The 225,257-nt window shown below is 70.8% G+C and carries 203 protein-coding genes, 4 tRNA genes, 1 other RNA gene, 4 pseudogenes and 1 riboswitch (2 of these 213 cut by a window edge); of the genes and pseudogenes, 97 read left to right on the top strand and 115 right to left on the bottom strand.

All coding sequences use genetic code 11. The features are described 5' to 3' along the window. Nucleotides 1–356, bottom strand: partial view of a helix-turn-helix domain-containing protein gene (locus tag ACH4U7_RS36100; RefSeq protein WP_398532010.1) — the 5' portion only. It extends 502 nt beyond the left edge of the window; only the first 356 of its 858 coding nucleotides appear in the window; the start codon lies at nt 354–356; the stop codon falls past the left edge of the window. 304 nt (nt 357–660) lie between these two features. Between ACH4U7_RS36100 and ACH4U7_RS36105 the strand changes: the two genes are divergently transcribed. Further along, entirely contained in the window at nt 661–1,164 is a 504-nt protein-coding gene (locus tag ACH4U7_RS36105) for an ATP-binding protein (protein ID WP_398532011.1), read from the top strand. Nucleotides 1,165–1,200: 36 nt separating this feature from the next. On the opposite strand, the gene ACH4U7_RS36110 is transcribed toward ACH4U7_RS36105, so the two are convergent. The 3 genes from ACH4U7_RS36110 to ACH4U7_RS36120 form a co-directional block, all read right to left on the bottom strand. After that, nucleotides 1,201–2,352, bottom strand: coding sequence for a site-2 protease family protein (locus ACH4U7_RS36110; RefSeq protein WP_398532012.1), 1,152 nt, complete (start codon nt 2,350–2,352; stop codon nt 1,201–1,203). Nucleotides 2,353–2,480: 128 nt separating this feature from the next. Continuing rightward, nucleotides 2,481–2,705: a DUF397 domain-containing protein gene (locus ACH4U7_RS36115; RefSeq protein WP_358638915.1), complete on the bottom strand. Its 225-nt coding sequence runs from the start codon at nt 2,703–2,705 to the stop codon at nt 2,481–2,483. Nucleotides 2,706–3,111: 406 nt separating this feature from the next. Further along, a complete protein-coding gene (locus ACH4U7_RS36120) occupies nt 3,112–4,263 on the bottom strand; it encodes a family 43 glycosylhydrolase (RefSeq protein WP_398532013.1) in 1,152 nt (383 codons plus the stop codon). Nucleotides 4,264–4,406: 143 nt separating this feature from the next. On the opposite strand from ACH4U7_RS36120, the gene ACH4U7_RS36125 reads away from it, so the two are divergent. The 6 genes from ACH4U7_RS36125 (at nt 4,407) to ACH4U7_RS36150 (ending at nt 10,247) form a co-directional block, all read left to right on the top strand. Beyond that, nucleotides 4,407–6,128: a bifunctional 3'-5' exonuclease/DNA polymerase gene (locus ACH4U7_RS36125; protein ID WP_398532014.1), complete on the top strand. Its 1,722-nt coding sequence runs from the start codon at nt 4,407–4,409 to the stop codon at nt 6,126–6,128. Between the two features lie 242 nt (nt 6,129–6,370). Continuing rightward, complete coding sequence (locus tag ACH4U7_RS36130) at nt 6,371–7,399, top strand: rod shape-determining protein (protein ID WP_398532015.1); 1,029 nt, start codon at nt 6,371–6,373, stop codon at nt 7,397–7,399. Nucleotides 7,400–7,615: 216 nt separating this feature from the next. Further along, nucleotides 7,616–8,209 (top strand): sigma-70 family RNA polymerase sigma factor, encoded by a 594-nt coding sequence (locus ACH4U7_RS36135; protein ID WP_358638917.1) that lies wholly within the window; start codon nt 7,616–7,618, stop codon nt 8,207–8,209. Beyond that, nucleotides 8,206–9,018 carry a zf-HC2 domain-containing protein gene (locus ACH4U7_RS36140; RefSeq protein WP_398532016.1) on the top strand — a complete coding sequence of 271 codons (813 nt, stop codon included), beginning with the start codon at nt 8,206–8,208 and terminating at the stop codon, nt 9,016–9,018. Before ACH4U7_RS36135 ends, ACH4U7_RS36140 begins: the two co-directional genes overlap by 4 nt. Nucleotides 9,019–9,234: 216 nt before the next feature. After that, nucleotides 9,235–9,801 (top strand): RNA polymerase sigma factor, encoded by a 567-nt coding sequence (locus ACH4U7_RS36145; protein WP_398532017.1) that lies wholly within the window; start codon nt 9,235–9,237, stop codon nt 9,799–9,801. Beyond that, entirely contained in the window at nt 9,798–10,247 is a 450-nt protein-coding gene (locus ACH4U7_RS36150; RefSeq protein WP_398532018.1) for an anti-sigma factor family protein, read from the top strand. The genes ACH4U7_RS36145 and ACH4U7_RS36150 overlap by 4 nt, the downstream gene beginning before the upstream one ends. 37 nt (nt 10,248–10,284) lie before the next feature. Here the strand turns inward: ACH4U7_RS36150 and ACH4U7_RS36155 are convergent. The 5 genes and pseudogenes from ACH4U7_RS36155 to ACH4U7_RS36175 all read right to left on the bottom strand — a co-directional run. Next, nucleotides 10,285–10,740, bottom strand: a pseudogene (locus tag ACH4U7_RS36155) (signal peptidase II); the annotation flags it as partial. A gap of 322 nt (nt 10,741–11,062) precedes the next feature. After that, a complete protein-coding gene (locus tag ACH4U7_RS36160) occupies nt 11,063–12,334 on the bottom strand; it encodes a glycoside hydrolase family 5 protein (protein ID WP_398532019.1) in 1,272 nt (423 codons plus the stop codon). 8 nt (nt 12,335–12,342) lie between these two features. Beyond that, the gene (locus tag ACH4U7_RS36165) at nt 12,343–12,690 is read right to left on the bottom strand and encodes a response regulator transcription factor (RefSeq protein WP_089512741.1); all 348 of its coding nucleotides are present in this window, start codon (nt 12,688–12,690) and stop codon (nt 12,343–12,345) included. 333 nt (nt 12,691–13,023) lie between these two features. Next, a complete protein-coding gene (locus ACH4U7_RS36170; RefSeq protein ID WP_398532020.1) occupies nt 13,024–14,313 on the bottom strand; it encodes a glycoside hydrolase family 6 protein in 1,290 nt (429 codons plus the stop codon). A gap of 14 nt (nt 14,314–14,327) precedes the next feature. After that, nucleotides 14,328–15,386, bottom strand: coding sequence for a S8 family serine peptidase (locus tag ACH4U7_RS36175; protein ID WP_398532021.1), 1,059 nt, complete (start codon nt 15,384–15,386; stop codon nt 14,328–14,330). Between the two features lie 439 nt (nt 15,387–15,825). Between ACH4U7_RS36175 and ACH4U7_RS36180 the strand changes: the two genes are divergently transcribed. Both ACH4U7_RS36180 and ACH4U7_RS36185 read left to right on the top strand, forming a co-directional pair. Further along, complete coding sequence (locus tag ACH4U7_RS36180) at nt 15,826–16,329, top strand: GtrA family protein (protein ID WP_398532022.1); 504 nt, start codon at nt 15,826–15,828, stop codon at nt 16,327–16,329. Continuing rightward, nucleotides 16,326–17,618, top strand: a complete 1,293-nt coding sequence (locus tag ACH4U7_RS36185; protein ID WP_398532023.1) for a glycosyltransferase — start codon at nt 16,326–16,328, stop codon at nt 17,616–17,618. Before ACH4U7_RS36180 ends, ACH4U7_RS36185 begins: the two co-directional genes overlap by 4 nt. Here ACH4U7_RS36185 and ACH4U7_RS36190 read toward each other — a convergent pair. Further along, nucleotides 17,587–18,126, bottom strand: a complete 540-nt coding sequence (locus ACH4U7_RS36190; protein WP_398532192.1) for a DUF4573 domain-containing protein — start codon at nt 18,124–18,126, stop codon at nt 17,587–17,589. The two genes, ACH4U7_RS36185 and ACH4U7_RS36190, sit on opposite strands and share 32 nt — an antisense overlap. A 216-nt stretch (nt 18,127–18,342) precedes the next feature. Between ACH4U7_RS36190 and ACH4U7_RS36195 the strand changes: the two genes are divergently transcribed. The 9 genes and pseudogenes from ACH4U7_RS36195 to ACH4U7_RS36235 all read left to right on the top strand — a co-directional run bounded on the left by ACH4U7_RS36195 (nt 18,343) and on the right by ACH4U7_RS36235 (nt 29,370). Beyond that, entirely contained in the window at nt 18,343–19,812 is a 1,470-nt protein-coding gene (locus ACH4U7_RS36195; RefSeq protein ID WP_398532024.1) for an ArnT family glycosyltransferase, read from the top strand. A 25-nt stretch (nt 19,813–19,837) separates the two neighbouring features. After that, a complete protein-coding gene (locus ACH4U7_RS36200; protein WP_398532025.1) occupies nt 19,838–21,559 on the top strand; it encodes a hypothetical protein in 1,722 nt (573 codons plus the stop codon). A 94-nt stretch (nt 21,560–21,653) separates the two neighbouring features. Continuing rightward, entirely contained in the window at nt 21,654–22,088 is a 435-nt protein-coding gene (locus ACH4U7_RS36205) for a hypothetical protein (RefSeq protein WP_043487370.1), read from the top strand. After that, a complete protein-coding gene (locus ACH4U7_RS36210; protein WP_398532026.1) occupies nt 22,088–24,166 on the top strand; it encodes a PAS domain S-box protein in 2,079 nt (692 codons plus the stop codon). Before ACH4U7_RS36205 ends, ACH4U7_RS36210 begins: the two co-directional genes overlap by 1 nt. Beyond that, nucleotides 24,163–24,840 (top strand): response regulator, encoded by a 678-nt coding sequence (locus ACH4U7_RS36215; protein WP_398532027.1) that lies wholly within the window; start codon nt 24,163–24,165, stop codon nt 24,838–24,840. The genes ACH4U7_RS36210 and ACH4U7_RS36215 overlap by 4 nt, the downstream gene beginning before the upstream one ends. Nucleotides 24,841–25,193: 353 nt before the next feature. Further along, nucleotides 25,194–25,616, top strand: a pseudogene (locus tag ACH4U7_RS36220) (phosphatase PAP2 family protein); the annotation flags it as partial. Between the two features lie 199 nt (nt 25,617–25,815). Then, nucleotides 25,816–26,502, top strand: coding sequence for a response regulator transcription factor (locus ACH4U7_RS36225; RefSeq protein ID WP_014178459.1), 687 nt, complete (start codon nt 25,816–25,818; stop codon nt 26,500–26,502). Continuing rightward, nucleotides 26,499–28,088 (top strand): GAF domain-containing sensor histidine kinase, encoded by a 1,590-nt coding sequence (locus ACH4U7_RS36230; protein ID WP_398532193.1) that lies wholly within the window; start codon nt 26,499–26,501, stop codon nt 28,086–28,088. Before ACH4U7_RS36225 ends, ACH4U7_RS36230 begins: the two co-directional genes overlap by 4 nt. Nucleotides 28,089–28,233: 145 nt before the next feature. Continuing rightward, complete coding sequence (locus ACH4U7_RS36235; protein ID WP_398532028.1) at nt 28,234–29,370, top strand: polyprenyl synthetase family protein; 1,137 nt, start codon at nt 28,234–28,236, stop codon at nt 29,368–29,370. Nucleotides 29,371–29,836: 466 nt separating this feature from the next. Here ACH4U7_RS36235 and ACH4U7_RS36240 read toward each other — a convergent pair whose 3' ends face one another. Beyond that, nucleotides 29,837–30,205, bottom strand: coding sequence for an SH3 domain-containing protein (locus ACH4U7_RS36240; RefSeq protein ID WP_385626816.1), 369 nt, complete (start codon nt 30,203–30,205; stop codon nt 29,837–29,839). Nucleotides 30,206–30,500: 295 nt separating this feature from the next. Next, nucleotides 30,501–31,124, bottom strand: a complete 624-nt coding sequence (locus ACH4U7_RS36245) for a hypothetical protein (RefSeq protein WP_398532029.1) — start codon at nt 31,122–31,124, stop codon at nt 30,501–30,503. Nucleotides 31,125–31,220: 96 nt separating this feature from the next. Here ACH4U7_RS36245 and ACH4U7_RS36250 point away from each other — a divergent pair, with 96 nt between their 5' ends. Further along, on the top strand, nt 31,221–31,724 hold the full coding sequence (locus ACH4U7_RS36250) for a hypothetical protein (protein WP_398532030.1): 504 nt from the start codon (nt 31,221–31,223) through the stop codon (nt 31,722–31,724). A 75-nt stretch (nt 31,725–31,799) separates the two neighbouring features. Here the strand turns inward: ACH4U7_RS36250 and ACH4U7_RS36255 are convergent, their stop codons facing one another. After that, nucleotides 31,800–32,603 (bottom strand): helix-turn-helix domain-containing protein, encoded by an 804-nt coding sequence (locus ACH4U7_RS36255; RefSeq protein ID WP_398532031.1) that lies wholly within the window; start codon nt 32,601–32,603, stop codon nt 31,800–31,802. 651 nt (nt 32,604–33,254) lie between these two features. Between ACH4U7_RS36255 and ACH4U7_RS36260 the strand changes: the two genes are divergently transcribed. After that, complete coding sequence (locus tag ACH4U7_RS36260) at nt 33,255–33,749, top strand: helix-turn-helix domain-containing protein (protein ID WP_398532032.1); 495 nt, start codon at nt 33,255–33,257, stop codon at nt 33,747–33,749. Between the two features lie 76 nt (nt 33,750–33,825). On the opposite strand, the gene ACH4U7_RS36265 is transcribed toward ACH4U7_RS36260, so the two are convergent. The 11 genes from ACH4U7_RS36265 to bldG form a co-directional block, all read right to left on the bottom strand. After that, nucleotides 33,826–33,902, bottom strand: a tRNA-Thr gene (locus ACH4U7_RS36265). Nucleotides 33,903–34,009: 107 nt separating this feature from the next. Next, nucleotides 34,010–35,551, bottom strand: coding sequence for an alpha/beta hydrolase (locus tag ACH4U7_RS36270; RefSeq protein WP_398532033.1), 1,542 nt, complete (start codon nt 35,549–35,551; stop codon nt 34,010–34,012). 145 nt (nt 35,552–35,696) lie between these two features. After that, a complete protein-coding gene (locus tag ACH4U7_RS36275; protein WP_398532034.1) occupies nt 35,697–36,968 on the bottom strand; it encodes a DNA polymerase III subunit delta' in 1,272 nt (423 codons plus the stop codon). Between the two features lie 95 nt (nt 36,969–37,063). Then, nucleotides 37,064–40,300: a dTMP kinase gene (tmk, locus tag ACH4U7_RS36280; protein ID WP_398532035.1), complete on the bottom strand. Its 3,237-nt coding sequence runs from the start codon at nt 40,298–40,300 to the stop codon at nt 37,064–37,066. Between the two features lie 220 nt (nt 40,301–40,520). Further along, nucleotides 40,521–43,424, bottom strand: coding sequence for a type I DNA topoisomerase (gene topA, locus ACH4U7_RS36285; protein WP_398532036.1), 2,904 nt, complete (start codon nt 43,422–43,424; stop codon nt 40,521–40,523). A gap of 210 nt (nt 43,425–43,634) precedes the next feature. After that, nucleotides 43,635–43,832 carry a hypothetical protein gene (locus ACH4U7_RS36290; protein WP_089512874.1) on the bottom strand — a complete coding sequence of 66 codons (198 nt, stop codon included), beginning with the start codon at nt 43,830–43,832 and terminating at the stop codon, nt 43,635–43,637. A gap of 234 nt (nt 43,833–44,066) precedes the next feature. Continuing rightward, nucleotides 44,067–45,656, bottom strand: coding sequence for a methyltransferase (locus tag ACH4U7_RS36295; RefSeq protein ID WP_398532037.1), 1,590 nt, complete (start codon nt 45,654–45,656; stop codon nt 44,067–44,069). 251 nt (nt 45,657–45,907) lie between these two features. After that, nucleotides 45,908–46,501 carry a small secreted protein gene (locus tag ACH4U7_RS36300; protein WP_398532038.1) on the bottom strand — a complete coding sequence of 198 codons (594 nt, stop codon included), beginning with the start codon at nt 46,499–46,501 and terminating at the stop codon, nt 45,908–45,910. Between the two features lie 342 nt (nt 46,502–46,843). Continuing rightward, a complete protein-coding gene (locus tag ACH4U7_RS36305) occupies nt 46,844–49,297 on the bottom strand; it encodes a sodium-translocating pyrophosphatase (RefSeq protein ID WP_398532039.1) in 2,454 nt (817 codons plus the stop codon). 346 nt (nt 49,298–49,643) lie between these two features. After that, nucleotides 49,644–50,078, bottom strand: coding sequence for an ATP-binding protein (locus ACH4U7_RS36310; protein WP_089512875.1), 435 nt, complete (start codon nt 50,076–50,078; stop codon nt 49,644–49,646). 86 nt (nt 50,079–50,164) lie between these two features. Further along, complete coding sequence (gene bldG, locus ACH4U7_RS36315) at nt 50,165–50,506, bottom strand: anti-sigma factor antagonist BldG (RefSeq protein WP_014178436.1); 342 nt, start codon at nt 50,504–50,506, stop codon at nt 50,165–50,167. A 54-nt stretch (nt 50,507–50,560) separates the two neighbouring features. Here bldG and ACH4U7_RS36320 point away from each other — a divergent pair, with 54 nt between their 5' ends. Further along, nucleotides 50,561–53,014, top strand: a complete 2,454-nt coding sequence (locus tag ACH4U7_RS36320; protein WP_398532040.1) for a DEAD/DEAH box helicase — start codon at nt 50,561–50,563, stop codon at nt 53,012–53,014. A gap of 379 nt (nt 53,015–53,393) precedes the next feature. Here ACH4U7_RS36320 and ACH4U7_RS36325 read toward each other — a convergent pair whose 3' ends face one another. The 7 genes from ACH4U7_RS36325 to ssd form a co-directional block, all read right to left on the bottom strand. After that, entirely contained in the window at nt 53,394–53,753 is a 360-nt protein-coding gene (locus ACH4U7_RS36325; protein WP_398532041.1) for an Rv3654c family TadE-like protein, read from the bottom strand. Beyond that, on the bottom strand, nt 53,750–54,202 hold the full coding sequence (locus ACH4U7_RS36330; protein ID WP_398532042.1) for a TadE family type IV pilus minor pilin: 453 nt from the start codon (nt 54,200–54,202) through the stop codon (nt 53,750–53,752). Before ACH4U7_RS36330 ends, ACH4U7_RS36325 begins: the two co-directional genes overlap by 4 nt. After that, nucleotides 54,189–54,386 carry a DUF4244 domain-containing protein gene (locus tag ACH4U7_RS36335; protein ID WP_089512767.1) on the bottom strand — a complete coding sequence of 66 codons (198 nt, stop codon included), beginning with the start codon at nt 54,384–54,386 and terminating at the stop codon, nt 54,189–54,191. The genes ACH4U7_RS36330 and ACH4U7_RS36335 overlap by 14 nt, the downstream gene beginning before the upstream one ends. A gap of 148 nt (nt 54,387–54,534) precedes the next feature. Further along, the gene (locus ACH4U7_RS36340) at nt 54,535–55,341 is read right to left on the bottom strand and encodes a type II secretion system F family protein (RefSeq protein WP_398532043.1); all 807 of its coding nucleotides are present in this window, start codon (nt 55,339–55,341) and stop codon (nt 54,535–54,537) included. Then, nucleotides 55,331–56,263, bottom strand: coding sequence for a type II secretion system F family protein (locus tag ACH4U7_RS36345; RefSeq protein ID WP_398532044.1), 933 nt, complete (start codon nt 56,261–56,263; stop codon nt 55,331–55,333). The genes ACH4U7_RS36340 and ACH4U7_RS36345 overlap by 11 nt, the downstream gene beginning before the upstream one ends. Further along, the gene (locus tag ACH4U7_RS36350) at nt 56,260–57,405 is read right to left on the bottom strand and encodes a TadA family conjugal transfer-associated ATPase (RefSeq protein ID WP_398532194.1); all 1,146 of its coding nucleotides are present in this window, start codon (nt 57,403–57,405) and stop codon (nt 56,260–56,262) included. The genes ACH4U7_RS36345 and ACH4U7_RS36350 overlap by 4 nt, the downstream gene beginning before the upstream one ends. A 59-nt stretch (nt 57,406–57,464) precedes the next feature. Then, nucleotides 57,465–58,577 carry a septum site-determining protein Ssd gene (ssd, locus tag ACH4U7_RS36355; protein WP_398532045.1) on the bottom strand — a complete coding sequence of 371 codons (1,113 nt, stop codon included), beginning with the start codon at nt 58,575–58,577 and terminating at the stop codon, nt 57,465–57,467. A gap of 473 nt (nt 58,578–59,050) precedes the next feature. On the opposite strand from ssd, the gene ACH4U7_RS36360 reads away from it, so the two are divergent. Next, nucleotides 59,051–59,887: an HAD family hydrolase gene (locus tag ACH4U7_RS36360; protein WP_398532046.1), complete on the top strand. Its 837-nt coding sequence runs from the start codon at nt 59,051–59,053 to the stop codon at nt 59,885–59,887. 326 nt (nt 59,888–60,213) lie between these two features. Here the strand turns inward: ACH4U7_RS36360 and ACH4U7_RS36365 are convergent, their stop codons facing one another. After that, nucleotides 60,214–61,035 (bottom strand): oxidoreductase, encoded by an 822-nt coding sequence (locus ACH4U7_RS36365; RefSeq protein WP_398532047.1) that lies wholly within the window; start codon nt 61,033–61,035, stop codon nt 60,214–60,216. 110 nt (nt 61,036–61,145) lie between these two features. On the opposite strand from ACH4U7_RS36365, the gene ACH4U7_RS36370 reads away from it, so the two are divergent. Further along, complete coding sequence (locus ACH4U7_RS36370; RefSeq protein WP_398532048.1) at nt 61,146–62,150, top strand: ATP-binding protein; 1,005 nt, start codon at nt 61,146–61,148, stop codon at nt 62,148–62,150. On the opposite strand, the gene ACH4U7_RS36375 is transcribed toward ACH4U7_RS36370, so the two are convergent. Then, nucleotides 62,131–63,435, bottom strand: a complete 1,305-nt coding sequence (locus ACH4U7_RS36375; protein ID WP_398532049.1) for a hypothetical protein — start codon at nt 63,433–63,435, stop codon at nt 62,131–62,133. The two genes, ACH4U7_RS36370 and ACH4U7_RS36375, sit on opposite strands and share 20 nt — an antisense overlap. A gap of 294 nt (nt 63,436–63,729) precedes the next feature. Here ACH4U7_RS36375 and ACH4U7_RS36380 point away from each other — a divergent pair, with 294 nt between their 5' ends. The 6 genes from ACH4U7_RS36380 to ACH4U7_RS36405 all read left to right on the top strand — a co-directional run bounded on the left by ACH4U7_RS36380 (nt 63,730) and on the right by ACH4U7_RS36405 (nt 71,883). Further along, a complete protein-coding gene (locus tag ACH4U7_RS36380) occupies nt 63,730–66,195 on the top strand; it encodes a bifunctional SulP family inorganic anion transporter/carbonic anhydrase (protein WP_398532050.1) in 2,466 nt (821 codons plus the stop codon). A 105-nt stretch (nt 66,196–66,300) separates the two neighbouring features. Then, nucleotides 66,301–68,262 carry an acetate--CoA ligase gene (gene acs / locus ACH4U7_RS36385; protein ID WP_398532051.1) on the top strand — a complete coding sequence of 654 codons (1,962 nt, stop codon included), beginning with the start codon at nt 66,301–66,303 and terminating at the stop codon, nt 68,260–68,262. A gap of 310 nt (nt 68,263–68,572) precedes the next feature. After that, nucleotides 68,573–69,964, top strand: coding sequence for a Na+/H+ antiporter NhaA (gene nhaA, locus ACH4U7_RS36390; protein WP_398532052.1), 1,392 nt, complete (start codon nt 68,573–68,575; stop codon nt 69,962–69,964). Nucleotides 69,965–70,118: 154 nt separating this feature from the next. Beyond that, nucleotides 70,119–70,580 carry a phage holin family protein gene (locus ACH4U7_RS36395; RefSeq protein ID WP_398532053.1) on the top strand — a complete coding sequence of 154 codons (462 nt, stop codon included), beginning with the start codon at nt 70,119–70,121 and terminating at the stop codon, nt 70,578–70,580. After that, nucleotides 70,577–71,503, top strand: coding sequence for an alpha/beta fold hydrolase (locus tag ACH4U7_RS36400; protein WP_398532054.1), 927 nt, complete (start codon nt 70,577–70,579; stop codon nt 71,501–71,503). The genes ACH4U7_RS36395 and ACH4U7_RS36400 overlap by 4 nt, the downstream gene beginning before the upstream one ends. 173 nt (nt 71,504–71,676) lie before the next feature. Beyond that, a complete protein-coding gene (locus ACH4U7_RS36405) occupies nt 71,677–71,883 on the top strand; it encodes a hypothetical protein (RefSeq protein ID WP_385626775.1) in 207 nt (68 codons plus the stop codon). Nucleotides 71,884–71,998: 115 nt separating this feature from the next. Here the strand turns inward: ACH4U7_RS36405 and ACH4U7_RS36410 are convergent, their stop codons facing one another. The 3 genes from ACH4U7_RS36410 to nth are packed head-to-tail and all read right to left on the bottom strand — an operon-like array spanning nt 71,999 to nt 74,913. Continuing rightward, the gene (locus ACH4U7_RS36410) at nt 71,999–73,198 is read right to left on the bottom strand and encodes a MarP family serine protease (protein ID WP_398532055.1); all 1,200 of its coding nucleotides are present in this window, start codon (nt 73,196–73,198) and stop codon (nt 71,999–72,001) included. 12 nt (nt 73,199–73,210) lie between these two features. After that, nucleotides 73,211–73,876 (bottom strand): CoA pyrophosphatase, encoded by a 666-nt coding sequence (locus ACH4U7_RS36415; RefSeq protein WP_358638928.1) that lies wholly within the window; start codon nt 73,874–73,876, stop codon nt 73,211–73,213. 17 nt (nt 73,877–73,893) lie between these two features. Continuing rightward, nucleotides 73,894–74,913, bottom strand: coding sequence for an endonuclease III (gene nth / locus ACH4U7_RS36420; protein WP_398532195.1), 1,020 nt, complete (start codon nt 74,911–74,913; stop codon nt 73,894–73,896). Between the two features lie 248 nt (nt 74,914–75,161). Here nth and ACH4U7_RS36425 point away from each other — a divergent pair, with 248 nt between their 5' ends. Next, complete coding sequence (locus ACH4U7_RS36425) at nt 75,162–75,836, top strand: Crp/Fnr family transcriptional regulator (protein ID WP_003981529.1); 675 nt, start codon at nt 75,162–75,164, stop codon at nt 75,834–75,836. 160 nt (nt 75,837–75,996) lie between these two features. On the opposite strand, the gene ACH4U7_RS36430 is transcribed toward ACH4U7_RS36425, so the two are convergent. The 3 genes from ACH4U7_RS36430 to ACH4U7_RS36440 form a co-directional block, all read right to left on the bottom strand. After that, entirely contained in the window at nt 75,997–76,827 is an 831-nt protein-coding gene (locus ACH4U7_RS36430) for an MBL fold metallo-hydrolase (RefSeq protein ID WP_398532056.1), read from the bottom strand. Further along, nucleotides 76,827–77,720 carry an NUDIX hydrolase gene (locus tag ACH4U7_RS36435; RefSeq protein ID WP_398532057.1) on the bottom strand — a complete coding sequence of 298 codons (894 nt, stop codon included), beginning with the start codon at nt 77,718–77,720 and terminating at the stop codon, nt 76,827–76,829. The genes ACH4U7_RS36430 and ACH4U7_RS36435 overlap by 1 nt, the downstream gene beginning before the upstream one ends. A gap of 80 nt (nt 77,721–77,800) precedes the next feature. Then, nucleotides 77,801–79,147 carry a hypothetical protein gene (locus tag ACH4U7_RS36440; protein WP_398532058.1) on the bottom strand — a complete coding sequence of 449 codons (1,347 nt, stop codon included), beginning with the start codon at nt 79,145–79,147 and terminating at the stop codon, nt 77,801–77,803. A gap of 473 nt (nt 79,148–79,620) precedes the next feature. Here ACH4U7_RS36440 and ACH4U7_RS36445 point away from each other — a divergent pair, with 473 nt between their 5' ends. After that, nucleotides 79,621–80,415, top strand: coding sequence for a VOC family protein (locus tag ACH4U7_RS36445; RefSeq protein WP_398532059.1), 795 nt, complete (start codon nt 79,621–79,623; stop codon nt 80,413–80,415). A 38-nt stretch (nt 80,416–80,453) separates the two neighbouring features. Here ACH4U7_RS36445 and ACH4U7_RS36450 read toward each other — a convergent pair whose 3' ends face one another. Next, on the bottom strand, nt 80,454–80,918 hold the full coding sequence (locus ACH4U7_RS36450) for a RidA family protein (RefSeq protein WP_014178398.1): 465 nt from the start codon (nt 80,916–80,918) through the stop codon (nt 80,454–80,456). Further along, nucleotides 80,915–81,076 carry a DUF4177 domain-containing protein gene (locus ACH4U7_RS36455; protein ID WP_014178397.1) on the bottom strand — a complete coding sequence of 54 codons (162 nt, stop codon included), beginning with the start codon at nt 81,074–81,076 and terminating at the stop codon, nt 80,915–80,917. Before ACH4U7_RS36455 ends, ACH4U7_RS36450 begins: the two co-directional genes overlap by 4 nt. Nucleotides 81,077–81,148: 72 nt before the next feature. On the opposite strand from ACH4U7_RS36455, the gene ACH4U7_RS36460 reads away from it, so the two are divergent. Together ACH4U7_RS36460 and ACH4U7_RS36465 are read left to right on the top strand one after the other, a co-directional pair. Next, nucleotides 81,149–82,126 carry an ArsA-related P-loop ATPase gene (locus ACH4U7_RS36460; RefSeq protein WP_358638725.1) on the top strand — a complete coding sequence of 326 codons (978 nt, stop codon included), beginning with the start codon at nt 81,149–81,151 and terminating at the stop codon, nt 82,124–82,126. Between the two features lie 142 nt (nt 82,127–82,268). Beyond that, on the top strand, nt 82,269–83,723 hold the full coding sequence (locus tag ACH4U7_RS36465) for an ArsA family ATPase (protein WP_398532060.1): 1,455 nt from the start codon (nt 82,269–82,271) through the stop codon (nt 83,721–83,723). Nucleotides 83,724–84,035: 312 nt separating this feature from the next. Here ACH4U7_RS36465 and ACH4U7_RS36470 read toward each other — a convergent pair whose 3' ends face one another. Then, nucleotides 84,036–84,371, bottom strand: coding sequence for a WhiB family transcriptional regulator (locus ACH4U7_RS36470; RefSeq protein WP_089512787.1), 336 nt, complete (start codon nt 84,369–84,371; stop codon nt 84,036–84,038). 385 nt (nt 84,372–84,756) lie between these two features. Here ACH4U7_RS36470 and ACH4U7_RS36475 point away from each other — a divergent pair, with 385 nt between their 5' ends. Next, nucleotides 84,757–87,027 (top strand): transglycosylase domain-containing protein, encoded by a 2,271-nt coding sequence (locus ACH4U7_RS36475; RefSeq protein WP_398532061.1) that lies wholly within the window; start codon nt 84,757–84,759, stop codon nt 87,025–87,027. Nucleotides 87,028–87,172: 145 nt separating this feature from the next. On the opposite strand, the gene ACH4U7_RS36480 is transcribed toward ACH4U7_RS36475, so the two are convergent. After that, nucleotides 87,173–87,643 (bottom strand): GatB/YqeY domain-containing protein, encoded by a 471-nt coding sequence (locus ACH4U7_RS36480; RefSeq protein ID WP_398532062.1) that lies wholly within the window; start codon nt 87,641–87,643, stop codon nt 87,173–87,175. Between the two features lie 77 nt (nt 87,644–87,720). On the opposite strand from ACH4U7_RS36480, the gene ACH4U7_RS36485 reads away from it, so the two are divergent. Together ACH4U7_RS36485 and ACH4U7_RS36490 are read left to right on the top strand one after the other, a co-directional pair. Next, a complete protein-coding gene (locus ACH4U7_RS36485) occupies nt 87,721–88,650 on the top strand; it encodes a metallophosphoesterase (protein WP_398532063.1) in 930 nt (309 codons plus the stop codon). Between the two features lie 148 nt (nt 88,651–88,798). Further along, nucleotides 88,799–88,872 (top strand) — tRNA-Pro (locus ACH4U7_RS36490). Nucleotides 88,873–88,955: 83 nt separating this feature from the next. Here ACH4U7_RS36490 and xerC read toward each other — a convergent pair. Together xerC and ACH4U7_RS36500 are read right to left on the bottom strand one after the other, a co-directional pair. Further along, nucleotides 88,956–90,122 (bottom strand): tyrosine recombinase XerC, encoded by a 1,167-nt coding sequence (gene xerC, locus ACH4U7_RS36495; protein ID WP_398532064.1) that lies wholly within the window; start codon nt 90,120–90,122, stop codon nt 88,956–88,958. Nucleotides 90,123–90,195: 73 nt separating this feature from the next. Then, nucleotides 90,196–90,411: a helix-turn-helix domain-containing protein gene (locus ACH4U7_RS36500; RefSeq protein WP_398532065.1), complete on the bottom strand. Its 216-nt coding sequence runs from the start codon at nt 90,409–90,411 to the stop codon at nt 90,196–90,198. A 496-nt stretch (nt 90,412–90,907) separates the two neighbouring features. Between ACH4U7_RS36500 and ACH4U7_RS36505 the strand changes: the two genes are divergently transcribed. Next, nucleotides 90,908–92,128, top strand: coding sequence for a hypothetical protein (locus ACH4U7_RS36505; RefSeq protein ID WP_398532066.1), 1,221 nt, complete (start codon nt 90,908–90,910; stop codon nt 92,126–92,128). Between the two features lie 35 nt (nt 92,129–92,163). Continuing rightward, nucleotides 92,164–92,537, top strand: a pseudogene (locus tag ACH4U7_RS36510) (hypothetical protein); the annotation flags it as partial. A 783-nt stretch (nt 92,538–93,320) separates the two neighbouring features. On the opposite strand, the gene ACH4U7_RS36515 reads toward ACH4U7_RS36510, so the two are convergent. From ACH4U7_RS36515 to ACH4U7_RS36525, 3 genes are all read right to left on the bottom strand, one after another. Continuing rightward, nucleotides 93,321–93,929: a DJ-1/PfpI family protein gene (locus ACH4U7_RS36515; protein WP_398532067.1), complete on the bottom strand. Its 609-nt coding sequence runs from the start codon at nt 93,927–93,929 to the stop codon at nt 93,321–93,323. 126 nt (nt 93,930–94,055) lie between these two features. Beyond that, complete coding sequence (locus ACH4U7_RS36520; RefSeq protein WP_398532068.1) at nt 94,056–94,589, bottom strand: hypothetical protein; 534 nt, start codon at nt 94,587–94,589, stop codon at nt 94,056–94,058. Nucleotides 94,590–94,918: 329 nt separating this feature from the next. Then, complete coding sequence (locus tag ACH4U7_RS36525; RefSeq protein WP_398532196.1) at nt 94,919–95,767, bottom strand: VOC family protein; 849 nt, start codon at nt 95,765–95,767, stop codon at nt 94,919–94,921. Between the two features lie 341 nt (nt 95,768–96,108). On the opposite strand from ACH4U7_RS36525, the gene ACH4U7_RS36530 reads away from it, so the two are divergent. Further along, nucleotides 96,109–97,395 carry a cytochrome P450 gene (locus ACH4U7_RS36530; protein WP_398532069.1) on the top strand — a complete coding sequence of 429 codons (1,287 nt, stop codon included), beginning with the start codon at nt 96,109–96,111 and terminating at the stop codon, nt 97,393–97,395. A gap of 186 nt (nt 97,396–97,581) precedes the next feature. Here the strand turns inward: ACH4U7_RS36530 and ACH4U7_RS36535 are convergent, their stop codons facing one another. Further along, the gene (locus ACH4U7_RS36535; RefSeq protein ID WP_398532070.1) at nt 97,582–99,006 is read right to left on the bottom strand and encodes a hypothetical protein; all 1,425 of its coding nucleotides are present in this window, start codon (nt 99,004–99,006) and stop codon (nt 97,582–97,584) included. Nucleotides 99,007–99,177: 171 nt separating this feature from the next. On the opposite strand from ACH4U7_RS36535, the gene ACH4U7_RS36540 reads away from it, so the two are divergent. Next, nucleotides 99,178–101,094, top strand: coding sequence for a prolyl oligopeptidase family serine peptidase (locus ACH4U7_RS36540; RefSeq protein WP_398532071.1), 1,917 nt, complete (start codon nt 99,178–99,180; stop codon nt 101,092–101,094). On the opposite strand, the gene ACH4U7_RS36545 is transcribed toward ACH4U7_RS36540, so the two are convergent. From ACH4U7_RS36545 to ffs, 10 genes are all read right to left on the bottom strand, one after another. Next, nucleotides 101,006–101,857 carry an SURF1 family protein gene (locus ACH4U7_RS36545; RefSeq protein ID WP_398532072.1) on the bottom strand — a complete coding sequence of 284 codons (852 nt, stop codon included), beginning with the start codon at nt 101,855–101,857 and terminating at the stop codon, nt 101,006–101,008. The genes ACH4U7_RS36540 and ACH4U7_RS36545 overlap by 89 nt on opposite strands. 116 nt (nt 101,858–101,973) lie before the next feature. Further along, nucleotides 101,974–103,191, bottom strand: a complete 1,218-nt coding sequence (locus ACH4U7_RS36550; protein WP_398532073.1) for a hypothetical protein — start codon at nt 103,189–103,191, stop codon at nt 101,974–101,976. Next, entirely contained in the window at nt 103,188–103,769 is a 582-nt protein-coding gene (locus ACH4U7_RS36555) for a SigE family RNA polymerase sigma factor (RefSeq protein WP_398532074.1), read from the bottom strand. The genes ACH4U7_RS36550 and ACH4U7_RS36555 overlap by 4 nt, the downstream gene beginning before the upstream one ends. A gap of 399 nt (nt 103,770–104,168) precedes the next feature. Then, nucleotides 104,169–105,242, bottom strand: a complete 1,074-nt coding sequence (locus ACH4U7_RS36560; RefSeq protein ID WP_398532075.1) for an aspartate-semialdehyde dehydrogenase — start codon at nt 105,240–105,242, stop codon at nt 104,169–104,171. Next, a complete protein-coding gene (locus ACH4U7_RS36565; protein ID WP_398532076.1) occupies nt 105,239–106,510 on the bottom strand; it encodes an aspartate kinase in 1,272 nt (423 codons plus the stop codon). The genes ACH4U7_RS36560 and ACH4U7_RS36565 overlap by 4 nt, the downstream gene beginning before the upstream one ends. Before the next feature lie 275 nt (nt 106,511–106,785). Beyond that, on the bottom strand, nt 106,786–107,451 hold the full coding sequence (locus ACH4U7_RS36570) for a DUF5063 domain-containing protein (protein ID WP_398532077.1): 666 nt from the start codon (nt 107,449–107,451) through the stop codon (nt 106,786–106,788). Beyond that, nucleotides 107,444–108,043 (bottom strand): recombination mediator RecR, encoded by a 600-nt coding sequence (gene recR / locus ACH4U7_RS36575; protein WP_385627169.1) that lies wholly within the window; start codon nt 108,041–108,043, stop codon nt 107,444–107,446. The genes ACH4U7_RS36570 and recR overlap by 8 nt, the downstream gene beginning before the upstream one ends. Nucleotides 108,044–108,175: 132 nt before the next feature. Then, entirely contained in the window at nt 108,176–108,511 is a 336-nt protein-coding gene (locus ACH4U7_RS36580; RefSeq protein ID WP_014177713.1) for a YbaB/EbfC family nucleoid-associated protein, read from the bottom strand. Between the two features lie 232 nt (nt 108,512–108,743). Next, nucleotides 108,744–111,338: a DNA polymerase III subunit gamma and tau gene (locus ACH4U7_RS36585; RefSeq protein ID WP_398532078.1), complete on the bottom strand. Its 2,595-nt coding sequence runs from the start codon at nt 111,336–111,338 to the stop codon at nt 108,744–108,746. 72 nt (nt 111,339–111,410) lie between these two features. After that, nucleotides 111,411–111,507: signal recognition particle sRNA small type (gene ffs / locus ACH4U7_RS36590), an RNA gene on the bottom strand. A 73-nt stretch (nt 111,508–111,580) separates the two neighbouring features. Between ffs and ACH4U7_RS36595 the strand changes: the two genes are divergently transcribed. Continuing rightward, nucleotides 111,581–111,665: transfer RNA gene (locus ACH4U7_RS36595), tRNA-Ser, on the top strand. 618 nt (nt 111,666–112,283) lie between these two features. Here the strand turns inward: ACH4U7_RS36595 and ACH4U7_RS36600 are convergent. Next, nucleotides 112,284–112,427, bottom strand: a complete 144-nt coding sequence (locus ACH4U7_RS36600) for a hypothetical protein (RefSeq protein ID WP_398532079.1) — start codon at nt 112,425–112,427, stop codon at nt 112,284–112,286. Nucleotides 112,428–112,538: 111 nt separating this feature from the next. Beyond that, nucleotides 112,539–113,558, bottom strand: a complete 1,020-nt coding sequence (locus ACH4U7_RS36605; RefSeq protein ID WP_398532197.1) for a GlxA family transcriptional regulator — start codon at nt 113,556–113,558, stop codon at nt 112,539–112,541. Nucleotides 113,559–113,623: 65 nt separating this feature from the next. Here ACH4U7_RS36605 and ACH4U7_RS36610 point away from each other — a divergent pair, with 65 nt between their 5' ends. Then, a complete protein-coding gene (locus tag ACH4U7_RS36610) occupies nt 113,624–114,955 on the top strand; it encodes an MFS transporter (RefSeq protein ID WP_398532080.1) in 1,332 nt (443 codons plus the stop codon). 82 nt (nt 114,956–115,037) lie between these two features. Here the strand turns inward: ACH4U7_RS36610 and ACH4U7_RS36615 are convergent, their stop codons facing one another. Continuing rightward, complete coding sequence (locus ACH4U7_RS36615) at nt 115,038–115,478, bottom strand: PaaI family thioesterase (protein ID WP_398532081.1); 441 nt, start codon at nt 115,476–115,478, stop codon at nt 115,038–115,040. Between the two features lie 65 nt (nt 115,479–115,543). Between ACH4U7_RS36615 and ACH4U7_RS36620 the strand changes: the two genes are divergently transcribed. Beyond that, nucleotides 115,544–116,005: a MarR family winged helix-turn-helix transcriptional regulator gene (locus ACH4U7_RS36620; protein ID WP_398532082.1), complete on the top strand. Its 462-nt coding sequence runs from the start codon at nt 115,544–115,546 to the stop codon at nt 116,003–116,005. Nucleotides 116,006–116,033: 28 nt separating this feature from the next. Here ACH4U7_RS36620 and ACH4U7_RS36625 read toward each other — a convergent pair whose 3' ends face one another. Then, complete coding sequence (locus ACH4U7_RS36625; RefSeq protein WP_398532083.1) at nt 116,034–116,996, bottom strand: SMP-30/gluconolactonase/LRE family protein; 963 nt, start codon at nt 116,994–116,996, stop codon at nt 116,034–116,036. Between the two features lie 172 nt (nt 116,997–117,168). On the opposite strand from ACH4U7_RS36625, the gene ACH4U7_RS36630 reads away from it, so the two are divergent. Beyond that, the gene (locus ACH4U7_RS36630; protein WP_398532084.1) at nt 117,169–118,242 is read left to right on the top strand and encodes a LacI family DNA-binding transcriptional regulator; all 1,074 of its coding nucleotides are present in this window, start codon (nt 117,169–117,171) and stop codon (nt 118,240–118,242) included. On the opposite strand, the gene ACH4U7_RS36635 is transcribed toward ACH4U7_RS36630, so the two are convergent. The 4 genes from ACH4U7_RS36635 to ACH4U7_RS36650 form a co-directional block, all read right to left on the bottom strand. Then, nucleotides 118,205–119,641 carry a glycoside hydrolase family 32 protein gene (locus tag ACH4U7_RS36635; RefSeq protein WP_398532085.1) on the bottom strand — a complete coding sequence of 479 codons (1,437 nt, stop codon included), beginning with the start codon at nt 119,639–119,641 and terminating at the stop codon, nt 118,205–118,207. The genes ACH4U7_RS36630 and ACH4U7_RS36635 overlap by 38 nt on opposite strands. After that, nucleotides 119,638–120,477, bottom strand: a complete 840-nt coding sequence (locus ACH4U7_RS36640) for a carbohydrate ABC transporter permease (RefSeq protein ID WP_398532198.1) — start codon at nt 120,475–120,477, stop codon at nt 119,638–119,640. Before ACH4U7_RS36640 ends, ACH4U7_RS36635 begins: the two co-directional genes overlap by 4 nt. A 74-nt stretch (nt 120,478–120,551) precedes the next feature. Then, entirely contained in the window at nt 120,552–121,547 is a 996-nt protein-coding gene (locus tag ACH4U7_RS36645; RefSeq protein ID WP_398532086.1) for a carbohydrate ABC transporter permease, read from the bottom strand. Beyond that, on the bottom strand, nt 121,544–122,953 hold the full coding sequence (locus ACH4U7_RS36650) for an extracellular solute-binding protein (protein WP_398532087.1): 1,410 nt from the start codon (nt 122,951–122,953) through the stop codon (nt 121,544–121,546). Before ACH4U7_RS36650 ends, ACH4U7_RS36645 begins: the two co-directional genes overlap by 4 nt. 182 nt (nt 122,954–123,135) lie before the next feature. Here ACH4U7_RS36650 and ACH4U7_RS36655 point away from each other — a divergent pair, with 182 nt between their 5' ends. The 3 genes from ACH4U7_RS36655 (at nt 123,136) to ACH4U7_RS36665 (ending at nt 126,778) form a co-directional block, all read left to right on the top strand. Then, nucleotides 123,136–124,701: a glycoside hydrolase family 32 protein gene (locus ACH4U7_RS36655; RefSeq protein WP_398532199.1), complete on the top strand. Its 1,566-nt coding sequence runs from the start codon at nt 123,136–123,138 to the stop codon at nt 124,699–124,701. Nucleotides 124,702–124,953: 252 nt separating this feature from the next. Beyond that, nucleotides 124,954–126,486, top strand: a complete 1,533-nt coding sequence (locus tag ACH4U7_RS36660) for an FAD-binding oxidoreductase (protein ID WP_398532088.1) — start codon at nt 124,954–124,956, stop codon at nt 126,484–126,486. Nucleotides 126,487–126,601: 115 nt separating this feature from the next. Next, nucleotides 126,602–126,778 carry a hypothetical protein gene (locus ACH4U7_RS36665; RefSeq protein ID WP_398532089.1) on the top strand — a complete coding sequence of 59 codons (177 nt, stop codon included), beginning with the start codon at nt 126,602–126,604 and terminating at the stop codon, nt 126,776–126,778. 269 nt (nt 126,779–127,047) lie between these two features. Here ACH4U7_RS36665 and ACH4U7_RS36670 read toward each other — a convergent pair whose 3' ends face one another. Then, a complete protein-coding gene (locus tag ACH4U7_RS36670; protein WP_398532090.1) occupies nt 127,048–127,269 on the bottom strand; it encodes a hypothetical protein in 222 nt (73 codons plus the stop codon). Nucleotides 127,270–127,494: 225 nt separating this feature from the next. Here ACH4U7_RS36670 and ACH4U7_RS36675 point away from each other — a divergent pair. The 3 genes and pseudogenes from ACH4U7_RS36675 (at nt 127,495) to ACH4U7_RS36685 (ending at nt 129,100) form a co-directional block, all read left to right on the top strand. Then, nucleotides 127,495–127,750: pseudogene (locus tag ACH4U7_RS36675) on the top strand (hypothetical protein). Next, nucleotides 127,722–128,237 carry a DUF6879 family protein gene (locus ACH4U7_RS36680; RefSeq protein ID WP_398532091.1) on the top strand — a complete coding sequence of 172 codons (516 nt, stop codon included), beginning with the start codon at nt 127,722–127,724 and terminating at the stop codon, nt 128,235–128,237. Before ACH4U7_RS36675 ends, ACH4U7_RS36680 begins: the two are co-directional and overlap by 29 nt. Before the next feature lie 14 nt (nt 128,238–128,251). Continuing rightward, entirely contained in the window at nt 128,252–129,100 is an 849-nt protein-coding gene (locus ACH4U7_RS36685) for a helix-turn-helix domain-containing protein (RefSeq protein ID WP_398532092.1), read from the top strand. Between the two features lie 28 nt (nt 129,101–129,128). Here ACH4U7_RS36685 and ACH4U7_RS36690 read toward each other — a convergent pair whose 3' ends face one another. Together ACH4U7_RS36690 and ACH4U7_RS36695 are read right to left on the bottom strand one after the other, a co-directional pair. Further along, entirely contained in the window at nt 129,129–129,911 is a 783-nt protein-coding gene (locus tag ACH4U7_RS36690; protein WP_398532093.1) for a GntR family transcriptional regulator, read from the bottom strand. After that, nucleotides 129,908–130,450 carry a GntR family transcriptional regulator gene (locus ACH4U7_RS36695; RefSeq protein ID WP_398532094.1) on the bottom strand — a complete coding sequence of 181 codons (543 nt, stop codon included), beginning with the start codon at nt 130,448–130,450 and terminating at the stop codon, nt 129,908–129,910. Before ACH4U7_RS36695 ends, ACH4U7_RS36690 begins: the two co-directional genes overlap by 4 nt. Nucleotides 130,451–131,050: 600 nt before the next feature. Between ACH4U7_RS36695 and ACH4U7_RS36700 the strand changes: the two genes are divergently transcribed. Continuing rightward, on the top strand, nt 131,051–131,218 hold the full coding sequence (locus tag ACH4U7_RS36700; protein WP_398532095.1) for a hypothetical protein: 168 nt from the start codon (nt 131,051–131,053) through the stop codon (nt 131,216–131,218). Nucleotides 131,219–131,417: 199 nt separating this feature from the next. Then, nucleotides 131,418–131,708 (top strand): hypothetical protein, encoded by a 291-nt coding sequence (locus ACH4U7_RS36705; RefSeq protein WP_398532096.1) that lies wholly within the window; start codon nt 131,418–131,420, stop codon nt 131,706–131,708. Nucleotides 131,709–131,749: 41 nt separating this feature from the next. Here the strand turns inward: ACH4U7_RS36705 and ACH4U7_RS36710 are convergent, their stop codons facing one another. The 4 genes from ACH4U7_RS36710 to ACH4U7_RS36725 are packed head-to-tail and all read right to left on the bottom strand — an operon-like array spanning nt 131,750 to nt 136,297. Continuing rightward, nucleotides 131,750–133,213, bottom strand: a complete 1,464-nt coding sequence (locus ACH4U7_RS36710; RefSeq protein ID WP_398532097.1) for a hypothetical protein — start codon at nt 133,211–133,213, stop codon at nt 131,750–131,752. A 15-nt stretch (nt 133,214–133,228) separates the two neighbouring features. Next, nucleotides 133,229–134,815, bottom strand: coding sequence for a hypothetical protein (locus tag ACH4U7_RS36715; RefSeq protein WP_398532098.1), 1,587 nt, complete (start codon nt 134,813–134,815; stop codon nt 133,229–133,231). After that, nucleotides 134,793–135,617 (bottom strand): hypothetical protein, encoded by an 825-nt coding sequence (locus ACH4U7_RS36720; RefSeq protein WP_398532099.1) that lies wholly within the window; start codon nt 135,615–135,617, stop codon nt 134,793–134,795. The genes ACH4U7_RS36715 and ACH4U7_RS36720 overlap by 23 nt, the downstream gene beginning before the upstream one ends. Further along, nucleotides 135,614–136,297 (bottom strand): hypothetical protein, encoded by a 684-nt coding sequence (locus tag ACH4U7_RS36725; RefSeq protein ID WP_398532100.1) that lies wholly within the window; start codon nt 136,295–136,297, stop codon nt 135,614–135,616. Before ACH4U7_RS36725 ends, ACH4U7_RS36720 begins: the two co-directional genes overlap by 4 nt. 328 nt (nt 136,298–136,625) lie before the next feature. On the opposite strand from ACH4U7_RS36725, the gene ACH4U7_RS36730 reads away from it, so the two are divergent. Then, on the top strand, nt 136,626–137,336 hold the full coding sequence (locus ACH4U7_RS36730; protein ID WP_398532101.1) for a 4Fe-4S cluster-binding domain-containing protein: 711 nt from the start codon (nt 136,626–136,628) through the stop codon (nt 137,334–137,336). 127 nt (nt 137,337–137,463) lie between these two features. On the opposite strand, the gene ACH4U7_RS36735 is transcribed toward ACH4U7_RS36730, so the two are convergent. Then, entirely contained in the window at nt 137,464–138,654 is a 1,191-nt protein-coding gene (locus tag ACH4U7_RS36735; protein ID WP_398532102.1) for a macro domain-containing protein, read from the bottom strand. 385 nt (nt 138,655–139,039) lie between these two features. On the opposite strand from ACH4U7_RS36735, the gene ACH4U7_RS36740 reads away from it, so the two are divergent. The 4 genes from ACH4U7_RS36740 to ACH4U7_RS36755 all read left to right on the top strand — a co-directional run bounded on the left by ACH4U7_RS36740 (nt 139,040) and on the right by ACH4U7_RS36755 (nt 145,864). Continuing rightward, nucleotides 139,040–141,523 (top strand): protein kinase, encoded by a 2,484-nt coding sequence (locus tag ACH4U7_RS36740; RefSeq protein ID WP_398532103.1) that lies wholly within the window; start codon nt 139,040–139,042, stop codon nt 141,521–141,523. Then, entirely contained in the window at nt 141,520–143,157 is a 1,638-nt protein-coding gene (locus ACH4U7_RS36745; protein WP_398532104.1) for a hypothetical protein, read from the top strand. Before ACH4U7_RS36740 ends, ACH4U7_RS36745 begins: the two co-directional genes overlap by 4 nt. Further along, nucleotides 143,154–145,259, top strand: a complete 2,106-nt coding sequence (locus ACH4U7_RS36750; RefSeq protein WP_398532105.1) for an AAA family ATPase — start codon at nt 143,154–143,156, stop codon at nt 145,257–145,259. Before ACH4U7_RS36745 ends, ACH4U7_RS36750 begins: the two co-directional genes overlap by 4 nt. 269 nt (nt 145,260–145,528) lie before the next feature. Next, entirely contained in the window at nt 145,529–145,864 is a 336-nt protein-coding gene (locus ACH4U7_RS36755; RefSeq protein WP_398532106.1) for an FHA domain-containing protein, read from the top strand. A 24-nt stretch (nt 145,865–145,888) separates the two neighbouring features. Here ACH4U7_RS36755 and ACH4U7_RS36760 read toward each other — a convergent pair whose 3' ends face one another. The 4 genes from ACH4U7_RS36760 to ACH4U7_RS36775 all read right to left on the bottom strand — a co-directional run bounded on the left by ACH4U7_RS36760 (nt 145,889) and on the right by ACH4U7_RS36775 (nt 151,064). Continuing rightward, a complete protein-coding gene (locus ACH4U7_RS36760) occupies nt 145,889–146,521 on the bottom strand; it encodes an RES family NAD+ phosphorylase (protein WP_398532107.1) in 633 nt (210 codons plus the stop codon). Between the two features lie 26 nt (nt 146,522–146,547). After that, nucleotides 146,548–147,234, bottom strand: coding sequence for a hypothetical protein (locus tag ACH4U7_RS36765; RefSeq protein WP_014177770.1), 687 nt, complete (start codon nt 147,232–147,234; stop codon nt 146,548–146,550). Next, nucleotides 147,231–150,785 (bottom strand): CHAT domain-containing protein, encoded by a 3,555-nt coding sequence (locus ACH4U7_RS36770; protein ID WP_398532108.1) that lies wholly within the window; start codon nt 150,783–150,785, stop codon nt 147,231–147,233. The genes ACH4U7_RS36765 and ACH4U7_RS36770 overlap by 4 nt, the downstream gene beginning before the upstream one ends. 111 nt (nt 150,786–150,896) lie before the next feature. Then, nucleotides 150,897–151,064, bottom strand: a complete 168-nt coding sequence (locus tag ACH4U7_RS36775) for a hypothetical protein (RefSeq protein WP_398532109.1) — start codon at nt 151,062–151,064, stop codon at nt 150,897–150,899. Nucleotides 151,065–151,248: 184 nt separating this feature from the next. Here ACH4U7_RS36775 and ACH4U7_RS36780 point away from each other — a divergent pair, with 184 nt between their 5' ends. Further along, nucleotides 151,249–152,445 (top strand): sensor histidine kinase, encoded by a 1,197-nt coding sequence (locus ACH4U7_RS36780; protein ID WP_398532110.1) that lies wholly within the window; start codon nt 151,249–151,251, stop codon nt 152,443–152,445. Further along, nucleotides 152,433–153,077 carry a response regulator gene (locus tag ACH4U7_RS36785; RefSeq protein WP_398532111.1) on the top strand — a complete coding sequence of 215 codons (645 nt, stop codon included), beginning with the start codon at nt 152,433–152,435 and terminating at the stop codon, nt 153,075–153,077. The genes ACH4U7_RS36780 and ACH4U7_RS36785 overlap by 13 nt, the downstream gene beginning before the upstream one ends. A 19-nt stretch (nt 153,078–153,096) precedes the next feature. Here ACH4U7_RS36785 and ACH4U7_RS36790 read toward each other — a convergent pair whose 3' ends face one another. From ACH4U7_RS36790 to ACH4U7_RS36830, 9 genes are all read right to left on the bottom strand, one after another. Beyond that, entirely contained in the window at nt 153,097–155,640 is a 2,544-nt protein-coding gene (locus ACH4U7_RS36790; protein ID WP_398532112.1) for an FtsX-like permease family protein, read from the bottom strand. After that, entirely contained in the window at nt 155,637–156,440 is an 804-nt protein-coding gene (locus ACH4U7_RS36795; RefSeq protein WP_398532113.1) for an ABC transporter ATP-binding protein, read from the bottom strand. The genes ACH4U7_RS36790 and ACH4U7_RS36795 overlap by 4 nt, the downstream gene beginning before the upstream one ends. Before the next feature lie 512 nt (nt 156,441–156,952). Then, entirely contained in the window at nt 156,953–157,615 is a 663-nt protein-coding gene (locus ACH4U7_RS36800; RefSeq protein WP_398532114.1) for a class I SAM-dependent methyltransferase, read from the bottom strand. Between the two features lie 80 nt (nt 157,616–157,695). Further along, the gene (locus tag ACH4U7_RS36805) at nt 157,696–158,208 is read right to left on the bottom strand and encodes a hypothetical protein (RefSeq protein WP_398532115.1); all 513 of its coding nucleotides are present in this window, start codon (nt 158,206–158,208) and stop codon (nt 157,696–157,698) included. A 66-nt stretch (nt 158,209–158,274) separates the two neighbouring features. Beyond that, nucleotides 158,275–159,129: a helix-turn-helix domain-containing protein gene (locus ACH4U7_RS36810; RefSeq protein ID WP_398532116.1), complete on the bottom strand. Its 855-nt coding sequence runs from the start codon at nt 159,127–159,129 to the stop codon at nt 158,275–158,277. Continuing rightward, nucleotides 159,116–159,655 (bottom strand): DUF6879 family protein, encoded by a 540-nt coding sequence (locus ACH4U7_RS36815; protein ID WP_398532117.1) that lies wholly within the window; start codon nt 159,653–159,655, stop codon nt 159,116–159,118. The genes ACH4U7_RS36810 and ACH4U7_RS36815 overlap by 14 nt, the downstream gene beginning before the upstream one ends. Further along, on the bottom strand, nt 159,636–159,773 hold the full coding sequence (locus ACH4U7_RS36820) for a hypothetical protein (protein ID WP_398532118.1): 138 nt from the start codon (nt 159,771–159,773) through the stop codon (nt 159,636–159,638). The genes ACH4U7_RS36815 and ACH4U7_RS36820 overlap by 20 nt, the downstream gene beginning before the upstream one ends. 288 nt (nt 159,774–160,061) lie before the next feature. Beyond that, nucleotides 160,062–160,268 (bottom strand): DUF397 domain-containing protein, encoded by a 207-nt coding sequence (locus tag ACH4U7_RS36825; protein ID WP_398532119.1) that lies wholly within the window; start codon nt 160,266–160,268, stop codon nt 160,062–160,064. Nucleotides 160,269–160,282: 14 nt separating this feature from the next. Further along, on the bottom strand, nt 160,283–161,143 hold the full coding sequence (locus ACH4U7_RS36830) for a helix-turn-helix domain-containing protein (RefSeq protein ID WP_398532120.1): 861 nt from the start codon (nt 161,141–161,143) through the stop codon (nt 160,283–160,285). Between the two features lie 334 nt (nt 161,144–161,477). On the opposite strand from ACH4U7_RS36830, the gene ACH4U7_RS36835 reads away from it, so the two are divergent. The 3 genes from ACH4U7_RS36835 (at nt 161,478) to ACH4U7_RS36845 (ending at nt 164,038) form a co-directional block, all read left to right on the top strand. After that, nucleotides 161,478–161,876 (top strand): hypothetical protein, encoded by a 399-nt coding sequence (locus tag ACH4U7_RS36835; protein ID WP_398532121.1) that lies wholly within the window; start codon nt 161,478–161,480, stop codon nt 161,874–161,876. 366 nt (nt 161,877–162,242) lie between these two features. Further along, a complete protein-coding gene (locus ACH4U7_RS36840) occupies nt 162,243–162,494 on the top strand; it encodes a hypothetical protein (RefSeq protein ID WP_398532122.1) in 252 nt (83 codons plus the stop codon). Between the two features lie 650 nt (nt 162,495–163,144). After that, nucleotides 163,145–164,038 carry a D-alanyl-D-alanine carboxypeptidase gene (locus ACH4U7_RS36845; protein ID WP_358638868.1) on the top strand — a complete coding sequence of 298 codons (894 nt, stop codon included), beginning with the start codon at nt 163,145–163,147 and terminating at the stop codon, nt 164,036–164,038. A gap of 72 nt (nt 164,039–164,110) precedes the next feature. Here ACH4U7_RS36845 and ACH4U7_RS36850 read toward each other — a convergent pair whose 3' ends face one another. The 7 genes from ACH4U7_RS36850 to ACH4U7_RS36880 form a co-directional block, all read right to left on the bottom strand. Further along, nucleotides 164,111–164,788: a 4-carboxy-4-hydroxy-2-oxoadipate aldolase/oxaloacetate decarboxylase gene (locus ACH4U7_RS36850; protein ID WP_398532123.1), complete on the bottom strand. Its 678-nt coding sequence runs from the start codon at nt 164,786–164,788 to the stop codon at nt 164,111–164,113. 19 nt (nt 164,789–164,807) lie between these two features. Further along, nucleotides 164,808–166,013, bottom strand: coding sequence for an aspartate transaminase (locus tag ACH4U7_RS36855; RefSeq protein ID WP_398532124.1), 1,206 nt, complete (start codon nt 166,011–166,013; stop codon nt 164,808–164,810). Then, nucleotides 166,013–166,756 (bottom strand): SDR family oxidoreductase, encoded by a 744-nt coding sequence (locus ACH4U7_RS36860; RefSeq protein ID WP_398532125.1) that lies wholly within the window; start codon nt 166,754–166,756, stop codon nt 166,013–166,015. Before ACH4U7_RS36860 ends, ACH4U7_RS36855 begins: the two co-directional genes overlap by 1 nt. Before the next feature lie 101 nt (nt 166,757–166,857). Beyond that, nucleotides 166,858–168,174: an MFS transporter gene (locus ACH4U7_RS36865; RefSeq protein ID WP_398532126.1), complete on the bottom strand. Its 1,317-nt coding sequence runs from the start codon at nt 168,172–168,174 to the stop codon at nt 166,858–166,860. Between the two features lie 167 nt (nt 168,175–168,341). Next, the gene (locus ACH4U7_RS36870; protein ID WP_398532127.1) at nt 168,342–169,337 is read right to left on the bottom strand and encodes a biotin-dependent carboxyltransferase family protein; all 996 of its coding nucleotides are present in this window, start codon (nt 169,335–169,337) and stop codon (nt 168,342–168,344) included. Then, complete coding sequence (locus tag ACH4U7_RS36875) at nt 169,330–170,058, bottom strand: allophanate hydrolase subunit 1 (RefSeq protein WP_398532128.1); 729 nt, start codon at nt 170,056–170,058, stop codon at nt 169,330–169,332. The genes ACH4U7_RS36870 and ACH4U7_RS36875 overlap by 8 nt, the downstream gene beginning before the upstream one ends. Next, a complete protein-coding gene (locus tag ACH4U7_RS36880) occupies nt 170,045–170,860 on the bottom strand; it encodes a LamB/YcsF family protein (RefSeq protein ID WP_398532129.1) in 816 nt (271 codons plus the stop codon). The genes ACH4U7_RS36875 and ACH4U7_RS36880 overlap by 14 nt, the downstream gene beginning before the upstream one ends. Nucleotides 170,861–171,058: 198 nt before the next feature. Here ACH4U7_RS36880 and nac point away from each other — a divergent pair, with 198 nt between their 5' ends. The 3 genes from nac to gdhA all read left to right on the top strand — a co-directional run bounded on the left by nac (nt 171,059) and on the right by gdhA (nt 174,562). Continuing rightward, nucleotides 171,059–172,000: a nitrogen assimilation transcriptional regulator NAC gene (gene nac / locus ACH4U7_RS36885; RefSeq protein ID WP_398532130.1), complete on the top strand. Its 942-nt coding sequence runs from the start codon at nt 171,059–171,061 to the stop codon at nt 171,998–172,000. A gap of 163 nt (nt 172,001–172,163) precedes the next feature. Further along, nucleotides 172,164–173,156 carry a 2-hydroxyacid dehydrogenase gene (locus ACH4U7_RS36890; RefSeq protein WP_398532131.1) on the top strand — a complete coding sequence of 331 codons (993 nt, stop codon included), beginning with the start codon at nt 172,164–172,166 and terminating at the stop codon, nt 173,154–173,156. A gap of 62 nt (nt 173,157–173,218) precedes the next feature. Further along, nucleotides 173,219–174,562: an NADP-specific glutamate dehydrogenase gene (gene gdhA, locus ACH4U7_RS36895; protein WP_398532132.1), complete on the top strand. Its 1,344-nt coding sequence runs from the start codon at nt 173,219–173,221 to the stop codon at nt 174,560–174,562. Between the two features lie 16 nt (nt 174,563–174,578). On the opposite strand, the gene ACH4U7_RS36900 is transcribed toward gdhA, so the two are convergent. Beyond that, complete coding sequence (locus ACH4U7_RS36900) at nt 174,579–178,295, bottom strand: hypothetical protein (RefSeq protein WP_398532133.1); 3,717 nt, start codon at nt 178,293–178,295, stop codon at nt 174,579–174,581. Between the two features lie 347 nt (nt 178,296–178,642). Here ACH4U7_RS36900 and ACH4U7_RS36905 point away from each other — a divergent pair, with 347 nt between their 5' ends. Beyond that, nucleotides 178,643–179,464, top strand: coding sequence for a hypothetical protein (locus ACH4U7_RS36905; protein WP_398532134.1), 822 nt, complete (start codon nt 178,643–178,645; stop codon nt 179,462–179,464). A 67-nt stretch (nt 179,465–179,531) separates the two neighbouring features. Continuing rightward, entirely contained in the window at nt 179,532–180,872 is a 1,341-nt protein-coding gene (locus tag ACH4U7_RS36910) for a PQQ-binding-like beta-propeller repeat protein (RefSeq protein ID WP_398532135.1), read from the top strand. Nucleotides 180,873–180,882: 10 nt separating this feature from the next. Here the strand turns inward: ACH4U7_RS36910 and ACH4U7_RS36915 are convergent, their stop codons facing one another. Together ACH4U7_RS36915 and ACH4U7_RS36920 are read right to left on the bottom strand one after the other, a co-directional pair. After that, complete coding sequence (locus ACH4U7_RS36915) at nt 180,883–182,079, bottom strand: PP2C family protein-serine/threonine phosphatase (RefSeq protein WP_398532136.1); 1,197 nt, start codon at nt 182,077–182,079, stop codon at nt 180,883–180,885. 190 nt (nt 182,080–182,269) lie between these two features. Then, nucleotides 182,270–183,058 (bottom strand): IclR family transcriptional regulator, encoded by a 789-nt coding sequence (locus ACH4U7_RS36920; RefSeq protein WP_398532137.1) that lies wholly within the window; start codon nt 183,056–183,058, stop codon nt 182,270–182,272. Between the two features lie 322 nt (nt 183,059–183,380). On the opposite strand from ACH4U7_RS36920, the gene ACH4U7_RS36925 reads away from it, so the two are divergent. The 6 genes from ACH4U7_RS36925 (at nt 183,381) to ACH4U7_RS36950 (ending at nt 189,517) form a co-directional block, all read left to right on the top strand. Further along, nucleotides 183,381–183,995 (top strand): helix-turn-helix domain-containing protein, encoded by a 615-nt coding sequence (locus tag ACH4U7_RS36925; protein ID WP_089512856.1) that lies wholly within the window; start codon nt 183,381–183,383, stop codon nt 183,993–183,995. A gap of 3 nt (nt 183,996–183,998) precedes the next feature. Then, the gene (locus ACH4U7_RS36930) at nt 183,999–185,174 is read left to right on the top strand and encodes an ABC transporter substrate-binding protein (RefSeq protein ID WP_398532138.1); all 1,176 of its coding nucleotides are present in this window, start codon (nt 183,999–184,001) and stop codon (nt 185,172–185,174) included. Beyond that, nucleotides 185,171–186,106 carry an ABC transporter permease gene (locus ACH4U7_RS36935; RefSeq protein ID WP_398532139.1) on the top strand — a complete coding sequence of 312 codons (936 nt, stop codon included), beginning with the start codon at nt 185,171–185,173 and terminating at the stop codon, nt 186,104–186,106. Before ACH4U7_RS36930 ends, ACH4U7_RS36935 begins: the two co-directional genes overlap by 4 nt. A gap of 121 nt (nt 186,107–186,227) precedes the next feature. Continuing rightward, nucleotides 186,228–187,010, top strand: coding sequence for an ABC transporter permease (locus ACH4U7_RS36940; RefSeq protein WP_398532140.1), 783 nt, complete (start codon nt 186,228–186,230; stop codon nt 187,008–187,010). After that, a complete protein-coding gene (locus ACH4U7_RS36945; protein WP_398532141.1) occupies nt 187,000–188,130 on the top strand; it encodes an ABC transporter ATP-binding protein in 1,131 nt (376 codons plus the stop codon). The genes ACH4U7_RS36940 and ACH4U7_RS36945 overlap by 11 nt, the downstream gene beginning before the upstream one ends. Before the next feature lies 1 nt (nt 188,131). Beyond that, nucleotides 188,132–189,517: an NAD(P)/FAD-dependent oxidoreductase gene (locus tag ACH4U7_RS36950; protein ID WP_398532142.1), complete on the top strand. Its 1,386-nt coding sequence runs from the start codon at nt 188,132–188,134 to the stop codon at nt 189,515–189,517. 52 nt (nt 189,518–189,569) lie between these two features. Here the strand turns inward: ACH4U7_RS36950 and ACH4U7_RS36955 are convergent, their stop codons facing one another. The 6 genes from ACH4U7_RS36955 to ACH4U7_RS36980 form a co-directional block, all read right to left on the bottom strand. After that, nucleotides 189,570–190,271: a class I SAM-dependent methyltransferase gene (locus ACH4U7_RS36955; protein WP_398532143.1), complete on the bottom strand. Its 702-nt coding sequence runs from the start codon at nt 190,269–190,271 to the stop codon at nt 189,570–189,572. A gap of 204 nt (nt 190,272–190,475) precedes the next feature. Then, complete coding sequence (locus ACH4U7_RS36960; protein ID WP_398532144.1) at nt 190,476–190,991, bottom strand: hypothetical protein; 516 nt, start codon at nt 190,989–190,991, stop codon at nt 190,476–190,478. Nucleotides 190,992–191,082: 91 nt separating this feature from the next. Beyond that, complete coding sequence (locus ACH4U7_RS36965) at nt 191,083–191,208, bottom strand: hypothetical protein (RefSeq protein ID WP_398532145.1); 126 nt, start codon at nt 191,206–191,208, stop codon at nt 191,083–191,085. Nucleotides 191,209–191,362: 154 nt separating this feature from the next. Then, complete coding sequence (locus ACH4U7_RS36970; protein ID WP_398532146.1) at nt 191,363–191,590, bottom strand: hypothetical protein; 228 nt, start codon at nt 191,588–191,590, stop codon at nt 191,363–191,365. Further along, entirely contained in the window at nt 191,587–191,772 is a 186-nt protein-coding gene (locus ACH4U7_RS36975; protein WP_398532147.1) for a hypothetical protein, read from the bottom strand. The genes ACH4U7_RS36970 and ACH4U7_RS36975 overlap by 4 nt, the downstream gene beginning before the upstream one ends. Further along, a complete protein-coding gene (locus tag ACH4U7_RS36980; RefSeq protein ID WP_398532148.1) occupies nt 191,769–192,185 on the bottom strand; it encodes a hypothetical protein in 417 nt (138 codons plus the stop codon). The genes ACH4U7_RS36975 and ACH4U7_RS36980 overlap by 4 nt, the downstream gene beginning before the upstream one ends. A gap of 159 nt (nt 192,186–192,344) precedes the next feature. Between ACH4U7_RS36980 and ACH4U7_RS36985 the strand changes: the two genes are divergently transcribed. The 7 genes from ACH4U7_RS36985 (at nt 192,345) to ACH4U7_RS37015 (ending at nt 200,084) form a co-directional block, all read left to right on the top strand. Then, entirely contained in the window at nt 192,345–193,601 is a 1,257-nt protein-coding gene (locus tag ACH4U7_RS36985) for a helix-turn-helix domain-containing protein (protein ID WP_398532149.1), read from the top strand. A 23-nt stretch (nt 193,602–193,624) separates the two neighbouring features. Further along, nucleotides 193,625–194,101 (top strand): hypothetical protein, encoded by a 477-nt coding sequence (locus ACH4U7_RS36990; protein ID WP_398532150.1) that lies wholly within the window; start codon nt 193,625–193,627, stop codon nt 194,099–194,101. 600 nt (nt 194,102–194,701) lie between these two features. Then, nucleotides 194,702–195,838 carry a tetratricopeptide repeat protein gene (locus ACH4U7_RS36995; RefSeq protein WP_398532151.1) on the top strand — a complete coding sequence of 379 codons (1,137 nt, stop codon included), beginning with the start codon at nt 194,702–194,704 and terminating at the stop codon, nt 195,836–195,838. After that, entirely contained in the window at nt 195,835–196,971 is a 1,137-nt protein-coding gene (locus ACH4U7_RS37000; RefSeq protein ID WP_398532152.1) for a polyprenyl synthetase family protein, read from the top strand. The genes ACH4U7_RS36995 and ACH4U7_RS37000 overlap by 4 nt, the downstream gene beginning before the upstream one ends. A gap of 130 nt (nt 196,972–197,101) precedes the next feature. Next, nucleotides 197,102–197,380, top strand: coding sequence for a ferredoxin (locus ACH4U7_RS37005; RefSeq protein ID WP_398532153.1), 279 nt, complete (start codon nt 197,102–197,104; stop codon nt 197,378–197,380). Continuing rightward, on the top strand, nt 197,367–198,797 hold the full coding sequence (locus ACH4U7_RS37010) for an NAD(P)/FAD-dependent oxidoreductase (protein WP_398532154.1): 1,431 nt from the start codon (nt 197,367–197,369) through the stop codon (nt 198,795–198,797). Before ACH4U7_RS37005 ends, ACH4U7_RS37010 begins: the two co-directional genes overlap by 14 nt. A 30-nt stretch (nt 198,798–198,827) precedes the next feature. Further along, nucleotides 198,828–200,084: a cytochrome P450 gene (locus ACH4U7_RS37015; RefSeq protein ID WP_398532155.1), complete on the top strand. Its 1,257-nt coding sequence runs from the start codon at nt 198,828–198,830 to the stop codon at nt 200,082–200,084. Nucleotides 200,085–200,106: 22 nt separating this feature from the next. Here the strand turns inward: ACH4U7_RS37015 and ACH4U7_RS37020 are convergent, their stop codons facing one another. After that, nucleotides 200,107–201,585, bottom strand: coding sequence for a cryptochrome/photolyase family protein (locus tag ACH4U7_RS37020; protein ID WP_398532156.1), 1,479 nt, complete (start codon nt 201,583–201,585; stop codon nt 200,107–200,109). 30 nt (nt 201,586–201,615) lie between these two features. Then, nucleotides 201,616–203,175, bottom strand: coding sequence for a DUF2867 domain-containing protein (locus ACH4U7_RS37025; RefSeq protein ID WP_398532157.1), 1,560 nt, complete (start codon nt 203,173–203,175; stop codon nt 201,616–201,618). A 183-nt stretch (nt 203,176–203,358) separates the two neighbouring features. Between ACH4U7_RS37025 and ACH4U7_RS37030 the strand changes: the two genes are divergently transcribed. From ACH4U7_RS37030 to ACH4U7_RS37045, 4 genes are all read left to right on the top strand, one after another. After that, nucleotides 203,359–203,715, top strand: coding sequence for a PRC-barrel domain-containing protein (locus ACH4U7_RS37030; RefSeq protein WP_043490772.1), 357 nt, complete (start codon nt 203,359–203,361; stop codon nt 203,713–203,715). 44 nt (nt 203,716–203,759) lie between these two features. Next, nucleotides 203,760–203,927, top strand: a complete 168-nt coding sequence (locus ACH4U7_RS37035) for a hypothetical protein (RefSeq protein ID WP_398532158.1) — start codon at nt 203,760–203,762, stop codon at nt 203,925–203,927. A gap of 47 nt (nt 203,928–203,974) precedes the next feature. Next, nucleotides 203,975–204,191, bottom strand: a riboswitch (TPP riboswitch). A gap of 175 nt (nt 204,192–204,366) precedes the next feature. Next, nucleotides 204,367–204,663, top strand: a complete 297-nt coding sequence (locus ACH4U7_RS37040) for a type II toxin-antitoxin system VapB family antitoxin (protein WP_003986294.1) — start codon at nt 204,367–204,369, stop codon at nt 204,661–204,663. Between the two features lie 136 nt (nt 204,664–204,799). Continuing rightward, nucleotides 204,800–205,492 (top strand): LytR C-terminal domain-containing protein, encoded by a 693-nt coding sequence (locus ACH4U7_RS37045; protein WP_398532159.1) that lies wholly within the window; start codon nt 204,800–204,802, stop codon nt 205,490–205,492. 74 nt (nt 205,493–205,566) lie between these two features. Here ACH4U7_RS37045 and upp read toward each other — a convergent pair whose 3' ends face one another. Further along, entirely contained in the window at nt 205,567–206,202 is a 636-nt protein-coding gene (gene upp / locus ACH4U7_RS37050; protein ID WP_014177804.1) for a uracil phosphoribosyltransferase, read from the bottom strand. A 281-nt stretch (nt 206,203–206,483) separates the two neighbouring features. Here upp and ACH4U7_RS37055 point away from each other — a divergent pair, with 281 nt between their 5' ends. The 4 genes from ACH4U7_RS37055 (at nt 206,484) to ACH4U7_RS37070 (ending at nt 208,581) form a co-directional block, all read left to right on the top strand. Further along, nucleotides 206,484–207,023 (top strand): hypothetical protein, encoded by a 540-nt coding sequence (locus tag ACH4U7_RS37055; RefSeq protein WP_385626467.1) that lies wholly within the window; start codon nt 206,484–206,486, stop codon nt 207,021–207,023. 25 nt (nt 207,024–207,048) lie between these two features. Then, nucleotides 207,049–207,555: a tRNA adenosine(34) deaminase TadA gene (tadA, locus tag ACH4U7_RS37060; RefSeq protein ID WP_043487201.1), complete on the top strand. Its 507-nt coding sequence runs from the start codon at nt 207,049–207,051 to the stop codon at nt 207,553–207,555. Between the two features lie 42 nt (nt 207,556–207,597). After that, nucleotides 207,598–207,684, top strand: a tRNA-Ser gene (locus ACH4U7_RS37065). 282 nt (nt 207,685–207,966) lie between these two features. After that, the gene (locus ACH4U7_RS37070) at nt 207,967–208,581 is read left to right on the top strand and encodes an RDD family protein (RefSeq protein ID WP_398532160.1); all 615 of its coding nucleotides are present in this window, start codon (nt 207,967–207,969) and stop codon (nt 208,579–208,581) included. 73 nt (nt 208,582–208,654) lie between these two features. Here the strand turns inward: ACH4U7_RS37070 and ACH4U7_RS37075 are convergent, their stop codons facing one another. Next, the gene (locus ACH4U7_RS37075) at nt 208,655–208,879 is read right to left on the bottom strand and encodes a hypothetical protein (protein ID WP_398532161.1); all 225 of its coding nucleotides are present in this window, start codon (nt 208,877–208,879) and stop codon (nt 208,655–208,657) included. Nucleotides 208,880–208,952: 73 nt separating this feature from the next. Beyond that, on the bottom strand, nt 208,953–209,627 hold the full coding sequence (locus tag ACH4U7_RS37080; protein WP_398532162.1) for a MerR family transcriptional regulator: 675 nt from the start codon (nt 209,625–209,627) through the stop codon (nt 208,953–208,955). Nucleotides 209,628–209,733: 106 nt separating this feature from the next. Here ACH4U7_RS37080 and ACH4U7_RS37085 point away from each other — a divergent pair, with 106 nt between their 5' ends. Next, on the top strand, nt 209,734–211,932 hold the full coding sequence (locus ACH4U7_RS37085) for an MMPL family transporter (protein ID WP_398532163.1): 2,199 nt from the start codon (nt 209,734–209,736) through the stop codon (nt 211,930–211,932). Here the strand turns inward: ACH4U7_RS37085 and ACH4U7_RS37090 are convergent. Continuing rightward, on the bottom strand, nt 211,929–213,161 hold the full coding sequence (locus tag ACH4U7_RS37090; protein ID WP_398532164.1) for an amidohydrolase family protein: 1,233 nt from the start codon (nt 213,159–213,161) through the stop codon (nt 211,929–211,931). The genes ACH4U7_RS37085 and ACH4U7_RS37090 overlap by 4 nt on opposite strands. Before the next feature lie 128 nt (nt 213,162–213,289). After that, a complete protein-coding gene (locus ACH4U7_RS37095; RefSeq protein ID WP_398532165.1) occupies nt 213,290–213,748 on the bottom strand; it encodes an Hsp20/alpha crystallin family protein in 459 nt (152 codons plus the stop codon). A gap of 117 nt (nt 213,749–213,865) precedes the next feature. Between ACH4U7_RS37095 and ACH4U7_RS37100 the strand changes: the two genes are divergently transcribed. Next, nucleotides 213,866–214,747: a universal stress protein gene (locus tag ACH4U7_RS37100; protein WP_398532166.1), complete on the top strand. Its 882-nt coding sequence runs from the start codon at nt 213,866–213,868 to the stop codon at nt 214,745–214,747. A 67-nt stretch (nt 214,748–214,814) separates the two neighbouring features. Here ACH4U7_RS37100 and ACH4U7_RS37105 read toward each other — a convergent pair whose 3' ends face one another. Further along, nucleotides 214,815–215,840, bottom strand: coding sequence for a 6-phosphofructokinase (locus tag ACH4U7_RS37105; protein ID WP_398532200.1), 1,026 nt, complete (start codon nt 215,838–215,840; stop codon nt 214,815–214,817). A 190-nt stretch (nt 215,841–216,030) separates the two neighbouring features. Here ACH4U7_RS37105 and ACH4U7_RS37110 point away from each other — a divergent pair, with 190 nt between their 5' ends. From ACH4U7_RS37110 to ACH4U7_RS37125, 4 genes are all read left to right on the top strand, one after another. Beyond that, on the top strand, nt 216,031–216,195 hold the full coding sequence (locus ACH4U7_RS37110) for a hypothetical protein (protein ID WP_179285724.1): 165 nt from the start codon (nt 216,031–216,033) through the stop codon (nt 216,193–216,195). Nucleotides 216,196–216,426: 231 nt separating this feature from the next. Beyond that, a complete protein-coding gene (locus tag ACH4U7_RS37115) occupies nt 216,427–217,260 on the top strand; it encodes an RNA polymerase sigma factor SigF (RefSeq protein ID WP_089514418.1) in 834 nt (277 codons plus the stop codon). A gap of 188 nt (nt 217,261–217,448) precedes the next feature. Further along, nucleotides 217,449–218,279 (top strand): RNA polymerase sigma factor SigF, encoded by an 831-nt coding sequence (locus ACH4U7_RS37120; RefSeq protein WP_385626459.1) that lies wholly within the window; start codon nt 217,449–217,451, stop codon nt 218,277–218,279. A 111-nt stretch (nt 218,280–218,390) separates the two neighbouring features. After that, nucleotides 218,391–219,272 (top strand): hypothetical protein, encoded by an 882-nt coding sequence (locus ACH4U7_RS37125; protein WP_398532167.1) that lies wholly within the window; start codon nt 218,391–218,393, stop codon nt 219,270–219,272. Here the strand turns inward: ACH4U7_RS37125 and ACH4U7_RS37130 are convergent. Beyond that, nucleotides 219,269–219,478 (bottom strand): hypothetical protein, encoded by a 210-nt coding sequence (locus tag ACH4U7_RS37130; RefSeq protein WP_398532168.1) that lies wholly within the window; start codon nt 219,476–219,478, stop codon nt 219,269–219,271. The genes ACH4U7_RS37125 and ACH4U7_RS37130 overlap by 4 nt on opposite strands. Before the next feature lie 220 nt (nt 219,479–219,698). On the opposite strand from ACH4U7_RS37130, the gene ACH4U7_RS37135 reads away from it, so the two are divergent. The 3 genes from ACH4U7_RS37135 (at nt 219,699) to ACH4U7_RS37145 (ending at nt 224,007) form a co-directional block, all read left to right on the top strand. Next, entirely contained in the window at nt 219,699–220,184 is a 486-nt protein-coding gene (locus ACH4U7_RS37135; protein WP_089514422.1) for a MarR family winged helix-turn-helix transcriptional regulator, read from the top strand. Between the two features lie 7 nt (nt 220,185–220,191). Then, nucleotides 220,192–222,849 (top strand): MFS transporter, encoded by a 2,658-nt coding sequence (locus tag ACH4U7_RS37140; protein WP_398532169.1) that lies wholly within the window; start codon nt 220,192–220,194, stop codon nt 222,847–222,849. A gap of 282 nt (nt 222,850–223,131) precedes the next feature. Then, nucleotides 223,132–224,007: a YceI family protein gene (locus tag ACH4U7_RS37145; protein WP_398532170.1), complete on the top strand. Its 876-nt coding sequence runs from the start codon at nt 223,132–223,134 to the stop codon at nt 224,005–224,007. Between the two features lie 10 nt (nt 224,008–224,017). Here the strand turns inward: ACH4U7_RS37145 and ACH4U7_RS37150 are convergent, their stop codons facing one another. Then, nucleotides 224,018–224,857: a TetR/AcrR family transcriptional regulator gene (locus tag ACH4U7_RS37150; protein ID WP_398532171.1), complete on the bottom strand. Its 840-nt coding sequence runs from the start codon at nt 224,855–224,857 to the stop codon at nt 224,018–224,020. Between the two features lie 77 nt (nt 224,858–224,934). Further along, on the bottom strand, nt 224,935–225,257 hold the 3' end of the coding sequence (locus ACH4U7_RS37155) for an MFS transporter (protein ID WP_398532172.1). It continues 1,204 nt past the right edge of the window; only the last 323 of its 1,527 coding nucleotides appear in the window; its start codon lies off the right edge, out of view; its stop codon occupies nt 224,935–224,937.

The raw sequence follows: 225,257 nt of genomic DNA on the forward strand, positions 1-225,257 counted from the left end.
TCGTAGCAGGAGATATGCGAGGCGGCGCCCTCCAGACCGACATAGGTCTGGAACCAGCTCGGCAGCACATCGCCGTAACTGTGCCACCAGCCCGCGACATTGGCCTCGCGGGCCAGGCCAAGCAGGGACGCGCGCTCGGTCTCGTCCGTGACCCCGTAGAGCGTGAGCAGGTCCTCGATGTCACGCGCCTTGAAGCTCACCCGGCCCAACTCCATCCGGCTGATCTTGGATTCGGAGGCCCGGATGGAATAACCAGCCGCTTCCCGCGTGATACCACGGGACTCGCGCAACCGCCTGAGCTGAGAGCCCAGGAGAATCCGGCGCACCACCGATCCGCTCGACTCGCTAGCGCTCATGTCTGCGACCCTCCCTGTACGGAACGCACCCTTCCGAAGGCGACCCCCGCAGCCCTGAGGCCGAAGTCTGCCACTATTCGGGCTCCGCCCTGTGCACATGTCGTTACTCAAGTGTGAGACGTACGCAAGAGGACGTAGGGAGAATCTGTGTCGAAGTTGGGTACATAGCCCCAAAAAATCTGCGTGCACGTGCATCTGCCCTTGCATCCGTTGTGCGCATTCGGAACCATAGGTCTTGCGCACGTGCAAGCTCGTACGAGATCTGGCCAGGATTCGTCAGGGCCACGGATGCAGGAGTGCTCGCATGGGGACCGAAGGCTCGACCATGCTGGAGCCCGTGTGGCTGGGGCTCCCCTCGATCGACGCCCCCGGCGTCTCCGGTTCCGCCTCCTGCTCGCTGCCCACCCGCTTCGAAGCGGTCCATGGAGCCCGGCGGTTCACCGGGGCCACGCTCGCACAGTGGGAACTCCCGGAGATGTTCGACGAGGTCGCCCTGGTCGTCTCCGAGCTGGTCACCAACGCCCTGCGCCATGCCTGCCCCGGCGTCCGCCCGGACGGCCCGCCCGGCACGGAGGCCGAGACGCAGGTGCGGCTGCACCTGATGCGCTGGCGCTCACGCCTGGTGTGCGCGGTCCGGGACCCGAGCGAGAAGAGCCCGGTGGCCGGCGAGGCCGACTTCAGCCAGGAGTCGGGAAGAGGGCTCTATCTCGTGGAGTCCTTCACCGACGACTGGGGCTGGCATCCGCTGGCCGGGACGTTGCGCGGCAAGGTCGTCTGGGCGCTGTTTCTGCTGCCACGACCGCGTTAGGTGTCGCGACCGCGCCAGGCGTTTCGTCCCGACCACTCATAGGGGGCTGGACTTCGGCGGGGCCGCCGTTGCTCCCAGCGCGTGCAGCTGAAAGAGCCGCGTCACATCGTGGGCGGTGACGATCCCCTCCAGATGGCCGTGGTCGACGACCAGGATCGGCATACCGCCCCCGGGCCGCGCCCCCCGGTCCATGACCTCGTTCAGAAGATCGCCCGGCACGGCGAGCGTGCACCTGGAGAGCGGCGTGGCCACATCGCGTACCCGCTGCATCCCCCGGTTCCCGGACGGCACCGCCGCGAGGCCGCGCAGACTCACCAGCCCGCTCGGCCGGCCCTCGAAGTCGAGAACCGGCAGCACCGAATGCCGGGCCGGCGCCGCCACCTCGTCGATGAAGCGGTCCACGGTCAGCCAGTCGGCCCCGGCGGCCACCGGATGGGACATGGCATCGGCCACCCGCACCCCGCGCAGGGTCTCGGTGAGGGTGGCGTGCTGCCGCTCCGCGTTGGCGATGATCACCATGAAGAGACCGATGAGCGAGAACCACAAACCGCCCGTGGCCCCGCGGATGAACGCCACCCAGCCGAAGGCGATCATCGCCATGCCGAAGATCTGGCCACTGCGGCCCGCCGCCCGTTCGGCCCGCTCCCGGTCCCCCGTGCGCCACCACATCACGGCCTGCACGACCCGCCCCCCGTCGAGCGGCGCGGCGGGCAGCAGATTGAAGACACCCAGCAGCAGATTGGCCCACCCCAGCCACACCAGCAGCGCCGCGGGTATCCCCCAGCCGATCAGACCGCGCACCCCGATCCCCGCCCCGATCGCGGCGCCCCCGATCACCAGGCTGGTGATCGGGCCACTGACGGCCACCAGCAGCGCCACCCCGGCGGTCCGCGGCCGTCCCATCTGGGTCATGCCACCCAGCGCCCACAGCGTCACATCCTGGACGGCGACACCCTTCTTGCGGGCGGCGACCGCGTGCGCGGCCTCGTGCAGCAGCAGGCTCCCCATCAGCAGCGCCGCTCCGATCACGCTGGCGGCTGAGTAGACGACGTTCGAATGGCCCGGGGTCCAGGCCGGGAGCGTCTCATGGCCCAGGCCGTAGGCGAGCAGGGCCACCAGCACCGGGACGCTCCAGTGCATCCGCAGTGGCACCCCGAGAACATGTCCGACACGCATCGACCCGTTCATAGCCGTATCTCCCCAGCCGTCTCATCCAGCCAGGCATCGCACCCACCTACCAGTGTCGCTCATTGCGGCGGGGCCGGAACGGGTCGAATCAGACCGAGCCGCATCAGACCGGGATGGACCGGGACAGATCAGGCCAGGTCGCGCACCAAGTGGTCGAATTCGCCGTCTTTGATGCCGAGCAGCATCGCCTCGACCTCGGCCGGGGTGTAAATGAGGGCCGGGCCGTCCGGATAGCGGGAGTTCCGTACGGCGACATGCCCGCCCGGCAGCTTGGCGAACTCCACACACGAGCCCTGGGAATTGCTGTGGCTGCTCTTCTGCCAGGCGGCCTCTTGCAGGTCCGCGGCCGCCATGCCGTTGTACGGGTGGTCGCGCACAGGGCTCTCCACTGGTTAATACAGCTGTCAACTGACCCGGATCATAACCTTGTTGGGCTGCGAATGCATGAGCACCCGAACGAGCAAATGCATTCGCGTATGCATCAGCAGATGCACGTGCACCATGCGTATCCAGGCGATCACCCGATGATCACCGGGAAGCGTAGGGCAACGGCGATCCGTACGGTCGACATATACGGTCGATAGAGGTGACGCAGGAGACGCCCGACAGGTTCTCCCACATCTGGAAATTCTTCCGGATTGCGTCATTCCGGGCATGACATCTGAAAGCCGCCGCATACACACGATCTCCCGGATAGCAAAAACCGCAGGCCAGTGGCGTGGCCTGCGGTTTTCGCGCTCCTCTCGTACCGGCGGGGGGTCAGCGCACAGCGGCGGCCGGCGTCCCGGAGGGCTCGGCCAGGGCGGTGGACGTGGAGACGGGCGCACCGAAGTTCGGGGTGCCGTCGGCGTTCCAGTTCACCTTCTGGGCCCGGGTGGTCCGGGTTCCGCCGCAGCCGTCCGTGGCCTTGGAGTTCGCGTGGTAGGCCATCCAGACCTCCTTCCCGTCGGGTGACGGGAAGAAGAAGTTGTGGCCGGGCCCGTAGACCCCGTTCGCGTCATTGCGCTGGAAAACCGGGTTGGCGAACTTCTTCCACGCGCCCGCCGCCAGCGGATCGCTTCCGGTCAGCTCCATCAGCCCCAGCTTGTAGTCGGGGGTGTCGCAGTGCGAGGCGGAGAACGTCAGGAAGGTCCGCCCGCCGTGCTGGAGGATGGTCGGCCCCTCATTGACCCCGGAGCCCACCTTCTCCCAGCTGTAGGTGGGGGTGGCGATGCGGACGGCGCCGCCGGTCGGGGTCCATGGGTTGCTCATCCGGACCGCGTACAGGTTCTGTGTGCCGCCCTCCCAGAAGGAGTAGAGCATGTAGAGGCGGCCGTCGGGCATGGACAGATAGCTGCTGTCGATCATCCAGCGGTTGTCGCCGTACGGATCGACCTGGCCCTTGTACGTGTACGGGCCCAACGGGTTGCTCCCGGCGCTCTCCAGGACGTGGACGTGCTGGTGGTCGATGTTCGCGGAGACGCCCGCGCTGTAGGTCAGATACCAGCGCAGACCGTTGGGGCCGTTGAGGCGGTGCAGCTCGGGCGCCCAGAAGTTGCAGCAGCGGGACGCGACGGTCTCGCTGTAGATCGTGGTCGGGGCCGCGGTCTTCAGGCCGCCGAGCGTGGTGGCCCGGCGCATCTCCCAGTGGGAGGCCCAGGTGGTGCCGAGGTGGTAGTAGTAGCCGGCGTAGCGGATGATCGTCGGGTCCGCGCCGTTCTGCGTCACGATCGGGTTGGTGAACGTCCCGGCCGCCACGGCTGAGTCGGCAGCAGTGGCGGGCGAGCCGACGTCAGCGGCGGGCGAATCGGCTTCGGCAGCAGTGGGCGAGTCGGCCCTGGCCGTGGGTGCGCCGCCCGTCTGCAGTAAGGCGAGGAGCGCGAGGAGAGCCGCCGCGAGGAGCGGCAGCGCTCTGATGCGGATGCGGGTCATTGACGGCTCCAAGTTCGAGATTTCGAACATCATTCGTCACTTCGGACGGAAAGTAGGGGTGCCGCGCCTCAGGGTCAACCCCTTTCACAGCCGTGGCCCCACCTCCGCCGGTTTTGTCAGACCCCCCTGTCACACTCACCAACATGAGATGGGCGCTGGCTGAGACGGGCGACGGGGGCGCTCGTCTCTGCCCGCTGGACCCCGCGGGGCGGGCCGCCGGTCCGATCGTCGAGGTCACGGCCGCCGCCGGGGGCGCCGTCGAGGCCGTACGGTCCCGGCCGGACGTCGAGCGCTGGGTGTGGCGGTCGACCTCCGAGCTCTACCCGCGGCTGCTCGCCGCGGGCGTCCGCGTCGAGCGGTGCTACGACCTGGAGGCCGCCGAGGCCCTGCTGCTCGGCCACGAAGGGCGGTGCGGCGAGCCGCGTTCGCTGGCCGCCGCATGGGCGCGGCTGCGCCGGTTGCCGGTCCCCGAGGACCCGCCGGTGCGGGCGGCCGAGACACAGCCGTCGCTCTTCGAGCCCGGCCCGGTGCCACTGCCGCCCGGCACCGACCCCCTCGACGCGCTGCTGGCGGTCTACGCCGGACAGCTGACCCGTACGGAGGCGGCCGAGCACCCCGGCCGCATGCGGCTGCTGACCGCGGCCGAGTCGGCCGGGACGCTGGTGGCGGCCGAGCTGCGCCGGGCCGGGGTGCCCTGGCGGGCCGACCGCCACCGCGAGCTGCTGGACGAACTGCTCGGCGAGCGTTACCCGGGCGGCCTGGAACCGCAGCGGCTGGCCGAGCTGGCCGACGAGGTGTCCCGCGCTTTCGGGGGCGTACGGGTGCGGCCCGATCTGCCGGCCGAGGTCCTCAAGGCGTTCGCGCGCGCGGGCATCTCGCTCAGCTCCACCCGCGCCTGGGAGTTGCGGGACATCGACCACCCCGCCGTGGAGCCGCTGCTGCGCTACAAGAAGCTCTACCGTCTGCACACGGCGCACGGCTGGGCGTGGCTGCAGTCCTGGGTGCGGGACGGCCGCTTCCGCCCCGAGTATGTGCCCGGCGGCACGGTCTCCGGCCGCTGGACCACCAACGGCGGCGGGGCGCTGCAGATCCCCAAGGTGGTGCGGCGGGCGGTGGTCGCCGACGAGGGGTGGCGGCTGGTGGTCGCCGACGCCGACCAGATAGAGCCACGTGTCCTGGCGGCCGTCTCCCGCGATCCGGGCCTGATGGAGATAGCGGGCAGCGGGCGGGATCTGTACGCGACGCTGTCCGACCGCGCCTTCTCCGGCCGGCGCGACCAGGCCAAGCTCGCGCTCCTCGGCGCGATCTACGGCCAGACCTCGGGCGACGGCCTCAAGCACCTCGCCGCCCTGCGGCGCCGCTTCCCGGCGGCCGTGGCGTACGTGGACGAGGCGGCCCGGGCCGGTGAGGAGGGGCGGCTGGTGCGCACCTGGCTGGGCCGCACCTGCCCGCCCGCCTCCGCGGGCGGCGACCCGGCCGACGAAGCGGGCCTGCCGCGCGACCAGGACGAGGAGCCGACGTACGGCAGCACGGCCGGCGCCCGCGCCCGCGGGCGGTTCACCCGTAACTTCGTCGTCCAGGGCAGCGCCGCCGACTGGGCGGTGCTGGTGCTCGCCGCGCTGCGGCAGTCGCTGGCCGGGGCGCGGCTCCGCGCGGAGCTGGTGTTCTTCCAGCACGACGAGGTCATCGTGCACTGCCCGGCCGAGGAGGTCCCGCAGGTGCGGGAGGCGATCGCGGCGGCGGGCGAGACGGCGGGGCGGATCGCCTTCGGCGAGACGCCCGTGCGGTTCTCGCTCACCGCGGCCGCCGTGGAGTGCTACGCCGACGCCAAGGACAACCCGGACGTCGGCGAGTACGGCGAATAACCGGCGAGTACACCGAATAAGCCGCGTAGCCGGATACGCCGAATAGGCCGGGTAACGGGATCGGTCGGCAGCGGCGCGGGCGGTTCCTCGCCCGACCGGCGCAGCACCGCAGGCGAGGCGGGCGGTCCGGCCCACACGATGATCACAGGGCCGCCGGGCCGACGACCCCACCACCCCGCCCGCACGGGAAACCTGACCGCACGGGAGACCCGACCACACAGGAGACCTGCAGGAGGCCTGACATGACCATCAGCCTCGATCGGTTGCGCCGCTGCTCCATCGCCGTCGACCTCGGCGCCGCCAGGACCCGGGTCTATCTCAGGCGCACCGGCCTCGTCGTCGACGAGCCGAGCGTCGCCGCCGTGAACACCCGCACCGGGGGGCTGATCGCGGTGGGGGCGCTCGCCGAGCGGATGATGGGCCGCACCCCCGACCATATCCGGGTCGTACGGCCCGTATCCGGCGGCCGGGTCGTCGACATCGCCATGGCCCAGCGCATGTTGCGGTTCCTCGTCGGCAACAAGGTGCGCCGGGCCTGGCGACGCAAGCCGCTGCAGAGCGCCGCCGTGTGCGTCCCGCACGACGCGGACCCGCTGGCGGAGCGCGCCGCCGTCGAGACGCTGACCGGGCTCGGCGCCCGGCGGGTGGAGCTGGTCGACACCCTGATCGCCGCCGCCGTGGGCTGCGGTCTGCCGGTCGAACGGCCCGAGGCGACGATGATCGTGGTGTGCGGGGCGGCCACCACCCAGGTCGCGGTGTTGTCGCTGGGCTCGATCGTCGCCGCCGAGCAGGTGGCGGTCGGCGGGGAGACGATCGACCACGCCCTCGTCCAACATATGCGCAACGAGCATGCGTTGATGCTGCCGAGCCAGGCCGTCCGCCCGCTGCACCTGGCCCTGAGCGGCACCGGCGCGGCCACGGACGACACCGAGGTGCACGGCCGGGACGTGGCCACCGGACTCGCCCGCTCGGTGCAGATCGACATCGAGGGCATCCGGGCCGTGGTGCAGACCCCGCTGACCGGGGTGCTCGACGCGGTCGGCACGGTGCTCCGCCGCTGCCCGCCCGATCTGGTCGCCGACCTCGCGGAGCGCGGCATCATGCTGGCGGGCGGAAGCGCGGGGCTCCCCGGTTTCGACGATCTCCTGCGGGAGGCGACCGGTATGCCGCTGCATATCGCCGAACACCCCGACACCTGCGCGGTCGAGGGGCTTGGCGCGATGATCGAGGGCTCGGTGCGGCCCGTCGTCCTGGACCCCCTGGCCTCCTGACGGCCACGACAGCGCAGCCCTGCCGACCACTGCGGCGCAGCCCTGAGGACCCGTTCGGCAGAGCCTGACGGCCGGTGCGGAACGGCGGCGTCCGCGGCCACTTCAAGAAACTTCGCCACGAGTTGAGCGGCGCTCCTGCCCCGTCCGTAGTGATGGAGGAAGAGGCCGTCCGGGCCACACAACCCCCGGCCAACACACCGGGAGTGTCTGCTGATGATGTCCAACTCGGGTTCCGTCCTGGAGGTTCTGGTGCGCGACGACGCCGCCGTGACCGATACACATCGGTCGAGATCCCAGCGCGGTACGCCGGACGAGGAGCTGATGCGCGCGCTCTACCAGGAGCACGCCGGACCGCTGCTCGCCTTCGTACTGCGCCTGGTGGCAGGCGACCGGCACCGGGCCGAGGACGTCGTCCAGGAAACCCTCGTCCGCGCCTGGCGCAACGCCGACCAGCTCAGCAGGGCCACCGGCTCGATCCGGCCCTGGCTGGTCACCGTGGCCCGGCGGATCGTCATCGACGGACACCGCAGCCGCCAGGCCCGTCCACAGGAAGTCGACCCCTCCCCGCTGGAGCTCATGCCCGCCGAGGACGAGATCGACCGGGCCCTGCGGCTGATGACCCTCTCGGACGCGATGCACGACCTCAGCGACGCGCACCGCGAGGTGCTCGTCGAGACGTACTTCAAGGGCCGCACGGTCAACGAGGCGGCCCAGACGCTCGGCATACCCAGCGGGACCGTGCGGTCCCGGGTCTTCTACGCGCTGCGCTCCATGAAGCTCGCGCTTGAGGAAAGAGGAGTGACGGCATGACCGCGCAGGCGCACCACGCCGGGCACGACGCCGTCGGCGCGTACGTACTCGGCGTGCTCGACGACGCGGACGCCACGTATTTCGAGCAGCACCTGGCCGGTTGTGACGACTGCGGACGCCGGCTCGACGAGCTGGCAGGGCTGGAGCCCATGCTGGCGGAGCTGGCCTCCGGCGTCCCCGGCATCCACGGCGCCCCCGGCCGGCCCGGGCTCACAGGCGTCCCGCACTCCTTCACCGCCACCCCCAACGGCATCGACACGCTCACCGCGCGACCCGGCCCCGGGCTGCTGGACAACATGATCGGCGAGGTCGCCGTGGTCCGGCGCAAGCGGCGCCGCCGGCACCTCTCCCTGGTGGCCGCGGCCGCTGTCCTGATCATCGGCGGACCGCTCGGCGCGGTGGCCCTCACCTCCGACGACGGCTCGAACACGACCATCAGCGCCGAGACCACCGCGAGCAAGACCTTCGAAGCGATGCCCACCAAGGTCCAGGCCACCGACCCGGACACCAAGGTGAACGCCACGATCGCCCTGAAGGACAAGATGTGGGGCACCGACGCCATGCTGCGGCTGAAGAACGTCAAGGGCCCCCTGGCATGCAGCATGATCGCGGTCTCCAAGAGCGGTGAGAAGCAGGTCATGACGACCTGGTCGGTGCCGCCTCAGGGGTACGGCATCGCGGACAGCCCGGACAAGAGCGCCCAGGCTCCCCTGTTCACCCAGGGCGGCGCGGCCTTCAAGGCGGCCGACATCGACCACTTCGAGATCCGCACGCTCGACGGAAAGCTCCTGGTCTCCGTGAAGGCCTGAGTTTCCGTGAAGGCCTGAGTTTCCGTGAAGGCCTGAGTCTCTGCGAAGGCCTGAATCTCTGCGAAGGCCTGAGCCCGGGGCAGCCTCCTCCCTCACCCCCCACCCCCACCATCACTCGAACCGCCGATCATGGCGTGCGCCGATGTGAGCACGGTGTTACACAGAGTGTGACAGTCGTCACCGCGTCCCGGGGGGTCAGGATCCGAGGAGGCACCCGTGGCTGACCCGGACGCCCGCCAAGAGCGCATGTTCGCCCAGTACGTGCTGCCCGAGGTGGAGGTGCTGCTGCGGGTGGCGATGTCGCTGACCGCGCAGCCCGCCGACGCCGAGGACCTGGTGCAGGACACCCTGCTCAGGGCCTATCGGGCGGTCGGCCGGTTCGACGGCCGCCATCCGCGCGCCTGGCTGCTGACGATCATGCGGCATGCGGAGGTGAGCCGGCGCCGGCAGCGCAGACCGCATCTGCTCGACGACCCGGACACCGAACTCGACCGGCTCGCGTCCGCCCCGGGCGCGACACCCGCCGCCTCGGGCGCGACACCCGAGGAGCTGGTGGTCGACACGGCCTTCGACGAGGCCGTGGACGCCGCGTTCACCGCGCTGCCGCTGCGCGATCAGCAGGTGGTGCGGCTGGTGCATGTGGACGGGCTGTCGTACGCGGAGGCCGCGCAGGTGCTGGGCGTGCCCAAGGGGACGGTGATGAGCCGACTGCACCGGGCGCGCAAGCGGATCCGGGATCGATTGGTGGCCGCGGGACCTCAAGGACAGCGAGGTGGGGCATGAGCAGCAGGTGGTGGATGTGGTGGCGGAGCGCCGAGCGCCAACAGGCCAGTGAGTGTCTTGCGGACGGCGCTGAGCTCCAGTCGTATCTGGACGGTGAGCTGGACGCGCCCGCCGCGCGCCGGGTCCGGGCGCATGTGGCACGGTGCCACCGCTGCGCCCGGGAGCTGGCCGCGTATCAGCGGATCACGAACGCGCTGACCTCCCGCGGGGCCCGCGAGGGCCCGGACGAAGCGGCGCTCGGACGGCTGCGCGACCTCGTGGGCTCCCTCGACTCCTTCGCGGACCCGGCCGGAAGCCGGACCGAGGAGCGGCCCCAGGACCGGACCCCGGACCAGCCCCAGAACCGGATCCAGGACGAGGTTCCGGACCTGGCGCCCGAAGAGGCGTCGCTGCCGCCCGGAGAGCCGGACGCCAGTGAGAGCGCGGTCCCCAAAGCGGGAGCGTGAGGTCGCGCAGCAGAACGTCGCGCAGCAAAACAAGGCCGATCAGGCAGGCGCCGACCGCCAGGGCGGCGTCGGCGAGATTGAACACCGGGCCGCGGGCCGTCACCATGATCCAGTCGATGACCGCGCCCCGCAGCGGCCCGGGGTGTCGTACGGCCCGGTCGGCGCCGTTGCCGAGCGCGCCCCCGGCGATCAGCCCGAGCGCCAGCGCCCGGGCCCGGCTGCGGACCCGCAGCCCCGCGCCCGCGGCGGCCAGTGTCGCGACCGCCCCGGCGAGGGTGATCAGCACGATCAGCAGGGGCCGGCCCCGCCCAAGGCCGAAGGCCACCCCGGTGTTGCGCACCAGCAGGGTGTGCACCGGCCCGAACGCGCCCTGCGGCCCCACGGTGCCGTCGAGGGCCGCCACCGCCCAGGCCTTGCTCACCTGGTCGGCCGCCACCACCGCGAATACGGCCAGCGGGAAGAGCACACGGCCGGTGCGCTGCTGGGGCTTCATCGTCGGCCTCCTCGCGGCCGGCCTCCTCGCGCCTTCGGGGTCGGCGCGGAAAGCGGGCCCGGACAGGAAACCCGGCGAGGTGACGTATCGCTTCCGCCTGGGCCCGCGTTTTTGCCGAGGCCGCGCTTCCTTGCCATATGCGGGCCCGTACGCGGTTACGGCCCGTACGCGTGCACAGCCCGTACGCGCGCACAGCCCGTACGCGCGCACAGCCCGTACGCGCGCACAGGGCCGTATCCGGGTACGACGGAGGGCCCGCAGGCGGCGTTGCCTGCGGGCCCTCGCTGTCCACCGCCGGGGTGCGGCGGCCGTACCGAAGGGGTTACTCCGACGTCTTCCCCTTCGCCGACAGAAGCGGCGCCTGGTACTTGGACAGCATCTTCATCTTGTTCTTGTCGACCGTCTTCCAGTCGTTGTTGAGGACACCACCGGTGTCACCCGAGTTCGGGTTCAGGGACCAGTAGGTGTAGCTGATCTGGTTCTTCTTGAGGTAGTCCATCAGGGCGTTCTGCCACACGGCCTCGGAGCTCTTGCCCGCGGTCTTGCGGCCACCGAACTCACCGAGCAGCACCGGAGCGATGTTCTGCTTCTTGATGTAGGCCCAGTGCTTCTGCCAGATCGCCGGCATGTTCTTCGGGAAGTCCTTGGCCATGAACCAGTTCTGGTTGTACACACCCGGGCCGTAGTCGTGCGCCGAGTAGACGACCTTGTTGGGCTCCTTCAGCTTGACCGGGTACTTCTTCACACCCTGGAGGTCGCCGCCCCACCAGAACTGCTCGTTCTTGTGACGGTCGGTGCCCTCGACGAAGATCAGCCAGTTTTTGTTGACGGCGTGGATCGCGTTACCGGCCTTCTCGGCCGCCAGGCGCCAGTCGGTCTTCGGGTTGCCGTCGCCCCACGTGGCCTGGCCACGCGGCTCATTGTGCAGGTCGGCGCCGATCACCCGGGGGTTGTCCTTGTAGCGCTTGGCCAGCTGGGTCCAGTCGTCCAGCCACTGCTTCTCGGTGAGGTTCTGGCTGTACCACAGCTCGCTCTGGCCGTACTGGTCAGGACGGTGCTGGTCCAGGATCACCATCATGCCGCGGTCGGTGGCACCCTTGACGATCTTGTCCATGATCTGCTGACCGGTGAGGCCCTTGAGGTCCGGGTTCTGCTTGAAGTCGATCCCGTTGGGCTTGCTCTTGGCCGCGAACATCTCGTTGGAGTACGGCAGCCGGATCGTGTTGAAGCCGTTGTGCGCGATCTGGTCGAGCATGCTCTTCCAGCTACGGGTCCACAGGCCGTGCGGCGCGAAGCTGCCGGTCTCGGCACCGAACCAGTTGATACCGGTCAGCACGACCTTGTGACCCTTGGAGTCCACGATGTCGCCACCGTGGGTGGACAGCGGACCGTCGACGGCCCCGCCCTTGGCCGAGGCGGAAGAGCCGGACGAAGAACCAGAATCGGAATCGGAATTCAGAGCGAACGCGGTCACGGTGCCACCGATGGCAGCAGCCACGACAACTCCGGCCGCGATACCGACACGCAGCCGGTAGGAACGCGGCCCACGCTTCGACTCGGTGGTCTCGGAAACGGTCGGAACGTTGTTGTCCATGGGGGAATTCATTCGGTGAGACTCCTGAGAAATTGGGGGATGGCTGTTTTCAGGACGCTGGGGGTATTCGTCGGAGGGTCCAGACATTCCACTCGCGGGTCGGAGACTGCGGTCAGCCGGACTAGCCGCGCGCGAGGAAGGAGATCTGCGACCAACAGGTCGAGTCGGAGCCATTTCCAGCTCGACTTGTCCACGTCGATGAGCACCACATCCGGCTGCCTCCGCTCGGCCAGCGAAATTGCTTCACGTACCGATCTGGCGGCGCCGACCAGTTCCAGTCCGGGTGTTTCGTCGACCAGGTCGGCGATCGCACTCGAAACCAGATGGTGGTGCTCCACGACGAGAACTCTTTTCATCGGTGGAGCTCCTTCAGGCGGCTTTCCCTTTCGCTCAACGACATTAGGGAATCCACCGGGGCCGAATCACCGTACGCACGACTGAAATCTCGCTACCTCAATTGCGGGAATGCCGGGCACGCCAAACGGCCGAATTCCGCCTACCTCGATTGAGGTAGACGGAATTCGACCGCCTTGATGACTTTATGTCCGATTTTGGGCGCCGATTCCGCTCCACTGTGTACCGGATCAGTGACAGTGAGTAACGTTCGAAGGCCGCAGAAGGCCCATGAAGCGGATCAGGAAGCGGATCAGGAGGTCAGTCAGTCAGCCAGAGGTCAGTGGATCAGGCGCTCAGCGGGTGAGCCGGAAGGCGTAGCCCGGGACGAAGAGCCCCGCGGTCGCCGCACAGCCGTCGGCCTGCCCCGGCTGCTTGACCCAGAGATAGGCGTCGATCCCGGGGATCCCGGTACGGGCGGTGGGCGGCGTGCCCAGCTTGCGCCCCGGCGGATCGCAGAACCGGTGGTCGTGGGTGGGCCCGGCGCCGTTGCGGCTGGTGTCGATCACGGCCCCCAGCCGGGGCAGGCGCAGCTCTCTGAGGACGGACAGGCCGTAGCGGACTTCGTCGCGCGTGGCGTTGAAGTTGGAGACGTTGAGGGCGATGCCGTCCCCGTACCGGTCGATCCCCGCGCGCTCCAGCCGCTCGGCCATGACGGATGCGGGAAGCCACCCGGAGTTCCCGGCGTCGTAATAGATACGGGCGTGCGCGGCCTGCCCCCGCAGCGTCCGCCCGGCGTAGGACAGCGCCGCGTACCGCTCGGCCTGCTGCCGCCGCTTGAGGCAGGTCAGATGCGCCAGGGCGTCCGGTTCCAGGATGACGACGGCGCGCGAGGCGCCGATCCCCCGGGCGAAGCCGCCGATCCAGTTCCGGTAGCCGGACAGGTCGGCCATGCCCCCGGAGCTGTGCTTTCCGCAGTCGCGGTGCGGGATGGCGTACGCGACCAGCACCGGCAGCCGCCCACGGGCCCGGGCGCTCCGCACCACCTGGCGCACCTGCGCCTCGACCCGGCCCTGGTCGGTGTCCGTGAACCAGGCGGCCTGCGGCTGATCGGCGATGCGCTTGCGGATGACCGTCGCCCGGCGGTCGTGGGGGTTGCCGCGCACCCACTGCGCCGCGGGGTTGTCGGGGTCGGTGTAGAACCGGGTCGTGACCGGGAAGTACGGCTTGGGCAGGGGGAAGGCGGACTCGTCGCCGGCCCAGCCCACCGGTGGATGGAGCGTCGTCGCGGCCGTCGCGACCTCGGCCATCAGGGCCAGGGCCAGCAGCTGGACGATGCCTCTGTGGGTCCGCGGCGGGAACCGATGGCCCTGGCGCCGCTCCCGCCGCCCCTGCCGCCCCTGCCGCTCCCGCCGCCCCTGCCGCCCCTGCCGCTCCCGCCGCCCCTGCCGCCCCTGCCGCTCCCGCCGCCCCTGCCGCGTCAGCTGTTTCGGCAGCGCCCCTAGTCCCAGCCACCTCGGCAGACCTATCAGCCCCAGCAGCAGCACCTGAAGCCGCAGCCGCTGCCAGAACCCCAGCCGCCCGCGCGTCCCCGCCGTCCCCGCCGTCCCCGCCGTCCCCGCCTTCTCGGGGGTCTTCTCGTTCACGCCGGGCCCACCGTTCAGCTGTCCGAGTTGTTCGGCGGAGGCTTGCGGCGGCTGATCAGGAAGACCGCGATGACGGCCAGCACCACCAGGGCCCCCGCCACCGCTCCTATCGCCACCAGCGCCGATCCCTCCTCGGACCCGGCCGCGGAGTGCTCGCGGTCCGACTTGGGGGCCGTCCGCGCGGAGCCGGGCGGACTGGTGGAGGCGGGTGGTGCGGCGCGGTCCGCCAGCGCCTTGGCCGGGGCGATCAGCCCGAAGCCATAGCGCGGGTCACGCCCCGAGGACCCCTTGCGGTCGGCCGTGTCGATCAGCTTCTGTACGACCTGGCCCGCGGTCCAGCGCGGGTGCTCCGAGCGCAGCAGCGCGGCGCCGGCCGCGACCCATGGCGCGGCGTAGCCGGTGCCCGCGCCGGTCCAGTAGTCCTTGTTCGGGGCGGTGGTCAGGATGGAGACGCCGGGCGCGGCCAGGGTCACGCCCCCGCCGTGGTGCGAGTCGGTCCACACGGCGCCCTTCTCGTCGGTCGCCACGACGGAGACCACCCCGGGGTAGGCGGCGGGGTAGGTGGGGTGGTTGCCGTCCTTGCCGTTGTCGCCGGCGCCCGCGACCACCACGGCGTCCTCGCCGATCGCATAGGTCACCGCCGACCGCAGCGCGGCGTTCGGCTTCTTGAAGGACACCGCCACATCGATGACCTTCGCGCCGCGGCTCACCGCGTGGCGGATGGCCTTGGCGGTGGCGTCGACCAGCGGTTTCCGGTCCTCGTAGACCCCGAGCGGCAGCACCCGGGCCTGGGGCGCAAGACCCAGCAGCCCGTTGCCCCGGTAGTTGCGGCCGGTCCCCACAATGATCCCGGCCGCGTGGGTGGCCTGCTCCATCGCGTCCCCCTGGTCGCGGGTGCCGGTGCCGCTGGGGCCGTCCCCGAAGTCCTTGCCGGCCAGGACCCGCCCGCGCAGATCCGGGTGGGAGGCGTCGACGCCGGTGCCGATGACCGCGACGGTCACCCCGGCGCCCTTGCTGATTTTCCATGCCTTCTTGGCCTGCAGCGCGGTCAGCGCCCATTCGGAATCGTGCATCGCTCCGGAATCGGAATCCTGAGGAACGTCCTGAGGAACGTGCTGAGGAACACCGATCGCCGCGGAGGGGGCGAGTGAGAGCGCCATCAGGGCGATAACGGCCCCGGTCCGGGCGGCAAATGAACGGTGCAACATCACGTGACCTGACATTACGTCACCTACCTTCATCCCAGTGGGACGCGAGGCCGTGGGCGGACGCCTGGCCGTCTCATCTTCTGCGGGTCTCCGCGGTGCGGACACCCGCGGGCGGGTGACCTACCGCTCCCCTTTTTGGGGGACCAGTTGCAGGCGCGGTTTCCGGGCCTCCCCAAAACGGGGGAGAAAGCCGCTCCACCGAAGGTGGAGTCCACCCTCCCCCGAAGGCGTGATGTCCTCCGAAATCCCGGGGAGCACTCTTGGACTGACATCGGCGAAAGAGCCTCCTGCGTAGGGAGTCGCGATGCAGCGTTTCGGAACGTTCAGCGATCGCACCAGCGACCGCGACCCGAGCGAACGGGTGGGCAACACCCGTAAGCGAAAAGGAGTGTTCTTTCGAACGCGCTCGATGAGCGGCCCGCTGGCCGCCCTGAGCGGCCTGGTTCTGCGATTCGCGGTCGTCGGCGTGGGTGGCGTGCTGGTGAACACGGTCACTCTCTTCGCGCTCTACCGCTGGGCCCACTGGCCGCTGCTCGCGGCCTCCCCGGTCGCGGTGGAGCTCGCCGTGGTCCACAACTATCTGCTCAACGACCGATGGACCTTCGCGGTTTCCACCCCGTCGCTCCGGCGGTTTCTGAAATTCAATGTGTCCGTACTCGGCGGGCTCGCGGTCAACGTCATGGCGGTCTGGCTGCTGGAACGCTTGGGAATCCATCTCCTGCTGGCGAACGGCATCGGTATCGCCGCCGCGTTCGCGGCCAATTTCGCCGCCAGCGCGGGCTGGGTCTGGGGGAGGCAGGGCCGATGATCCCCATCATCTATCTGGGCCTCGTCCTGGTCTCCGTACTGCTGACCGTTCAGTCGGCCCATGTGCTCTATCTGATGCTCTACACCTGGGACCGGACGGACGCCGAGCGAAAAGCCAGGGCCCCGGACCGCTTTGTCCGCCCGCGTCTCTCCTTCAGCGTGCTGCTGCCCGCACGGCATGAGGAGGACGTCATCCAGACCACCATCGAGCGGGTGGTGCGGGCCGATTATCCGGCCGAACTGCTGGAGGTCTTCGTGATCTGTTCGCAGGACGACACCGGCACGATCAAAAAGGCGGAAGAGAAAATCGCCGAGCTGGACCGGGAAGGTCTGGAGAACGTCCAGGTCGTGGTCTTCGACGACAAGCCCATCAACAAACCCCACGGGCTCAACGTGGCCCTGCCGCACACCACTCACGACGTTGTGACGATCTTCGACGCCGAGGACGACATCCACCCCGAGATCTTTCTGCTGGTCAACACGGTCATGCTCAAGGAGCGGGTGCGGGTGGTGCAGGCGGGCGTCCAGCTGATGAACTTCGACTCCAACTGGTACTCCACGCTCAACGTCCTGGAGTACTTCTTCTGGTTCAAGAGCCGGCTGCACTACCACGCCCACTTCGGATCCATTCCGCTCGGCGGCAACACCGTCTTCTTCGCCCGCGAGCTGCTGATCCAGCTCGGCGGCTGGGACGACCGCAACCTCACCGAGGACGCCGACCTGGGCCTGCGGGTGTCGGCCAGCGGCGAGCGGGTGCGCGTGGTCTACGACGACCGCTATGTGACCAAGGAAGAGACGCCACCGACCCTCGGCCACTTCATCCGGCAGCGCACCCGGTGGAGCCAGGGGTTCATGCAGACCCTCAAGAAGGGCACCTGGAAACAGATGCCCACCCGCAAACAGCGGTGGCTCGCCTTCTACGTCCTCGCGTTCCCGCACGGCCAGGCGCTGCTCGGCCTGTATCTGCCGATCTCCCTGGGGATGATCCTCGTCCTCAAGGTGCCCGTGCTGATCGCGCTCTTCTCCTATCTGCCCGTCCTGCTGCTGTGCGCGCACTTCCTGGTCCAGGCGGTCGGACTGTACGAGTTCACCGGGGCCCATGGGCTCGAAGCCACACCGGGGACGCTCGTGAAGATGGCGCTCTCCTGGTTCCCCTTCCAAATGGTCCTCGCCTACGCCGCGGTGCGCGCCATGCGGCGAGAACTGCTCGGCCGCCACGACTGGGAGAAGACCCAGCACGTCGGCGCCCACCGGGCCGCTACGGAGGAGGCGGACTCCCGTGTCGCATGACCCCACGCCTCCGCTGCACCCGCAGCCTCCGGAGCCCCCGAAGCCTCCGGAACCCGTTCGCCTGGAGCGGACCGATCGGCCTGCGCGTCCGGAGGGGCCTGAACGGCCTGAGCGGCCTGCGCGTCCGGAGCGGCCTGCGCGTCCGGAGGAGCTCGATCGGCCTCCGCGGCCTGACCGGTCTCAGTCGCCCGAGCGGCCCTCTCGGCCTGAGCGACCCCAGCGTCCCGATCGGCCCGATAGGCCCGATAGGCCCCGACGGCCTGAGCGGCCCGACCGGCCGCCGCGGCCTGACCGACCTGACCGGCCTGACCGACCTGAGCGGCCCCAGCGCCCCGAACGGTCCCAGCGTCCCGATCGACCGCCGCGCCCCGATCGCCCCGACCGACCGCCGCGCCCCGACCGACCCCGGCGACCCGACCGACCTGACCGGCCGGACCGGTCCGATCGCCCCCAGCGCGCCGACCGACCGCCGCGCCCCGACCGTCCCGACCGTCCCGACCGTCCCCAGCGCCCCACCCGGCCCCGGCGCCCGGTCGCGGTCGACGAGCCCCCGCCGCGCCCCCGGCGGAGGCGCCCGCCCCTGCTGTCAGTCGAGCGCGGGATCTTCCCCAAGCTGGGCCGCAACGGTCGGCTGGCGCTGCTCTTCTCCGTCCTCACCGGGCTGCTCAGCCACGGCTACCACCTGTTCCGCTATCCGCTGTACCTCACCGACGAGGGCATCTATATGCAGCGGGCCTGGTCGCTGGTCCGGGAGACCCGGCTGTCCCCGTACACCTACGACTACGACCACGCCCCGGCGGGCTGGATCACGCTGGCCGGCTGGGCGTTCCCGCTGCCGAAGCAGTTCGAGGCATTCGGGAACGCGATCAACACCGGCCGGTTCCTGATGCTGCTGGTGCACCTGGCCTCGGTCGTGTTGCTCTTCGAGGTCACCCGGAGGCTGTCCGGCACCGTGCTGGCCGCCACCATCGCCGCGTTCTTCTTCAACCTCTCGCCGATCTCGGTCTACTACCAGCGTCAGGTGCTGCTGGACAACCTGATGATCTTCTGGATGCTGCTGGCCCTGTACGCCCTGCTGCGCCGCGAGACCACTATCAGATCCGCGTTCGCCGGCGGGATCGCCCTGGGGATCGCGCTGATCACGAAGGAGAACGCGCTCTTCTTCGCCCCGACCTTCATGTATCTGCTCTATCGAAGAATCCAGGGCTCCGCGAGCCGGCGGTTCACCCGCGCGCTGTGGCCATTCGCCGCGGCGGCGCCGGTCGGCGCGTATGTCACCTACGCCCTGCTCAAGAACGAGCTGATGCCCAGCGGGCTCGACTTCGACCTGGCCAACCCGCCGGCGGACCACGTCTCGCTGCTCTACACCCTGTGGTGGCAGATCAACCGCAGTCAGGGCAGCCTGCTCAACCACCACGGCCTGCTGTACACAAGCTGGCTGCCCCGGGACTCGTTCCTGCTGCTGGCAGGAATGGCGACCACGGTCATCAGCCTGTGGTGGGGAATGCGGAAACACCGGCGGGATCTGGGGTTTTTCGTCGCCGGGACGCTGGGCTTCGGATATGCCTTCTATCTGCTGCGCGGCAGCGTGGTGCTGGACTTCTACATCACGCCGCTGATTCCGATGTTCGCCATGAATATCGGAATGGTCACGGATCGACTGCTGAGGCGTCCGGTGCTCCGCAAGGTGCTCGGTCGGGCGAGTTCCAAGGTGCGGATAGCGGTGCCAGCGCTGCTCGCCGTCATGCTGCTCGCCTCGCCCTCCACCGGATATGTCCTGACCGTCAACACCGAGGGCCGCGTCGCGGTCGCGGACCAGTACCAGCACAAGCTGGCCCTGACCCATATGCAGCTGGCACAGATCGCCTGGGTACGCAAGCACGTCTCGCCCAAGGCGCGCATCATCATGGACGACGACATGTGGGGTGAATTGCATGACGTGCATCCGGTCTACCCGTACGCGCATTCCCACTGGAACGCCTCGTCCGACCCTGCCCTGCGGGACAAGCTCTTCCGTAAGAGATGGCAGAACGTCGACTACATCATCATGTCCAACAAGATGCGCAACGCAATTCACCGCAACAACGGCGACGGCCGGGAGAACTGGATCCTGGCGGCGCTACGGAATTCGGAAAGGGTATGGGCGGACATCCGGGGTGGCATCAGGCTGGAAATCTATCGGGTGAACAAATAGCCCGCCGGAAGAGGAGGTGAAGGCCATGCCCGAGTACGACGACTACGACGAGTACGAAGAGTACGACGAAAACTACGACACCCGTGAGGCAGACGGGCAGCGCGGGGACGACGGAGGCGGCAGGAACGACAGCGGGGGCGACGACTACGGCGAATACGGCGACGACGAGAAATACGACAAGTACGCCGAATACGACGACTACGACGGCTCCGGCGACGACTACGCCGATGATTACGCCGACTACGACGAGCCCCCGCCGAGGCGCGCCACCAAGTCCGCCAAGACCACCAGGACCCGCAAGACCTTCAAGGCTTCCAAGGCCTCACATGCCCCCGATGCCTCCGATGCCTCCGGAACCTCCGATGCCTCTCCGGGGGAGCCGAGCACCGGCGAGGGGAAGCGCAGGCGGGTCTCCTGGAAGACGGTCCTGCTGGGCATCGTGGCCATCGCGATCGTCGGATCGCTGGTCAAGATGGTCGCGGGCGGCGGCCTCGGGAACGCCCTCAACACATCCGGCGGCGGAGGCGGCCAGAAGAAGAGCGACACCCAGCAGCAGCAGGAGGTCGTCCCGACGAAGAAGCCCAAGACCATCAAGCTGGGCAACCAGCGGGTCCCGCAGGCCTCGGGCCCGATCATCGTCATCAACCCGGGCCTGGTCGCCCCCGGCGGCAAGGCGTCCGTCGAAGGCGGCGGCTTCGCCCCCAAGAGCACGGTCGACCTGCTGCTGACGACCAAGCGGTCGGGCACCAAGGGCCGCGCCATCCGCACGGTCCGCACCGACAAGCACGGCTCGCTCTACGCGAACTTCACCATGCCGGAGTCGCTGGGCGGCAGGCCCGGCACGCTGGTCGCACAGCAGCGCGGCGGCGGCCGGTCGGCCAAGGCCGAGTTGATCAGCGGCGGCGCGATAGGCACCGCGCGGATCAACAAGATGGTCGGCCGGCCGGGCGACGTGGTCTCGATCAGCGCCCGTGGCTTCAAGCCGGGCGAGCAGATCAACGTCTTCTGGGGCCGGACCACCGGCACCCCCGTCGCCAGGCTGCGCACCGACGGCTCGGGCGGGGTGGGCCGGGCCGACATCCGGGTCGGCGTCGCCCCGACGGGCCAGAGCACCCTGGTGCTGGTCGGCCAGCAGAGCAAGACCACGGCCACCGCGCCGTTCCAGATGCTGAGCCTGTACCCGGCGATCAAGTCCTCCCCGTACGCGCTGAAGGCCGGACAGCGGATCAGGCTGTCGGGGAATCGGTTCGCGCCGAACGAGCGGGTGCTGGTCTACATCAACGCCACCAGCGGTCTCCCCGCCTTCACCACACAGGCCAATTCCTTCGGCCAGATCCGCGACGTGGCGTTCGACGTGCCGTTCGGGCTGAAGGGCAGGCAGAGCCTGACGGCGATCGGCGACCAGAGCCGGGCCGTGGTCCGCTCGGGCTTCACCGTGCTGCCGTACTCCCCCAGCGCCGAGCCCAGCACCTTCGGCGGTAAGGCGGGCACCACGCTGAGCTTCTACTGCTCCGGGTTCGCGCCCAACGAGACGGTGACGGTCTACGCCGGCAACGGCAGCAGCGTCTCCGGGCGGAAGATCGCCGTCTTCCAGGTCGACGGCCGGGGCAAGGCGGCGGCCGTGGGCTCGTACCGGATCACCACGGCCGACGAGAACGGCGTGTCCTTCAAGCTCATCGGCTCCAAGAGCGGCGGGGTCGCCAAGGCCGGCATCAACAACACGAGTGGCCAGGGCCAGGGGCACTAGGCACGTGTGCGCACAGGCCGGGGGGGCCGGCCAGGGACAGTCACAGACAAGCCCGGTGTTCCATAGTTGTACCATGCATGTCCTGGAGTGTCCTATGAGTGTTATTTTCGGCCCGAATTCTCGAAGAGTCCTACAATTCCTCACCCACATCGAGGACCTCTCCCCGGAGGAGATCGACCGCGTGGCCGATCTGTGGAAGCAGACCTCCAGCCAGACCCGCGCCGAGGGGTGGGCTGAGGTCCATCGCACCACGTCCGACGAGGAGCAGTACCGGATCCTGGTCGCCGCCTCCGTGGCGCGCCGCGCCGCCCTGGACACCGCCCGGGCACACGGCCGGCACGACTGGGCCTTCTGGGCCGCGGTGTGGGACGCGGCGGCAGCGGTGGCCGTATGCGACCGCATCGGTGGCCACTACAACGTGCTGGTGGCGCCGCTGGCCGCGGTCATGCCGTCGCTGGCGCACTGCAGACGTGACGAACTGACCACCTTGGAGCTCCAAGGTGCCGTCCTCAAGGGAGGTGGAGGTTGATGCGCGACGACCGGATCCGAGTCGTGGTGGCCGATGACGACCCCGTGGTCCGGGAAGCGCTCGCGGACCTGGTCGACTCCCACCCCGACCTGGCGCTGGTGGGCCTTGCCGTCAACCACGAGCAGGCCGTACGCGCCGCGGTGGAGCACCGCCCCCGTGTCGTGGTCATGGATGTGCACATGCCCAAGGGCGACGCGCCCAGCAGCGTCCGCGCCATCCGTGAGCAGGTGCCCGGGGCCCGCGTGGTGGCCCTCTCGGCCCACGGCGACCGGGAGACCGTGCTCAACATGCTCGCCGTCGGGGCCACCGGCTACCTGGTCAAGGGCACCCCCGCCGAAGAAATACTCGAGGCGATCACCCGGGCCGCCCGCGACCAGTTCTCCATGGCCGGGGAGCTCGTCGCCGACTGCACCGAGCCGCTGCGGCGGGCCGACCGCGCCTCCTGGCGGTTCGAGGAGCTGGTGGGCAACCGGCTCGAGGAGTCGTATCTGGAACTGCTCGGCCAGGCGCCGTGCGGGGTGCTGATCGTCGGCGCCCGCGGGCGGATCGAGTCCGCCAACGCACACGCCCGGCACATGTTCGGCTACAGCTCGGCCGAGCTCCGGGACAAGCGGCTGCGCGACCTGGTCCCCGACCGCTACCGCACCGCCGCCGAGCAGCTGATCGGGCGGCAGTTCACCGCCCCCTCCGCGATGACCGGCCGGCGCCGGGACGGCACCGAGTTCCCCGCCCAGTTCAGCGGCGGCCATCTGCAGGGCAGGCGGCCCCGGTGTGTGGTCTTCGTCGCGGACCTGAGCCAGCTACGGGCGGCCGAGGGTCGGTTCCGGCAGGTCATCGAGTCCTCCCCGGACGCGATGGTGATCGTGGACGCCGCCGGGCGGATCCAGACGGCCAACCGCCGTACCGAGGCCCTGTTCGGCTACGACCGCGACCAGCTGATCGGCCGCGCCGTCGAGGCGCTCCTCCCCGACCAGCCGCTGACCATCTCGCTGCGCGACTGGGCCGACTCCGCGGAGGAGCCCCTGGGCCACAGCATGGAGCTGGTCGGGCGGCGCAGCGACGCCAAGCAGTTCCCGGCCGACGTCAGCATCATCCCGCTGCGCACCGAGGACGGGCTGCTGACCGTGCTGGCCATCAAGGACATCACCGAGGTGCAGCGGGCCCAGTTCGTCCTGGAGCGCAGCCTGGAGCTGCTGGAGATCACCGACCGGGACCGCCAGGCGCTGCTCAGCCATCTCGTCCACGCCCAGGAAGCGGAGCGCGGACGTATCGCCGCCGACATCCACGACGACACCATCCAGGTCATCACGGCCGCCAGCCTCCGGCTCCAGCAGCTGCGGCGGCGGCTGCGCGACCCCGACGAGCAGCGGATCATGGAGAAGCTGGACGAAACCCTCAAGCTCTCGCTGAGCCGGCTGCGCCAGCTGATCTTCGACCTGCGGCCGTCCAGCCTGGAGCACGGCTGCCTGGCCGCCGCGCTGCGCGGGCTCCTGGAGCAGATACGCACCGAGACCGGCGTCGAATACCGGCTGGAGGACCGGATCGCGGCCAAGCCCCCGCCCGAGACCATGGCCCTGATCTACCGCACCGCGCAGGAAGCCCTGATGAACGTGCGCAAGCACGCGCGGGCGAAGACGGTCCATGTGCAGCTGCTGGGGCTCGACGAGGGCTGCCTGGTGCGGATCGTGGACGACGGCCAGGGCTACAACCCGCTCGAGGTGGAGTCCCGCCCCGGCCATCTGGGCCTGTCGCTCATCCAGGAGCGGGCCCAGATCGCGGGCGGCTGGTGCCGTATCGAGAGCGCGCCGGGCGCGGGCACCACGGTCGAGTTCTGGGTGCCGCTGGGCGAGACGCCCGGCCATGGCCCGCTCCCCTTCGGCCCGGCGGACGCCTCGGGCTTCCCGGATTCCCTGGGGCCGTCCGACTCTCTGGGTTCCCTGGACGTACCGGGGTCGTCCGAGGCACCGGATCTGGAGGATCTGCGGGACGGGCCGGATCTGCCGGACGTACCGGACACGGCGAACGGCTCGGACGCATCGACCCTCCTGGACCGTCCGGAAGGGGACACGCAACCGTGACCGCGCCGGCCGATCTCACCAAGGTGCTGATCGTCGAGGACCACCGGGTGGTGGCCGAGGGGCTGTGGGCGCTGCTCGCGGAGTACTCGGACCTGACCGTGGTGGGGTGGGCCGACTCGGTCGCGGAAGTCGTCCCCATGGCCAAAGAGCTGGGCCCCGATGTGGCCCTCGTCGACTTCCGCCTGCCCGATGGCACGGGAGCCGACGCGGCGGCCGCGATCCGGGCCAACGATCCCTCCACCGCCATAGTGATCCTCAGCGCGGACGCCAGCGACTCGGCGCTGCTGGCCGCGGTGGAGGCCGGGGCCTGCGGCTATCTGCTCAAGTCGGCGAGCGGTGACGAGATCGCCGACGCCATCCGCTCGGCGGCCGAGGGCGAAACCCTCATCCCGGCCAGCACCCTCGTCGAGGTCCTGGCCCGGCACCGGGAGACCGCGCGATCCTCCGCCCACCAGACCGAGCGGCTGGAGAGCCTGACCCCGCGCGAGCAGGAGATCCTGACCCTGATGAGCCAGGGCCTGGACAACCGGGCGGTCGCGGAGCGGCTGAGCATCAGTTACGCCACCGTACGGACGCATGTGCGCAAGATCCTGGAGAAGCTGGAAGTGCGGTCCCAGCTGGAGGCGGTCGCGAAGGCCGCCGACTGGGGCTTCCGCCACGTGGAACCGGAGTGACGCCGACTCCCGATTGGCCGACCCCAACCGGCCGACTCCACTCGGCCGACCCCACCTGGCCGACCCCAACCGGCCGACCCCAACCGGCCGACCCCACTCGGCCGCCCCCACCTGGCCGACCCACCTGGCTGCCCCCAACCGGCCGACCCCAACCGGCCGACCCCACCCGGCTGACCCCAACCAGGTGAGACAAAACCCCCACTAGGGGGAATTCCGGACGGCCCGAGCCGAGTTCCCTCCCCATGCGCCGCAGCCATCGGATCCTCCTGCTGGCCGCCGCCGCGACTTACGCGGCGGTCGCGGTGGGCGTGTTCACCACCTCGCCCCTGGTCCGCCTCGACTGGCACGTGGCGATGTTCAAGCCGTACAAGCAGTGGCCGTGGGCCCAGGACCCGCTCGATGTGTTCATCATCGCCGGCCAGCGCGGCCCCACCGCTCTGGCGGCGCTGGCCTGGCTGGGCTGGCGCTCCTGGCGTACCGGAAGCGCGCGCCCGGTGCTCGTCTTCGGCCTCGCCCTCGCGCTCCTCAACGCGAGCGTGGGCGCCGTCAAGCTCGGCGTGGGCCGCCTCGGCCCGCATTACGCGCACACCCTCGGCTCGGCCGAGCTGTTCCACGGCGGGATGATCTTCCCTTCCGGCCACACCGCGAACGGGGTCGTCGTCTGGGGCACCCTGGCCTATCTCGCGACCCGCCACCGCCGGGCGGCGGGCGCGGCGGCCGGGGTCATGGCCCTCGCGATCGGTCTCGCCACCGTCTATCTGGGCACTCACTGGGTCAGCGACGTGCTGGGCGGCTGGGCCGCCGGGGCGCTGGTGCTGCTGGCCCTGCCGCTGTTCGAGCCGTACGTCGCCGTGGCGGAGCGGCGGCTCGAACGGAGCGGATGGCTCGGCCGACTCGGCCGGTTCGGGGCGCGCTCGCCCCCGGCCGACCGCATGTGCCCGTATCCGCACTCGTCCCGTGAGCAGGTGAGCCAAAGTGGCACTTCGAGTTCTGATCGCCGACGACCACGCGGTCGTCCGGCAGGGCCTGCGGATGATCCTGAGTCTCGACGACGACATCAAGGTGGTCGGCGAGACGACCAACGGCCGGGAGGCCGTACGGCTGGCCCGCGAGCTGTGCCCCGACGTCGTCCTGATGGATCTGCTGATGCCCGTCATGGACGGGATCTCGGCCACCGCCGAGATCCGCCAGGACCTCCCCGAGGTGGAGGTCGTGGCGCTGACCAGCGCCCTCGACGACACCATGGTCATGGGCGCGGTCCGGGCGGGCGCGATCGGCTTTCTGCTGAAGAACGCCGAGGCCGACGAGTTGAGAAGCGCGGTCAAGGGCGCCGCCGCCGGCCGGATCCAGGTCTCCCCCGACGCGACCTCCCGGCTGATGGGCCAGGTCAGGGCCCCGAGCGGGCCGGAACAGCTGACCGAGCGGGAAGCCGAGGTCCTGACGATGCTCGCGCGCGGCAAGTCGAACAAGGAGATCGCCCGCGACCTGCGGATCGGGCAGCAGACGGTGAAGACGTATGTGAGCCACATCCTGACCAAGCTCGGGGTGCACAGCCGCACTCAAGCCGCGGTGTACGCCGTCCAGTCGGGGCTGGTGCCGGCCGGGGAGCTCACCACGCCCGAACCGCTGGACGCGACACGGGACCACTGGTGGTCGGCGTGATCGCTGTCCGACGCCGGGCCAGGGCGCGGCGGCGCGCCCTGGCCGATATCCAGCGGCGCGTCCTCGATGCGGAGCCCGGTGAGGAGCTGCTGCGGCTGGTCGTACGGCGGGCGCGGGAAGCCATGGGCGCGGACGCGGCGCGGGTGCTGGTGGCGGAGCCTGCCGAGGGCCAGGCGCTGTCCGCCGAGGGCCAGGCCGTGGGCGGTGCCTCAGGTATGGCTGACGCCCCGGGCATGGCTGACGCCCCGGGCATGGCTGACGCCCCGGGCATGGCTGATGCTCTGGCCTGCGGCGAGGCCCTGACCGTACGGGCCGCCGACGGCACCGAGGCGCCCGTTCCCAGCGGCCCATCGGAGGCCGCGCGGCGGCACGCACTGCGTACGGCCGGGCTCACGGCCGTACTGGACACACCGTTGACGGTGAACGGGCGGACCGTGGGCGTCCTGGAGGTGGCCGACCGCCGTCCGCGCCGCTTCACCTCGGGCGACCGGCGCACGCTGAAGCGGTTCGCCGCGCCCGCCGCCCTGGCGGCCGCCCAGCTCCGTACCCGGGAACAGCTGCAGAGGCTGGCCGCCATCGGGACTGCCGCGGACAGCGTGTGGCGGACGCTGGACCGGCTGACCGCCGCGGCCGTGGCGCATACGGGCGCGGCGGAATGCGCCGTCCGGCTGCTGAAGCCGGAAGGGACGGCTCCGGGAGGCGCGCCGGAGGAGGTCCGGGAGGCCATCGCCTCCGCCGCCCCCGTCGTCCGTACGCTCCGCGACGACCGCACCGGCGCGGTCTGGCCGCTGCTCTGCGAGGGGCGGGTGACCGGTGTGCTGCACTGCCGCTACCCGCCCGGCCGACGGCCCGACGGCTTCGATCTGACCCTCCTCGACGGGATCGCCGGACACGCGGCCCGCGCGGTGGAGGCCGAACGGTGGCGGGCGGCCGCGCGGGACAAGGGCGCCTTGGACGAGCGGCGGCGGCTGTCCAGGGAGCTGCACGACTCGGTCTCCCAGGCCCTGTACGGCATCACCCTGGGCGCGCGTACCGCCCGCGAGCTGCTGAACCGGAACGCGGGCGGGGATACTGCCTGTGGCACCGACGGGATGTCGGAGCTGGCCGAGCCGATCGACTACATCCGACAGCTCGCCGACGCCGCGATCGCCGAGACCCGCGTCCTGCTGGGCCGCCTCAGGCCCGAGACGCTGGAGGCCGAGGGCCTGGTCGCCGCGCTCACGCGACATGTGGCGGCGCTCCGCGACTGGTACGGCATCGCCGCCGAGGCGACGCTCGGCGCGGAACCGGAGACGACTCCGGAGGCCAAGCACGCCCTCTACCGGATAGCCCAGGAGTCCCTGCACAACGTCGCGAAGCACTCGGGGGCGCGGCATGTACGCCTCCATCTGCTCAGCGGTCCGGGCACCGTCACATTGACGGTCGCCGACGACGGAGTGGGCTTCGACTCCCGCCGGTCCTTCCCCGGCCATCTGGGCCTTCTGTCCATGCGGGAGCGGGCCCGGGAAGTGGGCGGCACGCTGAACGTGGACAGCCGGCCGGGCCAGGGCAGCCGTATCCGGGCCACCGTCCCGGCGGAGCCGTAAACCCTCACGGGCCGAGCTCGACGGCATATGAGACATTTACCCCGCTATATTCCTGTCCCCTGCTACGTTCCTGGTGCCGGTGAGGCCGACCGGTGCCCGCAGACAGCCATCCACAGACAGCCGCCCACAGACAGGAGACCCGTCCGTGACCCTCCTCGAGCCCATGGGGCTGAGCCTGCGGGACCGCACGGTGGAGGCCGGCGTTCGAGCCGGTCTTGCGGCGGTCGAGGCGGGCCTGCTGGAGGCCACGAAAAGCGATGTGCCGTTCATCACCGAGGCCGCCGAGCACCTGGTGCGGGCGGGCGCCAAGCGGCTGCGGCCGCTGCTGGTGCTGCTGGCCGCGCGGTTCGGCGACCCGGACGCACCGGGCGTGGTGCCCTCGGCCGTCGTCGTCGAGCTGACGCACCTGGCGACGCTCTACCACGACGACGTACTGGACGACGCCGACGCCCGGCGCCGTACGTCCGCCACCGACACCAACTGGGACAACTCGGTGGCGGTCCTCACCGGCGACTTCCTCTTCGCCCGCGCCTCGCATCTGCTGGCCGACCTGGGCCCGGAGGCCGTACGGATCCAGGCCGACGCGTTCCGGCAACTGGTCACCGGCCAGATCCTGGAGACGGCCGGGCCCCGCGGCGACCGCGACCCGATCGAGCACTATCTGGAAGTCCTCGCGGGCAGGGCGGGCTCGCTGATCGCGGTCTCCGGGCGGCTGGGCGCGCTGGCGTCCGGCGCCGGGCGGGACGTCGCCGGCGTACTCGCCCGGTACGGCGAACGGCTGGGCGTGGCCTGCCGCCTGGCCGAGGACGTACTGGACGTCGCCGAGGCCGGCGGGGCCGGAGGCGTACCGCGCGGTCACCCGGGGGCCACCCTGCGCGAGGGTTTCGCGACGCTGCCGGTCCTGTATCTGCGGGCGCGGGCGGAGGCGACCGGTTCGCCCGAGGACCGTGAGCTGTGCGAACTGCTCACCACCGAACTCACCAACAAGACGGACGAGACGCGTTACGCGGAGGCGCTGCGCCGGTTCCGCGCCCACCCCGCCCTGGAACAGGCCCGGGTGGCCGCGGACCGCTACGCCGAAGAGGCCCGCGCGGCGCTGGCGCCGCTGCCCGCGTGCGCGGCGCGGCGTGCGCTGGAGGACCTGTGCGAGGTTGTGACGCGCGACCGCCCGGCCGTACCTCCGCCCTCACCCTCGTCCCCGGCCTCAGCCCCGGCCGTGTCCCCGGCCGTGTCCCCGCTGGTCGCCGCGGAGCAGCGACTCCCCGAAGCGGCGCAGCCGTGAGACGGCGTCGGGGTCGGGGGCCGGGTCAGCTCCGGGCTCCGGCTCCGGTTCCGTAGACGCACGGCAGCTGCAGTCCTCGGCCGTCCCAGGATGCCCGGGGCAGCCCGCTCCCCGGCGCCGACGCCCACCGCCGACCCGCGAGGACCGCCGGACGGCCTCCGACAGCCGTCTGAATCGCTCCCTGGCAACCACAGCGAGGAAACCCGCCCGTCGGCGCCCCGTATTCCAGCGCCCGTCGGCGCCTGCGGCCACGGCGAACATCAGCGGGACCGACATGCCCCACACCAGCGAGTTGCGCAGCCGACGCCGCCGGGACGGCGGAGCCCCCGCCGCCTTGGTCCAGGTGGTCACGGCGTTCCGCTGCTCGCCGCGGCACGCAGGACAGGGGCACCCGATCGGGGCGCCCCTGCTCCCTACGGGAGCGGGGCAGCAACGTTCGGTGCCCCTGCCTCACGACGTCATCACGTCAGCAGGGCGTCTGCGCACCGCCGTCGTTCAGGTTGCCGTCGTAGATCCAGCCCCTGGTCCCGGTGTCGTCGTATTTCGCGTGGGTCCAGGTGTTACCTGCGGAGTTGACCACGTAGCAGTCGTAGGAGAGACGGCCCGCGAAGACGGTGATGTTCGTCGAGCACTCGGCGTTCGGGCCGCTGCGCAGCGGCGCGGAGCCGTCCCGGTTCAGGAGGTAGCCGGTCCCGGTGTCCACGTCGCGCCAGGACGGGTGGGTGCATGCGGCGGTGCCCGTGGTGGCGGCACCGGCCGATGGGGCGGCAGTCAGGGTGGCCGAGCCGACCAGGAGAGGCAGAGCGACCGCTGCCCACATCTTGCTTCTCTTCAACGCGTTCCCTTTGCTCTGCGGGCGTCATCCTCATGACGTCCCACCGTGATGTGTTCGTCGAGCGTATGTACGAATCTGGTGAGAGGTCAGGGTGTTTTCAGCCAGAGGTATTACGCGCCACGCGTTGGCAAATTTTAACCGTTCTCAACCATTTGGCCCGCATATTTTTCCGTGCGTGCGGACGCAGATTGGCTGGATCTATGGGAAAGGCAGGCGGAATGGCATCATCCAGTTGTCTCATTTAATGTCCCCAGGGTCGGGCTCCAGTTCCGTACGCCCCGTATTCCAGCGCGCGTCAGCGCCTGCGCTGCCCCGCGTAGAACATCGAGGCGCCGGTCACCACGAACAGCCCCCCGGAGACTGCCAGCGTGAGAGCGGTCTGGCCCTCCTGGTCGGGCCCGTCCGGCAGCCGGGGTTCAAGGATCCCCATCGGGTCCTTGCGGAGCGTGACGCGCTGGTACCGCTTGATGTGGTCGAAGCAGTTCTGCTGCTGCGATATCTCATACACGGCGCGGTTCCCGGCGGTCTCCTCCACCGTGCAGTACTGCTGCTCGTCGCGGTACTCGACCTCGGTGACCACGGCGGGCACCTTCTCCCCCATGGTCTTCATGTAGAGCTCGTACAGCCCCTGCCCGGCGAACAGCGTCAACGCGAACCCCGCGCACGACACCAGCGCCGCCGCCCCCGCCCGGTGCCAGATGCCGCCCACCACGGACGCCGCGGCGGCGAACGTCCCCAGCGCGACCACGACTCCGACGTAGATGCCCACCGACGGGAACTGCGCCAGCCACGCCGCCACGGTGAACATCAGCGGCACCGACACGGCCCACACCAGCGAGTTGACCAGCCGACGCGCCCGGGACGGCGCAGCCCCCGCCGCCTTCGTCCCGGTGGCCACGACGGACTCGGGCGCTCCCATGCCTGTTGCTCCCTGCCTCGCTCACGCCTGTCGGGCAGCAAGCATGCCGCAGCCGCCAAGAGCTGGTCCTGCGCGTCCGACCTACGCTTACGGCTCATGGACTGGACTACGCCCATAAGCACGCTGCTCGGCACGGTGGTTGGGGTCGGATCAACGCTCCTGGGCGAGACCGTTCGCTCAAGACGTGATCGAGGACACCAGCAGTACGAGCTCAGGCGGCAGCTGTACGCCCGCTATCTCGAAGCCCTCACCAACACCGACAGCGAACTACAGCTGCTCGCCATACGCGAGCAGACCCCGTTGGACGAGGCCGACCTTCGGACCGCCTGGCGCAACCACTCCCTGCTGTCCCTGAATTACGAGATCGCGCTCGTCGGCCCACCGCCAGTGGCCGACGCCGCCGATACGGCCTACCGCTCGCTGCGGTCGATGCGGAACGTCCTGGGCAGGGCGGAGGTCACCCTCGGCAACCCCGGCACGTCAGGGGACCACGCCCCCGGATCCGCCGAATGGCGGGACGCCCACCGTGCGTACATCGACGCGATGGCCGCTCTGCGCTCGGCCATGCGCGCCGACATAGGAAACGGTCAGCGCAGCTGATGCGAGTGCACTGGACGTCAAAAAACCGTGCGCCTGGCGTCAATGACGCCCCGGGCCGTAGCGGAGAAACTCCTTTCAGTCCCATTGGGTGCACAGATCCTCCGCGCAGGTGCGGACCCACACCCCATGCCCGGCCGGAAGGGTGACCGTCCGGCGGTAACGGGAGGTGCCGCCCGGCCCCGCGGCAGCCAGATCAATGGTCTGCGAGCAGACGTTCGGCTGATTGGAGATACACAGCTGGGCCACCGCTTTGCCGGTGCCATCCGGGTTCTTCACATATCCGGTCACCGTGGCTCTGGCCGATGTCCAACAGACCGTCCCGACGGAATAGGCGCGCATTTCCGCGTGGTAGTCGCGGCACCCGCTCGTCGGAGCGGCCTTGGATGACGGTTCGGAGCCGAACGGACTCAACGGGCTGAACGGCAGTAAGGCAAGACCGAGGGCCAGGAGCACCAACCCCAGCCCCGCGAACAGGAACAGACGCCGCCGAGCAGCGCGCGGGGCGCGCCCGGGCTCCTCGCTGGGAGAAGCCACCGTCGCGGGCGCATTCGCCGCTTCGGCTGGGGCTGCCATATCGGGTGGCGGCTGGGCACCGGCCTCCAGCGCGTCGTCCCACAGTTCCAGCAGTGGCCTCGGATCGGCCCCGCAGGCTTGCGCGATGTCCTCGACGGCGTCGCGGCTGGGGAACAGCTTGCCGTTGACATAACGCTCGAGCGAAGCCCGGCTGTAATTGGTGCGCGCCTCGAGCCTGGCGAAACTCAGCCCGGAGGTCTGCTTGATTCGCCGCAGTTCGGCCGCCAGCCGCCGTCCCGCGGAAGAGGTCAGGGCGACAGCCGCCTGACGGGGCGCTTCCGAAGTGTCCGACCTGCGTTGCCCCATGCTGTGCCCCCCTGTGCGCCGTATGCGGGCGGCCATCCGGAGTTGGTGCGGCGTCTCAAGACATCCCATGAGACGCCCCTTTCCTTCCTGGGACGCCCTGCGCGGTCAAGAGTGTAGGGGTCAGCCCCGCGTCGCGGCTGACGTCCGAGCGCCCGGGCGACCACCACGCCCGGCTCATGCGCATCTCCCCGACTGCTCGCGTCCTGTGGCATGCCCCCGGCCAGGACTCGGCCGACCGAAAGGCACCTTCCGGCCTTGATAGCGCACGACTCCTTTTCAGAGCCCACGACCGAAAGGCGGGCCCATGAGACGGCCGAAGAGATACGCGCCCTGGAACTCGGCCCGGTGCGCGTTACGTTGGTGCATCTACCCAAACCAACGCCAACACGACCACGACCAGGCCGCCCGCTCCTGAGCCCAACTCCGGAGACCTGGCAGCTCTCTCTCCTGTCCTCCCGCCCACGGCCAGGGACCACGGAAATCAGCACCCTGACGCTGCACGAGGGCTCACAGCCATTCGAGACCCCTGCTCCGACCCTCGGCCCGGCACAGGCCGTGGTGGTGAACCTCCCCCGCGGCGCGGTACCGATACCGGACCATGCGCTGCAAAGCCTGACAATCCGACCCGTACCTCCCAGGCCCGGCCCCGGAATGATCCTGGCCCGATTCCTGGAAGGACTCGCCGACCATTGGGAAGGCCTTGAGTCGACTCCGACCGAACGGCTCGGCTCGGCCGTGGTCGATCTCTCGGTCGCATTCCTCATGAGCCTGGCCGAGACACACGGGCTGCTGTCGCCTCACCCTCGAAGGTCCGAACTCCTCAAAGAAATCAAGGCTTTCATCATCCGGAATCTCGGCGAACCACACCTGTCACCCCAGCAGATCGCCGCAGAGCATCACATCTCGGTACGCTATCTGCACCTCCTCTTCCACCACGACAAGCGCACGGTCCGCGGCTTCCTCCAAGAACAGCGCTTGGAACACTGCCGGACCGACCTGACGGACCCGTCCCACCCCGGACGAACCGTCGGCGTGATCCGTGCCCGCTGGGGCTTCCGAGACGACGCGGTGTTCGGCAGAGCCTTCAAGAAGGCCTACGGAATCTCACCGGGCGAGTACCGCAAGAGGCACTTCCAGACGCCGTAACCCGGCCGGTCCCGGCCCAGGCGCCACGGCTACATGAAAAACCCCAGCTCAGACTATGTCTGAGCTGGGGTTCCAGTGGAGCCGCCTAAGGGAATCGAACCCTTGACCTACGCATTACGAGTGCGTCGCTCTGGCCGACTGAGCTAAGGCGGCATGCCGCCTGGCCAGACTGGCATCAGCAGCGTCGCCAAGTCTACACAGTTTCGGCGGGTGCTCCGTACGGGGTTGATCGCTGCCGGGGTGCTCAGCGTTGGTGCAGGTCAGGTGCAGCGTTTACCGGAGGGGGGTGGGGTGCCGGTCAGGAGGTAGGTGTCGATGGCGGTGTCGATGCAGGCGCTGCCGCGGCCGTAGGCGGTGTGGCCGTCACCGTTGTAGGTGAGGAGGGTGGCGGAGGTGAGCTGGGAGGCCAGGGCGCGGGCCCAGGCGTAGGGGGTGGCAGGGTCGCGGGTGGTGCCGACGACGACGATGGGGGCGGCACCCTTGGCGTGCAGGGGGTGGGGGGTGCCGGTGGGGTGCACGGGCCAGTAGGCACAGTTCAGGGCGGACCAGGCGAGGGCCTTGCCGAAGACGGGGGATGCCTTCTGGAAGGCGGGGAGGGACTTGCGGACGTCGGCGGGGGTGCGGAAGGCGGGTGGGAGGTCGAGGCAGTTGACGGCGGGGTTGGCGTACATGAGGTTGGCGTACGAGCCGTCGCCGTTGCGCTCGTAGTAGAGGTCGGCGAGGGTGAGCAGGCCGCTGCCGTCGCCGCGCATCGCCGAGCGGAGGGCGGTGCGCAGCTGGGGCCAGGCGCCCTCGTCGTAGAGGGCGGCGAGGACGCCGGTGGTGGCCAGCGACTCGCCGAGGCGGCGGGACTCGCCGGTGGACACGGGGTGGGTGTCCAGGCGGGTGAAGAAGGCCGCGAGCCGTTCGCGAGCCTGGGAGACGTCCCGGGTGCCCAGGGGGCAGCTCGCCCGGCGCACGCAGTCCTTGGCGAAGGCGGTGAAGGCGGTCTCGAAGCCGGCGGTCTGGTCACGGTTGATCTGTTCGGAGGTCAGCGCCGGGTCGAGCGCGCCGTCGAGGACGAGGCGGCCGACGCGGCGCGGGAAGAGGTCGGCGTAGGTCGCGCCGAGGAAGGTGCCGTATGAGGCGCCGACGTAGGTGAGCTTCCGGTCGCCCAGGACCTCCCGCAGCAGATCCATGTCGCGCGCCGCCTCCACGGTCGAGACATGGCCGAGGATTTCGCCCGAACGGGCCGCGCAGCCGCGCGCGAACTTCTGGTACGAGGCGACGAGGCTGCGGGTCTCGGCGGCGGCGTCGGGGGTCTGGTCGGTCTGGGTGAAGGCGTCCATCTGCTTGTCGCCCAGACAGGTGACGGGCTCGCTGGCAGCCACTCCGCGCGGGTCCATGGCCACCAGGTCGTAGCGGGCGCGGACCCGGGCCGGGTAGCCGATGCCCGCGTAGCTCTGCAGATAGTCGATGGCGGAGCCGCCCGGGCCGCCGGGGTTGACCATGAGGGAGCCGAGCCGCTTGCCGGGGCCGCCGGCCTTCTTGCGGGACACCGCGAGCTTCAGGTCGTGGCCGCCGTCGGGCCGGGCGTAGTCCAGCGGGGCCTTCAGCGTGGCGCACTCGAAGCCCGCGCCCCCGCGGCATTCGTGCCAGCTCAGCTTCTGCTCGTAGTACGCCGCGAGGGCGGCCCGGGTCGCCGCCTTCGTCGGCGACGGGGTGCGCGGCGAGGCGGCGCCGGAGGTGCAGCCGGCGAGCAGCAGGGCGACGGCCACGAAGGCGGCACTGATGGCGCGGAGCGCGCTGCGGCTGATGTCCATCGGCAGTCCTCGGTTCAGTCGGATATCCGGAGCGTAGCCGCATCGACGCGTTCTGTGCTCATTTGCAGACACGCCTGTGGATAACGCCTGTGGACAGAGGCGCATTCGTAGGACAGTCGTACGGGTGAGCGCGGGTGCCGCCGGCTCAGCCCGCGCGCAGCGCCATGGTCATCGCCTCGACTGCCAGCAGCGGCGCCACATTGCGGTCCAGCGCCTCACGGCAGGCCCTGACCGCCTCTATCCGGCGCAGCGTCCGCTCCGGCTTGGAGCCGGCCGCGATCCGCTCCAGCGCGTCCTGGACGTCGGTGTTGGCAAGGGCCGTACGCGAGCCGAACTGGAGCGCGAGTACATCCCGGTAGAAGCCCGCGAGATCGGTCAGGGCGAGGTCGAGGCTGTCGCGCTGGGTGCGGGTCGCGCGGCGCTTCTGGCGATCCTGGAGCTCCTTCATCGCCCCGGCGGTGCCGCGCGGCAGCCGTCCGCCCGTCCCGGCGGCGGCCCCCAGGGCGGCGCGCAGCTCCTCGGTCTCCTTGGCGTCGGTCTCCTCCGCGACCTGCTTGGCATCCTCGGACGCCGCGTCGATCAGCTCCTGGGCGGCCTTCAGACAGCCGCCCACGTCGTCGACCCGCAGGGGCAGCTTGAGCACCGACGCACGGCGGGCCCGCGCCCGCTCGTCGGTGGCCAGCCGGTGGGCACGGTCGATATGTCCCTGGGTAGCGCGGGCGACGGAGGCGGCGAGCCCGGGCTCGATGCCGTCCCGGCGGACGAGGAGGTCGGCGACGGCGTCCACCGGCGGCGTACGGAGGGTCAGCAGCCGGCAGCGGGAGCGGATCGTGGGCAGCACGTCCTCCAGGGACGGCGCGCACAGCAGCCACACCGTACGGGGCGCGGGCTCCTCGACGGCCTTCAGCAGAACGTTTCCCGCGCCCTCGGTCAGGCGGTCGGCGTCCTCCAGGACGATCACCTGCCAGCGGCCGCCGGCCGGTGAGAGCTGAGCGCGGCGGACGAGGTCGCGGGTCTCCTTCACGCCAATGCTCAGCAGGTCCGTACGCACCACCTCGACGTCGGCGTGCGTGCCGACCAGCGCGGTGTGGCAGCCGTCGCAGAAGCCGCAGCCGGGGGCGCCGCCGAGTGCCCGGTCAGGGCTGACGCACTGCAGCGCCGCGGCGAAGGCGCGGGCGGCGGCGGCACGGCCGGAGCCGGGCGGGCCGGTGAACAGCCAGGCGTGGGTCATCTTCGACGCGGCGGGGGGCGAGGCGGGCGGCTCGCTCCCGGCGCCGGCCGACCCGCCTTCGGACGCGGCGGACGTGGCGGACGCGGCGGACGCGGCGGCCGTGACCAGCGCGTCCGCGTCGCGCGCGGCAGCCGTCAGCTGGCTCGCCACCCGGTCCTGTCCGACCAGGTCGTCCCACACCGCCATGCCCGCCTCCGCCGCTCGTCCCTACGGCATCCCATTGTGGTCCACTCCACCGACAGGCACTGCCAAGACCTGACAGCGCGGGTGGCCCCACCAGGTCAGCGGCGGCGCCCGTCCTCGTCGTCGCGCGGGCCCAGCAGTTCGTCGGCCAGCGTCGGCAGGTCGTCCAGCGGGGTCTCCTCCGCCCACTCCGGGCGGCGGCGCTGCCGGGGGCGACTGGACGGCTCAGCCTGGCGGGGCGGTTGCCCCTCGCCGAACTGCGGGAGCTCGCGGGTGCGCTCGTTCCCCTGCTCACCGCCCTGTCCGCCCTGGCCACCCTGCCGCTCCTCCGGCCGGAACAGCCACGGCGGCACCCGGTCGGCCGGGTCGCCGGAATCCGCGGGCCGGTCGTCCCGTACGGGCGGCAGCACGGCCGTCTCATCGGCCGCGCCCGTCGGCGGAGCGGACGGCGCGGGCGGGGAGGGCGGCATCGGCAGTACGGCCGTCTCCTCCGCGTCCGAGCCGCCCTGCGGCCGCACGGGCGGCAGCACAGCGGTCGCGTCGGCGTCCGCCGCCCCTTCGCCGGGGCGGGCGCTCCGGGGGTCGACGCGCGGTGTCTGAACGGTGTCCGTCGTGTCCGCGTCGTCGGCCGGGGCGGGGGCCGGCGGCGGGACCGCGGCCGGGGTCTCGACGGTCGGCGCGTCAGCCCCGGCCGTCGGGGAAGCACCCGCGGAAGCACCCTCTGCGGGGGAGGTGGACGGCGTGCTCGCGGAGCGGGACCGGCCCGCCTCCGCCGCCAGCCGGGCCTGCTCGGCCCGCAGCAGCGCCTCCTCCGCCTTGCGCTGCTCCTCCAGGCGGCGCTCCTCCGCCTCGGCCCGCAGCCTGGCCTCCTCCTCGGCCTCGCGGCGGCGCCGCTCCTCCTCGGCAGCGCGGGCCCGGTCCTCGGCCTCGATGCGCTTGCGCTCCTCTTCGGCGCGCCGGCGGGCGTCCTCGGCCCGCTTACGGGCCTCCTCCGCCTGCCGCTCGGCCTCGCGCTGCCGGGCCTCCTCCAGCTCGCGGCGCTTGCGCTCCTCTTCCTCGGCGCGCGCCTTGGCGAGGGCTTCCTGCCGCTCGCGCTCCAGCCGCTCCTCCTCCGCCTTGCGGCGGGCCTCCTCCTCGGCCTTGCGGCGCGCTTCTTCCTCGGCCTTGCGCCGGGCTTCCTCCTGGGCCTTCACCTCCGCCTCGGACAGCGGCAGCACCAGGTCCAGGCGGTGGCGTACGACGGCGGTGACGGCCTCGGGCAGCTGGCCGGCGTCGACGACGAGGTAGCGGGCCGGGTCGGCGGCCGCGAGGGTCAGGAATCCGTTCCGTACCCGCTGGTGGAACTCGGCGGGCTCGGACTCGAGCCGGTCCGGGGCCTCGGTGAAACGCTCCCGCGCGGTCTCCGGCGCGACGTCGAGCAGCACGGTCAGATGCGGCACGAGGCCGTTGGTCGCCCAGCGCGAGATGCGGGCGATCTCGGTCGGGGCGAGGTCGCGGCCCGCGCCCTGGTAGGCGACGGACGAGTCGATGTAGCGGTCCGAGATGACGACCGCGCCGCGCTCCAGCGCCGGGCGGACCACGGAGTCGACGTGCTCGGCGCGGTCGGCCGCGTACAGCAGCGCCTCCGCCCGGTGCGAGATCCCGGCCGAGGAGACGTCGAGCAGGATCGAGCGCAGCCGCTTGCCGATGGCGGTCGCGCCCGGCTCGCGGGTCACCACGACCTCGTGGCCCTTGCCCCTTATCCACTCAGCGAGCGCTTCGACCTGGGTGGTCTTGCCCGCTCCGTCGCCGCCCTCGACGACGATGAAGAAGCCGTTCCCGGCCGGTGCCTCCACGGGGTCGGCGCCGCGCAGCGCCTCGCGCAGATCGTGCCGCAGCGGTACGCCCTGGCGGTCGTCGGTCTTGCCGAGGACGAGGGCGGCGACGGGCAGCAGCAGCGCGCCGACGAGCATGAGGGTGAAGGCCGCGCCGCCGTGGGCGAAGACGAAGTCGCCGCTGCCCAGCCGGTGCGGTCCGATCGCGGCGGCCAGCAGCGGGGCGGCGACCGCGCCGAGCCCGACGAAGACGCGGACGACGGCGTGCAGATGCTCGGTCGTACGGGCCCGGCGGGACTCCTCGGCCTCCTGGTCGAGCAGGGTGTGGCCGATGTTGGCGGCGATTCCCGCCGAGACGCCGGCGACCACGACGATCAGCACCACGGTCGTGGCGTCGTGGACCAGGCCCGCGACCAGCAGCGACAACCCGGTCAGCGCGATAGCCAGCGCGAGCAGGCGACGCCGGGACAGTCCGGGCAGAACCTTGGGGGCCCAGCGGATGCCGACGGCCGGGCCGCCGCTGAGAGCCAGGACGAGCAGCGAGAAGCCGGCCGGCCCGCCGCCGAGGTCGACCGCCTGCAGCGCGGCCACGCCCACGGCGGCGGCCACCGCGGCCGCGACGGCGGCGCAGGCGAGGACCAGCAGCGGGATGGCGCCGGTGCGGCCCTTGTCGGGGCCGGAGCCTGACGCGGCGCGCGGACGGCGCAACCCCTCCAGGGGGGAGCGCGCGCGGGGGGTTTGCACGCTGGGCAGCTCGACGAAGTACAGGATCGACACGGACGCGGAGAACAGCCCGGCGCCGACGTACGAGCCCAGGGCCGCCTGGTGGCCGTCGAACCACACGACGCCGGTGGCCAGCAGCCTGGCGACGAGCGTGGCGACGAGCAGCGCGGCGGCGGCGATGGGCAGCGTGACGAAGTTCGTACGGAGCCAGAGCCGGCGCAGCGCGTCGAGGTGGTCCGGCAGCGGGCGGACGGCCGCGCCCTCGGCGGGCGGGGCCGGGAGCAGCCCGGGCGCCGCGCCGTCCTTGGCCACGGTCCACAGCCGCTCGGCGACACCGATGACGAAGGTGGTGATGAGCAACCAGGCGACGGCGTCGTCGGGGGTCCAGTCGATCCACAGCGGGGCGACGACGAGCAGCGCCATCCGCACCGCGTCCGCGCCGATCATGGTCCAGCGGCGGTCCAGCGGGCCCGACGGCCCGACCAGCGCGGACAGCGGACCGAGCAGCACCGCCCCGAACAGCAGCGTCGCCAGCAGCCGCACGCCCAGGACCGCCGCGACGGCAAAGGCCGCGCCGCGGTAGCCGTCACCGAAGGCGCCCGTGGCAACGGATGCCTGCAGCGACAGCAGGACGAGCACCAGTACGGCCAGCGCGTCCGCCGTGCCGCCGACGAGCTGGGCGCTCCACAGGCGGCGCAGCGGCGGATGGCGCAGCAGGGCTCGTACGGCACGCTCGCGGGAATCCGCGGCAAGGGCGCCGGATGTGGTGGTCACGTCCGTTGGCTGCTCTCGCGTCATCCCGCCAGCCTATCCGGATCACGTGAATAGACGGCCACCCGCCCGAACAGACGGGCGGGCGTCCGCGTGATCCGCCGGTTTCGGCCGCCTTCGGCCACCGGGTCCGGCGGGCCTCGGCCGCCGAATCCCGTGAGCCTCGGCCGCCAGGCCCGGTGAGCCGTGGCCACCTGGTGCAGCCGGCCTCGGCCGACCCGGACCAGCCGGCCTCGGCCGACCCGGGTCAGTCGGCCTTGGCCGCCGGCTTCGTGGCCGCCTTGGCCGCCGTCGCCGTCTTCTTCGCCGCGGTCTTCTTGGCCGCGGTTGTCTTCTTGGCGGCGGTCTTCTTGGCGGTGGTCGTCTTCTTCGCCGCCGCCTTCTTGGCCGTCGTCGTCTTCTTGGCCGCCGCCTTCTTGGCGGTCTTCTTGGCCGGGCCCTTGGCGCGCTTCTCGGCCAGCAGCTCGTAGCCGCGCTCCGGGGTGATCGTCTCGACGTCGTCGTCGCGGCGCAGCGTCGCGTTGGTCTCGCCGTCGGTGACGTACGGGCCGAAGCGGCCGTCCTTGACGACGACCGGCCGCTCGCTGACCGGGTCGGTGCCCAGCTCCTTCAGCGGCGGCTTGGCCGCGGCCCGGCCGCGCTGCTTGGGCTGCGCGTAGATCGCGAGCGCCTGGTCGAGGGTGATCGTGAAGAGCTGCTCCTCGCCTTCGAGCGAGCGCGAGTCGGTGCCCTTCTTCAGATACGGGCCGTAGCGGCCGTTCTGCGCGGTGATCTCGACGCCCTCGGCGTCGGCGCCCACCACGCGCGGCAGCGACATGAGCCGCAGCGCGTCCTCCAGGGTCACCGTGTCCAGGGACATCGACTTGAAGAGCGAGGCGGTGCGCGGCTTGACCGCGTTCTTGCCGGTCTTCGGGGTGTCCTCGGGCAGCACCTCGGTGACGTACGGACCGTAGCGGCCGTCCTTGGCGACGATCTTGCGGCCGGTCGCCGGGTCGGTGCCGAGCTCGAAGTCTCCGCTCGGCTTGGCGAGCAGTTCCTCCGCGTACTCGACGGTCAGCTCGTCCGGCGGCAGGTCGTCGGGCACGTCGGCGCGCTGTCCGGTCGCGCCCTCGGCCTCGGTCGGCCGCTCGACGTACGGACCGTAGCGGCCGACCCGCAGCACGATGCCGTCGCCCACGGGGAAGGAGGAGATCTCGCGGGCGTCGATCGCGCCGAGGTCGGTGACCAGGTCCTTCAGACCGCCGAGGTGGTCGCCGTCGCCGTTTCCGGCATCGGCCGCGCCGCCCACGGCTCCCGGTGCGGCACCGCTCTCGGCGCCGGGCGCGGTGGCCCCGCCCCCGGGCTCGGTGGCGCTCTCACCGAAGTAGAAGCGCTTGAGCCACGGCACGGCCTGGGCCTCGCCGCGCGCGATGCGGTCGAGGTCGTCCTCCATCTTGGCGGTGAAGTCGTAGTCGACCAGCCGGCCGAAGTGCTTCTCCAGCAGGTTGACCACGGCGAAGCTCAGGAAGGACGGGACCAGCGCGGTGCCCTTCTTGAAGACATAGCCACGGTCCAGGATGGTCCCGATGATCGAGGCGTAGGTCGAGGGGCGGCCGATCTCGCGCTCTTCGAGCTCCTTGACCAGCGAGGCCTCGGTGTAGCGGGCCGGGGGCTTGGTGGCGTGGCCGTCGGCGGTGATCTCCTGGGCGGCCAGCCGGTCGCCCTCGGCGACCTGCGGCAGGCGCCGCTCGCGGTCGTCGAGCTCGGCGTTCGGGTCGTCCGCGCCCTCCACATAGGCCTTCATAAAGCCGTGGAAGGTGATCGTCTTACCGGAAGCGGAGAACTCGGCGTCACGGCCGTCGCTCGCCCGGCCGCCGATCTTGACGGTGACGGAGTTGCCGACCGCGTCCTTCATCTGGGAGGCGACGGTCCGCTTCCAGATCAGCTCGTACAGCCGGAACTGGTCGCCGGCCAGGCCGGTCTCCGCCGGGGTGCGGAAGCGGTCGCCCGAGGGGCGGATGGCCTCGTGGGCCTCCTGGGCGTTCTTGACCTTGCCCGCGTACGTGCGCGGCTTGTCCGGCAGGAAGTCGGCGCCGTACAGCTGGGTGACCTGCGCCCGGGCCGCCGCCACCGCCGTCTCGGACAGGGTGGTGGAGTCCGTACGCATATAGGTGATGAAGCCGTTCTCGTACAGCTTCTGCGCCACCTGCATGGTCGCCTTGGCGCCGAAGCCCAGCTTGCGGCTGGCCTCCTGCTGCAGGGTGGTGGTACGGAACGGGGCGTACGGCGAGCGGCGGTACGGCTTGGACTCGACGGAACGCACCGTGAAGGCGGTGTCCGCGAGGGCCGTGACCAGCCCGCGGGCCCCCGCCTCGTCCAGGTGCAGAACCTGGGCGCCGCCCTTGAGCTGCCCGGTCGAGGTGAAGTCGCGGCCCTGGGCGACACGACGGCCGTCGACGGCGGTCAGCCGAGCGCCGAAGGTGCCGGGGTCGCTGGTGTCACCGGTCCGGCCGGTCGCGAAAACGCCGGTCAGGTCCCAGTACTCGGCGGAGCGGAAGGCGATACGGTCGCGCTCGCGCTCGACGACCAGGCGGGTGGCCACCGACTGGACGCGGCCCGCGGACAGGCCGCGCATGACCTTCTTCCACAGGACCGGCGAGACCTCGTAGCCGTAGAGGCGGTCGAGGATACGGCGGGTCTCCTGGGCGTCGACCAGCCGCTGGTTCAGCTCGCGCGGATTGGCGACGGCGGCGCGGATCGCGTCCTTGGTGATCTCGTGGAAGACCATCCGGCGGACCGGGACCTTGGGCTTGAGCACCTGCTGGAGGTGCCAGGCGATGGCCTCGCCCTCACGGTCCTCATCGGTGGCCAGGAAGAGCTCGTCCGAGTCGGCGAGCAGTTCCTTGAGCTTCCTGACCTGGCTTTTCTTGTCAGCGTTGACGACATAGACGGGCTGGAAGTCGTGTTCGACGTCCACACCGAGGCGGCGGACCTCCCCGGTGTACTGGTCGGGCACCTCGGCCGCACCGTTCGGCAGGTCCCTGATGTGCCCGACGCTGGCTTCGACGACGTAGCCCGGGCCGAGATAGCCCTTGATCGTCTTCGCCTTGGCAGGCGACTCGACGATGACGAGTCGGCGGCCGCCCTGTGCGGTCTCGCTGGTCGGGGACAACTTCGCTCTTCTCTCCGGTCGACGCTCGGTGAACGGGCACTACTCACGGGTTACGCGTACACGTACACCACTACGGTGACGCTGCGGAGTGTGACGGTACCTCCCGGCCCCGTGTCAAACGGAAAAAGCCCGCAACGCCACTCGAACGGTAACCCGACAAGCGTCCTGTCTGCCGCCCGGACCGGCACTCGGCGCCGCGCAAGGGCCCTGTCAGGCGTAAACCAGGCACCAGATCCCGCCGCCCAGCGCGGCGGTACCGAAGAGAACGGAGAGGACCGCAGAAGCGACAGGGCTCACACCGTGCGCGACCGGCGCACGCAGCCGCGTTCGCGCCGCTGTCCACAGCAGCAGCGCGGCGCCGAACACGACAAATGCCGTACCGGCGAAGATCGCGGGTCCCCTCTCCATGGGCAGAGCGTGGCACCCATGGAAGGCGTACGCGCGAACCACGGGTGAACAGCGCACGACCCGACCTTCCGGCGCTTCCGGCCATGATCACGCCCCCGAGTGGCAACTTCTTGCCATCCGGGCGGCTCCCGGAGCGTCGCACGCACTCCGGCGCACTACCCCCCGCTCCCCCATCCGTCCACCGGCTCGTCCATCGGCTGCTCCCCTCCGTCCGTCGCGTCGGCTCGTCCGCGACTAATCCACTGCCCCGTCCACCGCCCCGTCCACCGGCTCGTCCACCGGCTCGTCCACCGGATGCAGGAACCCCTGCTCGACCAGAAGGCGGATCGAGTCGGGGGTACGGTCGCGCAGCACCACCGGATCCTCCCCGAGCAGTTGGGCGATCGCGTCCAGGATCCGGCCCGCGCTGAGCGTGCCGTCGCACACCCCCGCGAACCCCGCGCCGACCGTGTCCACCTTCGTCGCCCGCCGCATGCCGCGGTTCTGACGGAGCACCACATGCTCGGGGTCCTCCGCCCCGGGCAGCCCCACCTGCTCCTGGACGACCTCGTCGGCGAGCCGGAACCGGGCGGCCAGCAGCGCCGCGTCGTCGTGCGTACGAAGGAAGTCCTGCCGCGCGAAGTGGCCCACGACCGCGTCCCCCAGCGGCTGCTCCACGGGGTGCGGCCACTCCTCAGCGGTCACGGCAGGGCGGTCGGCCCCGGACTTGCGCAGGGTGATCCAGCCGAACCCGACGGCCCTGGTCTTACGGGCCTCGAACTCCTCCAGCCAGGCGTCGTACCGCGCGGCGTACTCGGCGGGGCCGGCGAGATGCGCGCCGGCGTCCCGCAGCCACAACTCGGCGTACTGCGTGATGTCCTGCACCTCGCGCTGCACGATCCACGCGTCACATCCGCTGGGCACCCACGAGGCGATCCGCTCGCGCCAGTCCTCCCCCTCCACGTGCTGCCAGTTGGCCAGCAGCTGGCACCAACCGCCGTCGGCGAGATGGTCGGCGGACCGCTGGACCAGGGTGCGGCACAGATCGTCGCCGGACATCCCGCCGTCCCGGTAGACCAGCCGGTCCCGCCCGGAGGAAGGCGGCGAGATCACGAAGGGCGGATTGGAGACGATCAGGTCGTACGTCTCGTCGGCGACCGGCTCGAAGAGCGAGCCCTCCCGCAGATCGGGCTCCGCCGCGCCGGACAGGGCGAGGGTCAGCCGCGCGATGCGCAGGGCGCGCGGATTGGTGTCCGTGGCGGTCACGGAGGCGGCGTGACGGGAGGCGTGCAGCGCCTGGATGCCCGAGCCGGTGCCCAGGTCGAGGGCCCGGGCAACCGGGGCGCGGACGGTGAGACCGGCGAGGGTCGTGGACGCCCCGCCGACCCCGAGGACGAGCCCGGAGCGGTCCACGCCGCCCGGCGCGCCGCCGGGCCCGCCGATGCCTCCCGCGCCGCCCACCGCGCAGCCCAGGTCGGAGACGATCCACCAGTCCTCGCCCTGCGGGCCGCCGTACGGGCGCACGTCCACCGTCGCCCGCACCTCGTCGCCGTCGCGCACCAGCCAGCCGTCGGCGAGGCAGTCCTCGGCGGGCAGGGCGGCGGCCGCCCGCCCGTACGCCACCGGGCGCTGCAGCAGGAAGAGCCGCACCAGCGTCTCCAGCGGGCTGTCGCCCCGCGTGGCGCGCAGGGCGGGGACGGTCTCGCTGCGCGCCAGGGCGGCATAGGCGGGCGCGCCGAGCAGATCCAGCAGGCCGTCGGCGGTGAAGGCGGCGGCCAGCAGCGCGCCGCGCAGGCGGGCGATGCGCTCGGGGTCGGCGGGGCTGGGGAGACGGTGCGTACTCACGCTCCCATTGTCGGGGGCACCACTGACAGCGGGCGACGCCGGGCCGGGGCAGTTGGGGGGTGGCGCCTGCTGGTTGGCGGTCGGCGGCGGGTCAGCGCCCGGCCGTTGTCGCGGGTCGGCGGCGGGCGGCGGGCGGCGGGCGGCGGGCGGCGGGCGGCGGGCGGCGGGCGGCGGGCGGCGGGCGGCGCGATGGTGAGGGCGCGCCGCCCGCGCGGGGACGACGGTTACGTCGGCTGCGTCGGCTGCGTCGGTCAGGACGGCGACGCGGTGCTGGTGCCCTTGGGCTTCTGGCAGCCGGGCTGCTTGGCCATCGCCTTGCCGACCTCACCCTCCTGCAGCTTCTGCAGGGCCTTGTCACCCGAATTGCTGAGCGTCTTGAGGTCGTCGGCGATGCTGTTGAGGCCCGCGGCGAACTTTGCCTTGTCCGAGGTGTCGAGCTTGTCGACGGCCGTCTGGAGGTCCTTGTACGCCTTGGAGGTGCTGTTCAGCTCCTTGACCGCCTGCTTCTGGGTCTGCTCGCCGCCCTCGACGGGTGGGGCGCCCGCGTTCTGCACGGCCTTGCCGAGCGCCGCGTACGCCTCGGAGATATCGCCGAATGCCTGGGAGTCGGTCTGTTGAAGCTTCTTGGAGTCCGGTTCATCGGACGCGGCCTGGATCGCGGCGTTGGCGCTCTGGATCTTCTTCAGCTGCGGCTGCACCTCGTCGCAGACCGTCTTGGCCCAGTCGTTGACCTTCTTGTTGCTCTCGCCCCCGCCGCCTCCGCAGCCGGTCAGCGCCACGACGAGTGCCGCACCGCCGGACAGTGCCGCCACAAGCTTCTTGTTCACCGGATTGGTCCCTTCCATGGCTCTTCTCGGCCCCGGAACATACACGGCCGAGCGGCCGGGGCCCTGGGATGAGCGTCCCTTATATGACCTTCTGAAGCCATTTGAACCAAGCCAGGTGTGCTTTCCGCCTCACCTTGGGGCCAAACCCTGGGACCGGATCCTGAGCCCGGATCCTGAGCCCAGATCCTGTGCCCGGAAGCCTGTTTGCGCCTGGAGCCTGAGCTCGGACGCTCTCCCCCGGGGCCGGACCCGCTCGCCCCGGGCCCGGACGCGGAAACGGGCGGACAGCGTGCCGACGCACGCTGTCCGCCCGCCTGTCGCAGGGCTCTCCCCCGCCGGCCCACGGCCCGCTTCCCCGGGTCAGGACACCACCGCGGCGTCGGCTGACTTCCCCACCCGCTCGGAGTTGCCTTCGTCACCCACCGCGATACCGCGCCGCTTGGACATGTACACGGCTGCGATGATGATCAACAAGGCCAGCGTCGCGATCCCGGCCCGCAGGCCCGGGCTGGCGTTGTCGCCGTAGGAGAACTTCACGACCGCCGGGGCGATCAGCAGCGCCACCAGGTTCATGACCTTCAGTAGCGGGTTGATCGCGGGGCCCGCAGTGTCCTTGAACGGGTCGCCGACCGTGTCGCCGATCACCGTCGCCGCATGCGCCTCGCTGCCCTTGCCGCCGTAGTGGCCGTCCTCCACCAGCTTCTTCGCGTTGTCCCACGCGCCGCCGGAGTTCGCCAGGAAGACCGCCATCAACGTCCCGGTGCCGATCGCGCCGGCCAGGAACGAGCCGAGCGCGCCGACCCCGAGGGTGAACCCGACCGCGATCGGTGCCAGCACGGCGAGCAGCCCGGGCGTGGCGAGCTCGCGCAGCGCGTCCTTGGTGCAGATGTCGACGACCCGCCCGTACTCGGGCGTCTCGCTGTAGTCCATGATCCCGGGCTTCTCGCGGAACTGCCGCCGCACCTCGAAGACCACCGCGCCCGCGGACCGCGACACCGCGTTGATCGCCAGCCCCGAGAAGAGGAAGACGACGGCGGCGCCGAGCACGAGCCCGACGAGGTTGTTCGGCTGCGAGATGTCCAGGCTCAGGTTCATCTTCCCGGACACGGTCGTGTGCACCTCGGCGATCGCCTCCGCGATGGCGTCGCGGTACGAGCCGAAGAGCGCCGAGGCGGCGAGCACCGCCGTCGCGATGGCGATGCCCTTGGTGATCGCCTTGGTGGTGTTGCCGACCGCGTCGAGGTCCGTGAGCACCTGCGCGCCCGCGCCCACGACATCGCCGGACATCTCGGCGATGCCCTGGGCGTTGTCGGAGACCGGGCCGAAGGTGTCCATGGCGACGATCACGCCCACGGTGGTGAGCAGACCCGTGCCGGCCAGCGCGACCGCGAACAGCGCCAGCATGATCGAGGTGCCGCCGAGCAGGAACGCGCCGTAGACGCTGAGGCCGATCAGCACCGCCGAGTACACCGCGGACTCCAGCCCGACCGAGATCCCGGCGAGCACGACCGTGGCGGGACCGGTCAGGGACGTCTTGCCGATGTCGCGCACCGGCCGCCGGGTGGTCTCGGTGAAGTAGCCGGTGAGCTGCTGGATGAGCGCGGCGAGCACGATGCCGATGGCGACGGCGACGAGCGCGAGCACCCGCGGGTCCCCGCCGTGGCCGAGGATCGCGCGGTCGGTGACGCCGTCCAGGTCGGCGTAGCTGGACGGCAGATAGGCGAAGACCGCGGCCGCCACCAGCGCCAGCGAGATCACCGCGGAGATGAAGAAGCCGCGGTTGATGGCGGTCATGCCGCTGCGGTCGGCGCGCCGCGGGGCCACGGCGAAGATGCCGATCATGGCGGTGACCACGCCGATGGCCGGGACCAGCAGCGGGAACACCAGGCCCGCGTCGCCAAAGGCGGCTTTGCCGAGGATCAGCGCGGCGACCAGGGTCACGGCGTACGACTCGAACAGGTCGGCCGCCATGCCCGCGCAGTCCCCGACGTTGTCCCCGACGTTGTCCGCGATGGTCGCGGCATTGCGCGGGTCGTCCTCGGGGATGCCCTTTTCGATCTTGCCGACGAGGTCGGCGCCGACGTCGGCGGCCTTGGTGAAGATGCCGCCGCCGACACGCATGAACATTGCGATCAGGGCCGCGCCCAGGCCGAAGCCTTCGAGCACCTTGGGTGCGTCGGCCGCGTAAACCAGCACCACGCAGGAGGCGCCGAGCAGGCCGAGACCGACGGTGAACATGCCGACCACGCCGCCCGTGCGGAATGCGATCTTCATGGCCTTGTGCGAGACGGCCGTCAGATCGACACCCGATTCGCCCGCGGAAGGGGGCGTGGAAGAGGGAGAACTCCCATTGACGGGAGCCGCCCCGGACGGCTTCTCCGGTGTCGCCTCACGGGCGGCGGCCGCGACCCGCACATTGCTGCGCACCGCGAGCCACATCCCGATATAGCCAGTGGCCGCCGAGAATCCGGCGCCGATCAGAAAGAACACCGATCGCCCGATGCGCTGCTTCCAGTCGTCCGCCGGCAACAGCATGAGCAGGAAGAACACCACGACGGCGAATACTCCGAGAGTGCGCAGCTGCCGGGCCAGATAGGCATTCGCGCCTTCCTGGACCGCCGCGGCGATCTTCTTCATGGTGTCGGTGCCCTGGCCGGCCGCGAGCACTTGTCGTACCAGCGTCACCGCGACCACGAGTGCCGCCACCGCGACCGCGGCGATCACCAGCACGATCACTCTGCTGTCATCGGTCAGTTCTGCGGCAGCCAGGGTTGGGGGAAGGTCCAGTGGATGAGGGGTGAGTTGCCCCGCCATTCGTCCTCCTTGACGTTTGGCACATGGGCGCGCAGCAGTTCTGCGACCGCAGAAGAGCCGCCACGCTCAGGCGTCCTGAGCTCAAGATGTGGACGGATTGTAGGGAGCGGCACCAGATCAAAACAGGGCGCCGGAATAGGAATTCGCCTGCACCAGCGAAGATCAATAGGTTTCGGCCTCAGTAATTCCCTCGGATGAAGGAAGGCACCTAATTCGCTGACGCATAGATAATGATCTCTATAAACGATCTCAGTGTCATATAAAAAGCCCTGCTCAGCGCATGGCCAGAGCAGGGCGGAGCACCCTGCGCCGACGTCCGCTATGGACCCCGGCGCGAGCGGTGGAGCTACGGCAGAAGGGACTGGGGAGCGGTGGGCCAGCTCATCCGAATACGGCCGCCGGTCTCGCTCGTCGTCACCTCGACGTCGTCGACCAGCCCGCTGATGACCGCGAGCCCCATCTCGTCCTCTCCCTCGGCCGCCGGCTCCTCGTCCACGTCGGGATGGGAGCCGGGCGTCAGCCCGGCGGATGTCGGCGACTCGTCGCCGACCTCGATGGAGAACTTCTTCTCCTCATCGGTCAGGACCACCCGCACCGGGGCCTCCACCCCGTTGCTCAGATGGAGCCCGACCGCGCGCGTGCATGCCTCGCCGACCGCAAGCCGCACCTCGTCGAGCACGGCCTCGTCCACCCCGGCCCGACGCGCCACGGCCGCCGCCACCAGGCGTGCGGTTCTGACGTGCTCGGGCAGGGCGCTGAAGCGGAGTTCGACGGTGGCCATGCCATCCCCCTCGGGCGTATGGGCGTGCATCTCAGGGGGCCGGGCGGAGCCGCCCGGTACCCCCTTGTTCTTCCGGTGGCGGCTGATCAGTCGGTCGCCGCGACGGCGTCATCGACCGAGGTGTGAATCGGGAACACCTTGGTCAGACCGGTGATACGGAAGATTTTGAGAATGCGCTCCTGGTTGCAGACGAGGCGCAGCGAGCCCTCATGGGCCCGCACTCGCTTGAGCCCGCCGACGAGCACGCCGAGTCCGGTGGAGTCGAGGAAGTCGACGCCCTCCATGTCGACGACCAAGTGGTAATTGCCGTCGTTGACAAGCTCGACCAGCTGCTCGCGCAGCTTGGGCGCGGTGTATACATCAATCTCGCCACCGACCTCGACGACCGTGCGGTCGCCAACGGTCCGGGTCGACAGGGACAGGTCCACGGATCCTCCAGCACCTTGCATCGAGCGGTCGCCCCCCATGGATCGGCAGCCGCGATGGCATTCAATCACTTACCAGCAGGCGCGCACGACGCCTTGAGCCCATTGTCCGTCAGACCAGTGACAGACTCGGTGTCGATGGCCCACAACCAACTCCCGCGGCAGGCGGGCATACGCACCTCACCCCGGACCGTCCTCGGTCGGCTCACCACCGGGGCGAGCCGGGCTGCGCGCATCACTCATACGGAGCACTTGCCCCCGCGTATCGGGACCCATGCCGATTGGCCTCGCCAGATCCGGCCGGAAGTCGTCGATGCCGTCCAGGCCGCCGGAATCGAGCGCCCGTGGGCCCACCAAGCGCGTACGGCCGAGCACGCGCTGCGAGGCGAATCCGTGGTCGTCGCCACGGGCACCGCGTCAGGGAAGTCCCTGGCCTATCTGGCCCCCGTGCTCAGCGCCCTCCTGGACGGCTCGGAGGCGCCCAGCGGACGCGGCACCACCGCCCTGTACCTGGCGCCCACCAAGGCCCTGGCCGCCGACCAGCGCCGCGCCGTGGCCGATCTCGCCGCCCCGCTGGGCACCGGCATCCGCGCCGCGGTGTACGACGGGGACACCCCGGTCGAGGAGCGCGAGTGGGTCCGCCAGTACGCGAACTACGTGCTCACCAACCCCGACATGCTGCACCGCGGCATCCTGCCCGGGCACCCCAGATGGTCCTCCTTCCTGCGCGCACTGCGCTATGTCGTCATCGATGAGTGCCACACCTACCGGGGCGTCTTCGGCTCCCACGTGGCCCAGGTGCTGCGCCGACTGCGCCGCGTCTGCGCCCGCTACGGCTCCTCTCCCGTCTTCCTGCTCGCCTCCGCGACCGCCGCCGACCCGGCCGTCGCGGCGACCCGGCTGACCGGCCTTCCTGTGGTGGAGATCACCGACGACTCCTCACCCCGGGGCGAGGTGGTCTTCGCCCTGTGGGAGCCGCCGCTGACCGAGCTGCACGGCGAACAGGGCGCCCCGATCCGCCGCACCGCCACGGCGGAATCCGCGGACCTGCTCACCGACCTGGCCGTCCAGGGCGTCCGTACGGTCGCCTTCGTACGCTCCCGGCGCGGCGCCGAGCTCATCGCCCTGATCGCCCAGGAACGGCTCGCCGAGGTCGACCGGTCCCTGGCGGACCGGGTCGCCGCCTACCGCGGCGGCTATCTCCCCGAGGAGCGCCGCGCCCTGGAGCGCGCCCTGCACTCCGGGGACCTCCTCGGGCTCGCCGCCACCACCGCCCTGGAGCTGGGGATGGACGTGGCCGGGCTGGACGCCGTCGTCCTCGCCGGATACCCGGGCACCCGCGCCTCCCTGTGGCAGCAGGCGGGGCGTGCCGGGCGCGCCGGCCAGGGCGCGCTGGCGATCCTCGTGGCTCGGGACGACCCGCTGGACACCTATCTCGTCCACCACCCGGAAGCCCTCTTCCGGCAGCCCGTCGAATCCACCGTGCTGGACCCGGACAACCCGTACGTCCTCGCGCCCCACCTCTGCGCGGCCGCCGCCGAGCTGCCGCTCACCGAGGCGGATCTCGAACTCTTCGGCCCTGCCACCGAGGAGCTGATGCCACAGCTGGAGCAGCGCCGACTGCTCCGCCGCCGTGCGACCGCCTGGCACTGGACCCGCCGCGAGCGCGCCGCCGACCTCACCGACATCCGCGGCGAAGGCGGCCGGCCGGTGCAGATCGTGGAGGCCGCGACGGGGCGGCTGCTGGGCACCGTGGACGCCTCAGCCGCCCACGCCACCGTCCACGAAGGCGCCGTCCACCTCCACCAGGGCCGGAGCTACCTCGTCAAACAGCTCGACCTCGAAGACTCGGTCGCGCTCGTGGAGGAGGCCTCCCCGCCGTATTCGACCACCGCCCGCGACACCACGGCGATCTCCATCCTGGAGACCACCACCGAGGTCCCGTGGGGCGACGCACGGCTGTGCTTCGGCTCCGTCGAGGTCACCAACCAGGTCGTCTCCTTTCTGCGTCGCAAGCTGATCAGCGGCGAGGTCCTCGGCGAGTCCAGGCTCGACCTCCCGCCCCGTACGCTGCGCACCCGGGCCGTGTGGTGGACGGTCACCGACGACCAGCTCGAGGACGCCCGCGTCGCCCCCGAAGCCCTCGGCGGCGCCCTGCACGCCGCCGAGCACGCCTCCATCGGCATGCTGCCGCTGTTCGCGACCTGCGACCGCTGGGACATCGGCGGGGTCTCCATCCCGCTCCACCCCGACACCCTCCTTCCGACCGTGTTCGTCTACGACGGGCACCCCGGCGGCGCGGGCTTCGCCGAACGCGCCTTCCACACCGCCGCCCGCTGGCTCACGGCCACCCGCGAGGCGATCGCGGCCTGCGAGTGCGAATCCGGCTGTCCGTCCTGCATCCAGTCCCCCAAGTGCGGCAACGGCAACGACCCGCTCGACAAGAAGGCCGCCATCCGCCTCCTGACCACCCTCCTCGCCAAGGCCCCACCCCAGCCGACCGACAGCTGACGCCGGACAGCCGACGCCGGACAGCCGACGACGGCGTCCGACAGCTGGGGCCGGGCCTCTGGCACCTGACGCGGGCGCCGGGCATCCGGTAGCCGGTAGCCGGTAGCCGGTAGCCGGTAGCCGGTAGCCGGTAGCCGGTAGCCGGTAGCCGACGGTGGGGCGTCCGGCACCCGACGCCGGGCGCCTGAGACGCCTGAGACGCCTGACAGCTTTCACCGGGCGCCTGACGACTCGCATCTGACGGGCCGGTATCGGGATCCGCGCCCGGTTCGCGGACGTACGACCCGAGCCCGTGCCGACCCCGGCCCCGGCCGCTGGTCGGGTCCCGCCACCGTCCCGCCCCCGCGGCCTCCCGGTCGGCGCCTCACCGGGGCGCGTCTCACTCGGCCTGAGGCTCGGGCCGCTCCGCGGGGCCGGCGCGGGACCGGACTTGGGGCGCGAACGGACCGGCGCGGGCCTCCACCCGGAGATCGGCGATCGCGCCGTGCAGGGCGCACTTCACCACGCGGGCGCCCTGTGCGGCGGCTATCCGCCGGGCGAGCCCGCAGGCGACTTCGGGGCCCTCCAGCCCGTGGTCCGCCGCCGCGAGCGCCGCCAGGTCCGCGGCGGCGCCAGCCCGATGGCGGGCCACCATGACCTGTCCGGCCGCCAGCACGACCGCGAACACCGCGCACAGCGCCGTGGCGGTCAGTGCGGCCCACACCGTCGCCGACCCACGGTCTCCCCAGTCCCTCCTCACGGTCCCGCCTCGCCCGCCGGTGCCGCGGCCGATCCCGGCGCCTCCTCGGCCCGCCCCACCGACTCCTCGGCGAAGGCGACCGCCTCACCGCGCAGGCGCACCGCCAGTGGGCCGGGGCCGGGCGCGCGGGCCTCGACCCGAACCCGCACCAGGTCGCCCTCCCGCCGCAGCTCGACCCGGGCCCCGCGAGGCGCGGCGGACCGGGCGGCGGCCAACGCGGCCGCGCGCGGCTCCGATCGCGCGGCGGCGCGCGCGCCGGCCCGCGCCCCGTCCACACACCGCATCTGCCCGGACGCGGCCATCAGGCCCCAGATCAGCATCAGGGCGAACAGCCCCAGCACCGGCAGCGCGACGGCCGCCTCCGCCGTGACAAACCCCCGGTCGCCCGTTCCGGCCACGCCGCGCCGACTGCCAGGATTGGATCGGCCGGTCGCATCAGAACTGTCCATCGAGCGCCTTCCCGATCACCGACCGCAGCGCTTCGTCGACCGCTCCGCCCGTCACAATCTTGTACAGAACCGCGGCAAAGGCGCATGCCGCGAGTGTCCCCATCGCATACTCGGCGGTCGCCATCCCCGCGTCGGCTCGCGCCTTCGCTGCCGCGTACCGCCGCAGACACCACCGCATCACCATGTCGGCCTCCCTGTTCTGTACTGAATCCCGTACGTCTGATTCGCGTAGTTCTGACTCGTGTCTTGTGACCGCCGGACTTCCGGCTGCCGCCTTCCGTTTCCGTGCGTGGCTGCGACGTCCGCGCTCGTTCTGCCGGACATCCCCCTCCTCAGCCGCCGCCCACGAGGGCGCCCGCGAGCCCGAGCATCACCGGCGCCACTCCGATCAGCAGGAACGCGGGCAGGTAGCACGCCCCCAGCGGGGCGGTGGCCAGCACGGTTGCGCGCTCCACCCGTTTGTCCGCCTGTCTTCCCTGCTCGGCCCGGCAGTCGGCGGCCAGCCGGGACATCTGCTCCACGGCCGGCGCGCCCGTCGTACCGGCGCGCTCCAGGGCGCGCGCCAGCCCGTGCGCACCGGGCAGAGCCCCCATGCGCCCCCAGGCGGCGGACGGTTCGCCTCCGAGACGCAGCTCTGCCGCGGCTTGGGCGAGCCGTTCGCCGATCGGGCCGCCGAGCGACCGCCCCACCGCCTCTGCCGCCTTGTGCGGACCGGCTCCGGCCTCCAGGCAGGCGGTGAGCAGATCGGCGGCCAGCGGAAGCTGACGCACCGCGCCGTCCTTGGCGCGCCTGCCGGTCCGCCCGCCGCCGGTGGCCTGGCGGTGGCGCCGCCACCTTCTCGCTCCGTATCCGGCGGCGAGGCCCAGCGCGCAGCCCAGCGGGCCGCCGACCAGGACGAGGCAGCCGAGCAGGGCACCGGCGGCCCAGGCCCAGTCCCGTATCGCATCGGCCGCCCCGTCGGCGCGCCATCTCTCCCGCAGCCCCGGCCGCCGCTCCTGGTGGGCCTCCGGCAGCAGCACCGCGAGCCGACGCCGGGCGGTCCGCACCCTGCGAGCCTCGGTCACCGCTCCCACGACGGACACGGTGGCGGCGGCGAAGGCCATCGTGATCCACAGGCTGTGGACGACATCAGCTCTCATGACTCCGGCGTCCTTCCTGACCGGCCGCCGTCCGGATCACCCGCGAGGTCCAGGCGAACCCGGCCCACTCCAGCAGCCCGCCCACCAGCAGGCAGGCCAGACCGGCCGGGGTGTGGAGCAGCACATGCAGGGGTTCCGCTCCCAGCGCGGTGCCCATCAGCAGCCCGAGGACGGGCAGCAGCACCAGCGCGACACCCGTGGCCCGGGCGCCCGCCAGCCGGGAGCGCAGGCTCTGCCGCTGGTCCCGCTCGGCCCGCAGCGCCACCGCGACCCGGTCGAGGCCGGCCGCGAGGCCCGCCCCCTCGTCGACCGCGACCTGCCAGCAGGCCGCGACCCCGATGAGCCCTTCCGCACCCGGCGAACGGGCCGCCCTGCGCAGGGCCTCCGCCACATCACCGCCGAAACGCGCCGCCGCAGAAACCAGGCCCCATCGCTCCCCGATGTGTCCTGGGGGCATGGCCAACAGCGCCTCGACAGGTTGCCGTCCGGCACGCAGCTCGCCCGCCACGGCCCCGCACAGCTCGATCACCGCCGCGGCGCGCCGATCCCGCTGCCGGTCGCGCTTACGCGCCCGGCACCACCGGCCGACGAGCGGCACGGCCGCCGCCCCGGCCAGCAGCGGCAACACCGACGCGCCGACCAGCGCGAGCACACATCCCGCCGGCAGACACAGCAGCTCGCGCCCCATCCGCCCGCCGTATGCGGTCCGCCACCGCTCCCGCAGCCAGGCGACCGTCTCGGTCAGTCGGCGCTGTGGATCCGCCCCGGCGGGCCCGACGGCTCCGCCGCCCGCAAACAGCAGCCTGGCCCGCCGCAGATCCCTGTCCCGCCCGGAGAGCAGCCACGCCGCCGCGCCCGCGCACAGCACGGCCGCACACAGCGGCAGCGCCTCTGGGGCCGCTCCACCGCCCACGCCCGTCATGCCGCACCCCCGCCGCGTACACACAGCCGCTGGAGCCGGTCCCAGCCCGCCGCCCTCCCGAAACCCTCGGGCGTCCACACCGCGGCCGGGACGGTCGTGACATAGCCCGCCCCGTCCCGGTCCAGGACATGGAGCTCGGCGATCCTGCGCCGCCCGCCGCGGTCCCGCACCAGATGGATCACCACCGACAGGGCGGCCGCCAACTGGCTGTGCAGCGCCGCCCGGTCGAGACCGGCCGTCGATCCCAGCGCCTCCAGCCGGGCCGGGACATCCGCCGCGGTGTTGGCGTGCACCGTGCCGCAACCGCCTTCGTGCCCGGTGTTGAGAGCGCCCAGCAGATCGGTGACCTCGGGACCGCGCACCTCTCCGACCACCAGCCGGTCCGGACGCATCCGCAGCGCCTGGCGCACCAGGTCCCGGAGGGTGACCTGGCCCCGGCCCTCCTGGTTGGCGGGCCGGGTCTCCAGCCGGACCACATGTGGATGGTCCGGCCTGAGCTCGGCCGAGTCCTCGGCGAGGACGATCCGCTCGTCCGGTCCGACCAGCCCCAGCAGCGTGCTGAGCAAAGTCGTCTTGCCGGAGCCTGTGCCACCGCTGATCAGGTACGACAGCCGGGCGTCCAGCATCGCCCGCAGCAGTTCCTGGCCGCCGGGCGGCACGGTGCCCGCCGCCACCAGCTCCTCCAGGGAGAACGCCCGGGGCCGCACCACGCGCAGCGACAGGCAAGTCGATCCGACGGCCACCGGAGGGAGCACCGCATGCAGCCGTGTGCCGTCCGGCAGCCGGGCGTCCACCCACGGCCTGGCGTCGTCCAGCCGTCGGCCGGCCACGGCGGCGAGACGCTGGGCGAGTCTGCGCACCGCGGCCGCGTCGGTGAATGCCACGTCCGTCCGCTCCAGTCCGGCTCCCCGGTCCACCCACACCTCGTCGGGGGCGGTCACCAGGACATCCGTGACGTCGGGGGCGGCGAGCAGCGGCTCCAGCGGCCCGGTGCCGACCAGCTCCGAGCGCAGGGCCGCGACGACACCCAGGACTTCTGTGTCGCCGAGCAGCCTCCCCTCCTCGCGCAGGGCCGCCGCCACCCGCGCGGGCGTCGGCTCCGCCCCGCTTCGGGCCAGCCGCAGCCGCACCGCGTCCAGCAGCTCGGGCGACTCCACACCCGCGCCACCGCGCTCGCGCCAGGTGACGCTCGTCCCGACGCTCATGCCCCGCCCCCTTGCTGCTCCACGTCTACCAGGACCCGCCCCCAGAACTCCGAGCAGAACCGGGCGAGCGGCCCGCGGGCGCTGCCGCCCGGCGGCTCACCGCCGTCCCACGCATCCGACAGCCCGGGCTCCGGCGGCAGCTCACCGGCCAGCGGCAGGTCCAGAAGCCGGGCGATCTCCTCTTCGTCGAGCCCGGGTCCGCATGGCCCGCGCACCACCGCGCGCAAATCCCGCAGCACCATGCCGACCGTCGAAGCCACGCGGTGGGCGGCGGCGACCGCGCGCAGCTCGGCGGGCACGACCAGCAGGCCCAGATCCAGCTGGTCGAGGGCTTCGGCCACCGTGTCGTCCACCCGCCGAGGCAGGTCCACCACCACGACCCCGCCGCGCCGCCGCGCGGCCGCGAGCACCGCCCTCATCGCGGACGGCGCAATGGCCACCGATTGGCCGCGGTCCCAGCTGAGCACGCGCAGGGAATGCAGTTCGGGGAGCGATTCCTCCAGCGCGCTCCCGGCGACCCGGCCGCGAGATTCGGCGAAGGCGGGCCATCTCAGCCCCTCCGCGCCCTCGCCGCCGAGCAGCACATCCAGACCGCCGCCCAGCGGGTCTCCGTCGATGAGCATGGTGCGCCGCCCCGCGCGGGCGGCGGTGACCGCCAGGGCGCAGGCGAGGGTGCTGGCCCCCGCGCCACCGCGCCCACCGACGACTCCGATGGTGAAGGCCTGGCGGCCGACGCCCTCGGCCACGTCGGCGATGCGGTCCACCAGCCAGGTCTCGGCATCGGGCAGAAACGCCACATTGTCCGCGCCGAGGGCGACAGCTCGCTGCCAGATGCCGTGGTCGTCGAGGTCCCGTCCGATGAGCAGCACCCCCTCCCTGCGGGTGCCACCGCGCAGCCGGGCCGCCGCGTCGTCACCGACCAGAATGAGCGGGGCGCCCTCCCAACTACCGCGGCGCGCGGGCAAGCCATGCACCACTTCGGGCTCGGCCCCCGCCGCCGCGCACAGCCGTAACAAGTCGTCGAGAAGCTCCTCGTCCTCCGTGACGATCAGCGGTCTGCACAGTCGCCCATCCGCCGCCGGTCGATTCGGTGTGATGGATCCAGCCACGATCCGATCCCCTCCCCTTCTCCTTACGCGCCCATCTCGTTACGCGCTCTCACTTCCGCGAACGATGAGCGCGAACGCCGCGGAGAATCAGCGTCCGGCGATCCAGGAAATCTTGGGGATCTTGGTCCAAAACTGTGGACAACTCATCAGTTGTGAATATCCCAGTCACCTAAACCAGTGACTTCCGGAGAGCAGCCTTGCGATTACACACAGTCACGAATCAATGTGGTGGGGCGGCAGTCGCCAGCCGAGGCCCGGAAGGGGAAATGATCAGGTGAAAAGACCGCAAATGCGTCCGGACATGCGACGACCCCCGCCGGGGGGGAGAGCGGGGGTCGTCCCCACGGCCGACTCGGGGGGGGAGGAGTCGGACCGGGTTAGCACGGTCGCGAACGATCCGTGACTTCCATGGTGTACCCGAGAGCCTTCTCAGGCAAACCCACGCGCCCAGCTTACGCCGAATGGTGGGCCCTATGCTCGGCGTCGTGGAAAACCACTCGTTGCCTCGGACAGCCGCCTTCTTTGACCTGGACAAGACGGTCATTGCGAAGTCGAGCACGCTCACCTTCAGCAAGTCCTTCTACCAAGGTGGGCTGATCAACCGCCGCGCCGTACTGCGTACCGCATATGCGCAGTTCGTCTTCCTCGCCGGCGGGGCCGATCACGAGCAGATGGAACGGATGCGGGAGTATCTCTCGGCGCTGTGTCGTGGATGGAATGTCGAGCAGGTGCGGGAGATCGTCGCCGAGACCCTGCATGACCTCATCGACCCGATCATCTATGACGAGGCCGCCTCCCTCATTGAGGAACACCACACCGCCGGCCGCGATGTGGTCATCGTCAGCACCTCGGGCGCCGAGGTCGTCGAGCCGATCGGCGAGCTGCTGGGCGCGGACCGAGTCGTCGCCACCCGTATGGTCGTGGAGAACGGGGTGTTCACCGGCGAGGTGGAGTACTACGCCTATGGGCCGACCAAAGCGGAAGCCATCGCCGAGCTGGCCGACTCCGAGGGCTATGACCTCTCCCGCTGCTACGCATACAGCGACTCGGCCACCGATCTGCCGATGCTGGAGTCAGTCGGCCATCCCCACGCGGTGAACCCGAGCCGCGCGCTGCGCCGCGAGGCCGCCGCCCGTGGCTGGCCGATCCTCTCCTTCAACAAGCCGGTGCGGCTGAAGCAACGCGTGCCCTCGCTGTCCATGCCGCCGCGTCCGGTGCTTGCCGTGGCGGCGGCGGTGGGCGCGGCCGCAGCCACCGCCGGGCTGATGTGGTACGCCAGTCGGCGCCGCGCACCGTATGCCCGTATTTGAAGCCAATCACAAAGATCTGCGATGAGAGCTTCCGCTTGGGCTGACACAGGAGTAGAAAGGAATCGAAGGCCCGCGAGACCAGGGGCATCCGGAGGATTCCCCCAGACGCACCAAGGCCCACGGACCTAGCATGAATACTGGGCACCCACGCGACGCCGACCCGTCGATTACGGGCCAGCCGCACCAGGTGACGGGCGAAGATCCCGACCTGATGGGCGAATTCTCGTGCACGCATGGTAACCCGGTGGCCGTGCCAGCGGCGGTACCGAACTCGGTGCCGCCGCAACCACGTCCGGGCCCACCGCAGCGCCCCGTCCTGCGGTGACTCAGGCGGCGCCGCGCTGCAGGGCCTCGCAGACCGCCGTGCTCTCACGGGCCCCCAACTCCACCGCACGCCCGCACTGCGCGATCCACGCCGCCATGCCCTCAGGCGTCCCCGAGACATAGCCCTTCAACGCCTCGGCGTATGCCGCAGCGCCCAATTCCGCGTGTCCGACCTCGGCCGCACAGATGGACTTCGGGTCAAGTCCGCTGCCCACCAGCACGATCCGCTCCGCCGCGCGGGCCACCAGACCGTTGTACGACCCAAAGGGCCGCAGGGCCAGCAGTTCGCCGTGCACCACCGCGGCTGTCACCAGCGCCGGGGCCTGGCTCCCCGCGAGCAGCAGCCGCGCCAGCCCGTCCAGCCGCCCGGCCACCTCGTCGGCGTCCGGCAGCGTCAGTTCGATCAGTGGCTCCTCGACCGGCTCACCCGCCAGCCGCGGCCGCCCCACCGTGTCGGCCACCTCCGTACCCCCCGCCGCGACGAGATGCAGCCGGGCCAGCACCCGCAGCGGCGACTGCCGCCATACGCTCAGCAGCTGTCCGGCCTCGGCGGTCAGCCGCAGCGCCGCGCCCACCGTGCGCGGTTCGCCCTCCGATCCGAAGTCGCTGCGGCGCCGCACCTCCTCCAGCGCCCAGTCGGCCCCGGCCAGGGCGGCGGAGCCGCGCGCCCCGCGCAGGGCCGCCTCGGATGTGACCTCATTGCTGCGGCGGCGCATCACCCGGTGGCCATAGACCCGGTCCACCGCCTCGCGCACGGCGTCCACGGAGTCGGCGACGCCGGGAAGCGCGGCCAGGGCGGCGAGCGGATCTGCTGTCGTACTCATGAGTACGACCCTACGCACCTACCGGTACCCACCGCCGCCACCCCTCATTGGAGTGGTCTTCTTCACCGTATCCGCCTTCCGGAACGATCACTCACCTACGCTAGGTGAACATGAAGATCGCTTTCGTGGGCAAGGGTGGCAGCGGGAAGACGACGCTGTCCTCGCTGTTCATCCGCCACCTCGCCGCCACCGGCGCCCCCGTCATGGCCGTCGACGCGGACATCAACCAGCACCTCGGTGTGGCCCTCGGTCTGGACGAGCCGGAAGCCGCCGCACTGCCCGCCATGGGCGCCCACCTCCCCTTGATCAAGGACTACTTGCGCGGCACCAACCCCCGTATCTCCGGCGCCGACACGATGATCAAGACGACTCCGCCGGGCGAGGGCTCACGGCTCCTGCGGATCGACGAGAACAACCCGGTGTACGAGGCCTGCGCCCGTAGGGTCGGGCTCGACAGCGGGCAGGTCCGCCTGATGGTGACCGGCCCGTTCACCGAGTCCGATCTCGGCGTCGCCTGCTACCACTCCAAGGTCGGCGCGATCGAACTGTGCCTGAACCATCTGGTGGACGGCCGCGACGAGTTCGTCATCGTCGACATGACCGCCGGCAGCGACTCCTTCGCCTCTGGCCTCTTCACCCGCTTCGACATGACGTTCCTGGTCGCCGAGCCCACACGCAAAGGCGTGGCGGTCTATCGCCAGTACAAGGAGTACGCCGCCGACTTCGACGTGGCGTTGCGTGTGGTCGGCAACAAGGTGCAGGGTCCGGAGGATCTGGCCTTTCTGCGCGCGGAGGTGGGCGAGGACCTGCTGGTCACGGTCGGCCACTCGGACTGGGTGCGGGCCATGGAAAGGGGCCGCCCGCCGCGCTTCGAGGAGCTCGAGGAGGTCAACCGCCGCGCCCTGCGGACGCTGTACGAGGCGGCGGACGCGTCGTACGAGCGGCGGGACTGGCGGCGTTACACCCGCCAGATGGTGCACTTCCATCTGAGGAACGCGGAGAGCTGGGGCAACGAGAAGACGGGCGCCGACCTGGCCGCCCAGGTCGACCCCGCCTTCATGCTGGGCGAATCCGTCCTGGCCGGGCGGTCGGCGGCTACTTCCGCTTCCGTTTGACCGGCAGCGCGGAGTGCGTGGAGGCCGGCTCGGCGGCGAAGAAGCCCGCCCAGCCGCCCTTCGGCCGCTTCCCGACGTCCAGTTTGCGCAGTCGGCGCAGGACTCCGGGGTCCTGCGCGTCCAGCCAGTCGGCCAGCTGCTTGAAGGAGACGCAGCGCACGCCCTTCTTCGGGCAGACCTTCTTGATGGTGTCCTCGACGGCGTTCATATACGTTCCGCCGTTCCAGGATTCGAAGTGGTTGCCGATGAACAGCGGTGCCCGATTGCCCTTGTACGCCCGGCGGAAGGCGGCACGCAGTCCCTCGCGCATCTGCTTGCCCCAGGCGGCGCGCTTGGAGGGGTCGCCCTTGGTCGTGCCGGACTGGTTGGCGAGGAAGTTGTAGTCCATCGACAGAGTTTCGAAGGAATGGCCGGGCACGGGAATCTCCTGCAGCGGAAAGTCCCAGATTCCGTGGATCTTCTTCGGCCAGACCTGGCGGCCGCCCACGGAGCTGGCGTCGTAGCGGAATCCCATCTTCTTGCCTGCCTTGATCAGGTTCTTCTGCCCCTCCAGGCAGGGGGCGCGGCCTCCCACGAGCTCCTTGCCGTAGTCGAAGGGCAGCGGTTCGCCGTCCCGCAGGCCGGTGTTGGTCTTCCAGTGTTTGACGAACGACACGGCCTGCCGGGTCTCGTCGATCCACTCTTGGGGGCTCCAGGTGCCCACCCCGTCGTCCGGGCCACAGAAGTGGCCGTTGAAGTGGGTGCCGATCTCATTGCCTTCGAGCCAGGCGGCACCGAGTTGCTCAACGGTGTCCTTGACGCCCTTGATGTCGTTGAAGCCGATGGCCGAGGAGCCGCGCGAATGTCGCGGCGGATCGTAGAGGTCCTGCTTCTTGGTGGGCAGCATGTAGACGCCGCTGAGGAAGTACGTCATCGTCGCGTCGTACTTCTTGCCGACGGCGCGGAAGCGGGAGAAGAGCTTCTGGCCGTCCTGGCCCGCGCCGTCCCACGAGAAGACGACGAACTGCGGTGGCTTGTCGCCCGGTTTGAGGCGGCGGGGTCTGAGCTGCCCCGGCTGCGGTCCGGTGTAGGAGGTCGATCCGTCACCGATGAGCCGGCCCTGTTTCCCGCCCCGCTTGGGGTGCTTGGGCGCCGCCGGCCCGTTCCGCTGCGCGCCGCGGTCCGTCCGCGGCTGGCCCGGGTTGCCTGAGCGCTGTGAGTCGTGCGAGCTCCCCGTGCAGTTGGCCAACGCGGCCAGCACGGCCATGACGGCCAACCCTGCAGTGACGTTTCTTCTGGCCCTCATACGGCCACCTCGCCTCTCTCGTCGTTCCGCGTCGTGGGAGCTCGGAACGAGAGCCAAGCTCGCACGGAACGGAGAAAAGGCAGAGCATGACAAGCCATTTCAAATGATTATTCACCCGTAAGGTGGAACATAGACCTGTTCTACCCGAAAAGACTTCCTGCCGACTTTACTCGGCATTACGATTCATTTACCAATGCTTGGTGGTCGATGCCGGGCTTGGGAATCAGACCGCAGTACGCCGTGACCCACGTCCGCGCTCTCATGCGCGGCCGCGAAGCCCCGGAGGAGACGGGAATGTCGCAGCTCTTGAACCGGATCGGCGGGGTCTCCTGCCGACGGGACCTTTCCGCCTCGATCGTCATCTTTCTGATCGCGATCCCGCTCTCCCTAGGGCTCGCGCTGGCCACAGGCGCCCCGCTGCAGGCCGGTTTGGTCTCCGCCGTCGTGGGCGGAATCGTGGCCGGGCTGCTCGGGGGCGCCCCTCTCCAGGTGAGCGGCGCCGCGACCGGCCTGGTCGTGGTCACCGCCGATCTCGTGCAGCGCTACGGGTGGCGCACCACCTGCGCGATCACTGTGCTCGCCGGCGCGGCGCAACTGGCCTTCGGCGCCCTGCGGGTGGCGCGGGCCGCGCTCGCGATCAGCCCGGCCATCGTCCATGGGATGCTCGCGGGCATCGGCGTCGTCATCGCGGTCGGCCAGCTGCATGTGGTGCTCGGCGACAGCCCCGACAGCTCAGTGATCGACAACATCGCCGCGCTGCCCACGGAGTTGAGACACCCGCACCCGGCCGCCCTTCTGGTGGGTGCGATCACCGTCGCAGTGCTCGTGCTGTGGCCCTGGTTGCCGGGGAAGGCCGGGCGGGTCGCGCGTACCGTGCCTGCGGCACTCGTCGCCGTCGTCGCGGCCACCGCGGTGAGCGCGGGCATGACGGTGCCGCGCGTCGATCTGCCGTCCTGGGAGGTCCCGGCGCTGCCCGGACTTCCGGAGGGGCCGGTGCTCGGGCTGGGCGCCGCCGTGCTGACGGTCACTTTGGTCGCGAGCATGGAATCGCTGCTGTCCGCCGTCGCCGTCGACCGGCTGCAGACCGCGGGACCCGGCCCGCGGACGGAGGCGCCAGGCGTGGCGCCGCGCCCAGCACCGGAAAAGCAGCCGACCCGGCTGGACCGTGAGCTGGTCGGGCAGGGCGCGGCCAATATGGTCTCCGGGCTCCTGGGCGGGCTGCCGATCGCGGGAGGCGCGATCCGCGGCTCGGCGAACGTCCGGGCCGGTGCCGTGACCCGCCGGTCCACGGTGCTCCATGGCGTATGGGTGGCGCTGTGCGCGGGGCTGCTCGCCGGGGTGCTCGAGCTGATTCCGCTCGCGGCGCTCGCCGCGCTGGTCATGGTCGTCGGCGTGAAGATGGTCAGCTTCGCGCACATCAAGAACGTGCAGCGGAACCGGGAGTTCCCGGTGTACGCGGCGACGCTGGGCGCGGTCGTTCTGCTGGGCGTATTGCAGGGGGTGGTGGTCGGGATCGTGGTCGCGGTCGTGACGGCGCTGCGCCGGCTGGCCCACACCCGGATCACCCTGGCCGAGGAGGCCGGGCTGCACCGGGTGCGGGTGAGCGGGCAGCTGACGTTTCTGGCGGTGCCCCGGCTCAGCCGGGCCCTGGCGCAGCTGCCGGCCGGGGCGAGCGTGGTGGTGGAGCTGGGCGGCTGGTTCATGGACCACGCCGCGTATGACGCGCTGCAGTCCTGGGCCGAGGGGCATCGGGCGCGCGGCGGCTGGGTCAGGCTCGGCGGCCGGTCGGGGCGGCCGATCGCCGAGCCGGCCAGCGCCCATGCCTGCCGACCGTGGACACCCTGGCGCAATCATCACTGCACCCGTCCCGCCCCGACGGCCGTGCAGAACGGCGGAGGGCAGCTGCTCGGCGGGGTGAGCGCCTTCCAGCGGCACACGGCGCCGCTGGTGCGGGAGGAGTTGGCGCGGCTCGCGCGGGAGGGGCAGCGGCCCACTCAGCTCTTCTTGACCTGCGCCGACTCCCGGCTGGTGACCAGCATGATCACCTCCAGTGGGCCCGGCGACCTGTTCACCGTGCGCAATGTGGGCAATCTGGTGCCACCGCCCGGCTCCGGGGATGCCTGTGACTCGGTGGGCGCGGCCCTCGAATACGCGGTGGAGATGCTGAAGGTCGGCAGCATCACGGTGTGCGGACACTCGGGATGCGGGGCGATGCAGGCGCTGCTCGGCTCGGCGGTGCCCGCACCTTCCGGCAAGCAGACACTGCACGGCAGGCAGGCGCCGTCCGGGACGCAGACACCACCCGCGGCGCAGACACCGACGGGCAGGCAGACGCCGCATGGGACGCACGCGCCCGCCGTCGCGCAGACGCCGCTTGCGCGATGGCTGCGCCATGGGCGCCCGAGCCTGGCCCGTATGGAGCGGATCGGGCGGCTGGGGCGCGGGGAGGTGGCGCTCGGGGACAGGCCCGTGGCCGATGAGCTGGAGCGGCTGGCGTTGGTCAATGTGGTGCAGCAGCTCGACCATCTGATGTCGCACGGTTGTGTGGCCCGCCGGGTGGCGGAGGGCGGGCTGGTGCTTCAGGGGATGTACTTCCATGTGGGGGAGGCTCAGGCGTATGTGCTGGAGGCCGGGGGAGCGGGCAGATTCTCGGCTGTACGGCCGGATCATGGCGCGGCAGCTGGTGCCTGTGCGAGCGGCGGGGCCGCGGCGGCGGGCTTGGGCGGCGGTTCCCTGGCCGGGGGCGTGGGACTCATGTGATTACAGGTCTAAACCAATTTTTGCCGACGACCCTTGTCAGGGTGCACCGCGGGCTGATGAGCTATGGCCTGGGACACAACGGTCACCCTGGGAAAGGGAGATGTCGTGAGCAACGAAAGCCTGGCCAACCTTCTTCGGGAGGAGCGTCGCTTCGCTCCACCCGCCGACCTGGCCGCCAACGCCAATGTCACGGCGGAGGCGTATGAGCGGGCGAAGGCTGACCGCCTGGGCTTCTGGGCCGAGCAGGCCCGTCGGCTGACCTGGGCCGTCGAGCCGACCGAGACGCTGGACTGGTCGAACCCGCCGTTCGCGAAGTGGTTCGCCGACGGCAAGCTCAATGTGGCGTACAACTGCGTCGACCGCCATGTGGAGAACGGGCTGGGCGACCGGGTGGCCATCCACTTCGAGGGCGAGCCCGGCGACACCCGCTCCGTCACGTACGCCGAGTTGCAGCGCGAGGTCTCCAAGGCGGCGCATGCCCTGACCGAGCTCGGGGTCCGGACCGGTGACCGGGTCGCGATCTATCTGCCGATGATCCCGGAGACTGTCGTCGCGATGCTGGCCTGTGCCCGCATCGGCGCCCCCCACTCCGTGGTCTTCGGCGGCTTCTCGGCCGACGCTCTCGCCACCCGCATCGAGGACGCCGACGCCCGGGTCGTGATCACCGCGGACGGCGGCTACCGCCGCGGCAAGCCCTCCGCGCTCAAGCCCGCCGTCGACGAGGCCCTGACCCGTCCGGGCACCGAGAAGGTGCGCAATGTGCTGGTGGTCCGCCGCACCGGCCAGGAAGTGGCCTGGGCCGAGGGCCGCGATGTGTGGTGGCATGAGCTCGTCGACCGCCAGCCGGAGCAGCACACCCCCGAGGCGTTCGAGGCCGAGCACCCGCTCTTCATCCTCTACACCTCGGGCACCACCGGTAAGCCCAAGGGCATCCTGCACACCACCGGCGGCTATCTCACCCAGGTCTCCTACACCCATCACGCCGTCTTCGACCTCAAGCCGGAGTCGGATGTGTACTGGTGCACGGCCGATGTCGGCTGGGTCACCGGCCACTCGTACATCGTCTACGGACCGCTGTCCAACGGTGCGACCGAGGTGCTCTACGAGGGCACCCCGGACACCCCGCATCAGGGCCGCTGGTGGGAGATCGTCCAGAAGTACGGCGTCACGGTCCTCTACACCGCCCCGACCGCGATCCGCGCCTGCATGAAGTGGGGCGACGACATCCCGGCCAAGTTCGACCTGTCCTCGCTGCGCATCCTCGGCTCGGTCGGCGAGCCGATCAACCCCGAGGCATGGGTCTGGTACCGCAAGCACATCGGCGCGGACAAGACGCCCGTGGTCGACACCTGGTGGCAGACCGAGACCGGCGGGATGATGATCAGCCCGCTGCCGGGTGTCACCGAGACCAAGCCCGGTTCGGCTCAGGTCCCGCTCCCCGGTATCTCCGCCACCGTCGTCGACGACGATGCCAACGAGGTGCCGGACGGCTCCGGCGGCTACCTCGTCCTCACCGAGCCCTGGCCGTCCATGCTCCGCACCATCTGGGGCGACGACCAGCGCTATCTGGACACCTACTGGTCGCGCTTCGCCAACCGCTACTTCGCGGGCGACGGCGCCAAGAAGGACGACGACGGCGACATCTGGCTGCTCGGCCGGGTCGACGACGTCATGCTGGTCTCCGGCCACAACATCTCCACGACCGAGGTGGAGTCGGCGCTCGTCTCGCACCCCAAGGTCGCCGAGGCCGCGGTCGTCGGGGCCACCGATCCCCAGACCACCCAGGCCATCTGCGCCTTCGTCATTCTGCGCGGCGGCGCCGCGGAGGAAGACGGTCTGGTCGAGGAGTTGCGGGCCCACGTCTCCAAGCACCTCGGCCCGATCGCCAAGCCCAAGCGGATTCTGCCCGTGGCCGAGCTGCCCAAGACCCGCTCCGGCAAGATCATGCGTCGGCTGCTGCGCGATGTCGCCGAGAACCGCACCCTCGGCGATGTCACCACCCTCACCGACTCATCCGTCATGGAGCTCATCCAGAGCAAGCTGCCGTCCGCCGCCAGCGAGGACTGACCCGATCACAGCGGCCGCGCGGCGGAGCCGCATATCGGCCCGCGCGGCGGAGCCGCATATCGGCCCGCGCGGCGGAGCCGCATATCGGCCCGCGCGGCGGAGCCGCATAATCGGCACAGACGGCATGCGGAAAACGGAGGGCGCCCGGCCTGGCGGGGCGTCCTCCGGGCATTCCGGTTAGGGTGGAAAGCCATCGCGTCAAGAACGCGAGAAGAACAAGTTTTCGAGGGCGCGCCGGGAAGTCTGGTCGGCACACACCACACGTGTATCCACACGCGTGTATATGTCCGTCCGCCCCAGGAGGCTCCCCGTGGCCGCGCCCATCCGCCGCAAGTTCCTCGGACGTCTGTCGCTGCCCGAGCGGACCTTCGTCACCGACGCGCTGCGCACCGAAACCGTCGGCGGCATCATCCTGCTGGTCGCCGCCATCGCCGCGCTGTTCCTCGCCAACACCCCGCTCAGCGGCCTCTACCGGGACGTCCGGGACTTCTCCTTCGGCCCCGACGCGCTGCATCTGCGGCTGTCGATCGGCTCCTGGGCCGCGGACGGCCTGCTCACCATCTTCTTCTTCGTGGCCGGCATCGAGCTCAAGCGTGAGCTGATCGCGGGCGAACTGCGCGACCCCAAGGCGGCCGCGCTCCCCGTCGTGGCAGCGATATGCGGCATGGCCATGCCCGCCCTCGTCTATGTGGCCGTGGGCTCGGCCGGCGGCGGAAACCTCAGGGGCTGGGCGGTGCCCACCGCGACCGATATCGCCTTCGCCCTCGCCGTGCTCGCCGTCATCGGCACCGCCCTGCCCGCCGCCCTGCGCGCGTTTCTGCTCACCCTCGCGGTGGTGGACGACCTCGGCGCGATCCTGATCATCGCGATCTTCTATACGACGCATATCGACTTCGTGGCCCTCGGCCTCGCCTTCGCCGGTCTCGTCGTGTTCTGGACGCTGCACCGCAAGGGCATACGCGGCGCATACATCTATGTCCCGTTGGCCTTCGTCATCTGGGCTCTGATGCATGCGAGCGGGGTGCACGCCACGATCGCCGGCGTCGCCATGGGCCTGATGCTGCGCTGCACCGTGCGCGAGGGCGAGGAGCGCTCCCCCGCCGAGCGCATCGAGCATCGGGTGCGCCCGCTGTCGGCCGGACTCGCCGTCCCGCTGTTCGCCCTCTTCGCCGCCGGGGTCCCGGTCTCCGGCGAAGCCATCGGGCAGGTCTTCACCCGTCCCGAGACGCTCGGCGTCGTCCTCGGCCTCGTCGTGGGCAAGACCATCGGCGTCTTCGGTGGCTCCTGGCTCGCCGCCCGCTTCACCAAGGCGGAGCTGAACGAGGACCTGGCCTGGGGGGATGTGTTCGCGATCGCCTCGCTCGCCGGAATCGGCTTCACCGTCTCCCTGCTCATCGGCGAGCTGGCCTTCCCCTCCGACCCCACGCTCGCCGCCGAGGTGAAGGCGGCGGTGCTCATCGGCTCGCTGCTCGCCGCGGTCGTCTCGGGCGTCCTGCTGAAGATACGTAACAACACCTACCGGAAGCTGTGCGAGGAAGAGGAGCGGGACGAGGACCAGGACGGCATCCCCGATATCTACGAACTCGACAGCCCGGCCTACCACCTTCGGATGGCCGCGATCCACGAGGCCAAGGCCGCCGAGCACCGTCGACTTGCCGAAGTGGCTGCCGCATCCGACTCCGGTGACGATGGTCCGGCATGATCTGAGAGGCTTGACGACCGCGGAGAAGCGCAGAAGACCTGGCAGACGCGCAAGACGAGAGCAAGACGACGAGTAAGACGAGCAAGACGACGCGTACGACCACGCGTAAGACGTGCGGGACGCATAAGACGTGCGAGAGCAGAGGGAGATGGCGATGAGCGCAGCCGACGACGGCGGCAACCGCAGCCTCGGCCAGCTGGTGGCCACGGCGACCACCGAACTGTCCGCGCTGGTGCACGACGAGATCGCGCTGGCCAAGGCCGAATTCCGGGACAGCGCCCGGCGCACCCTGTTCGGCAGCGGTGCGGCCATCGTGGCGGGGGTGCTGCTGCTGTTCTCGCTGCCGGTGCTGAGCTTCGCCCTCGCCTACGGCCTGCGCGCCTGGACCGGCCTCGGCCTCGCCTGGTGCTTTCTGATCGTGGGTGGCATCTATTGGCTGATCGCCGGGATCCTCGGCGGCTTCGCGCTCGCCAAGTTCAAGCGGGTCAAGGCGCCGAAGAAGTCCATGGCCTCGGCCAAGGAGACGGCGGCCGTGCTGGGGAGCGTCAAGCCGCACCCGCGCGCCGCGGCCAATGGCGGCCGCCCGGCACGGGATGTGACACGCTCGACCGCATGACGGCCCCTGACACCTCCGCCTCGGTCGTACGGCTCGACGGACCCTGGACCCATCGGGACGTCGCGGCCAACGGCGCGCGCTTCCATATCGCCGAGCTGGGTGACGGCCCGCTGGTCCTGCTGCTGCACGGCTTTCCGCAGTTCTGGTGGGCCTGGCGGCACCAGCTGACCGCCTTGGCCGAGGCCGGCTTCCGGGCGGTGGCGATGGATCTGCGCGGGGTGGGCGGCAGCGACCGTACGCCCCGGGGCTACGACCCGGCCAACCTCGCCCTCGACATCACCGGGGTGGTCCGCTCGCTCGGCGAGCCCGACGCCGCACTCGTCGGCCATGACCTGGGCGGATACCTCGCCTGGACGGCCGCGGTGATGCGGCCGAAGCTGGTCCGGCGGCTCGCGGTGGCCTCCATGCCGCATCCGCGGCGCTGGCGCTCGGCCATGCTGCGGGACGTCAAGCAGAGCGCGGCCAGCTCTTACGTATGGGGCTTCCAGCGGCCCTGGCTGCCCGAGCGGCAGCTGACCGCGGACGACGCGGCGCTGGTGGGGCGGCTGATCCGGGACTGGTCGGGGCCTCGGCTGCCCGAGGACCAGGCCGTGGAGATCTACCGGCGGGCGATGACCATCCCGTCGACGGCACACTGCTCGATCGAGCCGTACCGCTGGATGGTGCGGTCGCTGGCGCGGCCGGACGGTTTCCAGTTCAACCGGCGGATGCGGCGGCCGGTGCGGGTGCCCACGCTGCATCTGCACGGGTCACTCGACCCGGTGATGCGCACCCGCAGCGCGGCGGGTTCCGGGGAGTACGTCGAGGCGCCCTACCGCTGGCGGCTCTTCGACGGCCTCGGGCACTTTCCGCACGAGGAGGATCCGGTCGCCTTCTCCACCGAGCTGATCAACTGGCTCAAGGATCCCGAGCCCGACCGCTGAGGCCACAGATCGCCCGTTCCGCGTACAAGCCGCCGGCTAGGTGTCCGCATACTGTCCGCTGTCGGCACATTGAGCGAACACCTGTTTTTCGAACGGCCACTTGCCTGGAGCATAGGCCAATTGCCGCAGCCAGGGGCGATTACGGACCTTGGGCCCCGGGCAGAGACCCAGGTATGGGCTGGACGCACGACTACCGTGACGCACCGAGCGACCGCGGCTCCGAAGCCGCCGCTGCTGCCAATACCGCGCTGAGCGTTTCCGAGCGGGGCGGTCCCGGGCCTTCCGTAGGCCATGACCCCGATATGGGGATCCCGCGCATCATCCGCCGCAGGGCCCGCTGGGTCTCGGCTCGGCTGCGCCATCCACGCGGCCGTCAGTAGTCGGCCGTCAGCAGCCGGCCGTCAGTAGCGGCCGTTCACACAGCGCGACATAACACGCACTGTGGCCGCGAGGCTTCTCGCGGCCACAGGGGAATGACCAGCGGGGTCGGCGTTTTTACAGCGCGCAGCCCTTGGTGTCCACCGGGGCCTGTGCCGTACGGCCCTGCTCGGCGTCCTGGCGCACCTCGTCCGCGGTCAGCGCGTATCCGGTGTCCGCGTTGTCGAGAGACTTGGCGAAGACCACGCCGTACACCCGGCCCTGCGGGGTGAGCAGCGGGCCGCCGGAGTTGCCCTGCCGCACGGTCGCGAACAGTGAGTAGACATCGCGGTGCACCGTGCCGTCGTGGTAGATGTCCGGGCCGTTGGCCTCGATACGGTCGCGGACGCGGGCCGCGCGCACGTCAAACGCGCCGTTCTCGGGGAATCCGGCGACGATCGCGCCGTCGCCGCTGCGCGCGTCGCCCTCGGCGAACTTGAGCGCGGGCGCGTTCAACGAGGGCACGTCCAGGACGGCGATATCGCGCTTCCAGTCGTAGAGCACGACCCTCGCCTCGTAGAGCCGGCCCTCGCCGCCTATCTGTACGGTCGGGTGGTCGACCCCGCCGACGACATGCGCGTTGGTCATCACCCGATGCCGCGCGAAGACGAAACCGGAGCCCTCCAGGACCTTGCCGCAGCTGGGGGCGGTGCCGACGACCTTGACGATGCTCTGCTTGGCGCTGGTGGCCACCGGGCTCGAGGCCAGCGCCGGGTCCGGCGCCGGTACGGAGGTGATGGGCTCGTTCGAGAAGGGCGAGAAGACCTGCGGGAAGCCGTTCTGCGCGAGCACCGAGCGGAAGTCGGAGAACCAGGTGGTCGCCTCGTCCGGGACCACCCGGGAGACCCCGAACAGCACCTTGGAGTTATTGACCTCCTTGCTCACGGTGGGCAGCGAGGAGCCGGCCAGGTAGTAGCCGATCAGCCAGGCGACCAGGAGCATCGCCATCACGTTGACCAGCGCGCCGCCGGTCGCGTCCAGGGCGCGCGCCGGTGACCAGGTGATGTGACGGCGCAGCTTGTTGCCCAGGTGGGTGGTGGCGGCCTGGCCGACCGAGGCGAACACGATCACCAGCACGACCGCCATGACCGCGCCGAAGGTGCCCGGGGACGCCTGATCGGTGGTGCCGTCCCAGATCACCGGCAGCAGGTAGACCGCGGCGAGGCCACCGCCGATGAAGCCGATCACCGACAGAACGCCGACGACGAAGCCCTGGCGGTAACCGACGACCGCGAACCACACGGCGGCGAGCAGCAGCAGGATGTCCAGCACATTCACCGGGACACCGTCTCATGCACGCCAGTCGAGCGGGACGCGGTTGTCACGGTTCCAAGGTCTTTCCCAGCCCGCGTAGTGCAAGATCCGGTCAATCACTCCGGCCGTGAATCCCCAGACCAAAGCCCCTTCGACGAGGAAGCAGGGGCCCGTGTGGCCGCTCGGGTGGACGGTGGTCGCCCGATGCGCCGGATCCGTGAGATCCGCCACGGGCACGGTGAAGACCCGGGCCGTCTCGGCGGGGTCGACGGGCCGGATCGGGCTGGGCTTGCGCCACCAGCCGAGCACCGGCGTCACCACGAAGCCGCTCACCGGGATGTAGAGCCGCGGCAGCACCGCGAAGAGCTGCACCCCGGCCGGGTCCAGGCCCGTCTCCTCCTCGGCCTCGCGCAGCGCCGCGCGCACCGGTCCGGCCCCTTCCGGATCGCCGTCCTCCGGGTCGAGCGCGCCCCCGGGGAAGGATGGCTGGCCCGCATGCGAGCGCAGCGAGCCCGCACGCTCCAGAAGCAGCAGCTCGGGCCCGCGCTCGCCCTCCCCGAACAGCACCAGGACGGCGGAGGGGCGGCCGCCGCCCCGCGCGGGCGGCAGAAACCGGCTCAGCTGCCGGGCCTCCACCGTCTCCGCGGCTCGGGCCACGGGCATCAGCCATTCGGGCAGCCCATCACTGGTCACACCGGCCATACCGCCGTACGTGCTCGTCACTCGGCGGCCTCCACGGGAGCGGCCGATCCGGCCGACCCCGGGGAAGTGGCCGCCTCCAGAGGAGCGGCGGCTTCCAGGGAAGCGGTGGCCCCCAGAGGGGCGGCGGGGCGGCCCGGATAGTCGGTCGGCGGCCGCAGCCGCTGCCCCGGCTGGCCGCCCAGCTCGTACTTCAGCAGCTTCTTCGCCTTGTCCGGATCCGTCTCCCCCTCCCCGTACGACGGGCACAGCGGGGCGATCGGGCAGGCGCCGCAGGCGGGCTTGCGGGCGTGGCAGACGCGGCGGCCGTGGAAGATGATCCGGTGCGAGAGCATCGTCCACTCGCTCTTCGGGAAGAGCGCGGCGATCTCGGCCTCGACCTTCTCCGGGTCCTCCTGACCGGTCCACTTCCAGCGCCGCACCAGCCGTCCGAAGTGAGTGTCCACGGTCAGCCCTGGCACCCCGAAGGCGTTTCCGAGGACCACATTGGCCGTCTTGCGCCCGACGCCCGGCAGCGTCACCAGGTCCTCCAGGCGGCCCGGCACCTCGCCGTCGAAGCGGTCCCGCAGCGCGGCGGACAGCCCCAGCAGGGACTTCGCCTTGGCCCGGAAGAAGCCCGTCGGCCGGATCAGCTGCTCCAGCGCCTCGGGGTCGGCGGCAGCCATGTCCTCGGGCGTCGGATAGGCGGCGAACAGGGCGGGGGTGGTCTGGTTGACCCGCAGGTCGGTGGTCTGGGCGGACAGGACCGTGGCGACGAGCAGCTGGAAGGGGTTCTCGAAGTCCAGCTCGGGGTGCGCGTACGGATACATGTCGGCGAGCTCGCGGTTGATCCGGCGGGCCCGGCGGACGAGTGCGAGCCTGGATTCGGGGCGGGCGGCGGCGGCCTTACGGGGTCTGGCGGCGTCGGCGGGCCGCGCCTGGGCTGTCTTCCGCGCTCCGGTCGCGCCAGCACCTTTAGCGGCTTCGGCGGCTTTTGTCTGCTTGATGGTTTTGTGTGGATTTGCCGTTTCCGCTGGCTCGGCCGACCCTTGTTCGCCCACAGCGGAATTACGAGGTGCGCTCACCCGTCCGGCCCCCTTGCCCCGTGCTGTCACCGGCCTATTGGACACCCAGCCAGCCTAAGCCCCGGCACTGACATACGCTCCGACCACAGGAAAGAGCCGCTCAATCGGACCCCTGCCGTACAGTGCCGCAGGCAGGTGCGTCAAACTTGTGATTGATCGCACTGTTTTACCGTCCGGCATCATGGGGACGACGGTCCCCTGTGCATGTCGACAAGGAGAGTCTCGTGGACGACGTTCTGCGGCGCGCCCCGCTTTTCGCGGCGCTCGATGACGAGCAGGCCGCTGAGCTGCGCGCCTCCATGGGAGAGGTCACCCTCGCGCGAGGTGACGCCCTCTTCCACGAAGGGGACCCGGGCGACCGCCTGTACGTGGTCACCGAAGGCAAAGTGAAGCTCCACCGCACCTCTCCCGACGGCCGCGAGAACATGCTGGCCGTGCTCGGGCCCGGCGAGCTGATCGGCGAGCTGTCGCTCTTCGACCCCGGCCCGCGTACCGCCACCGCCACCGCCCTCACCGAGGTCAAGCTGCTCGGCCTCGGCCACGGCGACCTGCAGCCGTGGCTGAACGCCCGGCCCGAGGTCGCCACGGCGCTGCTGCGCGCGGTCGCCCGGCGCCTGCGCAAGACCAACGACCAGATGTCCGACCTGGTCTTCTCGGATGTCCCCGGGCGTGTCGCCCGCGCGCTCCTCGACCTCTCGCGCCGCTTCGGCGTGCAGTCGGAGGAGGGCATCCACGTCGTCCACGACCTCACGCAGGAAGAGCTGGCCCAGCTGGTCGGCGCCTCGCGTGAGACGGTCAACAAGGCGCTCGCCGACTTCGCGGGCCGCGGCTGGCTGCGGCTGGAGGCGCGCGCGGTGATCCTGCTGGACGTCGAGCGGCTCGCCAAGCGGTCCCGCTGACGCGTTACGGGAGGGCCCTCGCCGGCTGCAATCGCCACGCGGCGGCAGCCGCATATCGATTGCAGTCGGCGAGGGCCCTCCTCGTATTTCCGCGCGAGGCGCGCCAAACGCCCGGCACCAAGCGCCCAGCATCAGGCACCAAGCGCCCGGTCACCCGGCTTCAGATCAGGCCGTGCTCGCCCAGATACTCCAGCTGGGCGCGGACCGAAAGCTCCGCCGCCGGCCACAGCGACCGGTCCACATCCGCGTACACATGCGCCACGACCTCCGAGGGCGTGCGGTAGCCGCTCTCCACGGCCGTCTCCACCTGTGCCAGCCGGTTGGCCCGGTGGGCGAGGTAGTACTCCACCGCGCCGCGCGCGTCGTTCAGCACCGGCCCGTGCCCCGGCAGCACGGTGCTCACCCCGTCGTCCACCGTCAGCGAGCGCAGCCGCCGCAGCGAGTCCAGATAGTCGCCGAGCCGCCCGTCCGGATGCGCCACCACCGTCGTACCGCGCCCCAGCACCGTGTCACCGGTCAGGACCGCGGCGTCCGCGGGGAGGTGGAAGGAGAGCGAGTCGGCCGTGTGGCCGGGCGTGGGCACCACCCGCAGCTCCAGCCCGCCGGTGGTTATGACGTCGCCGGCCCCCAGCCCCTCCTCCCCCAGCCGCAGCGCCGGGTCCAGGGCCCGTACGCGCGTACGCGTCAGCTCGGCGAAGCGCGCCGCGCCCTCCGCGTGGTCCGGGTGGCCATGGGTGAGCAGCGTCAGCGCGACCCGCTTGCCCGCCTGCTCCGCCGTGGCCAGGACGTCCTTGAGGTGGGCGTCGTCGAGCGGGCCCGGGTCGATGACGACGGCCAGGTCGGAGTCCGGTTCGGAGACGATCCAGGTGTTGGTGCCGTCGAGCGTCATCGGGGAGGGGTTCGGCGCGAGGACGCACACCGCCCGATCGGTGGCCGGGCCGCCGATGGCACCGCCTCGCGGCTGGCCGGGCAAGGATGCTCCGTACGTCATCAGGTCGCTCCCCCCATGGGTCCGGGTCCCGTGGGAATGTGCTTGGTGAACTCGTCATGCCCCGGCCAGCTCAGTACGACCCGGCCCTCCTCCAGCCGCGCCCGCGCCAGTACGGGCGTGAGGTCCCGGTCCGGGGCCGCGGCCAGAACGTCCGCGACCGCGCCGTACGGCTCCAGGTCGCGCAGGGTCGCGATGGTCGGCGGCATCATCAGCAGCTCGCCCCGGTCATACCCCGCGGCCGCCTCGGCGGGCCGGATCCAGACGGTGTGGTCCGCCTCGGTCGAGGCGTTACGGGTGCGCTGGCCGTGCGGCATGGCGGCCACGAAGAACCAGGTGTCGTAGCGGCGCGGCTCGAACTCCGGAGTGATCCAGCGGGCCCAGCACCCGAGCAGGTCCGAACGGAGCACGAGCCCGCGGCGGTCCAGGAAGTCGGCGAACGACAGCTCCCGGGCGACCAGCGCCGCGCGGTCCGCGTCCCACTCCTCGCCCGTCGTATCCGCGACGACCGTATGCGGCGTCGGGCCCGCGAGCAGCACGCCCGCCTCCTCGAAGGTCTCCCGGACCGCCGCGCACACGATGGCCTGGGCCGCCGTCCCGTCGTCGGCCGAGAGGCCCAGCCGCCGCGCCCACTCCCGGCGCGAGGGGCCGGCCCAGGCCACCCCGCGCTCGTCGCGCGGGTCCACCGAACCGCCCGGATACGCGTACGCCCCGGCGGCGAAGGCCATGGAGGTCCGTCTGCGCAGCATGTGCACGGCGGGGCCCTCGGCCCCGTCGCGCAGCAGCAGCACGGTGGCCGCCCGGCGCGGGGTCACCGGGGTGAGCTCGCCGGCCGCCAGCCGCCGGATGCGCTCCGGCCAGTCGGGCGGATACCACTGACCATTCGTAGTGGACATGGCCGGATGCTATGCGCTGGCGCGCGGATGTTCGAGGGGTCCGGGGGCGGCGCGCCGCCTCAGGGCACGAGGAAGCCGCCTCAGGGCGCGGTGAAACGGAACGCCTGGTTCGCCTCGCCGGTGCAGGTGTTCTGAATCGCCTCGGCGCCCTCCGTACGGGGCGGCAGGATCCCGATGCACAGCCCGCTGTGGACCGGGCGCAGCCGGAAGCCGCCGTGGGACGGCTCCAGCCGGAACTTCATGCTGTCGGCGTTCGTGCAGTCGCGCGGGGCGAGCAGGGCGCCCGACTCCATCGCGTTGTTGTCGACGGCCAGGCAGCCTAGGCCCTTGCCCTCACCGGGGTGGTCCCACTGGATGTGGTAGACGCCGTTGCCGACCGCGTCCAGGGACACGCGGGGCAGCGGGACGTCGGCGCACGGCATCTGAGCCGCGATCTCAGCCCTCCCGGTCTTGCGTTCCCGGCCCTCGGTGAGGCAGAGGCCGGGGGCCGAGACGGGATGGATCCGCGTCGGACCCGCGGCGGGCAGCCGGGGCTTGGAGGCGGCGCCGGTGGCCGTCGGCTCGGGCTTCGACGAGGCAGCGTCGCGGGTCGGCGACGTGGTCGGGGTGTCGTCGGCGACGGGCTCCTTGGTGTCCGGCGTCTCCGAGTTGTCCGAGGTGTCCGGGGTGTCCGGGGTCTTCGATGTGTCCGAGACGTCCGACGGCGCGTCGGCGTCCTTGGACGACCCGCCGCCGGAGGACGAGCCGGAGCCGGCTCCGGACCGGGCGTCGGGGCCGCCGCCGTCGGAGCCGGAGAACGGCCCGTAAGCCAGCAGCAGCACCCCGATGGCGGCGGAAAGACCGACCGCGAGCATGGGCAAGTACCGCCTTCTCCACGCCGAGCCGGACGTGGGCTCCTCGGGGCCCGGGCCGGGCCCCTCGCCGGAGGCGAGCACCTCGGTCACTTCCGGGTCGGGCGGCGTAAGGCCGCCGGGCCGGGTCTCGGCGGCGTGGGCAGGTACGGATACGGGCGCGGGCGTTGGGGCGTGCCCGGCTGTGGCGTCGGTGGCGTCGGGTTCCGGCGCGGCCTCAGAGAGGGCTACGGAGGCATCGTCGGAGGCGGGCCCGGAGGAGGCGACGGGCTCGTCCGGAGCCGAGGCGGCCCCGGGACCGGCTATGGACAGCCGCCGACGGGCCGCCAGCCATACGGCCACGGTCTCCTCGTCCCCGCCACACGCCCGTACGAACGCGGCGAGAAGCTGCTCCCGGGGCAGGTCGTCCCGGCTGAGCGCGCCCGAGATGGTGGCGCGCGGCAGTACATCCCCGGCGGCCTCCGCGTTCCGCTCCAGCTGGCGGTAGCTCAGATCGGCCCAGCTACGCAACTGCCGCATCGCGACGACGAACTCGGCCGCAGTACGTGCCGCCTTCGGGTCAGGCCCCGTCTCCATGACCGCTCCTATGCGTTCAGGCTGTCCAAGCAGCCTAATGCGCATACGAGTTGGCCAGGGCATGTCTACGGACGACGTGTTCACGGTGAGGCGTTTCCCCTCGTCTCAGGATCCGATATGGCGGTGGGCGACGACCTGTGAGGACGGGGCCCGACCGACCGCGTCTGCTCCGTCATCACGACCTCCTTCATGGGCCCCGCGATGGGCCCATGAAGGAGCGTTTTCTGTGCTGTGCCGTCCGGCAAGGTCTCCTGGCGTCCCGGACAGTCCGGGACTGTCCGACCTGGTCAGAGGCGCGCCCTGGACCGCTCAGCCCGCCCGGCGGCCTTCGGGGCAGGCGTCGGAGGGCGGATGTCAGTGGCGGGTGTCACCCTGACTGCATACGGACCTACGCGGGTCGGAAATCCGACGGAGAAGGAAACGACGGAGAAGGAAAGCGGCCGCCAAGGGGACCGGTCGGGAAGGGAAGCGCCATGATCACCACTGACTATGTGCCCGGCTCCCCGTGCTGGGTCGACCTCGGGGCGCCCGATGTCGCCGCCGCGACCCGCTTCTACGGCTCGGTCTTCGGCTGGCAGCTCGACCCGCCGGAGCTGGAGGCCGACGGATACGGCGTCTTCCGGCTGGCCGGAAAGAGCGTCGGCGGTCTGGGCCGGCTCACCCAGGAGGGGGCCCGCTCGGCCTGGATGATCTACTTCCAGACGCCCGACGTCGAGGCCACGGCCGCGGCGGTGGAGCGGTCCGGCGGCTCCATACGGGTCGCTCCGTTCGCCCCGGACGGCGAAGGCCGGATGGCGCAGCTGACCGATCCGCAGGGCGGCCAGTTCGCCGTCTGGCAGGCGGGGACGATGCGGGGCCTTGAGGCGGTGGACGTGCCGGGCTCCCTCTGCTGGATCGAGCTGTACACGACGGACGCGGCCGCCGCGAAGAATTTCTACGGCTCCCTCTTCGGCTGGCAGACCCAGGACATGCCGCTGCCAGGCGACGGCGGCGCGTACACGCTGATCGCCCCGGCCGGCCTGGGCCCCGAGCGGGCGCAGGGCGGCATCATGGGGCTCCCGGCGGATCACCTGGCGCTCGCCGGCGGCCGGCCGTACTGGCACCCGGTGTTCGCGGTCGCGGACTGCGACGCCACCGTCGCCAAGGTCACCGAGGGCGGCGGCAGCGTGCAGATGGGCCCGGTGGACATGCCGGACGTGGGGCGGCTGGCCGTCTGCCTCGATCCGTCCAGCGCGGACTTCGTGGTGCTCGCCCCGGCGCCCGGCTGAGCCCGTCCAGGCGGACCCGTTTCGGGCCCTGTCCGGACCTAGTCCGCGACCTCGACCTGGATCTCGACCTCGACCGGCGCGTCCAGCGGCAGCACCGCCACGCCCACGGCGCTGCGGGCGTGCACCCCCGCCTCGCCCAGTGCCTCGCCGAGCAGCTCGCTCGCGCCGTTGACGACGCCCGGCTGCCCGGTGAAGTCCGGGGCCGAGGCGACGAAGCCCACGACCTTCACGACCCGTACGACCTTGTCCAGGTCGCCGATGGCCGACTTGACCGCGGCCAGGGCGTTCAGCGCGCAGATCCGCGCCAGCTCCTTGGCCTCTTCCGGCGTCACCTCGGCGCCGACCTTGCCGGTCACGCCGAGCTTGCCGTTGACCATGGGCAGCTGGCCCGAGGTGTACACATACGCCCCGGAGCGGAGCGAGGGCACGTACGAGGCGAGCGGAGCCGCGACCTCCGGCAGGGTCAGGCCCAGCTCGGCGAGCTTGTCCTCGACCGCGCTCATGCGGCCTTCTCCCGCTTGAGGTAGGCCACCAGCTGCTCGGGGTTGTTCGGCCCCGGCACGACCTGGACGAGCTCCCAGCCGTCCTCGCCCCAGGTGTCCAGAATCTGCTTCGTGGCGTGTACGAGCAGCGGCACGGTCGCGTATTCCCACTTGGTCATAGGGCCGACTGTAATGCCTGTCTGCCGGGGCCTGGTGCGTAGCCCGGACGACGACTGGTTAGGCTCCCCAGTGTGAGCAGGCTCCATGTCGTCAGTGGCAAGGGCGGAACCGGCAAGACCACGGTCGCCGCGGCACTCGCGCTGGCCCTCGCGGCCGACGGCAGGCGAACCCTGCTGGTCGAGGTCGAAGGCCGCCAGGGCATCGCACAACTCTTCGAGACCGAGGCGCTGCCCTACGAGGAGCGGAAGATCGCCGGCGCGCCGGGCGGCGGTGAGGTGCACGCGCTCGCCATCGACCCCGAGTTCGCGCTCCTCGACTACCTCCACATGTTCTACAAGCTGGGCTCGGCCGGACGGGCGCTGAAGAAGCTCGGCGCCATCGACTTCGCGACCACCATCGCCCCCGGGCTGCGGGACGTCCTGCTGACCGGCAAGGCGTGCGAGGCGGTGCGCCGCAAGGGCAAGGACGGCCGCTTCGTCTACGACTACGTCGTGATGGACGCGCCGCCGACCGGCCGGATCACCCGCTTTCTGAACGTCAACCACGAGGTGGCGGGGCTGGCCAGGACCGGCCCGATACACAATCAGGCGCAGGCCGTGATGCGCGTGCTGAAGTCCCCCGAGACGGCGGTCCATATGGTCACGCTGCTGGAGGAGATGCCGGTCCAGGAGACCGCGGACGGCATCGGGGAGCTGCGCGCCGACGGCCTGCCGACCGGTGCGGTCATCATCAACATGGTGCGGCCCGCGATCCTCGACCACGCGGCCGTCGACGCCGCCGCCAACGGCCGGCGCGCCGCCGTCGCCAAGGCCCTGTCCCAGGCGGGGCTGGGCGGTGCGCGCCGCGGTGGGCTCGCCGAGCGGCTGGTGGACCCGCTGCTGGAGCAGGCCCGCGAGCACGCGGAGCGGGTCGCCCTGGAACGGGCGCAGCGGGCGGAGCTGACGGGCCTGGAGCTGCCCCTGTACGAGCTGGAGCTGCTCACCGACGGCGTCGACCTGGCCGGCCTGTACCGGCTCGCTACGGATCTGCGTAAGCAGTGGCCGATGTGAGCCGCACGGGCGACCGCGGCGACACGAGCGGCGCGACACGAGCGACGCAATCCACACCATCAGCGCAATCGGCATGAACGGTACGAGCGGGCGGTACGCGTCGTATGCGCCGTACGCACCGTACGCAGGAGGCGGCAGAAGCATGGACATGGCACCGCGGCTGGACACCGACGCACTGCTGGCCGACCCCGAGACCCGCATCGTCGTGTGCTGCGGCTCCGGCGGCGTCGGCAAGACCACGACGGCCGCGGCCCTGGGCGTACGGGCCGCGGAGCAGGGCCGTAAGGCCGTCGTCCTCACCATCGACCCGGCCCGCCGGCTCGCGCAGTCGATGGGCATCGACGCGCTGGACAACGTGCCGCGCCGGGTCGAGGGCATCGACGGCGCGGCGGGCGGCGAGCTGCACGCCATGATGCTGGACATGAAGCGGACCTTCGACGAGTTCGTCGAGGCGCACGCCGACCCCGAGCGCGCCCGCGCGATCCTGGCCAACCCGTTCTACCAATCACTTTCGGCCGGTTTCGCGGGCACGCAGGAGTACATGGCCATGGAGAAGCTGGGCCAGCTGCGGGCCCGCGACGAATGGGACCTGATCATCGTCGACACGCCGCCCAGCCGGTCGGCGCTGGACTTCCTGGACGCGCCCAAGCGCCTCGGTTCCTTCCTGGACGGGAAGTTCATCAAAATCCTGATGGCCCCTGCGAAGGTCGGCGGCAGGGCGGGGATGAAGTTCCTGAACGTGGGCGTGTCGATGATGACCGGCACGGTCAGCAAGGTCCTGGGCGGGCAGCTGATGCGCGACGTACAGACCTTCGCGGCCGCCATGGACACGATGTTCGGCGGCTTCCGCACCCGCGCGGAGGCCACCTACCGGCTGCTGCAGGCGCCGGGCACGGCCTTCCTGGTGGTGGCGGCTCCGGAGCGGGACGCACTGCGCGAGGCGGCGTACTTCGTGGAGCGGCTGGCCGCGGACCGGATGCCGCTGGCGGGGCTGGTGCTGAACCGGGTGCACGGGAGCGGTGCCGTGCAGCTCTCGGCGGAGCGGGCGCTGGCGGCCGCGGAGACGCTGTCCCTGGGCCTGGCGGAGACATCGGGCGCTACGAACCCGGCGGGCGCGTCGAACCCAGTACGGTCAGCCAACACAGGGGGCTCAGCCGACACAGCGGGCTCGACAGACCTGGCAGACCCGACAGACCCGGCGGGCGGGGCAGGTGAGGTGAGCGAGGCCGAGGGCGCGACCCTCACCGTCAACAGCCCAGAAAATCTTGCCGAAGACGGCATTGTCGACCCCGGTTCAGGGCATGCTCAAGAGCAGAACGCCTCAGCGGCGGACGACTCCTCGGCGTCTGATCCCGACGGCTCCCCCACGTCGGCAGAGCGGCTGGCCGTGGGGCTGCTGCGGCTGCACGCGGAGCGTATGCAGGTGCTCGCCCGAGAGCAGCGCACACACCATCGCTTCACGACACTGCACCCCGAGGTTCCCGTGGCGGAAGTGGCCGCGCTCCCCGGCGACGTACATGACCTCGCGGGGTTGCGAGCGATCGGCGAGCGCCTGGCGGAGCAGCCAGAGCGGCAGCCCAAGAGCGCGGCGGGCTAGCCGCGCGAGGGCATCACGACACGCCGAACTCACGCATGTGCACGGAACTCGCGCATGCGCGCCTGTCCACCGCCCGGGTCGTGACGTGGTGATGAGAGAAACGAAACGTCACACCGCCAGGATGGATTGCCTGACGGCCCAAGCTGTCCGAAAACGCAAGGACACAAGCGACCCAACGCCCCAACGCCTTGAGGCCCTTGGCCGACCATCGACCGCAGACCGCGGACCGCAGCCCGCAGCCCACCCGAACGTCAGCCGTCGAACGTCAGCCGTCGAACGTCGGCCGTAGCCCGCCCGAACGCCGACCGCCCGCTACCCGACGGCGGCGAAGCGCTCGTATTCCTCGTCGTCGAGCGGCAGGATGCCCGCGCCGCGCTCGTACTCGAGGCGCGCGGTCTCCAGCAGCCGACGCCAAGAGGTGACCATGGGGCGGCGGCGCAGCAGCGCCCTCCGCTCACGCTCGGTCATGCCACCCCATACGCCGAACTCGACGCGGTTGTCCAGCGCGTCGGCAAGGCACTCGGTGCGCACCGGACACCCGGTGCAGACCGCTTTGGCCCTGTTCTGTGCCGCGCCTTGAACAAATAGTTCATCTGGATCAGTCGTGCGACAGGCGGCCTGCGCACTCCAGTCGGTTACCCAGCCCATGCTGGCGCCGTCCTCTCCCGATTCGGAGCTCCCCCACGGCGACAAACGGCATATTCACCGTCGCCAGTTGAGGACGTTACGGAAGGCGGACAGGGTGCAACACCCCCTGCGGGCCCAATCTTGGATGGCCCGAACGGACTATGGGTACGCGGCAGATCACCCAACGGAGTGAGCTGACGACATGCGCGACTTACCGCGCAAATAGGGGCAGTTCACCCGACCCAAAAGGGGCAGGACGTGACACAAGCTGGCAAATAGGGCAGGCCTCATCACTCACTTGAGTGAGAGGGGTGATGGTGCTCAACCGCACCGAAGTGACTGGCGTGAATCAGCGTATGCGAACAGGTGGTCCCCTGTCCGGCGATTCGGCACGTAGGCTGCCCCCATGGGTAACAAGCGTTCGGGCGGAGGTCTGTCCCCCGCTCAGCAGGCCGCGAAGTTCCTCGGCGTCAGCGTGCTCGCGGGAGCGGTGCTGGCCGGGCTCGCGCTGCCCGCCGTCGGCGCGATCGGGCTCGCGGCCAAGGGAACGGTCGAGCAATTCGACGAAATTCCGGCCAATCTCAAAAGGCCGCCGCTCAGCGAGCGGACCACCATCCTGGACGCCAAGGGCGGCGAGATCGCCAAGGTCTACTCGCGCGACCGCACCATCGTGGACCTCAAGGACATCTCCCCGTACATGCAGCAGGCGATCATCGCGATCGAGGACGCACGCTTCTACGAGCACGGGGCGATCGACCCCAAGGGTGTGCTGCGCGCGCTCAACAACAACGCGCAGGACGGCGGCGCCTCCCAGGGCGCTTCCACGCTCACCCAGCAGTATGTGAAGAACGTCTTCGTGGAGGAGGCGTTCAACGACGAGAAGGCGGTCGCCGAGGCCCAGAAGAAGTCCATAGGCCGCAAGATCAAGGAGCTGAAGTACGCGATCCAGGTCGAGAAGGAGCTGGGCAAGAAGGGGATCCTGCAGAACTACCTCAACATCACCTTCTTCGGCCAGCAGGCCTACGGCGTCGAGGCGGCTTCCCAGCGCTACTTCAGCAAGCACGCCAAGGATCTGAAGCTGGAGGAGGCCGCGCTGCTGGCCGGTCTCGTCCAGTCGCCCAGCAGCTACGACCCGGTCAACAACGCGGAGGTGGCCAAGGCCCGCCGCAACACCGTGCTGCAGCGCATGGCCGATGTGAAGGACATCACCCAGGCCCAGGCCGACGCGGCGAAGAAGAAGCCTCTCGGGCTCAAGGTCAGCTCGCCCAAGAACGGCTGCATCACGGCCGTGAGCGGCGCCGGGTTCTTCTGTGACTACGTCCGCGAGGTCTTCCTCAACGACCCGGTCTTCGGCAAGACCCGCGAAGAGCGCTCGCAGCGCTGGACCCGGGGCGGTCTGACGATCCGTACGACCCTGGACCCGAAGGCCCAGGAGTCGGTCCAGAACTCGATCAAGACCCATGTCTACAAGGACGACCCGGTCGCCACCGCCGTCACGCTCGTCCAGCCCGGCACCGGCAAGGTGGTCGCCATGGGCCAGTCCAGGCCGTACGGCTTCGGGGCCAACGACCTGACGATCAACCTGTCCGCGGACAAGGCCATGGGCGGCTCGAACTACGGCTTCCAGGTCGGCTCGACGTTCAAGCCGATCACCGCCGCAGCCGCCCTCGAGCAGGGCAAGAAGCCGTACCAGCGCTACTCGTCCCCGTACGACATGGACTACCCGAGCCCGGTGTCCACCTGCAACGGCACCTGGTCCAACAGCGAGGGCTCGACCGTCGAGAACGAGGACCCGAGCGAGAAGGGCCCGTACGCCCTGAAGGAAGCGCTCGCGAAGTCGATCAACACCTACTTCGTGCAGATGATCAGTGACATCGGCGTCTGCCCGGTCACCGAAATGGCCGGCAAGATGGGCGTGCACCGCGCCGACGGCAAGAAGCTCAACCAGGTGCCCGCCATCACCCTCGGCACGGACGGCTTCTCGCCGCTGACGATGGCCAACGCGTACGCGACCTTCGCCAACCGCGGCGTCTACTGCACCCCGGTGTTCATCGAGTCGATCACCGGCCCGGGCGGCAAGGCCCTCGAGGTCCCCAAGTCCTCATGCACCCGCGCCATGTCGGAGAAGACCGCCGACACCATGAACACCCTGCTGCGCGGCGTGGTCGAGGACGGCACCGGCAAGAAGGCGGGCCTGGAGAACCGGCCGAGCGCCGGTAAGACGGGTACGACGGACGAGCGCCAGGCCGCCTGGTTCGTCGGCTACACCCCGAACCTCGCCGGTGCGGTCTGGGTCGGCGGCTCCGGTTCCAAGGGCGTCAAGATGGAGAACATCCGGATCGGCGGCGTCTTCCACGACAAGGTCTACGGCGCGGACACCCCCGGCCCCATCTGGAAGGACGCCATGAGCGGTGCCCTGGAGGGCAAGCCGGCGGAGGACTTCGTCAACGTGCCGATCAAGGACCCGAATGAGAAGCCCCGCGACAACGACAAGGACCACGGCGACAAGCCGGGCCGCGACAACGGCGGGAACAACGGCGGCGGCAACCCGTGGCCGGACATCACCCTCCCGCCGGACGTGATCGGCGGAGACGACGGCTTTCCCGGCGGCAACCGGGGCGGAACCGGCAACGGCGGAAACGGGAACGGGAACAGCAACGGTTGGAACTTCCCGTAGCGCGTGGCTGAGCGCCGAGGAGTGATCGGCGCGGCAGGACAAGGCCGAGACGGCCCAGACAGGTGAAGACAAGGAAGCGGGCCCGGACACTGTCCGGGCCCGCTTCCTTGCAGCCTCTTCTCTCTCAGTGCCGCCCCTGGGCGAGTCAGCCCGCGGCGAGCCGCCGCTTGACCGCGGCGGCCACCCGGCCGCCCTCGGCCCGGCCCGCGACCTTCGGGTTCACGATCTTCATCACCGCGCCCATGGCCCGCGGTCCCTGCGCACCGCCCGCCGCGGCCTCCTGTACGGCCTCCGCCACCAGCGCGTCCAGCTCCCCGTCCGTGAGCTGCTTGGGCAGATACTCGGCGAGCACCACGCCCTCGGCCCGCTCCCGCTCGGCCTGCTCGGCCCGCCCGCCCTGCGCGAACGCCTCAGCCGCCTCGCGCCGCTTCTTGGCCTCGCGCGCGATGATCTTCTCCACCTCGGCATCGGACAGCTCCCGGGCGGTCTCGCCCGCGACCTCTTCCTTCTGGATCGCGGTGAGGGTCAGCCGGAGCGTAGAGGAGCGCAGCTCGTCACGCGTCTTGATCGCTGCGGTGAGATCGTCCTGCAGCCTGGACTTGAGCGTGGTGGTCATGTCGTCGAGTCTGCCAGCCCTGGCCGGGAATCACCCGAAGATTTCTCGCCCGGGCACGGTCTGCGACCATGGTGACCATGCGCGCGCGATACGGAGTACCCCTGGGAATCACGGCGGTCGGCGCCGCCGGCCTCGTCTATGCCGCCGGCTTCGAGGTCCGGTCCTTCCGCCTCCGACGGGTGACCGTCCCCGTACTGCCACGCGGTATGCGGCCGCTGCGCGTCCTCCAGGTCTCCGACATCCACATGGTCAGCGGCCAGCGCAAGAAGCAGCGCTGGCTCCAGTCCCTCGCCGGGCTCCGCCCCGATTTCGTCATCAACACGGGCGACAACCTCTCCGACCCCGAGGGCGTCCCCGAGACGCTGGACGCGCTCGGCCCGCTCATGGAGTTCCCGGGCGCGTACGTCTTCGGCTCCAACGACTACTACGGCCCCAAGCCGCGCAACCCGGCCCGCTATCTGCTGGAGAAGGCCAGCGGCAAGCACGGTCTGAACGGCAATCCCCCCGTCGTCGGCGCGATCCACAACCCCTGGAAAGAGCTGCGCGACGCCTTCGACGCGGCCGGCTGGGTCAACCTGTCCAACGCCCGCGGCCTGCTGAAGCTGGACGACGTGGAGATCGCCATGACCGGCCTGGACGACCCCCACATCAAGCGCGACCGCTACGGCGAGGTGGCCGGCGGCCCCGAATCGGACGCCGACCTCTCCCTGGCCGTCGTCCATGCCCCCTACCTGCGCGTCCTCGACGCCTTCACCGCCGACCGCTACCCCCTGATCCTCGCCGGCCACACTCACGGCGGCCAGCTGTGCATCCCCTTCTACGGCGCCCTCGTCACCAACTGCGACCTGGACGCCCGCCGCGTCAAGGGCCTCTCCACCCACCACGCCGCCGGTCACACCTCCTACCTCCACGTCTCCGCCGGCTGCGGCACCAACCGCTACACCCCGGTCCGCTTCGCCTGCCCCCCCGAGGCCACCCTCCTCACCCTCACCCCACCCGCCCTCTGACCCCCTGGCCCCCTCCAGCCACCCCGGCCGCTCCCCCGGCACCTCCCCGACACCCGAGCGGCCGGGCCCACCCCGCCCCGACCTGCGAGACCGCGAAAACCGGATTTCGTCTCTGGGCACGGGTCCGCTAAAGTAGAGCTCGTTGCTTCGGGGTGTAGCGCAGCTTGGCAGCGCGCTTCGTTCGGGACGAAGAGGTCGTGGGTTCAAATCCCGCCACCCCGACACAGGTCAGAGGGCCTATCCGCTTCCTGCGGATAGGCCCTCTGAGTGCGTAGGGGGCCAAACAGCGGGCCAACCGGATTTCGTCAGGCTTCTCCGGCGCCGCTGGCAAAGATCACGTCCATGGCTTCCGCGCCCTGAGTGATGACCGGCCGGAGCTGTTTCCGGTACACCGCTTCAGTGGTCGCCTGGCTGCTGTGCCCGACCAGCAACGCGATTCGCTCCAGGGGAATGCCGTGATCCGAGAGCAGTGACACGAAGCTGTGCCGGAGCTCCCTCGGCGTCCACTCCGGCGCCAGTCCCGCCTTCTTCACGATCGCCCGGAAGTCGCGCCGGACATTCGCGGCGTCCAGCGGCTCACCGCTCCGTGTGGTGAAGACGAGACCAGTCGGGCTCCATTCCCTGCCCATCGACGCTCGCTCCTGCTTCTGCCATCGCAGATGCTCTTCGAGTACGTCCACCACCTGCTTCGGCAGGGCGATGGTCCTCCGGCTCTTCCTCGTCTTGGTCTCGCCGTGCTTGCGCACCGAACGCCATACGGCGACATGGGGCGGGATGCCATCCTGCGTCGACAGATGGACGTGGTCCCATGTGAGGGGCCGCGCCTCCTCCGTACGAACGCCGCTCAGAAGCGAGAGCACGAGGTACGCGTACAGCCGTGATCCACGCGCCGCGACCAGAACAGCCTTCGCCTGCTCCAAGTTCAGTGCCTTGCTGGGACGCCCAGGGCGCCCCTCCGGGACAGCCACCAGAAGCGCGACGTTCCGCACAGCCTTGTCCCTGCGCTGCGCGTGCTCGATGGAGCGGCGAAGGACCGCGAGCAGGTCACGGAGGCTCCGGGTTGCGAGCGCATCGGCCCTGTCGTCCAACCAGTCGTCAACGTCGTCGGCACTCAGGTCTTTCAGCTTGGCCTTGCCGATGAACGGGAGCAGGTGCTTGTCGGCAAGCGAGCGGTTCTTGTCGACGGTCTGCTCGTCGCGGCCCTTCAGCCCGCGCTCCAGGAAGTCTTTCACCGCATCGGTCACGGTGTAGTTGGCTGGCGACTTGACCCCCGTCTGAACCTCCTTCTTCAACTCGCGAATCTTGGTTCGCACTTCAGCCTTGGTCTTGCCGTACACCTTGGGCCGACGACGCTTGCCGTTCGGGGCAAATCCCAGGGAAACGGCGCCCACGTAGCGGTTCTTCGCGGCGTCCCAGTAGATGGTGTCTTCTCCGTGGCCTGCTCGGCGGGCGCGCTGCGGCTTCTGGGTCATGCTGTTCTGTGCCTCTCCAAAGGACAGGGCCGCGCCCCTGAGGGCGCGGCCCAATGGGCTGGATGCGGAAGGTTCAGGCAGCGGCTTCGGCCTCGCGCTTCAGGAGTTCGACGAACTCCTCGATGTACTCCGTGGGCACGAGACGGCGGCGCCCGACCCGGACGGTGCGGAGCCGCCCGAGGCGAATCCGTTCGTAGGCCGTTGACCGCTTGATGTCGAGCAGTTCGGCGGCGGCCTCTACTCGGTGAAGGCGACGCTGAGGCGTGGAGGCGGCGGGTGCAGTGTCCATTGGCTGTTCCCCCTTCATGGCGCAGCAGGACACAGGGGGCTGCCCCCTCTCAGGTCCGCTACATCCGCCACGGCTGCTACGGCGCAGGTCAGAGGCGGGTTTTCCCGTAGCGGCTGGTCGGGGTGTAGCGGATGGGTCCGCTACAGGGGCGGGGGCCTGTAGCGGTTCGAGGGGTGGTGTAGCGGGGGCGTAGGCCGAGGCGGGGGCGCGGACGGTGCTGATCGAAGGCAGTTCCAACGAAGCGGCCACACTGCTTGCTGACACTGTGGACGCCCTGATCACTGACGTGCTCGGCACTCCGCCGTCATCCAAGTCGATCGCATCAGGCAGGCCGGGAACTAATTCAATCCCTGAGGGATACCGGCTGGTCGACGTAAAATTGTTGGGTGCGCGCATTCGTCTTACTGCAAAGAGGGTAATGTAGGATCTCTGAGTCAACCATTCGCCTAACTTACCAAGCGCCATTCCATTCTCGCGAATAGGCAGAAGGCAAAGAATGACACCGACTGAGTGCGTCGAGGAAATCGTCTTCGACCCTGAACTCTCTGTCGCTGACAAGGCGCAGAGCATCATTGAATACTTCTCCGCTCAGGGTGACCGAGGAGCGGAAAACGCCGGCGCGTGTCTCATGGAGACGACGGACGAAGCAGTGGCCGAGTATGTTGCGGAGTACCTTGAGCTCGTTCCTGACGCACGGCAGGTGAAGGTGCGAGCAGCCGAGCGGCTGCGCGCTGCGGGACCGGTCGTGCGGTCAGCGGCCCGGCTTGTTCCCTGGTTTCCGGAGTCCGTGACCGATGCGTTCATCGAGGATTACCTCGCATCGCCGGACCCCGACTCTCCGCTGGCTTCCGTCATCTTCAACATCGCCGTCTATCACCCCGATCGGCTACGCCCCTACGAGGATCGACTCGGCACTTCTCTCTATCGGGCCAGCCTCCTGTCCGGGGCCCCGGACGAACGGGCCGACTCCCTGCTGCGCGACTGGCGCGAGACCCACGATCGGGCCGGCCTGCTCTCTCTCGCCCTCATCAGGACCCCTCATGCCGCTGACCTGATCACTTCGGTGCGTGACGAGGTCGATACCTATGAGGAGTGGGAGTGGCTGATGCCGCTCGCGGGCCGCATGTCCGACAGCGGGGCCGCGGCAGGATTCCGCCCGGCGTTCATGGGGTTCGTCACCGACCGGGGCGAGAGCCCGCACGTGATGGGTGGACGGTACGAGCAGGACGTTCCTCTCTGCGCGCGGTGCAACGCGCCGGCGGACAGGGTGCTCACCCTCTCCGTTAGTGATCTGCCGTACGAGTTCAGCAGTGATCCCTCGTTCTTCTGGTTCTCCTGCGACTGCGACGAAGTCGACATCCTTTACGTACAGTTCACGGCCGACGGGACGCGTGCTTTCTATCAACCGCAAGGGCCTTCTGCCGAGACGTCACGCGTGGTTCCCGGCGAGTTGTCCATGACGCTGGAAACGCACCCCAACCAGACGGGTGTGAGTCGGGCGGCCATCACCGGAAGGTCGCGGCACCAGGTGGGCGGACTACCGCGCTGGCCTTCACCGGAGACGCACCCGCTCTGTCCTGGATGCGGAAACTTCATGCCTTTCCTGGTCGCGGTGGACAGCGGCCTGACTCCCTTCGGCCCGATGGGGTTCGGCGGTTCGCTCTTCGGCTTCTGGTGCGACCGCTGTTCTATGTCGGCCACTCGGTCGCAGATCTGAACCCCTGGAAGTCTGAACCCCTGGAAGGAGGAACAATGACCCGCTACGCAGACATCCCCAAATCCATCCGCTCCGGCATAGTCGTAGTGGACCCCGACCGCGGCGCCCCCCAGCGCGTCATCGTGCTGCAATTCAACCCCGACACCCTGGAGCGCAGCATCGCGCCGCAGTCCGCCGGCGACAGCGGTGATGGCGGAGGAGGAGGCAGTGGCGGCGGGGACCGAAACGAGGCCCTGCGCCTCAAAGGCCCCGCCGAAGAGACCTGGAAGTTCACCGCCGAGATCGACGCAACAGATCAGTTGGAGATCGCCGCGCCCGACGGATTCACCCTCAACTCGCCACCCTCGAAATGCTCGTGCAGGCGTCCACCGCTCAGCTCCGTGCAGCGAGCCGGCTCGCGCAAACGGGCGGCCGGACCAAATGTCTCGAAAATCTCTCAAGTTAGAGCAATGAGATCTTCGGCAACGTCCGCGATGAAGTCAACGTCAACCCATTTGTTGGTCCAGTCAGGCTGACGTGCGGAGCTATCCTCTGCGGGCGTTCCCGTGGAGGGCTGGCCGTCGTGACTCGTCATGGAGTGAGGGTACGACTCGCCGGGCCGCTCGGCTCGAACTTTTCAGCAGGGTGTTTGGAGTGTTCCTATTGAGGCTTCTGACATCAGCGCTGACATCAACGACGGCACACGCTGCTCGCCAACAGCCCACCGTGATCACCAGGCTGGACCACCGCCGAGGCCCGCATCAGGGCTCTGTCCGAATCTACGGATCATGAGGTCTGGAGTCGGGACCATGGCCCGCTGATCTGGTGGCCTTACGGCAGTCGTTGACGGCAACAGGAGTGCACCTCGCCGCATCGCGAGAGTCGTCCGCGTACCGCGCAGGCTAGGCCGAGGCGTCGACGGGCTGATCACCACGTCAGCGTGACGAACTCCTAAGGCGGGGGTCAGCGATGTGCTGTACAGCAGGGAAGTACAGCGACCACCGTGACCGCAGCCAGCCGACGCCGACCCCAGCGGACCCGCTGGCCAGCCCAGCAAACCTCAGCGACCGCCCCGCCCGTAGTGCGGGACGAAGAGGTCGTGGGTTCAAATCCCGCCACCCCGACACGGGTCAGAGGGCCTGGTGCGAAAGTTGCACCAGGCCCTCTGACCTGCGTGAAGCATGCCTGAAGCAGCGGGGCGTCAGCGCGGCAGTCAGCGCAGGGCGGCCTCGCCCGCTTGGACGGCGTGCATGGCGCGCTCGACGGTCTGCTGGTTTTCGCCGACCGGAGCCACGTAGTCGAGGACGTCGCGCGCGGCGGCCTCGCCGAGCGCTCGGGTGATCACCCATGTGGCGAGGTATTGCGATGACAGGCAGCCGCCCGCCGTGGCGATGTTCCCCTCGGCATGGAACGGGGCGTCCAGCACGGTGACGTCGCAGGCTTCGACATAGGGCCGGCTCTTCATGTCCGTGCAGGCGGGCATGGCGTCGAGCAGCCCGAGGCGGGCGAGCACCAGCGCGCCGGAGCACTGCGAACCGATCAGCTGTCGCGCAGGGTCGAGCGGCAGCCTGGAGAGCAGCCGCTCGTCGGCGACCACCTCACGCACCTTCACCCCGCTGCCGATCAGCACGACGTCGGCTTCGGTCACGAACTCCATGGGGCGCTGGCCGGTTACCTCGACGCCGTTCATGGACGTGACGACCGGCGTCGGCGTCGTGATGAAGGCCTCCAAGCCGTCCTTGCGGCACCGGTTGATGAGTGCGGAGGCGATGAAGCTGTCGAGCTCGTTGAATCCGTCGAACGTGACCACCGCTACCTGCATGACATCCCCTCAAAGTGCTGAAGTGGAAAGCCAGATTCGCAGGCGACCAGTGCCCGGGTCGCGGGCCAATCGGCGGTCGGTGGCTCGCTCGTTCATCGATGTGCTCATCGGCTTTGTGCCGTGGGGTCAGGCCGAGATGAGTCGAAGGATCGCGGTGCCGTCCGCCCCTGCCACCACCTGGAGTACGACCGCTCCGTCCACCTTGTCCGGCGGCGGTCCCCCCATCCCGCACGAACTGCTGCTGCCACCGCTGCGGAAGACGGCGACGCAGCCGCTGCCATCGCCGCTCGCCCCTCCGCTCGTCTTGCTGTTCCCCGAGGTCACCTTGTAGTCGACCGCGTTCTTGCCGACCTTCGTCAGGGACAGCTTCGCCGGACCGCCCGGGAGCTTGATACGGATCGTCACCGGCTTGGTCACCGCGATCTCGCAGTTCCCGTCGGTGCACGCCGCGGGGTTGCTCCCGTCGGCCGCGGTCACTGCCGGGGACGGGCTGGACGTGGTGGGAGAGGGGCTGTGCGAGGCATGGGAGGCCGAGGGTTTGGCGGTGTCGGTGCCCTCGTCCGAGTCACCGCATCCCGCCGCGGCCAGCGCGGTGACCGTGGCCAGCAGGACGCGGCCGGCCGCACGTCGCGTGCGCCCCACCGTGGTCGGATCCGACATGGCATGCCGCCCTTCGTGTCTCATTCGGAGTCTGTGGTCGGTAGTCGAGAATCAGGAGTCCGGAGCCGGGCAGCGAGCTTACGGTCCGGCGATCGGGAGGGGTCCCCACGCAATGCCCGCACACTCGGCCGTTGACACCATCGTCAGCGGCCGCGGAACAGAGGTGTGTGGAGGGTGTCGGCGGAGGACCTGTCGATCCTGGGTCTTTCGAGCGCAACCGGCCGGAGTACGTCTGGAAGTACGGCGAGGCGGGGCAGGCCGAGGTGCCACGCGCAGTGCCGGACTCGACCCGCAGGGCAGTGCCGCGTCAGCCCTGCGCGGGCACAGGCTCAGGGGCCGGCTTCGCGGGATTCCGCGCCGTCCCGTTCCGCGTCGTGCAACGACTCCGCCTTGTACGACGGCTCCGCCTCGTCCAACGATTCCGTCGCCTCCGTGGTCGTCGTCGCCGACGCCGCGATGCTGAAGAGTCCGCCCTCTGGGTCGCGGAGGGCCGCGATACGGCCGTACGGGGTGTCGGCCGGGGCGGAGATGATGCCGCCGCCGAGGGCGGTGGCCTGGGTGGCGACGCGGTCGACGTCGTCGACGCAGAAGTAGACGTGCCAGCGGGGGCGGACGTTGGGGTCGGGGGTGGCCTCCAGGGCGCCGCCGCGCAGGCCCGCGACGGCTTTGCCGTCGATGTGCAGGACCACGCGGTCGTGCTCGAAGCGGACGTCGCAGCGGTCCTGGCCCTGGGCGTCCCAGCTGAAGACGTGGCCGTAGAAGAGCGCGGCCTCGAAGGCGTCGCGGGTGCGCAGTTCGAGCCAGACCGGGGCACCCGGTCTGCGCTCGCCCCACCAGGCGGAGGTGAGCTCGCCCTCCCAGATGCCGAAGACGGCGCCGTCCGGGTCGGCCGCCCAGGCCACCCGGCCGCTGCCGAACTCCAGCGGCCCGACCGCGACGGTGCCGCCACGCTCCCGCGCGCGCGAAACGACCTCGTCGGCGCTGTCGGCCGCGAAGTAGGTGGTCCAGGTGACGGGGAGGGTCACACCGGTCGCGGCCGGGACGCCCATGCCGACGGTCGGGGCGCCGTCCTGGGTGAACGCGATGGTGTAGCGGCCGTGGCCGTGGCGGCTGGGGCGGAAGTGCCAGCCGAAGAGGTCGCCGTAGAAGGTCTGGGCGCGGTCCAGGTCGGTCGCCATGTGGCTCACCCAGCACGGCGCGCCCTGGACGGCGCGGAATCGCTCCCGCCGCTCCCGCCTCTCCACGCCCGCTCACCTCACTCCGCCTCCGCGTGCGCGGACTGGTTTGCCCTTACTCCCGCGCGCGGAGCGGTTGCCCATCCGCGTGCGCGCAACCCTCACCGTTCGCACATGATGCCCGATAGCTCCACTTTCCTCCGTTTTTCCGGGGCGCGCCACCTCGGCCGAGCGCCGGGGCGTGCGCCGGGCGGTGCACCGACACACCCGCTGTGGCGCATCACACCGAGCGCGCCACGGGACGCATTACGGACACCCGGCCAAAGCAGGGCAGTATTGCGGCCATGTCGAATCTCCGCTCAAACATCATCGGCTGGCTGGGTCGCAAGTACTTTTCGAGAATTCAGAAGAACGGCTTCGATCTGTCCAAGATGTCGTTTTTGCCGAGCGCCACGCTGGCCCCGCTGCGACGCAACGGCCTGGATCCCGTGGACGAATTGGCCCGCACTCGGGCAAAGGAACCCATAAGCAAGCTTCCACTGCCTTTCGGAATGAAGGGCTGGCTTGTCACCGGATACGACGAGACCAAGGCCGTACTGGGCCGGGTGAACGGATTCAGCTCCGATTTCACCAACCTCGCGGAGAAGAACATCGGCATCGCCCCACAGCAGAATCCAGGCGGCCTCGGCTTCAGCGATCCACCGACACATACGAGACTGCGCCGCCTGCTGACGCCGGAGTTCACCATGCGCCGGCTCAGCAGGCTCACTCCGCGCATCCACTCCATCGTCGAGGAGCGGCTTGACGAGATGGCCGCGATGGGCGCGGCCGGGGACCCGGTCGATCTGGTGCAGTCCTTCGCCCTCCCCATCCCCTCCCTGGTCATCTGCGAACTGCTCGGCGTGCCGTACGAGGACCGGGAGGACTTCCAGCAGCTGAGCTTGGCGCGATTCGATCTGTTCGACGGGGCCGACACCTCGTTCGGCGCGATATCCGACTCGCTGTCGTATCTGCTCGACATCGTCAAGAAGCAGCGCGAGTCGCCCGGCGACGGGCTGCTCGGGATGCTGGTGAAGGAGCACGGCGACGAGATCGACGACCAGGAGCTGGCCGGACTGGCCGACGGGGTGCTCACCGGCGGCTTCGAGACGACCGCGAGCATGCTGGCGCTCGGCACGCTGGTGCTGCTCCGCAACCCCGAGCGGTTCGCGGAGATCCGCGACAACGACGACGTGGTCGACCGGTACGTCGAGGAACTGCTTCGCTACCTCACAGTCGTCCAGGTGGCCTTCCCCCGGTTCGCCAAAGAGGACATGGAGATCGCCGGTACGAAGATCTCCAGCGGCGATCTCGTGCTGTGCTCGCTGAGCGGGGCCAACCGCGAGGAGAAGCTCGGCCCGGACATGGAACGGTTCGATCCGCACCGGCAGACCCCGTCCCACCTCGCCTTCGGCCATGGCATCCACCGGTGCATCGGCGCCGAGCTGGCCAAGATGGAGCTGCGCGCAGCCTACCCCGCGCTGGTGCGGCGGTTCCCGGAGATGCGGCTGGCCGTCCCGCAGGAGAAGCTCGCGTTCCGGAAGCTGTCCATCGTGTACGGCGTCGAGGCGCTGCCGGTGACACTGAAGTAACCCGCCCCGATAGCCCTCATAAACCCCCATAAGCCCTCATAAGCCCTCATACGCACTGGATCATCTGCCGGGTGCCCCGCGGGGGCGCCCGGCGGGGCGCCCGTAGCGGCGCCCGGCAGGGCAAGGCGACAGGGCAGGGCGCAGGGCGCAGGGCGGCAGGGCAGAGCGACGGGGTGGGGCGGCGGCTCAGCGGTACGGGTCTTCCCGGCCTGGGTCCGTGCGCCCGCCGGAGTCCCTGCCCCCATCCGGCAGGTCGTCAAACTTGAGACTCCCGGGGCCGTCCACGATCTCGCGATGCATGACCGAACTGCTGCCCCGCAGGTCGAATTCCTGGGCCAGCCCGGTCCGGTGGAGCCGGCCCATCTCCTCATCCGAGAAAGTGACCCCGGCTATCTTGGTCTCCTTTCCGGAATCCCAGTTGTAGCGGTCCCACGCATTGAGCTGGTAGTCGAGGCCCACGTGAGGCTTCCCGTCGGCCCCGGGCGTCACCGTGACCACACCGCTGACATTCGTCATGACCGAGCCGACAGCCAGGTACCAGTTCTCATTGCCCGACCGGCTGAAGCGATAGGAGCTGTTCACGGTCTCCACCGGGATGGCGACCGGCCTGCCGCCGCTCTTCTTGAATTCCGCCAGCCCCGCCTCGCGCCATTTGTCCTCGTAGTCCACGAGGGCGTTGATAGTCGTGCCGCGAAACGCGTCGTCGCCTTTCATCATCTCATCGATGGGCAAATCCAGCGTTGTGCCGGAATTATCCAGGTAATGCATCAGATTCCGCGCGGCGGCGTCCAGCCCCACCAGCGAGGCACCCTCCGCCAGCGCCTTGGCCTTCTCCAGGGTGACCCGCTCGCCGATGCCGGGGGACTCGACGCCATGCCGGCCCGACCCCGCGTCCGGGGAGATCTGCCTGATCCGCGGGGACAGGACCCCCGCCGCCACGAGGTCGTCCTTGTGGGCCGCCCAGAGCTCGGCGCGCGACGACGAGCTCAGGGACTCCCACAACCGACGCAGCTGTGCGCGCTGCTGTGGCGTCGCCTTGTCCCCCAACGAGGCCAGCTCGACCGCGCGGGGGGCCATGTCCTCATCCAGTGAGGTGTAGACGGCGTGACCAGCGTCGTAGCGGTCCTGGCCGTGGCTGGCGCGCAGGGCGCGGCAGACGGCGGCGTCGATCTCCGCGGCGTGGGTGACCAGCCCCGTGATGGTGTCGGTGTACCACTTGATCAGGTCATGGGTGCGCTGGCCGTCGCTTGTGATGTTGCACATCGTCTCGGACACCCGCACCGAGCCGTCGCCCGAGTCCTTGACCACCAGGCCGGGCTCCTCCTTGGCCGCGTCGGAGGCCAGTTTTCTCGCCCGCCGCTGGATGCCCAGCAGCTCGGTGTTCGCATCGTCCAGGACACTCCAGATGCTCTTCGCCTCCCGGTGCAGATCCCGGAGCTCCTTCGCCGTCTTACGGACGAATTCCCGGGTCACCGTGGCATTGAGACCGGCCCATTTCGCGGCGTCCGACTTCCGCACCAAGCCCCGGTCGGCATCCGTCCGGAGCCTTTCGAGACCGCTCACCACGGTCTTCCAGTCGGCGACCGCCGCAGCCAGCTTCCCGAGGTCCATTTCAAGGAGATTCGTATAGGTGAACGCCGCCACGTTTCTCAGCCCCCGTATCGCTCCGCCTCTCGCTTCACGCGGATCGCTTCACGCGGATCACTTCACGCATGCGGAGTGATCCGCACGTTAGCAAGGATCACGGCGATCGGCGCCGGTCCGATCGGGTTTGATGGGGGGATGAGTGATGCACAGACCATCCCCGATCAGCCCGATTGGGAGAAACGCTTCCGGGCCCCGCGCGTCTCCCTGCCCGACTGGGCGGAGGACGCGCCGGACCGCGCGCTGTTCGTGTCCAACGCGACGGGGACGTACGAGCTGTACGCATGGGACCGGGCGACCGGAGCGCAGCGCCAGGTGACCGACCGGCCGAACGGTACGACGGACGGGGTGCTCTCCCCGGACGGCCAGTGGATCTGGTGGTTCTCGGACACCGACGGCGACGAGTTCGGGGTGTGGAAGCGCCAGCCGTTCACCCCGGGCGACGGAGCGAAGGCGGCCAAGGGGGACGGAGCGGCCAGCGAGGCCAAGGAGGCCAGTGAGACCAGGGAGGCCAAGGAGGAGGGCGCGGCGGACGAGCCCGCGACGCCCGGCCTCGCCCCCTCCTACCCGGCCGGCCTGGCGCTCGGCCGCGACGGCACCGCGGTCGTCGGGCGGTCCACGGACGAGGACGGCTCCACCATCCACGTCGTACGGCCCGGGGCCGCGCCTCAGGAGATCTACCGCCACCGGGAGTCGGCCGGGGTGGGCGACCTGTCGTACGACGGGACGCTGGTCGCGGTCGAGCACACCGAGCACGGCGACGCCATGCACTCGGCCATCCGGGTCGTACGGCTGGACGGAACGCCCGTCGCGGAGCTGGACGACACCAAAGGCGGTACGGAGGAGCTGGGCCTGGCCGTCATGGGGTTCGCGCCGGTCGCCGGGGACAACCGGCTGCTGGTCGGGCACCAGCGGCGGGGCCGCTGGGAGCCCATGGTGTGGAACCCGGAGAGCGGCGTGGAGACGGCGCTGGCCATCGACCTGCCCGGTGACGTCGGCGCCGACTGGGTGCCGGACGGGACGGCGCTGCTGGTCGAGCACAGCTACCAGGCGCGCAGCGAGCTGTGGCGGTACGACCTCGCCTCCGGCGAGCTGACCCGCCTCGACACCCCGTCCGGCACCATCTCGGGGGCGACGGCGCGGCCGGACGGCACGGTCGAGTTCCTGTGGTCCTCGGCGGCCGAGCCGCCGCAGGTGCGGTCCACGAGCGGGCGGGTGGTGCTCGACCCGCCGGGGCCGCGGGCGCCCGGGTCGGTGCAGGTCACCGACGCCTGGGTGGAGGGGCCCGGCGGGCAGGTGCACGCCCTGGTGCACAAGCCCGCGGGCGAGGGCCCCTTCCCGACCGTCTTCGACATCCACGGCGGGCCGACCTGGCACGACAGCGACGCCTTCGCGGCGGGCCCGGCGGCCTGGGTGGACCACGGCTTCGCGGTCGTACGGGTCAACTACCGCGGCTCGACCGGGTACGGGCGGGCGTGGACGGACGCGCTGAAGCACCGCGTCGGGCTGATCGAGCTGGAGGACATCGCGGCCGTGCGCCATTGGGCGGTCGACTCGGGGCTCGCCGACCCCGAGCGGCTGGTGCTGGCCGGCGGCTCATGGGGCGGCTATCTGACGCTGCTGGGGCTCGGGACCCAGCCCGAGGCGTGGGCGCTGGGGCTCGCGGCGGTGCCGGTCGCGGACTACGTCACGGCGTACCACGACGAGATGGAGGCCCTGAAGGCGATGGACCGCACGCTGCTGGGCGGCACGCCGGAAGAGGTCCCCGAGCGTTTCGAGGCCTCCTCACCGATCACGTACGTGGACGCGGTACGCGCGCCGGTCTACATCTCGGCGGGGGTCAACGACCCGCGCTGCCCGATACGGCAGATCGAGAACTACGTGGAGCGGCTGGCCCGGCGCGACGCCCCGCACGAGGTGTACCGGTACGACGCGGGGCACGGCTCGCTGGTGGTCGAGGAGCGGATCAAGCAGTTGCGCTTGGAGATCGAGTTCGCTCAGCGTCATCTTCGGCCCCGGCCGGATCAGCGGCAGCCGGGGTCTCCGACGGGATGATCCCGAGCGCCAGGTCGCGCGCCGTCTCCGCCTCGCGGCGGAAGAGCCGGAACCACATGAACACGACGAAGCCCGCGAAGACGAACCACTCGCCGGTGTAGCCGAGGTTCTGGAACGCCTTGAGATCGAGCCCGGTGCCCTCCGCCACGGCCGGGGGCACCGGCTTCAGGGCGCCGGGGGCGGCGGTGGAGGTGATCCACGCGTCGTACACCCCGTACGGCACGAGGTTCACCAGCGAGGCCGCGCTGATCATGCCCAGCTGGCCGCGCGGCAGCCCGCCGCTCGCCTGCACCCCTTTGCTGCCCGCATGCTCGGACGCCTGCAGCGTCCCGGTCACGGTCACCTCGCCGGACGGGGGCGCGGGCACCTTGGCGGCGTCGGCCTTGTCGTCGGCGTCGCCGGGGAGCCAGCCCCGTACGACGGGCAGCGCCTTGCCCCCGTCCGTACGCAGCAGCGTGAGCACGTAGAAGCCGTCGCGGTCGCCCAGCCGCCGGTCCGGGACGAGCAGTTGGTGCGCGGCGTCATAGCGCCCTGTCGCGGTGGCCGGCCGCCCCACGGTCTGGTCGGTCACCGGCAGCAGCGAGCGCAGCGGCTCGGCGGTGTCTTCGGTGTCTGATGCCTTGTCCTGCTGCTTGTTGTGGGTCTCGACGCGCGCTTCGAAGCGGCTGAGCTGCCAGCTGCCCATGAACAGACAGACCGGGATGGCCAGCACGGTGAAGACGTTGATCACCCACCAGCGGGGCGTCAGCAGAAACCGATACACACCCCAACCGTACGGGCCCGGCGCCGCGAGCCCGGCGCCGGGGGGCGGGGGCGGGCCGGTGCGGGGGTGGGCGCCCGGGGGCGGGCCGGTGCGGTTTACGCGCCGGCCCGTGTGGCTCACGCGCCGGCCAGGACCCCCGTGCGGTAGATCGTCCCCGCGCACGCGCCGCTGAGCGTCACACTCGCCGCGGCCGGGTCGCCGGCCTCGGGCGTGTAGCTGAGCAGGACACTTCCGGCCGGCTGCTCACCGCCGTCACCGCCTCCGCCGCCGCTGCCGCTCCCCGAGCCGTCGCCCGGACCGTCCGAGGGCCCGCCGCCCGCCCCGTCGGCCGAGTCCGGCGTGGGGTCGGGGGTCGGCGTGGTGCTGGTGTTGGAGCAGCCGGAGGTGCCGCCGCCCGACTGCGGGATCCAGGCGAACTGCACCTCGTACGCCTGGCCGGGCTTCAGGATGAGCTGGCCCGGCGCGGTGGACGGGTCGGGCAGACCGGTGGCCGCGTCGCCGGAGGTGTGGTCCACGACGAAGATCCGGGAGCTGTCCGCGCCGCCGACCGCGCTCGGGCTGATGCCGCCGCCGCCCACGACCGTGCACGGGGTGCCGGAGATGTTCACGACCCGGAACGAGCCGTAGATCCGCCCTTCGGCGTCGGCCACCCCGGCCGTCCCGGAGGCGTTTCCGAGCTGGGGACGGGAACAGGTGGGCGAGGTGGCGTTCAGCGTGCTGGAGGGGTCGGGGGCCACGCCGCCCGAGTCCTCTTGCGGCTTCTTGGTCGGGTGGTCCTTCTTCCCGTCCTTGCCCTTGTCGCCCTTGTCCTCGCTCCCCTTGTCGGAGGGCGGGCTGGTCTCCTTCCCGCCGCTGCCCTCGCCGTGCTTGTCATGGTCGGGATCGGGCGTGCGCTGGCTGCTGCCGGCCATGGCCGGGCGGTCGTCCGAACCGCCGCTGCGGGCGACGTGGACCAGCGCGGGGAGCGCGGCCCCGCCGAGCACCACCGCCGCCACGGCGCCGACCAGCGCCTGGCGACGGCGCGTACGGCGGGCGGGCACGGCGCGGCGCAGGTGCTCCAGGGAGTCGGCAGACGGCTGCAGTTCGTCGACGGCGCTGTGCAGGAGGCGGCGCAGGGCGTCCTCGTTCATGACGTCCGGGCTGTTCCTGTCGTCGGCCGGGCTGTTCCTGTCGTCGGCCGGGCTGTTCCTGTCGTCGGCCGGGCTGTTGCTGTCGTCCGTACGGCTATCGCTGTCCGTACGGTCGCTGCCGCCCGTACGGTCACTGCCGTCCGGCTCGTGACCGGCCCGCCGGTCGGGGTTTCCCGAGGCCGGCTCGTATGTGTCGTCGTTCATGCCGGAGCCTCCATTGCGACGCGAAGCGCCGCGATGCCACGCGATCCGTACGCCTTGACCGAGCCGAGCGATATGCCGAGCGTCTCGGCGACCTGGGCCTCGGTCATATCCGCGAAGTAGCGCAGCACGAGGACCTCGCGCTGACGGCGCTGCAGCCCTCTCATTGCCTTGATCAACTGGTCCCGCTCAAGCTGCTCGTACGCCCCCTCCTCGGCGCTGGCCATATCGGGCATCGGCTTGGAGAGCAGCTTCAGCCCGAGGATGCGGCGGCGCAGCGCCGAACGCGAGAGGTTGACGACCGTCTGCCGCAGATAGGCGAGCGTCTTCTCCGGGTCACGGACCCGGCGCCGCGCGGAGTGCACGCGGATGAACGCCTCCTGGACGACATCCTCGCAGGACGCGGTGTCGTCGAGAAGCAGCGCGGCAAGACCGAGCAGCGATCGGTAGTGCGCGCGGTAGGTCTCGGTGAGGTGATCGACTGTGGTGCCCGCTGCCATCGCGTCGTCAGCGTCCTCGCGCCCTGCCGATGACATCTGCGGCGCGGGGCGAGTGGTCGACCATGGCGCGATCACCGGCATGCCGCCAGGGGTGCGGGGACGCCGGGGCCGCACTGCCGTGCTGCCGCGCCCAGGAACCGTTGCGATGCCGAATACCTCTGCTGCCACGCCAGTTGGACACGCTGCCCCCTGTCAGGGTTGTACGCGTGAGGCAACGCTTTTGACGAAGCAACGAATGCCCCCATACATACCAACCCGTCCCCAAATGCCCCGGTTTGCCCAACGCCCACTGACGGGCGGCTGGAAAGACGCTCCCCGCCCGCTGACGGTTGCAGCAGGCGGGGAGGGAATCTTATCCGTAGATCTTTGCCCTGGTTTGAGCCCGGTTCAAGTGGTCCAGGCCATTGTTCGGGTCACAGAAGGCTCACAGTTTGACCGTAAGCCAACCGTCAGACCGCCAACCGCCAGATCGCCAGATCGTCAGACCGACAGCTCCGCCGCGACGAGCTCCGCGATCTGCGCGGTGTTGAGCGCCGCGCCCTTGCGCAGATTGTCGCCGCAGACGAACAGCTCGAGCGCCCTGGGGTCGTCGAGCGAACGCCGGACCCGGCCCACCCAGGTCGGGTCGGTGCCCACAACATCGGCCGGGGTGGGGAACTCCCCCTCCGCCGGGTTGTCGCAGAGCACCACACCGGGGGCGGCCGCCAGGATCTCGTGCGCCTGGGCCACGGTCACCTTGTTCTCGAACCGGGCGTGCACAGCCAGCGAGTGGGTGGTGATCACGGGTACGCGGACACAGGTCGCGGTGACCCGCAGCTCCGGCAGGCCCAGGATCTTGCGGGACTCGTTGCGCACCTTGAGCTCTTCCGAGGACCAGCCGTCCTCCTTGAGCGAGCCCGCGAACGGCACCACGTTGAGCGCCATCGGCCCGGGGAACGGCCCGGTGTCGCCGATCGCCCGCCGTACGTCGCCCGGCTGGGTGCCCAGCTCCGTACCGGCGACGAGGGCAAGCTGCTCGCGGAGGGTGTCGACGCCCTCCTTGCCCGCCCCGGAGACCGCCTGGTACGAGGAGACGATCAGCTCCTGGAGCCCGAACTCCGCGTGCAGCGCACCCATCGCGACGATCATCGAGAGGGTGGTGCAGTTGGGGTTGGCGATGATGCCGCGCGGGCGGAGACGGGCCGCGTGAGCGTTCACCTCCGGGACCACCAGCGGCACGTCCGGGTCCATCCGGAAGGCTCCGGAGTTGTCGACGACGACCGCACCCTTGCCGGCCGCGATCGGCGCCCACTGCGCGGAGACCTCGTCCGGCACATCGAACATCGCGATGTCGACGCCGTCGAAGGCCTCCTCGCTCAGCGCGACGACCTCGACCTGCTCGCCCCGTACGGACAGCTTCCGGCCGGCCGAGCGCGGCGAGGCGATCAGCCGGATCTCGCCCCAGATGTCCGCCCGCTCGGAGAGGATCGAGAGCATGACGGTGCCGACGGCTCCGGTCGCGCCGACGACGGCGAGCGTCGGCCTCCGGCCGACGGCACCGCCGTGGCCGGTCATCGGCCGGTCCCTCCGTAGACGACGGCTTCCACGCTGTCGCTGTCCAAGCCGAAGGCGGTGTGGACAGCCCGGACCGCTTCCTTCACATCGTCGGCGCGGGTGACGACCGAGATACGGATCTCGGAGGTCGAGATCAACTCGATGTTGACCCCGGCGTTGGACAGCGCCTCGAAGAAGGTCGCGGTCACGCCCGGGTTCGTCCGCATACCGGCGCCGACCAGCGAGATCTTGGCGATCTGGTCGTCGTAGCGCAGCGAGTCGAAGCCGATCGTCGGCTGCGCCTTGGTCAGCGCCCCCATGGCCTTGTGGCCGTCGGTCTTCGGGAGGGTGAAGGAGATGTCGGTCAGGCCGGTCGCCGCGGCGGAGACGTTCTGCACCACCATGTCGATGTTGAGCTCGGCGTCCGAGATCGTACGGAAGATGGCCGCGGCCTCACCAGGCTTGTCCGGCACTCCGACGACCGTGATCTTGGCCTCGGAGGTGTCGTGGGCAACACCCGAGATGATCGCCTGCTCCATCGGCTGGTCCCCTTGCGGTTCGTTGCTGACCCACGTGCCTCTGAGCCCGGAGAAGGACGAGCGGACGTGGATCGGGATGTTGTAACGGCGGGCGTACTCCACACAGCGGTGGAGCAGCACCTTGGAGCCAGAACTGGCCAGTTCCAGCATGTCCTCAAACGAGATCCAGTCAATCTTTCGGGCCTTCTTCACGACCCGTGGGTCGGCGGTGAACACACCGTCGACATCCGTGTAGATCTCGCAGACCTCGGCCTCGAGGGCGGCCGCGAGAGCGACGGCGGTGGTGTCGGAGCCGCCACGGCCCAGGGTGGTGATGTCCTTCTTGTCCTGGGACACGCCCTGGAAGCCCGCGACGATCGCGATATTGCCCGCGTCGATCGACTGCCGGATACGTCCGGGGGTGACGTCGATGATCCGCGCCTTGTTGTGGACCGAGTCGGTGATGACACCGGCCTGGCTGCCGGTGAACGACTGCGCCTCGTGGCCGAGGTTTTTGATCGCCATCGCCAGCAGGGCCATGGAGATCCGCTCTCCGGCTGTCAGCAGCATGTCGAACTCACGCCCCGACGGAATCGGGGACACCTGCTCGGCGAGGTCGATCAGCTCGTCCGTCGTGTCGCCCATCGCGGAAACCACGACGACCACCTGGTGGCCGTTCTTCTTGGCTTCGACGATTCGCTTGGCAACCCGCTTGATGCCCTCGGCATCGGCAACGGAAGAGCCTCCGTACTTCTGCACGACAAGGCCCACGTGCGCTCCCTGGCTCTCAGTAATGCGGTCGGCTCAGTCTAACGAGTGGCCGGAAATTACCCCGCCAATATCACATTGCGAGACACATGACTCACCTTGTGATCAGGCGTCCAGATATTTCCGCTTCTTCCCTGGCACCACCCGCTCAGCGACCAACCCTGCCCGCTCCGCACCGAAGCACACGGAAAGGTAACCCAGGTCACACCTTCGAGGCTGAGCTCGATCTCGGGACTGCGTCTCGACTGCGCCTCAGGACTGCACCTCGGGACTGCACCTCAGGACTGCGCGGACCGGATACCGAGCGGGGCAGCGATCTCCGCCGCCATGACCCGTCCCGCCTCCTCCGCAAGCTGCTCGTCGCCGCCCGCGTTGCTGTCGGTGTCCAGGCCGTCCAGCTCGTCCAGCGGGCTGTCCAGCCGTACGTGGGCGACCAGCGACTGCAGCGCACGCAGGGCGGCGGAGGCGGTCGTACCCCAGTTGGACAGGTACGAGAACTGCCACCACCACATCGCCTCGCTGATCCGGCCGTCGCGGTAGTGGGCCATGCCGTGCCGCAGGTCGGTGATGATGTCGGCCAGGTCGTCGGAGATCCGGCAGGCGACGGGCTGGCTGCGCGGCACATACGGGTCGAAGACCTCGGAGTAGACGTCCACCGGGTCGAGCAGCCGGGCGAAGCGCTCGCGCAGCTCGTCGACGTCCGGCTCGGGGCCGACATCCGGCTCGTACCGCTCGTCGGGGACGAAGTCCTCATGCGCGCCCAGCCGGCCGCCCGCGAGGAGCAGCTGGGAGACCTCGAGCAGGAGGAACGGCACAGCGCTGTCCGGTTCGTCGCCCTTCGCCACTTCGGTGACCGCGACGATGAAACTCTCGATCTGATCGGAGATCTGGACCGCGAAGTCGTCCGGATCGGGGTGGGCGGCGTGCAGCGTTGCGTCAGACATCGAGAAGTCTTCTCCCTTCGAAGGCACGCCCCAGCGTGACCTCGTCGGCGTACTCCAGGTCCCCCCCGACTGGGAGACCGCTAGCCAGCCGGGTCACCTTCAGACCCATGGGCTTGACCATGCGCGCCAGGTAGGTGGCGGTGGCCTCGCCCTCCAGGTTCGGATCGGTGGCCAAGATCAGCTCCGTGACCGTACCGTCCGCGAGCCGCGCCAGCAGCTCCCGGATCCGCAGATCGTCCGGGCCCACACCCTCGATCGGGCTGATCGCGCCGCCGAGCACGTGGTAACGGCCGCGGAACTCACGGGTGCGCTCGATCGCCACGACGTCCTTGGGCTCCTCGACCACACAGATGACGGCCGGGTCGCGGCGCGGGTCCTGGCACACCCGGCACTGCTCGGCCTCGGCGACGTTCCCGCACACCGCGCAGAACCGCACCTTGTCCTTGACCTCGGTCAGCGCATGCGCGAGGCGGCGGACATCGGCGGGCTCGGCCTGCAGGATGTGGAAGGCGATGCGCTGCGCGCTCTTGGGACCGACGCCGGGCAGCCTGCCCAATTCGTCGATGAGGTCCTGGACCACGCCTTCGTACACGCCGCTTCCAATCTCGCGCTGACGCGCGGTGGCTTCTCTTCTTACAGACTTCGGTATAAGGCCCGGGTCAGGGCCCTGCACAGACCCTGGACAGACCGGCTACTGCGGAACGGACGGAACGGAAGGCCACGCTCAGAACGGCAGACCCGGCATACCGCCGAGGCCCTGGGCGAGCGGACCGAGCTTCTGCTGCTGCAGCTGCTGCGCGGCGTTGTTCGCATCGCGCACGGCCGCGACGACGAGGTCCGCGAGGGTCTCGGTGTCCTCCGGGTCCACCGCCTTCGGATCGATCACCAGGCCCTGAAGCTCACCGGCGCCGGTCACGGTCGCCTTCACCAAGCCGCCGCCGGCCGAGCCTTCGACAGGGGTCCTGGCCAGTTCCTCCTGCGCCGCGGCAAGGTCCTGCTGCATCTTCTGGGCCTGCTGAAGCAGCTGCTGCATATTGGGCTGGCCACCACCGGGGATCACGAGCTCACTCCTGCGCTGTCGACAGAGTTCTTCTTTCCGATAGCCCGAGCCTACGTGCTCACGGGGCGCCCCGCCCTACGCCGTAGGAAGGAGGGCGAACGGCCCCGGAGTACTCAACTCAGGCGCCGCACAGGGCGAGCGATACGCGCAGGATCCCCACCCGTACGCGGCTCGTCCCCTGCTGCTCCCTTCCTCGCCCCTTCCTCGTCCCCTCCCCGTCCCCTCCCCGTTCCTACTCGTTCGCGACTTCTTCAATGACCGTCGCGCCGAGCTCGCGCACGATCAGGTCATGGCCGCTGAGCGCGTTCTCGTCGAGGTCCGGGTCGTCCTCGGCAGGCATGTCGTCCTCGGGCGCGACCGGCGGGGGCTCCGGATCCCGGTACGCCGACGACTGCGCGGCCGGACCCGCCGATTCGGCCGCCGCCCCGGCGGGGGACGACGACGGACCGGGCGCGGCGGGCGCCGCGGCGGACGCCTGGGCCTGCGGCCGGGGGGCGGGCTGCCGCGGCGGGGCCGCCGGGGCGCCACCGCCCCCGAAGCCACCCCCGCCACCGCCGCCGCCGCCGAAGCCGGAGCCGCCGGAGCCGGAGCCGCTGAAGCCCCCGGAGCCGCCGGGTCCACCGGCACCGCCGAAGCCACCGCCTCCCGCACCGCCGGGCCCGCCCTGCTGCCCGGCGCCGCCCGATGGATCGACGATCGCCTCGATCCGCCACTGCACGCCGATCGCGTCACTGAGCGCCTGGCGCAGCACGTCCTCGCTGCCACCGCTGACGAAGCTGTCGCGCGCGCCGGCGTTGGAGAAGCCGAGCTGGAGGGTGGTGCCGTCGAAGCCGGTGACGGTCGCGTTCTGACTCAGCAGGATCCAGGTGAAGCGGCGGCGGTTCTTGACCGCCTCCAGGATGTCCGGCCACATCTGCCGCACCTGCATGGCGCCCTGCGCCATGCCCGGCGCGGACGCGGGGGGCGCACTGGCAGAACCGGGGGAGGGTGCGGAAGGCGCGGAAGGCCCAGAAGAGCCCGAAGCACCAGAAGCACCACCCGAAGGCGCCCCACCCTGCCCCGGAGCGGCGGCGGACGGCCAGCCACCGGGCTGCCGCCCCGCGCCCTGGGCGCCGGAACCGGGGGCCGCGGCGCTAGGCCAGGCCCCGGGCCGCGAAGCGGCCGAGGCAGGGCCATCCGTACCGCCGCCCTCCGCCTGCCCTCCGGCGGAACCACCAGCGGCAGGACCACCAGCCGCAGAACCGCCCGCAGCCGCACCACCAGTGGCCGCACCGGGCCAGGCACCGGGGCGCTGACCACCGCCGTTCGCCCCCGCGGGCTGGGCGCCCCCGGGCCAAGCTCCGGGCTGCTGTCCCCCACCCCCGGCGTCGGCCGGAGCCACACCCGCACCACCGCCACCAGCAGAACCACCAGCCGCCGGACCACCCGCACCGGGCCCCGCCGCGGCCGGACCCCCGCCCTGTCCGGACCCAGCCCCGCCCCCGGCCCCACCCCGGCCGGTCACCGCCGCCCGCGCGGCCGCCGGGCCGGAGGGGCCTGCGGCCGGGGCGTGCGCGTCGGGCCCCGGTACGTACCCCATGGCGGGCCCTTGGCTCTCCGCCCCACCGGGGCCTCCGGGCAGACCGCCGGCCCCCGCCCCGGGGAAACCTCCACCCAGACCGCCCGCCAGAGCCCCCCGTTCCAGCTTCTCCAGCCGCGCCTGCATCGACCGCTCGTCCCCGAACGCCGCGGGCAGCAGCACCCGCGCGCAGATCAGCTCCAGCTGCAGCCGCGGCGAGGTGGCACCGCGCATCTCGGTCAGGCCCTCGTTGACCAGGTCGGCGGCGCGGCTGAGCTCGGCGGCGCCGAAGACGGACGCCTGGGCCTGCATCCGCTCGACGACATCGGCCGGGGCGTCGATGAGCCCCTTCTCCGCCGCGTCCGGCACGGCGGCGAGAATCACCAGGTCACGCAGACGCTCCAGCAGATCGGCGACAAAGCGCCGGGGGTCGTTGCCCCCCTCGATCACACGGTTGACGACCTCGAACGCGGCCGCACCATCGCTCGCCGCGAAGGCGTCCACGATCGCGTCGAGCAGCGAGCCGTCCGTATAGCCGAGCAGCGACGTCGCCATGGCATACGTCACACCATCCTCGCCCGCACCCGCGAGCAGCTGGTCCATGACCGACATGGAATCCCGGACCGACCCCGCCCCGGCCCGCACCACCAGCGGCAGCACCCCGTCCTCGACCGGGATCGCCTCTCGCCCGCAGACCTCCGCCAGATAGTCGCGCAGCGTCCCGGGAGGCACCAGCCGGAAGGGGTAGTGGTGCGTACGCGACCGGATGGTGCCGATGACCTTCTCGGGCTCCGTGGTCGCGAAGATGAACTTCAAATGCTCCGGAGGCTCCTCGACCACCTTCAGCAGGGCGTTGAACCCCGCCGAGGTGACCATGTGCGCCTCGTCGATGATGTAGATCTTGTACCGGCTCGACGCCGGCCCGAAGAACGCCTTCTCCCGCAGCTCACGCGCGTCGTCCACGCCTCCGTGAGACGCGGCGTCGATCTCGATGACATCGATCGAGCCCGGCCCGTTCCGCGCGAGGTCCTGGCAGGACTGGCACTCCCCGCACGGCGCCGGGGTCGGCCCCTTCTCACAGTTCAGACAGCGAGCCAGGATGCGCGCGCTGGTCGTCTTGCCACAGCCGCGCGGACCGCTGAAGAGGTACGCGTGATTGACCCGGTTGTTACGCAGCGCCTGCTGCAGCGGGCCGGTGACATGCTCCTGGCCGATGACCTCGGCGAAGGTCTCGGGGCGGTAGCGGCGGTACAGCGCGAGGGACGACACGCTTACGACGATATCGGTGCCCACCGACATCCGAAGCCGCCCCGCACCCCCTCACCCCCGCCCTCCCCACAACGCAAGGGCCCCCCACGTACCCGCCAGAGCCCACTTACCCTTGCTGCCTTCCGGCCCTGGGGGAGTTCGGTGAGATAGCGCCACGTGAGGGGCTGGCCCCCACCCTAGCGGATGGAGGCCGGTGGGAACGAGTTCGCATCCACTGCTTCTGGTCTTGTATTGTTTCCCGCGGAGGATTCGCCTAGAGGCCTAGGGCGCACGCTTGGAAAGCGTGTTGGGGGCAACCCCTCACGAGTTCGAATCTCGTATCCTCCGCACCCGCCCAGCAGGGCAGCCGAGGGCCCCGACCGATCATGGTCGGGGCCCTCGTCGTTGGTCCGTCTCAGCGCAGCCGACCTGTTGCGCCGGCTTCCGCAGCCCGGCGAAGTGCCGTGATCGCGTCGACCACGACTTCCGGGACACCGGGTCAGGCGTCGTTTAGGCGGGTCAACGGGGTGGATGGCGCCAATCAACCAGTGATTCCCCAGTCGAGGGCTCGGGTTCGGCTACGCCTCACAGGTCACTGCCCGGTGAGGCCCAATTGTTCGGCGGCCAGAGGGGAGAACGTCATGGGGCCGGCCCAGCCTTGTTGGATGCGGGCTATCTGGGACGGTAGTGGTGGAAGCCGGCTGGAGTACCACCACGCCCGCCAACCGCACCGTGGGCCGGTCCTTCTCCTCGGGCAGACAGCCGTCGCCAGGGAAGCTCACCGCCTTGGCCAGCCGCTCGATCTCCCGCAGATAATCGAGTTCGGAGAGTTCAGGTCGAGGCACGCGAGGCAGTTCGGCACCCGTGCAGCCTTACGTGGAACCGGTTATCCGACGGCCCCGGAATCCAGCGTGGAGGATGCAGGCCGCGTGCTGGGCCAGGGAATACTTGCTCAGCCTGCACACGTCACCTATGCCGGAGCGTGACCACCGCTGCCACGAGCAGGACCGCGAGCACGATGGCATACCAGATGAAGAATTGCGGGGCACGGTTCGCGGCCTCCACCGCTCGGACCGCCGCGCCGATGACCTCTCCGTGTGCGATGTTCATCGAGATCGCCTTCTTCTGGGAAAGCGGACCGGTCTAAGTACTCTCACCACCGGGAACGGCGTGATTCGTCTGCTCTCCCTCGTTTCATTGAACACCCCGAGCCGCGCATCGTCAGGGGCGAGCCGCGCCGACATCGTGCGGGCCGCGGAAGGTGGCCCGGTAGGCGCTCGGGGAAGTCCCCAGGGCGGACTGGAAGTGCTGTCGCAGGTTGGCCGCCGTGCCGAGGCCGGCCTGGGCCGCCACCTGGTCCACCGGCAGGTCCGACTCCTCCAGTAGTTCCCTGGCGCGTTCGACGCGCTGCTGGGTCAGCCATGTCATCGGTGTCGTGCCGACCTCGTCGCGGAAGCGCCGATTGAAGTTCCTGATGCTCATGGCCTGCTGCGACGCCAGGTCGCCCAGCGTGAGGGGCTCGTGCAGCCGCTGTAGGGCCCAGTGGCGGGCAGCCGCGGTGGAGGCGGAGGACGGGTCCGGTACGGGGTGGCGTACGTACTGCGCCTGGCCGCCCTCCCGGTGCGGCGGCACGACGGTGCGGCGGGCGACGTCGCCCGCGACCGCTGTCCCGTAGTCGCTCCGGATCATATGAAGGCACAGGTCGATCCCGGAGGCGCAGCCCGCCGAGGTCAGGACGTCGTCGCCGTCGGTGTAGAGCACATCCGCGTCCACCTCGACTCCCGGGAACAGGCGCGCGAACTGCTCGGTGTAGCGCCAGTGCGTGGTGGCCGCCCGGCCGTCGAGGAGGCCGGCCGAGGCGAGTACGAAGGCACCCGTGCAGATCGAGGCCATGCGGGTGCCGGGGCGGATCCGGGTGAACGCCTCGGCGAGCGGCGTCGGCAGCCGCGGATCCGTCTGCTCGTAGTCCTCGTACGAGGACAAAACGATCACCGTGTCGGCTTCGGCCAGCGCCTCGGGGCCGTGGGGCACATTGACGGTGAAGTCTCCGTCCGTCCGTACCGCTTCTGCCCGCAGCGCGCAGGTGGCGACCTCGTAGAGCGGCTTCCCGTCGGCCGAGGCGCCCTTTCTGGCCTGTCCGAACAGCTGGTGCACGATGCCCAGCTCGATCGGGAGCATCTTCTGGCGGGCGAAGACGGCGACGTGATGGCGGGTGGGATGGATGAAGACAGCCATGGCCATATTCTTGCGTGACTGGGCCATCTGGCCACTCGTCGCCCCGCTGAGGTGCGCACAGTCTGGAGAACATGGCTCAGCGGACACAGACCCCACCGGCCGTTCCACAGCCCACGTCATGGCGCCGCCCGCGCCGCCCGCGCCGCCCGCACCACGCCTGGATCATCGCCATCGTCGCGGGCGCGGCCATCGTGACGGCCGGCGCCTTCACCACCGTGCCCGGCCTGCTGGTCACCCCGCTGCACGACCAGTACGCCTGGGACCGCGGCCACATCGCGCTCGCCGCCTCGGTCAACATGATCTTCTTCGGCCTCACCGCACCCTTCGCGGCCGCGCTGATGGACCGCGTCGGCATCCGCCGGGCCGCCGCCGGCGCCATCCTGCTCATCGCCACCGGTGCCCTGCTCACCAACGTGATGACCTCGGCCTGGCACCTCGTCGTGTACTGGGGCGTGCTGATCGGCCTCGGCAGCGGTTGCCTCACGATGACCTTCGCGGCACAGATCACCGGCCGCTGGTTCGAGCGGCGGCGCGGTCTGGTCACCGGCGCGCTCAGTGCCTCGAGCCACCTGGGCCAGCTGCTCTTCCTGCCCCTGCTCGCCTGGGCGGTCGACCGCTACGGCTGGCGGCCTCCTGTGGTGACCCTGGCGCTGGTGGCTCTGGCGGTGTCCGCGCTGGTGTGGCTGCTGCTGCGCGACCACCCCGCCGACATCGGCGGGGCGCCCTACGGGGCCAAAGAGTTCGTCGCCAAACCCGCTCCGGCGACCGGGGCGGCGCGCCGGGCGGTGACGGTCCTCCGCAACGCCTCGCGGACCGGGACGTTCTGGCTGCTCGCAGGCATGTTCATCATCTGCGGCGCTTCCACCAACGGCATCATGTGGAGCAACTGGGTCCCCGCCGCCCACGACCACGGCATGCACGCCACCATGGCCGCGTCCCTGCTGTCGCTGATCGGTGTCTTCTCATCCCTGGGGGCGCTCGCGTCCGGCTGGCTCACCGACCGCTTCGATCCCCGCCGCCTCCTGTGCCTGTGCTTCGCCGTCCGCGCGCTCACCCTCTTGGCGCTGCCCGTGGTCCTCTCCTCGACGGTCCGTCCCTCCTTGATCGCCTTCGTGGTCGTCTACGGACTCGCCGACGTCGCGACCGTCCCTCCGGTGATCGCCCTCAGCCAACGCGTCTACGGCAACGACGGCCCCATCGTTTTCGGCTGGGCCAACTCTGCCCATCAGCTGGGCGCAAGCGCCTCGGCCTTCCTCGGAGCCACGGCCCGCGACGTGTTCGGCGCGTATGACGTGGTGTGGATCGCGCTGAGTGCGGTCTGCGTCGTCGCGGCCCTGCTGGCCATGGTCGTAGCACCGAAGGGATCGGGCATGACGAGTCCTGAAGCGCGTTACGAGTCCTGAAGGGCGGCCAGGGAGCACCGGCGGCGAGTACCGGCCGCAGCGCGGCCACGGTTGTCAGCGCGCAGGCGGACCAGGTCGCGGGTCAGGTCCCGATCGGCGGCTCGGCCGGCGCCATGACCGCGATCGTGCCCTGCGCCACCGCGCACAGGGTCGCCGTGCCCTCGCCGTCCACGGTGGACAGGTCGCAGCGGCAGACGACACGAGTGCGGCCGGCCCGTACGACCCGTGCCTCGGCCCGCAGCAGCACTCCGGCGGCGGGGCGCAGGTAGTCGATGGTGAATCCGGCGGTGAGCAGCCGGGCGCCGGCCACTGTGCCCGCGGCGAAGGTCAGGGCGTTGTCCGCGGCGTAGCCGAGTACGCCGCCGTGCAGGAAGCCGTGCTGCTGGCGCAGGTCGTCGCGGATGTCCACTTCGAGGGTCGCCGCGCCCTCGCCGAAGGCGACCAGACGGGCGCCGAGCAGGTTGCTGAAGGGCTGGGCGGCCAGCAGCTTCTGCGCGACCGACAAGTCCAGGATCTCGTCCATGCCACCTCACTTCACTGGTGAAGTGACCCTGCCGCGCGGTTCCCGCGTCTGTCAAGATCGGCCCCATGCCCGAGCCCGAACCCGAACCCGAGACCACGCCCCCGCCCGCATCCGACCAGCGCCTGTTCTTTCTGCTGCAGCGGGCGGCGCACCAGCTGCGTACGGTCGCGGACCGGCGCTGTCTGGCCGCCGCCGGGGTCACCACGGCGCAGCTCGGTGCGCTGTTCGCCGTACGCGATCAGCCGGGCATCACCCAGCGGGAGCTCGCGCACGCCCTGGGGCTGCGCGAATCCGGCGTCACCGCGCTCGTCGCGCGGCTCGCCAAGGCCGACCTCGTCGCCAGGCGGCCGCACCCGCGCGAGCATCGCGCCGTGGTGCTGGAGCTGACCGACGGCGGGGCCGCGGCCCTCCGCGCCGCCCAGCCCGAAATCGAGCGGTTCAACGGCGAGTTGCGGGCCCTGCTCGGCGATCAGGGATTCGCCCGGACCGCTGCCGCGCTGCACGCGCTCGCCCACTGGGAGTCCTGACCACCCGAGGGTCCGGGGCCCGAGGCCGTCAGAGGAGGGGAACCGCGACGCCGTTGAACGTCGTCTCCGGTGTCTGGGGAGAGGTGAAGCGGGCGTTGACGAGATAGAGGCGGTCGGCCCAGCGGGCCACGGTGGTGGGGACGTCGAAGCGGGGGTCGGTGACCGTACGGCGCAAGGTCGCGGCGGGGGCCTTGGCGTCGAGGTCGTAGACGCTGATCAGATTCAGCCGGTTCTGTACCACGTACAGCGTGCGGCCGATACGGAGGAGGCCGTCGCCGTTCGCGACGTCGGCCGCGCCGGAGAGCGCGATCTCGGTGGCGTGGCCGCTGGCCAGATCCACGTGGTACAGCCTGCCGGGCGAGCTGCTGACGACGATCAGCCCTCGGCCGTCCGGGGTGCCCACGATGCCGTTGGCGTTGTTGACGTTGGGCGTCTGTACCCAGTCGCCGGTCAGGGGCAGGCGGCGGACCTCTCCGGCGCGGCCGCGCGGTACGCCGTACAGCACGGCGTCGCGCGAGTCGGTGAACCAGGCGCGGTCGCCGAGCAGAATCACGTCGTTGATGAAGTGGCCGGTCGCGTCGGTCAGTTGGTACGTGGTCACCAGCTCGCCGGTGTGCGAGTCGACGATCCGCGCCGACCCTCCACCGCCTCCCGAGACGTACAGCAGACCGTCCTCGTCCAGCTTGAGCCCGACGGCCACCGTGCCCGTGGCGCCCTCGTGGACGACTCTGCCCTCACCGGTACGCAGATCGGTGCGGTAGACGGCGCCGTTGGCGCGTGAGCCCATGTAGGCGTACGGCCTGCGGCCGATGGTGATCCCCTCGGGCATGAAGCCGTCGGGGAGCGGGAACTCGGTCGGCCACGCGGCCGGGGCGGAAGAGGCGGCGTGCGCCGCGCCGACGCCGACCGCCGTCGTCGTCGTCGCGAGCGCGGTGACGGCGGCGCCGCGGAGAAGGGTGCGGCGGGACGGCTGGGGGTGGTTCCAGGTCATGGTTCGGGCCTCCGTGAAGGGTGGGGGCATCAGTGACTCGTCAGCGTCAGTGACTCCCTGCACTCTGTGCACTTCGAGCGCTCTGCCTCAACGCCGTTTCAGGTCACCTCGTGCGTAAGATCGGGTGAATCAGCAGGGCGACGGACGGGCGAACGGAGGGTGGCCGAAAGCCATGGGCACGGGCGAGGGCGGGCACAGCGGACCCGCCGACAAGCTCGGGCGGCCGACGTCGCGGGATGTCGCCCGGCTCGCCGGGGTGTCCCATACCGCCGTCTCCTTCGTGTTCAACGACCGGGCCGAGGGGAACCTCTCGGCCGCCACCCAGGAGCGCATCCGCCAGGCCGCCGCCCGGCTCGGCTACCGCCCCGACCCCGTCGCGCGCGGTCTGCGGCGCCGCCGCACCGCGGTGATCGGGCTGGTCACGGACGAGATCGCCTCGTCGCCGTTCGCGGGGCGGCTGCTGCGCGGGGCCATGGAGACCGCCTGGGACAGTGGGCATCTCGTTCTCACCGTCGACTCCGGCGGCGATCCGGCCAAGGAGGACGCGGCGGTCGCCGAGCTCCTGGACCGGCGGGTGGACGGGATCATCTACGCGGCCATGTCGCTGCGCCGGGTCCGCGTCCCCGAGGGCCTGCACCGCACGCGCTCCGTCCTCGCCAACTGTCTGGCCGAGGACGACTCCCTGCCGGCCGTCATCCCCGCCGAGCGCGCCGGGGGCCGTACGGCGGCCCGGCTCCTGCTGGACGAGGGGCACCGCAGGGTCGCGATGGTCGGCGGCCAGGACGACATGGCGTCGGTCGAGCGGCTGCGCGGCTTCCGTGACGCCGTGCGCGCCAAGGGGATCATCGTCCCCAAGGAGTGGGTCCTACGCACCGGAGGCGAGATCTCCGGCGGGTACGAGGGCGCGCTGCGGGTGCTCGACGGGGTGCCCGCCGATCGCCGCCCCACCGGCGTCTTCTGCTACAACGACCGGGTCGCGGCGGGCGTTCTGCACGCCGCCGCCCGGCTGGGGATCGCCGTCCCCGGCGACCTGTCGGTGGTCGGCTACGACGACCAGGAGCACATGGCCGAGTTCCTGGCGCCGCCCCTCACCACGGTCGCGCTGCCGCACCGGGCGATGGGCGAGGCCGTCGCCCGGCTGCTGCTGGAGGCCATCGAGACCGGGCGGACACCGCTGGCCACCACCCGGCGCCTCGCCGGCCCGGTGATCAGCCGTGCGTCGGTGGGACCAGCTCCCACCCCGTGACGGCGACCACGGACCCCGCCACGACGAGTTCGCGCACATCGTCCGGGCGCCGGTAGACGCGCTCGGTGACCGTGACCCGGTCGTCGACGAACAGCTCGAACAGCGAACCGTCGACGAGCACGCGCACCTCCCTCCCCGGCACCCGCACCACGATCGGCCCCGACCCCCGGGCCCCGGTGCCGGGCGTCCGGGGCCAGTCACCGCGGTCCAGCGTCACGGTGCCCTCATCCGGGTCCAGCCGCACCGTCAGCCGCGCACCCGAGGCGGACCGCAGCAGACTCACGGTCGTCAGGCCGCGGGCCGTGACGGTCAGGTCGTACGCCTCCGGGAGCGGAACCCGGCCCGGTGCGGTGACAAACGGTTCATTGACAAACGATTCAGTGACGAACGGTTCGGTCGCGCGCAGCAGTTCGAGCTCCGGGGCCGGTACGACGCGCAGCGCGCCGTCCGGGTGTACGTCAACGACCCTCGGCGCGGTGAGCACACCGGCCCACCCGGCGCGCTCGACCTCGCCGCGCTCACGGGCCTCCCAGGACCAGCCCCACATCAGGGTCCGGTCCGCCTCCTGGAGCACAGCGGGCGCGTAGAAGTCCCGCCCGTGGTCGAGCCGCCCGCCGGTGCGCGCCTCGAAGCGCAGACCGCCTTGGCCGTCCGTGCACAGACGTCCCGTCAGGTAACCGGTGGCGCACGGCTCTCCGTCCCACAGCGACACCGCCAGCACCCAGTCCCCGCCCGCCGTCGCGGATATCTGCGGGCATTCCCAGCCGACCGCTCGGTCGCCGAACGCTTCCGCGGCAACCGGCCCTGTGCCATCCACGAGCACACCGGCGAACCGCCAGTCGGCCAGGTCGTCGCAGTCGTAGAGCAGCACCGACGGGGTCCCGTCGGCGTGGCCCGCGCCGACCAGCGCCCACCGGCGCCCGCCGCACCGGAAGACGAACGGGTCGCGGAACATCACCACGTCCAGGCCGGCGGGTGGCCCGGTCACCACGGGGGTGGGCGACGGCTTCCACTCGGCCAGCGCGTCGTCGTCCGGGTCGGCCGCCCGCGCCAGGCAGATGGTGCCGAGCCCGGTGTGGTGGCGGTCGACGCCGGTGTACACGGCCGTGGGCACACCGTCGTCGTCGACCACGCACCCGGACCAGCAGCCCGCCTCGTCCGGGCCGCCAGGGGTGGGGGCGAGGGCGATCGGATGGTGCTCCCAGCGGACCAGATCGGGGCTGGAGACATGGCCCCAGTGGACGTTGGCGTGGATCGGGGCGTCGGGGTTGTGCTGGTAGAAGAGGTGGTGGCGGCCTCGCCAGCGAAAGGGACCGTTGGGGTCATTGATCCAGTTGGCGGGCGGACGGACCCTGAAGCGCGGAGCGTCCGGGTCCGGGGACTGAGCGGTGGGGCTCAACGGTTGACTCCTGCGGAGGTGATGCCCTCGCGAAGAGGGCGCTGGCCGACGATGAACACGGCGACGGCGGGGATCATGGAGAGGACGACACCGGCGAGCACCACCGAGACGGAGCCGGTGCCGAGGTTGCCCTGGAGCGAGACCAAGCCCAGCGGCAGGGTGTAGTTCTGGCCTGAGGTCTCGAGGATCAGCGGCCGGAAGAACTCGTTCCAGTGGTAGTTGAAGGCCAGCACGCCGACGATCGCGAGGCCGGGGGCGGCCAGCGGGGCGTACACCGACCGGAAGATCCGCCACGGGCCGCAGCCGTCCAGCATCGCGGCCTCGCCCAGGTCCTTCGGCATCCCCAGGAAGTACTGCCGCATCAGGAAGGTCCCGAAGGCGGTCGGAAAGGCCGGAATGATCAGGCCGAGGAGGGTGTCGGTCAGGCCCATCGACTTGAGCACCAGGAACACCGGCACGATGGTGACCTGGAGCGGCACCATCATGGTCGCCAGCACCAGTCCGAACAGCGGCTTCTTGAAACGGAATTCCAGGCGCGCGAACGCATACCCCGCCAGGCCCGCCGTGATCATCTGACCCACCGCGATCAGCGCGGTCACCAGCGTCGAGTTGAGGGCGACCAGCCACACGTCGATCTGGTCGAAGACCCCGCGGTACGACTCCGTCGTCGGGTGGGTGGGGATGATCTCCGGCGGCAGGTCGAAGGACTCGGCCGGGGTGCGCAGCGAGGTGGAGACGGTCCAGATGACCGGGCCCAGGGTGAGCAGCGCGCATACGGCCAGCCCGGCGATCCGGGCCCAGGGCGCGAGCGAGTGCCGCGCGCGGCTCAGGTTCATGGGGGCTTGGCCCGGGGTCGGTCGGCCCGGGGTCGGTCGGCTCATGGTCGCTTGGCTCATGGGACTCACCCGGCTCACTGGTAGTGGACGAAACGCCGGCTGAGCCGGAACTGGAGGGCGGTGACCGCCATGATCAGTACGAACAGCAGCACGCCCACCGCGGACGCCGGGCCGAAGCGGAGCTGCTCGAACGCGGTCTCGTAGATGACCATCACGACGGTGCGGGTCGAGTCGCCGGGCCCGCCATTGGTGAGCACGTACGGCTGCTCGAAGACCTGGAGCGCGTTGATGATGCCGACCACCGACGCGACCAGCAGCGTGGGCGAAAGCAGCGGCAGCGTGACGGCGAGGTGCTTGCGCAGCCCGGTCGCGCCGTCGAGTGAGGCGGCCTCGTGGATCTCCTTGGGGATGTTGTTCAGACCGCCGACGAACAGCAGGAACGAGAAGCCGAACTGCTGCCAGACGTAGACCAGGATCACCGCGGCCATCGCCCCGTTCTCCGACGTCAGCCATGGCACCGGGGCGATCCCGACCAGGCCCAGCAGCCAGTTCACCACGCCGAAGTCCTGGTTGAAGAGGTACTTCATCACCACCGAGATCGACGCGGCGGACAGCACCAGCGGGAAGAAGAACGCCGACCGGAACACCGAGCGCAGCCACATGGGCATCCGCCCGTTCACGGCCAGCGCCAGCGCCAGCGCGATGAGCAGCTGGAGCGCGACCGCGAGCACCATGAACACGAGGGTGTTGCGGAAGGAGACCAGCACCGTCGAATCGGCGAAGACCTCGCGGTAGTTGGCGGTCCCGGCGAAGCTCGGGTCGTCGATCACGTTCCAGTGGAAGAGGCTGAGGACGACCGAGCCGACGATCGGTACGACCGTGAAGATCACGATGCCGACGATCGTGGGCGCCAGGAACAGCGCGGCGAGCAGCCGGGTGGAGCGGGTGGAGGTCTGGGCGGTGGGACGCGGGGCGTCGGCGGGCGGTGTCGCGGGCCGTCGCCGTGCGGCCGGGGCCTGAGTGTCCGCCTGCGAGTTCGCCTCCGTGTTCGCCTGCGAGTTCGTCGTCATACGTCACGCTCCATGGCCTTCTCCAGGTCGCCCTGCATCCGGCGCAGCGCGGGGCGCACCGCGCCCCGGGAGGCCAGGGCGGTGCCGGTGTGCTTGAGCAGCACCTGCTCGACCTCGGCGACCTGCGGCGGCGCGGGGATCGGCCCGGTGTCGGGGAACTTGTCGAGGGTGTCGTAGAAGACCTGCCAGTGGCTCGGGCCGGTCTCCCGGTAGCGGTCGGGGCTGAGCATCGAGCGGCGGGCCGGGGTGGTCTGGTTGGTCTTGAACAGCCGCATCAGGGTGTCCCTGCGGGCGGCGTACTTGATGAACTCCCAGGCCTCGTCCTGCTTCTTCGAGGTGCGCAGCAGCGCGTAGCCGGCCGCGCCGAACTGCATGCGCTGGGTGCGCCAGCGCGGGAAGTACTGCACGTCGTAGTCCGTCGCCTTCATGCCCGCCAGACTCAGACCACCCGCCCAGAAGCCGCCCGCGGGCGTGACGCCGACCCGGCCGGTGGAGAAGACGCCGACGAGGTTCTGGCCGTTGCCGCCCTCGGGGCGGGTGCACAGGTGCTCCTCGATGAGGGAGGCGAGATAGTCGTACGCCTCCTCCACGCGGGCGCCGGTGGCCTGCGGGGTCGTCCACCGGAAACCGCCCCCGCGCCCTTGCCGGTCGGCGGCCGGGTAGAAGGAGTCCCACAGCCAGGCGCCGCCCGGCGCCTTGGACTCGGCGAGCAGATTGGTGCCGTTCGCGAACAGCCAGGGCACCACGCCGCCCCACAGCCGGTTGGTCCAGAAATACGGCGTGAACCGGGAGCCGCTTGCCTTCTTCATGTCCCGCAGCAGCGCGGTGAAGTCGTCGCGGGTCCAGTCGGCGGCCGGGAAGCCCGCGCCGGCCCGCTTCAGCACTTGCCTGTTGAGATACATGTCGGCCGCGTTGAACTCGACCGGCAGCTGGTAGAGGCTCCCTTCGTACATCATCGACTCCACCAGCGAGGGATGGACGTCGGCGAAGTACTCGCGCAGCTCCTCGGCGTCCCGCCGCACCCAGCGGTCCAGCGGGACCCCGAGGCGCCGCGCGAACAGCTGGACGCCCTCGGTGGCGACGTAGACGAGGTCGGGGGCGGTGCCCGCCGCGATCTGGGTGAGGATCTTCGCGAAGAAGTCGGACCAGTCGACGGCCTGCACCGCGTTGATGCGGAGCTTGATGTCGGGGTGCTGCTTCCGGAAGCCCTCGGTGAGCGTACGCACGGCCTCCGGTCCGTAGGCGGGGCCGAGGGTGGCGACGACGAGGGAGCCGTCGTTCCGCCCGGGGATGTCGGCGCCGGTGAGGCGGTCCCAGCTTGCGGCGACACCGCCGAGGGCCGCGGCCCCGGCGCCGTACGCCCCGTACCGCATCAGGCCGCGACGGGAGATGAGCGAGTCGGTCATCGGCGAGCCTAACTCGTGTTAGCCGAAAGTGATTCCCCGATGATGAGAACCCTGTTACGGGGCTGTCAAGGCACACGGAAGGGTTGACCTTTAACGAGTTAGGTCTACAGTTCCGGAGCACTGAGCCGCAGTCCTGACGACGACGTCGGGGAAGGAGCCGCACCATGGTCCGTACACCAGGCATGCCAGGCGGTCCTGGCCTGTCCAGGAGGTCGCTCTTCGTCGCCTCGGCCGCGGGCGCGGCCGGCGCGTTACTGCCCGTCGCGGCGAGTCCGGCGGCGGCGAAGCCCAAGAAGAGGGCCGCATGCGGGAGTTACCGCGCCGAGTACCACTTCACCGTCCCCGACCAGTGGAAGAACGACCCGCAGCGCCCGATCTGGATCGACGGCGAATACCACTACTACTACCTGTACAACCCCGACTACCTGACCGGCGGCACGACCGCGGGCACCGCCTGGCGCCTGGCCACCAGCACCGACCTGGTCTCCTTCACCGACCGTGGCATCGCCGTGCCGAAGGACACCACCCCGGCCGGCGACGTCTGGTCCGGCTCGGCGGTGGTCGACACGGACAACACGGCGGGCTTCGGCGCGGGCGCGGTGATCGTCCTGGCCACCATGTCGCCCGACGACAACGCCAACACCCAGGCGCAATACCTGTTCCACTCCACCGATGGCGGCCGGACCTTCACCCACCACGGCACAGACCCGGTCCTGCCCAACCCCGGCGTCCGCGACTTCCGCGACCCCAAGGTGATCCGCGACGAGGAGCGCGGCCGGTGGGTGATGGCGCTCGCCGAGAACAACAAGGTCGGCTTCTACCACTCGACCGACCTGAAGTCGTGGACGTACGTCAGCGGATTCATCAAGGACGGCATCGGCGTCCTGGAGTGCCCCGACCTGTTCCGGATCACGGCCGAGGACGGCACCGCCAGGTGGGTGCTGGGCGTGAGCGCCGACGGCAAGGCGTCCGGCCTTCCCAACACCTACGCATACTGGACCGGCGACTTCGACGGCACCACCTTCACGGCGGACGCCTCCGACCCGCAGTGGCTCGACCACGGCTGGGACTGGTACGCGGCCGTCACCTTCGAGAAACGGGACGCGCACGGCACCCTCGACCCGGCCGCGCGCTACGCCATCGGCTGGCTCAACAACTGGGGCTACGCGAACACCACCCCCACCATCGACTGCGACGGCTTCAACGGCACCGACTCGATCGTCCGCGAGATCACGCTGGGGCGTGCCGCGAGCGGCACGTACTACCTCGCCTCCCAGCCCATCGGCGCCCTCGACGCCCATGTCTCCCGCACGGTGCGCCTCGGCGACCTGGAGGTCGACGGACACCGGCCGCTGGACTACACCGGCACCGCCTACGAGCTGACGACCGAGCTGGCCTGGGACCAGCTCACGGGCGCGGGGCTGCAGTTGCGCCGCTCTCCCGACGGCGTGCGCCACATCGACGCCGGGATCTACGGCGACTACGCCTTCGTCAACCGCGGCTACACGGTGAGCCCGGACTCCTCCGGCCGGTGGCAGGAGAGCAGGAGCCCCTTCGACCCGTCCGCGCGGACGGTCCGGCTGCGGATCCTGATCGACCGCACCTCCGTGGAGATGTTCGTCGACGACGGCCGGTACGTGCACTCCTCCGAGGCCTTCCCGGACCCTGCCGACACGGGGATCGCCCTGTTCACGATCGACGGCCGTGCGGTGTTCAAGAACACCGTGATCCGCGAGTTCAGGCTCTGATCCACGGCGCACGGGCGAGCGCCGGGCAGGTCACTGCGGCTCGGCTATCAGGCGGTGCGCCAGGCACGCTTTCGAGTGGCCGGATCGTGCGCGATCCGCGGCGAACGGCCGGGTCAGTGAACGATCGGTTGACCAGTCGACCTCGAGGCGACCGAGCCTCCGACCGTTTCGCGAAGGCAGGCCACAGTGATCAACAGGCGGGACCTATTGCGGACCGGCACCCTGGGGGCCCTCGGCGCCGGAGCGGTGGCCATGACGGCGCCGACCGACGCGGCCGCCGCCGCGGTGACCGAGACGGCGGAGCGGGTCAGCCGGCAGGACTGGAAGCGGCTGGCCGCGTCGCTCTCCCCCGGTGCCACCCTCTACCGGCCCGCGAACCCCGGCTACCCTCCGCTCGCGATCCCGTTCAACCACCGGTACGCCGGGACCCACCCGGCCGCCATCGTCACCTGCGCCACCACGAAGGACGTACGCTCGGCGATCCACTGGGCCCGCGCGGTGGGGCTGCCCGCGGTGCCGCGCTCCGGTCTCGGCCACAACTACGCCGGTTACTCCACCACCACGGGCCTGCTGCTCAACATGAGCCGGATGAGGAACATCGTCACCACGCCGCGGCGGAGCGCCGCCCGCTCCCGGGCGTACGGGCCGATCAAGGTCGCCCACGGCGCGGGCACCGTCACCGTCGGGGCCGGGGTCACCAACGGCGATCTGCATCCGCTGCTCGAGGACCAAGGCATCTTCGTGCCGACCGGCCGCTGTCCCTCGGTCGGGGTGGCCGGTCTTGTACTGGGCGGCGGGATCGGCTTCAGCGACAAGATGTTCGGCCTGACCTGCGACCGGCTCGTCGCCACGACCGTCGTACTCGCCGACGGGCGGGTGGTCGAGGCCAGTGAGGACTCGGAGCCCGATCTGTTCTGGGCCTGCCGGGGCGGCGCGGGCAACAACTTCGGCGTGCACACCTCGTTCACGTTCCAGTACGAGCGGTTCCAGGGCGATGTGGGGTTCTACCGGCTCGGCTGGAGCCTGGACTCCGTACTGCCGGTGATGGCGACCGCACAGCGGATCGCCCTGGAGACCTCGGACGACAAGCGGTTCCACCTCCGCCTCGGCATCGGCACCCACGGGCGAACCCGGGACCAGATCCGTACGAACGCAGGCGTCAACGCGATCGGGCAGTACTACGGAACGCTCGATGAGCTGAAGGCCATCCTCGCCCCGCTGCTCGCCATCGGCACGCCTGAGGAACGTGCCCGGAACTGCGCCGCCGTCCGCGAGGTCACCCCGGCCGAGGCGAGCACGCTGCTGAGCGCCACCACCCCGGTGGAGAAGTTCGCCTCCAAGTCAGCGGTCCTGAAATCCCGGACGCTCCTCACCGACCAGCAGGTCAGCGCCGCGGCCGAGCAGCTGCTCAAGTGGCCGGGCAGCGGCAACCCGGACGGGGCCGGATTCGCGATGTTCGCCCTCGGTGGGGAGATCAACCAGGTGCCGCGGCGGGCGACCGCGTTCGTGCACCGCAACGACCTGTTCATCCTGGCCGCTGAGACCTCATGGGCGGACTACGACTCCCCCGAGGTCGGCGCCGCGAATCTGCACTGGCTCCACGACTTCTACGACGCCATCTTCCCCGAGGCGCCGCCTGAGCACTCCTACCAGAACTTCCCCGATCCGACGCTGAGGGACTGGCGGGAGGCCTACTACGGCGTCAACTACCCCCGGCTGGTCCGTGTGAAGCGGAGGTACGACCCGACCGGCTTCTTCCGCTACCCCCAGGCAATCGGCTCCTGACCGCTCTCACGATGCCGCCAGATCCGGGCCCGGCCAGGGCCCGGCCACGGCTCGGCCCGGGGGCACCATCTCGCTCCGGGAGGGGTCCCCGCACGGGCGTGCCAGGCTCAGCCGCATGAAACGTTGGAAGTCCGCGATCGGGCTCGTCTTCTGCCTTGGCGTGATGCAGCAGGCCAACACACCGGGCGCACTTTACTATTCGGCCGCATGGCAGGATTTCAGCCTGATCGGAAGCGTCGTCTTCCTTGTCATGCTGTGCATCGGCCCGAGAAAGAACGGACGAGAAAAATAACGCATGGACGGCACCTCCAGAACAGTCTCGACCCCGGACGGGTCCAGTTCGGACTGACCGTCACCCATGTCGCGCAACACGTCTGAATCGGCGAGCCCAGTGGCCCCAGTCGGCAGCCACCGGCTTGATGAGCGCCGGCCGCAGGCCATGCCGGCCCGACGGCCACGGCAACGGTCCCCGGATCTGCCCACCGATCACAGGGGCGGCTGGGTTGAGCAGCGAGAAGCCCCGCCCATGCGCCACGGGGACGACACACAGACGGGGTCGGTTCACTCAGCCACGGGCGTGCCAGGGGCTTGCTTGCCGCTCTGGTCGCCGCCCTCCGGTGCGGGATCGCGGGGCGCCTCCGGGGGCATGGGCCCGCCGTCGTGCTTCCCACCATCATCCTGGGCGACCACCGTCAGGTCACGGGGGTGCCGGAACGGGACTCCGCGCCAGCCTTCGGCGTCAGGCGTGCGCGTCTCATACGTCTCGACGGCTGCGGCGCTCATCTACCAACCTCCTCTTTACTCAGGGGCTGTGCCGCCCGTCACCCGGACGGCGTACTCACACTCCGTGCGGTGCTGGTGACGCTAGAAGTTGGTTCGCCTCGACCTCTACAAACTTGCATGGGCTTGCACTCCAATTCATCTGGCCGATAACCACAATTGACGCTGTTTCGCTGCTCAGAGAAGCTCGTGCAAACCAGAGCAACCACCTGGAGCAGGGAGGAAACCATGACCGTAGAGTTCATCGGGCATCGATCCCGACACCGACCGGGACCACTGCCCCACCGCGTGGGCGGACGTAGAAGCTCAGGAGATCTTGTTGCAGGGGTGGAAGCCAGGTGCCGAGACGCAGACCCAATGCGAGGCAAGCAGCCCCGCGAACGGCCCGGTGCCCGACAGTGAAGCGATCGTCAGGATCCCGGCCCGGATGATCCCGATGGTCAGGGAGGCGTGCGATGCCGTCGAGCGTGCCCAGCTTCGCTGAGCTGCTTGGCCGGACTGAGCGGTCGGCCGTCCACCTGGAGCTGCGAGACTCCTATGCTCCTACGGAACGGTTCGAGGCATGGCGGCTCGGTGAGCGCATCGACTGGGACGATCGCGTGTCTTGGTGGCATCCCTACGATCAATTGATCGCGGACACCGTGGCCCGGGGTGTGGCGATCCGCCGGGCCCGAGTCGTCTCCGAGCCCGTATCGGAGTACATCCGGTGGGAGCACTACGTCACCCACGCCAACGTCACGGCGGGCGAGCAGGTACGGTGGCTGCCTCGGCGTCTGGCCACGAACATCCCTCTGCCTGGGAACGACTTCTGGTTGTTCGATGGCGAGTTGCTCAGAGTGCACCACTTCTCGGGTGACGGTGAGGTGGTGGAGGATGAGATCACAGCAGACGCGGAGACCGTGAAGCTGTGCCTCAACGCCTTCGAGTCGGTTTGGGAGCGAGCAATTCCGCACCAGCTGTATGAGATCTGACGAAAGCCGGCTCCATGCCCCCACACCCGTCTTCGAGCGTTCAGAAGGCTCGCGAAGATCTTGCTGGTCGCCTGCGCGAGATCCGAAGGGACGCGGGGATCACGGGGCGGGAGCTGGCCGTCAGGTGCGGCTGGTCGGAGTCGAAGTCATCACGCATAGAGAACGCCAAGACACCACCCTCTGACGCGGACATCAGAGCATGGTGCGGAGCCTGCGGCGCAGACGACCAGACCTCCGACTTGGTCGCGGCGAACAGGCAATCAGCTGATGCCCATGTCGAGTGGCGACGACTCCAGCGGAGCGGCCTTCGCCGCCTGCAAGAGTCCACAGGGGCCCTGTATCAGCAGACTGGCATGTTCCGCGTCTACGTCTCCGACGTGATCCCCGGGTTTCTCCAAACGCCCGGGTACGCCACCGCTCTGCTGTCGTCCATCGCGGACTTCCGAGGAACCCCGGACGACGTGAGTGATGCCGTGGCGGCACGCATACAGCGGAACGCGGTACTCAGAAATGGTGCCCGCCGGTTCTCCTTCGTACTGGAAGAGTCGGTATTGCGGTACCGGATATGCGGCGCCGACACCATGGCCGCCCAACTTGGCCACATCCTCGAGGCGATGGATCTCCAGAACATCGCTGTGGGCATCATCCCGTTCTCGGCAGCACGAACCGTGTGGCCCATGCCCACCTTCACGATCTTCGACGGCACCAGGGTTCACGCGGACACGCTGGATGCCGCCTTGACTCTCATACAGCCCAGCCAAGTCGAGTTGTACGCTCGCGCCTTTGACCGGCTTTCGCAGGAAGCGGCACGGGGAGCCGCCGCACGTTCTCTTGTAGTGAGTGCGTTGGCTTCCCTGGCATGAGCGGCGAACCGACAACACGAGGCAATGTTCAGGAGGGCGAGAACTCGTACCGCAGCTCATAGAGGTGACCGGCCTTGGCCATCACCGTGGCCTCGATGGGCCGTTCACCATCGCTGAACACGACCCGCAGCGTCCGCAGGACGGGCAGATTCCCCGGCAGGCCGAGCATGGTGTACTGCTCCTGCGTCGGTACCCGGGCGGACACCTTGTCCACGCTGAGCCGTGGCGGGTACCCCAGCTCCGCCAGCAACGCCGGAGTACCGCCCTTGATCTTGCGGCGATCCATCATCGCCGTCCCGCGAGCCAGCTCCAGCGGATAGTAGGACTTCACCAATTCCACCGGCTCGTCGTCCAGCGACAGCACCTGCGCCCGCAGCAGCGCCATCCCGCCATCCGGAAGCCGCAACGCCTCCACCACATCGGCGGGCGGCCTCACCTCGGCGACCTCCAGAAGGCGGCTGCTCCCGCGCGCCTGGTGCCCGTCGGCCGCCTCGCTGATCCACCGATACGGCTCCCCCGGCGCGGCCGGCGCCATGTACGCGGCGGGCCGCATGGTGCGCTGCCGGTGCTCCCGTACGGTGACAGCCGCACCTGCCCGGCCCACCGCGAGGCCTTCGTCCTTCAGCAGTTGCAGCGCCTTCTGCACAGTCGCGTTCGACGCACTGAACCGCTCCTTGAGCTGTGCGGTCGAGGGAAGCCTCGCACCCGGCGGCAGCTCGCCCGACATGATCTCGTCCCGCAGATCGGCGGCGATTCGCTCATGCAGCGACCGCCGGTCGATTGCTTCCTGATCGGCCTTGGGCACGGTCATCCCATCCTGAGTTCGTAACGAAGTCGCTGGCGGTGGGCGGGCATGGTGATGAGATCGGCCTGAATCGGCCGATCGTCCCCGTCGAAGACGACCCGCTCAAGGCATATCACCGGCTCCAGCTCGCCGGTCCGCAGCAGCTCGCGCTCCTGCCCGTCGGGCATCCGCGCCGTCACATCCTCCCGCACCCGCTGCCCCACGTACCCCAGTTCCGCGAGCAGGGCGACTGCTCCCCCACGGATCTTCGCCGTGCCCGCGAGGCCGGTACCCGCCGCGACGGGAGCGGGGTAGTAGGAGTCGGTCAGCTCGCAAGGCTGCTCGTCCAGATACATGATCCGCCGCCGCACGACCACTGCGGCCCCCGCCTCTACCGCCAACAGCCGCGCCACGACTGCAGGAGCGGGCACCTCCCCGGCCTGGACGATGCGCTGAGTACCCCGCCGCCCGTGAGCCGCAGCCTCCTCACTCCACACATCACCTCGGCCTCCCCGAGCCGGCCGCAGATAGGGCATCGACGTACTGGTCCACGCATCGCCGTCCAACGGGCCCTCCTCATGTCTTGGTCGGTCCTCGCCAACCTTGCCGCTTTACACAGTAAGCGAACCGTTGGCCACCGCTCCAAGCCCCTTGCTGCTTTTCGCGAATAGCGATAATGCCGACTTGAGCTTACAGCGAGCCCAGAGGTGGTGACTCACCGTGCCCCTGACACGGCAGCAGTTCTTCACACGTCGCAAACCGGCTGTCCCGGTGCGTCGGAAGTTCATGACCCACGCCGTCGCGTGGGTCTTCGAAGCATTGCTACGGCTGGTGTTACCGCCGTCAGGCCGACACCGCGCGGCCGACGGCCGTCCCGCCGTGCAGCACCATCACGCGCCGACGATGCGCACAGTTCGGGTACCCGATACACCCGCATGGTCCGTGGCGGCGGAGCGCGTGAACGCCTCCACCGTCGAGTTCCGCCCGGCTTCCGGGCCGCCGGACGGCCACGGGGCCGCCTTGATCCGGCCCCACGTGGTAGACCACGAGCAACTGGAGCGCGCCGAGCGTCGGTTGCGACGGTAGCGTCGGCGGACGCTGTGGCTGGCCGTGCACGGCATCGACGTCGGCCCGCGCGTCATCCACGGCGTGAGGGTGGTGGCGTAGTGAGCAACCCGAGGACGCTCCCGCCGCAGGAGGGGCAGGACGGCGGACAGCACGGACCGGGCGGGCAGCAGGGCGACGAGGACCGCCCGACCCTTGAGGAACTGCGGCAGCAATCGGTAGCCCTGAGCGAACAGATCGCCAAGCATCTGATGCGGAGGCCGAAGTGAAAACCAGGCCCGTCGTGTTCATCCCGCCGGGGGCCGACATGCCACCGAGTTCGTTCCCGCGCACCCGATGCCGCGCCAGGGGCGAGCAGTGAACGGCGGGGACTGGACCAACATCCTGGCCAGTCTTGCGGTCGGCATGGTGGTCTACGACCGGCGGTACGAGATGCCCGGGACCATCACCGACTTTGAGTGATCAACCATGACAGACGGACCCTGGCACGCCGAATGGACGTTCATCAGCACATCCGGCGTCACCACGGGAACAGTCGACCGTGCGCGGTATTTCGATATCCGCGCGGCCATATTCGAGGCGGCCGACAAGTCGCTACGAGATCTGTCCCACGGGGGAACCGCTGAGAGAGACGAGCCCTGGAAACTCCTCGTCGGAGCCCTGTACTCCGAAGCGATGCTGTCCGCCGACGAAACCGGCGCATGGCACTACGTGAGCTCGGACGGCTGGGCGAGCGTCACCATTCGCTTCACCCCGTAGCGGCCCGCCGGAGACCCGGCGGGCCCGGCCCGGTTACAGCCTCACGCTGAGCGCGTACGGCCGCGACGGGCGCCCCGGCCGCGGGTTCCCGGGCCGGGCTGGTCGGTGCGCGGGGTCACGCCCAGGCCCTTGAGGCGTTCGAAGTCCGCCGCGTCGATCTTCTCCAGGACCTCCAGCTGCCGCTCCAGAGCGTCGGACTGCGAGCCGAAGTCGTCATGCCTGCGCAGCGCGTTCGCCGTGGTGACGTGGTAGCGGGCGAGGGCGACCTTCAGGCTGCGGCTCTCCAGGACCATCCGGTAGATCGTCTCCTCCGCCAGGGCGTCCTGGACGGATCTGACCGGCCGGGTGAAGAAGAGCGTGACGATCTGGCCGGCGCCCAGGGCGCCGAGGACGGCGGGGCTCTGCCAGCCGACCCGGCCGGGGAAGACGACGCCCAGGAGGGAGAGCAGCAAGGCGGTCAGCAGCAGACAGGTGCCGAGGCCCAGCAGGAACTTAGCGGCGAAGCCGACGGTGCGCTGGGCCTGTCTGAGGCGTTCGGAGGTCTGGATGCGGTAGTCGCGCAGCCGGGCGTCCTCGTACGAGAGGATGCCCTGCTTGTCCTGGATGTACGAGGAGTAGCCGGCGAACTCCGCGTCCCCGCCCCCGCCCCGGGTGAGCCGCCGGTCGTCGTCCGGGCGGGAGCCGAGGAAGCGGGCCAGTTCCGCGAGTCCGGTCATCACCTCGGTGCGCAGCACGCGCTGGCAGAAGTCCAGGGCGGTCAGATGGCGTTCCAGGGTGCGGCTGGCGGTGAGGGCGTCGGAGACGACGAGTTGCCGGACGTCGTAGCGGGAGCGGATGCCGGTCAGCAGGAGCTGGATCTTGATGTCGGTGAGCACGCCGATGACGACGACATGGGTCGTCTCGTGCCGGCCGTCGGCCAGGAGCTCGTCCAGCAGCGCGGCCAGCGGGGACGGCTCGCGGCCGAGAGCGGGACTGGGGCCTGGTGCGTGTGCGGGGGTGTCCTGGAAGTCGTAGAGGGTGTTGGAGCGCACGTGGTGGACGCGCAGTCTGCCGCCCCAGTCGTTCTCGGCGCCCCCGGAGCCCCCAGAGCCCCCGAGCGGCGGCGGTTCCGGGGCCAGCAGGTCGGTGAGGCCGTCGACGTACGCCGCACCCCAGGTGTCGGCTTCGCAGTGCGCGCCGTACTGCCTGCGTTCGAGGTCGTACGCCTCCCCCGGGACATGCCAGTCCCGGATGTTGATCAGGTGGAGCACCCCGTCGCCGTGGCCCCGCATACGGGAGCCGACGGTGGCGTCGAGGAAGCGGGCGAGGGGCGAGTGGCGCAGCTCCGCCTCGGGCAGCACCCGGCGGTGGCCCTCCGTACGAAGGGCCTCACCGCCCTCGCTGTCCAGCAGCAGCTTGGACACCGCGCTCTCCGGCAGTGACAGCTGACAGTCGAGATTCAGGAAGAAGTCGTTCTGCAGGCACTGCGTGATGAGGATGTACTGCTCCTCGCCCGCCGGTTCCATCGGTCAGCCACCCCCTCAGCGCGGCAGCAGCGGCCACTGCTGCGACAGCCGCTTGGCGGCCTCGGTGACCGCGGAGTCCGCGGACTGCCCCGCGAGGCCGTCCAGATAGGCGTGGGCCGCGGCCTCGTACAGGGCGTCGACGGCGTACAGACGCGCCTCATGGGCCGTCCGGCGGGCTCCGGCGCGGGCGTCCAGGGTGGCCTCGGCCTCCTTGGCGCGCTCGACACCGGCGGTGTCCGCCTCGGTCTGCTGCTCCAGCTCCCGCAGCTGCTCGGCGGTGGTGCGGTACGCCGCGAGATACGGGTGTTCCTCGCCGAGCCCGATCAGGAAGGCGATGCCTCCGGAGAGCAGCAGCAGCGCGACGAACATCAAGGAGACGCTGTGCGGGTCCAGATGCAGGGACTCGATGAGGCTCGGCTGGTTGCCGATGCTGTCCCTGACGTCCTGGGGCACATCGGCCGGCAGTTCCAGCGGGGGCTCTTCCTGGAACGCCACCTTGGCCCGCAGATCGCCCAGCGCCCAGGCCCCGTACGCCCATACGCCGATCAGCGCGAGGGCGGGCACGGCCGACAGCCGGACCGCGCCGGTGACGGACCGGCGCCGCAGGATCCGGCCGCCGATGTGCGGGGCGAGGATCATCGCCACGGCGACGGCCACGGTGAGGCTGACGGAGAGCAGATTGGCGAAGGCCCCGACGCCGTGCAGATTCTCGAACACGGTGTAGTAGACGGGGAACTCGACCGCGATCAGCAGCCCCAGCACCCCGATCTTGATCCAGCGCGGCATCCCGGGGCGGGCCGCCGCGCCCTCCCAGGCCGCCCTGGTGGACAGGGCCCGGTCGGCCAGGACCCGGTCGAAGCCGTCGGTCTCCTCCGCCGCCGGGTCGCGCTCCGATATGGCCTGCCAGCGGGCGTGGTCCCGGGCGGTCTGCGGCTCGTCGTCGCGGTACTGGGCGGCGGCTCGGCGGTCGGCGGCGGGGTCCTGGGATCCGTTCCCGTTACCGGTGGCGTCGGCGCCGTCGGACCAGTCGGGGGGCATACGGTTGCGCAGCCAGCGCCGTTCGAAGCTGCCCCGCACGGTGTCGCGGAAGGTCTGCCACCGGTCGGCCCGCCGCGCCAGCCGGTCCAGCTGCGCGGTGGTGACCATCTGCTGCCGTTCCAGGACGGTGCGCCGCCGGTTCGCCCGCGCCAGCCGCTCACCCGCGGCGGTGGCCGCCGCCCGCACCCGGCCGGCCTCCAGCGCGCCGTCCTCCTCGGCCCGCGCCGACTCCTCGGTGAGCCGGTGCTTGACGCCGTCGCGCAGGCTGGCCAGTTCGGCGAAGTACGGGATCCGGTCGGGGCTCGCCAGCACCCAGGGGTCGTAGACCTGCCGGGCGCCGGCCGCCGCGCCGTGCTTACGGGCCCGGTCGCGCAGCCAGGTGCTGTCGCCGGCGCGGATGAGATCCGACTCGACGGGCTCCGGCTGCGGCAGGGACCCGTCGGGGAAGTGGCGCGCGGTGGCGTGGCCCCGGCGGCGCCCGCCGTCGGAGTCGGGCCTGCGGCGGCGCAGTCTCAGCCGCCTCGGCTCCTCGTCGTCGCCACTAACGGTATGTGGTGTGGACATGTGCCTTCACCCTCCCCTCCAGGAGCTCCGTCCAGAAGGAGTTGAACTGGTCGTACCGTGCGGTGTCGGTGTGGTACTTCATGCCGTAACCCACCGGATAGATATCGGCGCCGGACAGCTCCGGCTCGTGGTGGGACTTGAGGAAGGCGTCGATGGTCTTCGCCCGGCTCGCGGCGGTGGACAGGTCCTGCCGCCCCAGCCGGAAGTCCGGGTCGCCCTGGTCGAAGTCGCTCACCACCAGCACATCGAACGACTCGTCGTCGCCGCCGGACGGTTTGGTCAGCGCGATACGCGACAGGCCGCCCAGCACATCGGAGCCCGGCTCCTCGTCCTGTGCGCAGCGCAGCAGCTTCTGCGCGCTGGAGAGGGCGACCGCCCGCATGGCTTTGCGGGTCCGGTCACGGTCGGCCGTCTTCGAGGTGTCCGGGTCCAGATCGAGCGGGCTGACCTGGCACTTGGACGCCTGGGAGACCTTGGTGATCGGGGCGAAGGACGTCTTGCGGCACTTGTTGTCCGACAGAAAGGTGTTCAGCGTCGCCTTGAGCTTGGCCTCCGCGTCGAAGCCGGTCTTGTTGGCGGCGGCCGAGCCCGAACCGTCGACCACCACACCGCAGGCCTGCGAGTAGCGCTTCGGTTCATTGGACACCGCGTCGCAGGCGGTGGCGGCGGTCGCCGCGAGGGTGAGCACCAGGGCGGCGGTCAGCGCGCGGCGGGGGATCGGGCGCTGTCGGCGGCGCGGGAGTTCAGGGGTCGGGCGCTGTCGGCGGCGCGGGAGTTCGGGGGTTGGGCTGTTGACGGTCATCGCGTACTCCTCCCGTCGACGCGGTGGGTGTTCTGCCGCTCGAGTATCTGGAGCGCCCGGGACGTGGCCGTCCGGGCGCCCTCGTCGTCGGCCAGCAGCCAGACGTCCGGCCGGTGCCAGGACGGGTCCAGCTCCACCCGGCCGGGCAGCCAGTCGCCGGGCGGGCGCCCGGCGAGGCGGATGAACTGGGGGTGTGTGGCGCGCACCGCGTCCCAGTAGCAGGCGAGTTGCTGGTTGGCCTGGTCGGCGACGGCCTGCGCATGGGAGCGGCAGCGGTCGACGGTGGTGCGCCACTGGCCCACCCACTGGCCGTACCGCGCGAGGGCGGCGGGCCTGGGGTCGTCGCGGACGTCGTACTGGGTGACCACGCGCACCGACTCGGCGCGCAACTTGCTGATGAGGGCGTGTTCCTGCCCGATCATCGAGGAGCGCATCTGCTCCATGGCCCGGCGGGCGGTGGTCCGTACCTCCATGACGTACGCGGGGAGCGGCAGTTCGTCCGGGTCCGGCGGCTCGAAGAGCTCGGGCGGTGCGTTGTGCCGCCCCTCGAAATACCGGACGGGGATGCGCGGCACGCCCCGCTCGCCGTCGCGCTTCCCTCGCCACTTGGCCCTGAAGCGCGCGATACGGCCGAGGTGTCCTCGTCGCACCACGCCGTTGACGCTGTCGGATCTGATCATGGATTTCTCTCCCCCGATTTCCCTCGGCATGGAATTCGGCTCCGGATGGCCGCATCACGGGAGCTGCATTCCGCTTCCCTCCCCGAAGCGGCACGGCAATCGAACCGAATACCTGTTCAGACCGTAGCGGTCAGCTCATACCCGGGAATGCTCCCCGGCCGTGCCACTCCCGAAAACGCCCGGAAGCCGCCCGGAGAACGCCCCTATAGTCGCCTGACGCCGAGTCATACTGGAATGGTTCCGAGGACTTCATGTCATCGATCATGGAATATCGATCATGGAATTGGGAACGGGTTTGACCGTGCCAGGCGGGAAAGGAGGCGGGCCGGTGGAAAACGCCCCCATGGGCCGGGAGCCGGTGCTGCTCCGGGTCAGCCAGACACATTTCCCGGTCGAGACCCTGGGCCCCGGGCGGCGGCTGGGCATCTGGCTACAGGGGTGCGGGCTGGCCTGCGCCGGGTGCATGTCCCGGCACACCTGGGACCCGCGGGGCGGCACCTCCCGTACGGTCGCGTCCCTGCTCGGCCTGTGGCGCGCGGCGCTGGCGCAGGGAGCCGACGGGCTGACCGTCAGCGGCGGCGAACCGCTCGACCAACCGGCCGGGCTGGCCGCCCTGTTGGCCGGTGCGGCGGAGGCCCGCGCGGAGGCGGTGGCGCCGGGCGGCCCGGCGTCCGGCCGCGAAGTCGACTTCCTCCTCTACACGGGATACGAGGAGGAGGAAGTGGAGCGCGAGGCGGCGCGCTCCGCCGCCGTGCACCACGCCGATGTCGTGGTGACCGGACGCTTCCGGGTGGCCGAGCCCACCGAACTGGTCTGGCGCGGCTCGGCCAACCAGCGCATGCTGCCGCGTACGGCACTGGGACGGGCGCGCTACCGGGCGCATCTGGCCCGGACGGCGAGCGGATCCCGTCTGCAAGTGGTCGAGGGGGAGGGCGATGTGCGGCTCTACGGAGTGCCGCGACGCGGCGAACTGGCGGCGCTGGAGCGCCGACTGCGGCGGGTGGGGATCCGCCTCACGGGGCCCAGCTGGCGGCCTTGAGTGGTGGCGGGGGTGGGGGTGGTCGGGACCGTCGTCGCGGTCGGGACCGTCGTCGCGGTCGCGGCCGTCGTCGCGGTCGCGGCCGTCGTCGCGGTCGCGACCGGAGCCCGCACGCTCGGCCTGGTGGTCACAGCGCCCCCACGGCCTCGGCTATCTCCCGGCTCCTGACCACCAGATGCACCCGCCAGCGCGCGTCCCGGGCGAGTTCGTCGCGGATCGCCCAGCGCAGCCAGGTCGCGCTGACCGCCGGTGGCAGACCGCCCCGGCCCGCGCCCAGCAGCGGAAAGCAGATGGACGACAGGGCCGGCTGGTAGCGGTCGCGCTCCGCCCGGGCGAGCGCGAAGCAGGCGCTGACCGCGCGGGCGATGCTCTCCGGGCGTACGTGGTACGTGTCCTCCTCCGGCGTGGCCACCGCGGCGTGGTAGATCCGCCGGACGCCGCGCGCGGCGAGCGCCCCCGACGAGGTGGGCACCACCGTGCCCGGCCGGACCGGCAGGCCGGGGCGGCCGTGGGCGCGCAGCCACGCCGCGAGTTCGCGTGCGAGCACATCGTCGACGATCTCCCCGGCGGGGTCGCGTACGGCGGCGGCGAGGCGCAGCGCGCCGGAGACGGTGGGGCGGAAGGTCTTCGACATCTCCAGGTAGACGTTCTCCGAGGAGACCAGCACCTCGATGTCCCGCAGCAGTTCGATGGGCGACACATGCACGGTGAACGTGCTACGCGCGTCCACCACCGGCACGCCGTCGACCCGCAGCGGAGGCTCCTGACCCGCCCGGCCACCCGGTCCGCCCGGCCCGCCCGGCCCGCCCGGTCCGCCCGGCCCGGTCGTCAACTCACCCTGCACGCGCTGCCCGCCCGGCCCGTCGGAGGGCGGCGGGCCGCCCGGCGGCTGTGCGCCGGAGAAGCCCAGCCGTTCCCGCAGGACGGTCAGCACGGCCTCGGCCAGCTGCTCCATCACCTCCCGTTCCTGCCGCTTGCGGAACCCCTCGGTGCTGACCCCGTACACCGCGGCGGCCAGCTTGCGGCGGTCGGCGGCGGGGTCGCCCCGGCGGTCGGGGAGCAGCCCGAAGGTGTGGGCGGCGGCGCGGCCGAGCACACCGTTCTCCCCGAGCCGTCGGACGGCCTCCTTGAGCAGGGCCTCGATACCGGCCGGGGCGTCGTCGGGGCCGTCGCAGAAGCCGCCCGCGACGGCCACCGCGCGCAGCGCCGGCCGATCGGTTCTGCGCAGGTCGGCCAGGCCCGGCCTGCGGATGTCTTTCAGTTCATTCAGGAGTTGATCGTATGCAGGCAGATCTGACGGCCATGTCTCCTGACTCATGGTCACCAGGCTAAGACTTGATCCGTGATTCCCGTAGGAGGTACGGACTGCATCCGGTTCGGCTGGTCCGGGCGCTCCGGCGTGGTCACCTCGCGGTGTCTCGCCCCCATAGCCTTCGGCATGGGAGGTGCCCCCTGGGGTTGCTCGGGGCGTGTCCGGAATTCGGTGAGCAGAGGCCCGCAGTTCAGCGGGCTGCCGCGGGTGTTGTACCGGCGAGCCGGTGGTCAGCACCTCACGCGGTTGACTCACGCAGGCCGTCTTCTCGGCCACCGCCGACCGTACCAGCTCGGCGGGTCGGCGAATTCCGGAACACATTTCCGAATTCCGAGGCCATGACTTTCTTGATCAACGGGGACTACACCCGCCCATACACGAGGTGACCGATATGACCCAGCCCCTCGAGGACCCGCCCGCCACGGAATACGAAGAGCAAGAGGAACCCGCCCCCGGCGAGGAACACCGCACGCCGGACGAATACCAGGAATACGGCGCCGGACCCCCGCCCACCGAACACGAGGAGCCACCGCCTCCGCCACCCACCCCGGCCGCCGCGGCGGCCGCGGCGCCCACCGAGGCCGAGGTCCCCGGGGCGGGACCCGCGCAGGTCGCGCACGGGGGACGCGACCTGCGCGGGGACACCGCCCTGCTGCCGCTCTCGCTGCGCGACCGGTTCCGGCTGCGGGCCGTGCTGCGCCGCCCCGAGCATCCGTACCAGGCGGCCGTCTACCGCGTCGAGGACGACCGCGGCACCCACATCCTCAAGTGGTACCACCGCGGACACGGCCCGGACCGCACGGTGTGGGAGCTGCTGCACGACCGCCCGCGCCGCCACCTCACCCAATTCACCGAGACCGACGAAGCCGGGGCGGACGGCCATCCGTACGACCTGGTCCCGTCCTACGGCGAGACCGACCTGGCGAGATATCTCAGGGACAACCCGGGCCCCGTCGACCCCGGGCTCATCCAGCGCGTCGTAGGGCAGCTGCACGAAGCCCTCACCACCCTGCACGAGCTGAACATCGTGCACCGGGACCTCAGCCCGGCCAACGTCGTGCTCGGCAGCCTCGACCCGGACGCCCCGAACGCCCCGGACCTCACCCTCGTCGACTTCGCCGTCTCCGCCTACGAGCCCGCCGAGCGCTACACCCGCAACGAGCGCTGGGTCGGCACCGCGCTCTACATGTCCCCGCAGGCGTCGCTGCGCAACCAGCTCATCCACCCGCCCGCCGACTGGTGGTCGCTCGGGATGATCGTGGCCGAGATGGCCGGCGGCCGGCACCCCGTCCCGTTCACCGACAACGACTTCGTACGGGAGGAGATCAGCTCCCGCGCCCCGGACCTGGCGCTGGTCACCGACGCCCGGCTGCGGCTGCTCTGCATGGGGCTGCTCACCCGCGACCCCGAACACCGCTGGGGCACCGACGAGGTGGCGCAGTGGCTGGTCGGCGGCAGGCCACCGATCGCCCCCTGGGAGGAGGGCACCGCCCCCGGCGCATCGGACCCGGCCGAGGACCCGGGCATCGAGCCGTATCCGTTCCTCGGCGAGCAGTACACCCGGCCGAAGCAGCTGGCCAAGGCGTTCAGCGACAACTGGCGGCAGACCCAGCACACCCTGGCCCGGCGGCGCAGCCGAGGGGAGTTCACCGGCTGGCTGCGCCAGTTCGAGAACAGGCCGGGCTTCGACGCCGACGAACTGGCCGCGCTGCTCGCCCTCCTGGAAACCGAGCCCAGACCCGCCACGCTGGTCCGGCTGATCTCCTGGCTCGGCCCCACCCTCGACGCCTCCTACCGCGGGTGGCCGCTCGACCCCGAAGGGTTGGGCGGGTTGCTGCGGACGGCCGGGCGCGGCGACGAGTTCGCCCTCTCCCTCGTCAAGGACCTACAGGACCACACCATCCTGCCGCTGCTGGAGCAACGGCCCGGCGGTGAAGGGCTCGCCAAGGTGCACGAGCGCTGGCTGACGGCCCGGTCCCGCTGGGAGCACACCGTCGAGCAGGTGATCACGGAGTCGCCCCTGCTGCGCGCCGCGCGCGCCGAGGTGCGCACCGCCACCCGGCTCGACCGCACCCGGCTCACCGCGCTTCTGTCGCAGGCCGCGGCCCCCGAGGCGCAGGGGCGGCAGCTCCGGGACCGGACCGCCCGCGCCCAGGCCGCGCTGGACCAGCCGGTGGCCTGGTACGACCGGCTGCTGCGCGACCCGGACGACCTGGTGCGACTGCAACTGGCCGAGTGGCTGGCCGGATACGCCGCGCAGGAGTCGGCCGAGGCGCAGGGCCGGATCGACGAACAGCGCGCCGCCCTGCGCACCGAGCGCGACCTGGACGTGGCCACGCTGTGGGTGCGCAGACAGGACATGCTGCCCACGCTCGGCTGGGCCCTCGGCGGGGCCATGGTCCTGGTCTGCCCCTGGATTCTCGTGATCGGCCTGAGCGACCTCGCGGGCTGGTCCGCGCAGAGCACCGTGCTGACGGCCTGGATGCTGGCCCTGCCGGCGGCAGCCGCCGTCCCGGCGCTGGAGCTGTGGGCGGCGTACCGCATCGGGAGCCCCTTCTACCACCCGAACCGCTCCCTGGCCGGGCTGCTGATCCGCCGCGCGCTGCCCGCCGCCCGCTTCATACGCGCCCCCGGCGCCCGCTTCCCGGTCCGCGGCCTGCTGATCCTGCTGCCGCTCGGCCTGATGTGGCTCACCGTGGCCTACGCCGCCTGGGTGTGGCCGCTGGCCACCGTGGCCGCCCTCACCTGGTGGACCTGGCACCGGCTGCGCGGCTGGCGGCGCTACGTCGCGGAGCTGCGCGGCCGGGACGACCGGGCCCACCCCGGCCGCCGGGGGACGGCGGCCACCATGCCACGGACGGGACACCAGCTATGAGTTCAGGAGCAGCCCTCGCCAGCGTCGACGACGTGATCCCGACGTTCTTGTCCGAGCCACCTCCGGTCACGAGTGCCTTTCCGGACACCGTCCAGAACCCGGTGCCGGACACCGGGGTGTCGCAGCACATCACAGGCCACATCGACACAGGTATCGGCGACCACGTGGGCAGCGCGATCCATCACGCCGCCGGGCACGCGGTGGACTCGGCCATGGACCAGCTGCACGACATGGTGGTGCCCGCCCTGATCGGCCTGAGCGCGCTCGGCGGCGCCCTGCTCGTCGGCCGCGCCGCCATGGCCGGTGCGCAGCTGCTCTCGGAGGCCGTCATCCGGGCCGCCGCGCACCAGGCGGAGCTGGAGCAGCGGCAGCTGGACGCCTGCCAGGCGGCGGCGTGCTGGAAGGACGCCGCCTTCGCCGCGGCCCGGGCCAACGCCCGTATCGGCTCACTGCGCGCCCGGTTCCGGCGCGCCAACATGGCCACCGGCCCCGACGGACCGCCCGGCCTACCCGACCTGCCGCCACCACTGGACCTGAACGGCGTGAGCCTGGAGCAGATGTGGCGCCGGCTGGCCGACACCGACCGCCGACTGCGCTGCGCCGAGGCCGCGTACGCACGGGCGACGATGGAGGCCACCGCCGGCCCGGTGTCCGTAGTCCATCCCGATACCGACGACGGCTGGCACGCCAAGCTGCGCGCCCGGCGTCAGCGGGCGCTGGAGGAGTACGAGCAGGCCGCCACCAGGGCCGAGACGCAGACCGTCGACGCACAGCCGCGGCCCACCACGGCAACGGGCGCGCTCACCGAGGACGAGGTACTGCGGCGGGGCGCCGAGCTGCTGGCCACGCTCCCGCACCACATATCCGCGGCGGACTACCGGCTCGTGGAGGAGCAGATCGCGAGCGCGGCGGAGGTCGTCACCCGGCGGCCCTCCACCGCCAAGCTCCATCTGCGGCAGGCCGCCCACTTCGCCAAACAGAAGACACACGAGGCCGAGCAGCGGCGGGAGCACGAGGAGTGGGCGGCCCAGCAGCTGGGCTTCCTCCGGGACATCCCACCCGGCGTCCCCGGCCCGCTGCCGGACGCCACGGCGGAAATCGCGATCCTGGAGGGAATCCTGGACAAGGGCGGCGCGCTGCTGGATGCCGAGCGCCAACGGGTCGAGGCCCGCGTGACGGAGCGGGTCAGGGAACGGGTCGACGCGTACGAGCGCGCGTACGCCGCGGAGGTGATCCGCGCGGCGGTCGAGCACGCGGAGCCCGAGACGGTCACGCACTCCACATCCGGAACGGTTCAGGTGATCGACTGGACCCCGCCGGACTGGGACGGCGAACACTGGCTCCGCGTCAGCGTGGACGTACACGGCTCCGCCCGGGTCGCCACCATGCACCGCGAACGCGACCCGGCCGAGGAGACCGACGCCGACCGCGACCTCGACCGGAAGCGCTGCGCCGAGGCATCCCAGCACCTGGAGGCGTTGCAGCGGCTGACCAAACGGTCAGGGCTCAGCCTGAAGTTCGACCTCGGGCAGCCGCCCGAGCAGCCCGCCCCGCGCGACAACACCCGGTCGGCCCGTGACGACCGGCCCGCGCTCAAAGCCCGCCACCACGACGACCGGGGACAGCGCCGATGACCATGACCGAGACAGGAACGCCACCCGCGTCCCCGGCGGCCAACCGCCGGGAGCGCGTCCTCCCGGCCTTCGCCGAGGAACTGGCCGGCACCCTCAGCGTCCACTCCCAGTACGTGCTGCACGGCAGCATCCGGGACATCCATCTCGTCCGGCACGACAAGAACCCCGACGAGGGCGGCGCGGAGCGGCAGTACGACGCCCACCACACCCTCACCGAGGTCCTGTGGAACGCCCTGTGGCAGGAGGGCTACGAGGCGCTGATCCGCTTCGACATCGCGGACGGCTTCACCGTCGTGACCGGCCCCGCGACCAAGGAGGTGCGCGAACTGCTGCACGGCCGGGACGCCCCCAGGGCCGCCCGCGCCCAGCGCGCCGACACCCCCGTACACCTGGCCGAGGCCGAACGCACCCTGCGCTCGATCGTCACCGGCTGGAAGCAGCAGGGGCAGCGGGCGCAGAAGACGCCTGAGGTCCGTCCGCGACCCGAGACGCCCCAGCGGCAACACCCGTACCGCGTGGTGCTCCTGATCGACTACGCCGCCCGTATCCCCACCGATGTCACCCGCCTCAGCGACCCGGAGCGGGACTTCTTCCTCAACTGTCTCAAACTCGCCGAGGACGCCCGGCCGATCCCGGACCCGGACAGCGGACGGCGGCTGTTCAACCCCGTGATCTGGCTCGCCGACGGCGAACGCGACCTGCCCACCTGGCTGGTGGCCGGCAGCGAGCGGGTCCGTACGATCGGCATCCCGCTGCCCGACCTGGGCAGCAGGCGGCGCATGGCCCAGCTGCTCGCGGAGGAGCACATCGCCAGGTCCGGCGGCAGCGAGGACACGGACGGGCAGGTGCGGCTCGACAAGGAACAACTCGACGGGGAGCAACTCAACGGGGAACAACTCAACGGGGCACGGCCGCCGGACGAACACGACGTCGACACCTTCGCCCGGGCCACCGCCGGGCTGACGCTGCGCGCGATGCGGGAGAGCGCCCGTATGGCCCTCGACCGCGGACTGTCGTTCGCCGAGATGCGCGACGCGGTGCGGATCTACCAGCTCGGCGTCAAGGACAACCCCTGGCAGGCGGACTACGTCCGCGAGCAGATCAGGAAGGGCGAGGCGTACATCCGGTCGCGGGTGAAGGGCCAGGAAAAGGCGGTCGGCAAGACGCTGGACATCCTCAAACGCGCCGCCCTCGGCCTCTCCGGCGCCCAGGCCTCCCACCCCGGCAGCCGCCCGCGCGGCGTGCTCTTCTTCGCGGGCCCGACCGGCACCGGAAAGACGGAGCTGGCCAAGTCGGTGGCCACGGTGCTGTTCGGCACCGAGGACGCCTGTCTGCGCTTCGACATGAGCGAGTTCTCCGCCCCGCACTCGGTGGACCGGCTGCTCGGCGCGCCACCGGGATACGTGGGCTACGAGGCGGGCGGCGAGCTGACCACGGCGGTCCGCAACGACCCTTTCCGCGTCGTGCTGTTCGACGAGATCGACAAGGCCGACAAGGGCGTGCTCGACAAGTTCCTCCAGGTTTTGGAGGACGGCCGGCTCACGGATGGGCAGGGAGTCACCACGTACTTCAGCGAATGCGTGCTGATCTTCACCTCCAACCTCGGGGTCAGGAAGCGGACGGGTGAGGGCCGGCGCGAGGGGCGGGTGGCCGAGCCGGGTATGCCGTACCACCAGCTGGAGGAGATCATTCTGACCAACGTCAAGGAACACTTCGTCGAGGAGATCGGCCGCCCGGAGCTGATGAACCGGCTCGGCGGCAATGTGGTGGTCTTCGACTACATCGACGCGAAGGTGGCCGCCGAGATCTTCAACTCGCAGGTCGGCAACATCCAGCGGGTGCTCCGGGAGGAGCAGGGCGTGCATCTGCGCCTGTCCGACGATGCGCATCAGGCGCTCTCCGCCTACTGCACGGCCGACGTCGACAACGGCGGCCGGGGCATCGGCATGCTGCTGGAGACCCATCTGATCAACCCGCTGGCCCGCGCGCTCTTCGACCAGGAGGAGCTGGCGGGCACGGTGGTCACCGTCACCGGCGTACGACCGGCCGGGGACGGGACGGTGTCGCTGGACCTGCGGGTGGTACGGGGTGGTGGCCGGTGAGCAGGGACTGGATGCCCATTCCCGATGCTGAGGACGACGAGGAAGAACAGGAACATGAACCGGGACCGGGACCGGGACCGGGACAGGGACCGGGACAGGGACCGGGACCGGGACAGGGACAGGGACAGGGACCGGGACAGGGATCGGGACCGGGACAGGAATCCGACCCGAGCTCCGGGGTGGAGACATCCAGACCCTGCTGGAACTGCCGTAGGCAGGTCGCCCCTCGGGACCCCCGCTGCACCGCCTGCGGCCGTACGCGCACCCATGTGCTGCTGATCTGCTCCGATCCCTGCCTGGAGCTCAGACACGGCCCCGGCGCACCGCTCACCCTGGGCCGTCACCCGGACTGGGCGCCGGACACCGCCGCCGTCTTCGCCGACCGGCCGAAGGTCTCCCGCCGCCATGTGTCGATCACGGTGGAGCCGGACGGGCGCGCCTGGGCCGAGGAGCCGCCCGAGGGCAGCCACAACGGCACCTTCATCAACGGAGCCAAGCTCATGCCGGGCGTCCGCACCCCCCTGCGCGACGACGACCAGCTCCGGCTCGGCCTGCGGATCAGCATCACCGTACGGCTGTACGGGCCGGGCCCAAGCCCCGACTGACCCCGGCCGTGCCGCCCCGCGCGCTCACATCCGCATGCCGGGCGGCACGATGACCGCCCGCAGCGGAGACAGGAGTTCGTTGGCCACGCTCGCCCCCTCGAAGGTCCCCAGGTTGTGGGCGTAGTCCGGCACCGCCTTCAGCGGCTCCGCGCCGCAGCGGTCGCCGAACAGCACCAGCGCTCGGCGGTCCCGGTGCCGCCGCGACTCCCATATCAGCCCCTGGGCCTGTGGCGCCTGGCGCCGGATCTCCCGCGCCCAGGCGCGGGTCTGCGCATAGCCCGGCCCGTCGGTCTCCAGCAGCCATGAGTTCTGGAACACCCCGGCCAGGTCCTCCTCCTTGACCAGCCGTACCAGCGTGAGGTCTTCGGTCACCCGCAGCTTGGAGAGCGAACGGATCGCGGCCTTCGCCCACGGCACCTGACGCATCCCGGCCGGCCAGGTGAACTCCATGTCGCGCAGCAGCACCTCGGCCAGGGTGGTGGCCGGTTCCAGGGCCGCGTACAGATACGGATACGGGTCCTCGGCCGTGCCGTCGAAGCGGCTGCCGCCGAAGTGGGAGTGCGCGGTGACCGGGTTGAACTCGGTGCAGCAGTACGCGGTTTCATGGCACCGCCACAGCTCGGTGCCCGCCTCCAGAGCGAACAGGGTCGGGCTCATCCGCGCGTCCTCGTAGGGAGCCTGCTCTACCATCGCCCATCCCCCACCAACGCGGCGGCGGCCTCGGTGAGCAGCGCGTCCGGCACCCGTCCGACCAGGGCGGCGGGCGTGTCACGCAGCCAGGAGTTGCCGGCGAGCCACCAGTCCGCCGCGCCCCAGGGGTCCTGGTCGGACAGCAGCAGCCTGTTGATCCGCTGCACCACCGGATGGGGCTCGCCGGTATCCGGGTCGAACTGGAAGTCCGGGTAGCGGTCCCCCAGCTCGGGGTCGGTCAGCCGGATGAGCCCTGCCCTGGCCGGGTCCTGGGCGGCGGCGCCCGTGAGCTCTTCCGGCCCGCGCGCGGGAGCGGTCAGCAGCCGCCGTCTGACCCCCCGGGCGATCTCCGCGCTCGCGGGGTCCAGCGTCGGCCAGTCCACCGACTCCAGCAGCCTTATCAGCTCGTCCAGTTGATCCGCGTCCGGCAGCACCGCCGCGGGGGCGGCACCCGCCGAGCGGAACTGGTCCAGCCGCCTGCGCAGTTCGTTCTCGCGCGGCAGGGGCAGCAGACACAGCCGCACCTCGCGCAGCGCGAGGCGCATCGCCCGCCCGTCGTCCCCGACCTCCCCGAGCCGTCGCACGCTGTCCTGGAAGCGGGCGAACTGCGTGGCGGTGAGCGAGGCGCGGATCTCCGGCAGATGCCGGCGCAGCAGTTCCATCAGATCGTTGGTGGTCATGCCCGTCCTCCCGCCACGGCGGCCTGGGCCGCGGGGTTGCCCTGGTGGATGAACCCGGCCCAGGACACGACCCGGGCCAGGCCCCTCACATTGCCCTCGGTCTCCGCCAGCAACTCATCCGTCAGCCCGGGCACGGGACGGCGGTCGATGTTGAGCATCCACAGCTGCGCGGCACGCAACGCATCCGGCGGGGCCAGCCCCATCACGGTCAGATGGTGGTGGAAGACCACCATCAACGCGGCGGACGCGCTGTCCGACACCTTCCACCGCGAACCCACGACATCCGTGGCCCCACGCGCCAGCAACGCCGTCGTCGGGGTCAGCGCCTCGTCGTGATCACGGCTGCTGAGGTCCGTCTCACAGGCGCTGAGCACGATCAACGGCCCGGCGTCGGCCCGGTCCTCACCCGAAACGGCCGGTACGTCGAGGATGCGGGTGACCGTCAGCCGACCGGAGCCCTGAGCCCCCTCGGCAAGATGCAGCGCCGAGTCGGTGGGCCGCAGGCCGGCCAGGCCATGCACCACAAGATGCAGCAGCGAGGCGGGCGATGGACTGCCGGGGAGGTGGGAGAGCACATCCTCGGGCGTGCCCGCCCCTTCGGGCACACTCTCGTGCCACCCGTACAACAGAGCGTCCGGATAGTACGCGGCCCGCAGAGCCGCCACCTCGTCCTGCGCCCACATCAAATCCCCACTGGGATCGTCCACCAACACCACATGCTCACCGACCGCCACGCGACCACGCCGCGCCGCCCGAAGAAACTCTCCACCCGACGCGGCATACGACACGACCACGCCCTCGCAGACATACCTGTACGCCGATGGCGCGGGGAGCCGCGCCGCGTGCCAGGGAACCGCACCGAGATTGCCGCACGGCACGAGCACGAGCCGGACGGGGGCCTGCTCATCCGGCCCCTCCGCCGTACGGACCCCCAGTGCGCCCAACAACGGACCGAGCACGGCCTCGCCCGCCCAGTCGCACAGCCCCTCCAGCGCGGCTTCCCACTGCCGATGAGCCTCGTCGTACGCGTCCAAGTCGCCCTCGGGCACGGCCGAACGCCGCGCACCCGCATCCAGATAGCGCTCCAACGGCTCCCGCCCGGGCGCGCCGAGGTCCGGCAGCTCCAGCGCCGTCGGTTGGCCCGTACTCGGTACGAGCACGGCCACACCGTCGGCCGTGTCCTGCCCGGGCACCAGGTAGACGAGGGCGTCGGACCCGGCGGCCCGCAGGCCCTCCCGCAGCTCCGCGACCCCAGGGGCGCCGAGCAGTCCGCGCAGCCCCTCCGCCCCGCCGCCGTCAGGCCGCCGCAGTGCGTCCAGGGCGCGGCGGCGCAGGGTGCTGGGGATGGTGAGGCCGGGGGCGGGCTCGGTGGCCGGCATGATGCGGGCGAGCGCGGTCCGGACGTCTTCCGGAGTGCCGGTGCCGGCACCCCCAGACGCTGGTGCTGCCTGGGGCGGGAGGTCTTGTACGGCGCTTCGCCACCGCTCGGCCAGCTCCGCCTCGCCCCGGGCGGCCAACTGCTCGGGAACCCCCGCCGCCGCGGCCGCCGCGCGCAGCACCAGCCCCCGTCCGTTCTCCAGCGCCTCCACCGCCTCGGCGACCCGCCCGTCCACAGCTGCCCACTGAGCGGCGAGCAGGCCGCGGCTGGCCCCCGTCCGGGCCACTTCGAGGCCGTGTTCGGCGCCGAGTTGCAGCAGGACGTCCTCGGCGAGCATCCGCAGCGACTCCTGTGCGGTGGTGACGGCGGCGGCGCGGTCGTCACGCTCCTGGTCGCCGCGCAGGTGGTACGCCTCGGCCAGGTCCCACAGCACCTTCTGGCCGACCTCCGGGCTGGTGCGGTCGGTGAGGTCGCGGCGGGCCTGTTCCAGCTCGCCGATGGCCTCATCCAGGACGGAGCCATCACCGGTCGACCTGTGGACGGCCAGCAGGGCGTAGACGAGGGCCTGCCGGATACGGACGTGCCAGTCGGCCGTCGACGCCGGGCCCTCCAGGGCCCGCCGGGCCCTGGCCACGGCTTCCCGGACCCGCACGGGGTCGGGTTCGACCAGGGAGAACAGGGTCAGTGCGGGGGCCCAGGCCGCGTCCATCATGGGCCGGGCGAAGGCCGGGACCTTCGGGTCCCGCGTCGCCTCCTCGAGATAGGCGACGGCGGTGCGCAGGGCGGTGACCCCGCCGTCCAGCATGGCCAGGCTCAGCTGGACCTGGCCGAGCAGGAAGAGCACCAGAAACCGCCATTCGCCGCGGTCGTCGGTCTCCTCCAGCAGGTCGAGCAGTTCGCCGAGCAGGTCCTCGAGCTTTTCGCTGTCCCGCTCGTCCAGGGCCTGGTTCGTACGCATATGAACATGCATGCACTGGTTGCAGATCCGCAGCCCCGCCGCGCCTGGCCCGGTGGCGTGTGCCGAGTCGAACACCGAGGAGGCGGGGTCGAAGAGCTGGTCGAGTTGGGCGCGCGCCTGGTCGCGGTCCTTGAGGTTGCCGCCCAGTGTGGTGGCCGCGGCCAGCAGACCGGGCGAGATGAGGTCGGCCATCCAGCCCACCCGACCGGATCCCCCGTCGCCCACCGCCCCGTTGATCAGCTCCGCCGCCTGGGCCAGTTGGTCGGCGTCGCCCGTGCGTACGCCGTGGGCCATGCTGCTCAACGCGGCCCGCATCGCGGTCTCCGCCTCTTCGCCGTCCGGGCCCTGGCTCACCGCATCGACCAGGCTGCCCAGGTCTTCCGACCGGATGGTGCCGGGAACTTGGAGCTCCATCACAAGAGCCAATTGGGCGAACGTGAGAGCAGCCTCTTCTTCGGTGAAGTCCGTCGGCGGCTCGGTCCCACCGTCCTCGCCCGCTCCGTCCGCGGCGAATTCGGCAGCCATGTCGCCCAGCGTCCGCAGCAGCTCGGAGTGGCCGCCCGGCAGCCGCTGCGACATCTGGTGGGCCATGTCGGCCACTTGCTCGAGGTCCCCGGAGTGCGCGACGGCTTGGGACCGCTCAAGGGTCTCGGCGATCCACGACATGGGCTCGCTGACCTTCTCGGGGAGCGCCGACGACAGTTCGGTCAGCAGTCCGACCAGCTCCGCGAGGTCGCCGGTGAGTTCCGGGTCACCCGCCGATATCCGGCGGCCCAGCTTCAAGGACTCCATGAACTGGGACAGCGTGCCGTCCCACCCGGTCACCATGGCGGGCGTCAGCATCAGCTGCGTCTGGTCGAGGGTGGCGAAGGTCTGGTCCCGTGGGCCGAGCGTCCCGGTGGCGCGGGCCGTGCGCAGCAGCCGCAGCCCCCGGGCCCGGTCCTCGTCCGTGGGGGCGCGCTGGTAGCGATCGGCGTACAGGCCGCCGAGCCGGGCCCGTACGGTGCACAGCAGCGGGTCGGTGTCCGGGACGGCGGCGGCCAGCTCCGCTTCGAGTGCGTCCAGTTCGGACCGTACGCGGTCGACTCGGGCGGGGTCGGGTGGTGCGGAGTCCGATGGTGCATCGGGGAGGCGGTTCGACGCGGTGCAGGCCAGGGCCTCGGTCGCGGCCCGTTCTGCCCTGTCGCGTAGCGCCGCGACGTCCTTCTCGTGCATGAGCCCGTCCCCCTTCGCCTCGCGAGGCTTCGCCCATCATCGGCCCACAGGCTCGGACGCAGGAGGGGATTGATCGGCTCTGCCGGAAACCGACCGGAAGACGTCCGCGAATCACCCGGAGTGCTTCTCGCGCAGGACGTACAGGCCCGCGGCCGACGCGAGCACCACGACGCCCGTGCCGACGCTGACGAGGAGCTGCGTGACCCCGCTGAGCGTGATGCTGGTGAAGACGTTGGCGACGAGGGCGATGGTCAGGAGGGCCCAGAGCAGAGACTTCATGGTGAGTTCCTTCGGTGAGGGATTCCGGTGAGCGGTTCCGGTGAGCTCGTGTGATCCACAATGCCGCCCAGCGCATGGGGTGTTCGAGGGAGCGCCCACCCGAAGTCATGGTGTAGCGCGCTACACCAACGGCCGGGGAGCCCGATCGCCCGCGTCCCTGCGACCGTTCACCTAGCCTGAGGCCATGCGCGAGACGGTGCACCAGGCGGGGCGGGCCACGGCCCTCTTGATGAAGGGGGCCGGGCTGGCCCTGGTGTCGTATCTCTACATCGCGCTGCTGCTGTTCACCGCCGTCACGACGGTCCTGGTGGTCGGCGCGGCCGTGTTGCCGGAGACGGTGCTGCTGCTGCGCAGGATGGCCGGGTTCAAGCGGCGGGAGGTGGGGGCCTGGTCGGGGAAGCCGGTCCCCGAGGCGTATGTGCCGCTCACCGGCGAGCTGTCCGAGCGGGTGCGCGCGGCGACCCGGGACCCGAGCACCTACCAGGATCTGCGCTGGCTCTTCGCGCACTTCGGCTACGGCCTCATCCTCGCCTACGTCTCGCTGATCGTCTGGTCCGTGGGGGTGTTCGTCGACGGGGTGTGGTGCGGGCTGCTCAAGCGCCCCGCCGTGGTACTGCCGCTGCTCTCGCGCCTCGCCGACGTCGACGCATCCTGGTCGACCGCGCTGCTGACCCCCTCCCCCGAGGCCCGGCGCAGCGCCGACCTCGCCGAGCGTGTCGAGGAGCTGACCGTCACCCGTGCGGGCGCCGTCGCCGCGCACGGCGCCGAGCTGCGGCGCATCGAGCGCGATCTGCACGACGGCGCCCAGGCGCGGCTGGTGGCCCTGTCGATGCGGGTCGGACTGGCCAAGCGGGCGTACGACAAGGACCCCGACACGGCGCGCCGGCTCCTCGACGACGCGCAGAACCAGGCCGAGGAGGCGCTGGCCGAGCTGCGCCACGTCGTCCGCGGCATCCACCCCCCGATCCTCACCGACCGTGGCCTCGTCGGCGCCGTGCGTGCGCTCGCGGCCAGCAGCGGGCTCGATGTGGCCGTGGACGCGGACGGGGTCGAGGGCGAGGACCTGCCGCGCGCCCCCGCCGCGGTCGAGGCCGCCGCGTACTTCGTGATCGCGGAGGCGCTGACCAACGCCGCGAAGCACAGCGGATCCCAGCGCGCCCGGGTGGAGCTGATCCGTACGGCCGGGCGGCTGCGGATCGTGGTGCGCGACGAGGGCCAGGGCGGTGCCGAAACCCCGGCCGCGGCCCCCGGCGGAGGAATGGGCGGCAGCGGATTGCTCGGGATGCGGCGCCGGGTGGCGGCACTTGACGGGACCATGGAGGTGAACAGCCCCGTCGGAGGGCCGACCGTGATCGAAGTGGAGCTGCCGTGCGCGTGGTGATCGCCGAGGACAACGCCCTGCTGAGGGAGGGGATGGTCCTGCTGCTGAGCTCCGCGGGCCACGAGGTGGTCGCGGTCGCCGGCAGCGGCCCCGAGGTGCTGCCCGCCCTCCTCGAACACCGCCCGGACGTCGCCGTCCTCGATGTGCGCATGCCCCCCGGCTTCCGCGACGAGGGCCTGCGCGCGGCGCTCGCGGCGCGCAAGGAGATCCCCGATCTGCCGGTGCTGGTGCTGTCCCAGTACGTCGAGGAGACGTACGCCGCGGAGCTGCTGGGCGGGGGCGCGAGCGGGGTCGGCTATCTGCTGAAGGACCGGGTGGGCCGGGTCGACGAGTTCCTGGACGCCCTGGAACGGGTCGCGGCGGGCGGCACGGCGCTGGACCCGGAGGTGGTCACGGAGCTGATGACCCGGCGCCGTAACGATCCCCTGGACTCCCTGACGCCGCGCGAACGCGAGGTGCTGCATCTGATGGCGGAGGGCCGCGACAACGCCACCATCGCGAAGACGCTGGTCGTGTCCGACCGCGCGGTCAGCAAGCACATCGGCAACGTCTTCGCGAAGCTGAGCCTGCCGCCGAGCGACAGCGGGCACCGCCGGGTGCTGGCGGTGCTCGCGTATCTGAACAAGGGGTGACGGAGAAGCCACCCCTCCCTCAGCCCTCCGCCGGGCCCGCCCCCGGGTAGCGGCCCCGTAGCGCGGCGCGGGCCGGGGGCAGGGTGCCCACGGCTGTGGTGACCGCGACCACGGCGACGATCACCAGCGCCTGGACCGGCGGCAGATAGGGCACCGTACGGGCCATCGCCACGCTGAACGCGAGCAGCGGCACCGACGCCACCACCGCGCCCACGGCCAGGCCCGTGACCGCCGTGGCCCCCGCCTCGAGCCGCAGCATGCGCCGCAGTTGGCGGCGGCCGGCGCCGGCGAGGCGCAGGAGGCGGAGTTCGGGGCGGCGGCCGATCGTGATGAGCGAGAGGGTGCTGAGGACGGCGATCACCGTGTAGGCCCCGATCGCGGAGACCGCGGCGACCGTGACCACCTCGACCAGCTCCTGGTCCTCCGGCTCGACCTGGATCGGCGCGGGGTCGGGCGCCACGCGCGCCCCGGGGACCGCCGCGGCCAGGGCCTTTGCGAGCGCCGTGCGGTCGGTGTCGGGTGCGGCCGTGACCAGGACCTGGCCCGCGCCGGGCATCGAGGTGTGGGCCAGCAGTTCATCGCGCGAGAGGAGGAAGTCGCCCAGCGCGAGGGAGCGTTCGTACACCGCCACGACCCGCAGCTTCGCCTCCACGCCGTCCCCGAAGCGGAGCGTCACCGTGGAGCCGGGGTGCGCGTCGAGGGAGCGTGCCCGGTCGCCGCCGACGGCGACGGTGCCGGGACGCAAAGCGCTCAGGGTGCCGTTCCGCAGCTTGGGGTCGAGGGTGTGCGGCAGGCCCTCCGGGGTGACGCCGAGGACCGGCAGCCGGTCGAGCCGGGGCTCGCCGGTCTCCCGCCGGGCCAGCACCACCGTGCCGCGTACGACATCGGTGGCCGCCCGCACCCCGGGCACGTCCCGGATCCGCTCCACCGCGCCGCTCGGCAGTCCGCCGTCCGCGCGCACCGCGAAGTCGGCGCGCATCGCCTCGCGGGCCTGGCCCTGGCCGGCATGGGTGAGGGTGGCGCCGCCCGAGAGCTGTACGGCGGTGAAGGCGGTGACCAGGATGATCGGGGTGAGGGCCGCGCCCAGGCGGGTGGCAGCGGCCGTGCAGTTGGCGGCGGCGAGGCGGCCGCCGGGCCCGCCGAAGCGGCGCAGCGGAGCGCCGAGGATCCGCATCGCGCCCGTGGCGATCCACGGCCCGAGCAGGGCGCACCCGATGACCATCGTCACCGCGGCCGCCCCCGCCGCCATCGCGGCGGCCTGCCCGGACTGCAGGACCGCCGTCCCCGCCGAGCTCACGCCCAGGGCCAGCAGCACAAGCCCGGCGACCCGGCGCGGTGTGCCGGGAGCCGATTCGCGCAGCGCCTCCGCGGGGCGGAGCTTCGCGGCCCGGGCGCCGGCGATCCACGCCGCGATGCGCGCGATCAGGATCGTGACCCCCGCGGTGACCAGGGGCGCGGGCCACAGCCAGGGCGGGATGGGGAGTTCGAGGCCGGGCGGCAGCGCGCCGCGCGCGCCCAGCAGTCCGCGCAGCCCTGCGTACGCGGGGAGCGCGGCCACGGCGCCCAGCAGCGCCGCGCGGGCCGCGACCCGCCCCACCTCCCGGCCGACCGCGCCGCGCAGCTGCCGCGGCGTCGCGCCGACCGCGCGCAACAGCCCGATTTCGTGGGCGCGTTGCCGCAGCGCCTGTACGACGGTCGACGACACGACGAGCAGCGCGATGAGTACGACGGTGGCGGCCACGGACGCGAGCAGTTCCAGCATGCCCTTGCGGGCCGGCGCGGCGGCCAGGAACTCGGGGCCGCCGCGCCCGTCCCCGGTCAGTACCTGGACCTCGGCCGAGTCGCCGTCCGCGCGCCGCCCCACGCTGCGGAGCTCCGCCGCGTCCAGCGCGTGCCGCACCCGGGAGGACAACTCGCCCGTTCCCACCCCGGATTCGGCGATCACCCCGATGGCGTCCAGGGTGTCCGGGTGCCCGGCCAGGCGCCGCGCCTCGGCCGCCGCGAAGTAGACCGCGGCGTCCGGGCCGTCGGCGACGCCGACGACGGTGTACGCCGCGTCGGCACCGGCCACGCGCAGCGTGACCCGCTCACCGATACGGCCCCCGCCGCCCACCACGACCTCGCCCGCCCGGCGCGGGGCGCGCCCGTCGCGCAGCTCGTACGGCGCGAGCCGGGCCGCGTCCCAGGCGCGACCGGTGACGGCCCGACCCGCACGCCCGACCTGCAACACATCGTCGGCGACGGCCACCCGTACACCGGGCACCTTCCGCACCACACCCAGCGCACCCGCCGGCACCCGCACCCGCTCGGTGAGCCCGGCCCGCGCGGTCTGGGGGTCGCTGCCCCACGGCTTGGCGGTGAAGCGGGTCTCCTGGTCGCCGGTGACGACGAGGTCGGCCGCCGCGTACCGCTCCACCCGTGCGTGCCCGAGCCCGGTCGAGGCGAGGGCGAGCACGAAGGAGCCGAGCAGCAGGGAGGTGAGGGCGAGCGCGGCGAACACGGCGGCCCACGCCTTGCGGTGCGTACGGGCGGCACGGGAGGCCAACAGCTTGGTCACGTTCATGCCCTCTGTCCCTCCTCACGTACGGTCGCCGCGCCCCGCCCCAAGTCCCGCATCACGCGGCGCACTTCATCGGCCCCGGGCCGGTCCAGCCGGCCGACGGCCCGCCCCCGCGCCAGAAACAGGGCCTCGTCCGCCCAGGCGGCCGCGACCGGGTCGTGGGTGACCATCACCACCGTGTGGCCGTCGCGGTCGACGGCCTGCCGCAGCAGTGCGAGCACGCCGTGTGCGGTGGCCGGGTCGAGCGCGCCCGTGGGCTCGTCGGCGAAGACGATGTCGGGCTCGGTGACCAGTGCGCGGGCGATCGCCACCCGCTGGGCCTGCCCGCCGGACAGCTCCGCCGGCCGATCCGCGCCCCGCTCGGCGAGCCCCACCGCCTCCAGCGCCCGCACGGCCCGCCCGTCGGACGGCACGCCGCCGAGCATCAGGGGCAGGGCGACGTTCTCCGCGACGCTCAGCGACGGCACGAGGTTGTGGGCCTGGAAGACGAACCCGATCCGCTCCCGCCGCAGCCGCGTCAGCGCGGCCTCCTTGAGCGAGGCCAGCTCCGTACCCCCGATGCGCACCGTCCCCGCCGTCGGCCGGTCGAGCCCGGCGGCGCACTGGAGCAGGGTCGACTTCCCGGACCCGGACGGCCCCATCACGGCGAGAAACCGCCCCCGGGGCACGGCGAGATCGACGGGGTGCAGCGCGACGGTGCCCCGCCGGTACTCCCTGCTCACCCCGTCCAGCGCGAGCGCGTCGGCCACCGGCCCCGCCCCCACCGCGCTCACCGTCCCCGAACCGCCCCGCTGCCTGCGCATGTGTACGCCCTCCCCAGTGATCGGCCTGGATCGGCCTGCTCGCTTCGTCCGCTCACGAGGCTAGGAACGGGCGGGGAACGGGGGCAGAGAGCACGCTCCCGATCCGGGGGTGTAGCGGGCTACACCCTTCGAGAATGCGCTGGTATCGAAATCCGGGCCCAGGGCGGCAGATACTGGTGGGAACCCGGGCTGGTGCTACGGAAGCCGCTCGGCCTCTGGCAGGACGTCGGCCCGGACTCGCCCACAGGGTCCTCGCCGCCGCGGGTGGCGCGTGGACGCGTGCCGAACTGCTCTCCGCGCCCGACACTCGCGAGGCCCTTCGTCAACTCCGATGCGCCCGGGTCCCCTACGATGCCGCGTTGCTGAGGGCGGTGCGCCCGGCCCTGAACGATCCGGACCGGGGCGTACGGCACGACGCCTTCGACACTCTCGGGAACGACTTCTCCACACCATCATGGGGACCGAACCACCGAGCCCGTCCTGTCAGCGTGCTCCCGGGGCTCCTGACGCCCTCAGCTCCGTATGGCCCGCACGATCAGAGTGCCGATATGGCCGCGCGTCGGAGCGTCCAAGACCGACGCTTCGATATCGGTGAAGCCACTCTTCGCCAGCAAAGTCGACCACCTGCGGGGCGTGTAGCTGTACCGGTACGTATACATGGCCTTGCCCGCAAATCCTCCCTTGTACATACCCTGCGGTCCGTACGCCCCCGGAATGGCCGGAGGCTGTGAGAAGACGAAGACGCCCCCGGCATTCAGCCGCTCGTACACCAGGGGGAGCAGATTCTTCGGGTCGCTGAACCACGCGGCCCCGAAGATCGAGTAAACCGCGTCATACATCTCCGTACAGTCCCGCAAGAAGTCGAGAACTTCCGCGCAGACGAACTGCGCGCCCGTCGGACCCCAACGCTCCGACGTGCTCTTAACCATGACGGGCGACAGGTCAACTCCTGTCGCCTTGACGCCCTGCTTGGCGAGATAGGCGAGCATTCTTCCGGTGCCGCACCCGACCTCAAGCACCGATTCCGGATTGCCCAGAAGTTCAGTACCAGGGCCGTGATTACTGTACTGCGTCCACCTGAACACGGGCTCGGAATCGAAGATATCCTTCTTTGCTGATTCGGCGTACGTGTCCCATAGTTCACGCTCTGAGTCATAATCGTGCTGAGCGGGCAACGGCATTCCCCTACCAGATCGTTGAAGTTGCGAGCCCTCCGTCCCCGGGGAGGTCCGGGGACGGATGCCTCTCTCGAGAGTCAGTGGCTGTCGGGCACTTTGTTATCGCACGGCGAACAGTCCGACCCGTCGATCGCCCAGAGCTCTTCGTCCGCGTCGAATCCGTTCGCGCGGATGAAGTCGGCGGTACGGATCACCAACCCGTCGCGCCTGCGCTCGATCAGCGGCGCGTGGTGCTTGTACTTCCCGCCGTTGTACAGCTCGCAGAAAGCGAGGTACACAGGGGTGTCGAGAATGATCTGATGGACACCGATGTCCACAATCTTCCCGACGCCGATATGAACGTCCGGGTGCTCCATGGCGGTGATCAGGTAGGCGACCGCGTCACCAAGGATGCGTTCCGCCATGTCGCGCACCATCACGTTGTCACGCATGAGTAGCGCGATCTCGCGGTCCCAGATATCGAGGCCCGCAGATCCCGGGCTCTCCAGCACGTTGTAGGTGCATTCCTTGATGTACGGGCGTACCGCGTTCAGCAGCGCGCGTGTATCACGGTACTTCGTACTGCTCGGAGTTTCGAGCATGACAGTCATTGTGATGGTTCCCCTTCCCTTCGCGACCTCAACCAAGATAGCGGGAGGAAACAGGTCGCAGGCCCTTCAGTCACGTTGTTGCATGAACTCGACTGCTGCGGAGTCAAGGAAGGTGGTTGCTTGCTCTCCAGTGAGGGCATGACCCAAGAAGAACGAGAACAGATCAATATGATGGGACACGTCACGCGGGTCCCTCAGAACAATCTCGCCAGAAAATAGCTCGACCGTAACCAGTCGGTCGTCGTAGACGACGAACACGTGGAGCGGGATACCTGGCACCTGAGCAGATTGCGGAATGATCGCTATCTCTACGTTAGGCCTCTCGGAGACATGTGCCATGTGCTTTGCCTGCGCAGCCATAACTTCAGGAGCAGCTATGCGCCACCTCACGGCCTGCTCAGTGAGCAAGAACACGAACGAGCGGGCCGGATCATCCAGGATGGCCTGACGTTCCATACGAGCCTGTACGGCTCGCTGTACATCTCTCGCCGGATCACTGTGTACCGTCTTGGACAGTGTCTGTTCCGCGTACTCACGTACATGCAGGAGCCCTGTGGGGATCGCAGGAAGGAAATGCCGCATCAGGCGGGCAGTGCCCTCCAACGCCCGTAGCTCTGACTGCTTCTGATACAGCCCCACGCGAGCATAGGTGCGCCATGCGGTGTAATCAACGTTCGCTCTGCGAGCGAGCTTCAACAGTTCGTCGGCGGCATCGGGTGGAACGTTGAGAGCCGCCAAGATACATTCAACGTCGATAACACTTGGAAGCAGGCAACCTGTCTCTATTCTACTGATCTTCGTTTGGCTCATATTGCAGCGAACGGCCAAACGTTCACCACTCAGGCCAGACGCCCGGCGGAGGCCCCGAAGAGCCTCCGCCAGATCTTTTCTCTCTTGTACTTGCTTCTCAGGTTCGAGCACGTTTCCACTCAGCGAATGGGACGCCCGCCGCCACTGCGATATCGCGCCATCGGAGGTACTGCCCGATATCCGGGTCCTGTAGTAGCTCCCGGTTGATCTGCGTTCCGTCCGGGCGGTAGTTCAGGTGGACGACAGTGGACTCGTCAAAAAGCCAGAAATCCTGTTTCGGCAGGTCTGGCTCGTCGTTCGTTACGTCGACGATGCGGTAGTCTTCCCCGGCCTCGACGTTCCCGGGAATGCACCACTCGAAGAGGTACCGGCTGTAGTCCGTCAGAGGCAGACGTACGAGCTTGGCCCGCTGGAACGTCCTACCAGCCGCCGCATGCCCCCTGATCGTCTGACCCCAGTCGGCATTGAAGCCGTCCGGCTTTTCTTCTCCGGCAAGGAAACTTCGCAGCGTCTCTGCCTCGAATGGCATCGTGTAGACCTGGTGCACTTCCAACCGGAAGGCAGAGTGTTTGAAGTTTCGGAAATACGACTGCCACTCGTCACCACCGAGTGTCTTGCTAACCGCCACCGAGGGCACGCGCTGCCTCCTTCAGAATCTCCTCGGGGATCATGACCATGCCTTCCCCTTCCGGTGTCTTGTGGTCGACCGTGTACCCCTGGACGGCGACCATGCCCGGTTGGTCGGTGGTGAACACCGTCGGGCAGTCTCCGTTGCCACAGTCGCCGTCTCCCGACGTGTTGCCGCACGGCCCTCCGGCAATCCTGATCAGCTCCAACGCCCCTCATCCCCTTTGCGGCTGTCCCGAGAAAGCTACAAAGGGTATTGCCCACCGCTCAAGCACCCCAGCCATCGAGTCACGTTCTCGCATAAACGCGTGTCCCCAGGATGAGTGCGGCGCCACAAAGGAAGCCAGTAGGGTCGGGATTGACGCGGTGTCCTGACACCCGCGACGGGCTGCTGCCTGGAAGCGTTGCCGCATGAGTCAGGTGGCGGGGAATTCCCTGCGCTTGACGGACGAGACGAACGATGACCAGCCACTCACTGAGAAGACCAACACCGGGCCCTGGGGGTCCTTGCTGTCACGCGTTGCCACCGCCTCACGAAGAAACGCGGTCTCGACGCACTGGCCATTTCCACTGCTGTAAGAGCTCTTGGACCAGTTCGCGCCTATCAGGTCGACCTCATGCATTCTTGCACCTCCCCTCACTGCATCTCGCTGATCAGTGTAGTGATCAGGCTCATCGTGCCATCGGGGCTGAGCGCCTGGGCGCGCAGATTGTCGAACATCACTCCGTACCTGCGCACGTCGATCTCAGCTTCAAGGAAGAGATCTCCGGCCATGCTGTCCAGGTAGACGATCTCCGGGTCTTCCGCATCCGCAAAGCCCATCAGCACAAAGGAGCCAGGCATGCCCGCGTGCGCCCCGGCACTGAACGGAATGACCTGAAGTGTCACATGAGGTTCCACAGCCACCCGCTCCAAGTGCTTCAACTGCTCGCGCATGACCATCGGGCCGCCCACCATCCGGCGCAGTGCAGCCTCATCCGTGATCGCCCAAAGACGCAGTGGATCGCTCTTGGCGAGTACGGCCTTTCGCTCGACCCGCGCTTGCACTCGTTGCTCTACCGCCTCGGAGCCAGCCATGGGCAAGGTCCCTCTGATCACAGCACGTGCGTAGTCCTCGGTCTGCAACAAGCCAGGAATGAACAGCGACTCGTAGTTGCGAACTTCCCACGCTTCGGTCTCGAAGCTGATGTATGCAGTGTATTCCTCGGGAAGTTCGCTGTGATACGGCCGCAACCACCCTTGTTCGTTCGCACGTTGCGACAGAGCCAGGACCTCGCCGCGTTGCGGGTCTTGTAGTTGGTACAGGTCCAGCAGAGCGATCAGCGTCCGCCGTTGAGGCCGGACACGCGCGGTCTCGACGCGGTACAGCGTGGCTTCGTTGATGCCCGTCCGTGCCGTCACGTCTTCCCTGGTCAACTCCGACTCGTTCCGCAGCCGCCGTAGTTCAGCCGCAAGACGACGGAGGCGAACTGTGGGGATCTGTCGCTTCGGAGGCACCGCGGCCCACCTTTCATCTGCACACGAGGTGGGCCGATTCTGGCCGCTTGCCGGCTGCCCAGCAAGCCGAGACAGCACATGCAAGGTATGCATTCACACTCCTTGCGCATGCATGGTCGTCGGGTGCACTCTAGTCATTAGCGTTGCTCACTGTGGCGAGCCGACTACGGACGCGCCTCATTGGCAGCGCGTCGAACGTGCGCGCAAAAGACTGGGTCCCATAGCGGGGAGCGGGCGGCCCAGTAGTGCGCACCAACACAAGAGGCCCCCGCGACGCGACTTGGCGGGAGCGTCCGGGGGCCGACGGCCATCAACCCCATGGAGGTTGACGACAATGCGCAAACATAGCGCGAGGATCTTCGAGAAGCGGTTGCAGTTGTTACTTCCTGGCCATGGCCGCCATCGCGCGGCCGACGACCGCCCAGCCGTGCGGCCCCAGGACGAGACGACGACGCGTACGGCGCCCGTGCGCCACGCGCCCGCAATGGCGGCGTCAGCGGAGTGCGTGAACGCCCCCGACGTCCCGTTCCACGCGCACTCCTGGCAACCAGACGGCCACGGGGTCGGCTTGACCCGGCCCTACGTCGTCGTCGCGTACGAACGGCAGCGGAAACAGCGGGAGCAACGCGTGGAACGTCGGCTGAGGCGGCGGCGTCGGCAGGCGCTGTGGCTCGCGGTGCACGGGGTGGATGTGGGACCCCGCTGGATTCACGGCGTCCGGGTGGTGGCGTAGATGACCACTCCGACGACGCCACCGCCGCAGCAGAGGCAGAGCGACGGGCAGCAGGGCCAGGGCGGGCAGCAGCAGGGCAGCGACGACCGGCCCAGTTTGAGGAGCTGCGACAGCAATCGGCGGAGCTGAGCGAGGCCATCCTCAAGCATCTGGGAAGGTGGTCGAATTGAGCCCAGCTGAGGGGACCAAGAGGGCGGACACCGCCGCCTCCTTCGCGGGCACCCCGTACGAAGTTTCCCCCGAAGGATGGTGGACGCGGTACGGCGGGGCGCTGGACGTGCGTTCCGGCGTCGTGTTCATCCCGCCCGGGGCCGCCGCGCCACCCTGCCCGTTCCCGTGCGCCCGATGCCGTGAGAGGGGCAAGCAGTGAAGAGCGCGGACTGGACCAGGATCTTGCCCCGTCTCGCGATCGGCATGGTGGTCTACGACCGGCGTTACGAGATGCCCGGGACCATCACCGACTTCGACGGACCGATGGTCTGCCTCACCCGCCCCACCGGCCTCGAATGGCGGACGCACTGTGCCACCGTGCGCCCCGCAACCGACTACGAGCGGCGGCAGCTGCAGGCCATCGCCCGACTTCACACCCAGCGCCAACGCGGCACAGCGCCCGCATAGACACTGCCCCCGCCAGGTGACCTGCCTTTCCGTTCCCCCACGGATACCCCTGGCAGGGGCGCGGGCGCCAAGCCCCTGCGCGACCCGAGTTTGCGGTGAGTATGAGTCAGCGACATGCCGACGCCACGGCGTGTCCGTGTCTTATATCCACCACAAAGTCACTGGGGCAGGCCCCTCGCACTACACCGGATCGGATCACGCATGACAGACGGACCCTGGTACGCCGAGTGGACGTTCATCAGCGCATCCGGCATCACCACAGGAACAGCCGACAATGCTCGGTACTTCGATATCCGCACAGCCATATTCAAGGCGGCCGAGGCGTCTCTACGTAATCTGTCGGACGAAGAGACAGCCGCAAGAGGTGAGCCATGGAAACTCCTCGTCGGATCCCTGTACTCCGACGCGATGCTGTCGGCTGACGAAGTTGGCACATGGCAGAGTGAGTCCGGACGGCTGGGCGAACGTAACGGTCCGTTTCTCACCGTAGCCGCCACTGCCCGGCCCCGCCGGGCTCCAGCCCGCGCGCCACCCGTGCCGGGCGGATGGGCTACTGTCACGGAGGCACATCCATTTCTCTGTCTCATGCGTCTCTTGAGCAAGCGGCACTTTCATATAGCCGCCCCGCAGGGGCATTTGGAGTATCAGTCTTGAAAACCGGCATCAAGGGCATTCGTCGCGTATCCGCCGTGGCCGTCATCGCCGCGGGAGCTGTTCTGTCCGCCGGGGCGCTCGCCCCCGTGCAGGCTGCCACGGTCGCGACCCCCACGATCACCGCCAAGGGCGGGTTCGTGATGAACAACGGCACGGGGAAGTCCCTCTACACCAAGGCAGCGGACACCCGCCTCTCCACCGGCTCCACCACCAAGATCATGACGGCCCGGGTGGTACTCGCCCAGCCGAATCTCAACCTGGACGCGAAGGTCACGGTCCAGAAGGCGTACAGCGACTACATCGTCGACAACAACTGGGCCTCCTCGGCCAAGCTCATCGTCGGCGACAAGGTCACCGTCCGCCAGCTGCTGTACGGGCTGATGCTGCCGTCCGGCTGTGACGCGGCGTACGCGCTGGCCGACAAGTTCGGCACCGGGTCGACCCGGGCGGCGCGGGTGAAGTCGTTCATCGGCAAGATGAACTCGACCGCCAAGAGCCTGGGCCTCACGAACACGCACTTCGACTCGTTCGACGGCATAGGGCATGGCGCGAACTACTCGACGCCGCGCGATCTGACCAAGCTGGCCAGCAGCGCGATGAAGTACTCCACGTTCCGTACGGTCGTGAAGACGAAGTCGACGAAGCAGAAGGTCACCACCAAGAGCGGTGGCTACCGCTACATGGACTGGACGAACACCAACCCGCTGCTGGGCACCTACTCGGGCGCCATCGGCGTCAAGACCGGCTCGGGCCCGGAGGCCAAGTACTGCCTGGTCTTCGCCGCCACCCGGAACAGCAAGACGGTGATCGGCACGGTCCTCGCCTCCTCCTCGGTGGACAACCGCACGGCGGACGCGAAGAAGCTGCTGAACTACGGCTTCGCCAAGTAACTCCCGAACACCGCTGGGGCCCGCCCGCGACCGGAGGACACCGGTCGTGGGCGGGCCCTTGTCATCCCGCGGCTACCCCTCGTCGATCACCAGGCCCTTCGCCTTGAGCACGGCCTCGAGGCCGCTGACCTCGATGACGCTCTTCCCGGCGCGGTAGGAAGCGATGTACGCCGCTTCGGCGTCGACCCGCTCCTGGGACGTGCGGACGACGTCCGCCACGTCCTCGCGGCGTACGACCACGACCCCGTCGGCGTCCGCGCGCACCACGTCCCCGGGGCGGACGAGCTCGCCGCCGATCAGTACGGGTTCGGCCATCGGGCCGATGGTTTCCTTGACAGTGCCCTTGATGGAGACACTGCGGGAGAACACGGGGAAGCCGAGCGCGCGCAGTTCCCGAGTGTCGCGGACGCCGGTGTCGGTGATCAGGCCGCCCAGGCCCTTGGCCACGCAGGCGTTGGCCAGGACGTCGCCGAAGGAGCCGGCCTCGGTGTAGTCGCCGGCGGACACCACGATGACATCGCCGGGGCGGGCGTGGGCGATGGCGACCTGGAGCATGATGTTGTCGCGGGGGGCGCAGCGGACGGTGAAGGCCGGGCCGCACAGCGACATCTCGGGGCCGACCGGCTTGATCGCCGAGGCGAGGGCGCCGAGGCGGCCCTGTGCCTCGTGGATCGTGGCGGCCGAGTAGGCGGCGAGCCGGTCGACCAGCGCCGGGTCGGGCCGGTCGAATGCGGTGTTGACGCGGATCATGGGGCTCCGTTCAGCGGAATCACGGGAAGGAGAGGGCGGCGCAGGCGCGGCCGATGCGGTCGCAGGCTTCGGTGAGGACGTCGTCCCGGGTCGCGAAGGAGACGCGGAAGTACCCCGGAGATCCGTACGCGGCACCGTGGATCACCGCCACGTGCTGCGACTCCAGCAGGTAGCCCGCGAAGTCCTCGTCGGTGCGGAGCTCGTCGCCGGACGGGGTCCGCTTGCCGAGCTGGGCCGCGCAGTTCACGAAGGCGTAGAAGCCACCGCTCGGCGGCGTGCAGGGCAGGTCCGGGATGTCACCCAGCAGCTTGATCGTCAGATCGCGGCGCGCGCGGTAGACGGCGACGGTCCGGCGTACGAACTCCTGGTCGCCGGTGAGCGCGGCGGTGGCGGCCGCCTGGCTGATGGACGACGGGCAGGAGGAGATCTGCGACTGCAGGGTGTTGATGGCCGTGACCAGTTCGGCGGAGCCCGCGCCGTAGCCGATCCGCCAGCCGGTCATCGCATAGGCCTTGGAGACGCCGTTGGTGAGGAAGACCCGGTCGGTCAGCCGTGGTTCCACGGCGGCCAGGCTGATGGCCTGGCCCGGTTCGTACCAGATCTCGTCGTAGATCTCGTCGGTGAGCACCCGCACATGGGGGTGGGCGAGGAGTACGTCGGCGAGCGCGCGGAGTTCGCCCGCGGTGTAGGCGGCGCCTGTCGGGTTGCCCGGGGTGTTGAGGATGACCCAGCGGGTCCGGGCGGTGATCGCGGATTCCAGCCGCTGGGGGGTCAGCTTGAATCCGTCCGTCTCCGGACAGGGGACGATCACCGGGGTGCCGTCGTTGGCGAGCACCATGTCCGGATAGGACACCCAGTACGGGGCGGGAATGACGACCTCGTCCCCCGCGTCCAGGGTGGCCGCCAGCGCGAGGAAGATGATCTGCTTCGCGCCGCCGCCCACGGTGATGCGGCCTGTGGGGTAGCGCAGCCCGTGCCGCCGCTCGAAGGTGTCCGCGATGGCGGCCCGCAGCTGTGGGGTTCCGTTGACCGGGGTGTATTTGGTCTCGCCCTGCCGGATCGCCGCGATCGCCGCGTCCTTGACGTGGTCGGGGGTGTCGAAGTCGGGCTCGCCCACGGTGAGGTCGAGGATGTCGCGGCCCTGGGCCTCCAGTTCGCGTACACGCTGGGCGGCCGCGGTGCTGGGCGACGGTTTGACGCGGGCCACGCGCCGCGCCGTGCGCATCAGTCGGCCCGCCTCTCGAAGTTGAGTCCGCCCGGCACCTGGAACGTCGGCAGGATCTCCAGGTGGCTGACGTTCACATGGCGGGGCGAGGCAATGGCGAACTCGATCGCGTCGGCGATGTCTTCCGGCTTCAGCGATTCGTAGCCGTCGTAGTACTGGCGCCGGGCCGCTTCCATGTCACCGAGGAGCCGGCCGAAGATCTCGGTCTCCACCCGGCCGGGGCAGATCTCGGTGACGCGGATGCGGCGCCCGTATCCGTCGACGCGGAGCTGGCGGGAGAGGGTGTGCACGGCCGATTTCGTGGCGTGGTAGATGGTGTTCCCGCCGAAGTTGTAGACGGCGGCGATCGAGCTGATGTTGACGATGTGCCCGAGGTCGCGTTCGACCATCCCCGGCATGATCAGCCGTACCAGGTGCAGCACCGCCTGGATGTTGACCGCGATCTGCTCGTCGACGGCGAACTCGTCGGCGGTGAGAATGTTGCCGGAGCGGGAGACCCCGGCGTTGTTGACGAGGACGTCCACGTCGAGGCCGCTCAGCAGTGCGGTGAGCGCGGCGGTGTCGGTGATGTCGACGGCGTGCGGTACGCACCCCGTGCGCCGGGCCAGGTCGTCGAGCCGGCCGGCGTCGCGGGCGACGGCGTGGACCTCGAGTCCCTGCTTCGTCAGTCGCTCGACGACGACCGCGCCGATCCCGGTCGAGGCACCGGTCACCAGGGCGGTCCGGTAGTCGGAGAAGGGCATGGGGATGTGCTCCTGGGGGAGAGATGGGTGGTTCTGGTCGGTGCTTTTCGCCCGGAGAGGGCTACCGGAGACGGCTACCGGAGGGGCCGCCCGGAGGGGGCCTACGCGTCGCGCAGCGGCAGATGCGCCCTGTCCTGCACCCGCGAGACCGCGATGAGCGTGCCGAGGGCGGTGACGACCGCGTAGAAGGCCGGCATGTTGACGTTCCCGGTGCGGCTGATGAGGTAGGTCATCAGCAGGGGCGCGGTGCCGCCGAAGAGGGCGGAGGAGATGTTGTAGCCCAGGCCGTATGCGGAGTAGCGCAGCCGGGTGGGGAAGAGTTCGACGAGCAGGATGTGGATGACGCCCGTGTGACCGGCGAAGATGACCGCCATGACGCAGGCGCCCAGAATGGCGAGCGCCACATTGCCGGTTCCGATGAGCAGGTAACACGGGATCCCGGCGAGCGCCATGGCGACCGCGGCACCCGCGAGGACCTTCTTGCGCCCGATCCGGTCGGACAGCGCGCCCATGAAGGGGATGGCGACGGAGATCGCCACCAGGCTGGTCGCGGTGACGAGCAGGCCCTGCACCTTGCTGAAATGGAGCTCGGTGTTCATGAACGTCGGCATGTAGCTGAACAGCACGTAGTAGCCGGATCCGTTCATGAGCGGGATGAACAGGGCCAGGAGCATCGCGCGCCGGTGCTCGGCGGAGGAGAACGCCTCCTTGAGCGGGTTCTTCGACAGGCCGCCCTCTTCCTTCAGTCGGGTGAAGTTCGGCGTATCGCTGATCCGCTTACGGATGTAGATACCGGTGATGCCCAGGGGAATGGCCAGCAGGAACGGGATCCGCCAGCCGTAGGACTCCATCCGCTCGGCGCCGAGGCCGCTGGTCATTCCGGCGGCGATCAGCGTTCCGGTGAGCAGGGAGAGGAAGGAGGCGATCTGGGCGTAGCTGGTGTAGAGGCCGCGCTTTCCCTCGGGGGCGTGCTCGGCCAGGAAGCTCATCGCACCGGATGCCTCGCCACCGACCGAGAAGCCCTGGAGTACGCGGAGCAGGATGAGCAGGGCGGGAGCCGCGATGCCGATGCTCGCGTACGTCGGCAGGAGGCCGATCGCCGCGGTCGCGACGCTGATCAGCAGGATGACGAAGACGAGCATGCGCTGCCGTCCGATGCGGTCACCGAGGTGGCCGCAGATGACGGCGCCGAGGGGCCGGAAGAAGAAGGAGACGGCGTAGCCCAGGAAGACGAGCTGGACCTGGACGGCGTTGGCCGCGTCCGGGAAGAAGACGGCGCCCAGGGTGCCCGCCATGAAGCCGAAGATGCCGTTGTCGTAGAGCTCGGCGAAGATGCCGACGCAGCCCGCGAGGGTGACCTTCCGCGCGGTTCTCGGGTCGACGACGTGGGGTGCCGTTTGAGCGGCCACGGTACTCATGGCTGTCTCCTTTTTACACGCAGATGCACTGGCAGAGGGGGACGGGGTGCTGCGGGGAAGGGGTACTGCGGGCGGGTGCGGGGGGTTCTGCCGACGGATGAGGGCGGTGAGGTTGCGGGGAGGTTCAGGGGGAGGTCAGGGAGGCTCAGGGGGAGGTCAGGGGAGGCTCAGGGGGTGGGCCCGGCGGCGGGGGTGGGGATGCGCAGGGCGTCGAAGACCGCGCGCACACGGGTTCGCAGGGCGTGGACGGCGTGGCGCTGGGATCGGTGGGCGGCCACCGCGTCGGCGACCGTCCTGCGCCGGAATCGCACGGTCTGGCCGGGCCTGACCTGCCCCAGCGCCGACAGACCGGTCGCGGTCACCACCGCGAGCACCGGGTAGCCGGCGGTGACACCGCGGCCGCGGTGCAGTACCAGCAGTTCGTCGCCCGCGGGGACCTCGACCGCGCCGACCGGCACTCCCCGGGACAGCACCTCGCCGCGCGCCACCCGCCGCGGTACGTCACCCGTCATGCGCAGCCCGATGTGGTTGCTCCGCGGGCTCACGGTGAACTCCGACCGGAACAGCCGGTCAGCGGAGTCGCCGAACTCCCCCAGGTCGGGGCCGTCGGTCACGTCGATCGTCCAGAATTCGCCGAAGCGCGGTACGGGTGCGCCCACACGGAACAGCGGGATGCGGAAGACCGGGTGGTCGACGGGTGGGCAGCGCGTCCGTACGACCAGTTCGTCGCCGTCGCGCAGCGAGCGCCCGAACCCGAGGATCGTGTCGGGGGCGCAGCTGCCGAGCAGGGACGGGGCCTCCACCGAGCCGAGCACCGCGAGGTAGACCCGGATCCCGGACCGGATACGGCTGACGCCGATCGTCTCGCCGGCCCGGACCGGGATGGGCTCCCACTGCGGTCGCGGGGCGCCTCCTACCATCACATCGGCGGGGGCGCCGGTGACCGCGATGAGCACGTCGGTCCGCGGGGTGGCGCTGAAGTCCAGGGCGGTGATCTCGATCAGCGGCGCGCCCTCGCCATTGCCGGCCAGCACATTGGCGACGCGGGCGGAGTGCTGGTCGAGCGCGCCGTTGACCGGCAGGCCGTAACGGGAGTGCCCGAACCGCCCGAGGTCCTGCACCACCGAGATCCCCGCCCGGTGGATGGTCAAGGTGTCAGCCATGGGCCGCCGCCAAGGGCGCGCCGGCGTGGTCGTCCCACTGCTCGGGGGAGATCGGCACGAACCGGAAGGTGTCGCCGGGCCGGTACGGGGTCAGCGGCTCGGCATCGAGGTCGAGTACGCGCAGCGGGGTGCGTCCCAGCAACGGCCAGCCGCCGGGGGAGCGCATCGGGCAGATCACGGCCTGTCGGCCGGCCACCGCTATCGAGCCGGGCGGGACGCTCGTCCGCGGCGAGGCCAGCCGGGGGACCGGCCGCGGGAACGCCGGGCCGTCCGTCATCGGGGCGCCCGCCGGGGCGCCGAAGCAGCGGACCGTCAGCGGCGCGCCGGAGTGCAGCTCCACCACCTCCCGCTCGGACAGCCCCAGCTGCTCGGCGACGACGGGCAGATCGGGGCCGTGCTCACCCCCGTACACCACCGGGACCACGAACCGCCTGGCCACCGGCGGCCGGATGGAGCCCGCGCCGAGCCGGTCGGCCTCGTGCCGCAGGGCGCGCCGGACCGTCTCGTGATCGGTGCCCAGGCAGTCGAACTCGACGAGCAGCGAGTCGTAGGTGGGCACGATGCCGTACACCCCGCCGGGCCGGGCCGCCTCGATCGCGTCGGCCAGGGCATGGACGGTCCGCCAGGCCCGGTCGCTGTCCATGCCCACGGCCTTGGCCACGACGGCCGAATCGCCGCAGTCCGCGATGACGACGCTGCCCTCCATCTCAGACGCGCCCATCGGCGAGCTGGGCCGCTGCCCCGCCGGCCTTGGCGTCCAGCACCTCGGTCAGCGGCGCGATCCTCACCCCCGCGGCGAGCAGTTCCTCCCGGACGCGGTGCGCGAGCGCGATGGCCCCCGGGGTGTCGCCGTGCAGCAGGACGGTGTCGCACGCGACCGGGATGTCACGGCCGCCGACGCCGCGCACCACGCCCTCGGTCACCATCCGGACCGTCCGCGCGGCGATCTCCCCTCCGTCGTGGATCACCGCGCCGGGCTCGCTCCTCGGCACCAGCGTGCCGTCGTCGCGGTAGGCCCGGTCGGCGATCCCGACGATGCCGACCCGCAGGCCGCGGGCGCGCGCGGCCTCGGCGAGCGCTCCGTCCTGCGCCAGCACGATCAGCGACCGGTCCAAGGAGGCGACGGCATCGGCAACCGCCGCCGCGTAGTCCTGCCGGGTCGCGACCAGGTTGCCGAGGCGGCCGTGCGGCGCGACGTGCCGTACCCGGGTGCCGTGCGCGGCGGCGAACGCCTGGAGCGCGCCCATTTGGTAGAGCGTGTCGGTGCGGACCTCGTCCGGCGTCAGGTCCATCGCGCGGCGGCCGAATCCGACGAGATCGGGAAAGCTGGGGTGGGCGCCCACGGCGACGCCGCGCTCGACGCAGTGGCGGACGGTGGCGTCCATGATTCTCGGATCGCCGGCATGGAATCCGCATGCGATATTCGCCGAGGTGAGCACGGACAACAGCGCTTCGTCGTCGCCCATGGTGTACGCGCCGAATCCCTCGCCGAGGTCGGCCACGAGATCGACCGTATTCATCATGAAGTCCTCCGGATAATTGAGGAAAGCGACCTGAGGGAATCGGTGTTTGGGAGAACGTAATGCCGGTGACACGAGGCGGCAAATACACGTTGGATGTGACGTGATCGCCGCTGGATATGACCCGGCGGCGTACACACCGGCGTCCGGGCCGCCCGGCGACGCCTACCATGAGGCTCCGCCCAGGCTGGAGGCTCGCCCATGGACACCAGGCGCCTTTACTCGTTCGTGAAGATCGTGGATGCCGGGAGCATCACGCGCGCGGCCGACATCCTGCATATCGCGCAGCCCGCGCTCAGCCAGCAACTCTCCATGCTGGAGGCGCAGTTCAAACAGCAATTGCTGATCCGCAGCAAGCGAGGGGTGGCGCCGACCGAGGCGGGACGTGCGCTGTACCGGCACGCACAGCTCATCCTGCGCCAGGTCGAACTCGCCCACTCGGCGGTCGACGTGTCCGGCCGGGCGCCGGCCGGCAGCGTCTCCGTGGGCCTGGCCCCGTACAGCATGGGCGCGGCGCTCGCGCTGCCGCTGCTGCGGACCGTGCGCGAGCGCTATCCCGACATCCTGCTGCACATCAACGAGAACTTCGGCGGTGTCATCAGCGAAGCGATCATGACCGGCCGCATGGACATGGCCTTCATCTACGGGGCCGGCCCACTGCGGGGCGTGCAGTTCGAGCCGCTGCGCACCGAGGACCTGTATCTGATCGCCGCGCCGGGCGGCGCGGCGCCGGCGTCCCGGGGCGAGGACGGCGAGGACGTCTCCCTCGAGGAGCTGGCCGATGTGGGCCTGCTGCTGCCCAGCCGCATCCACACCATCCGCCAGGTCGTCGAGGCCGCGTTCCAGCAGGCCTCGCTCCAGCCGAAGGTGGTGGGCGAGATCGAGTCGGTGCTGACGCTGGTCAGCGCCGTGGGCGCCGACCTCGGGGCGACCGTACTGCCCTGGTCGGCGGCGCGCGCCATCCTCGACGTACGGCACCTGGTGGTGCGCCGGATAGTCAACCCGGCCATCCAGGTCAAACTGTCCCTCTGCACCTCCGACCATCAGCCGCTGTCGGAACCCGCCCATGCCGTGCACGACCTGTTTCATGAGCTGATCGCCGCCTTCGGCGAGGGGGATTCCCGCCCTTCCTCCGCTGCCTGATCAGAGCCGGGTATTCCGACCGCCGATCGCGTCACGCAAAACATCTATTGGTTGCCGAACCGCACGCTGACTAACGTTTTTCCGCGCATCGACATCGTCCGATTCACAAAGAACGGACAGCGCGAAAAACGCTTGAAACGCGGTAGAAGCACTGGAGAAATAGATGAAACAGCGTGTGCTCGTCACCCGTGCCGACCTTCCCGGTGAGGGTCTCGCCCGCCTGGCGTCCGGGGCGGAGGTCGTACGGCCCGGCGCGGACAAGCCCGGCCCGGCGGAACTGGCCGAACGGGCCGAGGGCGCGGCCGCGATCCTGGCCCTGGGCAACGACCGGGTGGACGCCGCCCTGCTGGACGCGGCCGGGCCCGCGCTGCGCGTCGTCGCCCTGGCGAGCATGGGGTACGACGCGGTCGACCGGGAAGCGGCGGCGACACGCGGCGTCGTGGTCACCCACACCCCGGGCGTGCTCGCCGAGACCACCGCCGACCTGGCCTTCGCCCTGATCCTCATGGCCCGCAGGCGGCTCGGCGCCGCCCGCGACGCGCTGGCCGCCGGGCGGTGGGACCTGTTCCGGATGGATGACCACCTGGGTCTGGATGTGCACGGCAGCACGCTCGGTCTGATCGGCTACGGCCAGATCGGGCGGGCCGTGGCCAGGCGCGCACGGGGATTCGGCATGCGGCTGCTGCACCACGACCCGTACGCGCCCGCCGCCGCGGCCGATCCGGAATCCCGGGCCGTGGACCTGCCCACCCTCCTCGCCGAGGCCGACGTGGTCTCGCTGCACGTCCCGCTCACCCCGCGGACCCGCCATCTCATCGGCGCGGCGGAACTGGCCTCCATGAAGTCCACTGCCACACTGGTCAACACCTCACGCGGAGGCATCGTCGACGAAGATGCCCTGCTCCAGGCCGTACGGGACCGTGTCATCCACTCGGCGGCCCTGGACGTCTTCGAACGCGAGCCCATGGGGGCCGAACTGTCACCGCTGGTCGGCGAACCCCATGTGATCACGCTCCCGCACATCGGTTCGGCCACCGAGGCCACCCGTGCCGCCATGGTGGACCTCGCCGTGGACAACGTCCTGGAGGTACTCGCCGGGCGGCCGGCGCGCACTCCGCTGCCGGGCAGTTCTCCCACCCCCGGCTCACGGAGTTGACGGTTCGTCAAACACTCACAGAACAACTCACGTGATGGACGGAAAGGACAGAAAGACCACTCATGGACGTCACCGCTCGTATCGAGTCCGTGTACGCGCAGATCGTGCGCCGCAACCCCGGGGAAGCGGAGTTCCACCAGGCCGCGGGCGAGGTGCTGCACAGCCTCGCGCCCGTGCTCCGCGCGCATCCGGACCATCTCGACGCCCGGATCCTGGAGCGGCTGTGCGAACCGGAGCGGCAGATCGTCTTCCGGGTGCCCTGGGTCGACGACCTGGGGGACATCCACGTCAACCGTGGCTTCCGGGTGGAGTTCAACAGCGCGCTCGGCCCCTACAAGGGGGGCTTGCGCTTCCACCCCAGCGTCAACCTGGGCATCGTCAAGTTCCTCGGCTTCGAGCAGATCTTCAAGAACGCGCTGACCGGGCTGTCGATCGGCGGCGGCAAGGGCGGCGCGGACTTCGACCCCAAGGGGCGCTCCCAGGCTGAGGTCATGCGCTTCTGCCAGTCCTTCATGACCGAACTCCACCGGCACATCGGCGAACACACCGATGTGCCGGCCGGGGACATCGGGGTGGGCGGGCGTGAGATCGGCTATCTGTTCGGCCAGTACAAGCGGCTGACCAACCGCTTCGAGGCGGGCGTGCTCACCGGCAAGGGGGTCGGCTGGGGCGGCTCGCACGCGCGCACCGAGGCCACCGGATACGGCACCGTCCACTTCGCACAGGAGATGCTGCGCACCCGCGGCCGCCAGTTCGACGGCTGCGATGTGGTGATCTCCGGCTCCGGCAATGTGGCCGTCTACGCCATCGAGAAGGTGCACGCCCTCGGCGGCCGGGTGGTGGCCTGCTCCGACTCCACCGGGTATGTGGTCGACCGGGACGGGATCGACCTGGACCTGCTCAAGGAGGTCAAGGAGGCCCGCCGGGCGCGGATCGGCGACTACGCCCGGGCCAGGCCGGGTGCGGTGTTCTCCGACCAGGGCTCGGTGTTCGAGGTGGACTGCGATATCGCCCTGCCTTGCGCCACCCAGAACGAGCTGACCGAGGAGCACGCCGTCGCGCTGGTGAAGAACGGCGTACTGGCCGTGGCCGAGGGCGCGAACATGCCCTGCACCCCGGCGGCCGTCGAGGTGCTGCGGGAGGCCGGGGTGCTCTTCGGCCCCGGCAAGGCCGCCAACGCCGGCGGAGTGGCCACCTCCGCACTGGAGATGCGGCAGAACGCCGCCCGCGACCGGTGGACCTTCGAACAGACCGAGGCCCGTCTCGCCGCCGTCATGACCGACGTCCACGCGCTGTGCCGGGCCACCGCCGAGGAGTACGGGGCCCCCGACGACTACGTCCTGGGCGCGAACGTCGCCGGATATCTGCGGGTGGCGGAGGCCATGGCCGAGCAGGGTGTGATCTGACTCCCCGTAAGCACCGTCACGCCGGACACACCCGGCCCGTGGGCTCGTCCGGCAGATAGGTCGAGCGCTCCCGCCGGGTGAGGTCCCGGTCGACGATCCCGCAGATCCTGCCGATCGCCTCGGCCGGCCGGCGCAGGTCGACGTCCCACAGCCGTACGGTCTCGTCGTCGCTGCCGGTGGCCAGGGTGCGGCCGTCCGGGCTGAACGCCACCGCCCACACGCCGTCGGTGTGGCCGCGCAGCGAGCCACGGGATTCGCCGCTCGCCGCGTCCCAGAGCCGTACGGTCTCTCCCCCGCCGCTGGCCAGGGTGCGCCCGTCGGGGCTGAAGGCCACCGACTGCACGCTCTTGGTGTGCCCGTCGAGCACATCCCGGGCCCGCCCGCTCGCCACGTCCCACAGCCGCACCGAGCCGTCCGCGCTCCCGGTGGCCAGGGTGCGGCCGTCCCGGCTGAACGCCGCGGACCACACGGCGTCGGTGTGGCCCTTGAGGGTGCGCAGGGCGCGGCCGGTCTTCGCGTCCCACAGGCGCACCGTGCGGTCGATGCCGGTGGTGGCGAGGGTGCGGCCATCAGGGCTGAACGCCGCCGACAGCACGCCCTTGTCATGGCCCCGCAGCACCTGCCGGGCCCGGCCGCTCGCCACGTCCCACAGCCGCGCGGTCTTGTCGTTGCTGCCGGTCGCCAGCGTGCGGCCGTCGGGGCTGAAGGCCACGGACCGTACGAAGTCGGTGTGACCGTACAGGCCACGGCGGGTTCCGGTGTCCGGGTTCCACAGGATGACCGGCCCGTCGTAGCGCCCGGTCGCCAGGGTGAGGCCGTCCGGGCTGAACGCGAGCGACGGTATGGCCTCACGCGGCCCGAGGGTGAGGGAGCGCCGTTGTTCACCGGTCGCCGCGTCCCACAACTTCACCGTGTCGTCGCGGCCGTTGCCGCTGGCGAGGGTGCGGCCGTCGGGGGCGAACGCCACCGACAGCACACCGCCGGGCTGCCTGGCCAGGATGTCCCTGGCGCGGCCGGTCGCCACGTCCCACTGCCGCAGCAGCCCCCTGTCCCCGCCGGTGGCCAGCGTGCGGCCGTCGGGACTGAACGCCACTGACGACACCGGGCCGTCGTAGCCGAGGGAGAAGGCGTCCCGGGCCCGGCCCGCGTCGAGGTCCCACAGTCGCACATGAGAGCCGCCGCCCCCGGTCGCCAGCGCCCGGCCGTCCGGGCTGAACGCCAGCGAACGCGCCGGGCCGAGCTCGGGGAGGGTGTCCCGGAGTTCGCCGGTACCCGCGTTCCACAGCCGGACGGAACGTTCGCCCCCGCCGGTGGCGAGCGTGCGGCCGTCGGGGCTGAAGGCCACCGCGAGCACACCTTCCGAGTCGCCGGTGAAGCTCGTGCGGACGCGGCCGGTCCGGGCGTCCCACAGCCGCACCTTCCGGTCGATGGCGCCCGTGGCCAGCGTGCGGCCGTCCGGGCTGAACGCCACCGAGGCGACCGTGTCGGCGTGGCCGGTGAGGGTCGCGCGGGGGCGGCCGGTCCCGGCGTCCCACAGCCGCACCAGCCCGTCGGAGCGGCCCGTGGCCAGCGTGCGGCCATCCGGGCTGAACGCCAGCGTCATCATCGCGCCCGCGCGGGGGGTGAGGGTGCGCCGCACCCGCCCGGTGTCCGCGTCCCTCAGCCGCACCTCACGGCCGTCGGCGACGGCGAGCGTACGGCCGTCCGGGCTGAAGGCCACCGAGGTCACCGAACCGGCGTGGCCGGTGAGGGTTTTACGGACCCGGCCCGTCCCGGCGTCCCACAGCCGCACCGTCCCGTCGTCGCCGCCCGTGGCCAACGTGCGGCCGTCCGGACTGTACGCCACTGACCACACCGCGCCCTTGTGCCCGGTGAGGCGCTGCTGGGCGGGCAGGGCCGCCGCGGCGTACAGACTGTCGGTGGCCTCGGCGGTGGGGTGGGTCCGGTAGGCCCGTACGGCCAGCAGCGCGGCCAGGTCGGGCTCCTGGTCCAGCAGTGCGGCGGACTGGGCGGCCAGTTGCCTGGACTGCGCCAACTGCCGCGCGGCCTGGGCCTTGCGCTCCTCGCCGACGGCGGTGTGCCGCTGCCAGAAGGCGACACTCGCGGCGACCAGGGCCAGGCACAGCGCCACGGAGACCGCGGTCAGGACCTGGCGCAGCCGACGCCGCTCCTTGCGCAACCCCGCCCGGCTCTCGGCGAGGAAGGCATCCTCCACCGGGATGAGGTCCGCGGCCCGCTCGGGCGGGCCGAACGCCTCGTCCGCCTCCGCCAGCCGTACGCCCCGGTAGAGCGCCCCGGGATCCCGGCCAAGACGCTCCCACGCGGTGGCGTCCTCGGTCAGCTGACGATGGACGCGCAGCAGGTGGCGGTCCTCGTCGATCCAGTCGCGCAGCCGGGGCCAGGCGGTGATCAGCGCCTCGTGCGCGAGGTTGACGACCTCGTCGTCGAGGGTGATCAGGCGCGCGCGGGCCAGGCGCTCCAGGACGGTGGCCGCCTCGGCCGCCTCGCCCGGCCCGTCGGCCCGCAGTTCGGCGCGGTCCGCCGGGCGGCGGGTGTCGGGCGCCCCCTCGCCCGGGGTGACCAGCCGCAGCAGGGTCCGCCGGGCGGCTTGTGCCTGGTCGGGCGGCAGCCGGGTGTACAGATCCTCGGCGGTCTGGGCGACCGCGCCGTGGATACCGCCGGTCGCCTCGTACGCTGCCATGGTCAGCGCGCGGCCACGGCGGCGCCGCCAGGTCTCCAGCAGGACGTGGGACAGCAGCGGCAGCCCGCCGGGCTCGTCGGCGACCTCCTCGACGAGCCGCGCGGTCAGGGTGCGCTCGACGATCAGCCCCTCGGCGGCGGCCGGTCTGACGATGGCCTCGCGCAGCTCCTCCGGGGTCATCGGGGCCACCAGCAGCGTGGCGTCCCGCAGCGCGTCGGCGAGCGCGCGATGCCCGGCGCAGTGGCCGAAGAAGTCGGCGCGGACGGCGACCACGACCCGTAACCGGCGCTCGGGGTCGCGGGCGGCCAGCAGCAGGTCGATGAACTCCGCCCGCTCGGCCGGGTCATGGCACAGGGTGAAGGTCTCCTCGAACTGGTCGACGACCACCACCGTGTCGCCCTCGCCCCCGGCCGGGGCGAGGAGGTGCGCATGGCTCCGGGCGGGGTGCGGGCCCGGGGTGAGGATCCGGAGGGCGGCGGGCCGCGCCTGGGCCGGGTCTCCGACTCCGGCCCGCGCCACCGTCCGCCCGTCCCCCGCCCGGGCCGCCGTCCCCGCATCCCCCGCCCACGCCGTCCCCGCATCCCCCGCCCACGCCGTCCCCGCATCCCCCGCCCACGCCGTCCCCGCATCCCCCGCCCGAGCCACCGCCCCTCCGTCCCCCGCCCGCAGGGCCGGGATGAGCCCGGCGCGCAGCAGCGAGGACTTCCCGCTGCCCGACGCACCGACCACGGCCGCGAACCGCCGCGCCCGTACCAGCCCGACCAGGTCCTCGGTCAGCCGGTCGCGGCCGAAGAACCGCTCGCGGTCCTCCGGCTGGAAGCGCCGCAGCCCCGGATACGGCGGAACGGCGTCGTCGTCCTCGGGCGGCTCGGCCAGCAGCTGGTCCGTCACCTGCTGCCAGCGCCGCTCCCACTCCGCGCGGTCCCCGCCGCACGCGGTCACATACGCCAGGGCGACCGGCAGCGAGGGAAGTCTGTCGCCGGAGGCCGCCTGGGCGAGGGTCGCCGTGGAGTACTCCGTCCTGCGCGCCATCGCCCGATACGTCAACCCGCCCGCGTGTCGCCGCAAGGCCCGCAACTCATGGGCGAATCGCTCCACCGGCCCGGCACTCGGATCCAGTGGGCTCTCCCGACGCCCCATCTGATGCCCCTCCCCCTCATGGCCCGGGCGTTCCGCCCGGCCCGCGCCTCCCACCCGTACCGGACGCCGCGCGGCCACCGGCCGTTCCCGGCCCGACTTAATTGTCCAGCGCGGCGATTGGGGCCTGCCAGACAACGTCCGGCCCAGAAAACTCGAGGTCAGACGGGGTCGCACCGGCCGGACAACGCGGGCCGACCGCGACACCTCGTCCATCCATCGCGAACGAGGGGAACAAGCACATGCACACGAAGATGCGACTGGTGGGTGCCGCCGTGGCGGGGGCGGTTCTGCTCCCGGTCGGCGCGTCGTCGACGGCCTTCGGCCAGTCGGCGCCGGCGGGGGCGACGGCCGCTCGGGGCTGTGTCTCGAAGCTGCCCGACAGCGCCAAGGCTCAGACGGACCGCGTCACCGCGCTCATCCAGAAACTGGAAGGCCAGGGTCTCTCGCAGGAGCGGATCGACGCGAAGCTGGCCGCGGACTACTGCCTGGAGCGGGTGGACGGGGGCGGTTCGGAGCTGAGCACGCTCGGCAACCCGGACCAGGAGATCAAGCTCGGGAAGCCGATCATCTACAAGACCAGCGGGAAGGACCGCTACATCGCTGCGGCCAGCTGGAAGTGGAAGAAGCTCCCCAAGAACGTGAAGGGGTACGACGCGTTCGCGCTCAGCTTCAGCAAGAAGGTCACTCCCCTGGCCCACTCCCTTGTCTACCGGGGCAATGGGACCTTCTACGGCAAGAAGACGATGACGCAGGCCCAGACGTCCAACGCTTACGGAGCAGGGTTCATTTTCAACGAGGGTCCCAGGAAGGTGAATATCTACCAGCAGAAGATCGACATGCAGGGGTACCAGGGCCTCATGGGCATCTCCTTCAAGGCCAGCAAGAAGGGCTGCTGGGGCCTCCAGGCGTTCTCCAAGTACGGCCACTCCTGGAAGTCCAGCAGCGCCACCGGCATCACCATCGGCAAGTCGAGCATCGGCGTCACCTGGACGAACTACAGCAACAAGTGGCAGCAGGCCAGCCAGCCCAGCAAAGAGGTAGAGGTGTGCCGCAGGGGCTAGTCGCGGCATAGTCAGCGGGCGGTCGGCGCCCCCGAGCGGGGCGCCGGCCGCGGGGAGGGAGCACAAGATGTCCATGCGAAGCCTCTGGGGCCGCTGGTTCGCGCCCCGGCCCCGGCTGCGGGTGCCGCTCGCCGTGGCGCTCGTCCTCGCGCTGGGGGCGGGCGGCTGGCAGGCGTACGCCCGGTTCACGGACGACGACGGCCCGCGCGAGTGGACGAAGGGCCCGTACGGCAAGGCCCCCGCCGCGCTGGGGAAGACTGCCCCGGCCAGACCCGGTGAGATGGTGCGGCGGCTGAACCAGGTGCCCGAGGCCGTCGTCGGCGGCCTGGCGCTGTACGACGACCGCACCCGCGCCGGCGAAACCCGCCTGACCGCCGTCGACCTGCGCACGAACCGGACCTACTGGGAGTACGGGCGCGAAGCGAACCTGTACGACCTGGGGATCGGGGACGAACTGGCCGTCCTGTGGTGGCACGACGGCGGGCTGACCGCCGTCGATCTGCGCACCGGCGAACCGCGCTGGCACGCCGAGGCGCCGCGGACAGCCCCCGACGACCTCCACAGTCTGACCACCCACCTGCGCGTCACGGACCAGGTCGTGCTCGCCGAATCGGAGGAGGAGGTGTGGGCGCTCTCCCCGGCCGACGGAAAGCGCCGGTGGCGGGCCGTGCCGCCGAAGGGCTGCGAGCGGTGGTTCCCCGTGGACGCGCCGCTCACGCTGCGCGAGGTGTACGTCCTGGAGGCCGGGGACTGCCCGGACGACCCCGCCGTGGCCCCCGATCCGCACACCGATCGAATGGCGCAGGTCGGTCTGGACGCGGACACCGGCGCCGTGCGGTGGCGGTTCCCGCACGACGCCCAGAGCCAGCGCTACCTGCCCGCGAACGACACCACCGTGGTCCTCGCCCCGGTGCGCCGCGACGGCGGCGGCATGGCGGTGACCGATGTCTCCGGGCGGCGGCCCGCCACCCGTACCCTGCCGTTCCCCGACAGGGAGAGGGCGCGGGGGACCACGGCCCACACCCTGGTGGCCCAGGCCGACGACGGCCCCGGCGCGCTGCGCGGCTACGCCCTGGACGACGGCCGACGGCAGTGGACCCACCGGGCGGCGAAGGGCACCCGGCTCGGGGAGGCACTGGTCGCCGACGGGCGGGTGTACGTCGTGGAGCAGCCGTTGCAGGAGGCGGGCCGGACACCCCCGGCCGGCCCGTCGCGGCTGCTGGTCCTGGACGCCGAGCGCGGTGGGCTCCGGTACTCCATGAGCCTGCCCGAGCTGGACCGGAGCGGGAGCGGCGAGCCGCAGCAGCTGGAGCCGTCGCTCGCCGGGGACGGCGTGGTCGCCGTCTCCTGGAGCCGGTTCCCCGGCACAGGCCCCGATGTACTGCTCCTCACCGACGCCCGGCCCTGAGCGGGCGGCCTCAGGAAGCGTTCGTCGTCGGGTCGACGGCCACGGGCGGAGCGGCGGCGGCCGGGTCCGCGGCGGTCGGTTTGCGGAGCAGCAGCAGCGCCGCGTCGTCGTGGAGCCGGCCGCCGACGTGTTCCAGCAGGTCGTCGTGGAGGGCGGCCAGGGTACGGGACGGCTCGTCGCAGGTGTGCCGGGCCACCCGCTCGGCGAGCGGATAGAACGCCCGGCCGCAGTCGCGGGCCTCGGTGACCCCGTCGGTGTACAGCAGCAGCTGGTCGCCGTCGGCGAAGGGCAGCACCTGGAGGCTCGGGCGGCGTACGACGAGGGAGCGCAGGCCCAGCGGCGGGGCCGGGTGGGTCGGCTCGATCGCCGTGACGGCGGTCGCGCCGCTGACCAGCAGCGGCGGGGCATGGCCGCAGTTGACGACCTCCATCCGGCCCGGCTCCGGGTATCCGGCGACCACGGCGGTGACGAAGTCGTCGGGGCCGAGGTTACGGGTCAGGCTGCGCTCGATCCGCTCGACGACGTCCAGCAGGTCCGGCTCGTCGTACGCGGCCTCGCGGAAGACGCCCAGCACCAGCGCGGTGGTGCCGACCGCGGGCAGCCCTTTGCCGCGCACATCGCCGACGATCAGCCGCACACCGTACGGGGTGGGCACCAGCGCGTACAGGTCGCCGCCGATCCGGGCCTCCGCGGCGGCGGCGCTGTAGCGCACGGCCACCTGGAACGGGCCGACCGTCGCGGGAACCGGTCTGAGCAGCGCGTTCTGGGCGGTCTCGGCGACCGAGCGAACGGCCGCCAGCACCCGTTCGCGGCGCCCGCGCAACAGGCTGGCCAGCGCGCTCGCCAGCGTGACGGCGCTCAGCGCGGCCAGCGTGACCGTCAGCTCATGGAGCGGCTCACCGGTCTGGGTGCCGAGGACCGCGCCAAGACCCGTGGCGGGGATGCCGATGCCCAGCACGCCCCAGGGCCGGCAGGTGGCCGCGGCCAGCGCGGGTCCCACGGCGAGCAGCGGAAGCCAGCTCATCCCGGCGTCGCCGAGGACGACGAGCAGCGCGACCAGGGAGGTGGTCACCGCGGTCACCACGACCGCGATATACGCCCCCCAACGGGACTGGTCCAGCGAGGCAGCCCAGGATGCGGGGTCCGGCCGCCTGATGGGCTGCCGGCTCGTCCGACGGCCATGGTGATGGTCTCGGGCCTGGCTCATGTCCGGGTCTGAACTCTCTCCACTCGTGGCAGACACGCACACCTGAATGTCCGCGATGCCCGTGATGTCCGTGTGCTCTACCTAACAGGAGTCCGGGTGGCAGCCACAAGGGTTCGCATTTCAGATAGTGAATCCCGGCGGCGCCAGAGAGAGGAATCCCTGCGCGACACATTCCAGCAGCGGGTGAATTTCAGGCGCTGAGCGAAAGACCCCTGGTCACACGGCCCCCCGCCGGAATCAGCCGATCCCGGATCTCGTCGATGCGCGAAGTCGCGATACGCGTGGTCCCCAGGCGCACGGACGTGGCCACCCGCAGCGAGACCCCGAGCGAGCCGACCGTCTCCCCGCTGTAGACGGGCACCGCGAGACAGACCGTGCCCAGCGCGTACTCCTCGCGGTCGAGAACGGGCATGCCCTCCGGGGCGGTCTCCAGCCGCCGAACCAGCTCCTCCCTGCGGGTGATCGTCCGGGGCGTGAGGCCGGGCAGCGGATGCCGGGACAGATAGTCCTGGCGGGACTCGGCGTCCAGTTCGCGCAGCACGCATTTGCCCAGGGCCGTGGCGTGTCCCGCCCCCTCGAACCCCACCCAGAGGTCGACTCGCGGCGCCCGCGGGCTGTCGACGATATCGGCGACCCTGATCTCGCCGTCCTCGTAGAAGGTCAGATACGCGGCGACCACCAGGTCGTCGCGCAGCGCGGTGAGCGCGGGGCGCACCCGGGCCAGCGACGCCTGGCCACGGCTTCCCGCGCACAGGGCGCCGACCTTGTCCCCGATGACGAACCCGCCGTCGTCGAGCTTGCGCGCGTAGCCGTCGTGACACAGGGTGCGCAGCAGGTGGTAGGTGGTGGCCAGGGGCAGCCCGGCCTCGCGTGCGAGCTGTTTCGCCGGCGCGCCGCCCTCGTGCGCGCCGACGGCCTCCAGCAGGCGGAGGGCCCGCTGCACGGATGCGATGAGCGTAGGGGCCGCCTGAGCGCTCATGAGTCCAGCTTGCGCCGGGCGCGCGGGGCAGGCAAGGCCCGGCGGCGGCCGCCCGGACCCCGATCGGCCCGACGCCCCGAGCCCCTGGTCCCACTCGCCCCGGCCTTGATCGATTCACCGCCCGATTCACCGCCCGGTTCACCCCCCGCCGCCGATCGCCTCAACACCGTCTTTCACCAGCTCAACTACGTCTGCTTCACGCTTACTTCACACATTCGCAGGTTTGTTAAGTACCCCTTGTCGCGCCCACTGGTGCGTGTCATTGTCCTTTCCATTCATCTCCCGTCGATCACTTCCGCTTCCCACCCCGCCCGGAGCTCAAGTGTCCGCCGAATCGAAGCCCGCATCGAAGTTCGCCCCTGAATCGCCCGCCGAGCGTCCCGAGTCGGACGTCGGCCGACGGGTGCATGCGTTCCGGCGCCTGCGCCGGATGTCGCTGCGCGCCCTCGCGGAGCGCAGCGATGTCAGCGGGAGCTTCCTCAGCCAGCTCGAGCGCGGGCGCAGCAGCGCCTCCATCTCGACGCTGGCGCGTATCGCCTCCGCCCTCGGCATCACCATGGCCGAGCTGTTCGACACCTCGGCCATCGGCCCCACGCCGCTGCGCGAGCAGGACCGGCCGGAGCTCCCCTGGGTCGGCGGGGGCCGCAAGACCTCGCTCACCCGGGAGCCGCTGTCCGGGTTCGGGGCGTACGAGGCCGAGTTCGCGCCGGGGGGCTCGACCGGGGACGAGCAGTACAGCCACCCCGGGTGGCATGAGGTCGTCGTGGTCCTGACCAACCAGGTGACCGTGGAGCTCGACACCGAGCGCTTCGTACTCGGCGAGGGAGACAGCCTGGACTTCGACTCCAGGCAGCCGCACCGCATCGTCAACGAGACCGATGCTCTGTCCGTCGTTCATTGGGTGCTGGGCCCCACACAGCCCGGCGACAAGGAGTAGCCGATGTCCCCCCGATCCTCACTCTCCGGAGCGTCCCACGGCACCCAGACGCTCCCCAGAGCCCGGAGGCGGCGGCCCGCGATGGCCGGGACCGCCCTCGCGACCGTCGGTGTGCTGCTCACGGCCGGCTGCGCGCAGGGGGGACCCGGCGAGGACGCCGACTCGGCGGATCTCGTGGGCCGGCCGGCGGGCACGGTCAAGAAGGATGCGCTCGACGGCGTCCGGATGACCTTTGTGTCGTACGGCGGGGGCATGCAGGACGGCCAGGAAGGGGCGTTCGTCAAACCGTTCGCCAAGGACTCCGGCGCCGATGTGCTCACCGACGGCCCCACCGACCCCGCCAAGATCAAGGCCCAGGTGAACTCGAAGAACGTGCTGTGGGACGTGGTCGACACCACGCCGTGGGACGCCGCGGCCAACTGCGAGACGCTCTACCAGAAGCTCGACTACAAGATCATCAACACCAGCCAGCTGCCGGACCAGACGCCCGAGTCCCCCTGTATGGTCCCCTCCCTGATCTACGGATACGGCCTCTACTACAACGCCGACAAATACGCCGACAACCCGCCCACCACCTGGGCGGACTTCTTCGACACCGAGAAGTTCCCGGGCAAGCGGGCCGTCGACGGCCGCCCGACCCCCACCCCCGGCATCTTCGAGGCGGCCCTGCTGGCCGACGGCGTGGGCCCGAGCAAGCTGTATCCGCTGGACACCAAGCGGGCGCTGCGCAAATGGGACGGCATCAAGTCCGACCTCACGTACTGGAAGACCGGCGCCCAGCAGACCCAGATCGCGCAGTCCGGCCAGGCGGACATGATCATGGCCTGGAGCGGCCGTATCTACGAGGCCAATGCCAACGGCGCGAACTTCCGCCCGGTGTGGAACAACAGCTTCACCCTGTACGACGTGTTCGCCGTGCCCAAGGGCTCGAAGAACACCAAGGCCGCGATGGGCCTGATCAACTACGCGCTCGGCGAGGAGCAGCAGACCAGGCAGTCGGAGTACACCAGCTACGCGCCGGTCAACGTCAACTCCAAGCCCACCCTGTCCCCGCAGGCCCAGAAGCTCGACCCGACGCAGGAGAAGGTGCTCAACCAGTCCATCACCCCGGACTTCACCTACTGGGGCCAGAACCGCGACAAGCTGTCCACGGCCTGGACCGACTGGCTGAACCGATGACAGCGCTCTCCCCCGGGACCAGACCCGGCCGGCCCGCCGACCGGCAGGCCGGCCGGGCCCGGCGCCGCTCCGCCACCGCGGCGGAGCGTGCGCCGGGCTCCCGGCGCTGGCTGCTGATCGTGCCGACGGCGCTGCTGGTGCTGGCCGGTTTCGGCTACCCGGTCGCCACGATCGTGGTGCGCAGCGTCACCCAGCCGGAGCCCGGGCTGCAGAACTTCTCCTGGCTGCTGCACGACGCCACCGCACTCGAAGTACTGGGCCGGACCCTGGTCGTCGCCGCCGTGGCCACGCTGATCACCCTCGTGCTCGGCTATCCGTACGCGTATCTGATGACGGTCTCCGGACCGGCGCTGCGCGGGCTGCTGATGCTGGCCGTGCTGATGCCGTTCTGGACCAGCCTGATGGTGCGCGTCTTCGCCTGGGTGATCATCCTTCAGGACCATGGCGTGCTCAACACCGTCCTGGACGCGCTGGGCCTGGGCCGGACGCAGCTGCTCGGGACCACCACGGGCGTGCTGATCGGCATGTGCCAGATCCTGATGCCGTTCATGGTGCTGCCGCTGTTCAACGCGATGCGCTCGATCGACGGGCGGGTGGTGCAGGCCGGGATGATCTGCGGCGCACCGCCCTGGAAGGCGTTCTGGCGGGTCTTCGTCCCGCTGTCGCTGCCCGGGGTGTTCGCCGGGTCGCTGATGGTGTTCATCCTCTCGCTCGGCTTCTACATCACCCCCGCCGTGCTCGGCTCACCCCGCCAGGAGCTGCTGCCCAACGCGCTGTACACGCAGATCAGCGAGTTGCTGAACTGGGGCCGGGGCGGGGCGCTCGCGGTGGCGCTGCTGCTGACCGCCGGGGTGCTGCTCGCGGTGACGGCCTGGGTGTCCAAGCGGGTGACCGGTAAGTCGGCCCAGGTCACGGGAGGTCTTGAGCTGTGAGCAGGTCTGGAGCGGTGAGAGATCTGGAGCGGTGCGGAGGTCCGGAGCGGTGCGGAGGTCCGGAGCGGTGCGGAGGTCCGAAGCGGCGCGGAGGTCCGAAGCGGTGCGGAGGTCTGGAGCTGTGAGCAGACGCATCCCCCTGAAGATCTTCGGCGCGCTGGTCGCGCTCTGGCTGGTCGCCCCGACGCTGGTGGTGATCCCGCTCAGCTTCACCGGGCAGCGCTCGCTGGCGTTTCCGCCCGAGCGCTGGTCCCTGCGGTGGTACGAGACCTTCTTCTCGGACCGCCGCTGGGTGGACGATCTGCTGAACTCGCTGCAGATCGCCGCCCTCGTCGGGGTCCTGGCCACGGTGGCGGGCACGGCCGCGAGCTATGCCCTGACCCGCGGCCGGTTCCGGGGCCGCGGCGCGGTGGGCGCGCTGCTGATCGCCCCGATGCTGGTGCCCACGGTCGTCTTCGGCGTGGGCGTCTACGCCCTGTTCCTGCAGCTGCGGCTGGTGGGGACGTTCACCGGGTTCCTGATCGCGCACACCGTACTGGCCCTGCCGTTTGTGATCATCCCGGTGTCCTCGGTGCTGTCGCGGTTCGACACCACGCTGGAGCGCGCGGCGGCGATCTGCGGGGCGAGCCGGGCGCGCGCCTTCATCAGCGTCACCCTGCCGGTGATCGCGCCCGGTCTGCTGTCCGGGTTCATGTTCGCCTTTGTGACCTCCTTCGACGAGGTCGTGGTGTCCATGTTCATCTCCAGCCCCTATCTGGAGACCCTGCCGGTGCGGATGTACAGCAGCATCCAGCGCGACGTCGATCCCACCATCGCCGCCGCGGCCACCCTCATCATCTGCTTCACCAGCGCGCTGATCGCGATCGCGCTGCTCGCACAATCCCGGAGGCGACGTGTCAGCTGACCTCAAACACCGTGGGTCCGCCGACCTCAAGCGCAGCGGGGCCGCCATCGAACTGCGCGGCCTGACCAAGACGTACGGGTCGAGCCAGGCCGTACGCGGCGTCGATCTGACCATCGAGCCGGGCGAGTTCATGACGTTCCTGGGCCCCAGCGGCTCGGGCAAGACCACCACGCTCAACATGATCGCCGGGTTTGTCCCGCCGACATCCGGCGACATCCTGGTCGACGCCGAACCGCTGAACGCCGTGCCCCCGCACCGGCGCGAGATGGGCATGGTCTTCCAGGGGTACGCGCTGTTCCCGCATCTGAGCGTGTGGGACAACATCGAGTTCCCGCTGCGGCAGCGGAAGATGCCCAAGGCCGAGCGGCGCGAGCTGGTGCGCGCGGCGGTGCGGACCGTACAGCTGGAGGGGTTCGAGCGGCGCCGCCCCGCCCAGCTGTCCGGTGGCCAGCAGCAGCGCGTCGCCTTCGCCCGGGCCATCGTCTACCGGCCGCCGGTGCTGCTGATGGACGAGCCGCTGGGCGCGCTGGACAAAAAGCTCCGCGAGGCCCTGCAAGAGGAGATCCGCGAGATCCACCGCCAGGTCGGCACCACCTTCGTCTACGTCACCCATGACCAGGAGGAGGCGCTTACCCTCTCGGACCGGATCGCGGTCTACGACGACGGGCGGATCGTGCAGGTCGGCACGGCCGAGGAGCTGTACGAGCGGCCGAAGTCGCTGTTCGTCGCCCAGTTCCTCGGCGAGTCCACGCTGCTGCGCGGCGTCGTCCACCCCGACGACCCCAAGCGGCTGCACGCGGGCGCGTACGGCATCCCGCTGCCGGGCGGGCACGCGGTGCGCGGCGACGCCGTGGTGGTGATCCGCCCCGAGCGGCTACGGCTGTCGGCCGAGGAACCGGCCCCGGGCCGGGCCGGGGTGCCGGTCACCGTGCGCGACGAGTCCTATCTGGGCCATTCGCGAAAGCTGACCGTCGAACTGCCCGGCGGGTCCACCGGGCTGGTCCGCGAGGGCCCCGGCACCGCCTCCGGGCTGCGCGTCGGCGACACGGGCTTCGCCACGTGGGACCCGGCGGTAGCGGCAGTGGTCCCCGACAAGCGACTTTCTGTTAAGGACAATTGACGTGATCAACGGTCAGATCTCCTTCTGGATGCAGGACACGGCCGCCTCCGCACGCCCCGAGCGCCCGCCGCTGGACGGGGACACCACGGTCGACGTATGCGTCGTCGGCGCGGGGTACACCGGACTGTGGACGGCGTACTGGCTCCGCCAGGCGCTGCCCGACGCCTCGATCCTCGTCGTCGAGGCCCGCCATGCCGGCTACGGCGCCTCCGGCCGCAACGGCGGCTGGCTCTCCGGCAAGATGATCGGGCTCTCCCGCCATATGGCCGAGGGCCCCGGGGGCCGGCAGGCGGTGCTCGAACTGCGGCGCGCGGCCATCGACGCGTTCGACGAGATCCTGGGGATCATGGCCGACCACGGCGCGGACGTGGACGCCGTCCGCGGCGGCTATCTGACGATCGGCCGCACCCCCTCCGAACTGGCCCGGCTCCGGGCGGCCGTCGCCGCCGAACGCGACTGGGGCATGACCGAGGACGACGTACGGCTGCTGTCCGCGGCCGAGACGGCGGACCGGATCAGCATCGACGGCGTACTCGGCGCCCTGTACAGCCCGCACAACGTACGGCTGCACCCCGGAAAGCTGGTCACCGGCCTCGCCTCGGCCGTCGAGGCCGCCGGCGTCCGGATCGCCGAGCGCACCCCGGCCCTGGACATCCGCCCCGGGCAGGTGCGCACCGCACACGGCACCGTGACCGCCCGCCACATCCTGCGCGCGACCGAGGGATACACGGCGCAACTGCCCGGCCGCCGCCGGGACATGCTGCCCATGAACAGCTCGATGGTCATCACCGAGCCGCTGTCCGAAGCCGACTGGAAGACCATCGGCTGGTCCGGCGGCGAGGCCCTTTCCGGCGCCCAGCACACCTACTTCTACGCCCAGCGCACCGCCGACAACCGCATCGCCCTCGGCGGCCGCGGCCTCCCGTACCGCTTCGGCTCCCGCGTCGACCGCGACGGCCGCCTCGACCGCTGGACCATCGGCCAGTTGCACGGGGTCCTGCGTGGCCTGTGGCCCGATGTCCCCTTCGAGCTCGCCCACGCGTGGTGCGGCTCGCTGGGCGTACCACGCGACTGGTCCCCCTCGGTGGTCTGGGACCAGGCCACCGGCCTCGGCCACGCCGGGGGCTACGTCGGGCAGGGCGTGACGGCCTCGTATCTGGCCGGCCGCACCCTCGCCGACCTCGTCGCCGGCAAGGACACCCGCTACACCCGCCTGCCGTGGTCGGGCCGCACCTCCCCGCGCTGGGAGCCGGAGCCGCTGCGCTGGCTGGGCTCGTACGCGATGTACGGCCTCTACCGGATCGCCGACCTCAGCGAGGGCAGCACCCGCCACGAGCGCACCTCGGCCTTCGCGCGGCTGGCGGACGCGATCACCGGCCGGCACTGAGTTCTCCGGGCGCGGCCGGCCTCCGCGGCGGGCCTCCGCGCCGGGCCGACGCTCAGGACGGGCGGTATGTGGTCACCAGCAGCGTGGCGGCGGCGCGCGGCCCATCGGTGGTGGCGGGCAGTACGTCGACGCTGGTCCGGGTGAACCCGGCCGCGTCGAGCAGCTTGGTCCACACATGCCCCTGAAGCACCCAGCGGCGCGTTGTGGCCGCCTCCCCCTGTGGTGTCTTCGCCGGAATGTCGGCGGCCACGACATCGGGCTGGGCGGGCGCGCCGCCCACGTAGTGGGCGAGGGTGGAGAACACCAGCCGCCCGCCGGGCCGCAGCGCGGCCGCCGCCACCGGCAGCAGCTCGCGCGGGTCGGTGAAGTCCAGGGCGCCGAAGACGCTGTACAGCACGTCATACGTATCGGCCCGCTCGCGCAAATGGGTCACGACGTCGGACTGCACGATGCGCAGCCGCGGTGCGAGGTGGCCGTACAGGTCGGTGGCCATCGCGCACTGCGCGGGCGAGCCATCGACGGCGACGATCCGGGCGGGCTGATGACGGGTCGCCAGGTGCGCGGCATCCCGGGCCGCTCCGGCGCCGAGGTCGCCGACGCACAGCCCGGTCAGGTCGCCGAGGACTTCCGCACCGGGGCCGGTGTCATGGCTCCAGATCCAGCGGAAGGTCTCGGGGACGGCCCGGTCGCGGTCGGCACGGGCGCGGCCATAGTGGTGCCAGAGGTCTGCGGTGGTGGTCGTCACCCGTCCCATCGTCGCGGGTGTGTTTTGTTGACGGGCTGGTTCGCCGGAATCTCACTCCGGCGCGCTCGGGGCCCGGCCGGTCGGCCGGGCCCGGGTAGCGCCGGGCCCCCGACCTCCACGCGGCCTCCAGAACCCGGCCACGATCTGCGGCGCCGCCATCCCCCCATCCCAAAAAATCGCTTGCTCTAAATCAAGCGTTTTTGCAGGGCTGCGTCAGGGGGCACCTCCCAGCGGTAGCCGGGGAAGCATAGGGCACGGGATGGTCGGACGGATCCGATTTGCGCGGCACGCGACCACCTGGACCGAGGCGAATCCGGTACCCCGCAGATACCACCCGCCCACGACATCCCCGCCCCAGCCGAGCCGGTCCCGCGCGGCTGTGAATCGCTCGGCCCGCCGCGCGAGATCCTTGTCGTGGTCGGCCATGAAGGACGAGGTCAATTCGGTGACCTGGTCTTGGTACCAGGCCGAGGCTTTCTCCGGCTCCTCGAAGGTCGCCTTGATCATTCTGGCAGGGCGCAACAGCCAGTGCGGTACCTCCAGCGGGGGTACCTCGCTCGCCATGAAGGCGGGGTTGGCGGCCGCGATCTGCTTCCACTCCTGAGGCGAGAGGTTGTGGGTGACGAGATGGGGCGGCCGGCGCGTGGACTCATCGTCGTACGTACGTCGCTCTCCAGACCATCGGTAGCAGTGCCAGTGATGGGGCATGGGTGTGGGTGGTTCTGTCATGAGGGGGCTCCTGCGTGGGGGAGCGGCCCCGCCCTGCGGCGGGGGCTGGCTGAGGACGGGGCCGCCGTCTGTCTATGGCGCCTGGCGCCGGCTATTTCGCGTACTGGCGTCCGTCGTCCGCGTCGCCGGGGGTCTGCCCGCCGGGTGTTGGGGCGTCGGTGTCCGGCATGGTGTCGCCGTCATTCGGGTCGCGGCGGACGGCGTGCTGTAATCGCAATTGGGCCTCCTGTGAGTTCGTGCGCGCAGGGGTGTCCCCGCGCTGGTTGCGCGGTCCTCGTCTCGGCCCAGTGGCCTGCAAGCGGGAGGCCGGGACGAGGCCCTGCCTGGGATGGGCAGGGGCTGTGGGGTGGGCCGCCGAGCAGCCCACCGGTCTAGGGGGCGTCTGCCTTCAGGACCTTGATGGGTGCGGCCTTGTGGCAGTCGCAGTCGCAGCGGACGGTCATGATGAGCACTCCGCGAGTGGCAGGCGGTACCGGCGTCAACCGGACTTCGCCCGGGCCCTTGCAGAATGCGTGGATCTCGTCAGGCGTGGTGTCGGGCTCGGCGATGTACAGCGAGCAGTACGGGGACATCCGCCGGGTGCCGACGGGGACGGTCACGTCGTGTGCCTCTCGCGCTGCAGGGTGACCAGCACCGTGTACAGGTCGGCGTCCGGGTGCGGCTGTCGGCGGTTGCAGTCCGGGCACAGGTGCCGCAGGCAGCCGGGCCCAGACGCGGCTGCGCGGAGCACGGTGATCGGTTCGCGCGTGGGCTTGTCGCAGCGATAGCAGCACTCGGTCACCGGACCGCCTCCTCGCGTGGGCCCAGCGCCGCGCTGGTCGCGATCTTCAGCGCGGCGAGCAGGGCTGCAGGGTCGGTGAGGTGCCGGTCGTGCCGGAGCGGTACGCGCCAGTGGACGCCGGGCCCGGTCGTGCGGGCCACCGGTGGCACCTCGATGCAGGCAGTCGCTCCCCACACCTCGATGCTGGGCAGTCGGCCCGTGTCCCATGCGGCGGCCGCCTCGGGAGCGATGAGCCAGTACAGCACCCCGTCGAAGGGGTTCTCGATGACCGCGCCCGTGGCTCCGCCGAGCGTTTCCAGGACCGGTTCGCCGATGAAGCGTGGGACGCGCACGACGTCCCAAGAACGGCCAGCGGGCTGCAGCTGTGCACTGCGGCCGCTCGGCGGTGTCCACGGGAGCACTTCGGTACCCATGACTCACACGTCCCCTTTCCCCAGTTACGGGTAGTGAGGAGTCGGAACCGTGCGTCATGCTGTATCGGCCAATGCTGACCCGCGACGCGCATACGCGTATGAGGCTGGCGCATAGAGCCAGCGGGCGACGGTGAGACTCGGGTACCAACTGGGGTGGATATGAACTGGTCTTCGCAAGGGATTCGGGACGCCGCCCGCCAAGGCGACTACGGGCGGGTCGTCAGCCTGGCGCGCCGTGATGCCCGCGTCTCCCAACGTCAGCTCGGCGACGCCTGCGGAATCAGCCAGTCCGCCGTCTCTCGTCTCGAAGGACGCGGCACGGCCTCATACGACATGACCATTCTGGCGAGAGCTGCCACGCACCTGCACATTCCCCCGCGTCTGGTCGGCCTCGCCGATCACACAGCGGCGCATGCCGCCGAGAACGGACAGCGCGACGTGCACCGGCGCAACTTCCTCGCGGGGACCGCTGCCATCGCCGCCGCCCCGGCCCTGGCGGCCCTTCACGCTCAGCCTGCGGACACTCGACAGGCCGCAACGCTCCGCGTTGCCACTACAGCCTTCCGGCGCCTGGACGCCGCCACCTCATCACGGCACCTTTCCGAGCCGGTCCTGGCTCACCTGCGACTCATCCAGACCGTCACCGCTGAAGCCGAATCCCCTGAGCAGCGGGCCCGCCTGGCGGCCGTGGGCAGTGAAGCGGCCTCCCTCGCCGGGTGGCTGGCCTGGGACATGAACGACATCGGGTCGGCGCGCACCTGGTACGGCACAGCCATCGAGGCAGCGCGCGCATCCGGCGATCGGCTGCTCACCGCATACCAGCTCGGCAGTCTTGCCGGATTCGAGGCCGACGCCGGGAACGCTGCCCAGGGGCTCGCCCTCGTCCACCGGGCCCGTCGCCAACTGGGAGAGGATGCACCGGCCATCGCCTCCGCATGGCTCGGCACGGTCGAAGCACTCGCGCACGCGGCAGCAGGGGATCGAGCAACTGCCGACGCCGTGCTGGAGCAAGCCGCCCGGCATACGGAGGCCGTGCCGGACGAGCAGCCGCCGCCCTGGCCCTGGGTCTTCAGCTTCACGCCCAGCAAGGTGGCGGCGGCCAGATTGACATGTGGCGCGCGAATGGGGATCCCACAGTGGGTCTCCGCATCACAGGACGCCGCTACCGCCGCCCTGGCTTCAGGACACGAGAAGCAACGTGCCCTGCTTGCGCTTGACCTAGCCGCGGCGCATATGGCCGAGGGACGGCTGGACGGGGCATTCGCGCTGGCTGCGCGAGCACTTGAAGCGGGGGTGCGGTACCGCTCAGGCCGGGTCATAGAGCGTGCGCGCAGCCTCCGGCGCGCCTGCACTTCAACGACCCCGCCCCGGGTTGTCAGGGACTTCGACGAGCGGCTGCACGGCATCTACCTGTAAGCACTGTGGAAGGAGAACGACATATGCGACTGGGGATCACTGGCCACCGCGGGCTGCCGGCCGAGACGGAGCAACTGGTCCGTGAGGCCTTGCGCGAGGAGGTGAAGCGGCACCCGCCACAAGCGCTGGTCGGTGTCTCTTGCATCGCCGACGGCCCTGACGCCTGGTTCGCCGAGATGGTCCTGGAAGCTGGGGGAACGCTGGAGGTCGTCGTGCCCGCAGAGCAGTACCGGGACGGCCTTCCCGAGGAGCACCACCAGTCCTATGACGAGCTCCTGCGCCAAGCGGCGGAAGTCCATCGCACGGGCATGGTGGCATCGGACTCCCAGGCGCACATGGCTGGTAGCGAGATCCTGGTGGGCGTCGTGGATGAGCTGATCGCCGTGTGGGACGGGCAGCCGGCCCGCGGGTACGGCGGTACGGCCGACGTCGTGGCTTACGCGGAGCGCACGGGTGTCCGTACTCGCGTGATCTGGCCGGAGGGCGCTGCTCGGGACTGAGCGCGTCCAGCCCATGCGTGAGCAGGCGAAGATCGACGGGTCCACCGAGTCGGTCATCCTCCGCGAGACGTTGCAACTGCACGGACTGCAAGACGACCGCAGTCAATTCGACCGCTTCGCCCAGCCCCTCGGCACAGCACACATACGACGCGCTGACAAACTTCGCAAGCGTAGGCACGCCCTCCCCGGCGCGCCGACGTTGCTCGCTGCCCTCGGGGGCACGTGACGGCATCATGCAGACGGTGGTGACAGGCAATATCCGCGCCGCCGAGGTCAAGTTGGCCGCCTTCGGCCTCCACCGCCACTTGGACCTCACGATCGGTGCCTTCGGGGAGGATGCCGACGGACGACCGGAGCTGGTGCGTACCGCTCTCAAACGTGCCCAGGTCCTCCCGGCACAGGCTGTTCTGCTCGGCGATACGCCCGCCGTTGTGCAGGGCGCGCTGGACGCGGGTGACGCACCGCGTTTGAGTACCTCGCGCACTGGGCGAAGGCAGATCCGCCCTCAGAGCCATCTATACACCGTGTTTATACATGCCGTGTATAGTCCGAGCCGTTCAAGACCACCCGGCACTGCCGGCACGTCAGAAAGGCTCGTCCATGTACGCCAAGGCATTGGCTCCCGAATACCAAGGCGCCCTCAGTTCCCTCTCGGTGAACTCCTCCCTGACCGACGTCCTCGCCGAGGGGACCGACCGGCTGCGCGCCGCCGAACAGGCGGGCTCCCAGCGGGAGGCCGCGCGCTCGGGGCTCGCCGTGGCGGAGGCGCACCGCCGTCTGGGCCATGTCGAGGAGGCCGACCGCGCCTGGAAGGCGAGCTACCGCGCCGCCCGCTCGGCCGGTGACGTCGGTGCGATGGCATGGGCGGTGTGGAGCGGCGGCACCCTCGCCCGGCAGCGGGGCTCGCTCGCCCTGGCCCGCCGGCTGCTCGCCCTCGCCGCCGAGCTGGGCAAGCGCGGCGACGACGTGGTGGCCCGGGGCTACTCGCTGGCCGGGCTCGCGGAGACCGGCCGCATCCAGGGCGACTACGAGGCCGTGCACGCCCTCCACGAGCAGCTGCTCGCCGAGGCCCGCAAGCGCGGCGAGGCCCGGCACACCGTCTGGGCGTTGGAGGGCATCGCCCAGATCCACCGGAACACCGGCTCGTACGACACTGCCTTCGCGATGTTCGAGGAGGCCGCCGCCATCGCCGCGCAGGCCGACGACCAGCGCGGCCGGGCGTGGGCGCTGCGCGGCATGGCCGACATCGTGTCCCTGCGGGACAAGGACGTGGACCGGGCCCTGGCACTGCTGTCCGAGGCGGAGCTCGTCTGCCGCGAGATGAAGCTGACCAGCGCGCTGGCCTACAACCTCAAGATGCGCGGCAACGTCCTCTTCCGCGCCGGCCGTTACGTGCCCGCCCGGGAGTGCTACGAGACGGCGCTGGCCGAGTTCCGCGCCATGAGCGAGCCGCGCGGCACGGCGCTGTCCCGCCTGGGGCTGGCCAAGACGCTCGCCCGGCTGGGGCAGGACCCGGCGCTCACCGCCGCGGAACTGGACGACCTGCGGCGGGAACTGGACCGCATCGGGCTGCGGCACGCCCGCGAGATGGTCGACGCGGCCTACGAGGAGCTGGGCATAGCGCGGCTCACCACGCACCCCGCACCCACCGCCGCCACGCCCGGCGCACCCGCCACGCCCGGCGCACCCGCCATACCCAGCGCACGAGAGGTCCAAGAGGCGGTGGCCGTCCGATGACCGCGCCCCTCACCGCACCCGCGCCCCCGCTCCCGCACCCGACCACCACCCCACCCGCCCTCGCCCCCGCTTCCGCGTCGCACACCCTCGCCCGCTGCCGGAGCCTCGTACTCCCCGCGCTGACCGCGGCCGTGGAACGGCTCCATCCGTACCCGGGCGAGATGGCCGCCTTCTCCTTCGGCTGGTGTGAGGTGGGCGGCACCCCGGCCGCCGGACGGCCCGGTGGCGGCAAGAGCGGCGGCAAGGGCGTACGCCAGGCCCTGGCCGTGCTCGGCGCGGAGGCGGCGGGCGCGCCCGGGGCGACCGCGGTCGCCGGGGCGGTCGCCGTGGAGCTGGTCCACGCCTTCTCACTTCTGCACGACGACATCATGGACGGCGACGAGACCCGGCGCCGGCGCGCTTCCGTATGGAAGGCGTACGGCACCGGCCCGGCCGTTCTGGCCGGGGACGCGCTGTTCGCCCTCGCGGTGCAGACGCTCGCCGAGTCGCAGAGCCCGCACGGCGGCGCGGCGATCCGGCAGCTGTCGGGGGCGCTGGGCGACCTGGTGCGCGGCCAGGCGGAGGATCTGCTGTTCGAGTCCCGCCCCTGGACCGGCCCCGACGCGGTCCGCACCGCCGAATACCGTGCGATGGCCGAGGGCAAGACCGGGGCGCTGCTGGGCTGCGCCGCGGCGCTCGGCGCCCAGCTCGCGGGCGCTCCGGAGCCGGTCGTCACCGCGCTGGACCGGGCCGGGCGCCACGTCGGGGTGGCCTTCCAGGCCGTGGACGATCTGCTCGGCATATGGGGCGATCCGCGCGTCACGGGCAAGCCCGTGCACGGCGATCTGCGCCGGAGGAAGAAGACGCTGCCCGTGCTGGCTGCCCTGGCCGCCGACGGCCCGGCCGCCCGCGAACTCGCCGCGCTCCTCAGCGCCTCCCCGGACGCCGACGCGCCGGACACCATCCCGGACGACGCGGCCGTCCACCGCGCCGCCGAACTCGTCGAAGAGGCGTGCGGGCGGGCCGCCACCCTCGCCGAGGCCCACCACCACCTGGACGCCGCCCGCGCCCAGCTGGCCTCCGTCCCGCTGGCCCCGACCGCGGCCGCCGAACTCCTGGCCCTGCTGCCGTTCCTCGTCGACCGCGCGCTGTAACGGTCCGGTATGACGGACAGCCACCCCTTTGGCCCGCTGTGCGCGCGGCGCCGGGCCGCCTCACCCATGCTGGCCGGGGAGAAGACCGCTGAGCCGGTGAGGAAGGACAGGTGTGGAAGGACGGGGCCCGATGAGGCTTGTCGTCGATCTCAACCGTTGCCAGGGGTACGCGCAGTGCGTCTTTCTGGCGCCGGACGTGTTCTCCCTGAAAGGGGAGGAGGCACTGCGGTACACCCCTTACGTCGACGACGCGCGCCGTGAGCAGGTGGCCGCCGCGGTGGCCGCCTGCCCGGTCCAGGCGATTCTGCTGGACGACCGAACAGACGACGTGATCGACGACGCAATGGACGACGTGGCCGACGACATGACGGGCGCCCCGCTCCCGGCAGCCTTCGATGTCCACCACTGACGAACGCGGCGCGAGCAGCGCCCGCCGCCCCGACGACAGCCTGGCGCGGCTGCGGCGCGAGGGGCGGATCGTCATCGTCGGCGCCTCCCTGGCCGGGCTGCGGGCCGCGGAGACCCTGCGCGAGGAGGGCTTCGCCGGTTCGCTCACGATCATCGGCGACGAGCCCGACCGGCCGTACGACCGCCCGCCGCTGTCCAAGCAGGTGCTGGTGGGCGGCGCGGCCGCGGACCGCACCACGCTGCCCCGGCGCCGGGCGATCCGGGCCCACTGGCGCCTGCGGACCGCCGCCACCGGGCTGGACCTGACGGCCCGCCGGGTGCGCCTGGCCGACGGCGACGAGGTGCCGTACGACCGGCTGCTGATCACCACCGGCGCCCGCTCCCGCCCCTGGCCGCACCCCGCCGAAGCCGAACTCGACGGCGTCTTCGTCCTGCGTACCCGCCGGGACGCGGAACGGCTGGGGCGGCGGCTGATGGCCGGGCCCCGGCGGGTGCTGGTCATCGGCGCGGGATTCACCGGTTCGGAGATCGCGTCCGCCTGCCGGGAGTTGGGGCTGCCCGTCACCGTCGCCGAACGCGGCCCGGCACCGCTGGTGGGCGCCCTGGGCGGGGTGATCGGCCAGGTCGCGGCGGAGCTGCAGCGGGAGCACGGCGTCGATCTGCGCTGCTCGGTCATGGTCACCGCGCTGGAGGGCGACGCGGCGGGGCGGCTGCGACGCGCCCATCTGTCCGACGGCACCGCCCTCGACGCGGACCTGGCCGTGGTCGCGCTCGGCGCCGTCCGCAACACCGAGTGGCTGGACGGGTCGGGGCTCGGCGCCGGGCCCCGGGGCGTCGCATGCGACGCCGGGTGCCGGGCGTTCGACGTCCGGGGCCTGGTCACCGACGACGTGTTCGCGGCCGGGGACGTCGCCCGGGCCCCGCATCCGCTCTTCGGCTATCAGTTCCTGTCCCTCGACCACTGGGGCAACGCCGTCGCGCAGGCCGAGGTCGCGGCGCACAACATGATCAGCCCCGGCCCGGACCGCCGCCCCCACCTGTGGGTCCCCGCCTTCTGGTCGTCGCAGTTCGGGGTGAACATCAAGTCGGTCGGGGTGCCCTCGATGGGCGAGGAAATCCTCATCGCCCAGGGGTCGCTGGCCGAGCACAGCTTCGCCGGCGTCTACGGCTGCCAGGGCCGCGTCGTCGCCGCCGTCACCTTCGACCAGGCCAAGTGGCTGGACTTCTACCGGCAGCAGATCGAGACGGCCGCGCCCTTCCCGCCGCCCTTCCGCTCCGTGGACCGCCGGCCCGACGGACTGCGTCCGGTGCCCGCCGGATTCCCCGACCCCTCCCTGCCGTCCCACGGCCCGACCGTGACCCTCAGCGGCTACTCGCCGACCGAACGGCGGATCGTCTTCACCCCCGCCCGGGCCTGACGGGCCCGCCACCCGGAAGGACCCTCCGTCATGACGTACGGCACATATCTGCGGAAGATCACCGACCCCGCCAACCGCGCCGACCCCTACCCCCTCTACGCCGAACTGCGGAAGACGCCCGTGCTGCGGGACGAGGGCGGCCCGTACCTCGTCAGCACGTACTGGGAGATCCACGGCCTGCTGCACGACCCGCGGATCAGCTCCGACCCCCGTAACCTCGACCCGGACGCCGCCGCCGCGCTCGCCGTGACCGAGGAGGCGGACGATCCGACCCTGCCGCCGAGCTTTCTGCGGCTCGACCCGCCCGAGCACGACCGGCTGCGCCGGATCGCGACGTACTCCTTCGGGCCGCCGCACACCCCGCGGCGGATCCACGACATGCGCGGCGAGCTCGCCCGGATCGTCACCGACCTCATCGACGACTTCGAGGGCCGGGACCGGGCCGACCTGGTCGACGACTTCGCGTACCCCTTCCCGGTGACCGTGATCTGCCGGCTGCTGGGGGTGCCCCGCGCCGACGAACCGCTCTTCCACGCCTGGGCCGACACCATGCTCACCAGCCTCGACCCCGCCGCCGCGGACGCGAACATCGCCGACCGGCGCCGGGCCGTCCGGCAGGCCCGTGTCGAGCTGGGCATGTACCTGTCCGAGCTGATCGAGGACCGCCGCCGCGCACCGGGCGAGGACATGCTCTCCTCACTCATCCACGGGGACGGCCCGGACGGCCGGATGAGCCACGCCGAACTGGTCAGCACCGCCGTACTGCTGCTGATCGCCGGGCACGAGACGACCGTCAACCTGATCGCCAACGGAATGCTGACCCTGCTGCGCCACCAGGACGTCCTCAAGCGGCTGCACGACGACTCACGCCTGGCCGTCCCGCTGGTGGAAGAGGTGCTGCGCTACGACCCCCCGGTCCAACTGCTGCCGCAGCGCACCCCGCTCACCGATATCGACATCGCGGGCGTCACCATCCCCAAGGGGGCGGCCATCTGGCTGGTCCTGGCCTCCGGCAACCGCGACCCGAAGCGCTTCCCCGACCCCGACCGGTTCGACCCGGACCGCAAGGACAACCAGCACCTGGGCTTCGGCAGCGGCATCCACATCTGCTACGGCGCGCCGCTGGCCCGGCTGGAAGGCCAGATCGCGCTGGCCGAACTCGCCCGCCGGCTGGAGAACCCCCGGCTCCTGGAGGACCCGCCCCCGTACCGCCACAACGCGGTGCTGCGCGGCCCGCGCCACCTGCCCGTCGGATTCGACGGCGTACGCCCGGCCCGGGAACCCTGAACGCGGCGCTGGCGCATGCGCTTCAGCCACGGCCGCGTCTGAAGCGGTCCGCCGCCTCGGCGAGGTCCACGATCGGGTCGGGGTAGGCGAGGGCGGCGCGGACCGGGCCGGGCAGCCGCCAGGGGCGGTGCACGGCCGGGCCCTCGACGGCGGCGAGTTCGGGCACCCAGCGGCGTACGTACTCCCCTTCGGGGTCGTGGCGCAGCGCCTGGGTCAGCGGGTTGAGAATCCGGTTGGGGCGGGTGTCGGTGCCGGTGCCGGCCACCCACTGCCAGTTGAGCTGGTTGTTCGCGATATCGCCGTCCACCAGCAGCGCGAGGAAATGCCGCGCTCCGGTGCGCCAGTCGATGTACAGGGTCTTCGCCAGAAAGCTCGCCGCCACCAGCCGCGCCCGGCCCGGCATCCAGCCCTCCTGCATCAGCTGGCGCATCGCCGCGTCCACAACCGGATAGCCGGTCAGCCCCGCGCACCAGGCCGCGACCTCGTCCGCGTCGTGGCGCCAGCGGTCGTACCGCGGGCGGTAGTCGCGGTGGGCGGCGTCCGGGCGCGCGGCCAGCACCTGGTAGTGGAAGTCCCGCCAGGCCAGCTGACGTACGAACGCCTCGGCCCCCGGACCCCCCGCATCCAGCGCCCGGCGCGCCACCTCCACCGGCGACAGACAGCCGAAGTGCAGATAGGGGGAGAGCCGGGACGTGGCGTCCCCGGCCAGGTCGTCCTGCCGCCCGGCGTAGTCCGCCAGCGGCCCCGCCGCCCACCGCCGCAACCTGCGACGGGCCGCCGTCTCACCCCCGGCGGGCAGATCGGGTGAGGCCGCGCCCGGGGCCAGGGACGCCGCGGTGGGCAGGGCGACGGACCGGACCGAGGGCACTCGAACCACACGCGGCGCCCGGAGCGGGGCGCGCCACGGCTCGCTCCGCCAGCGGCGGTAGTACGGGGTGAACACCGCGAAGTGGTCCTTGCGCAGGGTTCCGCCCGAGGTGCCGTGGTCCTCGGCCGACTCACCCCGGCCATCGCCCGGCAGGCGACCCCCCTCGCCCGACTCGCCGCGCCCAACGCCCGACGCACCGCGGCCGCTGCCCGAAGGCACGAGCACACCGGGCGCGACCACCGTCACCGCGCCCTCGTGGACCCGTAGCTCTCGCCGCTCGCGCGCCAGCGCCGCGCGCAGCCGCGCCTCGCGCCGCGCCGCGTAACCGCTCGCGCCGCCCGCCACGTGCACCGCCCCGGCCCCGACGCGCGCCGCGACCCGGCAGGTCTCCTGGACCACCTCGCCCCGCTGGACCACCAGCCGTCCACCGCGCGCCCGCAGCGCCGCGTCGAGGTCGGCGAGGCAGTCGGCGAGAAAGGCGACCCTGTTGGGCACGACGAAATCCGCGTCCCGTATCCCGGAATCGACGACGAACAGCGGCACCACGCTCTCCGCCTCCCGCAGCGCGCCGTCCAGCACTGGGTTGTCGTGCACCCGCAGATCCGCGGTGAACAGGGCGACGCTCACACGCACCGGCACTCACCACCCCGCTCAACCGGCCGCTCAGCCGGGCACGGCCGCGTGCGCCTCGGCCCGGGCGGCGACGTTCCGGGCCATGCCGTCGAAGACCAGACCGCCGCAGGCCGCGCCGCCCCAGCCGCAGAGTCGGCCGGTCAGCCCGTGCGGCTCGAAGACGGCGTGCTGCCGGTACACCGCGCCGCCCGCCCCGTCCTCGCCCACCGAGATCTCCAGCCAGGCCGGTCCGGGCAGCGGCAGCTCGGACCGCAGCCGCAGCCGCCGCCGCGGCTCCACCTCCTCCACCCGCCAGAAGCGCAGCCGGTCCCCGGCCCGCAGCGGCGCGGCCTCCCGGCGGCCCAGGTGCAGACCCACCCGGCCGACCACCGTGTCCAGCCAGCCGCGCAGCGCCCAGGCGGGCGGCAGGGACTGCCAGCGCTCCCCGCGCGCGATCCCCTCCACCGCCTGCCAAAGTTCCTCCGGCGCCGCGTCCACCACCCGCTCGCGGTGGTCGACGCGGCGGCTGCCGCCCGCCCAGGGCGGGTCCGTCGGCAGCGGATCGCTCGGCTCGGGCATCGGCTCGGGCTGCGCCGCATGCGACCGCAGTGCCAGCCGTAGCGCCTGGTCCAGGGGGAGTGGGCCGTCCGGGGAACCGTTCAGGGCACCGTCCGAAGAACCCTCCGAAGGCATCGGCACATAGCGAGCGATGTCCCCCTCCCCGCAGACCACTTCATGCCGCAGCGACTCCACCAGCGGGCGGGCGAGGGCGCCCGGTACGGGCGTGACCAGGCCGACCCACAGGCTGGAGAGGCGTGGGGTGAGCACCGGCACGGGGATCACCAGCCGCCGCGGCAGCCCGGCGACGGCCGCGTACCGCCGCATCATGTCGCGGTAGGTGACCACGTCCGGCCCGCCGATGTCGAAGGCGCGGTTCACCTCGTACGGCAGTCGGGCGCAGCCCACCAGCAGCCGGAGCACGTCGCGGACGGCGATCGGCTGGGTCCGGGTGCGCACCCAGCGCGGGGTGACCATCACCGGGAGCCGTTCGGTCAGATGGCGCAGCATCTCGAACGAAGCCGAACCCGAGCCGATGATCACACCGGCCCGCAGTGCGGCCGTGGGCACCCCCGACGCCAGCAGCACGCGGCCCACCTCGGCCCGCGAGCGCAGATGGGGCGACAGATCGCGCTCGGGCACCCCGGACGGGGTCAGCCCGCCGAGGTAGACGATCCGCCGGACCCCGGCGGCGCGCGCCTGTTCCCCGAAGTTCCGGGCCGCCCGGCGGTCGGTCTCCTCGAAGCCGGGGCCGGTCCCGAGCGAGTGCACCAGGTAGTACGCGACGTCCACGCCCTCCATCGCCGCCCGTACGGACCGCGCGTCCAGGACGTCCCCGCGCGCCTGCCCCACCCGCTCCGCCCAGGGCTGCCGACGCAGCTTGTCGGGCGAGCGGACCAGGCAGCGCACCGGATGCCCGGCCGCCAGCAGTTCGGGCACCAGTCTGCTGCCGATGTAGCCGGTCGCCCCGGTGACCAGGCAGCGCGGCGGCGGGGATGACGGGGACGACGCGGACGACGCGGACGACGGGTCGAGATTGCGGTGATCTGCCATGCCGGACTCCGTGACTGCAAGACTCCGTGACCGGTAACCGATGACCGCGCGGCTGCGCGGCTCCATGGCCTCCCCCAAGCCATGCTCCGGGCCTCCACCGGGCGGCGCAACCGCCGGGCGCGTGGAGTGGCCGCCCGCCGAAGGCCGTCGGAGGATGAGAGCAAGCGATGTTTGGAGGGCACGGTGTTCGAGGCCGACGACATCCGAAAATGGCGCGACCATGACGTGGTGGACAGCTCCAGCCGCAAGATCGGCACGTTGGAGTCGATTTACGTGGACACCGCCACCGATGAACCCGCGTTCGCGACGATCACGGTCGGCATGCCGACCCGACGGCGACTGGTGTTCGTACCGCTCGACGGCGCGAAGGTGGGCCCGGACTACCTCAAGGTCACGTATCCCAAGAACCTGGTGCGGGACGCCCCGTCCATCGGAACCGATGACGTGCTGCCCGCCACCGAGGAAGAGGCGGTCTTCAAACACTACGAGCTGAGCTATCAGCCGGGCGCCGGCGGTGAGCGGCGGCTGGCCCGCCCCTGAGCACTCTGGCCGCACTCTGCGCACTTCGAGCAGGAGAGGATGAGATGGCGCTGTTCCTGCTGCTGCTCCTGGCGGCCGTCGCCCTGGGGATCACCGGCGCGGTCGTCAGCGGGCTGCTCTACCTGCTGATCATCGGCGCGGTCGTCTTCCTCGCCGACATGGTCTTCCTCGGCACACAGCTGCGCCACAGCGGCAGGCGCCCGGTCCGCTGACGCTTCTCATCCAGCCAGACCCGGGACAGCCGGACCCGGGCAGGACAAAACCTGCGAGGTGGGCTCCCTTCGCCGGCATTGTCCGGATCAGGTTTTGGAGGTCGCCTTCCGGTCTCCCCGACCTTCCGGCCTCTCAGCCCGACCATCTAGGACGCGTCCTCTCCGGAGAACCTCTCCGTTCCGAAGAACCGAAGTCCTTCTTCCTGGAGTACCGACGTCCTCTTTCCCGAACGTGTCTCCGGTCGAGCTCCCTCGCTCGCCCCGCAGGCTGTTATTTACGTTACTCCCGCACCTTCTGCACGACTAGTCCCGTTCAAACATTTTTTCCTTATTTGCCGACTTTTTCGCTTCACTGCCCCCTCGGGGCGGCCCCAGGAACGGGCCCGGCACTCCCGCGCCTTGGCTGCGCCGGGTGCCGCTTGCCCGGTAGGCTTTCCGTGTGATCTTCAAGCGCATCGGAAACGGTCGGCCGTACCCCGACCACGGCCGGGAAAGCACCCGCCAGTGGGCGGATGTCGCCCCACGCCCGGTACGTCTTGACCAACTGGTCACCACGAAGCAGCAGCTCGACCTCGAGACGCTGCTCGCGGAGGACTCGACGTTCTACGGGGACCTCTTCGCCCATGTCGTGAAGTGGCAGGGCGATCTGTATCTCGAGGACGGGCTGCACCGCGCCGTGCGCGCCGCGCTCCAGCAGCGCCAGGTGCTGCACGCGCGCGTCCTGGAGCTCGGCTGACCGGCCGACGACCGGACGACGCCGCCCGCTCGCCGCACACCTGTCCGACGGGCCCGTTGGCCCTTTCGGGTTGGGCTGTGTGGCAACCATTGATCATTTAGTAGGCATCGTCACCAAGCCGCACTACGCTGCGGCTATGAGCATGCTCACCCCTCCCGGCATGGGCGGAAAGTACCGCATCACGGGCAACCGTTACCCGCGTATGCGCCGACCCCGAGGCCGCCGTCGGCTCGTATTCGCCGCGATGGGTACGGTCGTCGCCCTCGGCCTGGTCGGCTGGGGAACGTTCCAGCTCATCGACGTGTTCTCGGGCGGCGACGACGACAAGACGGTGCGCGCGGCGCGGGGCACGGCGGACTGCAAACGCGAGCCCGCCAAGGGCCAGGGCCAGAACAAGGCCGACAAGACCGGCAAGGCCGCGCGTACGGCCCAGCAGGCCCCGAAGTCGCTGCCCAAGCCCGCCGAGATCACCGTCAACGTGTACAACGCCACCCCGCGCACCGGGCTGGCCAAGGACACTGCCGACGAGCTGCGGAAACGAGGCTTCAAAATCGGCAAGGTGGGCAACGCGCCCGCCGCGTACGACAAGAAGGTCAAGGCCCCCGGCATACTGCTCGGCGCTCCGGCGGCCAGCAGCAAGCTCGGGGCATTCGACGTACTCGCCACACAGCTCGCCGGCGCCCAGACCAAGAACGACGCGCGCTCGGGCAAGGACGTCGACCTGATCATCGGGACCGCGTTCAAGGACCTGGTCAAGGAGAAGGACGCCGTCAAGGCGATGGCCGCCCTGACCACGCCGAAGCCGTCGTCCTCCGCCCCGACCTGCTGACGCCTCCCGGCCCGCCGCTCAAAAGGCTCATCGGCGGGCCGCGCCGCTCAGACCACTGAGGCCGGTGAGGCCGCTCAGCCGGCCGTCCCGTACATCCGGTCCCCGGCGTCGCCGAGCCCGGGGACGATGTACCCGCTCTCGTTCAGCCGCTCGTCGACCGACGCGGTGACCACCGTGACGGGCGCGCCCGCCAGCTCGCGCTCCATGGTCTCCACGCCCTCGGGCGCGGCCAGCAGACACAGGGCGGTGACATCGTCGGCGCCACGGGATATCAGCTCCCGGATCGCCGCGACGAGCGTCCCGCCGGTCGCCAGCATCGGGTCCAGCACATACACCTGACGGCCGGAGAGGTCCTCGGGCATCCGCGTCGCATACGTCGACGCCTGCAGCGTCTCCTCGTCGCGGATCATGCCCAGGAAGCCGACCTCGGCGGTCGGCAGCAGCCGCACCATGCCGTCCAGCATCCCCAGGCCCGCCCGCAGGATCGGCACCACCATGGGGCGCGGATAGGACAGCCGCACCCCGGTCGTCGCCGTCACCGGGGTCTCGATGTCGACCTGGTCGGTGCGCACGTCCCGGGTCGCCTCGTAGGCGAGCAGGGTGACCAGTTCGTCGGCGAGCCGCCGGAAGGTGGGGGAATCGGTGCGCTTGTCGCGCAGCGTGGTGAGTTTGTGCGCCACCAGCGGGTGGTCGACGACATGGATCCGCATGGCATCGACAGTAACCGAGCGCCCCGACACCCACGCCGCCCGGCCGCCCTTCCGGCCCTCCCGGCGGCATGTCGGACAACCCGGATGCGCCAGGTGCCGCGCCGTCGGACGTTCCGCTGGTGAGGCCCGTAACGGTCCCCCTACCGGTCCGTTTCGGTCCGCGTGAGTTACATCTCTTTGGACTGGCGCACGACGCAGCGCGGAAGACCTCTCGCGAAGCGATGGTTTCTGTCACGATGCCGATTGGGGTGGGGCACTGTCCCGCCCGCCCCAGCACGCCTATGACCAGTGGGAGAGTCACGGTGTACTTCGCCGCATTGCTCGCGCGCACCGCAGAAGGGTGGGAAGCGAGCGACACAGAGCTCGATGACGTGGAGACCCTGACAGATCTGATCGAACTGGCCCGTGAGGCCTCAGACGACGACACTGTGCTGGCCTTCATCGAGCACGAAGACGCGTGGTTCGGCGTCGTCCGTGTGGACGGCGAGGAGGACCCGCACATCTATGTATCGGACGCCGCCGCGGCCGCCCGCAGCTCGTACGGCCAGATGCTCACCGACGAGCTGCTCGGCCGGGGCGCCGACGAGGACCTGGACAGCCTCGTCGACCTGGACGGCACCGAGGACGGTGAGCCCGACGCGAACGACGACGAGGACGCCGACCCGGACGCGCCGGTCCCGGCGGGCCCGCTCGGCGACGCCGACATCCTCGCCGACCTCGGCATGGACGAGAAGGAGCTGAAGGCCCTGGACGGGGACGCGCTCGAATCCATCGCCGACATGCTGGGCTGCAGCATGGAGGGGCTGGAGGCGGTGCGCTGATCGCTCCGTCGCCCACACTGGTGCCATGACCGATCCGCTGTCCGGCCTCCTCTCCGGTCCCGCCCCCGACCCCCTCCGCGACCCCTGGCGCGCACCGATGCGCCTCGCGCTGGAGGAGGCGGCGCGGGCGCCGGAGACGGGCGACGTGCCGGTCGGCGCCGTCGTGCTGGGCCCGGACGGCTCCCCCCTCGGTCACGGCCGCAACGAGCGCGAGGCCCACGGCGACCCCACAGCTCACGCCGAGGTCCTCGCGCTCCGCGACGCCGCCGGCCGCCTCGGCAGCTGGCGCCTGACCGGCTGCACCCTCGTGGTCACCCTCGAGCCCTGCACCATGTGCGCGGGCGCGATCGTCCTGTCCCGCGTGGACCGCGTGGTCTACGGCGCCACCGACGACAAGGCGGGCGCCGTCGGCTCCCTCTGGGACGTCGTCCGCGACCGCCGCCTCAACCACCGTCCCGAGGTCGTCCCCGGCGTCCTCGCAGACCAGTGCGCCGCCCTCCTCACCGCCTTCTTCCGCGCCCCTCGCCCCTAACCGATTTCGGAGCACGGCCAACCGTCCGCTAAGCTCTCTCTCGGTAGCGTGTCCGAGCGGCCTAAGGAGCACGCCTCGAAAGCGTGTGAGGGGGCAACTCCTCCGTGGGTTCAAATCCCACCGCTACCGCTCTGAAGTGCAAAGACAAGGGCCCCGACCTGATCAGGTCGGGGCCCTTGTCGCGCTCCGTCTCGTTTTCCGTCCCAATACCGTCCCATTACCGTCCCAGTCCGGGCCCCGCGAGCCGTTCTCCGGCCGCGACGGGGTGTCTCCTCCTACGCTGTGGCCACCGCCACATCACGCTTCTGGGGGGAACTGATGCTCCGACGAGCGGTACTGACACCTGGGATTACTGAAGAGGGGGCGGCGCCTGCCCGCCCCCCACGGACGCGCCGACTGTTCGCCTGGGCGTTGGATTTCGCCCTGGTCGTGGCAGTGGCCGTGCTGCTCGGCTGGTTCACCTTCCACCGGATCAGCGCCGAAGTGAGCGACGTGACGAGCCTTGCCGAAACCAGCGCTTGGCAGGTCATCACCTCGGACGGCGACTTGGCTGGGGCGGGTCAGGACGTCGGGGAGTCGCTGTGGCGGCATGCGGTGACGGCCGTCCAACAGGGCTTCGCCGCGCTGGTCGTGTTCACCTTCGCCTACCACTTCCTCTCGCTGGCCCTGCTGGGCCGCACCCCGGGCCAGGCGCTGACGGCCCTGTGCGTTGTCCGGCGCCGTGGCGGCGGGCGGCCCGGGCGGGGCCAGGCCGGGGTACGCGCCGCCGTGACCGCGCTGGTCGATGTCGGCTGGTACGCGCTGGCCTGCTGCCTGCTGGCCGGCGGCATGGTCGCGCTCTCGGTGCTGTGCTGGGTCGTCGCCGTGGCCTTCTTCGCGCTCAACGCGGCGCTGGCGCTCGTGGGCTCCCGGAGGTCGCTGGCCGACCGGCTGGGTGGCGTCACGGTCACCAGCGCCTGGCAGGTCCGCGCCGCGCTCACCCGGCTCGGCGGTGCGGTGCGGCGGCGCGGTCAGCCGGAGTATTAGGCGACGCCCTGCCCTCGGACGGCCCCAAGGCGGCGGGCCCCGGACGGCCCCAAGGCGGCAGCGCGACCGGGTCCTACGCCGCCGGCCAGTCGTCGGGGCCGCCGCCGTGCCACTCGATGAGCTGCGGGTCGTCGATCGGGGCGTCCTCGGTCATCAGGCCCGCACGGCTCAGTACGCCGCGCAGCTCATCTGCGCTGACGACGACCCCGACGTCCTCGCCGTCGATCATGACGCGGCGGCGCCCGTCGAGCGGCTCGTCCACCACCACCCGGGGCCGGTCCCTGGTCTTGTCCTCCATAGGTCCAGCGTCGCCATGACCGGAGCCGTCCGCACCTCGGGCCCGGCGGGCGGGTGGCCCGGGCGGGTGAGGATCAGCCGTGTGGGTCGTCTTGTGGTGCCTGGTCGCCTTGTGGTGCCTGGACGTCGGTGAAGAGTTCGGCGGAGTGGTGGACCTGGGCCAGACGGCGGAGCGCGGCGAGGAGCGCGTCGCCAAGGATGTTGCCGAGGATCACGGCCTCGGCCATGCCGTCGGTATCGGGGCGGCGGCGGACGAGGTCCAGGTCGGTCGCGGCGATGGCGTCGGCGGCGCGGGCGTAGTCGTCGAGCCGGTCGACAAATTCGTGCAGGCCCAGTTGGCGCAGGGCGCCGAGGACTTCGGCGGTCGCGGCGACCGAGGGGCTGTCCGTGGTGACCTTCCAGCCTTGGCGCCGGACGAGGTCGAGGACTTCGGCCGTCGCGTCCTCGCGGGCGTCGTCGTCGCAGTAGGCGGCGGTGCGGATGACGGTCTGCTGGGCCGCGCCGAGGACTTTGTGGGTGCCGGTGTCGGGGCTGTCGAGGGCGGCGATGACATCGCGCGCCACGGCGACTGACAGGCCGCCGACATCGAGGAGGGCGCGGATCAGGCGCAGTCTCCGCAGGTGGCGGTCGTCGTAGTGGGCCTGGTTGCGGCTGGTGCGCTCGCCGGGCGGCAGCAGCCCCTCCCGCAGGTAGTACTTGATCGTTGGCGTGGGTACGCCGCTGAGGCTGCTGAGCTCCCCGACGCGCATCGATGACCCTCCGGCTCTTGACTCCTCTTGCACTCTCCCATCCCCATGATAGATAGTCCCACTATCGGAAGTGGAGCTATCTACTATCTATTCAAGGGGTGGGCTCATGCTGTCCTCTCTGGGGCGGCTCACGGCACGGCATCGCTGGTGGGTCGTGGTCGCGGCGGCGCTGCTGGCCGTGTTGGGTGGTGTCTGGGGAACGGGCACCTTCGGAACGCTGACCGGCGGCGCCGGATTCGACGATCCGCACAGCGAGTCGGTGCGGGCCGACCGGATGCTCGCCGGTCCGCTGGGCCGCCAGTCGGCCGATGTGGTGGTGCTCTACACCAGCGAGAAGCACACGGTGGACGACCCGGCCTTCGCCGACCCGGTCCGCAAGGCCCTGGACGGCGTACCCCGCGCGGGCGTCGCGCACCTGGAGACGTACTGGTCGGTGAAGAAGGAAGACGGTTCCCGGGCCCGGGAGTTCATCTCCCGGGACCATCACGCCACCTACGCCACCGTCCAGTTCACCGCCGACGGCGACCAGGACCAGGTCGCGGCCCTGCACGAGATCGAGGACCGGTTCGCGGTGCCCGCCGCCTCCGGAGTCACCGTGCGGTTCGGCGGCACCGCGGCCATGACCGAGCAGGTCAACGCCCGTACCGGGGCCGATATCGGACGCGCGGAGATGCTGTCCCTGCCGATCCTGATGGTGCTGCTGCTGGTGGTCTTCGGCAGCGTCGTCGCGGCCTCGCTGCCGCTGGCCGTGGGCGTCCTGGTGGCGCTCGGTTCACTGGTGGTCCTGCGCGCTGTGTCCCTGTTCACGGACCTGTCCAGCTCCGTGATCAATGTGATCACGATCCTGGGCCTGGGGCTCGCGATCGACTACGCGCTCTTCATGGTCGGCCGGTTCCGCGAGGAGCTGGCCGCCGGAGCCGAGGTGGACGAGGCGGTGGAGCGCACCACCGCCACCGCCGGGCGCACCGTGGCCTTCTCCGGTCTGGCCGTAGCCATCTCCTTCACCGGCCTCACCCTGTTCCCCTCCCGCTTCCTCAGCTCCATGGGGTACGCGGCGGTCGCGGTCGTGGTCTTCGCCGTCATCGGTTCGCTGACGCTGCTGCCCGCCCTGCTGCGCTTCGCCGGGCACCGCATCGACGCCGGACGGCTGCCCCTGCCCCGCGGCCTGCGCCGTACAAGGCGTACGACGGGTACGCACGGCCCGGGCGGCGACGAACGGGGCCGCTGGTACCGGCTGGCCCATACGGTCATGCGCCGCCCGCTGCTCACCACCGCCCTGCTCGCCCTCTCCCTCCTGGGGCTCGCCGGACCGGCGCTCGGCGTCAACTGGGCGCGCCCCGCCGACTGGGTGCTGCCCGCCGGCGCCGACGCCCGCCAAGTCGCCCGGCAGTTGGGCGACCGCTTCGACCACGACCCCACCAAGGTCGTCACCGCCGTCGTCGAACTGCGCGGCAGCGCGGCGGACCGCTCCGGAGAGTTGGCCGGCTACGCGGAGCGGCTGGGCGCGGTCGAGGGCGTCAAGGACGCCGCCGTCACCGCCACCCGTGGCGGGCTCGCCCGGATCACCCTCCGCTACGCCCCGGACCCGATGTCCCGTAAGGCACGCGCCATGGTGGAGGAGCTACGGGCGCAGACCCCGCCCCCCGGGGCCGAGGCGCGGTTCACCGGTATGCCCGTCTCGCGGGTCGACATCGTCGACATGATCGGCGAGCGGGCCCTGTGGATGGGGCTGTTCGTGGCCGTCGTCTCGGCCCTCGTGCTGTTCCTGGCGTTCCGCTCGCTGGCCGTCCCCCTCATCACGGTGGCCATGAGCGCCCTGTCGCTGCTCGCCGCCTTCGGGGTGATCACCTTGATCTTCCAGTACGGCGTGGGAGCCGGGCCGCTCGGCTTCGAGGCGATCGGCGCCGTGGACGCGAACTTCCCCGTCCTCATCGTCGCCATCGCCTTCGGACTGGCCATGGACTACCAGGTCTTCCTGCTCTCCCGGGTCCGCGAACGCTATCTGGCCACCGGCGACCCGGCCGAGGCCACCGCCACCGCCCTGCAGCGCACCGCCGGGACCATCGCCGGCGCCGGGCTGCTGCTCGCCGTCGTGGTCGGCGGATTCGCGTTCTCCTCGATCACGTTCCTGAAGATGATCGGCATCGGTCTCGTCCTGGCCATCGCCCTGGACGTGCTGGTCGTACGGGCCCTGATGCTGCCCGCCGTCCTCGGCCTGCTCGGCCACCGCGCCTGGCGCGGGCCGGCCCCGGCACGCGCTGATCACCGGGCCGTCCCGCCGTCCCTCGAACCCCAGGAGCGTTAGCCCACCCGGGCCCGGTCCTTGTCGAAGTCCAGGTCGAGCATCCGGATCGCGTTGCCCCGCAGGATCTTGTAGACGGTCTCCGGCGGCAGCCCGGCCACATGGTCGGCCGCGACCCGCTTGGTGTGCGGCCAGGTCGAGTCGACGTGCGGATAGTCGGTCTCGAAGGTCGCGTTGTCCACGCCGACGGTGTCCAGCGAGGCGACGCCGTGCTTGTCGCGGAAGAAGCAGCAGAAGATCTGCCGGTAGTAGTACGTGGACGGCGGCTCCGGGATCAGATCGCGCACCCCGCCCCAGGCCCGGTGCTCCTCCCAGACGTCGTCCGCGCGCTCCAGGGCGTACGGAATCCAGCCCATCTGGCCCTCGGCGTATGCGAGCTTCAGCCGCGGGAAGCGCACCAGGACGCCGCTGAAGAGGAAGTCCATCATCGACGCCATGGCGTTGTTGAAGCTCAGCGCCGCCTGGACGGCCGGCGGTGCGTCCGGTGAGGCGGCGGGCATCTGGGAGGACGATCCGATGTGCATGCACACGACCGTGCCCGTCGCCTCGCACTCGGCGAAGAACGGGTCCCAGTAGCCGCTGTGGATGCTCGGCAGCCCCAGGTACGTGGGGATCTCGCTGAACGTCACGGCGCGCACGCCACGGCCTGCGTTCCGGCGGATCTCCTGGACCGCCAGCTCCACGTCCCACAGCGGGATCAGGCACAGCGGGATCAGCCGCCCGCCGCTGTCCCCGCACCACTCCTCCACCATCCAGTCGTTGTACGCCCGGACGCAGGCCAGGCCGACCTCCTTGTCCTCGGCCTCGGCGAAGGTCTGGCCGCAGAAGCGCGGGAAGGTCGGGAAGCACAGCGAGGCCTCGACATGGTTCATCTCCATGTCCGCGAGCCTGGCCTTGGGGTCCCAGCAGCCGCGCCGCATCTGGTCGCGGGTGATGCCTTCGAGGGTCATCTCGTCGCGCGAGAAGCCGACCGCCGCGATGATCCGCTTGTACGGGAAGAGCAGCCCCTCGTACTGCCACCAGTCTGTCGGCGGGCCGTCCGGGTCGGTGGTGATCCGGTACTTGCCGCCGATGTAGGCCAGCTCGCCGATTCCGGCGGTCATGGGCTTGGGGCCGCGGTCCCGGTACTTGGCGGGCAGCCAGGTGTCGAAGAGGTGCGCGGGCTCGATCACATGGTCGTCCACGCTGATGACCATGGGCAGTTCGGTTGCGCCGTTCGTCTCGCCAGTCATGCCGTCCTCTCCCCTGGTGTCCGGGCGGGACCGGACACCCACTCATCTGACGGTCCGTCAGCTGGAGGGTACGGAGTAAGGCATCAACCAGCAAGAGAAACAGCGGCTCCCTGCCTACGGCTCGCTGCTTACGATTCGCCGCCGGTGATCTCGACGTGGCGGGGCTTGACGGCCTCCGCCTTCGGGACGGTCAGGCCGAGGATTCCGTCGGCCAGCTTGGCGCTCGCCTTGCCGGTGTTCACATCGCCGGGCAGCGCCATACGGAACTCGAACCGCCCGGTGCGGCGCGTGCTGCGGCGCAGCACCCCGGGGCGCTCCGGCTCCTTCAGCTCACCGGAGACGGTCAGCTCCCGCTCGCGGACCTGGATGTCGATGTCCTCCCGGCGGGCGCCGGGCAGCTCGAGCTCGACCGTGTAGGCATCGCCGCCCTCGGCCACCGCGACCGGCGGCATCCACGCCCGTTCCGCCGCGGCGGGCAGCGCGGCACCACCGACGGTGGATTCCAGCAGCGTGCCCATCTGGTCGAAGAGCTCGTCGAACTCCGCCATCGGGTTGCGCCATCTGGAGAGCCGATGTTCGACCGGCAAACCGGCTCGTCCTCGTCGTACGGGCACGCTCATCCCCGGTCACCTTCCCTTCTCGGTCCACTACTACGAACATTTGCCTCATATCTAGACTAAGTGAGGTAGCAGGAAGGAGTCCCGATGAGTGGCGGCGGCCCCGTTGTGGTCGGAGTCGACGGTTCCGAGCCCAGTCTGGCGGCGGCGGAGTGGGCCGCCCGGGAAGCGCTGGACCGAGCGGTTCCGCTGCTGCTTCTGCACGCCTCCCCGCCGCTTCCGCCCCGGATCTCCCCGGTGCCGGGCGAGGACGCCTGGGGATACGTCGGCGAGCAGATGATCCGGCAGGCCGCGGCGGACCTCGCCGAGCGCCATCCGGGCCTGGAGGTGACCGGTGAGCACGTCGCCACGGCCGCGGACGAGGCCCTGCTCACGGCGGCGGGGAGCGCCGGGCTCATGGTCGTGGGGGCGCGCGGCTGGGGCGGCTTCGACGGGCTTGCGGTGGGGTCCGTGGCGCTGCGGGTGGCGACGGCCGCCGACTGCCCGGTGGTGACGGTTCGGGAGGGTCCCACGGACAGGGAAACAGACCGGGAAGCGGAGGTCGTGGCCGCCCTCGACGTACAGGGCCGGTTGGCCGAAACCGCCGACTTCGCCTTCCGCGCCGCCCTGGCGCACAAGGCCCGGCTGCGCGTGGTGCATGCGTGGGCACTGCCCGCCGCCGCCCCCTCCGCCTGGATGATCGGCGTCCTCGAAGAGGACCGCGGCATGTGGGAGGACCAGGAGAACCAGGCGATGTCCGACGCCCTGCGGCCCTGGCGTACGAGATATCCGCAGGTCGAGGTCTTCCCGGACATCGTTCTGCTCAACCCGGCCCAGGCGCTGGTCAGATCGTCCGCGCGGGCGCTGCTGCTGATCGTCGGCCGCCGTACGGCCGACCGGGTCGCCGAGCGGCACCTGGGGCCGATCGCCCACGCGGTACTGCACCACGCCCACTGTCCGGTCGCGGTGGTCCCGCATCCCCTTTTTTGAGGGCTCGGTTCTCCCCCAGCTACCGCTGGGAGGTGCCCCCTGCCGGGGGCCGGACCGAACGTCGGCATCAGCCGAAGAAGACGCCGAACTCCGCATAGAGGGCCGGATCCACGCCCTTGGTCCCCACCGTGACCTCGGACAGCGGCACGCGCACGATGTCCGTGCCGCGCAGCGCGACCATCGTGCCGAAGTCCCGCTCGTACACCGCGTCGACCGCGCGCAGCCCGAACCGCGTCGCCAGCCAGCGGTCGAAGGCGCTCGGGGTGCCGCCGCGCTGGATGTGTCCGAGGACCGTGGTGCGGGCCTCCTTGCCCGTGCGGTCGGAGATCTCCCGCGCCAGCCACTCCCCGATGCCGGACAGCCGCACATGGCCGAACTCGTCGAGCGAGGAGTCCTTCACCACCATCTGCCCCTCCTTCGGGACCGCGCCCTCGGCCACCACGACGATCGGGGCGTACCGGATCTTGAAGCGGCTCTCCACCCATTCGCAGACCTGGTTCACGTCGAACGGCTGCTCGGGGATGAGGATGACGTTGGCGCCGCCCGCGATGCCCGAGTGCAGCGCGATCCAGCCCGCGTGCCGGCCCATGACCTCGACGACCAGCGTCCGGGTGTGCGACTCGGCCGTGGTGTGCAGCCGGTCGATGGCCTCGGTCGCGATGTTGACCGCGGTGTCGAAGCCGAAGGTGCAGTCGGTGCCGGCGACGTCGTTGTCGATGGTCTTGGGCACGCCGACCACGTCGATCCCCTCGCCCGCCAGCACCGCGCCGACCCCGAGCGTGTCCTCGCCGCCGATCGCGATGAGCGCGTCGACCCCGTACGCCTCCAGGTTCTCCCGCACCCGGGCCACCCCGTCCTCGCTCGCCAGCGGGTTGGTCCGGGAGGAGCCGAGAATGGTCCCGCCGCGCGGGAGGATGCCGCGTACGGCGGGGATGTCCAGCGGCACGATCCCGCCCTCCAGGGCGCCGCGCCAGCCGTCCCGTACGCCGACGAATTCGAAGCCGCACTCCTGTACGCCCTTGCGGACGATCGCGCGGATCGCCGCGTTGAGGCCCGGGCAGTCGCCACCTCCGGTCAGCACACCGACCCGCATCTGAGCCCCATGCATCTGAGCCCCCTTCCGACCGCTCGCCCGATCGACGCCCCTTCGCTGCGCCTCTCTTTCCAGAATCCACCTTTATGCCGGAGACACGAATCGATTAGTAGGACTGATGAGACCACTGCGCCAAACGTGTGGATAGACTCACGCGACTGCACAGGGGCCGCAGGGGAGGCAGCACGAGATGGCACAGGCGAAGAAAGTCGCGCTCTACATGCTCATCGTCTTCGTGCTGTATACGATCATCAACAGCCCGGCGCGCGCGGCCGACCTGGTCCAGGTGGGTTTTGAGGGGATATCGGATGCCGCCAAGAGTGTCGGCGAGTTCATGACAGAACTGGTCAACTGACCGACGGATCCACCCAGGCCCCCCGGCCTCAGACCCCAGACCCCTGGCCCGCCCCGCCGGGGGTCGTCGTATATCCGCGTACGCCCCGGCGCACACCCCCACACCCACCCCACCCTTCGAACACCCGGCAACCCCACCACCAACACGTAGTAATGCGGTGCTTGCACACAGTGCACATGTCTTGTGATGCTATGACCGCTTTGCCGGGTGAGTACATCGTGAAGGGGTGGCGTGACCGTGTCAGCCCGTACCGCGCCCAGAACGCCGCCCCAGGGGGACGGCGGCAGCGACAGCGGCAGAAGCCGCGGGGCGGACGCCAGGGCGCTCACCCAGGTGCTGTTCGCCGAGCTCTCCTGCCTGACGCCCGGCACCCCCGAACATGCGCGCGTACGGGACGCGCTGATCGAGGCCAATCTGCCGCTGGTGCGCTACGCCGCGGCCCGGTTCCGCAGCCGCAATGAGCCGATGGAGGACGTGGTGCAGGTCGGCACGATCGGCCTGATCAACGCGATCGACCGGTTCGACCCGGAGCGCGGCGTGCAGTTCCCGACCTTCGCCATGCCGACCGTGGTCGGCGAGATCAAGCGCTACTTCCGCGACAACGTCCGCACCGTCCATGTGCCGCGCCGGCTGCATGAGCTGTGGGTGCAGGTCAACGGCGCGACCGAGGATCTGACGGTGCTGCACGGCAGATCCCCCACCACGGCCGAGATCGCGGAACGGCTCGGGCTCGGCGAGGACGAGGTGCTGGCCTGCATCGAGGCCGGGCGCTCGTACCACGCGACCTCACTGGAGGCGGCCCAGGAGGGCGACGGGCTGCCGGGGCTGGTCGACCGGCTCGGCTACGAGGATCCGGCGCTCGCCGGAGTCGAACACCGCGATCTGGTGCGGCACCTCCTCGTCCAACTGCCGGAGCGCGAGCAGCGCATCCTTTTGCTCCGTTACTACAGCAATCTGACTCAATCTCAGATCAGCGCCGAGCTCGGCGTCTCGCAGATGCATGTCTCCCGGCTGCTGTCCCGCAGCTTTGCCAGGCTCAGGTCCGCAAACCGGATCGAGTCATAACCGGGACGGGGGACCCTTCCCGCACTCCTTCCGGGCAGTAATGTCGACATGGCGCTACAGCGTGTTGCCGACATGTGACATTCTGCAGAAACCGCGTTTGCCGCGGCCTCACCTCCGGTATTCAGGGGGAGGCTGCGTTCGACGCGACGAGCGCAGCCGGGATCCGTCCGCGACCCAAAGGGGGTGGCATGTCCGTAGAACTGGGCAGCTCGAAGGTGCTCACCAACGACGCACCGCACGTGCTCGACGACGGCGACGCCATCGACACCCGCACCCTCTCCCGCTCCCTGTTTCTGCGGCTCGCCGCGCTCGACCGGGACAGCGCGGAGCGCACCTACGTACGTGACACCCTCATCGAGCTGAACCTCCCGCTGGTGCGCTATGCGGCGGCCCGCTTCCGCAGCCGCAACGAGCCGATGGAGGACATCGTCCAGGTCGGCACGATCGGTCTGATCAAGGCGATCGACCGGTTCGACTGCGAGCGGGGCGTGGAGTTCCCGACCTTCGCCATGCCGACCGTCGTGGGCGAGATCAAGCGCTTCTTCCGCGACACCAGCTGGTCGGTGCGGGTGCCGCGGCGGCTCCAGGAGCTGCGCCTCGCCCTCACCAAGACCAGCGACGAGCTGTCCCAGAAGCTCGACCGCTCCCCGACCGTCACCGAACTCGCCACCGCGCTCGGCGTCTCGGAGGAGGACGTGGTCGACGGGCTGGCGGTGGGCAACGCCTACACCGCCTCCTCGCTCGACTCCCCGTCCCCCGAGGACGACGGCGGCGAGGGGTCGCTGGCCGACCGGCTCGGCTACGAGGACAGCGCGCTCGAGGGCGTGGAGTACCGGGAGTCCCTGAAGCCGCTGCTGGCCAAACTCCCGCCGCGCGAGCGCCAGATCATCATGCTCCGCTTCTTCGCCAATATGACGCAGTCGCAAATCGGCGAAGAGGTCGGGATCTCCCAGATGCATGTCTCACGGCTGCTGACGCGGACTCTGGCGCAGCTGCGGGAAGGGCTCATCGCCGACTGAGACGCCGGTAACGCGTCAGCGGTGACGCACCGCTGACGCGCCGTCATCGGGCCGGTGCCCGGCTGCCGCACGACCCTGTACACCTGATGGGTCGTCAGCCACACTGGCCCGATGCGATACGCGTGGAGCCGGACAACGGGCCGCCGGGGCACGGCGATCGCCTCCTCGGCGGCCGCGCTGTGCCTGGGCGCGCTGCTCAGCGGCTGCGCCGGCGGCGACGACGGATATCTCGCGGCCGAAGCGGCCGGGCCGAACGAACCCAGCGCCACGGCCGCACCGCCCGGGGGCGGTGTGAAGCTGGTGCCGCTCGACGGCGACGGCGATGGCACGGCAGACGGCAAGGGAAAGGGCTCCGGCCGCGACGGGAAGGGGCGCTCCTCCGGGTCCGGGGATACGAAGTCCTCGGGCGCGCCGGACGCCTCGTCCGGGCGGGACGGGGCCGCCGCGACGGGTAGGCCCGGCAAGTCCCCGGGAAGAACGCCGGGGCGGACGGGCGCCGACGACGGCGGCGACCAGACCGGCGGCGCCCATGACGGCACCGGCGGCGGAAGCGGCCCAGGCGGCTCCGGGCCCGCCGACGGCTCCGGCGGTTCGGGAAGTACGGACGACCCTCAGTCCACGCCTGGCTCGCCCACCCCGAGCGGCCCCGCCGTGCTGAAGATCGGCGATCTGGTGCGCGCGGCGGCCGACGACCGCTGGTGCGAGAAGGTGACCGTCGAGTTCCGCAACACCGGGGGCACCCCCGTGACCTCGGGAACGATCACCTTCGCGACCCACATCATCGACGTCCTCGGCATCGACTGGGCGACGATCGAGTCGAAGCGCAGCCTGCCGGTGCCGATTCTGGCGGGCGCGAAGAAGGAGAAGACCTGGGAAGTGTGCGTGGACGACTGGCGGGTGCCGCTCGGCATGCACATCGAGACCCAGGACGCCTCCGTGATCTGGCCCACGAACCAAGCCGGGGACCAGGCCAGGGACCAGTCCGAGAATTAGGCCAGGGCCAGCCAGGCGACCCCGGCGACGACGGCGATCGCGACGATCACACCGACGATCACGCCGATGCGCGGGCCGCCGGAGGAAGAGGGAGCGGCCGCTCGCTGCTGCTGCCGCCCGCCGTCGTCATCGACAAAGGCCCGGAACATCTGGGTCGAGCCGGCCGGGTCGTAGTTGCCCTCAGGACCTTGGGGGTTGTTCGCCATGGCCCAGGACCCTAGCGAATGAGCGCATTCCCGCACACCCCCGGGCCCCACCGCTCCCGAACACCCCGCCCGCACCACTGGCAGGCCGCTTGACCGCCCACTGGGTGAGCCTTTGCGGGCAATTTACTCTGCGAAGCCCGATTTAATTTGCCTGCAGCAACTAACCACCCCTATGGTTGCCCTAAGCAACTGATAGTCCCCGACAGTCCCTGGAGTCGCCATGGCCGCACAGAGTCAGTACGAGGAGCTGGCACGGCAACTCAGCGCCATCGGCACCGTCAAACGAGGGCTGTCGCGCGTCCTCCCCCCTGACTGCGCGGCCGGCTCGGCCATCGTCCTGATGCTGCTCAACCGCTTCGGCGAAATGCGCATGAGCAAACTGGCCGAGCTGCTCGACATCGATATGTCGGTCACGAGCCGCCATGTCGCACACGCCGCCGAGCGCGGCTGGATCGACCGGAAGCCGGATCCACAGGACCGGCGGTCCCGGCTGCTGAGCCTCAACGCCAGCGGCGAGAAGCTGCTCAACGAGGTGTCCGAGCGCTATACGCAGGCCCTCGCCGCCTGTCTGAGCGACTGGTCCGACGACGACGTCGGCCGCCTCAACGAACTACTCGCCCGGCTGCGGACGAGCTTCGGCGACACCAGGTCCCGGGTTCCCCAGCTCTTGGACGAGAGCACCACCCGTACACCAACGCAACGATAGGAACTCCATGGCAACGACCACACCGGACGGCGGTGTGCGGGGACCCGCGGGGCACCCCGCCCATGCCAAGCCTGGAGGCGGCGGCCACCGCGGTCACCACGGCCACGGCTCCGACTCGACGGCTCCGATGACCCACCGGCAGATCATGGAGGCGCTGTCCGGGCTGCTGCTCGGCATGTTCGTCGCGATCCTCTCCTCGACGATCGTCTCGAACGCCCTCCCGGAGATCATCGCCGACCTGCACGGCAGCCAGTCCTCGTACACCTGGGTGGTCACCGCCGCCCTGCTGTCGATGACCGCCACCACCCCGCTGTGGGGCAAGCTCTCCGACCTGTTCAGCAAGAAGCTCCTCGTCCAGATATCGCTGGTCATCTATGTGGCCGGCTCCGTGGTCGCCGGACTCTCGCAGAGCGCGGGCATGCTGATCGCCTGCCGTGTGGTGCAGGGCATCGGAGTGGGCGGTCTGTCGGCCCTCGCCCAGATCGTGATGGCCGCGATGATCTCCCCGCGCGAGCGCGGCCGCTACAGCGGCTACCTCGGCGCGACCTTCGCGGTGGCGACCGTCGGCGGCCCGCTGCTGGGCGGCGTGATCACCGACACCTCCTGGCTCGGCTGGCGCTGGTGCTTCTACGTCGGTGTGCCGTTCGCCGTCATCGCGCTGGTCGTGCTGCAGAAGACCCTGAAGCTGCCGGTCGTCAAGCGTGAGGTCAAGGTCGACTGGGGCGGTGCCTTCTTCATCAGCGCCGCGGTCTCGCTGCTGCTGATCTGGGTGACCTTCGCGGGTGACAAGTACGACTGGCTGTCCTGGCAGACCTACGCCATGGTCGGCGGCTCGATCGCCCTCGGACTGATCTTCATCCTGATCGAGAGCAAGGCCAGCGAGCCGATCATTCCGCTGCGGCTGTTCCGCAACAAGACGATCGCCCTGGCGTCGATCGCCTCGCTGTTCGTCGGTATCGCGATGTTCGCCGGGACCGTCTTCTTCAGCCAGTACTTCCAGCTGGCGCGGGACAAGACGCCGACCATGTCCGGTGTGCTGACCATCCCGATGATCGGTGGTCTGTTCGTCTCCTCGACCGTCTCGGGCCAGGTCATCACCAAGACAGGCCGCTGGAAGGCCTGGCTGGTCACCGGCGGTGTCCTGGTCACCGCGGGCCTGGGGCTGCTGGGCACCATGCGGTACGACACGCCCTACTGGCACCTGGCCATCTTCATGGCGCTCATGGGCCTCGGCATCGGCATGATGATGCAGAACCTGGTCCTGGCCACCCAGAACCAGGTGGCCCCGCAGGACCTGGGCTCGGCCAGCGCCGTCGTCACCTTCTTCCGCTCCCTGGGCGGTGCGGTCGGCGTCTCGGCGCTCGGCGCGGTGCTCGGCAACCGCGTCACCGACTACGTCAAGGACGGCCTGACCGAGCTCGGCCCCAAGGGCGAGGCACTGGCCCGGAACGGCGCCGGTGGCGGCTCGATCCCCGACCCGGACAAGCTCCCGGAGCCGCTGCGCACCATCATGGAGAGCGCGTACGGACACGGCATCGCGGATGTCTTCCTGTACGCCTCGGGGGCCGCGCTGCTGGCCTTCCTCGTCACGCTGTTCATCAAGGAGGTCCCGCTGAAGACCCGGTCGGGTGCCCAGGCTTCTTCCGACGAGGCCGCCCAGGCCGCGGCCCCGGCGGACCAGGACCTGGCGGCGAGCGCCGCGAGCGCCACAAGCCCCGCGGCAGCCACAGCCGCCACGGCCGCCACAGCCGCCACGGAGCAGCTCGAGCCCGCGCTCGTGGGCGCACCGGCCGCCGACTCGTCCGGCACCGCGTCGGAGTACGCCCTGGCGGACGCGTCCGCCACCCAGCGGCTCGCCGCGTACGCCTCCGCCGGAGACGGCGGCGCCGGCCGCCACCCGCGGCAGGGCGTGCACGGCTTTGTCCGGAACGCCGACCGCAGCGCGGTCCCGCGCGCCGCGGTCACGCTGATCTCGCTGAACGGGCGGCAGCTGGGCCGTTCCGTGGCCCACGTGGACGGCTCGTACGCCCTGGACGCGCCGGGCTCCGGCACCTACGTCCTGATCGCGGCCGCCGACGGCCACCAGCCGCAGGCGTCGACCGTGGTGGTCGGCGACGAACCGCTCGCCTTCGACGTCGTACTGGCGGCGACCAGCGGCCTGGCGGGCAGCGTGCGCAGCGCCGCCGACGGGCTGCCGGTCGAGGCGGCGATGGTCGTGGTCACCGATGTCCGCGGCGAGGTGCTGGCCACCGGGAAGACCGGTGAGCAGGGCGACTTCAGCTTCGAGGAGCTGGTCCCCGGGACCTTCACGGTCGCGGTGAACGCCGCCGGCTTCCGGCCCGCCGCGCTGCCCGTCGAGGTCGGCGCCCAGGGTCTGACCCGGGTCGAGATCGCGCTGCAGGCCGGTGCGCGGGTGCAGGGCGTGGTGCGGGCCGGGGCCGACCGGCGGCCGCTGCCGGACGCGCGGGTCACGCTGGTGGACGCCGCCGGGAACGTGGTCGCTACCGCGACCACCGGGGAGGACGGGGCGTACGCCTTCACCGACCTGAACGCGGGCGACTACACGGTCATCGCGAGCGGCTACCCGCCGGTCGCGGGCGCGCTGACGGTCCAGGGGCAGGGGGTCGACGGACACGACGTCGAGCTCGCCCATCCTGTCGACTAGAGGGCCTGAGGGGGCCTGGAAGAAAGACCCCCGGGGCCGGGGCGCGGCAGAGCGGAGACGCGCCCCGGCCCCGGCCGGGACGGCGCCGGAGCGCCGGTCCCGGAACCCGGATCCCGGCGGCGGTGTATAGCAGGTGAGAGCGAGCCTGCCAGGCAGGGGACGGCCTGGCACCGCCGTCCGGGGTCCGGCGCACGAGCACAGGACACACAAGCCACAAACGCAGACGGCACAGACAAGACAGCCCCGACAGAAGCGGGAGCGGGAGCGAGAGCGAGAGGCGGCATGACGACCACTGCAGCAGAAACGGGCGGAAGCGCGAGCGGAGGGCTGCGCGCCCGGATCCGTACGCGCGACGGCTGGGCGGTGCAGCACGCCGTTCTGACCGTCACGGATATGACGGGCGCTCAGGTGCTGCGCGCCCAGGCCGACGAGGACGGCTCGGTGCGCACCCACGAGCCGCTGGCGCCCGGGCCGTACACGGTTATCGCCACCGCCGTGGGCTATGCCCCCGCCGCCTCGACCGCGATCGTCACGGCCTCGGGGCGCGTCGAGCTCGGCACGGTGGTGCTGGCCCGGCAGGGCGGGGTGGAGCTGCCGCCGCCCGGCGCATGGACGATCGACCCGGCGCATTCGACGGTGGGGGCCGTCGCACAGCATCTGGGCATCTCCAGCGTGCACGGCCGGTTCACGGAGTTCAGCGGGCGTATCGACATAGCCGAGGACATCGAGAAGTCCGGCGTCGAGGCGGTCATCCAGGCCGCGAGCATCGACACGGGAAACGGTATGCGGGACGGCCATCTGAAGTCGGCCGACTTCCTGGATGTGGAGCGCTTCCCGGTCCTGACGTACCAGAGCACGGGGCTGACCCCGGCCGGCGCCGACCGCTGGACGGTGCACGGCAAGCTGTCCCTGCACGGCGTGATACGGGAGGTCGACCTGGACCTGACGTATCTGGGGACGGGCCCCGACCCATGGGGCGGGGTGCGGGCGGCCTTCCGCGCGACGGCGCAGCTGCGGCGCGAGGACTTCGCGATGAACTACAACCAGGTGGTCGCGGCGGGCATCGCCGCCATCGGCACGACGCTGCGGGTGGAGCTCGACATACAAGCAATTCAAGGGGGCCAGGCCGTACAGGGCACGGAGCTGCCGAGCGCCTGAGGCGGCTCCCTCAGTCCTTGCCGTCTCTGCCGTCTCTGCCGTCTCTGCCGTCGCGGAGGGCCTCGATGCCGGCGATCGCACAGTCCAGGGCGAAGGTGAAGTCCCGCTCGCGCATCTCCTGGACGGTGCCGCCGCATCGGGCCTCCATGAGCGCCCGTGATTCGTCGAACTCCGGGCGGCCCTCGATGGCCGCCATCGTCTCGGCGAAGAGCTCGTCCTGGCTCATGCCCACGGCCCGGGAGCGGGCGGCGAAGCGGCCCTCGATGGTGCTGAAGCCGTAGACGAACTGGAAGACGAGGGCCAGCGCGCCCGGCACCTGTGACGCGGGCAGGCCGCTGTCGCGCACCACGCGCTGCACGGCGGTGGAGAAGACCATGGCGTTCGGCCCGATGTTCATGTACTCGCCCATCAGCGGGGACAGCCAGGGGTGGGCGACCAGCAGCCTGCGGTATTCGGAAGCGATCTGGCGCAGCTGATCGCGCCAGTCCCGTGCTCCGGTCTCCAGGTGCTCATAGCCCTCGACGTCCAGGTGCTCATAGCCCTCGACGGGGCCGAGGATCCCCGCGGGGAGCGACATCTCGCCCATCGCCGCGTCGAGGGCGAGTTCGAGGAGATGGTCCTTGGTCTCGACGTACCAGTAGACCGACATGGCGGTGACCTCCAGCTCGGCCGCCAGCCGGCGCATCGAGAACCCGGCCAGCCCCTCGGCGTCCAGCAGCCGAACCGTGGCCGCGACGATCTTCACATGGTCGAGCCCGGCCGGCTGCTGCTCCGCCTTGCGCTTCTGGGCCTTGCGTTCGGAGAGCCAGATGCTGGTCCGCGGACGGATGACACGGCTGCCTGTTGCCATGGCGCGCTCTCCTTCTTCCCTGCGCCAGGGCCGCGCGGCGTCAGACGCGCGGCCGGTGGCGTCTTACGTACCCGATGCTATGCCGCCGCCCCCGCCTCCTGTGATCGTTCGGCCCGGCGCAGCAGCACCGCCGTCAGCACACCGCCCGCCAGCACGGCCGCCGAGCCGACCAGCTGGCTGGTCTGCACACCGGAGGCGAAGGCGTCCGCGACGGAGGCCCGGTCCGCTTCGGTGCGCGCGGCGGCGTAGGCGGCCGGGAGTGAGCCGGCCCCGGCGGCGGCCGCGGGCAGCAGGGCGCCGAACCGGGAGTTGAGGATGGCGCCGAGGACGGCCACGCCCAGGCCGTTGCCGAACTCGGTGAGCGTGCCGTTGACGCCCGCGCCGACCCCCGCCTTCTCCG

This window comes from Streptomyces sp. NPDC020845 (assembly GCF_044334165.1).
GTDB lineage: Bacteria > Actinomycetota > Actinomycetes > Streptomycetales > Streptomycetaceae > Streptomyces.

Excerpts from the sequence above, each read along its gene's own strand:
- ACH4U7_RS36105 (WP_398532011.1), top strand. The coding sequence starts at position 661 with ATGGGGACCGAAGGCTCGACCATGCTGGAGCCCGTGTGGCTGGGGCTC.
- ACH4U7_RS36110 (WP_398532012.1), bottom strand. The coding sequence starts at position 2,352 with ATGAACGGGTCGATGCGTGTCGGACATGTTCTCGGGGTGCCACTGCGG.
- ACH4U7_RS36115 (WP_358638915.1), bottom strand. The coding sequence starts at position 2,705 with ATGGCGGCCGCGGACCTGCAAGAGGCCGCCTGGCAGAAGAGCAGCCAC.
- ACH4U7_RS36120 (WP_398532013.1), bottom strand. The coding sequence starts at position 4,263 with ATGACCCGCATCCGCATCAGAGCGCTGCCGCTCCTCGCGGCGGCTCTC.
- ACH4U7_RS36125 (WP_398532014.1), top strand. The coding sequence starts at position 4,407 with ATGAGATGGGCGCTGGCTGAGACGGGCGACGGGGGCGCTCGTCTCTGC.
- ACH4U7_RS36130 (WP_398532015.1), top strand. The coding sequence starts at position 6,371 with ATGACCATCAGCCTCGATCGGTTGCGCCGCTGCTCCATCGCCGTCGAC.
- ACH4U7_RS36135 (WP_358638917.1), top strand. The coding sequence starts at position 7,616 with ATGTCCAACTCGGGTTCCGTCCTGGAGGTTCTGGTGCGCGACGACGCC.
- ACH4U7_RS36140 (WP_398532016.1), top strand. The coding sequence starts at position 8,206 with ATGACCGCGCAGGCGCACCACGCCGGGCACGACGCCGTCGGCGCGTAC.
- ACH4U7_RS36150 (WP_398532018.1), top strand. The coding sequence starts at position 9,798 with ATGAGCAGCAGGTGGTGGATGTGGTGGCGGAGCGCCGAGCGCCAACAG.
- ACH4U7_RS36160 (WP_398532019.1), bottom strand. The coding sequence starts at position 12,334 with ATGGACAACAACGTTCCGACCGTTTCCGAGACCACCGAGTCGAAGCGT.
- ACH4U7_RS36165 (WP_089512741.1), bottom strand. The coding sequence starts at position 12,690 with ATGAAAAGAGTTCTCGTCGTGGAGCACCACCATCTGGTTTCGAGTGCG.
- ACH4U7_RS36175 (WP_398532021.1), bottom strand. The coding sequence starts at position 15,386 with ATGCACGATTCCGAATGGGCGCTGACCGCGCTGCAGGCCAAGAAGGCA.
- ACH4U7_RS36180 (WP_398532022.1), top strand. The coding sequence starts at position 15,826 with ATGCAGCGTTTCGGAACGTTCAGCGATCGCACCAGCGACCGCGACCCG.
- ACH4U7_RS36185 (WP_398532023.1), top strand. The coding sequence starts at position 16,326 with ATGATCCCCATCATCTATCTGGGCCTCGTCCTGGTCTCCGTACTGCTG.
- ACH4U7_RS36195 (WP_398532024.1), top strand. The coding sequence starts at position 18,343 with ATGCAGCGGGCCTGGTCGCTGGTCCGGGAGACCCGGCTGTCCCCGTAC.
- ACH4U7_RS36200 (WP_398532025.1), top strand. The coding sequence starts at position 19,838 with ATGCCCGAGTACGACGACTACGACGAGTACGAAGAGTACGACGAAAAC.
- ACH4U7_RS36205 (WP_043487370.1), top strand. The coding sequence starts at position 21,654 with ATGAGTGTTATTTTCGGCCCGAATTCTCGAAGAGTCCTACAATTCCTC.
- ACH4U7_RS36210 (WP_398532026.1), top strand. The coding sequence starts at position 22,088 with ATGCGCGACGACCGGATCCGAGTCGTGGTGGCCGATGACGACCCCGTG.
- ACH4U7_RS36245 (WP_398532029.1), bottom strand. The coding sequence starts at position 31,124 with ATGGGAGCGCCCGAGTCCGTCGTGGCCACCGGGACGAAGGCGGCGGGG.
- ACH4U7_RS36250 (WP_398532030.1), top strand. The coding sequence starts at position 31,221 with ATGGACTGGACTACGCCCATAAGCACGCTGCTCGGCACGGTGGTTGGG.
- ACH4U7_RS36255 (WP_398532031.1), bottom strand. The coding sequence starts at position 32,603 with ATGGGGCAACGCAGGTCGGACACTTCGGAAGCGCCCCGTCAGGCGGCT.
- ACH4U7_RS36260 (WP_398532032.1), top strand. The coding sequence starts at position 33,255 with ATGATCCTGGCCCGATTCCTGGAAGGACTCGCCGACCATTGGGAAGGC.
- ACH4U7_RS36270 (WP_398532033.1), bottom strand. The coding sequence starts at position 35,551 with ATGGACATCAGCCGCAGCGCGCTCCGCGCCATCAGTGCCGCCTTCGTG.
- ACH4U7_RS36275 (WP_398532034.1), bottom strand. The coding sequence starts at position 36,968 with ATGGCGGTGTGGGACGACCTGGTCGGACAGGACCGGGTGGCGAGCCAG.
- tmk (WP_398532035.1), bottom strand. The coding sequence starts at position 40,300 with ATGACGCGAGAGCAGCCAACGGACGTGACCACCACATCCGGCGCCCTT.
- ACH4U7_RS36290 (WP_089512874.1), bottom strand. The coding sequence starts at position 43,832 with ATGGAGAGGGGACCCGCGATCTTCGCCGGTACGGCATTTGTCGTGTTC.
- ACH4U7_RS36300 (WP_398532038.1), bottom strand. The coding sequence starts at position 46,501 with ATGGAAGGGACCAATCCGGTGAACAAGAAGCTTGTGGCGGCACTGTCC.
- ACH4U7_RS36305 (WP_398532039.1), bottom strand. The coding sequence starts at position 49,297 with ATGGCGGGGCAACTCACCCCTCATCCACTGGACCTTCCCCCAACCCTG.
- ACH4U7_RS36310 (WP_089512875.1), bottom strand. The coding sequence starts at position 50,078 with ATGGCCACCGTCGAACTCCGCTTCAGCGCCCTGCCCGAGCACGTCAGA.
- ACH4U7_RS36320 (WP_398532040.1), top strand. The coding sequence starts at position 50,561 with ATGGCATTCAATCACTTACCAGCAGGCGCGCACGACGCCTTGAGCCCA.
- ACH4U7_RS36330 (WP_398532042.1), bottom strand. The coding sequence starts at position 54,202 with ATGGACAGTTCTGATGCGACCGGCCGATCCAATCCTGGCAGTCGGCGC.
- ACH4U7_RS36335 (WP_089512767.1), bottom strand. The coding sequence starts at position 54,386 with ATGGTGATGCGGTGGTGTCTGCGGCGGTACGCGGCAGCGAAGGCGCGA.
- ACH4U7_RS36340 (WP_398532043.1), bottom strand. The coding sequence starts at position 55,341 with ATGAGAGCTGATGTCGTCCACAGCCTGTGGATCACGATGGCCTTCGCC.
- ACH4U7_RS36345 (WP_398532044.1), bottom strand. The coding sequence starts at position 56,263 with ATGACGGGCGTGGGCGGTGGAGCGGCCCCAGAGGCGCTGCCGCTGTGT.
- ACH4U7_RS36360 (WP_398532046.1), top strand. The coding sequence starts at position 59,051 with ATGCTCGGCGTCGTGGAAAACCACTCGTTGCCTCGGACAGCCGCCTTC.
- ACH4U7_RS36365 (WP_398532047.1), bottom strand. The coding sequence starts at position 61,035 with ATGAGTACGACAGCAGATCCGCTCGCCGCCCTGGCCGCGCTTCCCGGC.
- ACH4U7_RS36370 (WP_398532048.1), top strand. The coding sequence starts at position 61,146 with ATGAAGATCGCTTTCGTGGGCAAGGGTGGCAGCGGGAAGACGACGCTG.
- ACH4U7_RS36375 (WP_398532049.1), bottom strand. The coding sequence starts at position 63,435 with ATGAGGGCCAGAAGAAACGTCACTGCAGGGTTGGCCGTCATGGCCGTG.
- ACH4U7_RS36380 (WP_398532050.1), top strand. The coding sequence starts at position 63,730 with ATGTCGCAGCTCTTGAACCGGATCGGCGGGGTCTCCTGCCGACGGGAC.
- ACH4U7_RS36395 (WP_398532053.1), top strand. The coding sequence starts at position 70,119 with ATGAGCGCAGCCGACGACGGCGGCAACCGCAGCCTCGGCCAGCTGGTG.
- ACH4U7_RS36400 (WP_398532054.1), top strand. The coding sequence starts at position 70,577 with ATGACGGCCCCTGACACCTCCGCCTCGGTCGTACGGCTCGACGGACCC.
- ACH4U7_RS36405 (WP_385626775.1), top strand. The coding sequence starts at position 71,677 with ATGGGCTGGACGCACGACTACCGTGACGCACCGAGCGACCGCGGCTCC.
- ACH4U7_RS36415 (WP_358638928.1), bottom strand. The coding sequence starts at position 73,876 with ATGGCCGGTGTGACCAGTGATGGGCTGCCCGAATGGCTGATGCCCGTG.
- ACH4U7_RS36430 (WP_398532056.1), bottom strand. The coding sequence starts at position 76,827 with ATGACGTACGGAGCATCCTTGCCCGGCCAGCCGCGAGGCGGTGCCATC.
- ACH4U7_RS36435 (WP_398532057.1), bottom strand. The coding sequence starts at position 77,720 with ATGTCCACTACGAATGGTCAGTGGTATCCGCCCGACTGGCCGGAGCGC.
- ACH4U7_RS36440 (WP_398532058.1), bottom strand. The coding sequence starts at position 79,147 with ATGGAGACGGGGCCTGACCCGAAGGCGGCACGTACTGCGGCCGAGTTC.
- ACH4U7_RS36445 (WP_398532059.1), top strand. The coding sequence starts at position 79,621 with ATGATCACCACTGACTATGTGCCCGGCTCCCCGTGCTGGGTCGACCTC.
- ACH4U7_RS36450 (WP_014178398.1), bottom strand. The coding sequence starts at position 80,918 with ATGAGCGCGGTCGAGGACAAGCTCGCCGAGCTGGGCCTGACCCTGCCG.
- ACH4U7_RS36455 (WP_014178397.1), bottom strand. The coding sequence starts at position 81,076 with ATGACCAAGTGGGAATACGCGACCGTGCCGCTGCTCGTACACGCCACG.
- ACH4U7_RS36465 (WP_398532060.1), top strand. The coding sequence starts at position 82,269 with ATGGACATGGCACCGCGGCTGGACACCGACGCACTGCTGGCCGACCCC.
- ACH4U7_RS36470 (WP_089512787.1), bottom strand. The coding sequence starts at position 84,371 with ATGGGCTGGGTAACCGACTGGAGTGCGCAGGCCGCCTGTCGCACGACT.
- ACH4U7_RS36475 (WP_398532061.1), top strand. The coding sequence starts at position 84,757 with ATGGGTAACAAGCGTTCGGGCGGAGGTCTGTCCCCCGCTCAGCAGGCC.
- ACH4U7_RS36480 (WP_398532062.1), bottom strand. The coding sequence starts at position 87,643 with ATGACCACCACGCTCAAGTCCAGGCTGCAGGACGATCTCACCGCAGCG.
- ACH4U7_RS36485 (WP_398532063.1), top strand. The coding sequence starts at position 87,721 with ATGCGCGCGCGATACGGAGTACCCCTGGGAATCACGGCGGTCGGCGCC.
- xerC (WP_398532064.1), bottom strand. The coding sequence starts at position 90,122 with ATGACCCAGAAGCCGCAGCGCGCCCGCCGAGCAGGCCACGGAGAAGAC.
- ACH4U7_RS36500 (WP_398532065.1), bottom strand. The coding sequence starts at position 90,411 with ATGGACACTGCACCCGCCGCCTCCACGCCTCAGCGTCGCCTTCACCGA.
- ACH4U7_RS36505 (WP_398532066.1), top strand. The coding sequence starts at position 90,908 with ATGACACCGACTGAGTGCGTCGAGGAAATCGTCTTCGACCCTGAACTC.
- ACH4U7_RS36515 (WP_398532067.1), bottom strand. The coding sequence starts at position 93,929 with ATGCAGGTAGCGGTGGTCACGTTCGACGGATTCAACGAGCTCGACAGC.
- ACH4U7_RS36520 (WP_398532068.1), bottom strand. The coding sequence starts at position 94,589 with ATGTCGGATCCGACCACGGTGGGGCGCACGCGACGTGCGGCCGGCCGC.
- ACH4U7_RS36525 (WP_398532196.1), bottom strand. The coding sequence starts at position 95,767 with ATGGCGACCGACCTGGACCGCGCCCAGACCTTCTACGGCGACCTCTTC.
- ACH4U7_RS36530 (WP_398532069.1), top strand. The coding sequence starts at position 96,109 with ATGTCGAATCTCCGCTCAAACATCATCGGCTGGCTGGGTCGCAAGTAC.
- ACH4U7_RS36535 (WP_398532070.1), bottom strand. The coding sequence starts at position 99,006 with ATGGACCTCGGGAAGCTGGCTGCGGCGGTCGCCGACTGGAAGACCGTG.
- ACH4U7_RS36540 (WP_398532071.1), top strand. The coding sequence starts at position 99,178 with ATGAGTGATGCACAGACCATCCCCGATCAGCCCGATTGGGAGAAACGC.
- ACH4U7_RS36550 (WP_398532073.1), bottom strand. The coding sequence starts at position 103,191 with ATGAACGACGACACATACGAGCCGGCCTCGGGAAACCCCGACCGGCGG.
- ACH4U7_RS36555 (WP_398532074.1), bottom strand. The coding sequence starts at position 103,769 with ATGCCGGTGATCGCGCCATGGTCGACCACTCGCCCCGCGCCGCAGATG.
- ACH4U7_RS36560 (WP_398532075.1), bottom strand. The coding sequence starts at position 105,242 with ATGACCGGCCACGGCGGTGCCGTCGGCCGGAGGCCGACGCTCGCCGTC.
- ACH4U7_RS36570 (WP_398532077.1), bottom strand. The coding sequence starts at position 107,451 with ATGTCTGACGCAACGCTGCACGCCGCCCACCCCGATCCGGACGACTTC.
- ACH4U7_RS36600 (WP_398532079.1), bottom strand. The coding sequence starts at position 112,427 with ATGAACATCGCACACGGAGAGGTCATCGGCGCGGCGGTCCGAGCGGTG.
- ACH4U7_RS36605 (WP_398532197.1), bottom strand. The coding sequence starts at position 113,558 with ATGGCCATGGCTGTCTTCATCCATCCCACCCGCCATCACGTCGCCGTC.
- ACH4U7_RS36610 (WP_398532080.1), top strand. The coding sequence starts at position 113,624 with ATGGCTCAGCGGACACAGACCCCACCGGCCGTTCCACAGCCCACGTCA.
- ACH4U7_RS36615 (WP_398532081.1), bottom strand. The coding sequence starts at position 115,478 with ATGGACGAGATCCTGGACTTGTCGGTCGCGCAGAAGCTGCTGGCCGCC.
- ACH4U7_RS36620 (WP_398532082.1), top strand. The coding sequence starts at position 115,544 with ATGCCCGAGCCCGAACCCGAACCCGAGACCACGCCCCCGCCCGCATCC.
- ACH4U7_RS36625 (WP_398532083.1), bottom strand. The coding sequence starts at position 116,996 with ATGACCTGGAACCACCCCCAGCCGTCCCGCCGCACCCTTCTCCGCGGC.
- ACH4U7_RS36630 (WP_398532084.1), top strand. The coding sequence starts at position 117,169 with ATGGGCACGGGCGAGGGCGGGCACAGCGGACCCGCCGACAAGCTCGGG.
- ACH4U7_RS36640 (WP_398532198.1), bottom strand. The coding sequence starts at position 120,477 with ATGAACCTGAGCCGCGCGCGGCACTCGCTCGCGCCCTGGGCCCGGATC.
- ACH4U7_RS36645 (WP_398532086.1), bottom strand. The coding sequence starts at position 121,547 with ATGACGACGAACTCGCAGGCGAACACGGAGGCGAACTCGCAGGCGGAC.
- ACH4U7_RS36650 (WP_398532087.1), bottom strand. The coding sequence starts at position 122,953 with ATGACCGACTCGCTCATCTCCCGTCGCGGCCTGATGCGGTACGGGGCG.
- ACH4U7_RS36655 (WP_398532199.1), top strand. The coding sequence starts at position 123,136 with ATGCCAGGCGGTCCTGGCCTGTCCAGGAGGTCGCTCTTCGTCGCCTCG.
- ACH4U7_RS36660 (WP_398532088.1), top strand. The coding sequence starts at position 124,954 with ATGACGGCGCCGACCGACGCGGCCGCCGCCGCGGTGACCGAGACGGCG.
- ACH4U7_RS36665 (WP_398532089.1), top strand. The coding sequence starts at position 126,602 with ATGAAACGTTGGAAGTCCGCGATCGGGCTCGTCTTCTGCCTTGGCGTG.
- ACH4U7_RS36670 (WP_398532090.1), bottom strand. The coding sequence starts at position 127,269 with ATGAGCGCCGCAGCCGTCGAGACGTATGAGACGCGCACGCCTGACGCC.
- ACH4U7_RS36680 (WP_398532091.1), top strand. The coding sequence starts at position 127,722 with ATGCCGTCGAGCGTGCCCAGCTTCGCTGAGCTGCTTGGCCGGACTGAG.
- ACH4U7_RS36685 (WP_398532092.1), top strand. The coding sequence starts at position 128,252 with ATGCCCCCACACCCGTCTTCGAGCGTTCAGAAGGCTCGCGAAGATCTT.
- ACH4U7_RS36690 (WP_398532093.1), bottom strand. The coding sequence starts at position 129,911 with ATGACCGTGCCCAAGGCCGATCAGGAAGCAATCGACCGGCGGTCGCTG.
- ACH4U7_RS36705 (WP_398532096.1), top strand. The coding sequence starts at position 131,418 with ATGACAGACGGACCCTGGCACGCCGAATGGACGTTCATCAGCACATCC.
- ACH4U7_RS36710 (WP_398532097.1), bottom strand. The coding sequence starts at position 133,213 with ATGGAACCGGCGGGCGAGGAGCAGTACATCCTCATCACGCAGTGCCTG.
- ACH4U7_RS36715 (WP_398532098.1), bottom strand. The coding sequence starts at position 134,815 with ATGTCCACACCACATACCGTTAGTGGCGACGACGAGGAGCCGAGGCGG.
- ACH4U7_RS36720 (WP_398532099.1), bottom strand. The coding sequence starts at position 135,617 with ATGACCGTCAACAGCCCAACCCCCGAACTCCCGCGCCGCCGACAGCGC.
- ACH4U7_RS36725 (WP_398532100.1), bottom strand. The coding sequence starts at position 136,297 with ATGATCAGATCCGACAGCGTCAACGGCGTGGTGCGACGAGGACACCTC.
- ACH4U7_RS36735 (WP_398532102.1), bottom strand. The coding sequence starts at position 138,654 with ATGAGTCAGGAGACATGGCCGTCAGATCTGCCTGCATACGATCAACTC.
- ACH4U7_RS36740 (WP_398532103.1), top strand. The coding sequence starts at position 139,040 with ATGACCCAGCCCCTCGAGGACCCGCCCGCCACGGAATACGAAGAGCAA.
- ACH4U7_RS36745 (WP_398532104.1), top strand. The coding sequence starts at position 141,520 with ATGAGTTCAGGAGCAGCCCTCGCCAGCGTCGACGACGTGATCCCGACG.
- ACH4U7_RS36750 (WP_398532105.1), top strand. The coding sequence starts at position 143,154 with ATGACCATGACCGAGACAGGAACGCCACCCGCGTCCCCGGCGGCCAAC.
- ACH4U7_RS36760 (WP_398532107.1), bottom strand. The coding sequence starts at position 146,521 with ATGAGCCCGACCCTGTTCGCTCTGGAGGCGGGCACCGAGCTGTGGCGG.
- ACH4U7_RS36765 (WP_014177770.1), bottom strand. The coding sequence starts at position 147,234 with ATGACCACCAACGATCTGATGGAACTGCTGCGCCGGCATCTGCCGGAG.
- ACH4U7_RS36770 (WP_398532108.1), bottom strand. The coding sequence starts at position 150,785 with ATGCACGAGAAGGACGTCGCGGCGCTACGCGACAGGGCAGAACGGGCC.
- ACH4U7_RS36775 (WP_398532109.1), bottom strand. The coding sequence starts at position 151,064 with ATGAAGTCTCTGCTCTGGGCCCTCCTGACCATCGCCCTCGTCGCCAAC.
- ACH4U7_RS36780 (WP_398532110.1), top strand. The coding sequence starts at position 151,249 with ATGCGCGAGACGGTGCACCAGGCGGGGCGGGCCACGGCCCTCTTGATG.
- ACH4U7_RS36790 (WP_398532112.1), bottom strand. The coding sequence starts at position 155,640 with ATGAACGTGACCAAGCTGTTGGCCTCCCGTGCCGCCCGTACGCACCGC.
- ACH4U7_RS36795 (WP_398532113.1), bottom strand. The coding sequence starts at position 156,440 with ATGCGCAGGCAGCGGGGCGGTTCGGGGACGGTGAGCGCGGTGGGGGCG.
- ACH4U7_RS36805 (WP_398532115.1), bottom strand. The coding sequence starts at position 158,208 with ATGACTGTCATGCTCGAAACTCCGAGCAGTACGAAGTACCGTGATACA.
- ACH4U7_RS36825 (WP_398532119.1), bottom strand. The coding sequence starts at position 160,268 with ATGCATGAGGTCGACCTGATAGGCGCGAACTGGTCCAAGAGCTCTTAC.
- ACH4U7_RS36835 (WP_398532121.1), top strand. The coding sequence starts at position 161,478 with ATGCGCAAACATAGCGCGAGGATCTTCGAGAAGCGGTTGCAGTTGTTA.
- ACH4U7_RS36850 (WP_398532123.1), bottom strand. The coding sequence starts at position 164,788 with ATGATCCGCGTCAACACCGCATTCGACCGGCCCGACCCGGCGCTGGTC.
- ACH4U7_RS36855 (WP_398532124.1), bottom strand. The coding sequence starts at position 166,013 with ATGCGCACGGCGCGGCGCGTGGCCCGCGTCAAACCGTCGCCCAGCACC.
- ACH4U7_RS36860 (WP_398532125.1), bottom strand. The coding sequence starts at position 166,756 with ATGCCCTTCTCCGACTACCGGACCGCCCTGGTGACCGGTGCCTCGACC.
- ACH4U7_RS36865 (WP_398532126.1), bottom strand. The coding sequence starts at position 168,174 with ATGAGTACCGTGGCCGCTCAAACGGCACCCCACGTCGTCGACCCGAGA.
- ACH4U7_RS36870 (WP_398532127.1), bottom strand. The coding sequence starts at position 169,337 with ATGGCTGACACCTTGACCATCCACCGGGCGGGGATCTCGGTGGTGCAG.
- ACH4U7_RS36875 (WP_398532128.1), bottom strand. The coding sequence starts at position 170,058 with ATGGGCGCGTCTGAGATGGAGGGCAGCGTCGTCATCGCGGACTGCGGC.
- ACH4U7_RS36880 (WP_398532129.1), bottom strand. The coding sequence starts at position 170,860 with ATGATGAATACGGTCGATCTCGTGGCCGACCTCGGCGAGGGATTCGGC.
- nac (WP_398532130.1), top strand. The coding sequence starts at position 171,059 with ATGGACACCAGGCGCCTTTACTCGTTCGTGAAGATCGTGGATGCCGGG.
- ACH4U7_RS36890 (WP_398532131.1), top strand. The coding sequence starts at position 172,164 with ATGAAACAGCGTGTGCTCGTCACCCGTGCCGACCTTCCCGGTGAGGGT.
- gdhA (WP_398532132.1), top strand. The coding sequence starts at position 173,219 with ATGGACGTCACCGCTCGTATCGAGTCCGTGTACGCGCAGATCGTGCGC.
- ACH4U7_RS36900 (WP_398532133.1), bottom strand. The coding sequence starts at position 178,295 with ATGGCGCGCAGGACGGAGTACTCCACGGCGACCCTCGCCCAGGCGGCC.
- ACH4U7_RS36905 (WP_398532134.1), top strand. The coding sequence starts at position 178,643 with ATGCACACGAAGATGCGACTGGTGGGTGCCGCCGTGGCGGGGGCGGTT.
- ACH4U7_RS36910 (WP_398532135.1), top strand. The coding sequence starts at position 179,532 with ATGTCCATGCGAAGCCTCTGGGGCCGCTGGTTCGCGCCCCGGCCCCGG.
- ACH4U7_RS36915 (WP_398532136.1), bottom strand. The coding sequence starts at position 182,079 with ATGAGCCAGGCCCGAGACCATCACCATGGCCGTCGGACGAGCCGGCAG.
- ACH4U7_RS36920 (WP_398532137.1), bottom strand. The coding sequence starts at position 183,058 with ATGAGCGCTCAGGCGGCCCCTACGCTCATCGCATCCGTGCAGCGGGCC.
- ACH4U7_RS36930 (WP_398532138.1), top strand. The coding sequence starts at position 183,999 with ATGTCCCCCCGATCCTCACTCTCCGGAGCGTCCCACGGCACCCAGACG.
- ACH4U7_RS36935 (WP_398532139.1), top strand. The coding sequence starts at position 185,171 with ATGACAGCGCTCTCCCCCGGGACCAGACCCGGCCGGCCCGCCGACCGG.
- ACH4U7_RS36955 (WP_398532143.1), bottom strand. The coding sequence starts at position 190,271 with ATGGGACGGGTGACGACCACCACCGCAGACCTCTGGCACCACTATGGC.
- ACH4U7_RS36960 (WP_398532144.1), bottom strand. The coding sequence starts at position 190,991 with ATGACAGAACCACCCACACCCATGCCCCATCACTGGCACTGCTACCGA.
- ACH4U7_RS36980 (WP_398532148.1), bottom strand. The coding sequence starts at position 192,185 with ATGGGTACCGAAGTGCTCCCGTGGACACCGCCGAGCGGCCGCAGTGCA.
- ACH4U7_RS36985 (WP_398532149.1), top strand. The coding sequence starts at position 192,345 with ATGAACTGGTCTTCGCAAGGGATTCGGGACGCCGCCCGCCAAGGCGAC.
- ACH4U7_RS36990 (WP_398532150.1), top strand. The coding sequence starts at position 193,625 with ATGCGACTGGGGATCACTGGCCACCGCGGGCTGCCGGCCGAGACGGAG.
- ACH4U7_RS36995 (WP_398532151.1), top strand. The coding sequence starts at position 194,702 with ATGTACGCCAAGGCATTGGCTCCCGAATACCAAGGCGCCCTCAGTTCC.
- ACH4U7_RS37000 (WP_398532152.1), top strand. The coding sequence starts at position 195,835 with ATGACCGCGCCCCTCACCGCACCCGCGCCCCCGCTCCCGCACCCGACC.
- ACH4U7_RS37005 (WP_398532153.1), top strand. The coding sequence starts at position 197,102 with ATGAGGCTTGTCGTCGATCTCAACCGTTGCCAGGGGTACGCGCAGTGC.
- ACH4U7_RS37010 (WP_398532154.1), top strand. The coding sequence starts at position 197,367 with ATGTCCACCACTGACGAACGCGGCGCGAGCAGCGCCCGCCGCCCCGAC.
- ACH4U7_RS37015 (WP_398532155.1), top strand. The coding sequence starts at position 198,828 with ATGACGTACGGCACATATCTGCGGAAGATCACCGACCCCGCCAACCGC.
- ACH4U7_RS37025 (WP_398532157.1), bottom strand. The coding sequence starts at position 203,175 with ATGGCAGATCACCGCAATCTCGACCCGTCGTCCGCGTCGTCCGCGTCG.
- ACH4U7_RS37035 (WP_398532158.1), top strand. The coding sequence starts at position 203,760 with ATGGCGCTGTTCCTGCTGCTGCTCCTGGCGGCCGTCGCCCTGGGGATC.
- ACH4U7_RS37045 (WP_398532159.1), top strand. The coding sequence starts at position 204,800 with ATGAGCATGCTCACCCCTCCCGGCATGGGCGGAAAGTACCGCATCACG.
- upp (WP_014177804.1), bottom strand. The coding sequence starts at position 206,202 with ATGCGGATCCATGTCGTCGACCACCCGCTGGTGGCGCACAAACTCACC.
- ACH4U7_RS37055 (WP_385626467.1), top strand. The coding sequence starts at position 206,484 with ATGACCAGTGGGAGAGTCACGGTGTACTTCGCCGCATTGCTCGCGCGC.
- tadA (WP_043487201.1), top strand. The coding sequence starts at position 207,049 with ATGACCGATCCGCTGTCCGGCCTCCTCTCCGGTCCCGCCCCCGACCCC.
- ACH4U7_RS37075 (WP_398532161.1), bottom strand. The coding sequence starts at position 208,879 with ATGGAGGACAAGACCAGGGACCGGCCCCGGGTGGTGGTGGACGAGCCG.
- ACH4U7_RS37080 (WP_398532162.1), bottom strand. The coding sequence starts at position 209,627 with ATGCGCGTCGGGGAGCTCAGCAGCCTCAGCGGCGTACCCACGCCAACG.
- ACH4U7_RS37085 (WP_398532163.1), top strand. The coding sequence starts at position 209,734 with ATGCTGTCCTCTCTGGGGCGGCTCACGGCACGGCATCGCTGGTGGGTC.
- ACH4U7_RS37090 (WP_398532164.1), bottom strand. The coding sequence starts at position 213,161 with ATGACTGGCGAGACGAACGGCGCAACCGAACTGCCCATGGTCATCAGC.
- ACH4U7_RS37100 (WP_398532166.1), top strand. The coding sequence starts at position 213,866 with ATGAGTGGCGGCGGCCCCGTTGTGGTCGGAGTCGACGGTTCCGAGCCC.
- ACH4U7_RS37105 (WP_398532200.1), bottom strand. The coding sequence starts at position 215,840 with ATGCGGGTCGGTGTGCTGACCGGAGGTGGCGACTGCCCGGGCCTCAAC.
- ACH4U7_RS37110 (WP_179285724.1), top strand. The coding sequence starts at position 216,031 with ATGGCACAGGCGAAGAAAGTCGCGCTCTACATGCTCATCGTCTTCGTG.
- ACH4U7_RS37120 (WP_385626459.1), top strand. The coding sequence starts at position 217,449 with ATGTCCGTAGAACTGGGCAGCTCGAAGGTGCTCACCAACGACGCACCG.
- ACH4U7_RS37125 (WP_398532167.1), top strand. The coding sequence starts at position 218,391 with ATGCGATACGCGTGGAGCCGGACAACGGGCCGCCGGGGCACGGCGATC.
- ACH4U7_RS37130 (WP_398532168.1), bottom strand. The coding sequence starts at position 219,478 with ATGGCGAACAACCCCCAAGGTCCTGAGGGCAACTACGACCCGGCCGGC.
- ACH4U7_RS37135 (WP_089514422.1), top strand. The coding sequence starts at position 219,699 with ATGGCCGCACAGAGTCAGTACGAGGAGCTGGCACGGCAACTCAGCGCC.
- ACH4U7_RS37140 (WP_398532169.1), top strand. The coding sequence starts at position 220,192 with ATGGCAACGACCACACCGGACGGCGGTGTGCGGGGACCCGCGGGGCAC.
- ACH4U7_RS37145 (WP_398532170.1), top strand. The coding sequence starts at position 223,132 with ATGACGACCACTGCAGCAGAAACGGGCGGAAGCGCGAGCGGAGGGCTG.
- ACH4U7_RS37150 (WP_398532171.1), bottom strand. The coding sequence starts at position 224,857 with ATGGCAACAGGCAGCCGTGTCATCCGTCCGCGGACCAGCATCTGGCTC.